196 protein-coding genes, 1 tRNA gene, 3 rRNA genes, 6 pseudogenes and 1 riboswitch (2 of these 207 cut by a window edge) are annotated in these 230686 nt (G+C 68.2%); of the genes and pseudogenes, 134 read left to right on the top strand and 72 right to left on the bottom strand.

The window, feature by feature from the left end:
- Positions 1 to 275 carry the start of an IclR family transcriptional regulator NdgR gene (gene ndgR, locus test1122_RS20110; RefSeq protein ID WP_232270554.1) on the bottom strand. The gene continues 451 nt to the left of window position 1, outside the view, so only the first 275 of its 726 coding nucleotides appear in the window; its start codon is at positions 273 to 275; its stop codon lies beyond the left edge, outside the window.
- Positions 276 to 428: 153 nt separating this feature from the next.
- On the opposite strand from ndgR, the gene leuC reads away from it, so the two are divergent.
- The 5 genes from leuC (at position 429) to test1122_RS20135 (ending at position 4270) form a co-directional block, all read left to right on the top strand.
- Positions 429 to 1853: a 3-isopropylmalate dehydratase large subunit gene (gene leuC / locus test1122_RS20115; protein ID WP_232270555.1), complete on the top strand. Its 1425-nt coding sequence runs from the start codon at positions 429 to 431 to the stop codon at positions 1851 to 1853.
- A 6-nt stretch (positions 1854 to 1859) separates the two neighbouring features.
- Complete coding sequence (gene leuD / locus test1122_RS20120; RefSeq protein WP_232270556.1) at positions 1860 to 2453, top strand: 3-isopropylmalate dehydratase small subunit; 594 nt, start codon at positions 1860 to 1862, stop codon at positions 2451 to 2453.
- Between the two features lie 215 nt (positions 2454 to 2668).
- Complete coding sequence (locus test1122_RS20125; protein WP_232270557.1) at positions 2669 to 2893, top strand: SCO5555 family protein; 225 nt, start codon at positions 2669 to 2671, stop codon at positions 2891 to 2893.
- 124 nt (positions 2894 to 3017) lie between these two features.
- Entirely contained in the window at positions 3018 to 3614 is a 597-nt protein-coding gene (locus tag test1122_RS20130; RefSeq protein ID WP_232270558.1) for an HU family DNA-binding protein, read from the top strand.
- 446 nt (positions 3615 to 4060) lie between these two features.
- Positions 4061 to 4270, top strand: coding sequence for a hypothetical protein (locus test1122_RS20135; protein WP_232270559.1), 210 nt, complete (start codon positions 4061 to 4063; stop codon positions 4268 to 4270).
- On the opposite strand, the gene cofC is transcribed toward test1122_RS20135, so the two are convergent.
- A complete protein-coding gene (gene cofC / locus test1122_RS20140; RefSeq protein ID WP_232270560.1) occupies positions 4242 to 4868 on the bottom strand; it encodes a 2-phospho-L-lactate guanylyltransferase in 627 nt (208 codons plus the stop codon). The genes test1122_RS20135 and cofC overlap by 29 nt on opposite strands.
- Before the next feature lie 225 nt (positions 4869 to 5093).
- On the opposite strand from cofC, the gene test1122_RS20145 reads away from it, so the two are divergent.
- From test1122_RS20145 to test1122_RS20155, 3 genes are all read left to right on the top strand, one after another.
- Positions 5094 to 5855: a lysophospholipid acyltransferase family protein gene (locus test1122_RS20145; RefSeq protein WP_232270561.1), complete on the top strand. Its 762-nt coding sequence runs from the start codon at positions 5094 to 5096 to the stop codon at positions 5853 to 5855.
- Positions 5852 to 6853, top strand: coding sequence for an NAD(P)H-dependent glycerol-3-phosphate dehydrogenase (locus tag test1122_RS20150; protein WP_277879861.1), 1002 nt, complete (start codon positions 5852 to 5854; stop codon positions 6851 to 6853). The genes test1122_RS20145 and test1122_RS20150 overlap by 4 nt, the downstream gene beginning before the upstream one ends.
- 122 nt (positions 6854 to 6975) lie before the next feature.
- On the top strand, positions 6976 to 8127 hold the full coding sequence (locus test1122_RS20155; RefSeq protein WP_232270562.1) for a D-alanine--D-alanine ligase family protein: 1152 nt from the start codon (positions 6976 to 6978) through the stop codon (positions 8125 to 8127).
- Positions 8128 to 8918: 791 nt separating this feature from the next.
- Here test1122_RS20155 and test1122_RS20160 read toward each other — a convergent pair.
- Positions 8919 to 9419: a DUF3515 domain-containing protein gene (locus tag test1122_RS20160; protein WP_232270563.1), complete on the bottom strand. Its 501-nt coding sequence runs from the start codon at positions 9417 to 9419 to the stop codon at positions 8919 to 8921.
- A 20-nt stretch (positions 9420 to 9439) separates the two neighbouring features.
- A complete protein-coding gene (locus tag test1122_RS20165) occupies positions 9440 to 9673 on the bottom strand; it encodes an Lrp/AsnC family transcriptional regulator (protein WP_232270564.1) in 234 nt (77 codons plus the stop codon).
- A gap of 143 nt (positions 9674 to 9816) precedes the next feature.
- Between test1122_RS20165 and test1122_RS20170 the strand changes: the two genes are divergently transcribed.
- Positions 9817 to 10809, top strand: a complete 993-nt coding sequence (locus test1122_RS20170; protein ID WP_232270565.1) for a thiamine-phosphate kinase — start codon at positions 9817 to 9819, stop codon at positions 10807 to 10809.
- Positions 10806 to 11612 (top strand): bifunctional hydroxymethylpyrimidine kinase/phosphomethylpyrimidine kinase, encoded by an 807-nt coding sequence (gene thiD, locus test1122_RS20175; RefSeq protein WP_232270566.1) that lies wholly within the window; start codon positions 10806 to 10808, stop codon positions 11610 to 11612. The genes test1122_RS20170 and thiD overlap by 4 nt, the downstream gene beginning before the upstream one ends.
- Positions 11613 to 11733: 121 nt before the next feature.
- Here thiD and rpmB read toward each other — a convergent pair whose 3' ends face one another.
- Positions 11734 to 11919, bottom strand: a complete 186-nt coding sequence (gene rpmB, locus test1122_RS20180; RefSeq protein ID WP_028426177.1) for a 50S ribosomal protein L28 — start codon at positions 11917 to 11919, stop codon at positions 11734 to 11736.
- Between the two features lie 205 nt (positions 11920 to 12124).
- Here rpmB and test1122_RS20185 point away from each other — a divergent pair, with 205 nt between their 5' ends.
- The 9 genes from test1122_RS20185 (at position 12125) to mutM (ending at position 21273) form a co-directional block, all read left to right on the top strand.
- On the top strand, positions 12125 to 13738 hold the full coding sequence (locus test1122_RS20185) for a DAK2 domain-containing protein (protein ID WP_232270567.1): 1614 nt from the start codon (positions 12125 to 12127) through the stop codon (positions 13736 to 13738).
- 36 nt (positions 13739 to 13774) lie between these two features.
- A complete protein-coding gene (gene recG / locus test1122_RS20190; protein WP_232270568.1) occupies positions 13775 to 15964 on the top strand; it encodes an ATP-dependent DNA helicase RecG in 2190 nt (729 codons plus the stop codon).
- Between the two features lie 366 nt (positions 15965 to 16330).
- The gene (gene rsmD / locus test1122_RS20195; protein ID WP_232270569.1) at positions 16331 to 16918 is read left to right on the top strand and encodes a 16S rRNA (guanine(966)-N(2))-methyltransferase RsmD; all 588 of its coding nucleotides are present in this window, start codon (positions 16331 to 16333) and stop codon (positions 16916 to 16918) included.
- A gap of 26 nt (positions 16919 to 16944) precedes the next feature.
- On the top strand, positions 16945 to 17424 hold the full coding sequence (gene coaD, locus test1122_RS20200) for a pantetheine-phosphate adenylyltransferase (RefSeq protein ID WP_232272007.1): 480 nt from the start codon (positions 16945 to 16947) through the stop codon (positions 17422 to 17424).
- Between the two features lie 52 nt (positions 17425 to 17476).
- Positions 17477 to 18568: an ATP synthase F0 subunit B gene (locus test1122_RS20205; protein WP_232270570.1), complete on the top strand. Its 1092-nt coding sequence runs from the start codon at positions 17477 to 17479 to the stop codon at positions 18566 to 18568.
- Positions 18569 to 18744: 176 nt separating this feature from the next.
- Positions 18745 to 19347 carry a YceD family protein gene (locus test1122_RS20210; protein ID WP_232270571.1) on the top strand — a complete coding sequence of 201 codons (603 nt, stop codon included), beginning with the start codon at positions 18745 to 18747 and terminating at the stop codon, positions 19345 to 19347.
- 2 nt (positions 19348 to 19349) lie between these two features.
- Positions 19350 to 19523, top strand: a complete 174-nt coding sequence (rpmF, locus tag test1122_RS20215) for a 50S ribosomal protein L32 (RefSeq protein ID WP_101390332.1) — start codon at positions 19350 to 19352, stop codon at positions 19521 to 19523.
- Between the two features lie 19 nt (positions 19524 to 19542).
- Positions 19543 to 20337, top strand: a complete 795-nt coding sequence (rnc, locus tag test1122_RS20220) for a ribonuclease III (RefSeq protein WP_232270572.1) — start codon at positions 19543 to 19545, stop codon at positions 20335 to 20337.
- A gap of 66 nt (positions 20338 to 20403) precedes the next feature.
- Complete coding sequence (gene mutM / locus test1122_RS20225) at positions 20404 to 21273, top strand: bifunctional DNA-formamidopyrimidine glycosylase/DNA-(apurinic or apyrimidinic site) lyase (RefSeq protein ID WP_232270573.1); 870 nt, start codon at positions 20404 to 20406, stop codon at positions 21271 to 21273.
- 395 nt (positions 21274 to 21668) lie between these two features.
- On the opposite strand, the gene test1122_RS20230 is transcribed toward mutM, so the two are convergent.
- Complete coding sequence (locus tag test1122_RS20230) at positions 21669 to 22571, bottom strand: CAP domain-containing protein (protein ID WP_232270574.1); 903 nt, start codon at positions 22569 to 22571, stop codon at positions 21669 to 21671.
- Positions 22572 to 22713: 142 nt separating this feature from the next.
- Here test1122_RS20230 and test1122_RS20235 point away from each other — a divergent pair, with 142 nt between their 5' ends.
- The 5 genes from test1122_RS20235 (at position 22714) to ftsY (ending at position 30297) form a co-directional block, all read left to right on the top strand.
- A complete protein-coding gene (locus tag test1122_RS20235; RefSeq protein ID WP_232270575.1) occupies positions 22714 to 23013 on the top strand; it encodes an acylphosphatase in 300 nt (99 codons plus the stop codon).
- Between the two features lie 323 nt (positions 23014 to 23336).
- On the top strand, positions 23337 to 23543 hold the full coding sequence (locus tag test1122_RS20240; protein WP_232270576.1) for a hypothetical protein: 207 nt from the start codon (positions 23337 to 23339) through the stop codon (positions 23541 to 23543).
- A gap of 168 nt (positions 23544 to 23711) precedes the next feature.
- Positions 23712 to 27284 (top strand): chromosome segregation protein SMC, encoded by a 3573-nt coding sequence (smc, locus tag test1122_RS20245; protein ID WP_232270577.1) that lies wholly within the window; start codon positions 23712 to 23714, stop codon positions 27282 to 27284.
- 167 nt (positions 27285 to 27451) lie between these two features.
- Positions 27452 to 28921, top strand: a complete 1470-nt coding sequence (locus test1122_RS20250) for a sugar porter family MFS transporter (protein WP_277879911.1) — start codon at positions 27452 to 27454, stop codon at positions 28919 to 28921.
- 164 nt (positions 28922 to 29085) lie between these two features.
- Entirely contained in the window at positions 29086 to 30297 is a 1212-nt protein-coding gene (gene ftsY / locus test1122_RS20255; protein ID WP_232270579.1) for a signal recognition particle-docking protein FtsY, read from the top strand.
- 560 nt (positions 30298 to 30857) lie between these two features.
- Here ftsY and test1122_RS20260 read toward each other — a convergent pair.
- Complete coding sequence (locus tag test1122_RS20260; protein WP_232270580.1) at positions 30858 to 31541, bottom strand: bifunctional DNA primase/polymerase; 684 nt, start codon at positions 31539 to 31541, stop codon at positions 30858 to 30860.
- Between the two features lie 341 nt (positions 31542 to 31882).
- On the opposite strand from test1122_RS20260, the gene nsdA reads away from it, so the two are divergent.
- From nsdA to ffh, 5 genes are all read left to right on the top strand, one after another.
- Positions 31883 to 33397 carry a transcriptional repressor NsdA gene (gene nsdA, locus test1122_RS20265; protein ID WP_422397024.1) on the top strand — a complete coding sequence of 505 codons (1515 nt, stop codon included), beginning with the start codon at positions 31883 to 31885 and terminating at the stop codon, positions 33395 to 33397.
- A 443-nt stretch (positions 33398 to 33840) separates the two neighbouring features.
- Positions 33841 to 35097, top strand: coding sequence for an ammonium transporter (locus tag test1122_RS20270; RefSeq protein ID WP_232270581.1), 1257 nt, complete (start codon positions 33841 to 33843; stop codon positions 35095 to 35097).
- Positions 35094 to 35432, top strand: coding sequence for a P-II family nitrogen regulator (locus tag test1122_RS20275; protein ID WP_232270582.1), 339 nt, complete (start codon positions 35094 to 35096; stop codon positions 35430 to 35432). Before test1122_RS20270 ends, test1122_RS20275 begins: the two co-directional genes overlap by 4 nt.
- Positions 35433 to 35459: 27 nt before the next feature.
- Positions 35460 to 37997 (top strand): [protein-PII] uridylyltransferase, encoded by a 2538-nt coding sequence (locus test1122_RS20280; protein ID WP_232270583.1) that lies wholly within the window; start codon positions 35460 to 35462, stop codon positions 37995 to 37997.
- 123 nt (positions 37998 to 38120) lie between these two features.
- Positions 38121 to 39680: a signal recognition particle protein gene (ffh, locus tag test1122_RS20285; protein ID WP_232270584.1), complete on the top strand. Its 1560-nt coding sequence runs from the start codon at positions 38121 to 38123 to the stop codon at positions 39678 to 39680.
- A gap of 265 nt (positions 39681 to 39945) precedes the next feature.
- Here the strand turns inward: ffh and test1122_RS20290 are convergent, their stop codons facing one another.
- The gene (locus test1122_RS20290; protein ID WP_232270585.1) at positions 39946 to 40737 is read right to left on the bottom strand and encodes a methyltransferase domain-containing protein; all 792 of its coding nucleotides are present in this window, start codon (positions 40735 to 40737) and stop codon (positions 39946 to 39948) included.
- Between the two features lie 215 nt (positions 40738 to 40952).
- Here test1122_RS20290 and proS point away from each other — a divergent pair, with 215 nt between their 5' ends.
- From proS to test1122_RS20375, 17 genes are all read left to right on the top strand, one after another.
- Positions 40953 to 42368, top strand: coding sequence for a proline--tRNA ligase (gene proS / locus test1122_RS20295; RefSeq protein ID WP_232270586.1), 1416 nt, complete (start codon positions 40953 to 40955; stop codon positions 42366 to 42368).
- Positions 42369 to 42528: 160 nt separating this feature from the next.
- Entirely contained in the window at positions 42529 to 43131 is a 603-nt protein-coding gene (locus test1122_RS20300) for a hypothetical protein (protein WP_232270587.1), read from the top strand.
- A gap of 766 nt (positions 43132 to 43897) precedes the next feature.
- Complete coding sequence (rpsP, locus tag test1122_RS20305; protein ID WP_232270588.1) at positions 43898 to 44344, top strand: 30S ribosomal protein S16; 447 nt, start codon at positions 43898 to 43900, stop codon at positions 44342 to 44344.
- A 2-nt stretch (positions 44345 to 44346) separates the two neighbouring features.
- On the top strand, positions 44347 to 44583 hold the full coding sequence (locus test1122_RS20310; RefSeq protein WP_232270589.1) for an RNA-binding protein: 237 nt from the start codon (positions 44347 to 44349) through the stop codon (positions 44581 to 44583).
- 188 nt (positions 44584 to 44771) lie between these two features.
- Positions 44772 to 45293: a ribosome maturation factor RimM gene (gene rimM, locus test1122_RS20315; protein WP_232270590.1), complete on the top strand. Its 522-nt coding sequence runs from the start codon at positions 44772 to 44774 to the stop codon at positions 45291 to 45293.
- A complete protein-coding gene (gene trmD / locus test1122_RS20320; RefSeq protein WP_232270591.1) occupies positions 45290 to 46135 on the top strand; it encodes a tRNA (guanosine(37)-N1)-methyltransferase TrmD in 846 nt (281 codons plus the stop codon). Before rimM ends, trmD begins: the two co-directional genes overlap by 4 nt.
- 131 nt (positions 46136 to 46266) lie before the next feature.
- Positions 46267 to 46617: a 50S ribosomal protein L19 gene (rplS, locus tag test1122_RS20325; protein WP_232270592.1), complete on the top strand. Its 351-nt coding sequence runs from the start codon at positions 46267 to 46269 to the stop codon at positions 46615 to 46617.
- A 61-nt stretch (positions 46618 to 46678) separates the two neighbouring features.
- A complete protein-coding gene (lepB, locus tag test1122_RS20330) occupies positions 46679 to 47374 on the top strand; it encodes a signal peptidase I (protein WP_232270593.1) in 696 nt (231 codons plus the stop codon).
- Positions 47367 to 48419: a signal peptidase I gene (lepB, locus tag test1122_RS20335; protein WP_232270594.1), complete on the top strand. Its 1053-nt coding sequence runs from the start codon at positions 47367 to 47369 to the stop codon at positions 48417 to 48419. Before lepB (test1122_RS20330) ends, lepB (test1122_RS20335) begins: the two co-directional genes overlap by 8 nt.
- Positions 48328 to 49203, top strand: coding sequence for a signal peptidase I (lepB, locus tag test1122_RS20340; RefSeq protein WP_232272009.1), 876 nt, complete (start codon positions 48328 to 48330; stop codon positions 49201 to 49203). Before lepB (test1122_RS20335) ends, lepB (test1122_RS20340) begins: the two co-directional genes overlap by 92 nt.
- A 75-nt stretch (positions 49204 to 49278) precedes the next feature.
- Positions 49279 to 50004, top strand: a complete 726-nt coding sequence (lepB, locus tag test1122_RS20345) for a signal peptidase I (protein WP_232270595.1) — start codon at positions 49279 to 49281, stop codon at positions 50002 to 50004.
- A gap of 39 nt (positions 50005 to 50043) precedes the next feature.
- Complete coding sequence (locus tag test1122_RS20350; RefSeq protein ID WP_219091434.1) at positions 50044 to 50367, top strand: DUF2469 domain-containing protein; 324 nt, start codon at positions 50044 to 50046, stop codon at positions 50365 to 50367.
- A 248-nt stretch (positions 50368 to 50615) separates the two neighbouring features.
- Positions 50616 to 50990: a YraN family protein gene (locus test1122_RS20355; RefSeq protein ID WP_232270596.1), complete on the top strand. Its 375-nt coding sequence runs from the start codon at positions 50616 to 50618 to the stop codon at positions 50988 to 50990.
- A 1-nt stretch (position 50991) separates the two neighbouring features.
- Entirely contained in the window at positions 50992 to 52602 is a 1611-nt protein-coding gene (locus test1122_RS20360; protein WP_232270597.1) for a YifB family Mg chelatase-like AAA ATPase, read from the top strand.
- Positions 52599 to 53729 (top strand): DNA-processing protein DprA, encoded by a 1131-nt coding sequence (gene dprA / locus test1122_RS20365; protein WP_232270598.1) that lies wholly within the window; start codon positions 52599 to 52601, stop codon positions 53727 to 53729. Before test1122_RS20360 ends, dprA begins: the two co-directional genes overlap by 4 nt.
- A 250-nt stretch (positions 53730 to 53979) precedes the next feature.
- Positions 53980 to 54822 (top strand): RNA polymerase sigma factor WhiG, encoded by an 843-nt coding sequence (gene whiG, locus test1122_RS20370; protein WP_232270599.1) that lies wholly within the window; start codon positions 53980 to 53982, stop codon positions 54820 to 54822.
- Positions 54823 to 54893: 71 nt separating this feature from the next.
- Positions 54894 to 55433, top strand: a complete 540-nt coding sequence (locus test1122_RS20375) for a TetR/AcrR family transcriptional regulator (RefSeq protein WP_232272010.1) — start codon at positions 54894 to 54896, stop codon at positions 55431 to 55433.
- On the opposite strand, the gene test1122_RS20380 is transcribed toward test1122_RS20375, so the two are convergent.
- Positions 55387 to 56211 carry a murein hydrolase activator EnvC family protein gene (locus tag test1122_RS20380; protein ID WP_232270600.1) on the bottom strand — a complete coding sequence of 275 codons (825 nt, stop codon included), beginning with the start codon at positions 56209 to 56211 and terminating at the stop codon, positions 55387 to 55389. The genes test1122_RS20375 and test1122_RS20380 overlap by 47 nt on opposite strands.
- Before the next feature lie 298 nt (positions 56212 to 56509).
- Between test1122_RS20380 and rpsB the strand changes: the two genes are divergently transcribed.
- The 9 genes from rpsB to test1122_RS20425 all read left to right on the top strand — a co-directional run bounded on the left by rpsB (position 56510) and on the right by test1122_RS20425 (position 66543).
- Positions 56510 to 57478 (top strand): 30S ribosomal protein S2, encoded by a 969-nt coding sequence (gene rpsB / locus test1122_RS20385; RefSeq protein WP_232270601.1) that lies wholly within the window; start codon positions 56510 to 56512, stop codon positions 57476 to 57478.
- A gap of 210 nt (positions 57479 to 57688) precedes the next feature.
- Positions 57689 to 58543 (top strand): translation elongation factor Ts, encoded by an 855-nt coding sequence (gene tsf, locus test1122_RS20390; RefSeq protein ID WP_232270602.1) that lies wholly within the window; start codon positions 57689 to 57691, stop codon positions 58541 to 58543.
- A 158-nt stretch (positions 58544 to 58701) separates the two neighbouring features.
- Positions 58702 to 59454 carry a UMP kinase gene (pyrH, locus tag test1122_RS20395; RefSeq protein ID WP_232270603.1) on the top strand — a complete coding sequence of 251 codons (753 nt, stop codon included), beginning with the start codon at positions 58702 to 58704 and terminating at the stop codon, positions 59452 to 59454.
- Between the two features lie 150 nt (positions 59455 to 59604).
- On the top strand, positions 59605 to 60162 hold the full coding sequence (frr, locus tag test1122_RS20400; protein WP_232270604.1) for a ribosome recycling factor: 558 nt from the start codon (positions 59605 to 59607) through the stop codon (positions 60160 to 60162).
- A gap of 36 nt (positions 60163 to 60198) precedes the next feature.
- Positions 60199 to 61299, top strand: coding sequence for a phosphatidate cytidylyltransferase (locus test1122_RS20405; protein ID WP_232270605.1), 1101 nt, complete (start codon positions 60199 to 60201; stop codon positions 61297 to 61299).
- Positions 61300 to 61465: 166 nt separating this feature from the next.
- The gene (rlmN, locus tag test1122_RS20410; protein WP_232270606.1) at positions 61466 to 62578 is read left to right on the top strand and encodes a dual-specificity RNA methyltransferase RlmN; all 1113 of its coding nucleotides are present in this window, start codon (positions 61466 to 61468) and stop codon (positions 62576 to 62578) included.
- Positions 62579 to 62637: 59 nt separating this feature from the next.
- Positions 62638 to 62760, top strand: a riboswitch (TPP riboswitch).
- Complete coding sequence (locus test1122_RS20415; protein WP_232270607.1) at positions 62756 to 63835, top strand: thiamine ABC transporter substrate-binding protein; 1080 nt, start codon at positions 62756 to 62758, stop codon at positions 63833 to 63835. (Overlaps the previous riboswitch by 5 nt.)
- A gap of 62 nt (positions 63836 to 63897) precedes the next feature.
- Complete coding sequence (locus tag test1122_RS20420; RefSeq protein WP_232272011.1) at positions 63898 to 65511, top strand: ABC transporter permease; 1614 nt, start codon at positions 63898 to 63900, stop codon at positions 65509 to 65511.
- On the top strand, positions 65512 to 66543 hold the full coding sequence (locus tag test1122_RS20425; RefSeq protein WP_232270608.1) for an ABC transporter ATP-binding protein: 1032 nt from the start codon (positions 65512 to 65514) through the stop codon (positions 66541 to 66543).
- A gap of 21 nt (positions 66544 to 66564) precedes the next feature.
- Here the strand turns inward: test1122_RS20425 and test1122_RS20430 are convergent, their stop codons facing one another.
- The 4 genes from test1122_RS20430 to test1122_RS20445 all read right to left on the bottom strand — a co-directional run bounded on the left by test1122_RS20430 (position 66565) and on the right by test1122_RS20445 (position 70527).
- On the bottom strand, positions 66565 to 67713 hold the full coding sequence (locus tag test1122_RS20430; RefSeq protein ID WP_232270609.1) for a hypothetical protein: 1149 nt from the start codon (positions 67711 to 67713) through the stop codon (positions 66565 to 66567).
- Positions 67695 to 68426 (bottom strand): ABC transporter ATP-binding protein, encoded by a 732-nt coding sequence (locus test1122_RS20435; RefSeq protein ID WP_232270610.1) that lies wholly within the window; start codon positions 68424 to 68426, stop codon positions 67695 to 67697. The genes test1122_RS20430 and test1122_RS20435 overlap by 19 nt, the downstream gene beginning before the upstream one ends.
- Before the next feature lie 242 nt (positions 68427 to 68668).
- Positions 68669 to 70048 carry an aspartate aminotransferase family protein gene (locus test1122_RS20440; protein ID WP_232272012.1) on the bottom strand — a complete coding sequence of 460 codons (1380 nt, stop codon included), beginning with the start codon at positions 70046 to 70048 and terminating at the stop codon, positions 68669 to 68671.
- Positions 70033 to 70527 carry an Lrp/AsnC family transcriptional regulator gene (locus tag test1122_RS20445; protein ID WP_232270611.1) on the bottom strand — a complete coding sequence of 165 codons (495 nt, stop codon included), beginning with the start codon at positions 70525 to 70527 and terminating at the stop codon, positions 70033 to 70035. Before test1122_RS20445 ends, test1122_RS20440 begins: the two co-directional genes overlap by 16 nt.
- Before the next feature lie 180 nt (positions 70528 to 70707).
- Here test1122_RS20445 and test1122_RS20450 point away from each other — a divergent pair, with 180 nt between their 5' ends.
- Complete coding sequence (locus test1122_RS20450; protein WP_232270612.1) at positions 70708 to 72147, top strand: gamma-aminobutyraldehyde dehydrogenase; 1440 nt, start codon at positions 70708 to 70710, stop codon at positions 72145 to 72147.
- A gap of 67 nt (positions 72148 to 72214) precedes the next feature.
- On the opposite strand, the gene test1122_RS20455 is transcribed toward test1122_RS20450, so the two are convergent.
- From test1122_RS20455 to test1122_RS20485, 7 genes are all read right to left on the bottom strand, one after another.
- Complete coding sequence (locus tag test1122_RS20455; protein ID WP_232270613.1) at positions 72215 to 73669, bottom strand: pyridoxal phosphate-dependent decarboxylase family protein; 1455 nt, start codon at positions 73667 to 73669, stop codon at positions 72215 to 72217.
- A 61-nt stretch (positions 73670 to 73730) separates the two neighbouring features.
- On the bottom strand, positions 73731 to 74399 hold the full coding sequence (locus test1122_RS20460) for a hypothetical protein (protein WP_232270614.1): 669 nt from the start codon (positions 74397 to 74399) through the stop codon (positions 73731 to 73733).
- Positions 74396 to 74764, bottom strand: coding sequence for a chorismate mutase (locus test1122_RS20465; RefSeq protein WP_232270615.1), 369 nt, complete (start codon positions 74762 to 74764; stop codon positions 74396 to 74398). Before test1122_RS20465 ends, test1122_RS20460 begins: the two co-directional genes overlap by 4 nt.
- A complete protein-coding gene (locus test1122_RS20470; protein ID WP_232270616.1) occupies positions 74761 to 75705 on the bottom strand; it encodes an arginase family protein in 945 nt (314 codons plus the stop codon). Before test1122_RS20470 ends, test1122_RS20465 begins: the two co-directional genes overlap by 4 nt.
- Positions 75705 to 76184 (bottom strand): GNAT family N-acetyltransferase, encoded by a 480-nt coding sequence (locus tag test1122_RS20475; protein WP_232270617.1) that lies wholly within the window; start codon positions 76182 to 76184, stop codon positions 75705 to 75707. The genes test1122_RS20470 and test1122_RS20475 overlap by 1 nt, the downstream gene beginning before the upstream one ends.
- Positions 76181 to 78316 carry an aminodeoxychorismate synthase component I gene (gene pabB, locus test1122_RS20480; RefSeq protein WP_232270618.1) on the bottom strand — a complete coding sequence of 712 codons (2136 nt, stop codon included), beginning with the start codon at positions 78314 to 78316 and terminating at the stop codon, positions 76181 to 76183. The genes test1122_RS20475 and pabB overlap by 4 nt, the downstream gene beginning before the upstream one ends.
- The gene (locus tag test1122_RS20485) at positions 78313 to 79215 is read right to left on the bottom strand and encodes an aminotransferase class IV (protein ID WP_232270619.1); all 903 of its coding nucleotides are present in this window, start codon (positions 79213 to 79215) and stop codon (positions 78313 to 78315) included. The genes pabB and test1122_RS20485 overlap by 4 nt, the downstream gene beginning before the upstream one ends.
- Positions 79216 to 79465: 250 nt before the next feature.
- On the opposite strand from test1122_RS20485, the gene test1122_RS20490 reads away from it, so the two are divergent.
- Both test1122_RS20490 and test1122_RS20495 read left to right on the top strand, forming a co-directional pair.
- Positions 79466 to 79735 carry a hypothetical protein gene (locus tag test1122_RS20490; protein ID WP_232270620.1) on the top strand — a complete coding sequence of 90 codons (270 nt, stop codon included), beginning with the start codon at positions 79466 to 79468 and terminating at the stop codon, positions 79733 to 79735.
- Positions 79732 to 79977: a GNAT family N-acetyltransferase gene (locus test1122_RS20495; RefSeq protein WP_232270621.1), complete on the top strand. Its 246-nt coding sequence runs from the start codon at positions 79732 to 79734 to the stop codon at positions 79975 to 79977. The genes test1122_RS20490 and test1122_RS20495 overlap by 4 nt, the downstream gene beginning before the upstream one ends.
- A 141-nt stretch (positions 79978 to 80118) precedes the next feature.
- Here test1122_RS20495 and test1122_RS20500 read toward each other — a convergent pair whose 3' ends face one another.
- The 7 genes from test1122_RS20500 to test1122_RS20530 all read right to left on the bottom strand — a co-directional run bounded on the left by test1122_RS20500 (position 80119) and on the right by test1122_RS20530 (position 88189).
- A complete protein-coding gene (locus test1122_RS20500) occupies positions 80119 to 81534 on the bottom strand; it encodes an NAD(P)/FAD-dependent oxidoreductase (protein WP_232270622.1) in 1416 nt (471 codons plus the stop codon).
- Positions 81535 to 81536: 2 nt separating this feature from the next.
- A complete protein-coding gene (locus test1122_RS20505) occupies positions 81537 to 82364 on the bottom strand; it encodes an ABC transporter permease (protein ID WP_232270623.1) in 828 nt (275 codons plus the stop codon).
- Positions 82364 to 83305, bottom strand: coding sequence for an ABC transporter permease (locus test1122_RS20510; RefSeq protein ID WP_232270624.1), 942 nt, complete (start codon positions 83303 to 83305; stop codon positions 82364 to 82366). The genes test1122_RS20505 and test1122_RS20510 overlap by 1 nt, the downstream gene beginning before the upstream one ends.
- Entirely contained in the window at positions 83302 to 84426 is a 1125-nt protein-coding gene (locus test1122_RS20515; RefSeq protein WP_232270625.1) for an ABC transporter ATP-binding protein, read from the bottom strand. The genes test1122_RS20510 and test1122_RS20515 overlap by 4 nt, the downstream gene beginning before the upstream one ends.
- An 89-nt stretch (positions 84427 to 84515) precedes the next feature.
- Positions 84516 to 85766, bottom strand: a complete 1251-nt coding sequence (locus tag test1122_RS20520; protein ID WP_422397025.1) for a polyamine ABC transporter substrate-binding protein — start codon at positions 85764 to 85766, stop codon at positions 84516 to 84518.
- 87 nt (positions 85767 to 85853) lie between these two features.
- A complete protein-coding gene (locus test1122_RS20525) occupies positions 85854 to 87365 on the bottom strand; it encodes a gamma-aminobutyraldehyde dehydrogenase (RefSeq protein WP_232270626.1) in 1512 nt (503 codons plus the stop codon).
- A 107-nt stretch (positions 87366 to 87472) separates the two neighbouring features.
- A complete protein-coding gene (locus test1122_RS20530) occupies positions 87473 to 88189 on the bottom strand; it encodes a DUF4190 domain-containing protein (protein WP_232270627.1) in 717 nt (238 codons plus the stop codon).
- A 102-nt stretch (positions 88190 to 88291) separates the two neighbouring features.
- On the opposite strand from test1122_RS20530, the gene test1122_RS20535 reads away from it, so the two are divergent.
- Entirely contained in the window at positions 88292 to 89317 is a 1026-nt protein-coding gene (locus test1122_RS20535) for an adenosine deaminase (protein WP_232270628.1), read from the top strand.
- A 148-nt stretch (positions 89318 to 89465) separates the two neighbouring features.
- Here test1122_RS20535 and test1122_RS20540 read toward each other — a convergent pair whose 3' ends face one another.
- Together test1122_RS20540 and test1122_RS20545 are read right to left on the bottom strand one after the other, a co-directional pair.
- On the bottom strand, positions 89466 to 90053 hold the full coding sequence (locus test1122_RS20540) for a Uma2 family endonuclease (RefSeq protein ID WP_232270629.1): 588 nt from the start codon (positions 90051 to 90053) through the stop codon (positions 89466 to 89468).
- A 107-nt stretch (positions 90054 to 90160) separates the two neighbouring features.
- Positions 90161 to 91738: an APC family permease gene (locus test1122_RS20545; RefSeq protein WP_232270630.1), complete on the bottom strand. Its 1578-nt coding sequence runs from the start codon at positions 91736 to 91738 to the stop codon at positions 90161 to 90163.
- Positions 91739 to 92100: 362 nt separating this feature from the next.
- Between test1122_RS20545 and test1122_RS20550 the strand changes: the two genes are divergently transcribed.
- Positions 92101 to 92559: a bifunctional DNA primase/polymerase gene (locus test1122_RS20550; protein WP_232270631.1), complete on the top strand. Its 459-nt coding sequence runs from the start codon at positions 92101 to 92103 to the stop codon at positions 92557 to 92559.
- Here test1122_RS20550 and test1122_RS20555 read toward each other — a convergent pair.
- Complete coding sequence (locus test1122_RS20555) at positions 92489 to 93166, bottom strand: phosphatase PAP2 family protein (protein WP_232270632.1); 678 nt, start codon at positions 93164 to 93166, stop codon at positions 92489 to 92491. The two genes, test1122_RS20550 and test1122_RS20555, sit on opposite strands and share 71 nt — an antisense overlap.
- 207 nt (positions 93167 to 93373) lie before the next feature.
- The gene (gene gabT, locus test1122_RS20560) at positions 93374 to 94726 is read right to left on the bottom strand and encodes a 4-aminobutyrate--2-oxoglutarate transaminase (protein WP_232272014.1); all 1353 of its coding nucleotides are present in this window, start codon (positions 94724 to 94726) and stop codon (positions 93374 to 93376) included.
- Between the two features lie 578 nt (positions 94727 to 95304).
- Here gabT and test1122_RS20565 point away from each other — a divergent pair.
- Together test1122_RS20565 and test1122_RS20570 are read left to right on the top strand one after the other, a co-directional pair.
- A complete protein-coding gene (locus test1122_RS20565; protein WP_232270633.1) occupies positions 95305 to 97716 on the top strand; it encodes an ATP-binding protein in 2412 nt (803 codons plus the stop codon).
- A 136-nt stretch (positions 97717 to 97852) separates the two neighbouring features.
- Positions 97853 to 99439, top strand: coding sequence for a PucR family transcriptional regulator (locus test1122_RS20570; protein ID WP_232270634.1), 1587 nt, complete (start codon positions 97853 to 97855; stop codon positions 99437 to 99439).
- A 539-nt stretch (positions 99440 to 99978) separates the two neighbouring features.
- Here test1122_RS20570 and test1122_RS20575 read toward each other — a convergent pair.
- Positions 99979 to 101304, bottom strand: a complete 1326-nt coding sequence (locus tag test1122_RS20575) for a M14 family metallopeptidase (protein WP_232270635.1) — start codon at positions 101302 to 101304, stop codon at positions 99979 to 99981.
- Positions 101305 to 101562: 258 nt separating this feature from the next.
- Between test1122_RS20575 and test1122_RS20580 the strand changes: the two genes are divergently transcribed.
- The 12 genes from test1122_RS20580 (at position 101563) to test1122_RS20635 (ending at position 116535) form a co-directional block, all read left to right on the top strand.
- The gene (locus test1122_RS20580) at positions 101563 to 103017 is read left to right on the top strand and encodes an aldehyde dehydrogenase family protein (RefSeq protein WP_232270636.1); all 1455 of its coding nucleotides are present in this window, start codon (positions 101563 to 101565) and stop codon (positions 103015 to 103017) included.
- 85 nt (positions 103018 to 103102) lie between these two features.
- Positions 103103 to 103282 (top strand): 50S ribosomal protein L32, encoded by a 180-nt coding sequence (gene rpmF, locus test1122_RS20585; protein WP_232270637.1) that lies wholly within the window; start codon positions 103103 to 103105, stop codon positions 103280 to 103282.
- A 307-nt stretch (positions 103283 to 103589) separates the two neighbouring features.
- Positions 103590 to 104816 (top strand): sensor histidine kinase, encoded by a 1227-nt coding sequence (locus test1122_RS20590; protein ID WP_232270638.1) that lies wholly within the window; start codon positions 103590 to 103592, stop codon positions 104814 to 104816.
- Between the two features lie 16 nt (positions 104817 to 104832).
- Positions 104833 to 105513, top strand: coding sequence for a response regulator (locus test1122_RS20595; protein ID WP_232270639.1), 681 nt, complete (start codon positions 104833 to 104835; stop codon positions 105511 to 105513).
- A gap of 117 nt (positions 105514 to 105630) precedes the next feature.
- Positions 105631 to 107562, top strand: coding sequence for an acyl-CoA dehydrogenase family protein (locus tag test1122_RS20600; RefSeq protein WP_232270640.1), 1932 nt, complete (start codon positions 105631 to 105633; stop codon positions 107560 to 107562).
- Between the two features lie 278 nt (positions 107563 to 107840).
- Positions 107841 to 108551 (top strand): pentapeptide repeat-containing protein, encoded by a 711-nt coding sequence (locus tag test1122_RS20605; protein WP_232270641.1) that lies wholly within the window; start codon positions 107841 to 107843, stop codon positions 108549 to 108551.
- 100 nt (positions 108552 to 108651) lie between these two features.
- Complete coding sequence (dxr, locus tag test1122_RS20610) at positions 108652 to 109926, top strand: 1-deoxy-D-xylulose-5-phosphate reductoisomerase (protein WP_232270642.1); 1275 nt, start codon at positions 108652 to 108654, stop codon at positions 109924 to 109926.
- Positions 109923 to 111227 (top strand): M50 family metallopeptidase, encoded by a 1305-nt coding sequence (locus tag test1122_RS20615; protein ID WP_232270643.1) that lies wholly within the window; start codon positions 109923 to 109925, stop codon positions 111225 to 111227. The genes dxr and test1122_RS20615 overlap by 4 nt, the downstream gene beginning before the upstream one ends.
- Positions 111228 to 111379: 152 nt before the next feature.
- Positions 111380 to 112534, top strand: coding sequence for a flavodoxin-dependent (E)-4-hydroxy-3-methylbut-2-enyl-diphosphate synthase (gene ispG, locus test1122_RS20620; RefSeq protein ID WP_232270644.1), 1155 nt, complete (start codon positions 111380 to 111382; stop codon positions 112532 to 112534).
- 97 nt (positions 112535 to 112631) lie between these two features.
- Complete coding sequence (locus test1122_RS20625; RefSeq protein ID WP_232270645.1) at positions 112632 to 113477, top strand: GNAT family N-acetyltransferase; 846 nt, start codon at positions 112632 to 112634, stop codon at positions 113475 to 113477.
- Positions 113477 to 114016 (top strand): GNAT family N-acetyltransferase, encoded by a 540-nt coding sequence (locus test1122_RS20630; protein WP_232270646.1) that lies wholly within the window; start codon positions 113477 to 113479, stop codon positions 114014 to 114016. The genes test1122_RS20625 and test1122_RS20630 overlap by 1 nt, the downstream gene beginning before the upstream one ends.
- A gap of 824 nt (positions 114017 to 114840) precedes the next feature.
- Positions 114841 to 116535: a proline--tRNA ligase gene (locus tag test1122_RS20635; RefSeq protein ID WP_232270647.1), complete on the top strand. Its 1695-nt coding sequence runs from the start codon at positions 114841 to 114843 to the stop codon at positions 116533 to 116535.
- A 560-nt stretch (positions 116536 to 117095) separates the two neighbouring features.
- Here the strand turns inward: test1122_RS20635 and test1122_RS20640 are convergent.
- From test1122_RS20640 to test1122_RS20650, 3 genes are read right to left on the bottom strand one after another with little or no spacing between them, the layout of a single operon-like run.
- Complete coding sequence (locus test1122_RS20640; RefSeq protein WP_232270648.1) at positions 117096 to 117989, bottom strand: aminoglycoside phosphotransferase family protein; 894 nt, start codon at positions 117987 to 117989, stop codon at positions 117096 to 117098.
- A gap of 17 nt (positions 117990 to 118006) precedes the next feature.
- Positions 118007 to 118453: a ferritin-like domain-containing protein gene (locus test1122_RS20645; protein ID WP_232270649.1), complete on the bottom strand. Its 447-nt coding sequence runs from the start codon at positions 118451 to 118453 to the stop codon at positions 118007 to 118009.
- Between the two features lies 1 nt (position 118454).
- The gene (locus test1122_RS20650) at positions 118455 to 118937 is read right to left on the bottom strand and encodes a hypothetical protein (protein WP_232270650.1); all 483 of its coding nucleotides are present in this window, start codon (positions 118935 to 118937) and stop codon (positions 118455 to 118457) included.
- Positions 118938 to 119166: 229 nt separating this feature from the next.
- On the opposite strand from test1122_RS20650, the gene rimP reads away from it, so the two are divergent.
- The 9 genes from rimP to test1122_RS20695 all read left to right on the top strand — a co-directional run bounded on the left by rimP (position 119167) and on the right by test1122_RS20695 (position 131043).
- On the top strand, positions 119167 to 119664 hold the full coding sequence (gene rimP, locus test1122_RS20655; protein ID WP_232270651.1) for a ribosome maturation factor RimP: 498 nt from the start codon (positions 119167 to 119169) through the stop codon (positions 119662 to 119664).
- A gap of 2 nt (positions 119665 to 119666) precedes the next feature.
- Positions 119667 to 120671, top strand: a complete 1005-nt coding sequence (nusA, locus tag test1122_RS20660; protein ID WP_232270652.1) for a transcription termination factor NusA — start codon at positions 119667 to 119669, stop codon at positions 120669 to 120671.
- A gap of 365 nt (positions 120672 to 121036) precedes the next feature.
- Entirely contained in the window at positions 121037 to 121324 is a 288-nt protein-coding gene (locus test1122_RS20665) for a YlxR family protein (RefSeq protein WP_232270653.1), read from the top strand.
- Positions 121325 to 121483: 159 nt separating this feature from the next.
- Positions 121484 to 124558 (top strand): translation initiation factor IF-2, encoded by a 3075-nt coding sequence (gene infB / locus test1122_RS20670; protein ID WP_232270654.1) that lies wholly within the window; start codon positions 121484 to 121486, stop codon positions 124556 to 124558.
- 190 nt (positions 124559 to 124748) lie between these two features.
- Positions 124749 to 125045: a DUF503 domain-containing protein gene (locus test1122_RS20675; protein WP_232270655.1), complete on the top strand. Its 297-nt coding sequence runs from the start codon at positions 124749 to 124751 to the stop codon at positions 125043 to 125045.
- An 18-nt stretch (positions 125046 to 125063) separates the two neighbouring features.
- On the top strand, positions 125064 to 125504 hold the full coding sequence (rbfA, locus tag test1122_RS20680) for a 30S ribosome-binding factor RbfA (RefSeq protein WP_232270656.1): 441 nt from the start codon (positions 125064 to 125066) through the stop codon (positions 125502 to 125504).
- A 3-nt stretch (positions 125505 to 125507) separates the two neighbouring features.
- The gene (truB, locus tag test1122_RS20685) at positions 125508 to 126410 is read left to right on the top strand and encodes a tRNA pseudouridine(55) synthase TruB (protein WP_232270657.1); all 903 of its coding nucleotides are present in this window, start codon (positions 125508 to 125510) and stop codon (positions 126408 to 126410) included.
- 478 nt (positions 126411 to 126888) lie between these two features.
- Positions 126889 to 130068 carry a S1C family serine protease gene (locus test1122_RS26610; RefSeq protein WP_277879863.1) on the top strand — a complete coding sequence of 1060 codons (3180 nt, stop codon included), beginning with the start codon at positions 126889 to 126891 and terminating at the stop codon, positions 130066 to 130068.
- A 39-nt stretch (positions 130069 to 130107) separates the two neighbouring features.
- Positions 130108 to 131043 carry a bifunctional riboflavin kinase/FAD synthetase gene (locus tag test1122_RS20695; protein WP_232270658.1) on the top strand — a complete coding sequence of 312 codons (936 nt, stop codon included), beginning with the start codon at positions 130108 to 130110 and terminating at the stop codon, positions 131041 to 131043.
- Positions 131044 to 131321: 278 nt separating this feature from the next.
- Here test1122_RS20695 and test1122_RS20700 read toward each other — a convergent pair whose 3' ends face one another.
- The 3 genes from test1122_RS20700 to eccE form a co-directional block, all read right to left on the bottom strand.
- A complete protein-coding gene (locus test1122_RS20700) occupies positions 131322 to 134003 on the bottom strand; it encodes an SCO5717 family growth-regulating ATPase (protein ID WP_232270659.1) in 2682 nt (893 codons plus the stop codon).
- 265 nt (positions 134004 to 134268) lie between these two features.
- A complete protein-coding gene (locus tag test1122_RS20705; RefSeq protein ID WP_232270660.1) occupies positions 134269 to 135102 on the bottom strand; it encodes a hypothetical protein in 834 nt (277 codons plus the stop codon).
- The gene (gene eccE / locus test1122_RS20710) at positions 135102 to 136313 is read right to left on the bottom strand and encodes a type VII secretion protein EccE (protein ID WP_232270661.1); all 1212 of its coding nucleotides are present in this window, start codon (positions 136311 to 136313) and stop codon (positions 135102 to 135104) included. The genes test1122_RS20705 and eccE overlap by 1 nt, the downstream gene beginning before the upstream one ends.
- A 297-nt stretch (positions 136314 to 136610) precedes the next feature.
- Between eccE and test1122_RS20715 the strand changes: the two genes are divergently transcribed.
- The 11 genes from test1122_RS20715 to test1122_RS20765 all read left to right on the top strand — a co-directional run bounded on the left by test1122_RS20715 (position 136611) and on the right by test1122_RS20765 (position 147484).
- Positions 136611 to 138218 carry a type VII secretion protein EccB gene (locus test1122_RS20715; protein WP_232270662.1) on the top strand — a complete coding sequence of 536 codons (1608 nt, stop codon included), beginning with the start codon at positions 136611 to 136613 and terminating at the stop codon, positions 138216 to 138218.
- 191 nt (positions 138219 to 138409) lie between these two features.
- On the top strand, positions 138410 to 138730 hold the full coding sequence (locus test1122_RS20720; RefSeq protein WP_232270663.1) for a WXG100 family type VII secretion target: 321 nt from the start codon (positions 138410 to 138412) through the stop codon (positions 138728 to 138730).
- 75 nt (positions 138731 to 138805) lie between these two features.
- Positions 138806 to 139096 carry a WXG100 family type VII secretion target gene (locus tag test1122_RS20725; RefSeq protein WP_232270664.1) on the top strand — a complete coding sequence of 97 codons (291 nt, stop codon included), beginning with the start codon at positions 138806 to 138808 and terminating at the stop codon, positions 139094 to 139096.
- A gap of 112 nt (positions 139097 to 139208) precedes the next feature.
- On the top strand, positions 139209 to 140474 hold the full coding sequence (gene mycP / locus test1122_RS20730; RefSeq protein ID WP_232270665.1) for a type VII secretion-associated serine protease mycosin: 1266 nt from the start codon (positions 139209 to 139211) through the stop codon (positions 140472 to 140474).
- 108 nt (positions 140475 to 140582) lie between these two features.
- Complete coding sequence (locus test1122_RS20735; protein WP_232270666.1) at positions 140583 to 140945, top strand: hypothetical protein; 363 nt, start codon at positions 140583 to 140585, stop codon at positions 140943 to 140945.
- Positions 140946 to 141007: 62 nt separating this feature from the next.
- Positions 141008 to 142588, top strand: coding sequence for a hypothetical protein (locus tag test1122_RS26615; protein WP_277879864.1), 1581 nt, complete (start codon positions 141008 to 141010; stop codon positions 142586 to 142588).
- Between the two features lie 84 nt (positions 142589 to 142672).
- On the top strand, positions 142673 to 144016 hold the full coding sequence (locus tag test1122_RS20745; RefSeq protein ID WP_232270667.1) for a S8 family serine peptidase: 1344 nt from the start codon (positions 142673 to 142675) through the stop codon (positions 144014 to 144016).
- A gap of 310 nt (positions 144017 to 144326) precedes the next feature.
- Positions 144327 to 145154: a hypothetical protein gene (locus tag test1122_RS20750; RefSeq protein WP_232270668.1), complete on the top strand. Its 828-nt coding sequence runs from the start codon at positions 144327 to 144329 to the stop codon at positions 145152 to 145154.
- Between the two features lie 7 nt (positions 145155 to 145161).
- Positions 145162 to 145455 (top strand): ubiquinol-cytochrome C chaperone family protein, encoded by a 294-nt coding sequence (locus tag test1122_RS20755; RefSeq protein ID WP_232270669.1) that lies wholly within the window; start codon positions 145162 to 145164, stop codon positions 145453 to 145455.
- Positions 145456 to 145460: 5 nt separating this feature from the next.
- Complete coding sequence (locus test1122_RS20760; RefSeq protein ID WP_232270670.1) at positions 145461 to 146759, top strand: putative T7SS-secreted protein; 1299 nt, start codon at positions 145461 to 145463, stop codon at positions 146757 to 146759.
- Positions 146756 to 147484, top strand: a complete 729-nt coding sequence (locus tag test1122_RS20765; RefSeq protein WP_232270671.1) for a hypothetical protein — start codon at positions 146756 to 146758, stop codon at positions 147482 to 147484. Before test1122_RS20760 ends, test1122_RS20765 begins: the two co-directional genes overlap by 4 nt.
- A gap of 118 nt (positions 147485 to 147602) precedes the next feature.
- Here test1122_RS20765 and test1122_RS20770 read toward each other — a convergent pair.
- Positions 147603 to 148447, bottom strand: a protein-coding gene (locus test1122_RS20770) for an IS5 family transposase (protein WP_422396910.1) whose coding sequence is annotated in 2 segments (ribosomal slippage) — positions 147603 to 148117 and positions 148117 to 148447 — 846 coding nt in all. Because the reading frame shifts where the segments join, the coding sequence is not laid out codon by codon here.
- Between the two features lie 18 nt (positions 148448 to 148465).
- On the opposite strand from test1122_RS20770, the gene test1122_RS20775 reads away from it, so the two are divergent.
- Positions 148466 to 148894: an RNA-dependent RNA polymerase family protein gene (locus test1122_RS20775; RefSeq protein WP_232270672.1), complete on the top strand. Its 429-nt coding sequence runs from the start codon at positions 148466 to 148468 to the stop codon at positions 148892 to 148894.
- Positions 148895 to 149255: 361 nt separating this feature from the next.
- On the opposite strand, the gene test1122_RS20780 is transcribed toward test1122_RS20775, so the two are convergent.
- The 7 genes from test1122_RS20780 to test1122_RS20810 all read right to left on the bottom strand — a co-directional run bounded on the left by test1122_RS20780 (position 149256) and on the right by test1122_RS20810 (position 153732).
- Positions 149256 to 150191: a hypothetical protein gene (locus test1122_RS20780; RefSeq protein ID WP_232270673.1), complete on the bottom strand. Its 936-nt coding sequence runs from the start codon at positions 150189 to 150191 to the stop codon at positions 149256 to 149258.
- Positions 150188 to 150472: a Fe(II)-2OG oxygenase family protein gene (locus test1122_RS20785; protein ID WP_232270674.1), complete on the bottom strand. Its 285-nt coding sequence runs from the start codon at positions 150470 to 150472 to the stop codon at positions 150188 to 150190. The genes test1122_RS20780 and test1122_RS20785 overlap by 4 nt, the downstream gene beginning before the upstream one ends.
- A 460-nt stretch (positions 150473 to 150932) precedes the next feature.
- The gene (locus test1122_RS20790; protein WP_232270675.1) at positions 150933 to 151364 is read right to left on the bottom strand and encodes a hypothetical protein; all 432 of its coding nucleotides are present in this window, start codon (positions 151362 to 151364) and stop codon (positions 150933 to 150935) included.
- Positions 151361 to 151636, bottom strand: coding sequence for a hypothetical protein (locus test1122_RS20795; RefSeq protein ID WP_232270676.1), 276 nt, complete (start codon positions 151634 to 151636; stop codon positions 151361 to 151363). Before test1122_RS20795 ends, test1122_RS20790 begins: the two co-directional genes overlap by 4 nt.
- Positions 151633 to 152892, bottom strand: a complete 1260-nt coding sequence (locus test1122_RS20800) for a hypothetical protein (RefSeq protein ID WP_232270677.1) — start codon at positions 152890 to 152892, stop codon at positions 151633 to 151635. The genes test1122_RS20795 and test1122_RS20800 overlap by 4 nt, the downstream gene beginning before the upstream one ends.
- 256 nt (positions 152893 to 153148) lie before the next feature.
- Positions 153149 to 153523, bottom strand: coding sequence for a hypothetical protein (locus test1122_RS20805; RefSeq protein WP_232270678.1), 375 nt, complete (start codon positions 153521 to 153523; stop codon positions 153149 to 153151).
- Positions 153520 to 153732: a hypothetical protein gene (locus tag test1122_RS20810; protein WP_232270679.1), complete on the bottom strand. Its 213-nt coding sequence runs from the start codon at positions 153730 to 153732 to the stop codon at positions 153520 to 153522. Before test1122_RS20810 ends, test1122_RS20805 begins: the two co-directional genes overlap by 4 nt.
- A 2-nt stretch (positions 153733 to 153734) precedes the next feature.
- On the opposite strand from test1122_RS20810, the pseudogene test1122_RS20815 reads away from it, so the two are divergent.
- Positions 153735 to 154706, top strand: a pseudogene (locus tag test1122_RS20815) (IS630 family transposase); the annotation flags it as partial.
- A gap of 54 nt (positions 154707 to 154760) precedes the next feature.
- Here test1122_RS20815 and test1122_RS20820 read toward each other — a convergent pair.
- A complete protein-coding gene (locus test1122_RS20820) occupies positions 154761 to 155276 on the bottom strand; it encodes a GNAT family N-acetyltransferase (protein ID WP_232270680.1) in 516 nt (171 codons plus the stop codon).
- Positions 155277 to 155879: 603 nt separating this feature from the next.
- Between test1122_RS20820 and test1122_RS20825 the strand changes: the two genes are divergently transcribed.
- Positions 155880 to 156527: a hypothetical protein gene (locus tag test1122_RS20825; RefSeq protein WP_232270681.1), complete on the top strand. Its 648-nt coding sequence runs from the start codon at positions 155880 to 155882 to the stop codon at positions 156525 to 156527.
- Between the two features lie 782 nt (positions 156528 to 157309).
- On the opposite strand, the gene test1122_RS20830 is transcribed toward test1122_RS20825, so the two are convergent.
- Both test1122_RS20830 and test1122_RS20835 read right to left on the bottom strand, forming a co-directional pair.
- Entirely contained in the window at positions 157310 to 159703 is a 2394-nt protein-coding gene (locus tag test1122_RS20830; RefSeq protein WP_232270682.1) for a protein kinase domain-containing protein, read from the bottom strand.
- A gap of 143 nt (positions 159704 to 159846) precedes the next feature.
- On the bottom strand, positions 159847 to 160422 hold the full coding sequence (locus tag test1122_RS20835; protein WP_232270683.1) for a hypothetical protein: 576 nt from the start codon (positions 160420 to 160422) through the stop codon (positions 159847 to 159849).
- Positions 160423 to 160617: 195 nt separating this feature from the next.
- Here test1122_RS20835 and test1122_RS20840 point away from each other — a divergent pair, with 195 nt between their 5' ends.
- Positions 160618 to 160995: a hypothetical protein gene (locus tag test1122_RS20840; RefSeq protein WP_232270684.1), complete on the top strand. Its 378-nt coding sequence runs from the start codon at positions 160618 to 160620 to the stop codon at positions 160993 to 160995.
- Positions 160996 to 161073: 78 nt separating this feature from the next.
- Here the strand turns inward: test1122_RS20840 and test1122_RS20845 are convergent, their stop codons facing one another.
- From test1122_RS20845 to test1122_RS20870, 6 genes are all read right to left on the bottom strand, one after another.
- Positions 161074 to 162660, bottom strand: a complete 1587-nt coding sequence (locus tag test1122_RS20845) for a polyamine aminopropyltransferase (RefSeq protein ID WP_338423558.1) — start codon at positions 162658 to 162660, stop codon at positions 161074 to 161076.
- 5 nt (positions 162661 to 162665) lie between these two features.
- Positions 162666 to 163112, bottom strand: a complete 447-nt coding sequence (locus test1122_RS20850) for a DUF350 domain-containing protein (RefSeq protein ID WP_232270685.1) — start codon at positions 163110 to 163112, stop codon at positions 162666 to 162668.
- Positions 163113 to 163160: 48 nt separating this feature from the next.
- On the bottom strand, positions 163161 to 163583 hold the full coding sequence (locus test1122_RS20855; protein WP_232270686.1) for a DUF4247 domain-containing protein: 423 nt from the start codon (positions 163581 to 163583) through the stop codon (positions 163161 to 163163).
- Complete coding sequence (locus tag test1122_RS20860; RefSeq protein WP_232270687.1) at positions 163580 to 164080, bottom strand: DUF2617 family protein; 501 nt, start codon at positions 164078 to 164080, stop codon at positions 163580 to 163582. Before test1122_RS20860 ends, test1122_RS20855 begins: the two co-directional genes overlap by 4 nt.
- Positions 164077 to 164694 carry a DUF4178 domain-containing protein gene (locus test1122_RS20865; RefSeq protein ID WP_232270688.1) on the bottom strand — a complete coding sequence of 206 codons (618 nt, stop codon included), beginning with the start codon at positions 164692 to 164694 and terminating at the stop codon, positions 164077 to 164079. Before test1122_RS20865 ends, test1122_RS20860 begins: the two co-directional genes overlap by 4 nt.
- A gap of 302 nt (positions 164695 to 164996) precedes the next feature.
- Complete coding sequence (locus test1122_RS20870; RefSeq protein ID WP_232270689.1) at positions 164997 to 165293, bottom strand: GntR family transcriptional regulator; 297 nt, start codon at positions 165291 to 165293, stop codon at positions 164997 to 164999.
- Positions 165294 to 165439: 146 nt separating this feature from the next.
- On the opposite strand from test1122_RS20870, the gene test1122_RS20875 reads away from it, so the two are divergent.
- From test1122_RS20875 to test1122_RS20890, 4 genes and pseudogenes are all read left to right on the top strand, one after another.
- Positions 165440 to 165790 carry a hypothetical protein gene (locus test1122_RS20875; protein ID WP_232270690.1) on the top strand — a complete coding sequence of 117 codons (351 nt, stop codon included), beginning with the start codon at positions 165440 to 165442 and terminating at the stop codon, positions 165788 to 165790.
- 188 nt (positions 165791 to 165978) lie between these two features.
- Positions 165979 to 166233 carry a hypothetical protein gene (locus tag test1122_RS20880; RefSeq protein ID WP_232270691.1) on the top strand — a complete coding sequence of 85 codons (255 nt, stop codon included), beginning with the start codon at positions 165979 to 165981 and terminating at the stop codon, positions 166231 to 166233.
- A gap of 248 nt (positions 166234 to 166481) precedes the next feature.
- Positions 166482 to 167035: pseudogene (locus tag test1122_RS20885) on the top strand (Uma2 family endonuclease).
- 233 nt (positions 167036 to 167268) lie between these two features.
- Positions 167269 to 168248 (top strand): annotated as a pseudogene (locus tag test1122_RS20890) (IS5 family transposase).
- Positions 168249 to 168317: 69 nt separating this feature from the next.
- Here test1122_RS20890 and test1122_RS20895 read toward each other — a convergent pair.
- Complete coding sequence (locus test1122_RS20895; RefSeq protein ID WP_232270692.1) at positions 168318 to 169565, bottom strand: IS256 family transposase; 1248 nt, start codon at positions 169563 to 169565, stop codon at positions 168318 to 168320.
- A 300-nt stretch (positions 169566 to 169865) separates the two neighbouring features.
- On the opposite strand from test1122_RS20895, the gene test1122_RS20900 reads away from it, so the two are divergent.
- The 4 genes from test1122_RS20900 to test1122_RS20915 are packed head-to-tail and all read left to right on the top strand — an operon-like array spanning position 169866 to position 171879.
- Positions 169866 to 170465, top strand: coding sequence for an EF-hand domain-containing protein (locus test1122_RS20900; protein ID WP_232270693.1), 600 nt, complete (start codon positions 169866 to 169868; stop codon positions 170463 to 170465).
- A 29-nt stretch (positions 170466 to 170494) separates the two neighbouring features.
- Positions 170495 to 171103, top strand: coding sequence for an MPN domain-containing protein (locus tag test1122_RS20905; protein ID WP_232270694.1), 609 nt, complete (start codon positions 170495 to 170497; stop codon positions 171101 to 171103).
- A gap of 15 nt (positions 171104 to 171118) precedes the next feature.
- Positions 171119 to 171502, top strand: coding sequence for an SgcJ/EcaC family oxidoreductase (locus test1122_RS20910; protein WP_232270695.1), 384 nt, complete (start codon positions 171119 to 171121; stop codon positions 171500 to 171502).
- Between the two features lie 11 nt (positions 171503 to 171513).
- Positions 171514 to 171879 (top strand): VOC family protein, encoded by a 366-nt coding sequence (locus test1122_RS20915; protein ID WP_232270696.1) that lies wholly within the window; start codon positions 171514 to 171516, stop codon positions 171877 to 171879.
- A 2-nt stretch (positions 171880 to 171881) separates the two neighbouring features.
- Here the strand turns inward: test1122_RS20915 and test1122_RS20920 are convergent.
- Positions 171882 to 172325 (bottom strand): annotated as a pseudogene (locus test1122_RS20920) (transposase); the annotation flags it as partial.
- 100 nt (positions 172326 to 172425) lie between these two features.
- Between test1122_RS20920 and test1122_RS20925 the strand changes: the two are divergent.
- Positions 172426 to 172911 (top strand): ATP-binding protein, encoded by a 486-nt coding sequence (locus test1122_RS20925; RefSeq protein ID WP_232270697.1) that lies wholly within the window; start codon positions 172426 to 172428, stop codon positions 172909 to 172911.
- Between the two features lie 102 nt (positions 172912 to 173013).
- On the opposite strand, the gene test1122_RS20930 is transcribed toward test1122_RS20925, so the two are convergent.
- Positions 173014 to 173217, bottom strand: coding sequence for a cold-shock protein (locus test1122_RS20930; protein WP_232270698.1), 204 nt, complete (start codon positions 173215 to 173217; stop codon positions 173014 to 173016).
- Positions 173218 to 173472: 255 nt separating this feature from the next.
- Here test1122_RS20930 and test1122_RS20935 point away from each other — a divergent pair, with 255 nt between their 5' ends.
- Both test1122_RS20935 and test1122_RS20940 read left to right on the top strand, forming a co-directional pair.
- Positions 173473 to 174819 (top strand): erythromycin esterase family protein, encoded by a 1347-nt coding sequence (locus test1122_RS20935; protein ID WP_232270699.1) that lies wholly within the window; start codon positions 173473 to 173475, stop codon positions 174817 to 174819.
- A 165-nt stretch (positions 174820 to 174984) separates the two neighbouring features.
- Positions 174985 to 175218 carry a DUF397 domain-containing protein gene (locus test1122_RS20940; protein WP_232270700.1) on the top strand — a complete coding sequence of 78 codons (234 nt, stop codon included), beginning with the start codon at positions 174985 to 174987 and terminating at the stop codon, positions 175216 to 175218.
- 130 nt (positions 175219 to 175348) lie between these two features.
- Here test1122_RS20940 and test1122_RS20945 read toward each other — a convergent pair whose 3' ends face one another.
- The 8 genes and pseudogenes from test1122_RS20945 to test1122_RS20980 form a co-directional block, all read right to left on the bottom strand.
- Positions 175349 to 175681, bottom strand: a complete 333-nt coding sequence (locus test1122_RS20945) for a hypothetical protein (RefSeq protein WP_232270701.1) — start codon at positions 175679 to 175681, stop codon at positions 175349 to 175351.
- Positions 175682 to 175756: 75 nt separating this feature from the next.
- Positions 175757 to 176146 (bottom strand): SUKH-4 family immunity protein, encoded by a 390-nt coding sequence (locus test1122_RS26920; protein ID WP_479685736.1) that lies wholly within the window; start codon positions 176144 to 176146, stop codon positions 175757 to 175759.
- A gap of 228 nt (positions 176147 to 176374) precedes the next feature.
- A pseudogene (locus tag test1122_RS26925) lies at positions 176375 to 176698 on the bottom strand (nucleic acid/nucleotide deaminase domain-containing protein); the annotation flags it as partial.
- 51 nt (positions 176699 to 176749) lie between these two features.
- A complete protein-coding gene (locus tag test1122_RS20955) occupies positions 176750 to 179038 on the bottom strand; it encodes an SUKH-4 family immunity protein (protein WP_232270703.1) in 2289 nt (762 codons plus the stop codon).
- 344 nt (positions 179039 to 179382) lie between these two features.
- Positions 179383 to 181437, bottom strand: a complete 2055-nt coding sequence (locus test1122_RS20960; protein ID WP_232270704.1) for a toxin glutamine deamidase domain-containing protein — start codon at positions 181435 to 181437, stop codon at positions 179383 to 179385.
- A gap of 1992 nt (positions 181438 to 183429) precedes the next feature.
- A pseudogene (locus test1122_RS26930) lies at positions 183430 to 183840 on the bottom strand (WXG100-like domain-containing protein); the annotation flags it as partial.
- A gap of 117 nt (positions 183841 to 183957) precedes the next feature.
- Positions 183958 to 184347: a hypothetical protein gene (locus test1122_RS20975; protein ID WP_232270706.1), complete on the bottom strand. Its 390-nt coding sequence runs from the start codon at positions 184345 to 184347 to the stop codon at positions 183958 to 183960.
- An 88-nt stretch (positions 184348 to 184435) separates the two neighbouring features.
- Positions 184436 to 184837: a hypothetical protein gene (locus test1122_RS20980; protein ID WP_232270707.1), complete on the bottom strand. Its 402-nt coding sequence runs from the start codon at positions 184835 to 184837 to the stop codon at positions 184436 to 184438.
- Between the two features lie 261 nt (positions 184838 to 185098).
- Between test1122_RS20980 and test1122_RS20985 the strand changes: the two genes are divergently transcribed.
- Positions 185099 to 185410: a hypothetical protein gene (locus test1122_RS20985; RefSeq protein WP_232270708.1), complete on the top strand. Its 312-nt coding sequence runs from the start codon at positions 185099 to 185101 to the stop codon at positions 185408 to 185410.
- Positions 185407 to 186126, top strand: coding sequence for a WXG100 family type VII secretion target (locus tag test1122_RS20990; protein ID WP_232270709.1), 720 nt, complete (start codon positions 185407 to 185409; stop codon positions 186124 to 186126). The genes test1122_RS20985 and test1122_RS20990 overlap by 4 nt, the downstream gene beginning before the upstream one ends.
- A gap of 88 nt (positions 186127 to 186214) precedes the next feature.
- Here test1122_RS20990 and eccCa read toward each other — a convergent pair whose 3' ends face one another.
- On the bottom strand, positions 186215 to 190168 hold the full coding sequence (gene eccCa / locus test1122_RS20995) for a type VII secretion protein EccCa (protein ID WP_232270710.1): 3954 nt from the start codon (positions 190166 to 190168) through the stop codon (positions 186215 to 186217).
- Positions 190169 to 190411: 243 nt separating this feature from the next.
- Between eccCa and eccD the strand changes: the two genes are divergently transcribed.
- The 6 genes from eccD (at position 190412) to test1122_RS21025 (ending at position 198049) form a co-directional block, all read left to right on the top strand.
- Positions 190412 to 191887 carry a type VII secretion integral membrane protein EccD gene (gene eccD / locus test1122_RS21000; protein ID WP_232270711.1) on the top strand — a complete coding sequence of 492 codons (1476 nt, stop codon included), beginning with the start codon at positions 190412 to 190414 and terminating at the stop codon, positions 191885 to 191887.
- A gap of 677 nt (positions 191888 to 192564) precedes the next feature.
- Positions 192565 to 192855 carry a 30S ribosomal protein S15 gene (gene rpsO / locus test1122_RS21005; protein WP_277879866.1) on the top strand — a complete coding sequence of 97 codons (291 nt, stop codon included), beginning with the start codon at positions 192565 to 192567 and terminating at the stop codon, positions 192853 to 192855.
- Positions 192856 to 193140: 285 nt separating this feature from the next.
- Positions 193141 to 195369 (top strand): polyribonucleotide nucleotidyltransferase, encoded by a 2229-nt coding sequence (locus test1122_RS21010; RefSeq protein WP_232272016.1) that lies wholly within the window; start codon positions 193141 to 193143, stop codon positions 195367 to 195369.
- Positions 195366 to 196760: a M16 family metallopeptidase gene (locus test1122_RS21015; protein WP_232270712.1), complete on the top strand. Its 1395-nt coding sequence runs from the start codon at positions 195366 to 195368 to the stop codon at positions 196758 to 196760. The genes test1122_RS21010 and test1122_RS21015 overlap by 4 nt, the downstream gene beginning before the upstream one ends.
- 63 nt (positions 196761 to 196823) lie before the next feature.
- Positions 196824 to 197579, top strand: coding sequence for a 4-hydroxy-tetrahydrodipicolinate reductase (gene dapB / locus test1122_RS21020; RefSeq protein ID WP_232270713.1), 756 nt, complete (start codon positions 196824 to 196826; stop codon positions 197577 to 197579).
- An 8-nt stretch (positions 197580 to 197587) separates the two neighbouring features.
- Positions 197588 to 198049, top strand: a complete 462-nt coding sequence (locus test1122_RS21025; protein WP_232270714.1) for a tetratricopeptide repeat protein — start codon at positions 197588 to 197590, stop codon at positions 198047 to 198049.
- On the opposite strand, the gene test1122_RS21030 is transcribed toward test1122_RS21025, so the two are convergent.
- On the bottom strand, positions 198037 to 198603 hold the full coding sequence (locus test1122_RS21030) for a PH domain-containing protein (RefSeq protein WP_232270715.1): 567 nt from the start codon (positions 198601 to 198603) through the stop codon (positions 198037 to 198039). The two genes, test1122_RS21025 and test1122_RS21030, sit on opposite strands and share 13 nt — an antisense overlap.
- 118 nt (positions 198604 to 198721) lie before the next feature.
- Positions 198722 to 198961 (bottom strand): hypothetical protein, encoded by a 240-nt coding sequence (locus test1122_RS21035; RefSeq protein ID WP_232270716.1) that lies wholly within the window; start codon positions 198959 to 198961, stop codon positions 198722 to 198724.
- 219 nt (positions 198962 to 199180) lie between these two features.
- Here test1122_RS21035 and thyX point away from each other — a divergent pair, with 219 nt between their 5' ends.
- The 8 genes from thyX (at position 199181) to test1122_RS21075 (ending at position 209287) form a co-directional block, all read left to right on the top strand.
- Positions 199181 to 199873: an FAD-dependent thymidylate synthase gene (gene thyX / locus test1122_RS21040; RefSeq protein ID WP_232272017.1), complete on the top strand. Its 693-nt coding sequence runs from the start codon at positions 199181 to 199183 to the stop codon at positions 199871 to 199873.
- Between the two features lie 158 nt (positions 199874 to 200031).
- Positions 200032 to 200931 (top strand): 4-hydroxy-tetrahydrodipicolinate synthase, encoded by a 900-nt coding sequence (dapA, locus tag test1122_RS21045; protein WP_232270717.1) that lies wholly within the window; start codon positions 200032 to 200034, stop codon positions 200929 to 200931.
- Between the two features lie 105 nt (positions 200932 to 201036).
- Positions 201037 to 202722 carry a ribonuclease J gene (locus test1122_RS21050; RefSeq protein WP_232270718.1) on the top strand — a complete coding sequence of 562 codons (1686 nt, stop codon included), beginning with the start codon at positions 201037 to 201039 and terminating at the stop codon, positions 202720 to 202722.
- A gap of 469 nt (positions 202723 to 203191) precedes the next feature.
- Positions 203192 to 204724 (top strand): 16S ribosomal RNA (locus test1122_RS21055).
- A gap of 305 nt (positions 204725 to 205029) precedes the next feature.
- Positions 205030 to 208158: ribosomal RNA gene (locus tag test1122_RS21060) — 23S ribosomal RNA — on the top strand.
- An 83-nt stretch (positions 208159 to 208241) separates the two neighbouring features.
- Positions 208242 to 208358 (top strand): 5S ribosomal RNA (gene rrf, locus test1122_RS21065).
- Together the 16S, 23S and 5S rRNA genes form the textbook arrangement of a ribosomal RNA operon.
- 96 nt (positions 208359 to 208454) lie before the next feature.
- Positions 208455 to 209144 (top strand): DegT/DnrJ/EryC1/StrS family aminotransferase, encoded by a 690-nt coding sequence (locus tag test1122_RS21070; RefSeq protein WP_232272018.1) that lies wholly within the window; start codon positions 208455 to 208457, stop codon positions 209142 to 209144.
- Between the two features lie 67 nt (positions 209145 to 209211).
- Positions 209212 to 209287: transfer RNA gene (locus tag test1122_RS21075), tRNA-Thr, on the top strand.
- A 59-nt stretch (positions 209288 to 209346) separates the two neighbouring features.
- Here the strand turns inward: test1122_RS21075 and test1122_RS21080 are convergent.
- The gene (locus tag test1122_RS21080; protein WP_232272019.1) at positions 209347 to 211974 is read right to left on the bottom strand and encodes a SpoIIE family protein phosphatase; all 2628 of its coding nucleotides are present in this window, start codon (positions 211972 to 211974) and stop codon (positions 209347 to 209349) included.
- A 386-nt stretch (positions 211975 to 212360) separates the two neighbouring features.
- Between test1122_RS21080 and test1122_RS21085 the strand changes: the two genes are divergently transcribed.
- The 9 genes from test1122_RS21085 to test1122_RS21125 all read left to right on the top strand — a co-directional run bounded on the left by test1122_RS21085 (position 212361) and on the right by test1122_RS21125 (position 226175).
- Positions 212361 to 217850 (top strand): HAMP domain-containing protein, encoded by a 5490-nt coding sequence (locus test1122_RS21085; protein ID WP_232270719.1) that lies wholly within the window; start codon positions 212361 to 212363, stop codon positions 217848 to 217850.
- Between the two features lie 243 nt (positions 217851 to 218093).
- The gene (locus test1122_RS21090; RefSeq protein WP_232270720.1) at positions 218094 to 218780 is read left to right on the top strand and encodes a response regulator; all 687 of its coding nucleotides are present in this window, start codon (positions 218094 to 218096) and stop codon (positions 218778 to 218780) included.
- 89 nt (positions 218781 to 218869) lie between these two features.
- A complete protein-coding gene (locus tag test1122_RS21095) occupies positions 218870 to 221566 on the top strand; it encodes a DNA translocase FtsK (protein WP_232270721.1) in 2697 nt (898 codons plus the stop codon).
- 181 nt (positions 221567 to 221747) lie between these two features.
- A complete protein-coding gene (locus tag test1122_RS21100) occupies positions 221748 to 222548 on the top strand; it encodes a helix-turn-helix domain-containing protein (protein ID WP_232270722.1) in 801 nt (266 codons plus the stop codon).
- A gap of 162 nt (positions 222549 to 222710) precedes the next feature.
- Positions 222711 to 224216 carry a 30S ribosomal protein S12 methylthiotransferase RimO gene (rimO, locus tag test1122_RS21105; protein ID WP_232270723.1) on the top strand — a complete coding sequence of 502 codons (1506 nt, stop codon included), beginning with the start codon at positions 222711 to 222713 and terminating at the stop codon, positions 224214 to 224216.
- A complete protein-coding gene (gene pgsA, locus test1122_RS21110) occupies positions 224213 to 224857 on the top strand; it encodes a CDP-diacylglycerol--glycerol-3-phosphate 3-phosphatidyltransferase (protein ID WP_232270724.1) in 645 nt (214 codons plus the stop codon). The genes rimO and pgsA overlap by 4 nt, the downstream gene beginning before the upstream one ends.
- Complete coding sequence (locus tag test1122_RS21115) at positions 224847 to 225383, top strand: CinA family protein (RefSeq protein ID WP_232270725.1); 537 nt, start codon at positions 224847 to 224849, stop codon at positions 225381 to 225383. The genes pgsA and test1122_RS21115 overlap by 11 nt, the downstream gene beginning before the upstream one ends.
- 90 nt (positions 225384 to 225473) lie before the next feature.
- On the top strand, positions 225474 to 225854 hold the full coding sequence (locus tag test1122_RS21120; RefSeq protein ID WP_232270726.1) for a helix-turn-helix domain-containing protein: 381 nt from the start codon (positions 225474 to 225476) through the stop codon (positions 225852 to 225854).
- Between the two features lie 93 nt (positions 225855 to 225947).
- Entirely contained in the window at positions 225948 to 226175 is a 228-nt protein-coding gene (locus tag test1122_RS21125) for a hypothetical protein (protein ID WP_232270727.1), read from the top strand.
- 357 nt (positions 226176 to 226532) lie between these two features.
- Here the strand turns inward: test1122_RS21125 and test1122_RS21130 are convergent, their stop codons facing one another.
- Positions 226533 to 227285, bottom strand: coding sequence for a DNA-formamidopyrimidine glycosylase family protein (locus tag test1122_RS21130; protein WP_232270728.1), 753 nt, complete (start codon positions 227283 to 227285; stop codon positions 226533 to 226535).
- Positions 227286 to 227289: 4 nt separating this feature from the next.
- Positions 227290 to 230686, bottom strand: the 3' portion of a protein-coding gene (locus tag test1122_RS21135; protein ID WP_232270729.1) for an ATP-dependent helicase. Its footprint extends 1238 nt past the window's final position; 3397 of the gene's 4635 nt are visible here — the last part of the coding sequence; the start codon falls outside the window, past its right edge; the stop codon is at positions 227290 to 227292.

Here is a 230686-nt window from a genome sequence, read left to right on the forward strand (position 1 = left end):
AGTACCGGGCCCGCCGAGGCCAGCAGCCGGTCCTCGCCCGCGGCGGCTGCCAGCTCGGACAGCCGCGGACCGAGAATGAACCGGCCCTGCATATCCCGGGCCACAAAACGATGGTGCTCCAGTGCCACCGCGAGCCGGTGCGCCGTAGGGCGCGCCAATCCGGTCGCTCCGACCAGTCCGGCGAGGGTGGCCGGACCGGACTCCAGAGCGCTCAGTACCAGAGCTGCCTTGTCGAGAACGCCCACACCACTTGAGGCGCCGCTAGAGTTGTCCATGCGTCGATACTCATGTCTCACATTACGAAACGCAAGTTCAATTTTCTTCGGAAGCCGCCAGTCTTGAGTGACGGGTACCGCCCGCCGGTGGGGAGCGGATGGTGCGAAGGTCTCGAGATGTGGTCGGCGAAGTGGCCGGCTGGAGGGAATGCGATGGGACGGACACTGGCGGAGAAGGTCTGGGATGACCATGTCGTCCGGCGCGCGGAAGGCGAGCCCGACCTTCTGTTCATCGACCTCCACCTGCTGCATGAGGTGACCAGCCCGCAGGCCTTCGACGGGCTGCGGAAGAACGCCCGGCCGGTGCGGCGGACCGATCTGACCATCGCCACCGAGGACCACAACACCCCCACCCTCGACATCGACAAGCCCATCGCTGACCCGGTCTCCCGTACTCAGCTGGAAACGCTGCGTAAGAACTGCGCGGAGTTCGGTGTCCGGCTGCATCCGCTCGGTGACGTCGAGCAGGGTGTGGTGCATGTGGTGGGTCCGCAGCTGGGGCTGACCCAGCCCGGTATGACGGTGGTCTGCGGTGACAGCCACACCTCCACCCATGGCGCCTTCGGCGCGCTGGCCTTCGGTATCGGTACCAGCCAGGTCGAGCATGTGCTGGCCACCCAGACGCTGCCGCTGGCCCCCTTCAAGACCATGGCGATCACCGTCAACGGGGAACTGCCCGAGGATGTCACGGCCAAGGACCTGATCCTGGCCATCATCACGAAGATCGGCACCGGCGGTGGCCAGGGCTATGTCCTGGAGTACCGCGGTGAGGCCATCGAGAAGCTGTCGATGGAAGCGCGGATGACCATCTGCAACATGTCCATTGAGGCGGGCGCGCGGGCCGGGATGATCGCCCCGGACGAGACCACGTTCGCCTACCTCAAGGGCCGCGACCACGCCCCCCAGGGCGCGGACTGGGACGCCGCCGTGGAGTACTGGCAGGGGCTGCGCACCGACGAAGGCGCCACGTTCGACCGTGAGGTCGTCATCGAGGCCGCCGAGCTGGCCCCGTTCGTCACCTGGGGCACCAACCCCGGCCAGGGTGCTCCGCTGTCCTCCGCCGTCCCGGACCCGGCCTCCTTCGCCGACGCCAGCGAGAAGCAGGCCGCCCAGAAGGCGCTGGAGTACATGGGCCTGGTCGCCGGTCAGCCGCTGCGCGAGATCGCGGTGGACACGGTCTTTGTGGGCTCGTGCACCAACGGCCGTATCGAGGACCTGCGCTCGGCCGCGGCGGTGCTTGAGGGCCACCAGGTGGCCGATGGGGTACGGATGCTGGTCGTGCCCGGCTCCGTACGGGTCGCGCTGCAGGCCGTCGAGGAGGGTCTGGACAAGGTGTTCACCGCCGCCGGGGCCGAATGGCGGCACGCGGGCTGTTCGATGTGCCTGGGCATGAACCCCGACCAGCTGGCGCCCGGTGAGCGCTCCGCGTCCACCTCCAACCGCAACTTCGAGGGCCGCCAGGGCAAGGGCGGCCGTACCCATCTGGTCTCCCCGCAGGTGGCCGCCGCCACCGCGGTGCTGGGCCATCTGGCCTCGCCCGCCGACCTGTCCGACGTACGTACGCCCGCGGGAGTCTGAACCACCATGGAAGCCTTCACCACACACACCGGCCGGGCCGTACCGCTGCGCCTGAGCAACGTCGACACCGACCAGATCATCCCCGCCCACTGGCTGAAGAAGGTCACCCGCGACGGCTTTGAGGACGGTCTTTTCGAGGCCTGGCGCAAGGACCCGCAGTTCGTGCTCAACCAGAGCGTCTACCAAGGGGCCACCGTGCTGGTCGCGGGCCCCGACTTCGGCACCGGCTCATCGCGTGAGCACGCCGTCTGGGCCCTGCAGAACTACGGCTTCAAGGCCGTTATCTCCTCCCGCTTCGCCGATATCTTCCGTGGTAATTCGCTGAAGAACGGCCTGCTCACGGTGGTACTCCCGCAGGAGACCGTGGACGCGCTGTGGGCGCTGACCGAGGCGGACCCCAGCGCCGAGATCACCGTGGACCTCCTCGCGCGCAAGGTCGTAGCCCAGGGCATCGAAGCGGACTTCGAGTTGGATGAGAACGCCCGCTGGCGGCTCCTGGAAGGACTGGACGACATCAGCATCACGCTCAAGAACGCGGACGCGATCGCCGCCTACGAGGCCACCCGCCCCGCCTTCAAGCCACGGACCCAGGCAGCCTGATCCCTCATACGGCCGCAGCGCCCCCGCCGATTTCGGCGGGGGCGCTGCCGCGTTCTGGCGGCCTGGTGAGCGGTTGCTGAGCGCTCGAATCAGCTTTGTGCGGAGGTGACTTGGCGATTCCGGCTGCTGGCCCGGCCCTCGCCTGGCGGGCGTTACAGGAAGGGCCGTTGAGCCCCCGTGAGGCGACAACTCACCGCAGATGGCACAATCAGTGCATGGAACGCGACGGTCAACTCGAGCTGTACGACCAAGTCGCTGCCCGATTGAAGGAGGCGCACCGCAAGGTGCGCACACTGCAAGTCCCGGAGAGCGAACGGGTGGCGCTCAACCGGAAGCTGCTTACCATCACGGCCGCGTCGAAGCAGGACCTGGCCACGGCGGCACGGCGGCTGGATCGGCTGATGGAGGACATTGACGAGGGCCGCTTCCCCTCTGCGTGACCGGCAGTTCGTTGCGGCACAAGGGTGATTAGCCCGTTTCGTGTTTGATTTGCGGTATATATCTGCCTAACGTGCGAAAAAGCTTGAACACATTCGTTCCGGCAATGTCTCCGAAGGGGAAGACGTGAACAAGGCGCAGCTCGTTGAAGCAATCCAGGACAAGCTTGGCGGTCGCCAGCAGGCCGCGGACGCGGTCGATGTCGTACTGGACGCGATTGTCCGCGCTGTCTGCGCGGGCGAACGGGTATCGGTCACCGGCTTCGGCTCATTCGAGAAGGTCCAGCGACCGGCTCGATACGCCCGCAATCCGCAGACCGGAGAGCGGGTGCGGGTCAAGAAGACCGCGGTGCCGCGCTTCCGTGCGGGCCAGGGTTTCAAGGACCTGGTCAGTGGGGCGAAGAAGCTCCCGAAGCACGATGTCGCGGTGAAGAAGGCCCCGAAGGGCAGCCTCTCCGGTGGCGTTACCACCAAGAAGGCGGCCACCAAGAAGGCCGCCGCGAAGAAGGCCGCCGCGAAGAAGGCCGCGGCCAAGAAGGCGCCGGCGAAGAAGGCACCGGCCAAGAAGGCCGCGGCCAAGAAGGCACCGGCGAAGAAGGCACCGGCCAAGAAGGCCGCCGCGAAGAAGACGACGGCGAAGAAGGCACCGGCCAAGAAGGCGCCCGCTCGTAAGACCGCGGCGCGCAAGACCACCGCGAAGAAGGCCACCACTCGCAAGAAGTGATGGCGGCCGCCCCAGCGCCGGGCCGGGCTCCCTCGGGGGAGCCCGGCCCGCGGGCTTTCTGGGGCCGACGCGGTGGGGCTGCCGGGGCGGGGTTTCCCCTGTCCTGCCCCTTCCCGGCTGTGCCGATATGCGGCTCCGCCGCGTGGCGGGGCTTCGCCCCGGGGCCCGGGTCGGGCCGGTTGCCGGGTTGTGCCCCCCAGGCGTCGCGAGCTCCGTTGCGGGGTGGGTCGGAGCGTCGTGGCTGGTGTGGGTGGGTGGTTGCGTAGCTGGGCGGGCCCACACCCCTCGCGGGGCTGGGGGCACCTCCTGGGGGCACCTCCCTGGGGGCACCTCCCAGCGGTAGCTGGGGGAGGTAGCTGGGGAGGTAGCTGGGGGAGAGTGTCCACAACACTTCTGCGCGTCCCACTTCTGCGCGCCCCGGTCTCGGGGGTGCCTAGACTTGGGGGATGCAGGCCACCGCGTACACATACGACCCCGAGACCCGCTCCGGCAGTGTGCTGCTGGACGATGGCACCCCGGTGCCCTTTGACGCGGCCGCTTTTGACGCCGGAGGGCTGCGGCTGTTGCGGTCCGGCCAGCGGGTCCGGATCGAGACCGAGGGCGCGGGTGAGGGCGGTCAGCCCCGGATCACGCTCGTGACGCTTCAAACACTCTGAGCGTGTAGGAGCCCACCCCCAGAGCGATCGCCTCGGCCAGATCCGCACCCGTGTCGACATCCCGCCGCACACTGTCCACCCCGGACAGCGGGATTTCCACCGCCCCCGAGGCGAGATGCCGGCCACGGGACTCCCCACCGAATGCCGGGGCCAGTGCCACCCCCGGCAAGGCCGACAACAGCGTTGTGCCGATTCCGGCCGCATCCGCGAGAAAAGCACGCGGAAATCTGCTCGCCGTGTTCAGCACCTGGGCCAATTCCATGGGACGCAGTGCGGGGAGATCCGCGTTCAGGGCCGCCACCGCGGAATGCGGCTCGGCGGTCCGTACTACCTCGGCACCATGAGCCAGAGCCGCGTTCAGCCCGCCGTCCGGTGTATCCGGCAGGACTCGGGCGCCCAGTGCCGACAGCTCCCTGCCGGCCAGCGGATCGTCCGTGACAACCACCACATCCCGCACCGCCGTACAGGCCACCGACGCAGCCACCGTGTCCTGTGCGAAGGCCAGTGCCAGCCCGGGTCGCAGTGCTTCCCCGGAGGCCGCGGAGAGCCTGCTCTTCGCGCGTTCCAAGGGCTTCAGCGGCACAACCAGTGTCCACATGACTCACGCACCCGGGGTCTCATCGCGAAGTATCCGCCCCATTCTTACCGCTATCCAGCAGCGGGCCCCGGCGGCCCCTGCTTCGGGGATGGCCGATGGACCCAGGTCCTCGGCCGGCGCCGACCCCCGGTTACGGTGTGCTCGACAGGGCGGCGGCTCGGGGCGACACTTGTGCGGTTGTCCCCCCAGCGCACAGCGCAGCATGCAAGAGGAGATGGTGTCCGGGTGTCCCGCCGCAGAATCGGGTTCTGGTACCGCTTGGCCGCGGTATTGGCGAAGCCGCCGCTGCTCGTCCTCTTCAAGCGCGACTGGCGGGGAATGGAGCATATTCCGGCCGAGGGTGGATTCATCACCGTGGTGAATCACAACTCATATCTTGATCCGCTCTCCTATGCGCACTTCCAGTACAACACCGGACGTGTGCCCCGTTTCCTTGCCAAGGTGAGTCTGTTCAAGGGTGGCTTTGTCGGCGCGGTCATGCGCGGCACCGGGCAGATCCCGGTCTACCGGGAGTCCGCCGACGCCGTGGGCGCCTTCCGGGCCGCCGTCGAGGCGATCAACAAAGGCGAGTGTGTGGCCTTCTACCCCGAGGGCACCCTCACCCGGGACCCCGCGATGTGGCCCATGGAGGCCAAGTCCGGCGCCGCCCGGGTCGCGCTGCTCACCAAGGCCCCGGTCATCCCGGTCGCCCAGTGGGGCGCCAACGAGGCCATGCCGCCGTACGCCAAGGCGAAGGACCTCCGTTTCTTCCCACGTAAGACGCTGCGGGTAAAGGCCGGGCCGCCCGTCGATCTGTCCATGTTCTACGGGCAGGAACCCACCGCCGAGGTGCTGCGCGCCGTCACTGACGCGATCATGGACGCCATCACCGAGCAGCTGGCGGAGATACGGGGCGAGCCCGCGCCAGCCGAGCGTTTCATCTACCGCAAGGCGCTTGCCGACAAGCGCAGAATCCAGCAGAAAGCCGCTGAGGGAGAAAACGAGTGACGAAGGCCGCCGTATTCGGCACGGGTTCCTGGGGCACCGCCTTCGCGATGGTGCTCGCCGACGCGGGGTGCGAGGTGACCCTGTGGGGCCGCCGCGCCGAGTTGGCCGAGGCCATCAACACCACCCGCACCAATCCCGACTATCTGCCGGGCGTCCAGCTCCCGTCCGGTCTGAGGGCCACCACCGACCCGGCTGAGGCCGCGCGGGACGCCGAGTTCACGGTGCTCGCCGTGCCCTCCCAGACACTGCGCGGCAACCTCGCCCAGTGGGCGCCGGTGCTGCCCGCAGACACCGTCCTGGTCTCCCTGATGAAGGGCATCGAGCTCGGCACCGCCAAACGGATGAGCGAGGTCATCGAAGAGGTCGCCAAGGCCGAACCGGAGCGCGTGGCCGTGCTGTCGGGGCCCAACCTCGCCAAGGAGATCGCCGCCCGGCAGCCCGCCGCCTCGGTTGTCGCCTGCCGCGATGAGTCGGTGGCCAAGCGGCTCCAGACCGCGTGCCACACCCCGTACTTCCGTCCGTATACGAACACCGATGTGGTCGGCTGTGAGCTGGGTGGCGCGGTCAAGAACGTCATCGGCCTCGCCGTCGGCATCGCGGACGGCATGGGTCTGGGCGACAACGCCAAGGCATCGCTGATTACCCGTGGCCTCGCCGAGACCACCCGGCTCGGTCTGGAGCTGGGCGCCGACCCGGCCACCTTCGCGGGCCTGGCCGGGCTGGGCGATCTGGTCGCTACCTGTTCCTCGCCGCTTTCCCGCAACCACACCTTCGGCACCAATCTCGGCAGGGGCATGACCCTTGAGGAGACCATCGCGGTCACCGAGCAGACCGCCGAGGGCGTCAAGTCCTGTGAGTCCGTGCTCGATCTGGCCCGCCGCCATCACGTGGAAATGCCGATCACCGAGACGGTCGTGGACATCGTGCACGAAGGCAAGCCGCCGCTGGTGGCGCTCAAGGAACTGATGTCGCGCACCGCCAAGGCGGAAGGGCACTGAGCACGCTGTCGCACGCTGCCAGGCGCATCGCTGCGTGGCGCCCTGAGCACGCCCTGTGGCGCCGCGCGGACTGCCGTGCCGTGCCGCTATAGCGGCACGGTGAGGAGGGTAGTCTCAACGCGATGAGCAGCGAGACTACGCCCCACCAGCCTGGACCGAACCGGCCGCGCGTCGCCGTCGTCTTCGGCGGACGCAGCTCCGAGCACGCCATTTCGGTGGTCACCGCCGGTGCTGTGCTGCGCGCTATCGACCGCGCCAAGTACGACGTGCTGCCGATCGGCATCACCGCGGACGGCCGCTGGGCCCTGACCGCCGACGATCCCGACCGGATGGCCATCACCGACCGTCAACTGCCGAGCGTGGACCAGCTCGCCGAGTCCGGCAGCGGCGGCGTCGTGCTGCCCGTCGACCCGGCCAGCCGGGAGGTCGTCTACTCCGAGCCCGGCTCGGTGCCCAAGGTGCTGGGCGAGGTGGATGTCGTCTTCCCCGTGCTGCACGGCCCTTACGGCGAAGACGGCACCCTGCAAGGCCTGCTGGAGCTCTCGGGGGTGCCGTATGTCGGCTCCGGGGTGCTCGCCTCCGCGGTCGGCATGGACAAGGAGTACATGAAGCGGGTGTTCACCTCCTTCGGGCTGCCCGTCGGCCCCTACGAGGTGATCCGGCCCCGTGAGTGGGAGCAGGACCCCGGGGCGGCCCGTAAGCGCGTTGTTGACTTCGCCGGTGACCATGGCTGGCCGGTCTTTGTGAAGCCCGCCCGGGCCGGTTCCTCCATGGGCATCACCAAGGTCGAGGACCTGTCCGGTCTCGACGAGGCCATCGAGGAGGCCCGGCGCCACGATCCGAAGATCCTGATCGAGTCGCTGCTGAGCGGCCGGGAGATCGAGTGCGGGGTGCTGGAGTTCGGTGACGGCCCCAAGGCCAGTGTCCCGGCCGAGATCCCGCCGGTGTCCAGCCACGACTTCTATGACTTCGAGGCCAAGTACATCGATTCCGCCTCCGGCATCGTGCCCGCTCCGCTGACCGCCGAGGAGACGGACGAGGTGCAGCGGCTGGCGGTGCGTGCCTTTGAGGCGGCCTCCTGCGAGGGGCTGGTGCGCGCGGACTTCTTCCTGCTGGACAGCGGAGAGTTCGTGATCAACGAGATCAATACGATGCCCGGCTTTACGCCGATCTCCATGTATCCCCGGATGTGGCAGGAATCCGGCGTCGACTACCCGGAACTGGTCGACCGCCTCATCCAGTCCGCCCTGCACCGCCCCACAGGCCTCCGCTGACCTTTTCTTAACGGCGTCCACCCCTTCTTGACGGCGCCCTCGCATCTCCCCCAGCCCTGGCGGGCTGGGCGGTGCCCCCAGGCGCCGGGGGCGCCTCTCGGGCTTCGGACTCCCCCTAGCCCTGGCGGGCTGGGAGGTGCCCCCAGCGCCGGACTCCGTCCGTCGGCGCTGGCTGGGCGCCGTTGCCGTTGGTGGGAGTTCCCCTAACCCGGCCCCTTCCCGAAACTGGGGGCTTGCGCCCCCAGACCCCCACTCCGTGTTGTGGGCACTCGCAGCCCGCGAGGGGCTGTGGGTGGGCACAACACCGGCCACCGGCCCGCACCGGACCACCCCCGGGGCCCCGGGGCGAAGCCCCGGTTCCGGGAAGGGGCGGGAATTGGGGAAACCCACCCACGGCACCCCGCAGCCGGGCGGAGCCCCGCCACGCGGTGGAGCCGCGTATCGGTACGGCCGGGAAGGCGGCGGGATACGGGGAAGCCCCGCCCACGGGCCCCCGTAGCCGGGGTGGAGCCTCACCACGCGGTGGAGCCGCGTATCGGTACGGCCGGGAAGGCGGCGGGATACGGGGAAGTCCCACCCACGGGCCCCCGTAGCCGGGGCGAAGCCCCGCCACGCGGCGGAGCCGCATATCGGGCACAGCCGGGAAGGGGCGGGAATTGGGCGAGCCCCACCCACGGCACCCCCGCACCCGGGGCGGAGCCCCGCCGCGCGGTGGTGCCGCGTATCGGTACAGCCGGGGACGGGCGGGGACGGGGAACGCGATGGGGTCCGGGGCAGGGCCCCGCGAGAGGTCAGCCGTCCTTCGGGACAGCACCCCGCACCGCGTTCGCGAAATCCGTCAGCACCCCCACCTCCGGCGCGTACACCCCCGGTACCGTCAACTCCACGAAGGCCGTGCGACCGATGGTGGTGAACCGGTAGCCGTCCGGCTGCTCCTCCAGCAGCCACTCGACGCCGTTCACCTCCACCGCCTCCGTGGTGGGGTTGTAGTGTTCACTGCCGGGCGTGAGCACCTCGGGCCGCGGCACCCCGCAGCGCAGCTCGATGGCGGGATCGCCCCACACGGCGGTGTATACCGACTTCGGCTCCGGCTCGACCCGCTGCTGCCCCTCCACCTTCTCGGGCAGCCGCGAGTGGAGCGTACGGCAGTCCGCGGCGGCCTGGCCCGAAGGGCTGGGCACCGCGGGATCGGCGGAGCGGCTGGCTGAACAGCCCAGATACACCGGCGCCGCCACAAGCAGCGCGGCGGCAGCGGCGGACAGGTAAACGATCCGGCGAGGTGAAGAACTCACCGGGTGAGCATACGGGGGAGTTACAGATGTACGACGGGGCAGGTCAGAGTGCGGGTGATGCCATCCACTTGCTGGACTTGGGCAACCACCAGTTTGCCGAGATCGTCGACCGTGTCGGCCTGGGCGCGCACGATCACGTCATACGGACCGGTCACATCCTCGGCCTGGATCACCCCAGGGATCTTGGCGATGACCTCGGCGACGGCCGATGCCTTGCCCACCTCGGTCTGGATCAGGATGTATGCCTGTACCACGGAACCTCCAGGGCGGCTTCGAGGATCATGTGGGAAGAGGGGACGCCACGGTATCGCGTCCTCACCACCAGCGGCGAGTCCCGCACCATCGTCGGGCGCGGCAGTCTGATGCCGCATACGCGTACATATGAAGGGGCAGACGGATGCTGAGTTCCGCCGGGGGCCATCCCCGGACTCCTGGGACCGTGGGCGAGCTGGGGGAGTTCGGGCTCATCCGGGAGCTGACCTCCCGTATCACCACCACCCCGGCCGTACGGCTCGGCCCGGGCGATGACGCCGCGGTGGTCGCCGCTCCGGACCGCCGGGTGGTGGCGAGCACGGACATCCTGCTGGAGGGACGGCACTTCCGCCGCGACTGGTCCACCGCCTATGACGTCGGCCGTAAGGGCGCCGCCCAGAATCTTGCCGATATCGCCGCGATGGGTGCCGTCCCCACCGCGCTGCTGCTCGGCCTGGTCGTTCCCGCCGAGCTTCCGGCCACCTGGCCCGCCGAGCTGATGGACGGCATCAGAGATGAGTGCCAGGTCGCGGGCGCGGCCGTGGTCGGCGGCGATGTGGTGCGCGGTGACACCATCACCGTCTCGATCACCGCACTCGGGGATCTCCAGGGCCGCGATCCGGTCACCCGCGCCGGTGCCCGGCCCGGTGATGTGGTGGCCGTGACCGGCTGGCTGGGCTGGTCCGCGGCCGGGCACACCGTGCTCGCCCGCGGCTTCCGCTCGCCCCGCGCCTTTGTCGAGGCCCACCGGCGCCCCGAGCCGCCCTACCACGCGGGACCGGCCGCCGCTGGGCTGGGCGCGACGGCGATGACCGATGTCAGTGACGGTCTCATCGCCGACCTCGGTCATATCGCCGAGGCCAGCAAGGTCCGTATCGATCTGCGCTCCGCCACCCTCGATGTCCCCGCGCAGATGAACGACATCGCCCAGGCCGTCGGCGTCGACCCCCTGCACTGGGTGCTGACCGGGGGAGAGGACCACGCGATCGTCGCCACCTTCCCCGCCCACCGCAAACTCCCCGCCCGCTGGCGCAGAATCGGCGAGGTTCTGCACCCCTCGGCGCTGCCCCGGGTCACCGTGGACGGCGCGCCCTGGGACAAGGCCGGCGGCTGGGATCACTTCGGGGAGGACACATGAGTGGGACATCCACGAGCAGGGCACCCATACGCGTCCTGACCATCGCCGGGTCCGACTCCGGCGGCGGCGCCGGCATCCAGGCGGATCTGAAGACCATGCTGGCGTTGGGTACCCACGGCATGAGCGTGCTGACCGCCGTCACCGCGCAGAACTCGCTGGGGGTGCAGGGCGCCTGGGAGCTGCCCGCCGAGGCAGTGCGCCAGCAGTTCCGCAGCGTCGCCGACGACATCGGTGTGCAGGCGGTCAAGACCGGGATGCTGGCCTCCGCGGAGCTCGTGGAGACCGTGGCCGCGCTGCTCTCCGAGCTCGAGGTGCCGGTGGTCATCGACCCGGTCGGGGTCTCCAAGCACGGTGACTCACTGCTCGCCGCCGAGGCGCTGGAGGCCGTACGCACCAAGCTGTTGCCGACCGCGACCGTCGCCACGCCCAACCTCGATGAGGTCGCTCAGCTCACCGGTGTACGGGTGGCGGCCGAGGCGGATATGCGGCGAGCGGCGGCGGCACTGCTCTCGTACGGCCCGCGGTGGGCCCTGATCAAGGGCGGTCATCTGCCCGGCGATGCCACCGACCTGCTCACCGATGGCCATACGGAGCACTGGCTGCGCGCGCCCCGCCACACCAACCGCCATACCCACGGCACGGGCTGCACCCTCGCCAGCGCCATCGCGGCTCAGCTGGCCAAGGGCGAGCGAGTGCCGGAGGCGGTCAGCCAGGCCAAGGCGTACATCACCGGTGCCATCGCGGCCGGATTCGCCCTCGGCGGCGGCATCGGGCCGGTCGACCACGGTTGGCGGCTCCGGTAGCCGACGACTGGCCCGCAGCAGACAGAGCAGACCCGCAGCAGAAAGAGCAGACAGAAAAGCCGGTCCACCCTGAGGTGGACCGGCTCTGCTGGCAACCGGGAGGCTGCGCTGCGACTATCCGTCAGCGCGAGACCTTGCCGGCCTTGATGCACGAGGTGCAGACATTGAGGCGCTTCGGCGTCCGACCGACCACGGCACGCACGCGCTGGATGTTGGGGTTCCAGCGACGCGGGGTACGGCGGTGCGAGTGGGAGATGCTGTTGCCGAAGCCCGGCCCCTTGCCGCAGACGTCGCAGTTGGCAGCCACGGGTCACTCCAAAGACTTCAGAATCACGGAACACCCCCGCGAGGGCGGGGAGAAGGCCTGACCGGTGTCAGGCAACCGGAGCAGCATACAACGACTGCTTCCGAACACCGAAATTACCATGACCGACCGGGCCCCCGCCTCCTGCCCCAGCCCGGCTTCCGGACTACCCTTCCCGGCATCGCCGCTGATCAAGGAGGGCCGTAACGTGCCGCACACGCTCGACGCCGCTGCGGTACGTGACTGGTGCGCCCAGTCCCTCGACGCCCTGGGCAAGGCCCGCGAGACCATTGACGCGATCAATGTCTACCCGGTGGCCGACGCCGATACCGGCACCAATCTCTATCTGACCGTGGAGTCCGCCACCCAGGCCGTCGAGGCCGCCTGCGCCGGTGACCCCACGCCCGCGGAGGCGGTACGTGCCATGGCCCATGGCGCCCTGCTCGGGGCGCGCGGCAACTCCGGCACGATCCTCGCCCAGCTGCTGCGCGGCATGGCCGACGAGATCAGCGGCGGCGGTGATCTCTGCCACGCCCTGCGCCGGGCCGCCGAATCCGCCCGGGCCGCTGTGGCACACCCCGTCGAGGGCACCATCCTCACCGTCGCCTCGGCCGCCGCCACGGCCGCCGAGGGGGTGCGGGGGGAGGCCGCGGGCGATGCCGTCGCGGTGGCCCGCGCCGCCTGTGAGGGTGCCCGCACCGCGCTGGAGGCGACCCCCGGGCAGCTGGAGGTGCTGGCCAGGGCGGGCGTCGTCGACGCGGGCGGCTACGGTCTGGTGGCCATCCTCGGTGCTCTGGTCGGCGCGCTCTCCGGGGAACAGCCGATGGGTCCGCTCGCCGAACGCGCGGCGGGCAGCGCCCCCCTGGCCCCCGCCGCCCCCGTACGTTCGCCCCAGCCCACCGGCGACCCGCATGCCGTCGCGGGTGGCCCGGCATACGAGGTGATCTACCTCCTCGACGCACCCGATACGGCCATCGACGCGCTGCGCGACCGGCTCGATCCGCTGGGTGACTCCCTGGTCATCGTCGGCGGCGACGGGCTGTGGAACGTCCATGTCCATGTGGACGACGCGGGCGCCGCCATCGAGGCGGGGGTTGAGGCGGGACGCCCGCACCGCGTCCGGATCACCCACTTCGACAGCCAGCGGACCGAGCCGGAGCCGCTGGCCCGGGCCGTGGTCGCCGTCGTACCCGGCGATGGACTGGCTGAACTGTGCGATGAGGCCGGTGCCATCGTGGTCACGGTGCGCCCCGGTGAGCCGCCCGCCAGTGGCGAGCTCGTACAGGCCGTACGGCGGGCACACGCCCGCGAGGTCGTACTGCTGCCCAACGCGGCCGAGCTGCGGCACACCGCCGCGGCCGCCGCCGAACAGGCCCGCGCCGAGGGCGTACGGGTCGCCATCATCCCCACCCGTTCCCCGGTTCAGGGCATCGCCGCCCTCGCTGTCCATGAGCCGGACCGCCGCTTTGACGAGGATGTCGTCGCCATGACCTCGGCGGCCGGCGCCACCCGTTACGCCGAACTGGCCATCGCCCAGCGGGAGTCCTGGACCACGGCCGGTATCTGCCAGGCCGGGGATGTGCTCGGCATGATCGACGGCGATGTCTCCCTGATCGGCACCGATCTCGCCGGCACCGCCACCGGGGTGCTGGAGCGGATGCTCGCGGCGGGCGGTGAACTGGTCACCCTGGTGCTCGGCGCGGATGCCCCGGAGGGCCTGGCGGCCCAGCTGGAGGAGTACGTCCGCCATAGCCACCTGGGCGTGGACACCGTCGTTTACACGGGGCAGCAGCCGACTCCCCTGCTCATCGGCGTCGAATAACCGCCGGCTGTCACACCCATCCGCCAAGATGGACGTGTGCCCGCGCTCGAAGAACCCCTCCAGAAGATCGTCGGCGGCAACACCGCGAAGGTGCTGGCCGAGCACCTCGACCTGCATACGGTCGGTGACCTGCTCCACCACTATCCGCGACGGTACGCCGAGCGCGGCGAGCTGACCCGGCTCGCCGACCTTCCGCTGGATGAGCATGTCACCGTTGTCGCCCAGGTCGCCGACGCCCGCCTGCTGAAGTTCAACAGGGGCAAGGGCCAGCGGCTTGAGGTGACCCTCACCGACGGCAGCGGACGGTTGCAGCTGGTCTTCTTCGGCCGTGGGGCCTTCGCGCACGAGAAGAAGCTGCTGCCCGGCCGCCGTGGCATGTTCGCGGGCAAGGTCGGAGTCTTCAACCGCAAGCTCCAGCTGGCACACCCCGAGTACAAGCTGCTCGACCAGGACAGCGACCGGTCGACCGTCGAAAAATTCGCCAGTGAGCTGCTTCCGCTCTACCCGGCGTGCCGGCAGATCTCCTCCTGGACGATCGAGCAGTCCATCGACACCGTGCTCACCTCCATGGAAGCCACCGGCTGGGACGGCCTCACCGACCCCCTCCCACCGTCGATCCGCGCGGACCGCAGCCTGATCACTCTCCCCGAGGCCTTCCGCAAGGTCCACCGGCCCCGCACCAAGGGCGACATCGCCGAGGCCCGCGCCCGGCTGAAATGGGACGAGGCCTTCGTCCTCCAAGTCGCTCTCGCACGCCGTCGCTTCGCCGACACCCAGCTCCCGGCCGTGCCGCGACGACCGCGGGAGGACGGCCTGCTGAAGGCCTTCGAGGCCAAGCTGCCTTTCACCCTCACCGAGGGCCAGCGGCAGGTCAGCAAGGAGATCTTCGCCGACCTGGCCACCGAGCACCCCATGCACCGGCTGCTGCAGGGCGAGGTTGGCTCGGGCAAGACGTTGGTGGCGCTACGGGCCATGCTGACCGTCGTTGACGCGGGCGGGCAGGCGGCCATGCTGGCGCCCACCGAGGTGCTGGCCCAGCAGCACCACCGCTCCATCGTCGAGATGCTGGGAGAGCTGGCTGAGGGCGGCCTGCTGGGCGGCGCCGAACACGGCACCAAGGTGGTGCTGCTCACCGGCTCCATGGGCGCCGCCGCCCGCCGTCAGGCGCTGCTGGATCTGGTCACCGGTGAGGCCGGGATCGTCATCGGCACCCATGCGCTGATCGAGGACAAGGTGCGCTTCCACGACCTGGGCCTGGTCGTCGTCGATGAACAGCACCGCTTCGGCGTCGAACAGCGCGACGCCCTGCGCTCCAAGGGCAAACAGCCCCCGCACCTCCTGGTGATGACGGCCACCCCGATTCCGCGCACGGTCGCCATGACCGTCTTCGGTGATCTGGAGACCTCCGTCCTCGACCAGCTCCCGGCCGGACGCTCCCCGATCGCCAGCCATGTGGTGCCCGCCGCCGACAAGCCGCACTTCCTGGCCCGTACCTGGGAGCGCGTACGGGAGGAAGTCGAGGCCGGGCACCAGGCCTACGTGGTCTGCCCCCGGATCGGCGACGAGGAGGAGCCCGCAGCAAGGAAAACCCCTGAGGACGAAGCGGAGAAGCGGCCGCCGCTCGCCGTGCTCGAAATCGCGGAGCAGCTGACCGGCGGCCCGCTCAAGGGACTTCGCGTCGAGCCGCTGCACGGCCGGATGCAGCCGGAGGCCAAGGACGACGTGATGCGCCGCTTCGCCGCGGGCGAGGTGGACGCGCTCATCGCCACCACCGTCATTGAGGTCGGGGTGAACGTCCCCAACGCCACCGTCATGGTGATCATGGACGCGGACCGTTTTGGCGTCTCCCAGCTCCACCAGCTCCGTGGCCGGGTCGGCCGTGGCTCAGCGCCCGGACTGTGCCTGCTGGTCACGGAGATGCCGGAAGCCAGCCAGGCCCGCGCCCGGCTGACCGCGGTCGCTGGGACGCTGGACGGCTTTGAGCTCTCCCGTATCGATCTGGAGCAGCGTCGTGAGGGCGACGTCCTGGGGCAGGCGCAGTCCGGTGTCCGGTCGTCGCTGCGCATGCTCGCCGTCATCGATGACGAGGAGGTCATCGCGGAGGCCCGTGAGGAGGCCACAGCGATCGTCTCCGCCGACCCGGAACTGTCTCAACTCCCCGCCCTGCGCACGGCGTTGGACGCGCTACTGGACAAGACCCGCGAGCAATACCTCGACAAGGGCTGAAACTGCGGGGCTGGCACCGCGAGTGTTGTGGGCACTCGATCCGCCCGAGTGTTGTGGGCACTCGCAGCCCCGCGAGGGGCTGTGGGTGGGCACAACACCCGGCCACCGGCCCGCACCCAGCCAACCCCGGGATCCCGGGGCGAAGCCCCGCCACGCGGCGGAGCCGCATATCGGTACAGCCGGGAAGGTGGGGGCACCTCCCAGCGGTAGCTGGGGGAGGGAACGGGGAAGAACCCGCCGCGCCACCAGCGGCGTGCCCACGAGCCACCCGGCGCCCGCCGACTGAGCCGAACGCGTGGCTTCGCCATATCGTGGGGGAGCGGCGACCAGCCGGGATCGCCGCTCCCAGGACGGAGGACGCGACCCATGACCCGCGTGATCGCCGGATCCGCAGGCGGACGACGGCTCGCCGTGCCGCCCGGCAACGGCACCCGCCCGACCTCCGACCGTGCCCGGGAAGGACTGTTCTCGAGCTGGGAGGCGCGGCTGGGCTCCTGGCGGGGGCTACGGGTGCTGGACCTGTACGGCGGCTCCGGCGCCGTCGGGCTGGAGGCGCTGTCCCGGGGAGCGGAGCACGTGCTGCTCGTAGAGGCCGACGCACGAGCCGCACGGACCATCAAGGAAAACGTCCGCGCACTGGGGCTCCCGGGCGCCGAGGTGCGGCTGGCCAAGGCCGAGCAACTGCTGGCGGGGCCAGCCCCCGAAAGACCGTATGACGTGGCCTTTCTCGATCCGCCCTATGCGGTCAGCGATGACGATCTCCGCGAGATTCTGCTCACACTCCGGAAACAGGGGTGGCTCTCCGCTGCCGCGCTCGTCACCGTTGAGCGCAGCACCAGAGGCGGCGAATTCCGTTGGCCCGACGGCTTTGAGGGGCTGCGGTCGCGTCGCTACGGCGAGGGAACGTTTTGGTACGGTCACGCCGCCCAGCAGGAAGTTACCGACGCGTCATGAAAAGCTCCGAGAGCGAGGAAACGCCAGTGCGCCGCGCCGTCTGTCCGGGGTCCTTCGATCCCATCACCAATGGACATCTAGACATCATCGCCCGGGCCTCCAAGCTCTATGACGTCGTACACGTCGCGGTGATGATCAACCAGGCCAAGCAGGGCCTTTTCACTGTCGAAGAGCGCATAGAGCTCATCCGTGAGGTCACCGAGAGCTTCGGTAACGTCCAGGTGGAGTCCTTCCACGGGCTGCTGGTCGACTTCTGCAAGCAGCGCGACATCCCCGCCATCGTCAAGGGGCTGCGGGCGGTCAGTGACTTTGACTACGAGCTGCAGATGGCGCAGATGAACAATGGGCTCTCCGGCGTCGAGACTCTCTTCGTGCCGACCAATCCGACTTACAGCTTCCTCTCTTCCAGCCTGGTCAAGGAGGTCGCCACCTGGGGCGGCGACGTCTCCCACCTGGTGCCCCCGCAGGTCTTCGAAGCACTCACCAAGCGCCTTGCCCGGCACTGACGTTCCCGCATCCGGTGTCGCACCGGCCTCCGCTGCCCGTACAGTCACCTCCGTGGACGTACAGCAGAGACTCGACGACATTGTCGCGGCGGTCGAGAGCGCCCGCTCCATGCCCATGTCGGCCTCCTGCGTGGTGAACCGCGCGGAGCTGCTTGCCATGCTCGGCGAGGTGCGCGAAGCGCTGCCCGGCTCGCTCGCCCAGGCCCAGGAGCTGCTGGGCGGCCGGGAGCAGATGGTCGCCGAGGCCCAGCAGGAGGCGCAGCGGATCATTGAGGCCGCGCAGACGGAGCGTGGCTCGCTCGTCTCCGGCACCGAGATCGCCCGGCGCTCCCAGGAGGAGGCCGACCGGATCCTTACCGAGGCCCGGCGTGAGGCAGCGGAGATCCGGGCCGAGGCGGATGACTACGTCGACAGCAAGCTCGCCAACTTCGAGGTCGTGCTGAGCAAGACCATCGGCTCCGTCGACCGTGGCCGGGAGAAGCTGCTGGGCCGGGGGCCGGGCGCCGACGCATACGAAGACGGATACGCCGGGGACGCCCCCGAGCGCACCGCCGACCCGGCTGCACTGCGGGAGCGGGCGGACGCGTATGTCGAGACCCAGTTCCGGGCCATTGAGGCGGTGCTGAGCAAGACCCTGGAGGCGGTCGGCCGCGGTCGGCAGAAGCTCACCGGACACCAGCCGGTCGATGAGCTCGGTGCGCATATGGCCGCGCAGGACGGCGGGCAGGAGGGCCACCACCAGCCCCGGACAAGCGACGCGGACTACCTCGCTGATCTCGCCACAACCCAGGCGCCGACGGCGCAGGCCCAGCACGTCGAGCACTTCGACCAGTCCGTGCAGCCGTCGCCGGACCCGTACGCGGTGGCCGCCGGCTATCAGCAGGGCGCCTACCCCCAGCAGGACGCTTACGCCTATCAGCAACAGGATCCGTACTACGCGCAGCAGCAGACCCAGCATGTCCAGGATCCCTATGGCTACCAGCAGGGATATCAGCAGCCGGACGCCTACTACGGCCAGCAGCACCAGCCCCAGCAGCCGCAACAGCCGCAGCAACAGCAGGCCGGTGCGCTGGATGAGACCAGTCTCTTTGACACCAGCATGATCGACATCGATCAGCTGCGGGAGTACGAGCAGGGCCGCTGAGCGGCCCCGGCTGGTTGGGCTGGTCCCGATTGGGTTGATCGGGGCCCGTCCAGTATCCTGGCCCTTCGGTCGCGCGTACGTCCGCGATTTCTGCTGCCCTGAGAACCGGGCGGTTAGTGCCACAGCGTAGAAAGCAGGAAGCCCTGAAAGCCCCCCTCGACCACCGTGCCCCTCTCGTGTTCGACACGCGTGAGCTGGGGCGGCGTCCTGGTGCGCTGAAGCGGGTCTCCCGCACCGTCGAGGCGCCCAAGGACCTCGGTATCGAGGTCATCGGGGTGCCTGAGGGCGCGACGATCGAGCTGGACCTCCGCCTGGAGTCGGTCATGGAAGGGGTGCTTGTCACAGGCACCGCCCGTGCGCCGCTCTCGGGGGAGTGCGTAAGGTGTCTGGAGCCGCTTGGGCAGCAGTGCGAAGCGGATTTCCAGGAAATGTTCTCCTACCCCGACGCCGACGACCGGAGCCTTTTCAAGGACACCGGCGACGACGCCGAGGAAGAGGAGGACATGCTCTTCCTCGAGGGCGATCTGTTCGACCTCGAGCCTGTGCTGCGGGACGCGGTGGTGCTGTCACTGCCGCTCCAGCCCGTGTGCGACCCGGACTGCCCCGGGCTGTGCTCCGAGTGCGGAGCACGGCTCGCGGACGACCCGGAGCACCAGCACAACGAGGCCGTCGACATCCGTTGGGCGGCACTGCAGGAACTCGCCGAGACCATCCAGGACGGCGAGAAGGACGACGTGAACGGCGCCGCATCGGGTGCCGACGAGAAGCAGGAGAAGTAGCCGTGGCTGTTCCGAAGCGGAAGATGTCGCGCAGCAACACGCGCCACCGCCGGTCGCAGTGGAAGGCTGCGGTCCCCACCCTGGTGACGTGCGAGCGCTGCCAGGAGCCGAAGCAGCAGCACATCGCGTGCCCCAGCTGCGGCACCTACAACAAGCGTCAGGTCCTCGAGGTCTGATCGGCGGGTGACAGGCTTCATGTCAGACGCCAGTACGCCTGGAATCCCTCCCCGCACACGTGGGGGTGAAGCGCAGGCTCCGGCGGATCTGGTGGATGCGGCCTCGTCCCACACGCTCCTGGAAGGGCGGCTCGGGTATCAGCTCGAGTCCGCCCTTCTGGTGCGTGCGCTGACACACCGCTCGTACGCATACGAGAACGGTGGGCTGCCCACCAATGAACGGCTTGAATTCCTCGGAGACTCGGTCCTCGGCCTGGTAGTTACCGACACGCTCTACCGGACCCACCCCGATCTGCCCGAGGGACAGCTGGCCAAGCTGCGCGCCGCAGTGGTCAACTCGCGTGCCCTCGCCGAGGTCGCCCGCGGCCTCGACCTGGGCGCCTTCATCCGGCTTGGCCGGGGTGAGGAAGGCACCGGTGGCCGGGACAAGGCCTCGATCCTCGCGGACACCCTGGAGGCCGTGATCGGCGCGGTCTATCTCGACCAGGGCCTCGCCGCGGCCGATCGGCTGATCCACCGGCTCTTCGACCCCCTGATCGAGAAGTCCTCGAATCTGGGCGCGGGCCTGGACTGGAAGACCAGCCTCCAGGAGCTGACCGCGGCCGAAGGCCTCGGCGTTCCGGAGTATGTGGTCACCGAGACCGGTCCCGACCACGAGAAGACCTTCACGGCTGCTGCCCGCGTCGGTGGTGTCGCGTACGGCACCGGCACCGGCCGCAGCAAGAAGGAAGCGGAGCAGCAGGCGGCGGAGGCCGCCTGGCGTGAGATCCGCGCGGCCGCGGACGCGAAGGCGGCCACTGCCGAAGCACACTGATCCCCTTTCCGGCCTTCCTCCGGCCCCCACTGGAGGAAGGCCGGCCGGAGGGCCAAGGAGACCCCGTTGCCCGAGCTGCCCGAGGTGGAGGTCGTACGCCGTGGCCTCGAAAGCTGGGTCAGCGGCCGTACCGTCGACGATGTCACCGTGCTGCACCCGCGTGCCGTCCGGCGGCATCTCGCGGGCGCGGCGGACTTCGCCGCGCGCATGGCGGGACGCCGCGTCGGTGTGGCCCAGCGGCGCGGCAAGTACCTGTGGCTGCCGCTCGGCGATGACGCCGAGGGCTTCGCGGTGCTGGCGCATCTGGGAATGAGCGGCCAGCTGCTGGTGCGGCCGCAGGAGGCGCCCGACGAGAAGCATCTGCGTATCCGCGTCCGGTTCAAGGACTCCGCGGGCACCGAGCTCCGCTTTGTCGACCAGCGCACGTTCGGCGGGTTGTCGCTCCACCCGACAACACCGGATGGTCTGCCCGGCGTTATCGCCCATATCGCCTGCGACCCGCTCGACCCGGCCTTCGATGACGCCGCTTTCCACAGCGCGCTGCGCGCGAAGCGTACGACGATCAAGCGGGCGCTGCTCGACCAGTCGCTGATCAGCGGCGTCGGCAATATCTACGCGGACGAGGCGCTGTGGCGGGCCAGGCTGCACTACGACCGGCCGACCGGCACCCTCACACGGCCTCGCACGGCCGAGCTGCTCGGGCACATCCGGGATGTCCTGAACGCCGCTCTCGCCGTCGGCGGCACCAGCTTCGACAGCCTCTACGTCAACGTCAACGGCGAGTCCGGCTACTTCGATCGCGCCCTGGACGCCTACGGGCGTGAGGACGAACCCTGCCGCCGCTGCGGAACGCCTATGCGCCGTCGCACCTGGACCAACCGGTCCAGCTACTTCTGCCCCCACTGCCAGCGCCCCCCACGCCCCCGCTCCCGGTGACATCAACGTCCGCCGCCGGAGGGAGTCCCCTAACCCGACCCCTTCCCGAAACTGTGGGCTGCCGCCCCCAGACCCCCACTCCCGTGTTGTGGGCACTCGCAGCCCCGCGAGGGGCTGTGGGTGGGCACAACACCCGCCCACCGGCCCGCACCGGCCACCCCCGGGGCCCCGGGGGCGAAGCCCCGGTTTCAGGGAAGGGGCGGGATACGGGGAACCCCACCCACGGCACCCCCCGCAGCCGGGCGGAGCCCGGCCACGCGGCGGAGCCGCATATTGGTACAGCCGGGAAGGGGCGGGATACGGGAAACCCACCCGCGGCACCCCGGAGCCGGGCGCAGCCCCGCCGCGCGGCGAAGCCGCATGTCGGTACAGCCGGGACTAACCAGGACTTCGGCTCAGAAGCCGAAGTTCTGGGTCCACCATGGCCCGCCGGGCGCGAAGTGCGCGCCGACCCCCAGCGTCTTGTAGTCGCAGTTGAGTATGTTCGCCCGGTGGCCGGGACTGTTCATCCAGGCGTCCATCACAGACTGCGCGTTGGCCTGCCCACGGGCTATGTTCTCGGCGCCGAGATTGCTGATGCCCGCCGCGTCGGCCCGGTCCCAGGGACTCTTGCCGTCCGGGTCGGTGTGCGAGAAGAAGCCGCGCACGGCCATGTCCTCGCTGAAGTCACCCGCCAGCTTGGCCAGCTGAGCGTCCGCCGTCACCGGCTGGCAGCCCGCCTTGGCCCGCTCCTGGTTGACCAGCGTCAGCACCTGCGCCGCAGTGGACTCCGCCGCGTCCGGGGTCTGCGGGGCCTTCGGCGGCTTCACGCTGGGCTTCGCGGGGTTCGCCGGGCTGGCCGGCTTTGCCGGGCCGGCGCTGCTGCTCGATGGCGCGGGCTTCTTCGGCGCCTTGGAAGGCTCGGCGGAGGGCTTCTCGGAGGGCCGTGACGGTGAAGGACTCGCGCTGGGCGACTGCGCCCCCGTACGTTCCTGGTCCCGGCTCGCCGGGTTCTCGCCGCGCTCGCCGAATCCGTCCGTGGCGCCCTGCGTCGCCAGATCCGGCACACCGTCGGCCCGTACCTTGCCGTTGGAGTCGTCGAAGCCGCCGAGGGTGAAGCCATTGCCGGGGCCGGGAACCAGCCCCGAGGCCACGGCTACCGCGCCCACTGCCATCGCGGCGGAGACACCGAGCATCCCGGTACGCACGGGGGCGGCGCCCCGCTTGCGGTGTGAGTCCCGGTGGCGACCATCAGAGGCGCTGCGCTGCGCGGGGATGCTCGGGGAGGGAGCGGGGGTAGCGCGTCGATGGCGTCCCATCTGCTGCTGTCCTCACGTGCTCGGCGGCGTTCACATCGCTTCGCTTCACTCATTCGAGTGAAGTCCATTGCCGGGCGACTGTACGGCATCACTGCGGGGGCTGGAGTGCCGCACGAGGAATTGTCTGGATAGCGTGCGTCATATGAGTGAGGCCACTGGCGGGACGGAGGACGTCCGGATGATCGCGTGGGTGCGCGGCGTGGTTCAGGGCGTGGGCTTCCGCTGGTTCACCCGGGCGAACGCGCTGCGGATCGGCGGACTGATCGGTTTCGCCGTCAACCTCGGCGATGGCCGGGTACAGGTGGTGGCCGAGGGACCGAAAGAGAACTGTGAGGCGCTGCTGGAGTGGCTGCGCACCGGTGACACGCCCGGCAGGGTGGACGGAGTCACGGAAATCTGGGACATGCCTCGGGGCGGCTACCCGAGCTTCGACATCAGATGAACCCGGAGTCTGACCCAAACTGGTTGCCAATCCCCGGACGGCGTGTAAGGCTGCCGTCACGAATGATCCACAAGTGATCCGCACCCCCCAGCGGGCCGCCCTCTCCGGTGCATGCCGCCGTTTGAGCCAAGGCGCCCGCGTACACGGGGTGTGATCGTGTTGACCCTCAAAACTTTTGGTGAGACGCTGGAAGCCCCGCGCACCTTAGCTGTTTGACCCTGAGAACCGTTACGCAGAGCAGACACCGCGGGTGCTTATCCCTCACGTATCCCTCACGACCACCGCCGCTTCGGTCGGTCACTCAGTGTGGAGGACCATCCATCATGGCAAAGGCGCTTCTCGGTTACGTCGGCGGCTCCGACCCCCGAGTCCTCGCCGAGATGCGACGGCTTCAGCAGCGCGTCCAGGACCTGGAATCCGAGCTCGTACGGATGCAGGCCGAGAACGACGCGTTGTCGGCTGCCGCACGTCACGGCGACTCGCTGCTTGACAGCATCGACGTACCCAAGGGCGAGCCCGCGCTCACCTGACCCGAAACCCGGGCGGGTGTATAAGCGGAGCCCACCGCTTGAAGAACTGCGAGGGACGCTCCGGCGTCCCTTCGTCATTTCTCCCCGTGGTGGATGACTTCCGTTAACGTCTGATGTGCCCCCCACCTTCATGGGTGAAACCGCGCCTCCCCGGTAAAGTCACACGCCGTGCACCTCAAGAGCCTGACCCTGCGCGGGTTCAAGTCCTTCGCTTCCGCCACCACGCTGCGCTTCGAGCCGGGTATCACCTGCGTGGTGGGCCCAAACGGCTCCGGCAAGTCCAATGTGGTGGACGCCCTGTCCTGGGTGATGGGCGAGCAGGGGGCCAAGTCGCTGCGCGGCGGCAAGATGGAGGACGTCATCTTCGCCGGGACGACCGGGCGGCCTCCGCTCGGCCGTGCTGAGGTCTCCCTCACCATCGACAACGCCGATGGCGCTCTGCCCATCGACTACGCCGAGGTCACCATCACGCGGATCATGTTCCGCAACGGCGGCAGTGAATATCAGCTCAACGGTGACACCTGTCGGCTGCTCGATATCCAGGAGCTGCTTTCCGACTCCGGCATCGGCCGCGAGATGCATGTCATCGTCGGCCAGGGTCAGCTCGACTCCGTGCTGCACGCCGACCCCATGGGTCGCCGTGCCTTCATCGAGGAGGCGGCGGGCGTACTGAAGCACCGCAAGCGCAAGGAGAAGGCGCTGCGGAAGCTCGACGCCATGCAGGCCAACCTGGCACGCGTCCAGGATCTGACCGATGAGCTGCGGCGGCAGCTCAAGCCGCTGGGGAGACAGGCCGCGGTGGCCCGCAAGGCGGCGGTCATCCAGGCTGATCTGCGCGATGCCCGGCTGCGGCTGCTCGCCGACGATCTGGTCACCCTGCGGGAGGCGCTGAAGGCAGAGGTCGCCGACGAGGCCGCGCTCAAGGAGCGCAAGGAGGCGGCCGAGGCCGAGCTGAAGGCCGCCCTGCAACGCGAGGCCGAGCTGGAACAGCGCGTACGCACCCTCACCCCCCGGCTGCAGCGTGCCCAGCAGACCTGGTACGAGCTGTCCCAGCTCGCCGAGCGGGTGCGCGGCACCGTCAGCCTGGCGGACGCCCGGGTCAAGAGCGCCAGCGCCGAGCCCGTGGAGGAGCGGCGCGGCCGGGACCCGGAGGACCTGGAGCGGGAGGCGGCCCGTATCCGGGAGCAGGAGGCGGAGCTGGAGGCCGCGCTGGAGGCGGCGAGCCGTGCGCTGGACGAAACGGTTGATCACCGGGCCGAGCTGGAACGGCGGTTGGCTGAGGAGGAGCGGCGGCTCAAGGACACGGCACGGGCCATCGCGGACCGTCGTGAACACCTGGCCCGGCTCAGCGGTCAGGTCGGTGCCGCCCGCAGCCGGGCTGCGTCGGCCCAGGCCGAGATCGACCGGTTGACGGCGGCCCGTGATGACGCACAGCGGCGAGCGGTCTCCGCGCAGGAGGAGTACGAGCTCCTCAAGGCGGAGGTCGAAGGGCTGGACGAGGGTGATCAAGAGCTTGCGGAGCGGTATGAGGCCGCCAAGCGGCAGCTGGCCGAGGCTGAGGCGGCACTGACCACGGCCCGGGACGCCGCGACCGCCGCCGACCGGAAACGCGCCGCCACCTCCGCCCGCCATGACGCCCTCGCGCTGGGCCTGCGGCGCAAGGACGGCACCGGCACCCTGCTGGACTCCCGGGACCGGCTCACCGGGCTGCTGGGCCCGGCAGCGGAGCTGCTTACGGTGGCGCCGGGCTACGAGGTGCCCATCGCCGCCGCGCTGGGCGCTGCCGCCGACGCGATCGCGATGGATGGCCCCGCAGCGGCTGCCGAGGCCCTGCGTCTGCTCCGCAAACACGACGCGGGCCGCGCGTCGATCCTGCTGGGCGGCGCGCCGAATCCGTATCCCGGCCCCGGCCCCCGGAGCAATCCCGACCACCCGGAACACCCTGCGGCAGCCGAACTGGTCAGCGGGCCTGATTCACTGATCCCCGCCGTGCGGCGGCTGCTGCGTGACGTTGTGGTCGTCAGGACGCTGGAGGACGCCGAAGAGCTGCTGGCCGAGCAGCCGGAACTGACTGCCGTCACGGCCGAGGGCGACCTGCTTGGCTCCCACTTCGCGCACGGCGGTTCCGCCGGGGCGCCCAGCATGCTGGAGGCCCAGGCCGCCGTGGACGAGGCGGCAGCGGAGCTGGCGGAGCTGGCGGAGCGGTGCGATGAGCTGGCCGCCGAGCAGGGGCGGGCGAAGGAACGGCGCCAGGAGTGCGCGGCGGCGGTGGAGGCGCTGGCGGAGCGGCGCAGCGCCGCCGACCGGGAGAAGTCAAAGGTCGCCGGGCAGCTAGGACGGCTGGGCGGACAGGCGCGGGCAGCCGCGGGCGAGGCCGAGCGGGCCGCTGCGGCCGTGGCCAAGGCCGAGGAAGCGCTGACGGCCGCCACCGAGCAGGTCGAGTTGTTGTCCGAGCGGCTGGCGGTGGCCGAGGAGGTCCAGGAGGGTGAGGAGGAACCGGACACCTCCGTACGGGACCGTCTCTCGGCCGACGGCGCCAACGCCCGGCAGACCGAGATGGAGGCCCGCCTCCAGGTCCGCACGCACGAGGAACGGGTCAAGGGACTGGCCGGGCGAGCGGACGCCCTGGACCGGGCGGCGCGTGCCGAGCGGGAAGCGCGGGCGCGCGCGGAGCGGCGGCGCGCCCGTATGCGTCATGAGGCCGAGGTCGCCGCGGCCGTCGCCGCGGGCGCCCGGCAGCTGCTGGCGCACATCGAGGTGTCCCTCGTCCGGGCCGAGGAAGAGCGGGCCGCCGCCGAGCAGGCCAAGGACGAGCGCGAACGGGAGCTGGTCGCCGAGCGCAACCGGGGCCGTGAGCTCAAGGCTGAACTGGACAAGCTCACCGACTCGGTGCACCGGGGCGAGGTACTGGGGGCCGAGAAGCGGCTGCGGATTGAGCAGTTGGAGACCAAGGCGCTGGAGGAGCTGGGGGTCGAGCCCGCCGGGCTGATCAGCGAGTACGGCCCGGACCAGCTGGTGCCACCGTCCCCGCCCGCCGAGGGCGAGGAGTTGCCCGAAGACCCGGAGCACCCCCGTAACAGACCAGTCCCCTTCAGCCGTTCGGAGCAGGAGAAGCGGCTGACCGCGGCAGAGCGTGCGTATCAGAAGCTTGGCAAGATCAATCCGCTGGCGCTGGAAGAGTTCGCGGCGCTTGAGGAGCGTCACCAGTTCCTCAGCGAGCAGCTCGAAGACCTGAAGAAGACCCGCGCCGATCTTCTTCAGGTCGTGAAGGAGGTCGACGAGCGGGTCGAGCAGGTCTTCACTGAGGCTTACCACGACACCGCGCGTCAGTTCGAGGGCGTCTTCGCCCGGCTGTTCCCCGGTGGTGAGGGACGGCTGATCCTGACCGACCCCTCGGACATGCTCACCACCGGTGTGGATGTCGAAGCCCGGCCGCCGGGCAAGAAGGTCAAGCGGCTCTCTCTGCTCTCCGGCGGCGAGCGCTCGCTCACCGCGGTGGCGCTGCTGGTGTCCATCTTCAAGGCGCGGCCCAGCCCGTTCTATGTGATGGACGAGGTTGAGGCGGCACTCGACGACACCAATCTGCAGCGGCTGATCGGGATCATGGAGGAGCTGCAGGAGAGCTCGCAGCTGATCGTGATCACGCATCAGAAGCGAACCATGGAGGTCGCGGACGCGCTCTACGGTGTCTCCATGCAGGGCGACGGTGTCTCAAAGGTCATCAGCCAGCGGCTGAGCTGATCCAATCCTTGATCACTTCACAGAGTGAATACATGTGATGGGTGCCTCGCTGAAGAATCGTTGAGACGCAGCTATTGACTTCGAAACTTGAAGGCATAGTCTCTGCAACGTCGCTTTTACCTTCAACTGGTGGCGCACGGTCAGGCATGCGCCACTGACAGAGCGACATCACCGAAGCCCGGCACCGCCGCCGGGTCCCGCAGGAGAGCATTTTGACCAGCACCGCGCAGCTGGAGCCCGCCGCCACAGCCGGTCGGCCGAAGCACCTCAGTCATGTCATCTTCATCGCCGCGTCCGCCGCGATGGGCGGTTTCCTCTTCGGCTACGACAGCGCTGTGATCAACGGCGCTGTCGAGGGCATCAAGGGGAAGTTCGACGTCGGCTCCGCCACCCTCGGCGCGGTCATCGCCATCGCGCTGCTCGGCGCGGCGCTCGGCGCCGTGATGGCGGGCCGGCTCGCCGACCGCATCGGCCGCCCCCGGGTGATGCAGATCGCCGCGGTTCTCTTCGCGGTCAGCGCCCTCGGCTCCATGCTCCCGTTCACGCTGTGGGACCTGGCCATCTGGCGCACCCTGGGCGGCGTGGCCATCGGTATGGCCTCAGTGATCGCCCCGGCGTATATCGCCGAGGTCGCACCCGCTGAGTACCGGGGCCGGCTCGCCTCCTTCCAGCAGGCCGCCATCGTCCTCGGCATCGCCATCTCGCAGCTCGTCAACTACCTGGTGCTCAATATCGCCCACGGTGACCAGCGTGGCTCCCTGTTCGGTCTTGAGGCCTGGCAGGTCATGCTCGGAATCGAGATCGTCCCCGCCCTGCTCTACGGCCTGCTGGCGCTCCGTATCCCGGAGTCGCCGCGCTATCTGGTCGCCCGGGGCCGGATCGACGAGGCCAAGGCGGTGCTCGCCGATGTCGAACCGGAAGGCACCGATCTGGACGCCGAGGTGGCCCGGATCGACGCCAGGATGCGCAGCGAACACAAGCCGAGGCTCAGGGACCTCATGGGTGGCAGGACCGGCCTGCTGCCCATTGTCTGGATCGGTATCGGCCTCTCGGTTTTCCAGCAGCTTGTCGGCATTAACGTGATCTTCTACTACAGCTCCTCGCTGTGGCAGTCGGTCGGCATCAACCCGGAGAGCTCGTTCCTCTACTCCTTCACCACGTCGATCATCAATATCGTCGGCACGGTGATCGCGATGCTCTTCGTCGACCGGATCGGCCGTAAGCCGCTGGCCCTGATCGGCTCCGCCGGAATGGCCGTCTCGCTCGCCCTTGCCGCCTGGGCGTTCTCCTTCAAGCGGGACCTCAACGGCGACATCTCGCTGCCCGACGCCCAAGGCGCCGTCGCCCTGATCGCCGCGCACTCCTTTGTGCTCTTCTTCGCCCTGTCCTGGGGCGTGGTGGTCTGGGTGATGCTCGGCGAGATGTTCCCCAACCGCATCCGGGCCGCCGCGCTGGGCGTGGCCGCCTCCGCACAGTGGATCACCAACTGGCTGATCACCGCGAGTTTCCCGTCGATGTCCGACTGGAATCTCTCCGGCTCCTATGTGATCTACGCAGCCTTCGCCGCGCTCTCGATCCCGTTCATCCTCAAGTGGGTGCCGGAGACCAAGGGCAAGGCGTTGGAGGAGATGGGCTAAACCCCGCCGCCCATCTTCTCGCCACGGATACTGCCCCGGCTCTCCCCGAGAGCCGGGGCAGTACGCATCCGTCGTCCTGGCTGATACTGGATGAGATGTTCGGCCGAACCGGCTTCGCGACGGACAAGCCCTGCCCGTGACGTAGATCAATCTCTAGGGAACCGATGGAAATCCTCATCCTCGTTGTAGTCATCGCCGTGGTAGCGATCGGCGCGATCAGCGGGCTTGTGATCAGCGGCCGCAAGAAGAAGACGCTGCCGCCCGATGAGTCCGCCACCCCTACCATCACCGCCCCGCCCCCCGAGCCGCATATCGGTGAGGAGGCCGAGGGCACTCCGGAGGCACCCGGCCGGACGATCCAGGAGGTCGGGCTGCCGGACGCCGCCGAGGCACCGGTTGTCGAGGAGGCCGCGCCCGCCGCACCGGCGCCCGAGATCGAGACCCCGGAGCCCACCGCGGGCCGGCTCGTACGGCTGCGCGCCCGGCTCTCCCGCTCGCAGAACTCGCTGGGCAAGGGGCTGCTCACGCTGCTCTCCCGGGAGCGTCTTGATGACGAGACCTGGGAGGAGATCGAGGACACCCTCCTCACCGCCGATGTCGGTGTCGCCCCCACCCAGGAGCTGGTCGAGCGGCTGCGTGAGCGGGTGAAGGTGCTGGGCACCCGCACCACCGAGGAGCTGCGCGGGCTGCTGCGCGAAGAGCTGCTGACGCTGATCGGCACGGATATGGACCGCGCCGTACGCACCGAGACCTCGGGAGCCGAGGACAAGCCCGGCATCATCATGGTTGTCGGGGTGAACGGCACCGGGAAGACCACCACTACCGGCAAGCTCGCCCGGGTGCTGGTCGCCGACGGCAAGTCGGTCGTGCTGGGCGCCGCCGACACGTTCCGGGCGGCCGCCACCGATCAGCTGCAGACCTGGGGCCAGCGCGTCGGCGCCCGTACCGTGCGCGGGCCCGAGAACGGCGACCCGGCCTCGGTCGCCTTTGACGCCGTCAAGGAAGGCATCGCCGAGGGCGCCGATGTTGTGCTCATCGACACCGCCGGCCGACTGCATACCAAGACCGGACTCATGGACGAGCTGGGCAAGGTCAAGCGGGTCGTCGAGAAGCAGGGGCCGGTCGACGAGGTGCTGCTGGTGCTGGACGCCACGACCGGTCAGAACGGTCTGGTGCAGGCGCGGGTCTTCGCCGAGGTCGTGGACATCACCGGTATCGCGCTCACGAAGCTGGACGGTACGGCTAAGGGCGGCATCGTTGTCGCGGTCCAGCGGGAGCTGGGTGTACCGGTGAAGCTGGTTGGGCTGGGGGAGGGGGCGGACGATCTGGCTCCGTTTGAGCCGGAGGCGTTCGTGGACGCGCTTATCGGCGACTGAACGCGTCCGGTGTCTCCCGTGTTCCGGGGGTGCCCGGTGGGGTTTCCCCTATGCTCTCCCCCAGCTACCGCTGGGAGGTGCCCCCAGGGGGTGCCCCCACCTTCCCGGCTGTGCCGCTGTGCGGCTCCGCCGCGCGGCGGGGCTTCGCCGGGCTGCGGGGTGCTGGGGGTGGTTTCCCCAATTCCCGCCCCTTCCCGGAAACCGGGGCTTCGCCCCGGGCCCCGGGGTTGGCCTGGTGCGGGCCGGTGGCCGGTGTTGTGCCCACCAGGCGTCGCGAGCTCCGTTGCGGGGTGGGCCGGAGCGTCGTGGTTGGTGTGGGTGGGTGGTTGCGTAGCAGGGTGGACCTACGCCCCTCGCGGGGCTGCGAGTGCCCACAACACTGGGGGTCTGGGGGCGTCAGCCCCCAGTTTCGGGAAGGGGCCGGGTTAGGGGAATCCCCACAGCCGACAGCGTCGCTCAGCCACACCCGACGGACGGAGTCCGGCGCAGGGGGCCGAAGCCCTCGAGGCGCCCCCGGCGCCGAGAGGTGCGAGGACGCCGTTAAGAAGGGGCCGGCGCTGTCAGGAATGGTGTCGGTGGCAGACGTAGGCCAGCGTGCCCAGGAGCAGACGGGCCTGCGGTGGGCGGCCCGCCGCTTCCAGGGTGGGCGGGCGCAGCCACTGGACCGGACCCAGACCGCCCAGGTCGGAGGGTGGCGCGGTGATGTGGTCACCCCGGCCCAGACCCCGCAGATCGAGACCGGCGTCATCCCAGCCCATCCGGTAAAGCAGCTGCGGCAGCTCGGCCGCGGCGCCGGGGGCGACAAAGAACCAGGCCCGGCCCTGCGGCCCCGCGGCGACCGGCCCCAGTGGGAGACCCATCCGCTCAAGCCGCACCAGCGCCCGGCGCCCGGCGGCAGCGGGCACCTCGATGATGTCGAACGAGCGCCCCACCGGGAGCAGCAGTGCCGCGCCGGGCACCTGCCCCCAGGCAGCGGTGGCTTCGTCCAGGGTGGCGCCCGCGGAAACTTCCAGAGTGGCGTCCAGCGGGTGGGCCCCCGGGGCCGGACAGACGGGGGAGCCGCAGGAGCACTCCGTACGGCCGCCGTTGCGCACCGCGCGTGCGCCGGGGACCACATCCCAGCCCCACAGCCCGGTGTACTCCGCCACCGCGGTGCACTCCGAGGCCCGGCCCTGCCGCCGGGGACGGCGGGTGGCCAGCCGTAGCTCCCGGAACTCCCGAATGCCGCCGATCGTGAAGCCCATGCCCCCTCCAACGGGTCCCATGCGCCGATGGTTACGACACATCTACGCAGAGCGATGGCCGTTGCGAAAGGTGGTGCGACGGGGTCCGCGCGCCCCTGGCGCACTTCGCTCCACCCGGTTGTGCTCGCCCTAAGTCAAGTGAAGCGTGTGGACTCCGGGTTAGGTTCATTCAAAGGGGTGGCGAATGGTGGCGTTTCTGAAATCCCCCTCGCCGCATCAGTGATCGTAGGATTACTTTCGGTACACACAACGGCGCGAGACAGGCGCGGTCGTTGGGTATGTCGCTGGGTATGTTGTCCAACGGCATCGACTGATGACCGCTCGAGAGTGGGGGCCTTCCAGTGGGCGGCAACGGCAGCAGCGGCGGCGCCGCTGAGAAGCGCCCGAATGAGCAGCTCGGTTCGTGGTTTATGCGCAGCGGCTGGTCGAAGGGTGAGCTGGCCCGTCAAGTGAACCGCCGGGCCCGGCAGATGGGCGCGCACCACATCAGCACCGACACCTCACGGGTGCGACGCTGGCTAGACGGTGAGCAGCCGCGGGAGCCGATTCCGCGGATCCTCTCCGAGCTGTTCTCCGAGCGCTTCGGCTGTGTTGTCGCCATCGAGGACCTGGGACTGCGCTCCGCCCGCCAGACAGCCGCCTCTTCCGGTATCGATCTGCCGTGGGCCGGCCCGCAGACCGTGGCGCTGATCAATGAGTTCTCCCGCAGCGATCTGATGCTCGGTCGCCGGGGGTATCTCGGCACCTCGCTGTCCATGTCCGCCGGGCCCGCGCTGATTGAGCCCATGCAGCGCTGGCTGGTGCCCGCTCCGGGCGCGCCGGGGGACCAGGCCTCCGGCCTCACCCCGATCCCGGCGCAGGCCGGCGGTCGGCGTGTGGGGCGGCTGTCCGGGCCGGAGCTGGAGCTGCTGGAGCAGACCACGGTGATGTTCCGCAAGTGGGACGCCCAGTGCGGCGGGGGGCTGCGCCGCAAGGCAGTCGTCGGTCAGCTGCATGAGGTGACGGATCTGCTGCAGGAGTCCCACCCCGAGCCGGTCCGCAAGCGGCTCTTCGGTGTCACCGCCCAACTGGCCGAGCTGGCTGGCTGGATGAGCTACGACATCGGTATCCAGCCCACCGCGCAGAAGTACTTCGTGCTCGCGCTGCACGCCGCCAAGGAAGCGAGTGACCGGCCGTTCGGCTCGTATGTGCTCTCCAACATGGGCCGCCAGATGATTCACCTCGGCCGCCCCGAGGACGCACTGGAGCTGGTACACCTCGCGCAGTACGGCAGCCGTGAGGGGGCCACCTCCCGTACCCAGGCGATGCTGTATGCGATGGAGGCGCGCGCCTACGCGAATATGGGCCAGCCCAAGCAGTGCCACCGAGCGGTGCGGATGGCCGAGGAGACCTTCGGTGAGATCGAGACGACTGACGGCGACCCCGACTGGATCGGCTTCTTCTCCGAGGCCGAGCTGAACGCCGAGAACGCTCACTCATACCGTGACCTCGCCTATGTCGCAGGGCGTAGCCCGACCTACGCGTCGCTGGCGCAGCCGGTGATGCAGAAGGCCGTGGACCTCTTTGGGCGGGAATGCGCCAAGCCCGAGGGTGGGCATCACCGTTCGTACGCGCTGAATCTGGTGGGTATGGCCACCGTCCATCTGCTGCAGAAGGAGCCTGAGCAGTGTGTGTCACGCACCGTGGAGGCCCTCAACGTGGCCAAGCGGCTGCGGTCGGAGCGGGTGAACAACCGCATCCGTAGGACGGCGGCCACCGCCGCCCGTGACTTCGCCGATGTCGCCGATGTCACCCAGCTCACTGAGCGGCTCGCGGGTGAGCTGCCCGGCGATGAGACGGCAGCCAGGGCGGGCTGACTTTCGTAGACCACCGGCTGCGACAGCCACCCCGAACACCCCGACTCGGCTCCCCCCGCCAGGTCATCGGGTGGCCGTCGCGGCCGGTTCTCCTGTCGAATGCCATGCGGAGATGGATCTGCCGTTTTTCAAGTGTGGGCGAATTCGCTCATGTTGAGGCGACTGATGGCCTCTCCTCAGAAGGAATACAAAGGGGAAGTCCCCTTTCTGCCGGGGCGCACGCCCCGGGGTGGACGTCCGATCGGCCCCGTCAGTCCGTCACTGGGCCAGGAGAGTAACCGGACAAGTTTCCCATCATCGTGAGTTCACTCACGTGTAACACCTCTCGCGGCTTCGTCACGTCCACGAAACATCCCGTGGCGTCGGTGGAAACGGGGTTTGGCGAACCTGTGGCGCATCCCGATAAGCCAGATCCTGCCCGCACGGGACGTAACGACGAGGAGATGCCCACCTTGAACGGCGCAGATACCGCATTCGTATTGATCAGCGCAGCGCTGGTCATGTTGATGACCCCCGGCCTGGCCCTCTTCTACGGCGGCATGGTCAGGGTCAAAAGCGCCCTCAACATGCTGATGATGTGCTTCATCGCGCTGGGCATCGTCAGCGTGCTGTGGGTGCTCTACGGCTACTCCCTGGCCTTCAGCGGTGACGTCGGCGGCGTCATCGGCAACCTGGACGCCATCGGCCTGAAGGGCATCACCCCGGAGACGCTTGACGGCGAGCTTCCGGTCTTCGCATTCATCCTCTTCCAGATGATGTTCGCGATCATCACACCCGCCCTGATGGCGGGTGCGCTGGCCGACCGGGTGAAGTTCAGTGCCTGGGCCGTCTTCATCGCCGTGTGGGTCTCCGTTGTCTACTTCCCGGTCGCGCACTGGGTGTGGGCCGAGGACGGCTGGCTCTTCAAGCTCGGTGTCATCGACTTCGCCGGCGGTACGGCCGTCCACATCAACGCCGGTATCGGCGCGCTCGCCGCGGTCCTGGTCGTCGGCAAGCGCATCGGCTTCAAGAAGGAGCCGATGCGCCCGCACAACCTGCCGCTGGTGCTGCTCGGTGCCGCCCTGCTGTGGTTCGGCTGGTTCGGCTTCAACGCCGGTTCCGCGCTGGGCCCCAACGGCGACGCCGTCAACATGGCCCTGAACACGCAGGTCGCCACCGCCGCCGCCATCCTGGGCTGGCTCATCTACGAGCGCATCCGGCACGGCGCCTTCACCACGCTTGGCGCGGCCTCCGGTGCCATCGCCGGTCTGGTCGCCATCACCCCGTCCGGTGCCAATGTAAACGCCTTGGGCGCCATCGCGATCGGCCTTGTCGCCGGTGTCGTCTGCTCCTGGGCGGTCAGCCTGAAGTACAAGCTGAATTACGACGACTCACTCGACGTCGTCGGCGTCCACCTCGTCGGCGGCATCATCGGCACCCTGCTGGTCGGCTTCCTGGCCACCGAGGGCGCGGGCGTCAGCCAGTTCGGGAAGCAGGCCATCGGTGCCTTCGCCGTGATGGGCTTCACCTTCGTCGTCACCTGGATCCTCGCCAAGCTGATCGATGTCACGATGGGCTTCCGGGCCAGCGAGGACGATGAGACCGCCGGAGTCGACCAGGCCTTCCACGCGGAGACCGCGTACGACTTCAGCCAGGTCGGTGGCTCCTCGACCGCCAGCGTTTCCGCCCCCAGCAGCCAGAACAAGAAGGTCGACGCATGAAGCTCATCACCGCAGTCATCAAGCCGCACCGTCTGGACGAAGTGAAGGACGCCCTGCAGGCGTTCGGCGTACAGGGTCTGACGGTCACCGAGGCCAGCGGATACGGCCGTCAGCGCGGCCACACCGAGGTGTACCGGGGCGCCGAGTACACCGTCGACCTGGTGCCGAAGATCCGCATCGAGGTCCTGGTCGAGGACGCCGACGCCGAGCAGCTCATCGAGGTGGTCGTCAAGGCCGCCCGCACCGGAAAGATCGGTGACGGCAAGGTGTGGATGGTGCCCGTTGAGACCGCGGTCCGGGTACGGACCGGCGAGCTCGGCCCGGACGCGCTCTAGTCGACGAAAAGGAGAGTTGGGGCCCGTATGACGGCCGAGACCACGGACACGGATACGACCCGCACGGGACCCAGCGACAGCTACGCGGCGGCCCGGCTGCGCCTCCTCCAGGAGGGGGCGCGGTCCGGGCCGCCGCGCCGCGCCGCGCTCGCCGGGCTGACCGACAGCTGGCTCACCGGACTGCACGGTCAGCGGCCCGGCGGCGCCAGGGGCACCGCGCTCGTCGCTGTGGGGGGATACGGACGCGGGGAGCTCTCCCCGCGCAGCGACCTCGACCTGCTCCTGCTGCACGACGGGAGCGCGGAGTCCGGCGAGCTCGCCACGCTCGCCGACAGCCTCTGGTACCCCATCTGGGACCTGGGCCTGGACCTGGACCACTCGGTGCGTACCCCCGCCGAGGCCCGCAGGACCGCCGCCGAGGACCTCAAGGTGCAGCTCGGACTGCTCGACGCCCGGCATATCGCGGGCGACCCCGGACTCACCGCCACACTCCGCTCCGAACTGCTCGCCCAGTGGCGCGCCCAGGCACCCAAGCGCCTCCCGGAGCTGCTGGAGCTGAGCCAGGAGCGGGCCCACCGGCAGGGCGAGCTGCAGTATCTGCTGGAGCCGGACCTCAAGGAGGCCCGTGGCGGACTGCGGGACGCCACCGCGCTGCGCGCCGTGGCCGCCTCCTGGCTGGCCGACGCCCCCCGCGAGGGGCTGGAGGAGGCCCGTACCACCCTGCTCGACGTACGGGACGCCCTCCATCTGACTACCGGGCGGGCCAGTGACCGGCTCGCCCTGCAAGACCAGGACCAGGTCGCCGAGGCGCTGGGACTGCTGGACGCCGATGTGCTGCTACGCCAGGCGTATGAGGCGGCACGGACGATTTCGTATGCCAGCGATGTCACCTGGCGTGAGGTGAACCGGGTGCTGCGCGCCCGCTCGCCCCGGCCGAAGCTGCGCGGACTGCTCGGCGGCGGCCGTACCGGCGGAGGTGCGGCGACCGCGCGCACCCCGCTCGCCGAGGGCGTCGTCGAGCAGGACGGTGAGGTGGTGCTCGCCCGCACCGCGCGCCCCGAGCGCGACCCTGGACTGATGCTGCGCGCCGCCGCGGCCGCCGCCCAGGCCGGGTTGCCGCTGGCGCTGGCCACCGTGCGGCGGCTGGCGGGCGCCGTACCGCAGGCGCCGCTTCCGGTGCCCTGGCCCGCCGAGGCGCGCGAGCAGTTTGTGACGCTGCTGGGCGCCGGGGAGGCCACCGTCCCGGTATGGGAGGCGCTGGAGGCCGAGGGGCTGATCACCGCGCTGTTGCCGGAGTGGGAGCGGGTGCGCTGCCGTCCGCAGCGCAACGCCGTACACCGCTGGACCGTGGACCGGCATCTGGTCGAGGCGGCGGTCCAGGCCTCCGCGTTCACTCGCCGGGTGCACCGCCCGGATCTGCTGCTGGTCGGGGCACTGCTGCACGACATCGGCAAGGGCCGGCCGGGCGACCACTCGGTGGCGGGGGAGACCATCGCCCGGGATATGGCCGCCCGTATCGGCTTTGACGCCGCCCATGTCGAGGTGCTGGCCACCCTCGTACGGCGCCATCTGCTGTTGATCGAGACAGCCACCCGGCGCGATCTGGACGATCCGGCGACGATCCATTCCGTCGCCGAAGCGGTGGGCAGCCCGGGCACCCTGGAGCTGCTGCACGCGCTCACCGAGGCCGACGCGCTCGCCACCGGCCCGGCGGCCTGGTCGGCCTGGCGTGGTTCCCTCGTCACCGACCTGGTGAAAAGGGTCGCGGGAGTGCTCGCGGGGGAGTCCGTACCGGAGCAGCCAGCCGCCTTTGAGCCGACCGCCGAGCAGGAGCGGCTTGCCGTGGAGGCCTGGCGCACGGGCGGGCCCGTCCTCGCGCTGCGCGCGCGGCCCGAAGGCCCCGGCGGCTCCGGCGGCTCCGACACGGATTCCGGCACCGAGCCGCTGGGAGTCGAGCTCCTGGTCGCGATGCCGGACCAGCCAGGTGTGCTGCCCGCGGTGGCGGGCGTGCTGGCGCTGCACCGGCTGACCGTGCGGGCGGCCGATCTGCGCGAGCTGACCCTGCCCGAGGCACTGCTCGCGAGCGACGCCCCCGACGCCCCCGGCCCTGCCCAGGACGCCGCCGTGCTGCTGCTGACCTGGCGGGTCGCCGCCGAGTACGGCTCGCTGCCACAGGCGGCGCGGCTGCGGGCCGACCTGGTCCGTGCGCTGGACGGTTCGCTGGACATCCCGGCCCGGCTCGCCGAGCGGGAGAAGGCGACCCGTCCGGCGAGCAGCCGACGGCGCGGTATCCAGGCGCCGCCGCCCCGGGTGACCGTCGCGGCGGCCGGATCCGAGCGGGCCACCGTGATCGAGGTACGGGCTCAGGACGCCTCCGGACTGCTGCACCGGATCGGTACGGCGCTGGAGGGGGCGGGCGTCACCGTACGAAGCGCACACATCAGCACGCTGGGCGCGAGCGCGGTTGATGTGTTCTACGTCACTGGCCCTGAGGGTGCCCCGCTCCCCGAGGCCGAGGCGGCCGAGCTGGCTCGTACGGTGGAGCGCGCCCTGGCGGGCGGGTAACCCGCCCGCGCGGGGCTTCCGCCCTCGTTCGCTGTACGGCGGCGGGCGGGGCCGTTTAGCCTGCGAGACAGATACCCTGGGAGCCATTGACTTCGCCCCCGACCTTGAGGACCGACGAGCGCCGTGTTCGATACTCTCTCCGACCGCTTGGCGAGCACTTTCAAGACCCTCCGGGGCAAAGGGCGACTGTCCGAGGCGGACATCGACGCCACGGCGCGTGAGATCCGTGTCGCGCTGCTCGAAGCGGACGTTGCGCTGCCCGTCGTCCGTTCCTTCATCGCGCAGGTCAAGTCGAGGGCCCTCGGCGCCGAGGTTTCCAAGGCCCTCAACCCGGCCCAGCAGGTCATCAAGATCGTCAACGAGGAGCTGGTTGGCATCCTCGGCGGCGAGACCCGCCAGCTGCGCTTCGCCAAGCAGCCGCCGACCGTCATCATGCTCGCCGGTCTGCAGGGTTCCGGTAAGACCACCCTCGCGGGCAAGCTGGGCCACTGGCTGAAGAGCAAGGGGCACACCCCGGTACTGGTGGCCTGTGACCTCCAGCGCCCCAACGCGGTGAACCAGCTCGCCATCGTCGCCGAGCGCGCGGACGTGGGGATTTTCGCCCCGGAGCCGGGCAACGGCGTCGGCGACCCGATCCAGGTCGCCAAGGACTCGATGGAGTACGCCAGGACCAAGCAGCACGATGTGGTCATCGTTGACACCGCCGGCCGCCTCGGTATCGACCAGGAGATGATGCAGCAGGCAGCCGACATCCGGGACGCCGTCAGTCCGGACGAGGTGCTGTTTGTCGTCGACGCGATGACCGGTCAGGACGCCGTCAATACGGCCGAGGCCTTCCGGGACGGCGTCGGCTTCGACGGCGTGGTGCTCTCCAAGCTCGACGGCGACGCCCGTGGTGGTGCCGCGCTCTCCGTCGCACAGATCACCGGCCGGCAGGTCATGTTCGCCTCCAATGGCGAGAAGCTGGACGACTTCGACGCCTTCCACCCGGACCGGATGGCGTCCCGCATTCTCGGCATGGGCGATGTGCTCAGCCTCATCGAGAAGGCCGAGCAGACCTTCAGCCAGCAAGAGGCCGAGAAGATGGCCGCCAAGCTGGCCAAGGGGCCCAAGGAGTTCACGCTCGACGACTTCCTGGCGCAGATGGAGCAGGTCCGCAAGATGGGCTCCATCTCCAAACTGCTCGGCATGATGCCGGGCATGGGCCAGATGAAGGACCAGATCCAGAATCTGGACGAGCGCGAGGTCGACCGCACCGCCGCGATGATCAAGTCAATGACCCCGGCCGAGCGGGACAACCCCACCATCATCAACGGCTCCCGCCGGGCCCGTATCGCCCGTGGTTCGGGCATGGACGTCAGCGCCGTCAAGAACCTGGTGGAGCGCTTCTTCGAGGCCCGCAAGATGATGTCGAAGATGGCTCAGGGCGGCGGTATGCCGGGCATGCCCGGGATGCCGGGTATGGGGGGCGGCGCCGCCAAGAAGAAGGCCAAGCAGCAGAAGAAGGCCAAGGGCAAGCGCCGCTCGGGTAACCCGATGAAGCGCCAGCAGGAGGAGCAGGCCGCCGCCGACCGCAAGGCCGCAGGCGCGGGCAGCGCCTTCGGACTGCCGGGCGCGGGCAACGACCCGAGCTCCTTCGAACTCCCCGAAGAATTCAAGGACATGCTCCCCCCAAAGAGCTAACCCCCACGGTGTTGTGGGCAGACCCCCACCCCCGTTGTGGGCACTCGCAGCCCCGCGAGGGGCTGTGGGTGGGCACAACCCGGCCACCGGCCCGCACCGGCCAACCCCGGGGCCCCGGGGCGAAGCCCCGGTTTTCGGGAAGGGGCGGGATACGGGGACACCCACCCCCCCCGGGCGAAGCCCCGCCACGCGGCGGAGCCGCACCGTCACGGCCGGGAAGGGAAGGGGAAAAGCGAAAGGGAAAGGGCTGGCGGAATACCCAGCCTCACACGCGAGCGATGACGTAGCGGAACAGGTTCGCCAGCCACACCGTGCCATCCGCCCGCACATGCGGCTGAAGCGCCTCGGCCAGCTCCTTACTGACCTGCTCCCGGTCGGTGGCCTGAATAGCGGCCTCGTAAAAGCCGGTGGACAGCAGCCCACGCACCGCACTCTCCAGATCGGCGTAGCCGAAGGGACAGGCCACCCGCCCGGAGCCATCCGGGCGCAGCCCGGCACGGCGAGCCACCTCCTCCAGATCGTCACGGCCGCACGGCCGCCAGCACTCATGGGCGTGCAGCGGCTCGGCCAGCCGCGCAGCGACCCGTAGCGCCGGGGTGGCGGCGCAGCGCTCGGCCGGACCCCAGTCGGCCAGCACGACCGGACTGCCGCGCTCCGCCTGCTCAGCGGCGGCGGCCAGGGAACGCACGCTGGGACGGATATCGAAGGCGGTCACCAGATTGTGCGGGGGGCCGTCAGGCACATCCTCGGGGCCGCCGCACGCAAGGCGCACGGACCAGGCCTGGGTCCCCCACTGCGGTTCCGGCAGCAGCCGGGCGCGGGCCAGCGCGAGCCGCGCCTCATCCGTATCCGTGCCGGTGACCGCCGCGCCACGCGCGGCGGCCAGCAGCAGGGCGAGCCCGGAGCCGCAGCCCAGGCCGAGCAGCCGGGTATGCGGGCCGACCTCCAGTCGCTCGTACACCGACTCATAGAGCGGTACCAGCATCCGTTCCTGGATCTCCGCCCAGTCCCGGGTGGTCTGTGGGAGTTGCTGAGGGTGGACGAGCGAAGATGTCATCTGGGCGCCCCAATCAGCTGAAGGATCCGATACCGCCTTGTCCTGTCCCCCCGGTTCCGCTGCCTACTGCCCCCGTATGCCAGAGAACTGCCGATCCGTCCCCGCGTCCAGAGGGGGCGGGGCGGTGTCTTGGCCGAACTGCTCTTAACCGAACTGCGTCGTAACCGAACTGCCCGATTCACGTTTCTGTGCCACGTCGCCGTAACATGCGCGCCATGGCAAAGGCTCCCGTACTCACACCCCAGGCGGATGACTTCCCGCGCTGGTACCAGGACTTGATCAACAAGGCCGAGCTGGCCGACAACGGGCCGGTACGCGGCACCATGGTCATCCGGCCGTATGGGTACGGGCTCTGGGAGCGGATGCAGCAGGAGATGGACGCTCGCATTAAGGGTGCGGGCGCTCAGAACGCCTACTTCCCGCTCTTTATCCCCCAGTCTTACCTAACGAGGGAAGCTGAGCATGTCGAGGGCTTCGCGCCCGAGCTCGCGGTGGTCACACACGGCGGCGGCAAGGAGCTGGAGGAGCCGGTCGTGGTGCGGCCGACCTCCGAGACGATCATCAATGAGTACTTCTCCAAGTGGGTGCAGAGCTACCGTGACCTGCCTCTGCTGATCAATCAGTGGGCCAATGTCGTCCGTTGGGAAATGCGGCCCCGGGTATTCCTCCGAACGAGTGAGTTCCTCTGGCAGGAGGGCCACACCGCGCACGCCACCTACGAGGACGCACGGGACTACGCCGCCCGTATCCACCGGGAGGTCTATGCGGACTTCATGGTGAACGTCCTGGGTATCGATGTGGTACTCGGCCGCAAAACCCCCCATGAGCGCTTCGCGGGCGCCATCAACACCCTCACCCTCGAAGGCATGATGGGCGACGGCAAGGCGCTGCAGCTGGGCACCAGCCATGAGCTGGGCCAGAACTTCGCCAAGGCCTTCGACACCCGGTATCTGTCGAAGGAGGGCAGCCGGGAGCTGGTCTGGCAGACCTCCTGGGGCGTCTCGACCCGGATGGTCGGCGGGCTGATCATGGCGCATGGCGATGACAACGGACTACGGATCCCGCCGCGACTGGCGCCGGTCCAGGTCGTGGTGCTCGCCATCAAGGGCGATGACGCGGTGCTGGCCAAGGTGCGCGAGATCGGCGACGAGCTGACCGCTGCCGGGATCCGCGTCCAGGTCGACGACCGGACCGACACGCCCTTTGGCCGCCGGGCCGTCGACTGGGAGCTCAAGGGTGTCCCGGCCCGTATCGAGATCGGCCCGCGCGACCTGGAGAGCGGCACCGCGATGCTGGCCCGCCGTATCCCGGGAGGCAAGGAGCCGGTACTGCTCGACGCGCTCGCCGGGCTGCTGCCCACGGTGCTGGAGGAAGACCAGGCACTGCTGCTGCGTCAGTCGCGCGAGCGCCGCGAGGAGCGCACGTCGGATGTCGGCAGCATCGAGGAGGCCGCCGAGGTGGCCACCGCCGGTGGGTGGGCTCGTATCCCGTGGGCGGACCTCGGCCCGGCGGGCGAGGCCAAGCTCGCGGAGCAGTCGGTGTCCGTACGCTGCCTGATCGCCGCGGACGGGTCGGTTCCGGACGCCGATGACGCACCCGGTACGGTGGCGATCGTCGCCCGCGCGTACTGATTCGGCAGTACGTCCCGAGGTGGGACAGGTGTGCGAGTCATCCCCAGATCCGCGCACCCGCCCTCGTACGAGCCCATCAAGGGGAACTGACTGGTACGTGCAAATTATTTGAGATGCCCCGGAATCGGAACACTGGCGCATCCCGACTCGTTGTCACGACGTGAGCACGACACCACCTGTTCTCGCCGCCGAATTGGCAGCCGCGTGGGCCGATATTCAACGGCACCACCCGGAGCTGCCCGACTTGGCCGCGCCCGAATCGCTGATCGGAGAGTCGTCGTCCGCCTGTGGCGCTGAGCTCTCCTTCGAACGGCTGCTGCACGAGGCCGTCCATGGGATCGCCGCCGCCCGCGGGATCCGGGACACCTCACGTGCGGGCCGCTACCACAACCGCCGCTTTCTGGCGATTGCCGAGGAGTTGGGTCTTGAGCACACGGATGAGCCGCATCCGAGCAGCGGTTTCTCACTGGTCGCTATGACCCCGGACACCAGAAGGCGGTACCGCCCAACGGCAGAGCGGCTGCACCGGGCTCTCAGAGCGCACACCGCCGCGACGAGCACGGACACCTCACGCAGCTTCCGCGGCCCGGCTGCCCGGCATGGCTCCTCCGGGGGCGGCGTTCGGGTCAAGGCCGTCTGCGAATGCGGGCGGAATGTGCGGGTGGTCCCGTCCGTGCTGGCCCAGGCGCCGATCATGTGCGGAGCATGCGGCAAGCAGTTCCGCATCCCCGAAACGGTAGCCGTTACCACCTCCCCTTCTTGACGGCGTCCTCGCATTGTTCGGCCCCGGGGGGCCTCACAAGCTTCGGGCGCCTGCGCCGGACTCCGTCCGTCGGTGGTTGTGGCTGAGCGCCGTTGCCGTCGGTGAGAGTTCCCCGAACCCGGCCCCTTCCCGAAACTGGGGGCTGCCGCCCCCAGCCCCCCACCCAGTGTTGTGGGCACTCGCAGCCCCGCGAGGGGCTGTGGGTGGGCACAACACCGGCCACCGGCCCGCACCCGGCAAACCCCGGGGCCCCGGGGCAAAGCCCCGGTTACGGGAAGGGGCGGGATACGGGGACACCCACCCACAGCACCCCCGCAGCCAGGCGAAGCCCCGTCACGCGGCGGAGCCGCAGACCGGCACAGCCGGGAAGGTGGGGGCACCTCCTGGGGGCACCTCCCAGACGAAGTCTGGGGGAGGTAGCTGGGGGAGGGATACGGGGACACCCACCCACGGCACCCCCGCAGCCGGGCGAAGCCCCGCCGCGCGGCGGAGCCGCATATCGGTACAGCCGGGAAGGGAGCCATGCGGGAAAACCCCAAACGCGGAACCCCGCCCGCACGCGGCGGAGCCGCGAACCCGCGGCTGGGCCGCGCCAGGGCCGACCGACGGCTGCCCGGCGAGTGTGGCAGAATAGGCGGCTGTACTCGACAGCCGAAAAGGACCCCTCTCTCCTCCGGCTGACGCGTCCATCGGGCATTCGGGTACCACAACCCCACGTGCCATCCCGCTGTGCCCAACCACGTCAAGACCAGGAGACACCACAACTGTGGCAGTCAAGATCAAGCTGAAGCGTCTGGGCAAGATCCGCGCGCCTCACTACCGCATCATCGTCGCCGACTCCCGTACCCGCCGTGATGGCCGGGCCATCGAGGAGATCGGTCTGTACCACCCGGTGCAGAACCCTTCGCGTATCGAGGTCGACTCGGAGCGTGTCCAGTACTGGCTGGGTGTCGGCGCGCAGCCGACCGAGCCGGTCGAGGCCATCCTCAAGGTCACCGGTGACTGGCAGAAGTTCAAGGGCCTGCCCGCTCCGGAGCCGATGAAGGTCGCCGAGCCGAAGGCCGACAAGAAGGCCCTCTTCGAGGCCGCCGCCAAGAAGTCCGCTGACGAGCCGAAGGGTGAGGCGATCACCCCCAAGGCGAAGAAGGCTGACAAGAAGTCCGACGCCGAGGCCGAGGCTGCGTCCTCGCCGGCTGAGTCGACCGAGGCCTGAGGATGCTCGAGGAAGCCCTCGAGCACCTGGTGAAGGGCATCGTCGACCACCCCGACGAGGTGCAGATCGCATCCCGCAACCTGCGCCGCGGGCGCGTGCTGGAGGTCCGGGTGCACCCGGACGACCTCGGCAAGGTGATCGGCCGCAACGGCCGCACCGCTCGCTCCTTGCGCACCGTGGTGGGCGCCCTGGGCGGCCGCGGTGTCCGCGTCGACCTCGTCGATGTAGACCAGGTCTGACACCTGTCCGTTGCGGCTAAACCGCCGCCTCCCCCAGCTATCGCTGGGAGGTGCCCCCACTCGCGGATGTGGTTGATGCTCGTCGGGGTTACTCAATTGATGGCTGAGGTACTTGAGGGCCGGAAGCGGTGCAAGCCGCTTCCGGCCCTCAACCCCTTCGTGGGGCAGGGCAGAGCAGGAGCAGGAAAGTGCAGCTCGTAGTCGCGCGTATTGGCCGCGCCCATGGCATCAAGGGCGAGGTCACCGTCGAGGTGCGTACGGATGAGCCCGAACTGCGGCTCGCACCCGGTGCCGTCCTCGCCACCGACCCGGCCTCGGCCGGACCGCTCACCATCGAGAGCGGCCGTGTGCACAGTGGACGGCTGCTGCTGCGCTTCGAGGGCGTACGGGACCGTACCGCCGCCGAAGCCCTGCGCAATACGCTCCTGATCGCCGAAATCGATCCGGAGGAGCTGCCCGAGGACCTCGAGGAGTTCTACGACCACCAGCTGATCGACCTCGATGTGGTCACCCGGGACGGCACCGCCGTCGGCCGGATCGCGGAAGTCGCACATCTTCCCGGCCAGGATCTGCTGGTCGTCAAGCGGACAGACGGCGGAGAGGCACTGATCCCCTTCGTCACTGAGATCGTGCCGGAGATCGACCTGGCGGAGCAGCGGGTGGTCATTGAGCCACCACCGGGGTTGCTCGATGAGAGCGAGTCGCTGTGAGGCTCGATGTCGTCACCATTTTCCCGGAGTACCTGGAGCCGCTGAACGTCTCGCTGGTGGGCAAGGCGCGTGCCCGTGGCCAGCTCGATGTGCGGGTGCACGATCTGCGTGACTGGACACACGACCGGCACCACACCGTTGATGACACGCCCTACGGCGGCGGCCCCGGCATGGTGATGAAGCCCGAGCCCTGGGGTGAGGCGCTGGACGCCATCATCGACTCAGGCGAGCGCGAGCGCGAGAGCGAGGACGGGGGCGAGGGCGCAGCGGAACCGGTGCTTGTCGTGCCCACCCCCAGCGGCCGCCCCTTCACTCAGGAGCTGGCCGTCGAGCTCTCCCAGAAGCCCTGGCTGATCTTCACCCCGGCCCGCTACGAGGGCATCGACCGCCGGGTCATCGAGGAGTACGGCGACCGTCTCGATGTGCGTGAGGTGTCCATCGGCGACTATGTGCTCGCTGGCGGGGAGGCGCCCGTCCTGGTCATGGTCGAGGCGATCGCCCGGCTGCTCCCCGGGGTGCTCGGCAACGCAGAGTCGCACCGCGACGACTCCTTCGCCCCGGGCGCCATGGCGGACCTCCTGGAGGGGCCCGTCTATACGAAGCCGCCCGAGTGGCGGGGCCGTGGTGTGCCCGAGGTACTGGTCAGCGGCCACCACGGAAAGATCGCCCGCTGGCGTCGGGACCAGGCCCTCGTCCGTACGAGCCAGAACCGCCCCGATCTCATCGAGCGCTGCGACCCGGCCGCACTGGACAAGCACGACCGTGAAACCCTGGAATCCCTGGGCTGGAGCGAGGGAACGGATGGCCGATTTGGGCTGGCCGGGGAGGCCGTGGGAGAATAGGCCGCTGCCTCACGTCCGGCGCGCGACCCTGCCACAGGGGGACCAACGCCCGCCTCGACGGAGCGGCATCCAATTCATCATCCCGGACTTCCGCTGATGACCTGTGGCATCAGCGAGGAAAGCAGACGAACATGTCTCACCTTCTCGACAGCGTCGACTCCGCTTCGCTGCGCAGCGACGTCCCGGCCTTCCGCCCGGGTGACACCGTCAATGTCCATGTGCGCGTCATCGAGGGCAACCGCTCCCGTGTGCAGCAGTTCAAGGGCGCTGTCATCCGCCGCCAGGGCTCGGGCATCCGCGAGACCTTCACGGTCCGCAAGGTCAGCTTCAGCGTCGGCGTCGAGCGCACCTTCCCGGTGCACACCCCGATCGTCGAGAAGATCGAGGTCGTGACCCGCGGTGACGTCCGCCGTGCGAAGCTCTACTACCTGCGTGAGCTGCGTGGCAAGGCCGCGAAGATCAAGGAGAAGCGCGAGAGCTGATCTCGCGTAGCCGCATATCCGTGGCGGGTGTCCTGGCCGGGCCGGATAGGCTCTGCCTCCGATGGACACCGACGCACAGTTTCCGGAGCGCGACCGCTCTCCAGCCCCTGACGAGGGGCGGAGACGCTGGTCGCGTTCCGTGCGTTGTGGCGCCCCGGCAGCCGCTGTGCTGGTGCTGATCCTGCTGGTCAGCTTCTTTGCCGTACAGCCCTTCCTGATCCCGAGCGGTTCGATGGAGAACACCCTCAAGGTCGGCGACCGGGTTCTGGTGAACAAGCTGGCGTACCGTTTCGGCAACCATCCGGAGCGCGGAGACGTTGTGGTTTTTGACGGGACCGGGTCATTCGCCGAGGAGCGGTCGGAGGAGAACCAGGTCACGGCTCTGCTGCGGGCGGCGGGTGCGACGCTCGGCATGGTGGAGCCGCCGGAGAACGACTATGTGAAACGCGTCATCGGGATCGGCGGGGACAGCGTCACATGCTGTGACACGCGCGGGAGGATCGAGGTGAACGGTGAGCCGTTGGCGGAGGACTACCTGTTTCCGGGCGACAGTGCCTCATCCGTACCGTTCGACATCGTGGTGCCCGAGGGGCGGCTGTGGGTGATGGGAGACCATCGCGCCGACTCGCGGGACTCCCGGGACTACCTCGGCAAGCCCGGGGGCGGCACCGTGCCGGTGGACCGGGTAATCGGCCGGGCCGACTGGATCGGCTGGCCTGCTGGCCGCTGGGCCTCGCTGCGGACCGGGCATGGGTAAGCGGGGCAAGTCGCGGGATGGACACCGCCGGGCAGCCACCCAGCGGCGCGTGGTGCAGCCCAGCGCCACCCTGCGGGGGCCCGGTGAGGGCCGGGCCGACCGGCGGCGCGCGGCGAAGCGGATCAAGCGGCGCCGACGGCTGTCGGCGACCAAGGAGATACCGATCCTGATCGGTGTCGCGCTGCTGATCGCACTGGTACTCAAGACCTTCCTGGTGCAGGCCTTTGTCATCCCCTCCGGGTCGATGGAGCAGACCATCAAGATCGACGACCGGGTTCTGGTGGACAAGCTGACGCCGTGGTTCGGCTCAAAGCCACAGCGCGGTGATGTGGTGGTCTTCAAGGACCCCGGCGGCTGGCTGGAGCAGGAGCAGCTGCCGACCTCGGACGATCCGCCAGTGATCAAGGAGGGCAAGCAGCTTCTGACGTTCATCGGTCTGCTGCCGTCGGACGATGAGCAGGACCTGATCAAGCGTGTGGTCGCGGTCGGCGGTGACACCGTCCAGTGCTGCGACAAGAACGACCGGGTGACGGTCAACGGTGTCGCGCTGGATGAGCCGTATCTCTTCCCGGGCAACAAACCGTCCCAGGTGCCGTTCGAGGTGACGGTTCCGGTCGGACGTATCTTCGTTATGGGAGATCACCGGGCCAATTCGGCCGACTCCCGCTTCCACCTCAAAAAACCGGGTCAGGGCACCATCCCGGAGGACTTGGTCGTCGGGAAGGCCGTGGTGATCGCCTGGCCGTTCTCTCACTGGCGGCGGCTGGAGGAGCCCGGAACCTACGCATCGGTCCCGGATGCGCGCGGCGCGCCGCCGTCCGCGAGCCGTAGTAGAGACAATGAAGTTGTGCCATTCCCGAGCCTTGCGGAACTTCCGCTCGTTATGGGAGTGGTGGGCCTGCGCCGATTGTCGGGCAGGCGGCAGCGCGGTGTAAGGAGTGGATGTGGGGGACTTGGCGGTCGGCGCACGGTCCGGGTCCGGCGAGGAAGAGCCGGAGAAGCGGCCCGCGGGTCGGGACGACGAGCAGCCCGCGGAGCGCGGTGAGGAGCCGACGGCGGAAGAGGGCAGCGGGGAAGGCGTAAAGGGCAAGAAGAAACAGCGCTCCTTCTGGAAGGAGCTGCCGATCCTGGTCGGTATCGCGCTGATCCTGGCGTTGCTGATCAAGACCTTCCTGGTGCAGGCCTTCTCGATCCCCTCCGACTCGATGCAGAACACCCTGCAGCGGGGCGACCGGGTGCTGGTGGACAAGCTGACACCGTGGTTCGGCTCAAAGCCGGAGCGCGGTGAGGTCATCGTGTTCCACGATCCGGGCGGCTGGCTGGATAACACCGTGGTGTCGGAGAACTTCCTGCAGAAGGGCCTCAGCTTTATCGGACTGATGCCCTCGGCCAATGAGAAGGACCTGATCAAGCGAGTCATCGCGGTCGGCGGTGACACCGTGGAGTGCGCGGAGGGCGGACAGGTCAAGGTCAACGGCAAGGCGCTGGATGAGTCTTCTTATCTCTATCCGGGCAACACTCCCTGCAACGACCGGCCGTTCGGCCCGCTTGAGGTGCCGGAGGGACGGCTGTGGGTGCTGGGCGATCACCGCCAGGACTCGCTGGACTCCCGCTTCCACCAGGACGGGCCGGGTGGCGGCACGGTGGCCGAGAGCGAGGTCGTGGGACGCGCGATCGTGGTGGCCTGGCCGGTGAACCGCTGGAGCACCCTGCCGGTGCCGGAGACCTTCGACCAGAAGCTGGCTGGGGCGGCGCCTGCGGCGCTGGGCCTCGCCGGTGCGTTTCTGTTTGTGCGCCTGAACCGGCGCGGCTCTCGCAGAGCTGGTTGACCGCCGCTGGGGGCTCAACTGATGGGTGCCGTGGCGTAGGGTGCCGCCAGACGTCGGTAACCCGGGGAGCGCCAAGTGAGCGGAGCTGCACGTACGGTTAAGGGTCACGGTCGGCTGGGGAACACGCTTTCCTCGCTGGCCGTGGCCCTCGGCTGTGTGCTCTTCCTGGGCGGGTTCATCTGGGGAGCGGTGCAGTACCAGCCGTATACGGTCCCCACCGACTCCATGGCGCCCACCGTCGCCGCCGGGGACCGGGTGCTGGCACAGCGGATCGACGGCGATGTGGTGCGGCGCGGTGATGTCGTTGTCTTCGAGGATCCGCTCTGGGGCGATCTGCCGATGGTCAAGCGGGTCGTCGGGGTCGGCGGCGACAAGGTGGCCTGCTGTGACAAGCGGGGGCTGCTGACGGTCAATGGCGAGCCGGTCAAGGAGCCGTATGTGGACGGTGAGGGCCCGGCGTCGGCCACCGGCTTCACGGCGACGGTGGCCAGGGGGAAGCTCTTCCTGCTCGGTGACCACCGGCGGGACTCCCTCGACTCCCGGGACCGTCTGACCGACGGTGAACAGGGCGCGGTCCCCCGGGAGGCCGTGCGCGCCCGGATAGACGCCACGGCCTGGCCACTGGACGGCGTCGGGATGCTGGGGCGTCCACAGGCCTTCGCCGGGCTGCCAGGCGGGGTCTCGGAGCCCGGCCCCCTGCGGCCGATCCTGCTCGCCATCGGAGTGGGCGCGGTTCTGGTGCTGGGGGGCGCCGCATACGGGCCGATCGCGCGGCGTGGCGGACGGGGGCACCGGCGCTGACGCACAATGGGGGAACGCACGGCTGAAGGGGAACACGCCATGAGCGCCGAGGACCTCGAGAAGTACGAGACCGAGATGGAGCTGAAGCTCTACCGGGAGTACCGGGATGTCGTCGGGCTGTTCAAGTATGTGATCGAGACTGAGCGACGTTTCTACCTCACAAATGACTACGAGATGCAGGTGCACTCGGTGCAGGGCGAGGTCTTCTTCGAGGTCTCGATGGCGGATGCCTGGGTGTGGGATATGTATCGGCCTGCCCGTTTCGTCAAGCAAGTGCGAGTGCTGACGTTCAAGGATGTGAACATCGAGGAGCTCAATAAGAGTGACCTCAACCTTCCGGAAGACTCCGGCTTCAGCGGCTAGCACAGACCCGGCTGTACCGATTCCCGGCTCCTCCCCCAGACTTCGTCCGGGGGGGACCCCAGCGCGGCGGGCTCCGCCCCGGGCCTCGGGGTGGCTGGTGCGGGCCGGTGGCGCCCACCCCGCAGCGGGGCGCCCTGCGCCCTCGCGGGGGCAGAGTTGTCCACAACCGGGGAGTAATCCCCGGATTCTCCCCAAGATCCACTTCCTGGCTCCGCAGCCGACAGAGTGCGCGGTGGAGGTGGGGGCAGATGAACGACCGAGGAGCCCTGGGCCGGTACGGCGAGGATCTGGCAGCCCGACGGCTGCGGGAAACGGGTATGGCCATCCTGGAGCGCAACTGGCGATGTCAGACCGGGGAGATCGACATCATCGCCCGGCATGTCGACACGCTGGTCATCTGTGAGGTGAAGACGCGCCGGGCGGGCAGCTACGAGCATCCCATGGCCGCCGTCACCCCGCGCAAGGCTGAGCGGCTGCGCAGACTGGCGGCCCGCTGGCTCAGCGAGCGCTGGCTGGTGCGGTACGGCAGACCACCCACCGGCGGAGTACGGATCGACCTGGTGGGGGTGGTGCTCCCGCAGCGGGGCGCACCGGTCGTGGAGCACGCCCAGGGGGTGGCCTGAGATGGCGTTCGCCCGGACCTGCTCGGTCGCGCTGGTCGGTGTGGAAGGGGTGCTGGTCGAGGTCCAAGCCGATCTGGAGCCCGGGGTGGCGACCTTCACGCTGGTCGGGCTGCCCGACAAGTCCCTGGTGGAGAGCCGCGACCGAGTGCGGGCCGCTGTCGTCAACTCGGGGGCCGAGTGGCCGCAGAAGAAGCTCACCGTCGGGCTCAGCCCGGCCTCGGTGCCCAAAGGCGGCAGCGGCTTCGATCTGGCCGTGGCCTGTGCGGTGCTGGGCGCCGCCGAGCGGATCGACCCCCGCGAGCTGGCGGATGTGATGATGATCGGCGAGCTGGGTCTGGACGGCAGCGTCCGGCCGGTGCGCGGCGTGCTGCCCGCTGTCCTGGCCGCGGCGGACGCGGGCTACCGCCAGGTGGTGGTGCCCGAGCAGACCGTCTCCGAGGCCGCGCTGGTGCCCGATATGGCGGTGCTGGGCGTCCGCAGCCTGCGCCAGCTCATCGCGGTGCTGACCGATGATCCGGTCCCGGAAGAAGAAACGCCGCATACGGACGGCCGCCCCGACCCGCTGCTGGCGGGTCTCGCCGTGCCCGGCGCGGGCCTGGGGGCCGCGGCGCTGGGCGGCGGTCGTTCGGTGGACCTCTCCGAGGTCGCCGGACAGGCAGCGGCGCGCCGGGCCCTGGAGGTGGCGGCCGCCGGGCGGCACCACATCTTCTTCAAGGGCCCGCCCGGCGCGGGCAAGACCATGCTCGCCGAACGCCTTCCCGGTCTGCTGCCGCCGCTCACCCCGAAGGAGTCCCTGGAAGCCACCGCGGTGCACTCGGTGGCCGGAGTGCTGCCACCGGGTCAGCCGCTGGTGGCCCGGCCGCCGTACTGCGCCCCGCACCACTCGGCGAGTATGGCCTCGCTCGTCGGCGGCGGCACCGGCCTGCCCCGGCCAGGGGCGGTGTCCCTGGCCCACCATGGAGTGCTGTTCCTGGACGAGGCCGCCGAATGCAGCGGCCGGGTGCTGGACGCCCTGCGCCAGCCGCTGGAGTCCGGGCAGGTGGTGGTCGCCCGGGCGCAGGGGATGATGCGTATGCCCGCCCGCATCCTGCTGGTACTCGCGGCGAACCCCTGCCCCTGCGGACGTCACGGTATGACCGGTGATGGCTGCGAGTGCAGACCCTCGTCCATCCGGCGCTATCGGGCGCGGCTGTCCGGACCGCTGCTCGACCGCGTCGATCTCCGGGTCACCGTGGAGCCGGTCGCCCGCTCCGAGCTGCTTGCGGCAGACCAGGCGGCGGAGTCCACCGCCACCGTGGCCGCACGGGTTCTCGCAGCCAGGGAACGGGCCGCCGCGCGGTTCGCGGATACGCCCTGGCTGACCAACAGCGAGGTGCCCGGCTATGAGCTGCGTACCCGCTGGAAAGTCGCACCGGGTGCGCTGCGGCGGGCCGAAGGCGATATGGAGCGGGGCCTGCTCTCCGCGCGCGGTCTGGACCGGGTGCTCCGAGTCGCCTGGACCGTCGCCGACCTCGCCGGGCGTGACCGGCCCGGCGCCGAGGACGTCGACTGGGCCCTGGAGCTCCGCACGGGCATCAGCCGCGGTGCGCCGCTGGCCGGGTTCGCCGGGTGAATGGCGACGAGGAGCGGCTGGCGCGGGCGGCGCTGACCCGGATCGGGGAGCCGGGGGATGAGCTGGTGGGACGGTGGCTGACGGAGTACGGGCCGGTGGAGACCGTACAGGCGCTCGGTGGGGAACAGCCGCTGGAAGGGGCGAGCCAGGAGCGCTGGGCCGGTCTGCGGCTACGGGCCCGGGGCGCCCGGCCTGAGGCGGACCTGGCCGCGATCGGAGCGCTCGGCGGGCGGTTCGTCTGCCCCGGCGACCGCGAATGGCCTTGTCAACTCGATGACCTCGGTGACACCCGCCCCATTGGGCTATGGGTGCGCGGCAGACCCTCGCTGCGCTTCTGGGCGCTGCGGTCGGTCGCCGTTGTCGGGGCCAGGGCCTGTACCGACTATGGCGCCCACCTCGCCTCCGTTCTCGGCGCTGGGCTGGCCGAGCGCGGCTGGACGGTGGTCTCCGGGGCGGCCTATGGCGTGGACGGTGCCGCGCACCGGGGCGCGCTCGCCGTTGATGGCGCGACCGTCGGAGTGCTGGCCTGTGGTGTGGATGTGGCCTATCCGCCCGGCAACCGCGCACTGATCGGCCGGATCGCGGAACAGGGTCTGCTGGCGGCGGAGTTGCCGCCCGGTGACCACCCCACCCGCAGCCGGTTTGTGCTCCGTAACCGGGTGATCGCGGCGCTCACCCGGGGCACGGTGGTCGTGGAGGCCCAGCTGCGCAGCGGCTCGCTGGTCACCGCGCGGCGGGCGGCTCAGCTGGACCGGTACGTCATGGGGGTGCCGGGTCCGGTGACTTCCGGGCTCTCGGCCGGGGTGCATCAACTGCTCCGCGGCGAGGGGGAGGTGGTCACCGACGCCGCGGAGGTGATCGAACTGGTCGGCGACATCGGGGAGCTGGCCCCGGAGCGGAGCGGCCCCGTCGTACCGCGAGATCTCCTCCACCCGGCCGCCGTGCGGGTGTTGGAGGCGCTGCCAGCCCGTGCCGCGGTCACCGTCGGCTGGGTGGCACACGCGGCTGGTACGGCCAGCGATATCGCCTACACCAGGCTTCAGGAGCTGAGATCGCTCGGCTTTGTCGAACGTACGGGTGAACACTGGAAGTTGACCCACCCGGACGGTCGACACCCCAACAGGTGATGAAGCGGTCCTTGACCTGCTACGACCGAGTGAAAGGGTGAGGGGCATGCTCCCCGAATCGCAGCTTCCGCCGACATGTGCGGGACCGCCAGAGGCGCCGTGTACCACCAGGGTGCGGACCGAGGAACGTATCTGCGCATGCCAGATCGAACGATCGTCGCGCAATGCGACCCCTCGGTCACGCTACGCTCGCAAGGTTCTTCCCTCCTGACCGATGTACCGACCACGGCAGAACGGCTCTAGGTGACGAATGCCCCACCACATGTCCGGGTCCCAACGCACGGCCACAGCGGTGCCGCCCGCGGCCGACGCGGCTGCGCGCCCCGCCGCCCCCAGTTCGCTGGAAGAGCTGTGGCGGTTGTACAAGGACACGGGTGACGAGCGGCTGCGGGAGCAGCTGATCCTGCACTACTCACCACTGGTGAAGTACGTGGCCGGACGGGTCAGTGTGGGGCTGCCGCCCAATGTGGAGCAGGCCGACTTTGTCTCCTCGGGAGTCTTCGGGCTCATCGACGCGATCGAGAAGTTCGACCCCGGGCGGTCCATCAAGTTCGAGACCTACGCCATCACCCGCATCCGCGGGGCGATGATCGATGAACTGCGGGCACTGGACTGGATCCCGCGTTCGGTCCGGCAGAAGGCCCGCGCGGTGGAGCGGGCCTACGCCACGCTGGAGGCCTCGCTGCGGCGTACGCCCTCGGAGGCTGAGGTGGCCGCCGAGATGGGCATCCAGCTGGAGGAACTGCACGCTGTCTTCAGTCAGTTGTCGCTGGCCAATGTGGTGGCGCTGGAGGAGCTGCTGCACGTCGGCGGTGAGAGCGGCGACCGGCTGAGCCTGATGGATACGCTGGAGGACACCGCCGCCGAGAACCCGGTCGAGATCGCCGAGGACCGTGAGCTGCGGCGACTGCTGGCCAGGGCGATCAACACACTGCCGGAGCGGGAAAAGACCGTGGTCACCCTCTACTACTACGAGGGCCTTACGCTCGCCGAGATCGGCCAGGTGCTGGGGGTCACAGAGAGCCGGGTGAGCCAGATCCACACCAAGTCCGTGCTGCAATTGCGCGCGAAGCTCGCGGATGTGGGTCGCTGAATCGTCCCTGCCCTCTCTATGGTGGAGACGTGCCCAGGATTCGAGCGGCCTCGGTGGCCGAGCACCGGACGATGCAGCGCGGCGCCCTGCTGGACGCCGCCCGATCCTTGCTGTCCGAGGGCGGTACGGAGGCGCTGACCTTCCCCGCCCTTGCCGAGCGGACCGGGCTGGCTCGGTCTTCTGTCTATGAGTACTTCCGCTCCCGCGCGGCCGTTGTCGAGGAGCTGTGCGCGGTCGATTTCCCCATCTGGGCGGCCGAGGTGGAGGCGGCGATGGAGGCCGCCGATACGCCCGAGGCGAAGATCGAGGCGTATGTACGGCAGCAGCTGGCGCTCGTCGGAGACCGACGGCACCGGGCAGTGGTCGCGATCTCGGCCGGTGAGCTGGATCAGGGCGCCCGGGAGAAGATCCGTGCCGCACACGGTGGGTTGATCGCGATGACCGTCTCCGCACTGGAGACGCTCGGCCATGAGCAGCCCCGCTTGGCGGCGATGCTGCTCCAGGGGATCGTCGACGCCGCAGTCCGCCGCATTGAGCTGGGCGCGGCGGAGGACCCCGAACGGATCACGGAAGCCGCGGTAACGATGGCTCTGCGCGGCGCTTGCGGCTGACGGCACGCGCCCGCTGTCCGGTTCCGGTGCCGCACGCGGCCTGCCACGCAACCGCGCCAGCGAAGCGCGCGGCGCGGTGGAGGCGTCGGTGCGCCCAGGCAGCCACCGCGGCCAGCACCGCCGCCAGAGCGCCTGCGGCGGTCGGCACCGTGACGTCCGCGGTTCCCTCGGCTGGCTTATCCCGGGTAACCGGCGGATGCGCAATGGTGTGGGCCGAGCCCGCTGGCTGCCAGGCGCCCATGCCGCCCTCCGGCTGATCAGTGCCTTCTGTGACCTCTGTGGCCTCTGCGCCAGGGCCTGTGGCCATCGCCTTGCCCTCCCGGGGCAGCGGAATGTCGAAGACCGGGAGCAGGATGGACGGTCCCTGGCGGAGCAGGGTGAGGGGGTCGAGGTAGGTGTCGCCGCGGCGCAAGCCCCAGTGGAGGCAGGAGCTGGGACGGCAGTGCGATGGGCCGGGCTGGAGAGTGGCGACGGGCTGCCCGGCGGTGACCCGGTCGCCGACGGAGACCGTCGGGCTGACCGGTTCGTACGTGGTGCGCAGTGGCGGGTCACCGGTGCCGGAGAGTTCGATGGACAGCACGCCGCGGCCCGCGACCGTGCCCGCGAAAGAGACCCGGCCCGGGGCCACCGCCCGGACCGGCCGCCCCGCCTTTCCCGCGAGGTCCACACCCCGGTGTCCCGCCGCCCAGGGCGCGGGCGGCGGCTCGAAGGCCCGCTCCACCTGGGGGTCCGGTACGGGCCAGATGAGCAGCAGTGCCGCGTACAGTTGTAGCCACATGCACGTAGCGTGACGCGGAGCGCTGTTCCTTGTGGATCTTGTTGAGGATCTGTGGAATACCCGCCGGTTGTGGTTAACCGCGCGTGTCGTCGTCCCTGTCAGGGTCCCGTACACTTCTGGTGGCGACCCGGGTCACCGGGTCGACTTCGCACGCCCCGCCACCCTCCGTGGGTGGCCGCGTATCTCGGTCCTTCGAACCGCCTTTCACCAGGTGTTTCGCAGGCATAACGCGTTGGGGTGTCAGGAGCGGCGGCCGCCCGGCCGACGCTGACAACCGAGTACAACGAGGAGAACGGCCATGGCCGTCGTCACGATGCGGGAGCTGCTGGAGAGCGGCGTCCACTTTGGGCACCAGACCCGCCGCTGGAACCCGAAGATGAAGCGCTTCATTTTCACCGAGCGCAATGGCATCTACATCATTGACCTGCTCCAGTCGCTGTCGTACATCGACCGCGCCTACGAGTTCGTCAAGGAGACCGTCGCGCACGGCGGCTCCGTCATGTTCGTCGGCACCAAGAAGCAGGCCCAGGAGGCCATTGCCGAGCAGGCCACCCGCGTGGGCATGCCCTACGTGAACCAGCGCTGGCTCGGCGGCATGCTGACCAACTTCTCGACGACCGTCTACAAGCGTCTGCAGCGCCTCAAGGAGCTTGAGCAGATCGACTTCGAGGATGTGGCCGCCTCCGGCCTCACCAAGAAGGAGCTCCTTGTCCTCTCCCGCGAGAAGGCCAAGCTGGAGAAGACCCTTGGCGGTATCCGCGAGATGCAGAAGGTGCCCAGCGCCGTCTGGATCGTGGACACCAAGAAGGAGCACATCGCCGTCGGTGAGGCGCGCAAGCTCAACATCCCGGTTGTCGCGATCCTCGACACCAACTGCGACCCGGATGAGGTCGACTACAAGATCCCGGGCAACGATGACGCGATCCGCTCCGTCACCCTGCTCACCCGCGTGATCGCCGACGCCGTCGCCGAGGGCCTGATCGCCCGCTCCGGCGCCGCCGAGGCGAAGGGTGGCGAGAAGGCCGCCGCCGAGCCGCTCCCGGAGTGGGAGCGCGAGCTCCTTGAGGGCGAGGCCCAGAAGGCCGACGCTGCCAAGGCCGAGGCCACTAAGGCTGACGAGGCCGCCAAGGCTGAGGAGGCCCCGGCTGAGGAGCCCAAGGCTGAGGAGCCCAAGGCTGAGGAGCCCAAGGCTGAGGAGCCCAAGGCTGAGGAGCCCAAGGCCGAGGCGCAGCCCGCCGAGGCGGAGAAGCCCGCAGAGCAGGCCTGACGTATCGGACGGTGGGGGCCAGCCGCCCCCACCGCTCCCGGTGGTTATCCGCCAATGCGGACGTCGGAGAAGAGATTCACCGACCGTGACTCCTCCCTCCTCTCAGTGACGAGGGCTTCTCACCCGGCCGCCGTGGCGACCTCATGACGGACAAGCCCTGCCCGGTGCCAACCCTGGGGCAGAGCAGTAGTGCAGAGAAGGAACTTAAGGATGGCGAACTACACCGCCGCTGACGTCAAGAAGCTCCGTGAGCTCACCGGCGCCGGCATGATGGACTGTAAGAAGGCAATCGACGAGGCCGAGGGCAACGTCGACAAGGCCGTTGAGATCCTGCGCGTCAAGGGCCAGAAGGGCGTCGCCAAGCGCGAGTCCCGCACCGCCTCGAACGGTGCCGTCGCGTCGCTCATCGCCGACGACAAGAAGTCCGGCGTGCTGGTTGAGCTCAAGTGCGAAACCGACTTCGTGGCCAAGGGCGACAAGTTCCAGGCCGCCATCGCCACCATCGCCGCGCATATCGCCGCCACCTCCCCGGCCGACATCGGCGCGCTGCTCACCTCCGAGATCGAGGCCGGCAAGACCGTCCAGGCCTTCGTCGACGAGAAGAACGCCGAGCTGGGCGAGAAGATCGTCCTCGACCGTTTCGCGCAGTTCTCCGGCGCCTTCGTCGCCTCCTACCTGCACCGGACCAACCCGGACCTGCCGCCGCAGGTCGGCGTGCTGGTCGAGCTGGACCAGGGGACCGCCTCGGACGAGGAAAAGGCAGCTGTCGCCAAGGACATCGCGCAGCACATCGCCGCGTTCTCGCCGAAGTTCCTCTCCCGTGAGGAGGTCCCGGCCGACACCGTGGAGAGTGAGCGCCGCGTCGCAGAGGCCACCGCGAAGGAGGAGGGCAAGCCGGAGGCCGCTCTGCCCAAGATCGTGGAAGGCCGCGTCAACGGCTTCTTCAAGGAGAACTGCCTCCTGGACCAGCCGTTCGCCAAGGACAACAAGAAGACCGTTCAGAAGGTCCTGGACGAGGCCGGTGTCACGCTGAAGCGCTTCGCCCGCTTCCGCGTCGGCGCCTGACTCGACCCCGACCCCGGTACGCCGTGACATCCACGGCGATTCGGGTCCGGCCCCGTTAGGGTCGGGCATACGGCAGCTGAGACGAGGAGGCCATTGCTACAGGAACCGAGAGGATCCACCGGCAATGGCCTTCTTCGTATGTGCACGAGGAGATCTCCATGAGCAGCATTGACACCGACAAAGACGGCACGCGGCGTCGCTTCCTACTGAAGCTCTCCGGTGAAGCGTTCGCCGGCGGCGGTGGCCTCGGTGTCGACCCCGATGTCGTGCACAAGATCGCCCGGGAGGTCGCCGCGGTCGTACGGGACGGGGCGGAGATCGCCGTCGTCATCGGTGGCGGCAACTTCTTCCGTGGCGCGGAGCTGCAGCAGCGGGGCATGGACCGGGCCCGCTCCGACTACATGGGCATGCTCGGTACGGTGATGAACTGCCTTGCCCTTCAGGACTTCCTGGAGAAAGAGGGCATCGACTCCCGCGTCCAGACCGCCATCACCATGGGCCAGGTCGCGGAGCCGTATATCCCGCTGCGCGCCATCCGGCATCTGGAGAAGGGCCGGGTCGTCATCTTCGGCGCCGGCATGGGCATGCCGTACTTCTCCACCGACACCACCGCCGCCCAGCGCGCTCTGGAGATCCACGCCGAGACCCTGCTGCTGGGCAAGAATGGAGTGGACGGCGTTTACGACTCCGACCCCGCCAGGAACCCCGACGCGGTGAAGTTCGACGCCCTCAGCTACGACGAGGCCATCACCCGGGACCTCAAGGTCGCCGATATGACGGCCATCACCCTGTGCCGTGACAACAAGTTGCCGATCCTTGTCTTCGAGTTGCTCGCCGAGGGCAATATCGCGCGAGCGGTGAAGGGTGAGAAGATCGGCACGCTCGTCAGCATCCAGAGCACGCGCGTCTGACCGCTGCGAGTAAGCAGCGCGTCAGATGGCAACTCCGTGCCGTAGGAAGGGCACGACACGGGGATGGACAACAGCCTGTCGGTCGGACACCGTGCAGGCATCAGGGCAGTACCCGAATTTCCCGCTCATTCATCGAACCAGGAGCACGTGGTGATCGAAGAGACCCTCCTCGAGGCCGAGGAAAAGATGGAGAAGGCGGTCGTCGTCGCCAAGGAGGACTTCGCCGCGATCCGCACCGGCCGTGCGCACCCGGCGATGTTCAACAAGCTTGTGGCGGACTATTACGGGGCGCCGACGCCGATCAATCAGCTGGCTTCATTCTCGGTGCCCGAGCCGCGGATGGCCTTGGTGACCCCGTTCGACAAGAGCGCACTGCGCAATATCGAACAGGCGATCCGTGACTCGGATCTGGGCGTCAACCCGTCGAACGACGGCAACGTCATCCGAGTGGTCTTCCCCGAGCTGACCGAGGACCGGCGCAAGGAGTTCATCAAGGTCGCCAAGAGCAAGGCGGAGGACGCGAAGATCTCGATCCGTAGTGTCCGCCGCAAGGCCAAGGAGGCCATCGACAAGGCGATCAAGGACGGCGAGGTCGGCGAGGACGAGGGCCGCCGCGCCGAGAAAGAGCTCGACGACACCACCGGCAAGCATGTCGCACAGGTGGACGAGCTGCTCAAGCACAAGGAAGCCGAGCTGCTTGAGGTCTGAGGGATCTGAGGGGTCTGAGGTTAAGGCTGCATTTCAGTGAACGACTCACCCTGGGGGGCGACCCCGAGTCCCGGACGCTGGGGTCCTCCCGATCAGGGACCTGCGCCGTTGGCGGGTTCCGGGTACGGCGTCGGCGATCCGGCGCATAGGGCGCATAGGGCGCAAACTGAGCCTATGCCCATCGTGCCCGGTGCCGACGGCGGTGATCAGGAGAACCGCGACGGTCATGACGACGGTCATCGGCTGAACGGCCCGTTCTTCCGGGACGAGCGCCCCGGCCCGCCCGAGCCGCTCGCCCCGCACCCGCCTGCCTCCGGGAAGAAGTCGGCGGGCCGTGATCTGCGCGCAGCCGTGGGGGTCGGTGCCGGTCTGGGCGCCGTCATCCTCGCCTCGCTCTTCCTCCGCAAGGAGATCTTCGTCGGCGTGATAGCGGTCGCCGTCGTGGTGGGCCTGTGGGAGCTGACCACACAGCTCGCCAAGCGCAAGCAGATCCGGGTACCGCTGGTGCCCCTCGCGATCGGCGGCGCGGCGATGGTCATCGCCGGATATGTCCGCGGAGCCGAGGGCGCCTGGGTGGCGATGGCACTCACCACGCTCGCCGTACTGGTCTGGCGGATGACGGAGCCGCCCGAAGACTATCTGCGGGATGTCACCGCGGGGGTCTTCGCCGCCTTCTACGTCCCCTTCCTCGCGACCTTCGTAGCGCTGATGCTCGCCGCGGACGACGGCGCCTGGCGGGTGCTGACCTTTCTGCTGCTGACCGTGGTCAGTGACACCGGTGCGTATGCGGTCGGCTGGAAGTTCGGCAAGCACAAGCTCGCTCCGCGGATCAGCCCCGGCAAGACCCGGGAGGGACTGCTGGGCGCGATCACCTTCTCGATGGCCGCGGGCGCACTGTGCCTGCACTTCCTGATCGACGGGGGCACCTGGTGGCAGGGCCTGCTGCTGGGCCTCGCGGTCGCGGCCAGCGCGACGCTGGGCGACCTCGGCGAGTCCATGATCAAGCGGGACCTCGGCATCAAGGACATGGGCTCACTGCTGCCGGGCCATGGCGGGATCATGGACCGGCTCGACTCGCTGCTGCCGACGGCCCCGGTGGTGTGGCTACTGCTGGTGATCTTCGTCGGCGCGGGTTAGGGCGTGCCGTTACCCTGGAAGGGCTTACCGCGCTGGCGGTGAGCTCTTTTCCTGCCCCGCGGCTGCGGGGATGGTCCCGTGAGGTCTCCGGGTGCTGGCATCGCCTTGCCCTCGGCCCCGCAACAGCGGGGATCACCTGACCTCGTCGCAATGAGGAGTTTCCGCTATGGCACCGCCCGCCCCAGGCGTGCTCACCTTCGCAGCGCCACGCGGAGCCAAGAAGCCACCGCGCCACCTTGCCGATCTCAGCCCCGCCGAGCGCCGGGAGGCGGTCGCCGCGATCGGCGAGAAGCCGTTCCGTGCCAAGCAGCTGTCCCAGCACTACTTCGCCCGGTACGCACATGACCCGGCGCAGTGGACGGACATTCCCGCTGCCGCCCGCGAGAAGCTCGCGGCGGAGCTGCTGCCCGAGCTGATGAGCGTGGTGCGGCATATCTCGTGTGACGACGACACCACCCGCAAGACCCTGTGGCGGCTGCACGACGGGACGCTGGTGGAGTCCGTGCTGATGCGGTATCCGGACCGGGTCACCATGTGTATCTCCTCGCAGGCGGGCTGCGGTATGAACTGCCCCTTCTGTGCCACCGGGCAGGCGGGTCTGGACCGTAATCTGTCCACCGCTGAGATCGTCCACCAGATCGTCGACGGCATGCGCGCCCTGCGCGATGGCGAGGTCCCCGGGGGCCCGGCCAGGCTCTCCAACATCGTCTTCATGGGCATGGGCGAGCCGCTGGCGAACTACAACCGTGTGGTCGGTGCCATCCGCCGCCTCACCGACCCGGAGCCGGACGGTGTCGGCATCTCGCAGCGGGGGGTCACGGTCTCTACGGTCGGCCTCGTTCCGGCGATGCTGCGCTTCGCCGACGAGGGTTTCAAGTGCCGTCTCGCGGTCTCCCTGCACGCCCCCGACGATGAGCTGCGCGACACCCTCGTCCCGGTCAACACCCGCTGGAAGGTCCGCGAGGTGCTGGACGCGGCCTGGGAGTACGCGGCCAAGTCCGGTCGCCGGATCTCCATCGAGTACGCGTTGATCAGGGACATCAATGACCAGGCCTGGCGCGCCGATCTGCTCGGGCGGCTCCTCAAGGGCAAGCGGGTGCACGTCAATCTGATCCCGCTCAATCCGACCCCCGGCTCCAAGTGGACGGCCTCCCGCCCGGAGGACGAGGCCGAGTTCGTACGGGCCCTGGCATCGCACGGAGTGCCGGTCACCGTCCGGGACACCCGGGGCCAGGAGATCGACGGAGCCTGCGGTCAGCTCGCGGCGACCGAGCGCTGAGCCGCGCTGCCGCCGACTGGTATCGTTCGCCCGTACGAACAACCGAACGAATAACCAAACACCGTTGACAGGGGAGCGCGAGCAGCGCTGAGAGTGCGGAACCGCTCGGAGAGCGGAGACAGCCGCAGACCCTCGAACCTGATCCGGTTAGTACCGGCGTAGGGAGTCCAGCACCATATGAACACCAGCTTTCGGCGTGCCGTCGGCATCGCCGTTCTCAGTACGCTCGGCGCCGCAGCGCTTGCCGCCTGCGGTAGCCCGGAGGCCTCCAAGGAGGCGTCGAAGACCGTCACCCTGGTCACCCATGACTCCTTCGAAGTCTCCGAAGAGGTACTGAAGGAGTTCACCAAGGAGACCGGTTACCAGGTCAAGGTGTTGCGTGGCGGCGACGCCGGATCGGCCGTGAACCAGGCGATCCTCAGCAAGGGCAACCCACGCGGCGATGTCTTCTTCGGCGTTGACAACACCATGCTCTCCCGCGCCCTCGACGCGGAGCTGTTCACCCCGTACGAGGCCAAGGGGCTGGCCAAGGTCCCCGAGGAGTTCCAGCTCGACGCGGCCAAGCACCGGGTGACCCCCATCGACACCGGCGATGTCTGCGTCAACTACGACCGGAAGTACTTCGCCGACAAGAAGCTGGACCCGCCGCAGACCCTCGATGACCTGATCAAGCCGGCGTACAAGAACCTCCTGGTCACCGAGAACGCCGCCACCTCCTCGCCCGGCCTGGCCTTCCTGCTGGCCACCGTTGGCCGGTACGGCGAAGATGGCTGGCAGGACTACTGGAAGAAGCTCAAGGCCAATGGCGTCGACATGGTCGACGGCTGGGAGCAGGCCTACGACGACCGCTTCACCGGCTCCGCCGGAGGCAAGAAGAACGGCGACCGGCCGCTCGTTGTCTCCTACGCCACCAGCCCGCCTGCCGAGGTGTTCTACGGCGGCGGCAAGAACCCCGAGCAGGCCCCCACCGGCGTCTCCACGGGCACCTGCTTCCAGCAGATCGAGTTCGCCGGACTGCTCGACGGCGCCAAGAACGACAAGGGCGGCAAGGAACTCCTGGACTTCCTGCTCAGCAAGGCCTTCCAGGAGGACATGCCGCTCAAGATGTTCGTCAACCCGGTCCGGGACGACGCCCAGCTGCCTGAGGTCTTCACCAAGTACGGCGAGCGGATCGCCGACCCGCACAACGTCGCCCCGGAGAGGATCGCGCAGCACCGGGAGCAGTGGGTCAAGCAGTGGTCCTCGCTGGTGAAGTAAGCCCGCCCAAGGAGCCTCAGAAGAGCGTGGCCGGGCGCGCTACCGCGGTGCGGCTGGGCCTGATGGCCGTGCCCATCGCGTTCTTCGCGCTCTTCTTCGGCTATCCGGTGGCCGCCATCGTCTCCCGTGGGCTGCGCGATGGCGGCCAGTGGCAGCTCGCCCGTCTCGGCGAGGTGCTGGCCGCCCCGGAGACCGGACAGGTCATCTGGTTCACCGTCTGGCAGGCGGTGGCATCGACCGTGCTGACCCTGGCCATCGCACTGCCCAGCGCATATGTCTTCGCCCGCTTCGACTTCCCCGGCAAGCACCTGCTGCGCGCCGTGGTCACCGTGCCGTTCGTCCTGCCGACCGTAGTTGTCGGCTCGGCGTTCCTCGGGCTGCTCGGCCGTGGCGGAGTGCTGGACCAGGCGTGGGGCGTCCGGCTGGACACCGGCGTCTGGGCGATCCTGCTCGCCCATGTCTTCTTCAACTACGCCGTGGTCATACGGACCGTGGGGGGCCTGTGGGGCCAGCTCGACCCACGTCAGGAGGAAGCCGCCCGGGTGCTCGGCGCGAGCCGCTTCACCGCTTGGCGGCGGGTGACACTGCCCGCCCTGGCACCAGCGGTGGCCGCGGCCGCACTGATGGTCTTCCTCTTCACCTTCACCTCCTTCGGCATCATCCAGATCCTGGGCGGTGCCCGCTACGCCACGCTGGAGGTGGAGATCTACCGGCAGACCGCCCAGTTCCTCGATCTGCCGACCGCCGCGGTGCTCACCCTGTTGCAGTTCGCCGCGGTCGGCTGTCTGCTGGGGGTGCACGCCTGGACCGTACGCAGACGGGAAGCCGCCCTGCGGCTCGTCGACGCCGCCCACACCTCCCGCCGCCCCCGGGGCGCCGGACAGTGGGCGCTGCTGTGGTCCCAACTGGCCGTGATGGCGCTGCTGATACTGCTGCCGCTCGCCGGGCTGGCCGAGCGCTCACTCGCCGGGCCCGACGGCTACGGCTTCGCCTTCTACCGTGCGCTCCAGGCTCCGCCCGGCGCCGGCAGCACCTTCGTGGTCGCCCCGGTGGCGGCGATCGGCAACTCCCTGGCGTACGCCGCCGTCGCCACCCTGATCGCCCTGGTCGTCGGCGGACTGGCGGCCGCCGCCCTCACGCGACGGACAGGCCGCTTTGTGCGGGGCTTCGACGCCCTGCTGATGCTGCCGCTGGGCACCTCCGCGGTGACGGTCGGCTTCGGCTTCCTCATCGCGCTCGACGAACCACCCCTCGATCTGCGCTCCTCCTGGATTCTGGTGCCGCTCGCCCAGGCGCTGGTCGGGGTGCCCTTTGTCATACGCACCATGCTGCCGGTGCTGCGTGCCGTGGACGACCGGCTGCGGGAGGCCGCCGCCGTGCTCGGCGCCTCGCCGCTGCGCGCCTGGCGTGAGGTGGACCTGCCGCTGGTGCGCCGGGCGCTGCTGATCGCGGCGGGCTTCGCCTTCGCCGTATCGCTGGGCGAGTTCGGCGCCACCGTCTTTATCGCCCGCCCTGATGCCCCGACCCTGCCGGTCGCCGTGGAGCGCTTCCTCGGCCGGGCCGGGGAACTCAACTACGGGCAGGCGATGGCCTTGAGCACGATCCTCATGCTGGTGTGCGCGGTAACCCTGCTGGCGCTGGAGCGTGTCCGCACCAACCGCTCGGGAGAGTTCTAGATGGCTTCCCTTCAACTGGACTCCGTCACCGTCTGCTTCGGCGAGCGGGCCGTGCTCGACTCCGTGGAGCTGACGGTCGAGGAGCGGGAGATCGTCTGTGTGCTGGGGCCCAGCGGCAGCGGCAAGTCCACTCTGCTGCGGGTGGTCGCCGGGCTGCAGCACACCGACGCCGGGCGGGTGCTGCTCGCGGGCCGCGATCAGACCGGGGTGCCCGCACACCGTCGCGGGCTGGGACTGATGTTCCAGGACCACCAGCTTTTCCCGCAGCGCGATGTCGCGGGCAATGTCGCCTTCGGGCTGCGGATGCGGGGCGTGGACCGGGTACAGCGGGAGCAGCGGGTCGCCGGGCTGCTCGACCTCGTCGGGCTGCCCGGCGCCCAACGCCGCGCCATCACCTCCCTCTCGGGCGGGGAGCAGCAGCGCGTCGCGCTGGCCCGGGCGCTCGCCCCGGAGCCTCGGCTGCTGATGCTCGACGAGCCTCTCGGCCAGCTCGACCGCAGCCTGCGTGAGCGGCTCGTCCTTGAACTGCGCCAGCTTTTCTCCGAGTTGGGCACTACGGTGCTGGCCGTCACCCACGATCAGGGCGAGGCCTTCGCTCTCGCCGACCGGGTGGTCGTCATGCGCGATGGCCGGATCGCCCAGACCGGTACTCCGCTGGAGGTGTGGCAGCGCCCCGCCTCGGAATTTGTGGCCCGTTTCCTCGGCTTCGACAATGTCGCCCCGGCGACGGTCCGGGGTGAGACAGCCGAGACCCCCTGGGGCAAGGTGCCGCTCCCGCTGGGCCTTCCCGAGGGCCCCTGTGCGCTGCTGGTCCGTCCGGCCGGAGTCCAGCTGACGGCCCCCTCCGATGGGCTGCGCTGCACGGTGCGGGCGCGTACCTTCCGTGGTGACCATGTGACCCTGCTGCTTCAGCCCGAGCAGGGCCCTCAACTGGAGGCGGCCTGCCCGCTCCACCACGCCCCGGACCCGGGCGAGGCGGTCGGCGTGGCCTTCGACCCGTCAGAGGTCGTCCGTCTCGCCCCCGAGACATAACCGCCCCGCCCCGGCACGGCTTCAGGTGGTCAGGGGAAGGGCCGCCAGCTTGGCGATGAGCCAGGTCAGGGGCGCCAGGGCGGTCACCACGGCGACCAGCCGCAGCGCGGCGGCGCCGCGCAGCAGCGACTTGGGCGCACCCATCCGCAGCAGCGCTGCCCTGGCTGATTCCCGGGCCGTACGGGACTCCGCCGCCGCGGTCAGCACGCTGGCGATGGCACACGTCAGCACCACGGCGGCGCCGAGCGCGGTGAGGGGGCCGAAGAGGCGGGCGTCGCCGTAGAGATGGAAGGCGGCGATGCCCCCGGAGACCACCGCGCAGAGGACGCCGAGTGGATGGCCAACGCGCTGCGCGTCCTCCTGGAGGAGCCGCCCGGCGAGCAGCCGCATCGCACCGGGCCGTCCGGCGGCGAGGAGCCGCCCGACCAGATGGGTGAGCCCGGGCCCGGCCAGCACCAGGCCGAGGGCGGTCAGCAGCCAGCCGTTCATGATCCCCAGGGCCAGGCCGCCCCCGGAGCCGGGCAGCGGCACCAGTTCCCCGTCACCGCGGCTGGCATACGTCTCGATGGCGAGCCCGGCGGCGGTGAGCGCGGCGCCCCAGGGGAGCCCGGTGGGGGTGGGCGCGGCCGGTGTCTCGGCGGCGAGGGAGGGGGCGGCGTGCTTCCGGGACCGTAGGGCGAGGGCGCTCGCACCCGCCGCCACCCCCGGCAGCAGCATCAGCAGGGTCAGCGCGGCCGGCACCGGCAGCGGCTGGCCGGCGGCGAGCAGTCCGGCCGCCGAGCCGTCGAACGGCATCCCGGAGACATCGCCGCGCAGATGGAGGAAGGTCAGCAGGGCGAGCGCGCTGCCCAGCAGGCAGGTGATGGCGGTGGAGATGGCGGCCAGCACCGGCAGCCCGGCGGGCCCGATCCCGGCGGCGTCCAGCCCGGGCCGTTGGCGGGTGCCCGGCTCCATACGGGCGACGGAGACGGCCAGTTGCACGGTGGCGACGAGCGGGATGAGGCACCACAGCAGCCGGGGGACGGCGGCGTTGGAGTCGCCGGGGTGTTCCATCGCGTACCCGAGGGCGCTGAGCAGGAGGAAGCCGACACCGCCCGCCGCTACGGCGACCAGCAGCCGCCGCAGCAGTACGAGGGGGTGCGAGCCACGGATCAGACGGAGAGCGAGCACGTTGCTCTGTCCTCGGGGTCGGACTGCGGCGCCGCGTGGGCGGAGGCGCGGCGGCCGTCGGCCATGGTGATGGTGCGGTCGGCGAGCGTCACGGCCTGGGAGTCATGGGTGGCGATGACGACCGTGATGCGGTGTGAGCGGGCCGCGGTGGTCAGGGTGCGCAGCGCCTGGACGCTGTCGTTCTGGTGCAGCGGCGCGGTTGGCTCATCGGCGAAGACCACCTGGGGTTCATGCACCAGCGCACGGGCGATGGCGATCCGTTGCCGCTGTGACTGCAGCAGCGTGCCCGGTTTCCTGCGGGCGCAGTCACCGACATCCAGCCGGTCCAGCCACTCCCGCGCGGTGCGCTGGGCGGCGCGGTGCCCGACACCGCTGAGCAGCAGTGGCAAGGCGGCGTTCTCCCAGGCGGTCAGCTCGGGGACCAGTTCGGGGACGCTGCCGATCCAGCCGAAGCGGTCCCGGCGCAGCCGCTCACGGGGGCTGGTGGCGAGGGTGTGTACCGGCATGCTGTTGAACCACACCTCGCCGCGCTGCGGCAGCAGCCGTCCGGACAGACAGCTCAGCAGGGTGGTTTTGCCGCAGCCACGCGGCCCGTTGACGGAGAGGATCTCGCCCTCGCGGACGCCCAGCGAGATACCTAGCAGTGCGGGCGACCCGTTGTGCGCGTAATGCAGTCCCCGCGCCCAGAGCACATCGTTATCGGGTGGAGCCACCTTGGCCGACACCTCCGCTCACCTCCCCATACGCCTCCCCCTGGCGGGATGGTTGGAATGCAGAAATTCCAGGGGGCTCGGTCACTGCACGGTACGGACCATGGCGGTGGGAGTCGGGACTTCGGGCAAAGGCGCGGCGCAGGTTACTCCGTACGAGTGACATCGCTCCCCGGGAGGGGGACCGCATCGCGGTAGCGTTTGCGGCCACCGCGATACGGTCCCTGCGCACCGCTGGGGAAGGCTCAGAGCTTCGTCCAGGCCTCCGCCAGGACGGCGCGCAGGATCTGCTCGATCTCGTCGAAGGTGGACTGGTCGGAGATCAGCGGCGGCGCCAGCTGGACGACCGGGTCGCCACGGTCGTCGGCGCGGCAGTAGAGACCGTTCTCGAACAGCGCCTTGGAGAGGAAGCCGTACAGGACGCGCTCTGTCTCCTCGTCGTTGAAGGTCTCCTTGGTGGCCTTGTCCTTGACGAGCTCGATGCCGTAGAAGTAGCCGTTGCCGCGGACGTCACCGACGATCGGCAGGTCGTGCAGCTTCTGCAGGGTCCGCAGGAACGCGCCCTCGTTGTCGAGGACGTGCTGGTTCAGGCCCTCGCTCTCGAGGATGTCGAGGTTGGCGAGGCCCACGGCCGCGGAGACCGGGTGGCCACCGAAGGTGAAGCCGTGCATGAAGGTGTTGTCGCCCTTGTAGAAGGGCTCGGCGAGACGGTCCGAGATGATCGCGGCGCCGATGGGGGAGTAGCCGGAGGTCATGCCCTTGGCGCAGGTGATGATGTCCGGAACGTAGCCGAACTTGTCACAGGCGAACATGGTGCCCAGACGGCCGAAGGCGCAGATGACCTCGTCCGAGACCAGCAGCACGTCGTACTGGTCGCAGATCTCCCGGACCCGCTGGAAGTAACCGGGCGGCGGCGGGAAGCAGCCACCGGCGTTCTGCACCGGCTCCAGGAAGACCGCGGCGACGGTCTCCGGGCCCTCGAAGAGGATCTCCTGCTCGATCTGGTCGGCGGCCCAGCGGCCGAAGGCCTCGGGGTCGTCACCGTGGATCGGGGCGCGGTAGATGTTGGTGTTCGGCACCTTGTGCGCGCCGGGGACCAGCGGCTCGAAGGGCGCCTTGAGCGCGGGCAGACCGGTGATGGACAGGGCGCCCTGCGGGGTGCCGTGGTAGGCGACGGCCCGCGAGATCACCTTGTATTTGGTGTGGTTGCCGGTGAGCTTGTGGTACTGCTTCGCCAGCTTCCAGGCCGTCTCAACGGCCTCGCCGCCGCCGGTGGTGAAGAAGACCTTGTTGAGATCGCCCGGGGCGTACTGGGCCAGCCGCTCCGCGAGCTCGACGGCCTTGGGGTGGGCGTAGGACCAGATGGGAAAGAAGGCGAGGTCCTGCGCCTGCTTATAGGCGGCCTCAGCCAGCTCGGTACGGCCGTGCCCGGCCTGCACGACGAACAGCCCGGCGAGCCCGTCGAGGTAGCGCTTTCCCTTGTCGTCGTAGATGTAGGTGCCCTCACCGCGGACTATGGTCGGCACGGGGGCGTTCTGGTACGACGACATGCGCGTGAAGTGCATCCACAGATGGTCGTACGCGGTTTTGGAGGAGTCCTTGCTCACGGTTATCGAGTTCCCCAGGTGTAGGTCTGCTTGCGCAGCTTGAGGTAGACGAAGCTCTCGGTGGACCGCACGCCGGGCAGCGTCCGGATCCGCCTGTTGATCATTTCGAGAAGATGGGCGTCGTCCTCGCAGACGATCTCCACGATGAGGTCGAAGGACCCCGCCGTGATGACGACGTAGTCCACCTCTTCTATCTCGGCGAGCGCGTCGGCCACCGGCTCGAGATCTCCTTCAACGTTGATACCGACCATCGCCTGCCGCATAAAGCCGACGGTGAGCGGATCGGTGACGGCGACGATCTGCATAGCGCCCTGGTCGAGCAGCTTCTGTACGCGCTGTCGTACGGCCGCTTCGGAGAGGCCTACGGCCTTCCCGATGGCGGCGTACGGGCGGCGCCCGTCCTCCTGGAGCTGTTCAATGATTGCCAGGGAGACGGCGTCGATCGATGAGGTGCCGTTCACGCTTTTAAGGTCACGAGCCTTGGAGTCACGAGCCACGTTCCTCACTGTGCATGAGGACTGCTCCGTCGCGCAACCCTTCTGCAATGTAATTCGTTGTTGATGGGGTCACAAAGAACTGATTTCGTTGTTGCAGAGTGTCGGCCCTGTTGAAAACGTGCGTCGGGCGGTTAGGGTGGATGTCTCACCCAATGGACAACGGAGCAGGAGGGGTGCGAAGTGACCACCGAGCTGCGTCGGCTGCGCAACTACATCGACGGCGAGTTCCGGGACGCCGCGGACGGGCGGACCACCGAGGTGGTGGACCCGGCGACCGGCGAGACGTACGCGACGGCGGCGCTCTCCGGTGCCGCGGACGTCGACGCCGCCATGGCCGCCGCCGAGGCGGCCTTCCCGGCCTGGCGTGACGCCACCCCGGGCGCTCGTCAGCTGGCCCTGCTCAAGATCGCCGACGCCCTGGAGGCGCGGTCGGATGAGCTGCTGGCCGTCGAGTGCAAGGACACCGGCAAGCCGCTGGAGCTGACCCGGCAGGAAGAGCTGCCGATGATGCTCGACCAGATCCGCTTCTTCGCGGGCGCGGCCCGGATGCTGGAGGGCAAGTCCGCGGGCGAGTACATGGACGGTCTGACGTCTTTCGTCCGGCGTGAGCCCATCGGCGTCTGCGCCCAGGTCGCGCCGTGGAACTACCCGATGATGATGGCCGTATGGAAGTTCGCCCCGGCGCTCGCCGCGGGCAACACGGTCGTCCTCAAGCCGTCGGACACCACCCCGGCCTCCGCGGTCTTCATGGCCGAGGTGATCGGGGAGATTCTGCCCAAGGGCGTCTTCAACGTCGTCTGCGGCGACCGGGACACCGGCCGGCTGATGGTCGAGCACAAGACCCCGGCGATGGCCTCCATCACCGGTTCGGTCCGGGCGGGTATGGAGGTCGCCGGCAGCGCCGCCAAGGACGTCAAGCGCGTCCATCTGGAGCTGGGCGGCAAGGCACCGGTCGTGGTCTTCGACGACGCCGATATCGCCACGGCCGTCGAGGGCATCCGCGACGCGGGCTTCTTCAACGCCGGCCAGGACTGCACCGCCGCCACCCGGGTGCTGGTCCAGGAGGGCTTGCACGACGAGTTCGTGGCTGCCCTTGCCAAGGCCGCGGGCGAGGTCAAAACGGGCGACCCGGGCGACGAGGACTGCTTCTACGGCGCGCTGAACAACCCGGTCCACCTGGAGAAGGTGCAGGGCTTCATCGACCGTCTCCCGGCTCACGCCAAGGTCGAGACCGGCGGTGAGCGCGTCGGCGACAAGGGCTACTTCTTCGCCCCGACCGTCGTCTCCGGCCTCAAGCAGGATGATGAGATCATCCAGAACGAGGTCTTCGGCCCCGTCATCACCGTCCAGAAGTTCACGGACGAGGCGCAGGCCGTCGACTGGTCCAACGACATCGAGTACGCGCTGTCCTCCTCGGTGTGGACCAAGGACCATGGCCGCGCGATGCGGATGTCCAAGAAGCTCGACTTCGGCTGTGTGTGGATCAACACCCACATCCCGCTGGTCGCCGAGATGCCGCACGGCGGCTACAAGAAGTCCGGCTACGGCAAGGACCTGTCCGCGTACGGCTTCGAGGACTACACCCGCATCAAGCACGTGATGACCTCCCTCGGGGCATGATGACGGCCTGACGGCCTGACAGGCGCACGGGGCGGGGAACGACGCACTGTCCTTCCCCGCCCCTTCGTCATGCGCCCTGCCGCTCCGCCGGGACGACCGCGCGGACCGCCTCCCGCAGCACGTCGAGGAGGGCGTCCTCGTCCTGCGCCGTGGTCCGCGGGTTGATCATGCAGATCCGCAGCACCGTGCGGCCGTGCACGGCCGTGGTGTGCAGCCCGATCCGGTTGGACGCCATGGTGTGGTCCGCGATGGCCCGGTTCACCTCGTTCAGCGCCTCGGTACCCCCCTCACCGCCGGGGGAGCCGCCGGTGTAGCGGAAGGTCAGGGTCGCCAGCTGGGGCCCGGTCTCCACGCGCCAGCCCGGTTCCGCGACGATCCGGCCGGCCAGCCGCTCCGCCCGCCGGAACGCACCGTCCACCGCCGCCCGGAAGGAGTCCGCGCCGAATGTCTTCAGCGACATCCACAGCTTGAGCGCGCGGAAGGACCGGGTGAGCTGGATGCCGTGGTCGTAGAAGTTGATCTCGTTCTCGTCCGCGTCCAGGTCGGCGAGATAGTCGGGCACCACCCGGTAGGTGTCGCGCAGCGTGCGCGCGTCCTTGACCAGCAGACCGCCGATCTCGAACGGCTGGAACCACCACTTGTGCGGATCGATGGAGAGCGAGTCCAGCTCCTCGATGCCGCTCAGCGCCCGCCGCCCCTCCGGGATGATCGCGGCGGCGGCCCCGAAGGCGCCGTCACCGTGCAGCCATATCTCCTCCTCGCGGCACACCCGCGCGAGCTCGGGCAGCGGGTCCACGGCCGCGGTGCGCGTGGTGCCGACGTTGGCGACGACACAGAAGGGCCGCCACCCCTCGGCCCGGTCCGCGCGGAGCATCTCCCGCAGCGCGGCCACGTCCATGGTCAGGTCCTCGCGGGTGGGGACCATCCGCAGCTGCTCCGGCTCCATGCCGAGAATGCGGGCGGAGCGGATGAAGCAGGAATGGCTCTGCTCGGTCACGTACAGGGTGCCGCGGGCCAGCCCGCGGTCGCCGAGCCGGTTGTACCGGGCGGTCGCCAGCGCGGTCAGATTCGCCATGCTGCCCCCGGTGGTGAACAGGCCGCCGCCCTCCGGGAGCCCGCACATCTCGCGCAGCCAGCGCAGCGCCGCGAGCTCCACGGCCGCCGGGCCGGAGCCCTCGGCCCAGTTCCCGGCGAAGACATTGAAGCCGGAGGCCAGCGTGTCGGCGACCACGGCGACGAAGTTGCTCGCGCTGGGCACGGTCGCGAAGTACCGGGGGTGATCCTGGGCCACGATCTGCGAGAGCACCCGCTCCCGCACCACGTCCAGCACCTTGTGCGGATCGTCGCCCTGTGCGGGCAGCGGCTCGTGCAGGATGTCGCCGAGCTCGGTGGCTGTGCTGGTAGCGCCGATAGGCCGGTCGGGCAGCGAGATGTAGTGGTCGACGACCGCCCGGACGGCGTCGTCCCCCAGGGCTGTCATCTGCACCGGGTCGAGGGTGAGGCGCGGATTCGTATCCATCATGGTCCTTGGCGTCGGAAGCGTCGGAAGCGTCGGAAGCGCCGGGAGGGTTCCGGTGCTGCGGTCATGCGGTGGGTGTGGCCGGTGTGGGCATGGTGGGTGCTGCGGGTCCGGTGGGTCCGGCGGCCCCGGCCAGGAGGTAGTCCCGGCAGTCGGTGCCGATGACCTCGCCGGTGAAGCGGGGGGTGCGGCCGTAGACCACCCAGGTGGTGGTGACTTCGCCGATCATGGCGCCGAGCCGCAGCCTGCCGTCCGACAGCTCCAGATACTCGGTGGTGGTGACGCCCGCGTCGTAGTGGCCTTCCAGGAGCTTGCGACCGACGACAGGCTTGGAGACCTCCTCCACCACCGTTTCCCAGGCTCCGGCATCCACATAGCCGGCGGTGGCCGGTACCAGGCCCAGGGAGCGGTGCTCGGTCACGTCGCTGCGCAGCAGCAGCGCGATTGGCTTCGTGGGGTAGATGAAGGTGTCCACGACCGGGGCCTCCTGCCAGGCCCGCTCCGTCGCCAGGTGCACATTCAGATGGGCGCTGCACTGGACGACGTAGTCCGCGCGGTCCGCCCGCAGTTCATCGATGGCCGCGACCAGATCGGAACACAGTGAGATCCGCGCCGATTCCGTCAGCCGGTGGAACCTCAGATACGCCCGTACGGCGTTCTCGTGGCAACTGCCCTCCGGGCCCAGGGTGAGAAAGCGCAAGGGCCGCTCGGGACGCTCGGGCGTGCTCGTCATCGGGGCGTGCCTCCTGGTCCGTCTGGTCCGTCTGGTCCGTCTGGCCGGTCGATGATGTCCGTCTCCCGTCGGCAGGCCTCGGCGATCAGCAGCCGGGCGAGCTCGCGGCCGAACTCCCCGGACAGCTCCCGCTCGGTGGCGTGCTCCGCGTAGGCGGCCGTGACCTGGTCGATACGGCTCGGCTGCATCATCGGCACCCCGGACCGTCGCTTCACCTCACCGATCTCGTCGCAAATGCACAGCCGTTGGGCGATCACGTCCATCACCTGCCGGTCCGTCGCGTCCAGCCGCGCGCGCAGCCGGTTCAGTTCTGCCTCGGCGCTGTCGTCCGCGACCGTCGGCTGTGCTCCGTGTGCGGGTGTCATACGGCCATCCCCTCCGCCAAGAGATACGTGCTTTCCTCCAGGGAGCGCGGCACATAGCCGCCCTCCTGGACGAGGACCACAGGGGCCCGCAGGTCCGTCAGCGCCTGACCGATGCCGCGCCAGACCTGGGGCCGAAGACTCCAGGAGCCGTGCGGGTCATCGGCGAGGATGTCGAAGCCCGCCGAGACCACCACGGCGTCCGGCGCCGTGCCCCGTACCAGGTCCATGAGCTGGGCCAGCAGCTCCAGATAGCGCCCTTCGTCCACCGGGCTCGGCAGGCCGATCAGCCCCTCGCGACGGGGGAAGGCGTACGGGAAGTCCTCGCCCCGGTCGGAGTGGATCGAGTAGTAGTCCGTGTCCGTGCGGGCGTCGGCGCAGGCGAGGGTGCCATTGCCCAGGTGATAGTCGAGGTCGACCACGGCCACCCGGCCGGCCCCGCCCCGGGCGAGCACCTCCACCGCGACCATCGCGTTGTTGACGAAGCAGTAGCCGCCGTGCCAGTTGGGTCCGGCATGGTGGCCGGGGGGTCGGCAGGGCGCGTAGACAGCGGACCGGGTGTGCACGGCGTGCTGTGCCGCTGCGGCGGCCAGGGCCGCTCCCGCGCGGGCCGCCCGCCACGCACCGGCCGGCAGTGGGGTGTCTTGGGCCAGCCCCGGCGCCGCGAACCCGGCCACGGTCTCCCCGGCGTCCCGCGCGTCGGCGTCCGCGAGGTGGTCCAGCAGCGCGGTGCCGTGCACCGCGGACAGCAGCGTCCGCAGCTCGTCGTCGCTGGGCCCGTCGGCCCGCACCGCTCCCGCCCCTGCCCGCTGGAGCCCGGCGACGGCCGACTTGCTGCGCTCCGGCGTTTCCCACGACGGGTGGCCGGTACCGGTCCGGTCCAGGGTCCAGGGCACCGTGAAGCCCCCGTCGGCTGTGCCGGAGCACTCGATGTACTCCAGCATCAGTCGACCTCCAAAGTCATCCGTGGGCCGAGCTCCCGGAATCCCTGGCCGAGGTAGAAGCGCTGGGTCCGGGCGGAACCGGGGAAGGCCGGGCGGGGCAGGCCCACTTCGAGACGGGTCAGCCCCTCTTTGCGGGCCCGCTCGCGCAGGCCTTCGATCAGCAGGGATCCCACCCGCTGGGAACGGGACCGTGGGTCGGCCCACAGCTCCTCGATGGCGATGTAGTCGCCGCCCGTCCGCAGGGCGGTGATCCGGGACCAGCTCAGCAGGCCGACGATGCCCGGCTGATGCGGCACGGTCGCGACGAGCACCCCGCCGCCCGGATAGCCCGGGGTGAGGATCTTGTCCAGGGCGGTGCCCATCCCGGGCACCTGCCGGTCCTGGTCACCGGTCAGTTCGCGCAGCAGTTCATGGACCGCCTCCAGGATGTGCGGGCGGTCGGCGGGCTGGGCGTCACGGATGTCGACGTGCGTGGTCATGCGGTGCGCTCCTTGTCTTCTCGCTCGGGTGCGTCCTCGCCTCGGCTGTGCAACCGCCCGGGATCCGCGTCGAGGCACTTCAGAAGGGCGGATGCCTTGAGCACGGTCTCCCGGTATTCCTCGTCCGGGTCGGACATGGCCGTAATGGCCCCGCCGGTGCCCAGCCGGGTCGCGTCGGGATCGCAGATCAGCGTGCGGATCACGATGTTGAGGTCCGCGGTGCCGTTGAAGCCGAGAAAGCCGAGACAGCCCGAGTAGACGCCGCGCGGCACGGGCTCCAGCTCGTCGAGCAGCTCGACGGTCCGTTTCTTCGGAGCTCCGGTCATCGAGCCTCCGGGGAAGAGGGCCCGCACGCAGTCGACCGTGTCCCGACCCTCCTGGAGCCGCCCGCGCACGGTGCTGACCAGCTGGTGGACGGTGGCGTAGGACTCGACCCCCATCAGGGCGGTGACCTCGACCGTGCCGGGACGGCACACCCGGCCCAGATCGTTGCGGAGCAGATCCACGATCATGAGGTTCTCGCTGCGGGTCTTCTCGTCCGCGCGCAGCCGATGGGCGATGTGACGGTCCCGTTCCGGATCGGGGTGGCGCGCCGCGGTGCCCTTGATCGGCTTGGTCTCCGCCCAGCCGTCGGCGCCGACGCTGAGGAAGCGCTCCGGAGACGCGCTGAGCACGCTGCGTCGGCCGCTGCGGAAGTACGCCGCGTAGGGTGCCGGGTTGGTCTGCCTCAGCCGCAGATACGCCGCCGCCGGGTCGACCGGCCCGCGGAGCTCGATGCCGTAGGTGTAGCACGCTTCGTAGCTGTCGCCGGCGGAGAGCCAGCCGTGTACCTCGGCCAGATGCCGCCGGTAGTCCTCGCGGCTCACCGACGAGGTCACCGATTCCGGGGCACCGGCCACCGGCTGCCCGGCGTCCGCCTCGTCCCGCGCGTCGGACAGCTCGGCAAGCTGTGCCTCGTACCCGTCGAACCACTCCTGCGCCTCGGCGGCCGGACCGCCCACATGCACCAGCCATGCCGCACCCGTGACATGGTCGGCTGCCAAGAACCGTCGTACGGTGAGGAATTCGGCGTCCGGGCCGTGTGGGTCAGGTCGTAGTCGGCCCAGTCCGGTGGCGGACTTCACCCCGTACCCCAGATAGCCCACGAGTCCGCCGAGGAAGGGCAGCGGGAACTGGTCCGGGTCCACCCGGTGCGCATCGAGACGCTTGCGCAGCGCCTCGAACAGATCGCCGTGCTGGCGTGTGACGCGGTCCCCGGACACCTCCTCCAGCTCCTCGGTACCGGCGTGGTAGCGCAGGACCGGATCACGGAGGGTGTCGACCGAGCCGAGATAGCTATACCGGCCCATGCCGTAGGCGGCGCGGGCGCTGTCCAGCCAGAACGCGTGCGTGTCCTGGGCGTGCAGCGCGCTGAAGACCCGGTCCAGGGGTATCTCCAGCCGCAGCTGCCGCGCGTGCACCGGGGTGGCGCCGCTGTCGTCGGAGGCCGTCCGCTCCGCGTGCCGCCACGCGGAGGGCCGCTTCTCGGAAGCGTTACGGCCCTGCAGGGCAAGGAAGTTGGCAATGAGGCGGCGCCCGTGCTCCGTCTCGATCGACTCGGGGTGGAACTGCAGTCCGTGCACGGGGCGGTCACGGTGCCTCAGCCCCATCACCACACCGTCCTTCGCCCGGGCCGTCACCACCAGCTCGTCCGGCAGTGGCTCACGCACCGCCAGCGAGTGGTAGCGCACGCACTGGAACCCCTGAGGGATCCCGTCGAACAGACCGGTTCCGTCGTGCTCTACACCGCTGAGCCGTCCGTGCATGGGCTCCGGGGCCCGGTCGACACGTCCGCCGTGAGCGGCGACGAGTGCCTGATGGCCCAGGCAGACCCCGAGCACGGGGCCGTCGAAGCGGCTGATCAGCTCCAGCACCTGGCCGATGTCGTCGGGGTTCTCGGGGGTACCGGGGCCGGGGGAGATGACCAGGTGGGTGAAGTCCTCGGCCAGGACCTCATCCGGTGTGAAGCCATCGTTGGTGAGGGTGACGGGCGCTGTGCCCGACACCTGCCAGATGAGCTGGTAGAGATTCCAGGTGTAGGAGTCGTAGTTGTCCACGAGCAGGACGCGCGGTCCCGCGGTGGGCTGGTTCACAGGCTCTCCTTCACGACCAGGTCGCGGTAGTCCGCGACCATCTGCCGGGTGATGTCGCCGATCCGGTGGACATCGGAGTCGATCCGCGTGACGGGAACGATCTCCAGGGCGGTACCGCTGAGAAAGACTTCGTCGGCGTGGCTCAACTCCGCCGGGGCGATGTGCCGTTCCCACACCTCGATGCCCCGCTGGGCGGCCAGTTCCAGGACCGTGGCCCGGGTGATGCCGGCCAGCGCCGGATACGGCGGCGGCGTCACCAGGGTGCCGTCCAGGACGGCGAAGAGGTTGGAACCCGTCGACTCGCACACCCGGCCCTCGGAGTCCAGCAACAGGGCGTCGTCGTATCCGGCCGCGACGGCCTCCGCGTGGGCGAGGGAGCCGATGAGGTAGCTCGCCGAGCACTTGGCCGACACGGGCAGGCAGTTGGCCGGGGGCCGGGCCCAGCGGGAGGTGGCGAGGGCCATCCCCGCGGGCTCGTCGTGCGCCAGCCGGGACGGGAAGGGGCGGGCCATGACGGCGACATGCGTGGGGGCCGCCTCGGTGGTGGACAGCCGCAGCTCCAGGTCACCGCGCCAGGCGAGGGGCCGGATATAGCCGTCGAGCATGCCGTTGGCGTCGATCACCGCTTCGACCGCCGCGTCCAGCTGCTCGGCGCTCCAGGACATCCGCAGCCCGACGTGGGCCGCCGAGCGCAGCAGCCGTTCGCTGTGGGCGCGCAGCCGGAAGGCCCTTCCCGCGTAGACCCGAATGCCCTCCAGGACCGCCACCGCGTAGTGCAGTCCGCCCGCTCCCGGTGCGATCGGCGCCTGAGCCGCGGTGACCAGCCCCCCGTCCCGCCAGACCCACGGGTGCATCACGGGAGCCGAACGCCCCGCCGCTGCCGCTGACTTTTCGCTCACGTGTCTCCACCCCGTCAACGTTGGTGTGCGTGGGCATGATCATCATCAATGGATGAGGCGAGTGTCAACTGTTCCAGTTGAATAATCATGATCGATTGATTGAAAACAGTAGTAGTCACGGTTGAAACAACGGATTCCGTTGCTTTCTCCGTCTGGCTCTCCCGTAGGGTTCCGGCACCGGCACCGGGCGTCGGCTGCGCGGACAGCGGGACGGCACGGAGGCGGCGGCACCCGGAGTGAGCAAGGTGGCGTGAACGTTCAGAATGTGACGGCCCGTAAGTGCGGCGACGAGGTTCTCGACCGGCTGGAGGAACTCTGGCCGGCCCTGCGCACCCGCCATCAGCCGGTCGAGCCCGACTGGTCCTACTTCCGAGAGGACAGATCCTGGACCGTGCGGCGTCGCGCCTATGAGCAGTGGATCCTCGACGAGGGCTCCTTCGTCCTCCTCGCCGAGCGCGGCGGCCACGCCATCGGCTACGCCTTCGTTCACATCCAGCCGGGCCGGACGACATCTGGGTGACCGGCGGCCGGATCGCGGAGGTCCAGACGCTGTGCGTCGCGCCGGCCGAGCGGAACGGCGGCGTCGGCACGCTGCTGCTCGACACGGTCGACGCGGAGCTGGCGACGATGGGCATCAACGACCTGATCATCGCCACGGTGGCCGCCAACACTGCCGCCCAGCGCCTCTACGAGCGGCGCGGCCTGCGGCCCATCATGGTGCAGCTGGCCCGCTTCGGGGCCTCCCCGCCGGGGATGTCCTGAGGCAGAGCCGAGTAGCAGGGGCGGGCGGATACCGTCGGGTTACGGCCTGGCCGGCGCCAGGTCGAGACCCAGGCCGAGGGTGACCAGGGCGCCGCCCGTGAGCTGGTCCAGGCGGCGGACCCGGGAGCGCCACCGGACCCCTTAGCTGTCGAAGCCCAGACCCAGGCGGTCCAGGGTGCGCAGCCAGAGGTTGCGGTGGCCGTCTTGGGCGTCCGCGCGGTGCAGGGCGCGTTGGGTGAGGGCGATGCCGGTCCAGCGGAGGGGTTCCGGGGGGAAGGGCAGGGGTTTGGTGCGGACCATCTTCAGAGCGGTGCGGTCGGTGGGCTCGCCGCTCAGCAGGTCGAGCATCACGTCCGCGCCGAAGCGGGTCGCGCCCACGCCCAGGCCCGTATAGCCCGCCGCGTAGGCGACCCGGCCGCCGTGGGCGGTGCCGAAGAAGGGGGAGAAGCGGGAGCAGGTGTCGATGACGCCGCCCCAGGTGTGGCTGAAGCGCACGCCCTCCAGCTGGGGGAAGCAGCGGAAGAAGTGCTGGGCCAGGGTGCGGAAGGTCTCCGGGCGCTGGTCGTAGTTGGGGTGGATGCGGCTGCCGTAGTGGTAGAGGACGTCGTAGCCGCCCCACAGGATCCGGTTGTCGGCGGTGATCCGGAAGTAGTGGAAGTGGTTGGCGCTGTCGGCCAGCCCTTGGCGGTTCTGCCATCCGATGGCGGCGAGCTGCTCGGCGCTGAGCGGCTCCGTCATCAGTGCGTAGTCGTAGACCGGGACGATATACGGGCGGATGCGGCGCACCAGGGAAGGGAAGGCGTTGGTGCCCAGCGCGATATGGCGGCTGTGGACCCGGCCGTACGGGGTGCGTACGGCGAGACTGGCGGGGCGGGCGGTGAGCTGGCCGGCCGGGGTGTGCTCGTAGATCCGTACGCCCTGTTCGAGGCAGATCCGCTTGAGGCCCCAGGCCAGCCTGGCCGGGTTGAGCATGGCGACGCCGGTGCGGTCCCAGACTCCGGCGAGGAAGGTGGGGGAATCGACCTCGGCGCGCAGCGCGTCGCGGTCCAGGAAGTCGACCGCGTTGAAACCGAGTTTCGCCGCCTCCTCATAGCTCTTGCGCAGCTCCGCCACCTGGTAGGGCTCGGTGGCGATGGAGATCTCGCCGGTGCGCTCGAAGTCGCAGTCGATGCCGTAGCGGTCGACGGTGGCCTCGATCGCGTCGAGGTTACGGCCGCCCAACTCCTCCAGTTCGGCGATCTCATCCGGCCAGCGGGCCAGGCCGTTGTCGAAGCCATGGGTGAGGGAGGCCGCGCAGAAGCCGCCATTGCGGCCGGAGGCCGCCCAGCCGATCTCCTGGGCCTCGATGAGGACGACATCGCGGGAGGGATCGCGCTCCTTGGCGAGCAGCGCGGTCCACAGCCCGCTGTAGCCGCCGCCGATGACGAGCAGATCGCAGTGCTCATCGCCGGTCAGCCGGGGCAGCGGCTCCGGCCGGTCGGGGTCGTCCAGCCAGAAGGGAGTGGGGGCGGCGTCAGCGAGGGAGTGCACGGTGTCCCTGGCGTCCCTGGCGTTCATGGCTATCGGCTCCTCTGGCGGCGGCTGCCGGCGATCTGGCCGGCCAGCACGATGACGATCGCGATCAGGAACATCGCTGTGCCGATCACATTGACCTGCACCGGGACACCGCGCTGGGCGGCGCCCCAGACGAACATCGGGAAGGTCACGGTGGCGGGGCCCGCGTTGAACTGCGTAATGATGAAGTCGTCGAAGGACAGGGCGAAACTCAGCATCGCACCCGCCGCGATGCCGGGCGCGGCAAGCGGCAGGGTGACGCGCCAGAAGGTCTGCAGGGGCCCCGCGTAGAGATCGCGGGCGGCTTCCTCAAGCCGGGGGTCCATGGACATGACCCGTGCCTTGACCGCGACCACCACAAAGCTCAGACAGAACATGATGTGTGCGATGAGGATGGTCACAAAGCCGAAATCGACCCGCATATTGAGGAAGAGCGTGCCGAGCGAGGCGGCCATGACGACCTCGGGCATGGCCATCGGCAGGAAGACCAGTCCCTGGGTGGCGGACTTGCCGCGGAAGCGATAGCGGGCCAGGGCGAAGGCGGCCAGCGTGCCGAAGGCGGTGGCGACCAGGGTGGCCAGCACGGCGATGCGCAGGCTCAGGCCCAGCGAGCCGCACATATCGGCGACAGCGCAGGGGTTGGTCCACGCTTCGGTGGAGAACTCCTGCCAGGCGTAGTTGAACCGTCCCGCCGGCTTGTTGAAGGAGAACAGCATCACCACGAGATTGGGCAGCAGCAGATACGCCAGCGCCAGGGAACCAATGATGATGACGAAGTTGCGGCGGAGCCAGCGGACTGTCGCGGTCAGGGGGGCGATCAGCGGGGTGGGCATCAGACCAGCTCCTCCGTTCCTGCTTTGCGCATATAGAGGCTGACCATGATCAGGATCAGCGCCATCAGGATGAAGGACATGGCGGCCGCGGTCGGGTAGTCGAGGACGTTGAGGAACTGCTTCTGGATGGCGTTGCCGACCATCTGCTCACGTGGCGAACCGAGCAGTTGCGCGTTGATGTAGTCACCGGACGCCGGGATGAAGGTGAGCAGGGTGCCCGCGACGACCCCGGGGAGGGAGAGCGGGAAGGTCACCTTGCGGAAGGTGGTGGCGGGCGTGGCGTACAGATCGCGGGCCGCCTCGTGCAGGCTCGGCTCGATCCGCTCCAGCGAGCTGTAGAGCGGCAGGATCATGAACGGCAGGAAGTTGTACGTCAGTCCGCAGACCACCGCGAGCGGGGTGGCCAGCACCCGGTTGGTGCCGGTGAGGCCGAGCCAGCTGGTCACATCGAGGATGTGCAGGGCGCCGAGCGCGGAGACCACTGGGCCGCCGTCGGACAGGATCGTCTTCCAGGCCAGGGTGCGGATCAGGAAGCTGGTGAAGAAGGGTGCGATGACCATCACCAGCAGCAGCCCGCGCCAGCGTCCGGCGCGGAAAGCGATCATGTACGCCAGCGGATAGCCGATCGCCAGACAGAGCGCGGTGGCGATGGCCGCGTAACTGAAGGACCGCAGGAAGTGCGGGCCGTAGGTCTCCAGCGCGTTCCAGTAGTTCGCGAAGTGCCAGGTGACCTCGTAGCCCTCTTCCAGCGAACCGGTCTGGACCGAGGTGGAGGCCTGGTAGATGAGCGGCGCGACAAAGAAGACGGCGAGCCAGAGGCCTGCGGGCAGCAGCAGCCAGTACGCCGAGAATGCTCCACGGCGCCCGCGCCGGCTGGGCTCGACGGGTGCGGCGGGCGGAGTGCCGGCGGACGAGGGGCCGACAGGTGCGACCGTGGTCATAGGGCATCCTCTCCGATGCCCGCGTCGATCGGCTGGGTGGCGTCGAGGCCGAAGGTGTGTGCCGGGTTCCAGTGCATGACCACCTCGGCGCCCGGGGTGAGCCGGGTGTCGCGCTCGATGTTCTGCTCGTAGACGGCGAGTCCGGAGTGGGCCGGGCTGTCGACCAGATACTGCGTGGAGACGCCCAGATAGCTGACGTCCGTGATCCGGCCGGTGAGCAGATTGCGCCCCGCGGGGATCGTGCCCCGCTCCTCGGCGGGGGCCAGGGAGATCTTCTCGGGCCGCACCCCGGCGAGCACGCTCGTCCCCGTACGGGCCGGGGAGGCGAGACGGTCGGCGGGCAGCCGGAGCTTGCTGTCGGCGGCCTTGACCAGCAGATCGTCGCCATCGGCCTGGACGACCTCGGCCTCGATGAGGTTGGAGGTGCCCAGGAAGTTGGCGACAAAGGTGGTGCGCGGGTGCTCATAGAGCTCGGCGGGGGCACCGAGCTGTTCGACCTTGCCGCCGTACATCACCGCGACCGTGTCGGCCATGGTCATGGCCTCCTCCTGGTCGTGTGTGACATGGACGAACGTGATGCCGATCTCCGTCTGGATGTGCTTGAGCTCCAGCTGCATCTGGCGGCGCAGCTTGAGGTCGAGCGCGCCCAGTGGCTCATCGAGCAGCAGCACCTGTGGCCGGTTGATCAGGGCGCGGGCCAGCGCGACGCGCTGCTGCTGGCCGCCGGAGAGCTGGCGGGGCTTGCGGCTGGCCATCGGCCCGAGCTCGACCAGCTCCAGCATCTCGTCGACCTGCTTCCGCACGGACTTGATGCCACGGCGGCGCAGCCCGAAGGCGACGTTCTCGCGTACATCGAGATGCGGGAACAGGGCGTAGTTCTGGAAGACGGTGTTGACCGGGCGCCGGTGCGGGGGCAGCGCGGTGATGTCCTCGTCCCCGAGCAGCACTGAGCCCGTGGTGGGCTCCTCCAGCCCGGCGATCATGCGCAGCGTGGTGGTCTTGCCGCAGCCGGATGCGCCGAGGAGGGCGAAGAAGGAGCCCTCGGGGATGGTCAGGTCGAGCGGGTGGACGGCGGTGAAATCGCCGAAGACCTTGCCGACCCGGGAGAGCGTAATAGTCATGGACGTTCCTCAGACGGGGCTTGCCGGGCCCGCCAGCCCGGGCTGACGGGCGGCGGGTAGTGCCGGGTGCCGGTGGTGCCGGGAGGGGCTCAGGCGCCTATGAGTTTGGCGAACTTGTCCTCGTACCGGGTCTCTTCCTTGTTCGACAGCGGCCGGAAGTTGTGCCCCGAGGCGAGCATCTTCGCGTCAGGGATGATCAGTGGGTCCTCGGCCAGATCCTTGTCGATCTTGGCGAGCTCTTCCTTCGCTCCCGCGACCGGGCAGATGTAATTCACCCAGGCGGCCAGCTCGGCGGCGACCTCGGGCTGGTAGTAGTGGTTGATCAGTGCTTCGGCGTTCTTCTGGTGCTTGGCCCTGGCAGGCACCAGAAGATCGTCCGTGCCGAAGAGATAACCGGCCTTGGGGAAGAAGTACTCCACATCCGGGTTGTCGAACTGCAGCTGGACGATGTCACCGGCCCAGGCGAGGCAAGCGGCGATATCGCCGGAGTTCAGCTCGTCGACGTAGTCGTTGCCGGTGAAGCGGCGGATCTGCTTGGTGTCGACGGCCTTCTGTAGCTTGGCGATGGCGGCGTCGAAGTCGTCGTCCGTGAAGTCCCCGGCGTCCTTGCCCATATCCAGCAGCGTGATGCCCATGGTGTCGTGCATCTCGGTGAGCAGCGAGACCCTGCCCTTGAGCGACTCGTCCTCCAGCAGCTGGCTGACGCTCTTGACCACCTTTCCCTTGGTGGCCTTCTTGTTGTACGCGACAACGGTGGCGACGCCGGCCCACGGGTAGCCGTACTGGCGGCCGGGATCGTGCGGCGAGTTGCGGAAGCGCTGCTCCAGATTGGCGATGGCGTTGGGCAGGTTGGCGGGGTCCAGCCGCTGTGCCCAGCCGTGCCGGATCAGGCGCCCGGCCATCCAGTCGGTGAGGCAGACCAGATCGCGGCCGGTGTCCTGGCCCGCGGCGAGCTGTGGTCTGATCTTGCCGTAGAACTCGTTGTTGTCGTTGATGTCCTCGATGTACTTGACCTTGATGCCGCTCTCGCGCTGGAAGGCGTCGAGGGTGGGACGCTTGTTCTTGTTGTCGTCGTCGACATCGATGTAGAGCGGCCAGTTGGAGAAGGTGAGCACCTTCTCCTTGTCGGAGAGGTCCTTGGTCTTCTCGCCGTCTTCGCGGTCCTTGACGCTCTCGGCGGGCGGGATGCCACAGGCGGCGAGCAGCGCTCCACCGGCGGCCATCCCGGTGCCCTGGAGCAGCCGGCGCCGGGTCATCGCGGCCCGGCCGCTGGTCAGGCTGCGCTCCCAGGCCTTGCGGACGGGTTCGGACATGCCTGCGTACAGATCATCGGGGGTCATGGGGGAACTGCCTTCCGGTAAGCGGGGACGGGGAAGGAGTGGGGGGTAAGGGGGGTGGGGTGGCGGTACGGGAAACGCGGGGACGGCTCAGCGGGAGCCGAAGACGGTGCGGTGCCAGTCCTTGCGGGCTACCGCCGTGTTGTCGTACATAACGTGCTTGACCTGCGTGTACTCCTCGAAGGAGTACGCCGACATGTCCTTGCCGAAGCCGGAGGCCCGATAGCCGCCGTGCGGCATCTCGCTGATGATCGGGATGTGGTCGTTGATCCAGACGCAGCCCGCTTTGATCTCGCGGGTGGCGCGTCCGGTGCGGTGGACATCCCGGCTCCAGGCGGAGGCTGCCAGGCCGTACGGGGTGTCATTGGCCAGGCGGAGGCCCTCGTCGTCGCTGTCGAAGGGGAGCACAACAAGGACCGGGCCGAAGAGCTCGCGCTGGACGACCTCGCTGTCCTGCGCGGCACCGGTGATGAGGGTGGGACGGTAGTAGGCGCCCTTGGCGAGCTCTCCACCAGGGGCCTCGCCGCCGGTGACCACCGTGGCATAGGAGCGGGCCCGGTCGACAAAGCCCGCCACCCGGTCCCGGTGGGCGTGCGAGATCAGCGGCCCCAGATCCGTATCGGGGTCGAAGGGGTCGCCGAGGCGGACGGTGTCCATCAGCTCGGCGACGCCGCTGACGAACGCGTCATACAGCGGGCGCTGCACATAGGCACGGGTGGCGGCGGTGCAGTCCTGGCCCGTATTGATGAGCGCGCCCGCGACGGCGCCATGGACGGCGGCCGTCAGATCGGCATCATCGAATACCAGGAACGGCGCTTTGCCGCCGAGCTCCAGATGAAGCCGCTTGACGGTGCTCGTGGCGATCTCCGCGACCCGCTTGCCGACCTCGGTGGAGCCGGTGAAGGAGGTCATCGCCACCGCCGGGTGACCGACCAGATGCTCGCCCGCGTCCCGGCCCGTCCCGGAGACGATGTTGACCACGCCGTTCGGGATGCCTGCCTCGGTGGCCGCCTGGGCGAACATCAGTGAGGTGAGCGGCGTCAGCTCGGCGGGTTTCAAGACAATGGTGTTGCCCGCCGCGATGGCCGGGAGGATCTTCCACGCTGCCATCTGGAGCGGATAGTTCCAGGGTGCGATGGAGCCGATGACACCGATGGGTTCGCGGCGGATATACGAGGTGTGGTCGCCGCTGTACTCACCCGCTGAGACGCCCGCCAGCTGACGGGCGGCCCCGGCGAAGAACGCGGCGTTGTCCACCGAGCCCGGTACGTCGAACTCCTTCGACAGCTTGATGGGCTTGCCGCACTGCAAGGACTCCGCCTGCGCGAGCTCCTCAGCCCGCTCACCCAGCACGGCCGCGAAGCGGTGCAGGGCGTCGGAACGCTCACCGGGGGTGGCACCCGCCCAGCCGGGCAGCGCCCGCTGTGCGGCGGCGACGGCCGCGTCCACATCGGCCGGTGAGGCCAGCTCATAGGTGTACACCTGCTCGCCCGTAGCCGGGTCGACGACCGTGTGGGTACGTCCCGCGCTGCCGGGTGCGAGCCGCCCGTCCAGATACTGGGCGCCCTGCGCGAACGTGGACACATCGAAGCGCTGAACCATCGAGCTCTCCTGCCTCACATCGGTGTGAAGTGGCGTCGGCCGGTGATGGTGGCCGATCCTGACAGGAAGTTCACGCCCCAACAAGGGATTCCGTCGTTTCCTTTTGATTACACGACGAAATCTGTGCCCTGCTGGGGGAAGGGGGAGGCGCTTACGGCATGGGCGTCGTAGTCGTAGTAGTCGCCCTCGTGCTCGATGGGCTCCAGATCGCTGAGAAAGGCGATGGCGCTGATCGCCGCCACCACGAACACCAGGGAGAGCGCGGTGGAGATGATGCCCAGAACCAGCCCGGCGGTGGCAGGCCCGGAGCCGTGTGCCGCACCGCGGTTGATGCGGCGCCGAGCCGAGATGGCCAGCCCAAGGGCGACCGGACCGAGGATGATCCCCAGGAACGCGCCCCAGAAGGTCATGGTGAAGACCATGGCTATGATCCCCAGCACCATGGCAGCGGTGCAGATGCCACTCGTCGGCGGCTGCGGAGGGGCGTACGGCATCCAGCCGGGCCCCGGGGGAGCGTAGCCATAGCCGGGGCCGGGCCCGCCGTAGCCAGCGCCGGGCGGCGGCTGTCCGGTCCCATGGCCGTACGGCGGCTGCCCCGCCGGACCGTACGCCGGGCCATACGCCGGGCCGGGCGGCGGGAAGGGCGGCGGAGAGGGGGCCGGTGGCACCGGGGGTATGGGGGACGCGGCGGGCGCGGCCTGCTGACCGTCCTGACCGTCCTGACCGTGCTGGCTGTCCTGCTTTCCCAGTGAGACCCGGTCCCCGGGCGGTGCCCAGGGGTTGGGCTCCTCCGGGCGGTCCTTGCCCTCTGCTATATGCCCCATGTGCCCCATGTGCCCCTCCCAAGATCGGTTTTCCTCGTCATCGTATGCGGGCCGTCATCGCGCCCGCATACGATGGCGGCGCCCCAGCCACCGGAGGTTCCGTTGTCCGATCTCAGCTCCTTTATCGCCGGGCTGCCCAAGGCCGAGCTGCATGTCCACCATGTCGGTTCCGCCTCGCCGCGTATCGTGGCCGAACTCGCCGCCCGGCACCCGGACTCCAAGGTCCCGGCCGACCCGGAGGCACTGGCCGACTACTTCACCTTCCGTGACTTCGCGCACTTCGTCGAGGTCTACCTCTCCGTCGTGGACCTCATCCGGGATGCCGAGGACGTGCGGCTGCTCACCTATGAGGTCGCCCGCGACATGGCCGCACAGCAGATCCGTTACGCCGAGCTGACCGTCACCCCCTACAGCTCGACCCGGCGCGGCATACCGGACGTCGCCTTCGTCGAAGCCATCGAGGACGCCCGCCGGGCCGCCGAAACCGAGCTGGGCGTCACCCTGCGCTGGTGTTTCGACATCCCTGGGGAAGCTGGGCTGGCGGCCGCCGAGGAGACCGCCCGTATCGCCTGTGAGCTGCGCCCCGAAGGCCTGGTCTCCTTCGGGCTGGGCGGCCCCGAGATCGGCGTGCCCCGGCCGCAGTTCAAGCCGTTCTTCGACCGGGCCATCGCCGAAGGTCTGCGCAGCGTCCCGCACGCGGGCGAGACCTCCGGGCCCGGCACCATCTGGGACGCGCTCACCAGCCTGCGCGCCGAACGCATCGGCCATGGCACCAGCGCCCCCCAGGACCCCCGGCTGCTGGAGCGCCTGGCGGAGCAGCGCATCCCGCTGGAGGTCTGCCCGACCTCCAACATCGCCACCCGGGCCGTGCCCACGCTGGCTGAGCACCCGGTGAGAGAGATGGTGGACGCCGGGGTTCTGGTCACCATCAACAGCGATGACCCGCCGATGTTCGGCACGGACCTCAATACGGAATACGGCATCGCGGCCCGGCTGCTCAGCCTGGACGCACCGGGCGTCGCCGCGCTCGCCAAGAACGCGGTGGCGGCCGCTTTCCTCGACACACCGGCGAAATCAAAGCTCAGCGATGAGATCGATGCCTATGTGTCGGCATGGCAGCAGAGCTAGTCACCGCCGTCGCCCATCGCGGCGACCCCTCGATGCGCCGTCTGATCGGGACGCCGTCTGATCGGGATGGGGGTGGAGTCGATCACTACGAACCGCATTGACACCCTGTGCGGCGTGCTGCGGCGGCAGCTCTGACATATGACAGTGGTCAGTCGCGGGGGAAGTCCTCGGTCTCCAGAGTGAGATCGATGCCATGGGGCTTGAGCTCGATCGGCTCACCGAACGCGAAGGTCTCCTGGCGCCAGAACCGGTCATCCGACGGGCGGGTGTGCAGATGGCACTGGCCGGTGTAGGGATCGGCGATCAGATACACCGCGATTCCGGCGATCGCGTACACCTTCTTCTTCTTGCCGTAATCGTTGCCCGCGGTCCCCCGGGAGATGACCTCCAGGACGAACTCCACATCCTCATGGCGCCAGTGGCCCCGGTTGTCCTTCTCGGCACCGCTCCCGACCGCGGCCAAGTCGGGGCAGAATCCATTGAGATAGCCCGGGAAGTCGATCCGCATATCGGACTTGAGCTGCTTCCTCGGGTACTGGGTGCGCAGCTGATCGTAGACGGCAGCGGTGATGTCCCAGTGGGTGTCTCGTTGCGGCGACACGATGATGATCCCCTCGACGATCTCGGCCTTGAAGCCCTCGGGGATCTGCATCTGCTCCAACGCCTCGAACAATTTGTCGAGCTCGCTGGGTTCCTCGCGCTCGGCCATCTCGGTCCGTTCACACAGGACGGTCATGGTGACGCTCCTCCCCACCGCGCCGGGTCGCGCAGCCGCGTAAGACAACGATACGGCGCGGCCCCGGGTCACGCCGGGGCCGCGCCGTATCGATTCGCCGTACGGCGTCAGTCCCGCGCCACCAGCGCCGGGGTGTCCCGGGTCAGCACCTCGCCGCGGAAGAATGCCGGGCTGCGGCGCTGCATGACCAGCATCAGGACGACGCCCAGGAGCAGTACGCCGACGCCGATGACGAAGACGCTGCCGACCCCCGCGATGGCGCTGCCCGTTCCATAGGCCGGGTCCCACATATCGACCATCGTCTGGACGAAGACCGCGCTCAGCAGGACTGCGCCGAGCAGCGGCAGCACACCCTTGTAGACCGCGTCACGGACGCTGCGGGTGAGGTCGCGCCGGAAGTACCAGACACAGGCGTAGGCGGTCAGCGCGTAGTAGAAGCAGATCATGAGGCCCAGGGCGTAGATCGTGTCAATGAGCACGTTCTCGCTGACCACGGCCATGACCGCGTAGAAGATACCGGTCGCGATGCCCGCCGCGACGGTGGCACGGCCCGGGGTCTTGAACGTGGGGTGGACCTTGGCGAACGACGAGGGGAAGGCCTCATAGGTGCTCATCGCCAGCGCGGTACGAGCGGCCGGGAGGAAGGTCGTCTGCAGGCTGGCGGCGGCGCTGGCCAGGACCGCCAGGAAGAGCAGCGCACCCAGCGGGCCCATCACCGGGTCGGCGAGCACGGCGAAGACATTGTCCGCGGTGTCCGGGTTGCCCAGGCCCAGGCCCTCGGTGCCGGTGCCCGCGAACATCAGGGCGGCGATGGCGGTCAGTACATAAGAGGTGACCAGAACCACCACGGAGATCATCGCAGCCCGGCCCGGCGTCTTGGCACTGCCCTCGGTCTCCTCGTTGACCGTGAGGCTGGTGTCCCAGCCCCAGAAGATGAAGATCGACAGGGACAGGCCCGCGGTGAAGGCCGCGAAGGAGGTGACCGAGAACGGGTTCAGCCAGCTCCAGGAGAAGTCCAGCGAGCCGACGCCGGACGCCGCACCGGCTATGGCGCCGCCGTCCGACTTGCTGATGGCCATCACGATAAAGACCGTCAGGACGACCATCTGCAGGCTCACCAGTGCGTACTGGAACCACTTGGTGGCGGTCATGCCCCGGTAGCTGATCGCGGTCGCGATGGCGATGAAGGCCAGCACGGTGGCGATATGCACGACGGTTGAACCGCCGAAGTCGACGATGGCCTGGCTGCCGGTGAGATCCCCGAGCAGTAGATAGAAGAACTCAGCCGCGACCCCGGCGAGGTTCGACAGCACGATGACTGTGGCCATCACCAGGCCCCAGCCGCACATCCAGCCGATCCGGGGGCCGAGCGCCTTCACGGTCCAGGTGAAGGAGGTGCCGCAGTCCGGCACGGCCTTGTTGAGTTCCCGGTAGGCGAAGGCGACCAGGAGCATCGGCAGGAAGCCGGCCAGGAAGATGGCGGGCATCTGAAGCCCCACTTCGCTGACCGTGGGGCCGAGCGTGCTGGTGAGGCAGTACACGGGGGCGACAGTGGAGAGACCGATGACAGCGCTGCCGAGAAGACCTACGGAGTTCTTCTTGAGCCCCTTGGTCTTGATATCCGCGTTGGCGACGGCGCCGCTGTCTATCTCTCCGGTCGTCGGTTGCTTGAGGAGCTGAGCCATGAGCTGGACGTTATAGCCTGCTGTATCCGCAATCGGCGATCTGCATAGAGGACGTTAGTCCCTTCCGTTCATTGATGGAAGCGGTCCGGTTCCTTCGAATGAAGGACTGCACGGCCGTTCTGGCATGCATGCAAAGGTCCGGAGTTAGGGGTTCCGCATTACGGTAATCGCAGTGTGTCCGGTTTGTCTACCCCTGGATTTTTTCCGGCATTACTTTACGTAATAACGATGATGCGCTACCTGTGATCCCGCCCACCGGGAGAAATCCCGGCGAAGTGGCGTAACGATGCGCGGCGACCACGCTCTCAACTCATGACCGAGAGGCCCGGATCGTGGGCCACGCACAAGGAAGGCAGTGCGTCATGAGTGGCAAGGCGGGGGCAAGGAGCGCGGTGGAGTGGCTGGCGTCGGCGGCACCGGATCCCGAAGCCTGCCGATGGGAGTGGGAACGAAATCCGCTCGGGGTGACGCTGCTGCCCGCCGGGCGGCTGTGGGACGTCCTCATTCTCAGCGGTGAGCTGGGCTGCCCCACGCTGGAGGTGCTGAGCCGGTGCGTCGACCGGCCGGGCCCCGTACTGACCGACTTCGGCGACTCCCGGACGGGCTTCTTCGTCCCGCCGGGAACCGCCGCCCGCTGGGTCGGTACGGGGGTGCGCGGCGCCGGGCGCGGCAGCTGGATCGTGGTGCCGTATCCGGGCCGCCGCACCGGTGGAGTGCGCTGGCTGATCCCACCGGACGGTTCCGGCATCCTCACTGATCCGGCGGTGCTGGAGCTGGCAATGCATGAGGCGGCGGCGTGGGCCGCCGGTGCCGACGAGTGAGCCAGGCCGCGGCCCCGACCATCAGCAGACCGCCCAGACACCAGCTCGCCACGACATCCAGCGGCCAATGGAAGCCGCGACGGACCAGACCCACAGCGGTGGCGAGAACCAGCAGTACGGCGGCGGCCACGACGCCCCGGCGGGCGCGCACACCGGGGGTGAACGGCAGCAGCAGCGCGGCCGTGGCGCCATACGCCACCACGGCCGTCGCCGTGTGCCCCGAGGGGTAGTAGCCGCTGCCGTCGACGGGGCCAGGCCGGTCCAGCAGTGCTTTGAGCGGCAGCACCAGCAGCGGCACCGCCGCCATCACCACGGCGTAGCAGAGGACCGGCCGCCAGCGCCCGCCGCGCCAGCACGCATACCCCATCGCCGCCGCCAGCACAGGCAACGCGACCACCGGGCTGCCGAGGTCCGCGAAGGACTGGGCCACGACCGCCCCCGCACCTGGGGAAGGAGCGGGCTGCCGCAGCAGGCCGGAGAGCCACTCATCGGCCTCCCGCAGTGGCCCGTACGCCGCCACCTGCCAGGTGATGACCGCGAAGAGCCCGCTGAGCAGTCCGGTCAGCGCCGCATACGGAAGCGGCCGCTCAGGAACAGGGGGGAGCATTCCTGAGCGGCCGTGGCAACCGGTCACCGCACGCCCCGGGGGGTTTGGGGCGGGCGGCGGTCCGATCGGTGAGGATCAGTCACTGATCCGGTGTCATCCGCAGTTCCCTGCGGGACAGGTGTTCCGTGCATCTGCGAAAACCGTACGTCAGACGGGCTGGCGAGGGGAGGCCGCTGGCGGAACGGCCATCGGCCTCCCACATGTCCTTCACGCCTGCTGGGCGAGTGCGCCCTCCAGGATGTCCAGACCCTCGTTCAGCAGGTCCTCGCCGATCACCAGCGGCGGCAGGAAGCGCATCACATTGCCGTACGTGCCGGTGGTCAGGACCAGCAGCCCCTCCTCGTGGCACGCCTTGGCCAGCGCCCCGGTCACCTCCGGGTTGGGGTCCTTCGTGCCGGGCTTGACCAGCTCGATGGCGATCATCGCGCCACGGCCGCGGACCTCGCCGATCACGCCGTACTGCTCGGCCATCTTCTGCAGCCGCGGCTTCATGACCTCCTCGATACGGCGGGCCCTGGCGTTCAGGTCCAGCTCCCGCATGGTCTCAATCGCCCCGAGCGCGGCCGCACAGGCCACCGGGTTGCCGCCGTAGGTGCCGCCCAGTCCGCCCACATGCGCGGCATCCATGATCTCGGCGCGGCCGGTCACCGCGGCCAGCGGCATACCGCCCGCGATGCCCTTGGCGGTGGTGATCAGGTCCGGAACGATGCCCTCGTCCTCACAGGCGAACCACTGACCGGTACGGCAGAAGCCGGACTGGATCTCATCCGCGACGAAGACAATGCCGTTCGCCTTGGCGAACTCGGCGATACGGGGCAGGAAGCCCTTGGCGGGCTCGATGAAGCCGCCCTCGCCCAGCACCGGCTCAATCACGATCGCGGCGACATTCCCGGCGCCGACCTGCTTGCTGATCTGGTCGATCGCCTGGGCCGCGGCCTCCTCGGCGCAGTTCTCCGGGCCGGTCAGCCAGCGGTAGGGGTAGGCGACCGGCACCCGGTACACCTCGGGCGCGAAGGGGCCGAAGCTGTGCTTGTACGGCATGTTCTTCGAGGTCAGCGCCATGGTCAGGTTCGTACGGCCGTGGTAGCCGTGGTCGAAGACCACGACCGCCTGACGCTTGGTGTGCGCACGGGCGATCTTCACCGCGTTCTCCACCGCTTCAGCGCCGGAGTTGAACAGCGCGGTCTTCTTGGCGTGGTCCCCCGGCGTGAGCCTGGCCAGCTCCTCGGCGACCTCCACATAACCCTCGTAGGGGGTGACCATGAAGCAGGTGTGCGTGAAGTCCGCCAGCTGTGCGGCGGCCCGGCGTACGACGGCCTCGGCGCTGTTGCCGACCGTGGTCACGGCGATGCCGGAGCCGAAGTCGATCAGCGAGTTGCCGTCCACGTCCTGGAGGATGCCGCCACCGGCGCGCTTGGCGTACACCGGCAGTACGGTGCCCACGCCGTCAGCCACCGCCGCCTGCTTACGGGCATGCAGCTCCTGCGACTTGGGACCGGGGATCGCGGTGACGACGCGGCGTTCCTGGGGGAGGGCCGGGCCCCCGGACAGCTCTGGCATCGGGGTCGTAGAGGTCATCGCGCTCTCCTCAGGAGAAAAGGGGGTGTGCTCGCTCCTCGCAGGCTAGGGGCAGCCGGTGGGCCGAGACATGCACCGCTGCGGAGAAGTACCCCTGTCGTGTTAGCCACACCGGACATAGCGGGGCACGCGCGCGTGCCCGGCCGCGGGGGTGGATTCCCCTAACCCGGCCCCTTCCCGAAACTGCGGGGCTCTGCCCCCAGACCCCCACAGTGTTGTGGGCACTCTCCCCCAGACTCCGTCTGGGAGGTGCCCCCAGCCCCGCGAGGGGCGTGGGCCCGCCCTGCTACGCAACCACCCACCGACACCAGCCACGGCGCTCCGGCCCGCCCCGGGGCGGAGCTCGCGACGCTTGGTGGGCACAACACCCGGCCACCGGCCCGCACCGCCCAACCCCGGGGCCCGAGGCAAAGCCCCGGTTTCCGGGAAGGGGCGGGAATTGGGGAAACCCACCCACGGCCCCCCGCAACCAGGCCAAGCCCGCCACGCGGCCGAGGCCAACTCAACCGCCCGGCGGCTAGATTGGGGCGCGACAGAGCAGCAAGGATCTGGGGCGGCAGATGAACGCGGACGGCACACAGAACTGGCGCAGCACGGAAGCCGTACCGAAGCCACCTCCCGCGCCGCCCATGCCCCGGCAGCCCCCCCAGGCCGCCGCCCCGCCCGTAGTGGCCTGGCTACGGGCCCCCCGGCCGGCGGCCGCGCCTGGAATCTGGCGGTATGGGCACCGGCCCAAGCCCGCGGCGGAGCCGGAGCACATCGGGGACCGCCAGCTGCTGGGCGGCGCGCTGCTCGCACTGCTCGGCGGGCTCCTGGTGTGGTCCCTGTGCTGGAACGGCTACATCCGATTCTGGCTGTGGCCGCTGGACTGGTTCACCCCCCACAGCTGGCGGTCCACCAGGGCCATTGTCACGGCGTCATACGTCTACTACGCCCTCTTCGGCGCCCTGCTGGCGTATGTCTTCGGCCGACTCGGCAAGTGGCCCCAGGTCTGGCGCCGCTACGCCCCAGCGCCATGGCAGCGGCGCTGGCGGAAGCTCGCGGACCGGGCAGCGGCCGCCAAGCCGTACCGCAGAGCGCTGCTGGCCCTGCTGGGCGGTGTCCTGGTGTGGGCGATGTGCTTCAGCGACGGCGGCTGGGAGTTCTGGCTGGCTCCGCTGAAGTGGGTGACCCCGGAGAGCTGGCGTACGCCCGACGAGACCCAGGCGTATGTCGTCGCCTACAACATCTACTACGTCCTCTTCACCGTGGCCCTGCTCGCCCTCACCGCCAAGGCCGGAGCCTGGCGAGCCGTATGGCGGCGCCGCAGCACGCCCCAGGCGCCCACCGGGACATCATGGACGCCCCCTCCCGAGCGGGATCCGGCGGCCGGGCTGGCGGAGTGGTCCGGGCTGCGTGCCGCCGGGCAGTCCGAGGCGGCCGACCGGCTGTCCGAGGAGGTGTGGGCCGGGCGGGTCAGCGATCTCGACTACGTACGGATCGAGCGGGTATGGCGCACCGTCCGGTCCCGCCCGGACGCGCTGGGCGCCTTCCGCCGGGCCGCGCTCGAGCAGGGCGCCGCCGCGTTCGTACATCCCTCCGGAGCCCGTGACCTGTCTGTGCGCACCGCCAAGCACGATCTGCTGACCGGCCAGGTGCGGATCGGCACGGCGCTCGACGACGACCGCAACCCCTACCAGCACCGTGGCTGCCGACTCGCCGTCGACCCCGCACTGCTGGGCACCTCACTGCTGGCCGTCGGCCCGCCCGGCTCGGGCAAGACCGGCCGGATCGTCCGCCCGGCAGTCGAGGCGCTCTGTCTGCAGGCGCTGGCCCACCAGGCCGCCGTTGTCGCCGTCGGTACCGCCCGGGCGGGGCTCGGGCCCGATGACGCCTTCGATGTGGTGGTCCGGGTCGGCGACCCGCACTCCACCCACGGCCTTGATCTGTACGGCGGCACCACCGACCCGGATGAGGCCGCCGCGATGCTCGCCGAGGCGCTGCTCGGCGCTGAACATGGCGAACAGAGCGACCCCCGGGCGGCGGCGGTGGCGCTGGCCCAGCTCATCGGGCCGTACCGGGCAGCGTACGGGCGTTTTCCGGCCCTGCGTGAGCTGCGCTCCCTGCTGGAGGGCTCCGCGGTCGCCATCGCCGGGCTGCGTGAAGCGCTGGACGCCGCCGGGGAGTTCGGTCAGCAGCGGGAGCTGGCCTCCCGGGAACGGCAGGCGGACCGCCCTGGCGATCCCGGGCCACTCCTCGCCGACCGGGTCGCCCTGCTCGACCGGCCGGCACTCGCCGACTTCTTCGGCACAGCCGCAGCTGATGCGGACGGTCAGGGGCCACCCCGCTTGTTCTCCCTGCGCACCCTGGAACACCCGCTGCGGGTGCGGATCGATCTGCCCGCACGCGGGCACACCGAGGCGTCCCGCATCCTCACCCGGCTGGTGCTGGCCCAGTTCGCGGCAGGGGTCCTCGCCCGCGAGGACCGGTCGCTCTTCGCCTGTCTGGTCCTGGACGACGCCGCGCACACCATCACCCCCGACGCGGTACGCGGGCTGCGCCAGCTCCGTGCGGCGAATGCCGGTGCGGTGCTCACCCTGCGCACGCTGGACGATGTGCCGAAGCGGCTGCACTCCACACTGATCGGCACGGTCGGCTGCAAGGTGGCGCTGTCCGGGGTGAGCACCTGGGACGGCGAGGTCTTCGCCCAGGCATGGGGCCAGGACTGGGTGAAGACCGAGGATGTCACCCACAACCCCGACTTCTCCGGCGGCCTGCTCAAGCGCGGGCTGCGCGGGATCCGCACACTCTTCACCGGGGTGCGGGCGACTACCGAGTCGGTGACGGTACGGACCGTGCAGCGGGAGCGGTGGTCGGCCTCTGATCTGGCACACAAGGTGCCGCCGGGGCATGCCGTGCTGTCACTGACCTCGGTGCGGGGTGAATCGAGCCCGCCGGTGCTGGCCCGGCTCGGTGAGACGGGCGGTGAGTAGCGGGGCAGCCAGGGGCGCATATGGGGCGTGCAAGGGGCGCGCAGCTGTACGGTGAGGCAGGGTAGGGCCGTATCCTCACTACCGTACGGCCAAAAAGCTCTACACATGATCGCCAGAAGGTAGTCACAGGACCGCCATGCAGCCCACGCTCGCCTCCCTCGCCCAGCACTCCGCGCTCAAGCTCTCCGTGCTCGCCGGCGAGGACCGGCTGGATGTGCCCGTGCGCTGGGCGCATGTGAGCGAGCTGGCCGATCCTGTGCCGTACATGGACGGCGGCGAGTTGCTGCTCATCACCGCCATGAAGCTGGACGCCGAGGACCCGGAAGCGATGCGCCGCTATGTCGGACGGCTGGTCGGCGCGGGTGTCGTCGGGCTGGGCTTCGCGGCCGGGGTCAACTATGAACGGGTGCCCGAGGCGCTGGTCCAGGCGGCTCGGGAGGCGGACTTCCCGCTGCTGGAAGTGCCGCGGCGCACCCCCTTCATCGCGATCACCAAGGCGGTTTCCGCCGCCATCGCCGCCGATCAGTACCGTTCGGTGACCGCGGGCTTCGAGGCACAGCGCGAGCTGACCCGGGCGGCGATCTCCGCCGAGGGCTCGACCGAACTCCTGACCCGGCTCGCCGCCCATGTGGACGGCTGGGCGGCGCTCTACGACGTCTCCGGCGCGCTGGTCGCCGCCGCCCCCACCTGGGCCGCCCGGCGCGCGGGCCGGCTCACCGCCGATGTGGAGCGGCTGCGCGACCGCCCCGCGCCCGCCAGCGCCGTGGTCAGCACGGCGGAGGGCGACGACCGGGTGGAGCTGCAGTCCATTGGCAGCGGCCGCCGCACCCGCGCCGTCCTTGCCGTCGGCACCGGCGCCCCGCTGGGCACCGCCGAGCGCTATGCCGTCAACTCCGCCGTCGCCCTGCTGACCCTCACCACGGAGCGGTCCCGGGCGCTCCAGGAGGCGGAGCAGCGGCTCGGCGCGGCGGTGCTGCGGATGCTGATGTCCGGCGAGGCGGACCACGCCCGCGCGGTCGCCGGGACGCTGTACGGCGGGCTGCTGGACGTACCGCTGCGGGTGGTGGTCGCCGAGACCGTACCCGTCGCGGCCTCACAGGGCGCCGAGCCCGCCGGCCAGGAGGGTCCCACGCCGCTGGAGCTGCTGGCCGACGCGGTGGAGTCCGGCGCCGCCCGGGCCGGTGAGGCGGTGCTGGTCGTCCCGGACGGTGCGCGGCTCATCGTGCTCGCCGCGGATGGCGGCGCCGCGGTGGCCGCCTGCGCGGAGCACGTCCGGGCGGTGGGGGAGGGGCTGGCCGTGGGTATCTCGGCTCCGGCCGGTATCGCCGCCGTGGTGGTCGCCTTCAAACAGGCCGACCAGGCGCTCTCGGTGGCCCGGCGGCGCGGCACGGTGCTTGTCGAGCATGAGAACGTGGCCGCGGGTTCGGTGCTGCCGCTGCTCGCCGACGACGCGGTGCGGGCCTTCGCCGACGGCATCCTGCGTCCGCTGCGTGAGCACGACGCCAGCGGGCGCGGCGACCTCGTCGCCTCCTTGCAGGCCTGGCTGAACCGGCACGGCCAGTGGGACGCGGCCGCCGCGGATCTGGGCGTGCACCGGCACACCCTGCGGTACCGGATGCGCCGGGTGGAGGAGATCCTCGGCCGCTCCCTGGACGACCCCGACCTCCGCATGGAGCTATGGCTAGCCCTGAAAGCCACCCGAGCCACCAGCACCCCTTCTTAACGGCGTCCTCGCATTGTTCGGCCCGGGGGGCCTCACAAGCTTCGCCCGCCTGCGCCGGACTCCGTCCGTCGGTGGTTGTGGCTGAGCGCCGTTGCCGTCGGTGAGAGTTCCCCTAACCCGGCCCCTTCCCGAAACTGGGGGCTTGCGCCCCCAGACCCCCACCCCGTTGTGGGCACTCGCAGCCCCGCGAGGGGCTGTGGGTGGGCACAACACCCGGCCACCGGCCCGCACCGGGCCAACCCCGGGGCCCGGGGTGCGAGCCCCGGTTCCGGGAAGGGGCGGGAATTGGGGAAACCCACCCACGGCACCGCGCACCCGGGGCGAAGCCCCGCCGCGCGGCGGAGCCGCATATCGGTACTGCCGGGAAGGGGCGGGATACGGGGAAACCCACCCACGGCACCCCGCAGCCGGGGCGGAGCCCCGCCGCGCGGCGGAGCCGCCCATCGGTACAGCCGGGAAGGGGCGGGGTCAGGCGAAACCCCGCCCCCGGCACCCCGGGGCAAAGCCCCGCCACGTGGCGGAGCCGCGCCCCCGGCTGGCTACCGCTGGCAGTACTCGGCCTCCTTGCCAATGGACCGATACATACAGTCAGCGTTCTCCAGCAGAATCAGCATCGCGCCCTTGTTCCGCGCAGTCTCCCGCCCAATCACCCGCCCAGGCGGATAGAACCCATCGGGGTGCCCGGAGGGCGGATACATCTCAAAGGTGTACGAGAAGATCCGCTGCGCACCCCACATCCAGTCACCGATGGAGCCATCGGTGATGTAGAGATCGCTGGACTGCTGCGGCTTGTAGCCGTTGCTCCGTGCCATCGACGTCCCCACCGCGGCATGCGCGTCCCGGTCATCCCGCGTCAGCCCCGGCGCGGTGTCGGCGTAGGTGTAGCCGTACGGCCACAGGATCAGCTCACCGTAGGTGTGGAAGTCGATATGCGCGGTGATCTGCTGCTTGCCGCCGACCACCCGGCTGCGTACGAAGTCCGCGACGACCTTGGTCTCGGTTCCGGACTCGGCCGACGGACCGCGATAGGTCTGGCTGCTGGGAGAGCCGGACGAGCCGCCGCAGCAGCCCCACCGGTAGTCGAAGTTACGGTTGATGTCGGTGCCGACCGCCGACGTACCGGAGTTGGGCTGCCGGTTCTTGCGCCACATCCGGAAGCGGCCGGACTGCATGTCGTACACCTTGCCGTCCGGGTTCTGGGTCGGGATGATCCACAGCTCGCGCTCATCCAGCATCTTGGTGATCCGGGCGTCCTTGCCGTACTGCGCGGCGAACTCCCGGAGGGTGTAGAGCGCCATCTCCGTGGTGAGATGCTCGCGCGCGTGCATGTTGTGGGTGAACAGGACCTCGGGCTTGTCCTCGTCCACCCGCACATTGGAGCTGATCTTGACCGCGATGATGTCCCGGCCCTGGTAGGACTTGCCGATGACCTGGCGGCTCATCAGCTCCGGGTACTTCTGCACATAGGTGTTGACGGCGTCCATCATCTGGGCGTAGCTGTGATAGTCCGCCGGGCCCGCGGCCCTGATGTCGCCCCGCTCCCCGGGGCCGGGCAGCGCGGTCAGCCGGTGGCCGAGCTTACGGAGCCTGTCGGCCTGGGCCGGGGTGGCGGTGATGACCACGGAGTGGTCACGGACCTCGTCGATCGCGACGCCGGTGCGGGCGAGCGCGGAGCGATGGGCTCTGCTGCCCACCCCCGCGACCTCGTACTGCCGGGGGCCGTCCTGCCGCTCGGCCTGCTCCGCCGTGGTGGCGGGCTCTTTGGGGGGTGCTGCGGTGGCCTGTGCGCCGAGTGGCACGGCCAGCGCGAGGGTGAGAAGAACGGCCGCGGAGGTAGTCCGTTTGCCGCGAATTCTTAAGCGCATCGCATCTCCTGGGGTGTCCAGAGTGAGACGGGTGGGGTTGCGCGTGCGGCGCCATCCTTACGTGGTGTCATGCCTTCGTCAATGACACATCTGGACTACCGCCAAAGCGGAGCAGCGAGCCGGGGGAGTGCGCCGCGTCGGACAAGAGGCGAGGACCGGACGTACCCCTACGGTTGGCAGTACAGAGACATACGCACGACATACGCACCACTCACCCCAACCCCCACCCCCACCACCATCGGAAGGCCGGGATCCGCAGTGACTACAGCGACTTCCACGCACGCATTCTGGCTCGCCGGCCGTGAGGCGACCGGCGACGACACGCTTGAGGTCACCTCGCCCTGGGACGGCCGTACCGTCGGCCGGGTCAGTGTGCCGACCGAGGCACAGGTCGAGGAGGCCGTGGCCACCGCGGCCACCGTCGCGGAGGAGTTCGCCGCCACCCCCGCGCATGTCCGGGCGGCGGCGCTGGACCATGTCGTACGCCGCCTCGGCGAGCGGGCCGAGGAGATCGCCCGGCTCATCTCCGCCGAGAACGGCAAGCCCATCAAGTGGGCCCGTGGTGAGGTCGGCCGCTGTGTCTCCGTCTTCCGCTGGGCCGCCGAGGAAGCCCGCCGCTTCAACGGCGGAGAGGCACAGCGCCTCGACTCCGACGCGGCCGGCACCGGACGGCTCGCGCTGACCCGCCGCTTCCCGCGTGGGCCCGTACTGGGCATCGCCCCGTTCAACTTCCCGCTCAACCTGTGCGCCCACAAGGTCGCCCCGGCGCTCGCCGTCGGCACCCCGATCATCCTCAAGCCCGCCCCGGCCACCCCGCTTTCGGGTCTGCTGATCGGTGAGCTGCTCGCCGAGACCGACCTCCCGGCCGGTTCCTGGTCCGTGCTTCCGGTGCCCAATGACCGGATGCCCGGCCTCGTCCAGGATGAGCGGCTGCCGGTTGTCTCCTTCACCGGCTCCGGGCCGGTCGGCTGGTCCCTGGTGGATTCCGCCCCGCGCAAGCACATGTGCCTGGAGCTGGGCGGCCAGGGCGCGGCCGTCGTACTGGCCGACTACTCCTCGGAGCAGGACCTGGACTGGGCCGCGCAGCGCATCGCCACCTTCTCCAACTACCAGGGCGGCCAGTCCTGCATCTCCGTCCAGCGCGTCATCGCGGACGCCTCGGTCTACGACCGCCTGGTCCCCAAGATCGTCGCGGCCGTCGAGGCCCAGGTGACCGGTGACCCCTCCGATGACGCGACCGAGGTGGGTCCGCAGATCAGCGAGGACGCCGCCAGGCGCATCGAGAACTGGGTCGACGAGGCGGTCAAGGCGGGCGCCAAGCTGCTCACCGGCGGCAAGCGGGACGGCGCCACCTACGCCCCGACCGTCCTGGAGGACGTTCCGGCCGATACCCAGATCGCCTGTGAGGAGGTCTTCGGGCCGGTGCTGACCCTCACCAAGGTCGATGGCGAGCAGGCCGCGTACGCCGTGGCCAACGACTCCAAGTACGGCCTCCAGACCGGCCTCTTCACCCACGATGTGCAGACCGCCTTCCGCGCCCATCGGGCACTGGAGGTCGGAGGCGTGATCGTCGGCGATGTGCCGTCCTACCGCGCCGACCAGATGCCCTACGGCGGCGCCAAGCAGTCCGGCGTCGGCCGTGAGGGTGTGCGGTTCGCGATGGAGGACTACACCTATGAGCGGGTGATGGTCCTCACCGGCCTGGAGCTCTGAGCCCGTCCCCGGTCGGGGACACCGCCTGGCAAGTGACAACCATTTTCATGTAGCCTGGCGGTCGTTCCCGACCGGAGGAAGACCCATGGCCGTCCCCAAGCGCAAGCTGTCGCGCAGCAACACACGTCACCGCCGCTCCAACTGGAAGGCCACCCCACCCGACCTGGTGCCCATCACCATCGACGGCCGCGAGTACCGGGTCCCGCGCCGTCTGGTGCGTGCCTACGAACGCGGACTGATCCAGCCCGACGGCTCCCTCTCCTGATGCTCACCACCCACTGCCGGGTGGTGCCGGTGCCCTACTGAGGTCGTACCGGGCCGGGACCTGTCGGCGGAAGCACGGCCCAGCAGCTGACGGTGGCCGCGCGCCCCGGGACCCATCCCCCGTCCGCCTCCCCCGTGGGCGGTTCCCCCCGTGGTCCCGGGGCACGGCGTTTCTTGCACCACTGAACGTACGCGGCGCCCGGCCGGGCGGTCATCGCCGTCAGGGTTGAAGTGACATCCGGCCTTTGGCGGTAGCCGGACCCGCATGTCATACCAGCGCGGTAGCGGGGAAACCGAGCGGGCGGACGATGCCGCTCCGGTGCCGGCGCCGTTACGCTGCGCCGGTGTGGAGGGGTCGGTGGTCGCGGCGATGGGTGCGGAGGGTGCCGCCATGGGCGTATGACAGTGCCATTGCCCTGGCGATCACCCTGATCAGTCTGCTGCTGGGCTTCGAAGGCCCGCCCGACGGCTGGGGCTGGAGCGGACTGGACGAACGCGGTGTGCTCCTCACCTGCCTGATCAACCTGCCGCTCGCCGCCCGCAGACGGGCACCGGTCGCCCTCGCCCTGGGCGTCCTCGCCCTGTGGACCGCATACATCAGCCTCGGCTACTGGCCCGTGGTCAACAGCCCCGGCGCCCTGCTCGCCCTTTACACCGTCGCCTCCCTGCGCCCACTGCGCCATGCCATCGGCTGTGCGCTGCTGTTCACCGCGGTCTGGAACTACGCGGGGACGACCGGCGAGGAGAGTTCCTGGCCGACCGTGCTGGCACAGAGCCTGGTGTACACGGCGGTGGTCTGCGGCTTCGGCCAGCTGGCCCGTAACTCCGCCCAGCGCGCGGTACGACTCGCCGAACTCGCCGAGCAGCTACGCCGGGAACGGGCGGCGGGCGAGCGGCGGGCGGTCGCCGAGGAGCGGGTGCGGATCGCCCGTGAGCTGCACGATGTGGTCGCCCACCATATGGCCGTGATCTCGGTACAGGCGGGGCTCGCCCACTACGTCTTCGGCAGCGATCCCCACACGGCCCGGACCGCCCTCGGCACGATCTCGGACTCTTCCGGGGAAGCCCTGTCCGAGCTGCGGCGGCTGCTCGCTGTGCTGCGCGTCGACGGCACAGGAGACCGAGACCGGCCGGACGATCCGCTGGACACCGCGCCCGGCATCGGCCGCCTCGATGAGCTCCTGGAGCGCGTACGCAACGCCGGGGTGACCGTGGGCCGCACCGTCCACGGTGACCCAAGACCCCTGCCACCGGGCGTGGACCAGTGCGCGTTCCGTGTCGTCCAGGAGGCGCTGACCAATGTCATCAAGCACGCCCGCCCCGCCATCGCCCAGGTCACCGTCGACTATCAGCCACGTCGGCTCACCATCACGGTCACGGACGAGGGCCAGCGCACAGATCCGGTCCGAGGTGACGCCGGCCCAGGTCATGGCTTGATAGGCATGCGTGAGCGCGCCAGGATCTACGGGGGCACGGTGACCATTGGGCCCCGGCCGAGCGGCGGATACGAGGTGCGACTCACCCTTCCCGCCTGAGGGGAGAGCACAGCGGATGGCGACCAGGGTGCTCGTCGTCGACGACCAGGAGCTCATCCGGGCCGGAGTTGCCGCGCTGCTCCGCGCCGCCCCGGATATGGCGGTCGTCGGAGAGGCGGCCAGCGGAGAGGAAGCCGTTGAACTGGCCGCCACCGAACATCCGGACGTGGTGCTGATGGATGTCCGGATGCCCGGTATGAGCGGCATCACCGCCACCGAGCACATCCTGGACCAGGCCGGCGGGGCCGGGCAGCGGCCGCAGATCCTGATCCTGACCACCTTCGACCTCGATGAGTATGTCTACGCGGCGTTGCGCGCCGGTGCCTGCGGGTTCGTCCTCAAGGACACCGGCCCCAGGCGGCTGCTGGCCGCCATCGCGGCCGTGGCACAGGGCGACACGCTCTTCGCGCCCAGCGTCACCCGCCGCCTCATCGAGGCCTACGCCCAGCGGTGTGACCCCGCTCCGCACACCCCGGAGGCCCTCACCGCGCTGACCGGCCGGGAGCTGGACGTCCTGCGGCTGGTGGCCAACGGGCTCTCCAACACGGAGATCGCCACCCGGCTCGTCATCACCGAGTCCACGGTCAAGACACATCTCAACCGCACCATGGCCAAGCTGGATCTGGGCAGCCGTGCCCAAGCTGTGGTGCTCGCCTATGAGACGGGCCTGGTCAAGCCGGGCAACGGCGGCATTTAAGCCCTGTGCAGCGAGGAGCCTGGTACGGATCGTGCGGATCGGGTACATACGGACGAGTAGCACCGGCCGGTAGGCGACCGGGATATCTGCCCCCGACTCAACGGCGAGGTGAACCGCATGTCCGCGGTACCCCAGAGGACTGCCCCTCAGACGGTCTCTGAGCGCGAAGCACGTGACGTAGCCGAGGCAGCGCGAGAACAGGAATGGCGCAAACCGAGCTTCGCCAAGGAGCTGTTCCTCGGCCGCTTCCAACTCGGCCTGATCCATCCGCATCCCGAACCTGAAGCAACGAGTGTCCAGCGGGGGGAGGAGTTCCTGGCCAGGCTCCGTGAGTTCTGCGAGACCAAGGTCGACGGAGCGCTCATCGAGCGCGAGGCGCAGATCCCCGATGAGGTCGTCAACGGTCTGCGGGAGCTGGGCGCCCTCGGCATGAAGATCGACGTGAAATACGGCGGTCTTGGGCTGAGCCAGGTCTACTACAACAAGGCCCTCGCCCTGGTTGCCTCGGCCAGTCCCGCCATCGGCGCACTGCTCTCCGCCCACCAGTCCATTGGCGTGCCCCAGCCGCTGAAGCTCTTCGGCACCCCGGAGCAGAAGGAGGCCTTCCTGCCGCGCTGCGCCACGACCGATATCTCCGCCTTCCTGCTCACCGAGCCCGATGTCGGCTCCGACCCGGCCCGGCTCGCGACCTCCGCGGTCCCCGACGGCGACGACTACATCCTCGACGGGGTCAAACTCTGGACCACCAACGGCGTTGTCGCCAACCTCCTGGTCGTCATGGCCCGGGTGCCGCGCTCCGAAGGCCACAAGGGCGGCATCACGGCCTTTGTCGTGGAGGCCGACTCCCCGGGCATCACCGTCGAGAACCGCAACGCCTTTATGGGTCTGCGCGGTATCGAGAACGGCGTCACCCGCTTCCACCGGGTCCGGGTACCGGCCGCCAACCGTATTGGCCCCGAAGGTGCGGGCCTGAAGATCGCTCTCACGACCCTGAACACCGGCCGTCTCTCCCTCCCCGCCATGTGCGTCGGCGCGGGAAAGTGGTGTCTGAAGATCGCCCGTGAGTGGTCCGCGGCCCGGGTGCAGTGGGGCAAGCCGGTCGCCAAACATGAGGCCGTCGGCGCCAAGATGTCGTTCATCGCCGCCACCGCCTTCGCCCTGGAGGCCGTGCTCGATCTCTCCTCCCAGATGGCGGACGAGGACCGTAACGACATCCGGATCGAGGCGGCCCTCGCCAAGCTCTATGGCTCCGAAATGGCCTGGCTGATGGCCGATGAGCTGATCCAGATCCGTGGCGGCCGGGGCTTTGAGACCGCCGAGTCACTGGCCGCCCGCGGCGAGCGCGGCGTTCCGGCCGAGCAGATGCTCAGGGATATGCGCATCAACCGCATCTTCGAGGGCTCCACCGAGATCATGCATCTTCTCATCGCCCGTGAGGCGGTTGACGCCCATCTCAAGGTGGCCGGTGACCTGATCGCTCCCGACAAGCCCCTGTCGGCCAAGGCGAAGGCGGGTGCCAAGGCCGGTGGTTTCTATGCCCGCTGGTTGCCCCAGCTCGTCATCGGCCCCGGCCAGCTCCCGCGCGGCTACTCCGAATTCGGCCGGCTCGCCCGCCACTTGCGCTATGTCGAGCGGCACGCCCGCAAGCTCGCCCGTGCCACCTTCTACGCCATGTCCCGCTGGCAGGGAAAGATGGAGACCAAACAGGGCTTCCTCGGCCGGGTCGTCGACATCGGCGCCGAGCTGTTCGCGATGAGCGCCGCCTGCGTACGGGCCGAGAAGCTGCGCCGCGACGGTGACCACGGCAAGGCGGCCTACCAACTCGCCGACGCCTTCTGCCAGCAGGCCCGCATCCGCGTCGACGAACTCTTCGCCCGGCTGTGGACCAACACCGACGACCTCGACCGCAAGGTAACCCGGTCCATCCTGGGCGGCTCCTACACCTGGCTGGAGGAGGGCATCATCGATCCCTCAACCGAGGGCCCCTGGATCGCCGACGCCACCCCCGGCCCCCCCAAACAAGAAAACGTCCACCGCCCCATCCCGTAAATGTTGTGGGCACTCGGTCCGCCCGAGGGGCGTGGGGGCACCTCCCAGCGTTAGCTGGGGGAGGGTGGGCACAACACGACCCGCACCCGCAACCCAACCGGGGGGCCCGGGGCGAAGCCCCGGTTTTCCGGGAAGGTGGGGGCACCTCCTGGGGGCACCTCCCAGACGGAGTCTGGGGGAGGTAGCTGGGGGAGGGACCGGGGAAACCCACCTCGGAGGTGAGAACACACCGGGGCGAATACGGCGTAAACGCCCACAGCGCTGGATCATGGATCCCCATGGACCCGATCACGGGAGCAACCCCCCGGCCCCGGCGCAGCACCCCCCGCACCGCCGCCCACTACGCCATCGTGACCGCACTGTCCGCAGCCCTCCTGTCCGGCTGCGGACAGCGCGACGAGGGCGGCCGGAGCTGCCCCGGCGGGGCAGGAAAGAACCTCGCCGGCCGCACCGTCACCGGCGCCGACCTCCGGGAGGGCAAGCTCCGCTGCGTCAACCTCGAAGGCTCCACCCTCACCGGCACCGTCTCCGAAGCCAACCTCAGCCGCGGCAACCTCTACAAAGCACGGCTGCCCGGCATGTCACTGCAGAGCGTCGACCTGCGCGACGCCGACCTCCGGCGCGCCGTCTTCAGCTCCGCCAGCCTCACAGAGGTCGACCTGCGCGGAGCGGACCTCAGCGAGGCCGTACTCGACGAAGGCCTGCTGATCGACGTCAGCTTCGAGAAAGCACAGCTCTCGGGCGCGGATCTGAGCTCCACATCCCTCACCAGGGTCGACTTCGCGGGCGCGGATCTGCGGGGCGCGAACCTCTCCGGCGCCCGCATTTCCGGCTCCAATCTGCGCGGTGCTCAGACGGACGGGGCCGATCTGTCGGACACCAGCTGGCGGAACAGCGTGTGCCCGGACGGCACCAAGTCGGCCGGCAGCTCGCCCTGCGAGGGGCATCTCACCCCGGCCTCCCCGAGCCCCAGCCGAAAAGGCGACTGAACCCCCTCGCGCCCCCGCACAGGGGCCGCGCACGCCCCGCCAACCCCGCCGGGCTGAGCTGCTGTTCTTCCCGTCATGGGGACCGGCCACAATAGAGCACATGACGGACTCCCTCGCTGACCCGCATGTCAGCTACCCGGCGGCCCACGGCACCCATGGCACCCACGGCGGCCCTCGCGACATTGTGATCCTCGGATCGACGGGGTCGATCGGCACCCAGGCGGTCGATGTGGTGCTGAACAACCCAGACCGTTTCCGGGTGACCGGGCTGTCCGCCGCAGGCGGACGCGTCGAGCTGCTGGCCGGGCAGGCGCACCGGCTCCAGGTGCGTACCGTCGCCATCGCACGCGAGGACAAGGCCGTCGAGCTGCGCGAGGCACTACGGGCCCAGTACGGGGTGGGGGAGCCGATCCCCGAGGTGCTGGCCGGGCCCGACGCCGCCACCGAGCTGGCCGGGTCGCCGTGCCACACCGTGCTCAACGGCATCACCGGCTCGATCGGCCTGCGGCCCACCCTCGCCGCCCTGGAGGCGGGCCGGGTGCTCGCCCTGGCCAACAAGGAGTCGCTGATCGTCGGCGGCCCGCTGGTCAAGGCCCTCGCCAAGCCCGGCCAGATCATCCCGGTGGACTCCGAGCACTCCGCGCTCTTCCAGGCGCTGCTGGGCGGCGCCCGGCGTGAGGTGCGCAAGCTCCTGGTCACCGCCTCCGGTGGCCCCTTCCGTGGGCGTACGAGGGCAAAGCTCGCCGATGTCACGCCGAAGGACGCCCTCGCCCACCCCACCTGGGACATGGGCCCGGTGATCACCGTCAACTCGGCCACCCTGGTCAACAAGGGGCTGGAGGTCATCGAGGCCCATTTGCTCTATGACATCCCCTTCGACCGGATCCAGGTCGTCGTCCATCCGCAGTCCTATATCCACTCGATGGTGGAGTTCACCGATGGCTCGACCATCGCCCAGTGCGGTCCGCCCGATATGAAACTGCCGATCGCGCTCGGCATGGGCTGGCCCGAGCGGGTGCCCGGCGTCGGCCCCGTGTTCGACTGGTCACGGGCCATGAACTGGGAGTTTTACCCACTCGACGAAGACGCCTTCCCCTCCGTGCCGCTCGCCTGTCAGGTCGGCGCACTGGGCGGCACCGCGCCCGCCGTTTTCAACGCGGCCAATGAGGAGTGCGTTGAGGCCTTTCTCTCCGGCGGGCTGCCGTTCACCGGCATCGTGGATACGGTTGCCGCTGTGGTCGAGGAGCACGGCAGGCCGGAGGGAACCACCCTGACGCTGGCCGATGTCCTCGACGCAGAGACGTGGGCACGGACGCGCGCCCGCGAGCTAGTGGCGGCACCCGCCCAGAACACCGCAGCAAAGGACCGCGCATGACGACCTTCATGACCATTGTCGGCATAGTCGTCTTCGTCGTCGGCCTGCTCTTCTCCATCGCCTGGCATGAGCTCGGTCACCTCTCCACGGCGAAGATGTTCGGGATCCGGGTGCCGCAGTACATGGTGGGCTTCGGCCCGACCCTCTGGTCCCGGAAGAAGGGCGAGACCGAGTACGGCATCAAGGGCATCCCGCTCGGCGGCTACATCCGCATGATCGGCATGTTCCCGCCCGGCGACGACGGGAAGATAAGGCAGCGCTCCACATCCCCTTTCCGCGGGATGATCGAGGACGCCCGGGCGGCGGCCTTCGAGGAACTCCAGCCGGGCGACGAGAAGCGGCTCTTCTACACCCGCAAGCCGTGGAAGCGCGTCATCGTGATGTTCGCGGGCCCCTTTATGAACCTCATCCTCGCCGTGGCGATCTTCCTCGGCGTGCTGATGAGCTTCGGCATCAATACGCAGACGACCACCGTCTCCTCGGTCTCGGACTGCGTCATCGCGGCCAGCGCCGACACCGACAAGTGCCCGAAGAGCGCACCCGACTCCCCAGCCAAGGCAGCCGGGCTGCTGCCCGGCGACAAGATCATCGCCTTCAACGACAAACCCGTCAGCGAGTGGAACACCCTGCAGACGGAGATCCGCGCCACCACCGGACCGGCCACCATCACCGTCGAGCGCGAAGGCACAACCAAGACCCTGCGGGCCAGCCTCGTCGAGAACAAGGTCCTCAAGTCCGACGGCCGCGGCGGCTATGTCAAGGGCGAGTACGTCACCACGGGCTTCCTCGGCTTCGCCCCGGCCACCGGCATCGTCCAGCAGTCCTTCCCCCAGGCCGTGGACCGGATGGGCGACATCATGGAGAACGGCTTCCACGCGCTGGTCGCCCTGCCCTCCAAGGTCCCCGACCTCTGGGACGCCGCCTTCACCGGCGGTGAGCGCAAGGAGGACTCCCCGGTCGGCGTCGTCGGCGCGGCCCGGGTCGGCGGTGAGATCGTCTCGCTCGACATACCGCCGAGCCAGCGAGTGGCGACCATGCTCTTCCTGGTCGCGGGCTTCAATCTCTCCCTGTTCCTGTTCAATATGCTCCCGCTGCTCCCGCTGGACGGCGGGCATATCGCGGGAGCCCTGTGGGAGTCGGTCCGCCGCGCCTTCGCCAAGGTTTTCCGGCGTCCGGACCCGGGCCCCTTCGATGTGGCTAAACTGATGCCGGTTGCCTATGTGGTCGCCGGGGTCTTTATCTGCTTCACCCTCCTGGTGCTGGTCGCGGATGTGGTGAATCCCGTGAAGCTCGCTGGTTAGCGCGTTTACGCCCAGTTGGCGCCCGGCCTCAGAGCGGCCGGGCGCCGTCCGCTGGACCCATTACCCGGGAGTTCGCCGGGAGTGGTGTACTGGCCGGGAGGGCGGTGCCGTAATCTCGAAGGACCTAGAACCACACCTTGGGGTTGCGCCAGATGACAGCGATTTCGCTGGGAATGCCGTCCGTACCGATCAAGCTCGCTGAGCGGCGCCTCAGCCGCAAGATCCAGGTGGGCTCCGTCGCCGTCGGCGGCGACGCCCCTGTCTCCGTGCAGTCGATGACCACGACCCGGACTTCGGACATCGGAGCGACGCTCCAGCAGATCGCCGAGCTGACCGCGTCGGGCTGCCAGATCGTCCGCGTCGCCTGTCCGACCCAGGATGACGCCGACGCCCTGCCGGTCATCGCCAAGAAGTCCCAGATCCCGGTGATCGCCGATATCCACTTCCAGCCGAAGTACGTCTTCGCCGCCATCGACGCGGGCTGCGCCGCCGTCCGGGTCAACCCAGGCAACATCAAGCAGTTCGACGACAAGGTCAAGGAGATCGCCGCCGCCGCCTCCGCGGCCGGCACGCCGATCCGTATCGGCGTCAACGCCGGTTCTCTGGACAGGCGGCTCCTGCAGAAGTACGGCAAGGCCACCCCGGAAGCGCTCGTCGAGTCCGCGCTGTGGGAGTGCTCGCTCTTCGAGGAGCACGGCTTCCGCGACATCAAGATCTCGGTCAAGCACAACGACCCGGTCGTCATGGTCAACGCCTACCGCCAGCTCGCCGCCCAGTGCGACTACCCGCTCCACCTCGGCGTGACCGAGGCGGGCCCGGCCTTCCAGGGCACCATCAAGTCCGCCGTCGCCTTCGGCGCCCTGCTCTCCGAGGGCATCGGCGACACCATCCGGGTCTCGCTGTCCGCGCCGCCCGTCGAGGAAGTCAAGGTCGGCAACCAGATCCTGGAGTCCCTCGGGCTGCGCGAGCGTGGCCTGGAGATCGTCTCCTGCCCCTCCTGCGGCCGTGCCCAGGTCGATGTCTACAAGCTCGCCGAAGAGGTCACCGCGGGCCTGACCGGCATGGACGTACCGCTGCGCGTCGCCGTGATGGGCTGCGTCGTCAACGGCCCCGGCGAGGCCCGCGAGGCCGACCTGGGCGTCGCCTCCGGCAACGGCAAGGGCCAGATCTTCGTCAAGGGCGAGGTCATCAAGACCGTTCCCGAGTCCAAGATCGTGGAGACCCTGATCGAGGAGGCGATGAAGATCGCCGAGCAGATGGAGAAGGACGGTGTGACCTCAGGCGAGCCCGAGGTCGCCATCGGCTGAAAGACAGACATCGGAGGTACAGCGCGCGGCCCGGAGGTACAGTTCGGGAGAGATCGCTCCCCTTCCCTCCGGGCCGTACGGTGAGGCTTCCCGAGACGTGTTGACGACCACTTCCACCAGGGCTCTCGGTCCCCAAGACCTGGACCAGGCCCTTGGCGTGCTGCACCGGGAGCCGGTCAACAACGCCTTCGTCACCGCCCGCGTCCACGTCTCCGGTCTCGACCCCTGGCGGCTCGGCGGCGAGATGTGGGGCTGGTACCAGGACGGCAGGCTGGAGTCCCTGTGCTACGCCGGTGCCAACCTCGTCCCCATCTGCGCCGGACCCGACGCGATTCGCGCCTTCGCCGAGCGCGCCCGCCGGCAGGGCCGCCGCTGCTCCTCCATCGTCGGCCCGGCACAGCCCACGGGCGCGCTCTGGTCCCACCTCGAACCCCACTGGGGCCCCGCCCGCGAGGTCCGGCGGCACCAGCCGCTGATGGTCACCAGCAGCCTCGCCACCCAGATCGCCCCCGACCCGTATGTCCGGCGCGTCCGCAAGGACGAGCTGGACCTGGTCATGCCCGCCTGCGTGGCCATGTTCACCGAGGAGGTCGGCATCTCCCCGCTCGTCGGCGACGGCGGCCTCGTCTACCAGGCCCGGGTCGCCGAACTCGTCGGCGCGGGCCGCTCCTTCGCCCGTGTGGAGAACGGCCGGGTGATCTTCAAGGCGGAGATCGGCGCCACCACCCCGCAGGCCTGCCAGATCCAGGGCGTCTGGGTCGCCCCCGACCGCCGTGGCGAGGGCCTTTCCGAGACCGGCATGGCGGCGGTACTCCGCTACGCCCTCACCGAGGTCGCCCCGGTCGCGAGCCTCTACGTCAATGACTTCAACACGGCGGCACGCGCCGCGTACCGCCGTGTCGGCTTCCAGGAGGTCGGGGCCTTTATGAGCGTGCTGTTCTGATGGAGCACGACATCGCCGTCGGCCCGCTCGATCTCGCCGCGCGGGTGGACGAGGCGCTGGCCGTCCAAGCACTCGCGTTCGGGCTCACCGACGAGGAGATCGGCGTACGCCGCCATATCGTGCTGCGCCACCTGGAGTCACCCGGAGCCCGCGCCCTGGGCGCGACCACCCCGGCCGGACGGCTGGTCGGCTTTGTCTACGGCATGCCCTGCGACCGTATGCAGTGGTGGTCCACGGTTGTCGAACCGTATCTGCGCCGGGAGGGCAATGAGGACTGGCTGGAGAATGCTTTCGTCATCACCGAGCTGCATGTCCACCCCGCGTATCAGCGGCGGGGTATCGGCCGCCGCCTCATCACCACGATCACCGACAGCGCGACCGAGCCCCGGTCCATCCTCTCCGCGATCGACACCGACAGCCCGGCCCGCGCGCTGTACCACCGCCTCGGCTACCGCGACCTGGCCCGCAACGTGATCTTCCCCAGCGCCCCCAGCCCCTACGCGGTCATGGGCGCCCCCCTCCCACTCCGCCGCGGCTAGTCCTTAACGGCGTCCTCGCATTGTTCGGCCCCGGGGGGCCTCACAAGCTTCGGGCGCCTGCGCCGGACTCCGTCCGTCGGGTGGGTGGCTGGGCGCCGTTGTCGGCTGTGGGAGTTCCCCGAACCCGGCCCCTTCCCGAAACTGGGGGCTTGCGCCCCCAGCCCCCCGCCCCGTGTTGTGGGCACTCGCAGCCCCGCGAGGGGCGTAGGTCCACCCTGCTACGCAACCACCCACCCACACCAGCCACGACGCTCCGGCCCACCCCGCAACGGAGCTCGCGACGCCTGGTGGGCACAACCCGGCCACCGGCCCGCACCGGGCTAACTCCGGGGCCCCGGGGCGAAGCCCCGGTTCCGGGAAGGGGCGGGAATTGGGGAAACCCACCCACGGCACCCCGCAACCGGGCGGAGCCCCGCCACGCGGCGGAGCCGCATAGGCACAGCCGGGAAGGGGCGGGAATTGGGGAAACCCACCCCGGCACCCCGCATCCGGGGCGGAGCCGCGTATCGGCACAGCCGGGAAAGGGGGGATACGGGAAACCCCACCCCTCGGGCGCCCCCGCAGCCGGGCAGAGCCCCGCCGCGCGGCGGGGCCGCGTATCGGTACAGCCGAGCCACGGTGCCCGGGCCAAGCCCGGCCGTGCGGCGGAGCCGCGATCGGAAGGGCCGGGTCGGGGACCCCCACACCGGCACCCGGGGCGCAAGCCGCCCACGCGGCGGAGCCGCGTATCCGTACAGCGGAAGGGGCGGGATTGGGGAGACCACCCGGTGGACCGATTAGTCTGCTTGGAAACCCCGTGTACGGTCCGCACCCAGGAGAACCCCATGGCAGCCCGAGTCCAGCGTCTGTCCCGCTCCATGCTGAAGACGCTGCGCGACGACCCGGCCGACGCCGAGACCCTGAGCCATAAGCTGCTCGTCCGCGCGGGCTATGTCCGCCGCACCGCGGCCGGCGTCTGGACCTGGCTGCCGCTGGGCAAGCAGGTCCTGGAGAACGTCTCACGGATCGTCCGCGAGGAGATGGACGCGATCGGCGCCCAGGAGGTCCTCCTCCCCGCCCTCCTGCCCAGAGAGCCCTATGACGCCTCGGGCCGCTACGAGGAGTACGGCGACCTGCTGTTCCGTCTCAAGGACCGCAAGGGTGCGGACTACCTCCTGGGCCCCACCCATGAAGAGATCTTCACCCAGGTCGTCAAGGACCAGTGCACGTCCTACAAGGACCTGCCGGTGATCCTTTACCAGATCCAGACCAAGTACCGGGACGAGGCCCGCCCGCGCTCGGGCATTCTGCGCGGCCGCGAGTTCCAGATGAAGGACTCCTACTCCTTCGACGTTTCCGATGAGGCCCTGGCTGAGTCCTACGCCCTCCACCGCGAGGCCTACATCAGGATCTTCTCCCGGCTGGGCCTGGACTACCGCATCGTCTCCGCTGTCTCCGGCGCGATGGGCGGCTCGGCCTCCGAGGAGTTCCTCGCCCCCGCCGAGGCGGGCGAGGACACCTTCGCCGACTGCCCGGCGTGTGGCTTCGCGGCCAACACAGAGGCCGTCACCACGGCGCTCACGCCAGCCCCGGCCGCCGAGCACCCGCCCATCGAGGAACTGGACACCCCCGACACCCCCACGATCGAGACGCTTGCCGAGCACCTCGGTGTTCCGGCATCCGCCACCCTGAAGAACCTCTTGGTCAAGGTTGACGGCGAGATCACGGCAGTCGGCGTCCCCGGCCACCGGGAAGTCGACCTCGGCAAGCTTGCCGAGCACCTTGCTCCCGCCACGGTCGAACTCGTCACCGCTGAGGACTTCACGGACCGTCCCGACCTGGTCCGCGGCTATGTAGGCCCGCAAAACCTGGGCATCCGCTACCTCGCTGACCCCCGGGTCGCCCCCGGCACCTCCTGGGTCACCGGCGCGAACAAGCCCGACACCCACGCCCGTAACGTCGTCTGCGGCCGCGACTTCGAGGTGGACGACTACCTCGACGTGGTGGTCGTCGAGCCGGGCGACCCCTGCCCGTCCTGCGGCGCCGGCCTCCGGCTGGACCGGGCCATCGAGATCGGCCACATCTTCCAGCTGGGCCGGAAGTACGCGGACACCTTTCAGCTCGATGTCCTCGGCCAGAACGGCAAGCCCGTCCGCGTCACCATGGGTTCATACGGCATCGGCGTCTCCCGCGCGGTCGCGGCGCTGGCCGAGCAGACGGCTGACCAGCAGGGCCTGTGCTGGCCCCGCGGGATCGCCCCGGCCGATGTGCATATCGTCGCCGCCGGCAAGGCCATGCAGACCGAGCTGGCGCTCGACCTCGCCGACAAGCTTGGCGCCGCCGGGGTACGTGTCCTGGTGGACGACCGGCCCGGCGTATCACCCGGCGTGAAGTTCACGGACGCCGAGCTGATCGGCATTCCGCAGATCCTCATCGTCGGCCGTGGCGCGCCCCAGGGCGTCGTCGAGCTCAAGGACCGCCGCAGCGGCGAACGCGAAGAGCTGCCCGTCGCCGAAGCCCTGGCCCGCTTCACCGACTGAAGGGCCCTGCTCCGGACTCCGTCCGCCGGTGCTGGCCGAGCGCCACTGCCGCCGGAGGGATTCCCCTGACCCAACCCCTTCCCGAATCTGGGGGCTCCGCCCCCAGACCCCCCACCCCGTGTTGTGGGCACTCGCAGCCCCGCGAGGGGCGTGGGCCCGCCCTGCTACGCAACCACCCACCCACACTAGCCACGACGCTCCGGCCCACCCCGCAACGGAGCTTGCGACGCTTGGTGGGCACAACCCCCGGCCACCGGCCCGCACCAGGCCAACCCCGGGGCCCGGGGCGAAGCCCCGGTTTCCGGGAAGGGGCGGGCATTGGGGAAACCCACCCCCGCCACCCCGCAGCCGGGGCCGGAGCCCCGCCACGCGGCGGAGCCGCATATCGGTACAGCCGGGGAAGGGGCGGGATTACGGGGAAGCCCACCCCCGGTACCCCCGTAGCCGGGCGAAGCCCCGCTACGCGGCGGAGCCGCATATCGGCACAGTGGGGAACGGTTCCCGCACGCAGAGCCCCCGCGGCGGGGCAGCCGGCGACGTACGGCCGGGCAGCAGACTGCTCAGAGCCAGCCGGCGAACTCCAGCAACGCCTCGCCGTCCTCCCGCTCCCCAGCCACCAGATGCCGGACCCCGGACTCAACCGCCCGGTACAGCGTCCACCCCCGCAGTCGCTCGCGGTCGACGTCGAGCGAGTCGGCCAGCCGCCCGACCCGGCGGCGGGTCGCGGCCGCCGCCCCGGGCGAGGCGACCAGGTCATGCAGTCGGTCTCGCGCGAGCCGCGCGAGATCGAACGCCGGTTCGCCGACGAGCGGCTCCGGCCCCACCGCCAGCCACCGCGCCCGCGCGGCGTCGGAGGCCAGCACCGCCCCCTGCCGGAACTCCCCGTGCAGCAACACACCCTCCGGTGCGTCGGCGACCAACTCGGCCCGTATGCCCAGCGCTTCGTCCACCAGCGGCCCAACCTCCGCGGGGGCCGCCGCGAGTACCGTCTCGGCCTCCATGGCGGTGTGCTCGGCCACCGTCTCAAAGGGGTGGCCGGGACCAGGGGGTACCCACAGCCGCCGTACCACCGAGACCGCTTCCAGCGTCGCCTTCGCCTCCGGCAGCGACCGCAGGGACATCTCCCCGTGCAGCCGCTCCAGCAGCAGCGCACCCGCCTCCGTATCGGCCCGCAGCAGCTGTACGGCTCCCAGACCGTCCCAGCGCTCCAGCGCCGCCGCCTCCTGGGCGGCCCCCGCAGCGCGCAGCTTCAGTGCGGCCGGAGTGCCGTCCTGCTGGCGGACCAGCAGCACTATGCTGCCCCGCCCGCCCGGGGTGGCCACTCGCTCGGCTGTCAGCTCCCAGCGCTCCAGCATCCGTTCCGCCAGCGCCGGCAGCCCAGCGAGCCATGGGTTGTCCGCGCCGAGGGCGCGTACCAGCCGCTGCGGTGGTTCGAGATGCAGAGCGGAGGCCATTCCTGAGCATTGCCCTTCTATCGCTTCTGTGGGGTCTCGGCGTGTTCGGCGAGCCCAGGGAAGGCTACGCCGCTGCCCCGCCACCGCGCCGACCGGACCGCCGCTTCCCGCAGCGCGTCCGCCGCCTCCCGCCGCCGGGCGCCTTCCCCGGCCCGTACGAGGTCGGCGTACACACCCGCGACCCGGTCCTCCAGCTCTGCCGCCAGCCGGATCGCCGCGTCGCCGTCCGGGACGGTGAAGGGCAGCGCGTAGGCGGCTTGCGCGGGCTCGGGCTCGCCGTTCAGATCCCGTACCGTGCGCGCCAGCGCATCCCGTCGGGCACGGTGCGCGTCGTACGCCTCCCGTGCCTCCTTTCGCAGTTCCGTGCCGATCCGGCCGCCGACGATCCCATAGCCGTAAACCGCCGCGTGCTCCGCCGCCAGCGCGGCCTGCACCGCGGCCAGGGCGGCGTCCCGGTCTGACATATCAAGCATCCTTAGTGAGCAGGTACGCGTGCGCCGCACCGGCGGCCGCCACGGAGGCCAGCAGCCGGGCGAGCTCGGGCGGTGCGCTGTCGAGTGCCTTCGTACGGGCCGCTGCCACCCGCCGCTCCGTGTCGGCCAGCGCGGCCAGTGCGCTCTGCGCGTCCTGGGCTGCCTCAGGGGCCCCGGTGGTGGGTTCGTCCTTGGGCAACCGCCCGCCGAATGCGGTGAGATGCCTGGCCACGCTCGCCCGCAGCGGCGCCAGCTGGTCCGCGAGCGCGGGGTGCGCTTTCGCCGTCGCGTCGTAGTGCCCGAGCAGCGCCGCACTCTGCCGGGCGGCTTGCCGCCGCACTCGATTCGCTTCCGAAGCCCGTTCGGCCCGTCTCTGACTCTCGGCGTTGTCATCGCCCGAACACCCGGTCAGCAGTACGGCGGCTCCTGCCGCACCCGCGGCCAGCAGGCTCCGTCTGCGCGGATTGAGTGGCACGTGACACTCCACTGGAGGAAGATCGGCAGGTGGGAGCGGCGCCGAAACAGGTGATCACCGCCTCGTGAGGGTACCTGGGCGTTGCGGAGGTGCATGCTCCGCTCCCCCGACGCGCCCGCGAGCGCACTCGTGCGGCGGTCCCGGTCAGTGGAGCCCGCCGCAGGCGCTAGGCTTTGTGCGACACGCCCCGAGAACAGACAACAGCACACGCGGCCGAGGAGTCACCCGGATGAGCACCACCCAGAACGAGAGGCTGCGCGGACTGCTGGAACCATTCGTGACCGAGCGGGAGCTGGATCTCGAAGAGCTCACCGTGACTCCCGCCGGGAAGCGGCGCGTGCTGCGGGTGGTCGTGGACTCCGACGAGGGCGTACATCTGGACGCCTGTGCCGAGTTGAGCCGGGCGGTCTCCGAGGTGCTGGACGAGAGCGACGTCATGGGCGGCGCCCCCTATGTGCTGGAAGTGACCTCGCCGGGCGCCGACCGTCCGCTGACTGAGCCGCGGCACTATCGCCGCGCCGTCGGCCGGCTGGTCAAGGCGCAGCTGCGTCAGGGCGACGAGCTGACCGCCCGTATCACCGCTATGGACGAAGACGGCCTCGATCTTGAGGTGCCGGGGGTGAAGGGGCGTAAGCCCACTCAGCGGCGGGTGGAATTCTCCGAGATCGCCAAGGCGCGGGTCGAGATCGAATTCAGCCGCAAGAACAAGAATGAAGAGGAGGCGTAGCCGTGGACATCGACATGAGTGCCCTGCGGGGACTGGTCCGGGAGAAAGAGATCTCCTTCGATCTGCTGGTCCGGGCGATCGAGTCGGCACTCCTCATCGCGTACCACCGCACCGAGGGAAGCAGGAAGCACGCCCGGGTCGAGCTGAACCGGGACACCGGTCATGTCACGGTGTGGGCCAAGGAGGACGCCGCCGATCTTGAGGAGGGCCAGGAGCCCCGCGAGTTCGACGACACCCCCACCGGTTTCGGCCGGATCGCGGCGAGCACCGCCAAGCAGGTCATCCTGCAGCGGCTGCGGGACGCCGAGGAGGAGATGACCTTCGGCGAGTACGCGGGCCGTGAGGGCGATGTCGTCACCGGTGTGGTGCAGCAGGGCAAGGACCCCAAGAGCGTGCTGGTGGACATCGGCAAGCTGGAGGCGATCCTGCCCCCGCAGGAGCAGGTCCCGGGCGAGGACTACTCGCACGGCACCCGGCTGCGGACGTACGTCGTACGGGTGGCAAAGGGAGTACGGGGCCCCTCCGTCACCCTGTCCCGGACCCACCCCAATCTGGTGAAAAAGCTCTTCGCGCTGGAGGTCCCGGAAATCGCGGACGGCTCGGTCGAGATCGCGGCGATCGCCCGGGAGGCCGGGCACCGCACGAAGATCGCGGTCCGCTCCACCCGCCCCGGGCTGAACGCCAAGGGGGCCTGCATCGGCCCGATGGGCGGCCGGGTACGTAACGTCATGGCCGAGCTGCACGGCGAGAAGATCGACATCGTGGACTGGTCGGACGACCCGGCCGAGTTGGTGGCGAACGCCCTGTCCCCGGCCCGGGTGAGCAAGGTCGAGATCGTGGACCTGGCGGCCCGCTCCGCGCGGGTCACTGTCCCCGACTACCAGCTGTCACTGGCCATCGGCAAGGAGGGCCAGAACGCCCGGCTCGCGGCACGGCTGACCGGCTGGCGGATCGACATCCGCCCGGACAACGAACCAAACGCCGAGCCCGACCCCGAGCAGACCTGATCCCGGGGTTCGCCCCAGACCCAGGCTCCGCGCGTCCTTCGCGGCGTCATGCCCCCCTCGGTGGGGTCCCCCTAACCCGGCCCCTTCCCGAAACTGGGGGCTGCCGCCCCCAGACCCCCACAGTGTTGTGGGCACTCGGGCCGCCCGAGGGGCGGCACGGGTGGGCACAACACCGGCCACCGGCCCGCACCGGGCCACCCCCGGGGCCCCGGGGCGAAGCCCCGGTTCCGGGAAGGGGCGGGGTTGGGGAAAGACCCCCCTTCCCGGAACCGGGGCCCCCGGCCCCGGGAATCACCGTCCGTATTCGTAATCGTGCCCTTACCCCCCGAAGGGGTTCGGCTGGCGCGGGGAGGTAGACTTAACCAGTGTCTGGCCGGACGCATGCCCGAGCCTGCCCTGAGCGCACCTGTGTGGGCTGCCGGGAGCGGTCGGCCAAGGCCGATCTGCTGCGTGTGGTGTTGATCGATGGCGAATGCGTCCCCGATCTTCGCGGTACGCTGCCCGGCCGGGGTGCGTACGTGCACCCCAGTCCAGCCTGTCTCGATCTGGCGGTCCGCCGTCGGGCGTTTCCGAGGGCCTTCCGGAATAAGGGAGGCCGGGGATCGCTTGACACAGGAGAGCTCCGCCGGTGTGTGGAGCAGGCAACCCCGTAAGACGTAAGACGACCGCACGGAACCCCGTGCGGAGAGGTACCTCGCGAGTCGGAAGTAGGTCGAGATTGCGATGAGCACTCGATGAGTACGCGATGAGTACGCCCATGCATAAGTAGCGAAGGTCCGGCGGAGACCAACCCCGGACCGTAAAGGAGCGAAGTGGCTAAGGTCCGGGTATACGAGCTCGCCAAGGAGCTTGGAGTGGAAAGCAAGGTCGTCATGGCCAAGCTCCAAGAACTGGGTGAATTCGTCCGTTCGGCGTCCTCGACGATCGAGGCGCCGGTTGTTCGTAAGCTGACTGACGCGTTTGACGCGGGCGGTGGCGCCAACGGTGGTGCCAAGAAGTCCGCAGCAAAGCCGGCGGCGCCGCGTAAGGCCGCCGCCCCCAAGCCGGGTGCCCCGAAGCCGGGCGGACCCCGCCCCGAGGCCGCGAAGCCCGGAGCCCCCAAGCCCGCTGCGGCGGCCCCCAAGCCGGCTGCCGAGACCCCCAAGCCGGCTCCCGAAACTCCCAAGTCCGGCGCTCCCACCCCGGGTCCGCGCCCCGCTCCCGGTCCGAAGGCTCCGCCCGCCAAGCCCGCTGCCAAGCCGGGCCCGGCGAAGCCGGAGTTCACCGCGCCGCCGGCCGGCCCTGCCGCGCCGAAGCCCGGCGCCAGGCCCGGTGCCAAGCCGGGCGGCCCGAAGCCGGGCGCCGGCGACCAGCGCGGTGGCCGTGGTCAGGGTGCCCCCAAGCCGGGTGGCGCTCGTCCGACAGGGCCGCGTCCGGGTAACAACCCCTTCACCTCTGGTGGCTCCACCGGTATGGCGCGCCCGCAGGCGCCCCGTCCGGGCGGCGCTTCGCGTCCTGGTGGCCCGGGCGGCCCCGGTGCCCCGGGTGGCCAGCGGCCTGGTCCGGGTGGACCCGGCGGCCGGGGCGAAAGCGGTCCCCGTCCCCAGGCCCCCGGTGGCGGTCGCGCCACTCCGGGCAACATGCCGCGTCCGCAGGCCGGCGCCGGTCAGGGCGGTCCGCGCCCCGGCGGCGGTGGCGGCGGCGGTAACCGTCCGAACCCGGGCATGATGCCGCAGCGTCCGGCTGCCGGTCCGCGTCCGGGCCCCGGCCGTGGCGGTCCCGGCGGCGGTGGCCGTCCGGGTGGCGCCGGTCGTCCCGGTGGCGGCGGCGGTGGCGGCGGCTTCGCCGGCCGTGGTCGTCCTGGTGGCGGCGGCGGTGGCGGCGGCTTCGCCGGTCGTCCCGGTGGCGGTGGCCCCGGTGGCGGCTTCGGCGGTCGTCCCGGCTTCGCCGGTCGTCCGGGCGGTCCCGGTGGCCGTGGCGGTACGCAGGGCGCGTTCGGCCGCCCCGGTGGTCCGGCGCGTCGTGGCCGTAAGTCGAAGCGGCAGCGCCGTCAGGAGTACGAGGCCATGCAGGCCCCGTCCATCGGCGGTGTGATGCTGCCTCGCGGCAAGGGCGAGACCGTCCGGCTGTCGCGCGGTGCGTCCCTCACCGACTTCGCGGAGAAGATCAACGCCAACCCGGCGTCGCTGGTCCAGGTCATGTTCAACCTGGGCGAGATGGTCACCGCGACCCAGTCGGTCTCCGATGAGACGCTGAACCTCCTCGGCGAGGAGATGAACTACGTCGTCCAGATCGTCAGCCCGGAGGAGGAGGACCGCGAGCTGCTCGAGTCCTTCGACATCGAGTTCGGCGAGGACGAGGGCGGCGAGGAAGCGCTCATGGCGCGTCCGCCGGTGGTGACCGTCATGGGTCACGTCGACCACGGTAAGACCCGTCTGCTGGACGCGATCCGCAAGACCAACGTCATTGACGACGAGGCCGGCGGCATCACCCAGCACATCGGTGCCTACCAGGCCGCGACCGAGGTCAACGGCGAAGAGCGCAAGATCACCTTCATTGACACCCCTGGTCACGAGGCGTTCACCGCCATGCGTGCCCGTGGTGCCAAGTCGACCGACATCGCGATCCTCGTGGTGGCGGCCAACGACGGTGTGATGCCGCAGACGATCGAGGCGCTGAACCACGCCAAGGCGGCCGAGGTGCCGATCGTGGTCGCGGTCAACAAGATCGACGTCGAAGGCGCGGACCCGACCAAGGTGCGCGGTCAGCTGACCGAGTACGGCCTGATCGCCGAGGAGTACGGCGGCGAGACCATGTTCGTCGACATCTCCGCCAAGCAGGGTCTGCACATCGAGAACCTCCTGGAGGCCGTCGTCCTCACCGCGGACGCCGCTCTCGACCTCCGTGCCAACCCGGAGCAGCCCGCTCAGGGTCTCGCCATCGAGGCCCACCTCGACCGCGGCCGCGGCGCCGTGGCCACGGTGCTGGTCCAGCGCGGCACCCTGCGGGTCGGTGACACGGTGGTGGTCGGCGACGCGTACGGCAGGGTCCGCGCGATGCTCGACGACAAGGGCAACAACATCGAGCAGGCCGGTCCCTCGACCCCGGCCCTGGTGCTGGGTCTGACCAATGTCCCGGGCGCGGGCGACAACTTCCTGGTGGTCGACGAGGACCGTACGGCCCGTCAGATCGCCGAGAAGCGTGCCGCTCGTGAGCGCAACGCCGCATTCGCCAAGCGCACCCGCCGGGTCTCCCTGGAGGACCTGGACAAGGTGCTCAAGGCAGGCCAGGTCCAGCAGCTCAACCTCATCATCAAGGGCGACGCGTCCGGTTCGGTGGAGGCCCTCGAGTCCTCCCTGCTCCAGCTCGACGTCGGCGAAGAGGTCGACCTGCGCGTCCTGCACCGTGGTGTGGGTGCGGTCACCGAGACCGACATCGACCTGGCGACCGGTTCCGACGCCATCGTCATCGGCTTCAACGTCCGCGCCGAAGGCCGCGCGACGCAGCTGGCCGAGCGCGAGGGCGTGGACGTCCGCTACTACTCGATCATCTACCAGGTGATCGAGGAGATCGAGGCGGCCCTCAAGGGCATGCTCAAGCCGGAATACGAAGAGGTCGAGCTCGGCACGGCGGAGATCCGCGAGGTCTTCCGCTCCTCCAAGCTCGGCAACATCGCGGGTGTCCTCATCCGCTCCGGCGAGGTCAAGCGGAACACCAAGGCCCGTCTCATCCGGGACGGCAAGGTGGTCGCGGAGAACCTCAACATCGAGGGTCTGCGCCGGTTCAAGGACGACGTCACCGAGATTCGCGAAGGCTTCGAGGGCGGTATCAACCTCGGCAGCTACAACGACATCAAGGTCGACGACGTCATCGCCACTTACGAGATGCGGGAGAAGCCGCGCGGCTGATCCTGCCGATCGCACCGATCCGGCCCGGGGCCGGCCGGCTGAGCACCCGCTCCGCCGGCCGGCCCCGGTCGGTATCGACGTCGGTACTGACGTCGGTATTTACGTCGATCAAGCCAGGTCGATACGTGTACCGTTCTTGTGTTCACAAGAAACCAGACAAGGCCTCCCGGGTCGGCTTGACCCGCACCGTATGTATGTAGGGACGCTGTCCTTTGATCTGCTGCTCGGCGATGTGCGCTCGCTGAAGCAGAAGCGCTCCGTCGTCCGCCCGATCATCGCCGAGCTCCAGCGCAAGTGCGCGGTGAGCGTGGCGGAGGTCGGCGAGCAGGACCTGTACCGCCGGGCCGTCATCGGGCTCGCGGTCGTATCGGGGAACGCCGCGCACGCGACCGAGGTACTGGACCGCTGCGAGCGGCTGGTGGCCGGACGCCCAGAAGTGGAGCTGCTGTCCGCGCGACGGCGATTCCACACCGAAGAAGATGACTGATACAGAGAGAGTGAGCACATGACCGACACCGCGCGGGCACGCAAGCTGGCTGACCGCATCAGGGTTGTCGTCGCGGAGACACTTCAGCGGCGGATCAAGGACCCGCGGCTCGGCTATGTGACGATCACCGACACCCGGGTCACCGGTGACCTGCGGGAGGCGACCGTCTTCTACACGGTCTACGGAGACGAAGAGGAGCGGGCCGCGTCCGCCGCGGCGCTGGAGAGCGCCAAGGGCGTGCTCCGCTCCGAGGTCGGACGGCAGACCGGGGTGCGCTTCACGCCGTCGCTGACCTTCATCCCGGACGCCCTGCCGGAGACCGCCCGGAACATTGACGACCTGCTGGCCAAGGCCAGGGCCTCGGACGACGAGGTACGCAAGGCGTCATCCGGGGCCAACTACGCCGGGGAGCCGGACCCGTACCGCAAGCCGGGCGAGGAAGAGGGCGAGGACGCCTAAGCCGTGGCACGTAAGAACGACAACGGGCCGGACGGGCTGGTCATCGTCGACAAGCCCGCCGGCTTTACCTCGCACGATGTCGTCGCCAAGATGCGCGGCATCGCCCGCACCCGCCGGGTCGGGCACGCGGGGACGCTGGACCCGATGGCTACCGGAGTGCTGGTCCTCGGGCTGGGCAAGGCGACCCGGCTGCTGGGGCATCTGGCGCTGACGGAGAAGGAGTACGTCGCGACGATCCGGCTCGGGCAGACCACCGTTACCGATGACGCCGAGGGCGAGCCCACCGGCTCCGCTCCGGCCACCGGTATCACCCGGGAGGCCATCGACGCCGGGATCGCCAAGCAGACAGGCGATATCCAGCAGGTGCCGTCCAAGGTCAGCGCGATCAAGATCGACGGCAAGCGGTCCTACAAGCGGGTGCGCGAGGGCGAGGACTTCGAGCTGGCCGCCCGTCCGGTGACCATCTCCTCCTTCCTCGTCCACGATGTCCGCGAGGAGACCTCGGCGGACGGCACCCCCGTGCTCGACGTGCTGGTCTCCATCGTCTGCTCCTCCGGTACGTACATCCGGGCCATCGCCCGCGACCTGGGCGCGGAACTGGGCGTCGGCGGCCATCTGACCGAGCTCCGCCGCACCCGGGTCGGCCCGTACGGCGTCGGCTCGGCCCGTACGCTCGAGCAGCTGCAGCAGTCCCTCGAACTGATGCCGATCGGCGAGGCGGCGGCCAAGGCCTTCCCCCGCTGGGATGTGGGCGAGCGGCAAGCAAAGCTCCTCAGCAACGGCGTACAGCTGGACACCCCCGAACTCCCCCCTGGCCCCATCGCCGTCTTCGCCCCCGAGAACCGCCTCATCGCCCTGGTAACCCCCCACCAAGGCAAAGCCAAAAGCCTGGCCGTCTTCACATAAGTGTTGTGGGCACTCGCAGCCCCGCGAGGGGCGTGGGTCCGTCCTGCTACGCAACCACCCACCTAGACAAGCCACGACGCTCCGGCCAACCCCGCAACGGAGCTCGCGACGCTTGGTGGGCACAACATCACCCACCGGGCCCGCACCCAAAGAACCGGGCCCCGGGGCGAAGCCCCGGTTTCGGGAAGGGGAGGGCTAGGGGAAAACCCACCCGGCACGGGCGAACCCCGCACCGCCAGGGCCAGCCGCCAGGCGTAACCGTGGGACGGGCGCCGCCAGCAACCGTGCCGTGCCCGCCCCACGATCCCCCTCCTACCTCTTTGTCTCTTTATCCACTTTCCGTCGCTGATTCACACCAATGGGCAGGCGCTCGGAGTGAAGGACAGGCGCGTCAGGGGGCGCTTTCGCTGGTCGGCCTGTTCCCGCTGATCATCTCCGGCTTACGGTCGAAACGGGCGCGGCAGGGGGAGGTACGGCGATGGCAGTGAATTCAGACCCCGTGCTGGTGCGAATCTGCGATCTGGCCGGACGGCCAAGAGGCACCGGCTTCATTGCCGATGATCTCGGCACCCTCGTCACCACCCACGAGGCGGTGGACGGACTGAGCCGCGTCGTTCTGCACGCACCGGGCGACCGCACATATCTCGCCGAGGCCGACGCGATCACCCCGCTCCCCGAGCGGGATCTCGCACTCGTACGCACCGAAGGCCTCAGCCTCTCGCCCCTGGCGATCGGCACCGAACGGTCGGCCAGGGCCAGGGTCCGGCTGCGGGTGGGCGGCTGGCTGGACACCGAGCTCATCGGCACCTCATCGGTCACCTACACCTCCACCGACCGCTTCCACCCCATCGAGAACGCCCTGGAGCTCGCGCTGCCCGAGGCAGCCACCGTCCAGCTGCGGCTCAGCGCACAGGCCTCGGGCACACCGCTCCTCGACGCCGGCACCGGCGCCGTGCTCGCCGTCCTGGGCACCGCCCTGCACGCCCCGCACCGAGGCGCCGGTTTCGCCGTGCCGATCCGGACCGCCGCCGGGGACACCGCGTCCGGCACGGACGAGCTCTGTGCCCTTCTCACCCGCAACGAGACGACCGTGCCCGCCTTCGGTCCTGACCTCAACCTCGCGGGCACCCTCCAGCTCACCCGTACCGTGATCGGCTCGGCGGCGCCACCGGAGCCGCCGGACCGCCTGCCACGCCCCGAAGTCGCCGAAGAGTTCCGCGCCTTCACCGCCGGCGATGCCAGCGTCCTCGGTCTCGTCGGCGCCCCCGGCACCGGCCGCACCACCGAGCTGGCCGCCTGGGCCCGGGAACGGGCCCTGGCCGGGTCAGCACAGCCCACGGTGTGGCTGCGCGGCGCCGAGCTGCGGGCGGCGGACGGCAGCCTGCGGGACGCGGTCGGCCGGGCGCTGGCCCAGGCGGGATGGACCGTCGCCGCCGGTGAGCCGACCGTCGGCGATCCCTGGCAGGCCAACCCCGATGTGGTCGCCCGGCTCGCCCGGGACGCCGGGCGCCCCCTGCTCGTACTGCTGGACGCCCCGGAGGAGATGCCCCCGTACCTCGCGCATGAGCTGCGCCGCTGGGCCACCGGTACGGCAAGCTGGCTGCGCGCCTCGGGAGCACGGCTGGCGGTCGCCTGCCGCCCGGAGTTCTGGGAGCAGGCCGGACGTCTCTTCCCGGATGCCCTGCTGCACCAGCCGACCCAGTCCCCGACGGGACCGCCCCTGCCCGCCTGCGTACGGCTCGGTGACCTTCCGCAGGGCCACCCCCTGACGCTGCGGATGCGCACGGAGCTGCCCGAAACTGGAGAAACGAACGCCGACCGGCACGAGATCTTCGCCGCCTGGCTGGACCTGCTGGCACTGCGTATCGCCCTGCGGGCGGCCGGTAGGGGCCGTAACCCCCTGGCCCGCGACAGCGCGGCGCTGCGACGGTTGGCAGTACGGGCCGCCGGACGGCTGCATGAGGCGGCGCAGGCCTGTCTGGGCCATGGCCAGGGCGGGCTGGACCGGGCAGTCTTCGAGACGGTCTTCCCCGTGGACGGTGGCTGGGCATCGGCCGTACTGGCGGAGGGGGCCCTGGTCCCGGCGGGGGAGGGGTACCGCTTCGCGGACGAGGAGTTCGGCGACTGGCTCCAGGGCACGCACCTCGATATCGACGGCGCCCTGGACACCCTCATCCACACGCCCCCCGGGGACACCGCGGGTATCCCCGTTCCCCGGCACCGCATCGGTCCGGTGGCCGAAGCGCTGCTGCTGCTCGACCGGACCTCGGGCCCGGTGGCTCTGGCACAGCGGCTGCACCCCCTCATCACCGCACTGGACGCGAACGGCGACGGCGACGGCGACGGTTACGGTTACGGCGAGGGTGACGCCGCCTGGTGGGCCGCCCGGCTGCTCGCCGAGACGCTGCCCCGGCTGCCCGACGCGGGACCGTATATGCCAGTCCTGCGCATCCTCGCCGCCCGCCTGGTGCGGGACGGCGCGACCCGCGGCTTCGGCCCCTGGTTCTGGACCCGGCTGCCGCTCAGTACCGGCCACCGCTGTGAGCTGCTGCGCCAACTGCTGCCTCTCGACCCCGCACCGCCCTCCGAGGGCGACCGCTTCCTGGACGCCACCGCCGAGCTGCTGGCCGCCGACCCCCGGGCCGCCCAGCACTTCATCTGCCGATGGTTCGGCGACAACCGGCCGCTCCGCGCACCCGGTGCCACCGTCGCCACTGCCGCCCAGGCCCTCCTGCACACCCACCGCCGGTACGCCCTGGACGACCTCGCCGAAGCCCTCCTCGACGCGGCACATCCGCGTGCCGACGAACTCCTCGCCGAGCTCCAGCACGACGAGCCCGCCGCCCTCTGCCGCGCTGTCCACCGCTGGGCGCACGACAACCGTGCCGAACGCCGGACCGCCGCCGCCACCTACGCGCTGCGCCTCGCGCCCTGCGTAGAGGCCGACCGCGAACAGCTGCGCCACGCCGCCCTGGCCCTCCTGCGCCACCCCGAAGACGACAGCACCCTCCACTCGACAGCCCTGGCCCTCCTGGTCTCCGACCCGGTCAGCCGCACCCGCCAACTCCCCGCCGCCCTGGCCCACTTCGCCAGCACCGACACAAGCCATGCAAGCCATACCAGCCATACGAGCCCCGAGCTGATCCGCGCCCTCGGCACCGCGCTGACCACGCACCCCGGCCCCGTATTCGCCGCCTTCCAAGCCCGGTTGCGCGCCCCAGCGGGCCCCGAATCATCCGCCGCCCCCCTGATCCTGCGCACCCTCGCCCGGGTACGCACCCCCGCGCTGGCCAGGCAGGCGGCCCGGCTGGTCCGTGAGTACGCCCAGCTACGACCCGACGCGGCCGCCGCCCCGGTGGCCGCCTTCGCCGCCCGGCGACTCCAGGACGGCCCCGCCGCCCGCGCGACCCTCCACCCCCTGCTGGCCGACCTGCTCACCCACCCCGCCCCCAGGCTGCGCGCGGCCCTCGGCCACGTCCTGGCCACCGAAGCGCCCACCCGCCCACTGGCCGCCGAACTGCTGGACCTGCTCCTCACCACCGAACGGGACCCGGCCGTCCTGGCCGCCGTACGAGGTGCCACGGTGCCCCGCCCACAGCCGCAAACCGCACTACGCACGGCCGGGCAGCAGCCCGCTCCCCCCGCATGGCACCCTTAGACCTGCAAAACCATCCGTATTCGGCGAGGAGCGGGCACTGTGCAGCGCTGGCGTGGCTTGGCGGACATCCCAGAAGACTGGGGGCGCAGCGTCGTCACCATCGGCTCGTATGACGGCGTCCATCGCGGACACCAGTTGATCATCGGCAAGGCGGTGGAACGCGCCCGTGAGCTCGGCGTACCGGCCGTTGTCGTCACCTTCGACCCGCACCCGAGCGAGGTCGTGCGCCCCGGCAGTCACCCCCCGATGCTCGCGCCACACCACCGCCGCGCGGAACTGATGGCCGAGCTCGGCGTGGACGCGGTCCTGGTCATCCCCTTCACACTCGACTTCTCCAAGCTCTCGCCCGCCGATTTCGTGGTCAAGGTACTGGTCGACAAGTTGCACGCCCGTACGGTCGTTGAGGGCCCCAACTTCCGCTTCGGCCACAAGGCCGCGGGCGATGTCGGCTTCCTCGCCGAACTTGGCCAGACGTACGACTACGACGTCTTGGTGGTCGACCTCTATGAGCGCGGCGAGGCAGGCAACGGCGAACCGTTCTCCTCCACCCTCGCCCGCCGCCTCATCGCCGAAGGCGATGTCACCGGCGCCGCGGAGGTGCTGGGCCGCCCGCACCGCGTCGAGGGGATCGTCGTCCGCGGCGCCCAGCGTGGCCGGGATCTGGGCTACCCCACGGCCAACATCGAAACGCTCCCGCACACCGCCATCCCCGCCGACGGGGTCTACGCGGGCTGGCTGATCGTCGAGGGCGAGAGAATGCCCGCCGCCATCTCGGTCGGAACAAACCCGCAGTTCAACGGCGTTGACCGAACCGTCGAGGCCTACGCGATCGACCGCGAGGACCTCGACCTCTACGGCCTCCACGTAGCCGTCGACTTCCTGACCTACCTCCGCCCCCAGCAAAAGTTCGCCACAATCGAAGCCCTACTAACCCACATCGCCCACGACGTAACCCGCTGCCGCGAGCTGCTCTAACGCGTTGTGGGCACTCGCAGCCCCGCGAGGGGCTGTGGGTGGGCACAACACCCGCCCACCGGCCCGCACCGGCGCGGGGCCCCGGGGCGAAGCCCCGGGTTTCGGGAAGGGGTGGGGTTGGGGGAAAGCCCGGGGCCCGACCCACCATGCTGTGGGCAGTCGTTCCACAGGGCGTGTGGGCACCGCCCAGCGGAGGCGGAGGGTGCCCGGGGCAGAGCCCCGGGTTTCGGGAAGGGGCGGGGTCAGGGGAGCCCCACCCCGGGCACCGGACGATCCCCTCACTGCTGCGGCGGATAACCGTACTGGTGCTGCTGCCCCTGCTCCCGCTCCGGCTGTGGCTGCGCCTGCTGAGTCCACCCCGGCGGCACCGCCCCCTGCGGGGCCTGAGCCCCCGGCGGCTGACCAGGTGCGCCCGGCCCCTCGGCCTCACCCGTCTGCCACGGTGCTCCCTGCTGCGGGTGCTGGGGCTGCTGTGGGTGCTGCTGCTGCGGCGGCAGCGGCTGGCCGGTCCGCGGGTCGACCTGCGGCGGCTGCCCATACCCGTACGGCTGTCCGGGACCGGGCTGCTGCGGATACCCGGGGGCTCCCGGGTAACCGGGCTGGCCGGGCTGTCCCGGCTGGCCAGGTTGGCCGTACATCTGCTGCTGACCCGGCAGCGGGGGTGCCACCTGCGGCGGCTGCTGGGCGTGCCCGTCCGCGGCCCACAGCCCCTCGGCCTGCTGGGCATAGCTGAAGTCCTCGGCGACCAGGGCGGCGAGATTGAAGTACGCCTCACGCGTCTTCGGCCGCATCATGTCGAGGTCCACCTCAGCGCCCGCCGACAGATGCTCGTCGAACGGGACGACGACCACGCCACGGCACCGTGTCTCAAAGTGAGCCACGATGTCCGACGTCTTGATCATCTTCCCGGTCTCCCGGACCCCGGAGATCACGGTGATGCTGCGCTGCACCAGATCGGCGTAGCCATGCGCCTGCAGCCAGTCGAGCGTGGTGCTGGCGCTGCTCGCACCATCCACAGACGGGGTCGAGATGATGATGAGCTGGCGTGCGAGGTCGAGAACTCCACGCATGGCGCTGTAGAGCAGACCGGTGCCCGAGTCAGTCAGAATGACCGGATACTGGCGGCCGAGCACATCGATGGCCTGCCGGTAGTCCTCATCGTTGAAGGTCGTGGAGACGGCCGGGTCCACATCGTTGGCGATGATCTCCAGGCCGGAAGGGGCCTGTGAGGTGTACCGGCGGATATCCATATAGCTGTTCAGGTGCGGCAGCGCCTGCACCAAGTCCCGGATGGTCGCGCCGGTCTCGCGGCGGACGCGGCGGCCGAGCGTACCGGCGTCCGGGTTGGCGTCGATCGCGAGGATCTTGTCCTGGCGTTCCGACGCGAGCGTCGCACCGAGGGCGGTGGTGGTAGTGGTCTTGCCGACGCCGCCCTTGAGGCTGATGACCGCGATCCGGTAGCAGGACAGCACCGGGGTGCGGATCAGCTCCAGCTTGCGCTGCCGCTCCTCTTCTTCCTTCCGGCCGCCGAGCTTGAACCGGGACGGCTGGTTGATGTTGCTGCCCGGCTTCTTCTTCTTGGGCTGGTTGCGCAGCAGGCGGTCGGAGCTCAGGTCGACCGAGGCGCCGTAACCCAGCGGTGCACCGGGCGCGGAGCGCTGCGGCTGCTGCTGGCCGGGGTGCGGGTATCCGTAACCGGGCTGCTGTGTGGGGTTGTTCGGAGGATTCGGGGCTTGGGGCGCTGTCGGCGCGGCCCCCTGCTGCTGGGCAGCCTGTGGAGGCAGCGGCCCCGGCGGCTGCTGTTGGCCGGGCTGCGGGTAGCCGTAACCGCCCTGCTGCGGCTGGGCGTCCGGCTGCGGGTATCCGTAACCCTGCTGCGGCTGCTGTGGCGGCGGCTGCTGGCCGGGCTGGGGGTAGCCGTAACCGGTCTGTGGCGCAGGTGGATTCGCAGGGTTTGCGGGATTCGCGGCGTGGGGTGCCGTAGGCGCGGCGTCCTGCTGCGGGGTGGCCTGTGGGGGCAGCGGTCCCGGCGGCTGCGGTTGGCCGGGCTGGGGGTAGCCGTAACCGCCCTGCTGCTGTTGCGGGGACTGCTGCGGGACGTACGGCGGCTGCTGCTGAGGTTGGGCCTGCTGCGGCACGTACGGCTGCTGTTGTGGCTGCTGCTGGGCCGGGTCCGCCGGCTGGTAGTTCGGGGGCAGGGGCGGGAGTCCCTGCGGGGGAGTGGACGGCTGCCCTTCGGAGGCCCACGGCGCCTCCCCGCTCGGCGGGGTCGCGGCCGAGGGCTCCTGTGTGCCCTGCGGCGTGGGTGAGGCGCCTTCGGACTGCTGGGTGTTGGGGCCGCCGGTGTCCGCCGCAGGGGAGCCGTCCGCCGTGCCACGGTCCTCGGCCGTCGGCTCCGGCTCCGGTTCGGGGTCGTCATCGCCCCAGAGCGCGGCTGAGGGGTCAACTCCGGATCCGCTGCGCACCCGAGGCGACTCGGGTGTCTGGGCGCTGTCGGCATCGCCGGATCCGACGGACTCGTCCCGCTCAACCCGCTGGGCAGCGGCGTCCGGCTGGCCTGCGGCTGGTGTCTCCTCCGCCTCAGCCGGCCGGAGCATCGGGAAGGCGGGCGGCGGCGGTCCACCGGCCGAAGCAGACGTTTGAGGAGCCTGCGGCGCAGGCGGTGTCGGCGGCGTCGGGGCAGCGGCGTTCGGCGCGGGCTCGTTGGGCGCAGCCGGAGCCGTCCCCGCAGCGGGAGTCGCCGTCTGCGGCGCGGGCGGCGGTCCGGGCGGCGCTACCGGATTGCCGGTCGGCGGCGGCGGAGCAGCAGACGCGGAGCCACCCGCACCGCCCCCACCCCCCGGGCCGCCGCTGTCCTGCGTGTACCAGGCGGGCGCGGTGAAGTCGAGTTGGAACTCGCCCGTGAGCTCGAGCTCGCTCTCCTCCTCCTCTGGGCGGAATTCATCCCGATCGCGGTTCACTGTGCCTCCTGGACTGAAACGCACCTGAACGGCTGGACCGGAAACAGGCGGATCATGCGGTCATCGCGGGTGCGGCGGTACACGGCCTCGTGCGTCACCGTCGGTCCTCCCCCAAGGTGGCTTGCCTCGTGTAGTCCTGCCGCTCGGAGGACAGCCTAATCATTCCCGCCACCAAACAGCAGCCGAGGTCCCGCCACCCCTACCGCACTCCGGCCGAACTTCTCAGTGAAGTCCCTTGCGCTCACTCAGTCAACGCGTCAACACGTCAGTCGATGCGCCGAGGCGCGCCCAGCAGCCCGGTTTCGGCGTCTGTCGGCTCCGTCAGCACGAACTGCTGGTGGTTACGGGTGCACCACAGCATCGCATTGTCGCTGAGGGTCGGCAGCGCCGCCGCCACCTGGCGCGGCAGCCGCATAATACGCGCCACGATATCCGTCTCCTGCGGCGAGAGCCGCTGCAGGCCCACCAGCTCGGCACGGGCCAACAGCCGTGGCGCCTTCGGCCCCAGGAACGGCAGCAGTGTGGTCACCCCCTGCCAGGGGCTGGGCGCGAGCTGGCTGCGCGGCGGCTGCGCGCCGCAGTCCCGTACGACAAGAACCGGGCTGGACACCGAGGGCCCCTGCGGTGCGATCTGCCTCACCTCGTGAACCGACACACACTGCTGCCCGCCACCCGCGGCCTGCGCCATCTGCGTCCACGCGGGCGGCCGCGCGGTCTCGACCGCGACCCGGGCGCCGACCGCCACCGCGCGCAGCGCGAGCAGCTGAGCCATCCACACACTGCCAACCAGCAGCACATCAAGGGGCTTCGGGCGCAGCAGGCTGAGCACGGCGGGCTGATTCTGCGGATCGACACCTATCACGATGCCGTCGTCACCCACCGGCAATGTCAGATCGCCAAGCGACTCCGTAGGCAGCAGATGCCGGTTTCCCCGGGGGCCGCGCAGCCCGAAGCCGGGGTGGGAGCGCTCCTTGGGGGGTACCGCCTGCGGTGCTTCCGGCTCCGGCGTGGGCAGATGCGTAGGTCGCCCGGGCCGGTTGCTGCTCCAGTTGTCCTGGCCGGTCCAGCCGGCGCGCTGGGGGTAGACGGGCGCGGACATCAGCGGGTACCTCCGAGGGGGAGCGTGGCCAGGACGCCGGGCAGCTGCTCACGGTCCAGCCGTACGAGCCCCGCCTTCACGGAACGGGCGCGGTGCTCCAGCTCCTGCCGCGCGGCCGCCAGTTCGTTCTCGCTGCGGGACGACAACCGTACGTGCCCGGTCAGCCCGTGCGCGCGGTGGGTGCCGTGGGTCGCGGTCAGGCTGAAGGTGCTGGCCATCGCCCGGGTGCCCGACAGCAGCTGGGCGATGCCCGCCAGCGGCGCGCCGCCGGGCCCGAGCTGCGGCCAGCTGCGTATCCAGTACGAGGTGTGCCACCGGTCATCGCACCGCCATGCCCGCGACGTCTCCTCCGTACGCCGCCGCGCCTGGCCGTCCCGCCCGGCCGCCACATTGGCCCGCGGGCTGGCGCAGGCCGCGATACCCAGCGCGGCCACGATCTCCCGCTCCTCCAGCACATGCGCGTCCAGCCCATAGCCACTGAGCCGGCTGACCAACTGGTCGGCGGCCCGCAGCAGCGACCGCTGGGCACCGCCGATCCCGCCACCGCGCGCCTCAACGGCCTCGGGGCACAGCTCGGGGTCAAGCTTCAGCGCGATCCAGGTCAGCTGCACGGCGGGCGTCTGCGCCTGGGCCTGCAGCGGTGCGTAGGAGAGCGCGGCGACGGCCCGTTCGGGCAGATGCGGGGCCGGAGCCGGCTGGGTGTACTGCACGAACTGCGCTGATTCCAGGTGAATATCCTCGATATCCAGCGCCGAATGCAGCAGATGCAGCGGCACCGGACGGCTGCCGCGCGCCGGACGCAACGGCTCGTCCTGCGCCTCGACCAGCACCAACGCAGTAAGGAAAGTGCCGTCCCCCACGAAGCCGATCGCCCGCTGGTCCCGGTCCATGTACTCATACGTACGCAGGCTCGGGTCGCACTCCACGACCGGCACAAAAGCGGACTCAATACCGGGCGGCACCGGAGCAGCAACGGCCTTACGCCGCTTCATGGCTCGTACGGTGGCGAACCAGTCCGGCAGCGGAATCCGCCGCCGACGGCCCAGCGCGGCGATGAGGAGCACGGCGCCGACAACGGTGGTGCCGACGGCGGCCAGCGGGTGGACCGCCAGCCCCACCAGCACCAGCGCCACGGCGATCTCCAGCAGCACAAGCTGCTGCACCCGCACCCCGCCGACGTTCCCCGACTGCGCCCGCAGCCGGGGCGTCACCGGCCCGGACGACCGACGCGAGTCCTGCTGCGCTGGTGCGGCTGCTGCCCTGTGGCCGTCGCCTCGACGGGCCGGCTGCTGCCGACTGCGACTTCGGGACCTGGTGGCGCTGGACATCCCCCGGCCTGCTCCTCTACTGGTTGGCGCCTCGCGTAGCGACCGCCGATTGGAATGGTGCCGTCAACTCGGCACCCGTACCGTACGGGTCGATCATCACACGGCATAGTAGAGGGCGCGCCGGCGCGCCAGCCGGGGGACGGTCACTGATGGATCCGGCACACGGGGAGTCAAAGCAACATGGCATCACGGCGGGACGAGCTGAACGCCTACACTTTCGCACGCAAGCGAACAGTGGCCGCGTTCCTGAAGCCGCTGCCGAACGGCTCGCCGGAGAGCGCGCCACGGCCAGTGCGTACGATCGTGCCGACGGTCGTGGTCGGCATCCTGATAGTCGCCGGCTTCGGCGGCTGCGGACTCCTCAAACCCGCCGCGCCGCAGGGCTGGGCCAACCCGGGCGAGAAGGTCATCGTCGGCGATAAGTCCACAACCCGCTATGTGGTGCTGCACAGCAAGGAGAAAGACAAGAGCGGCAACCAGAAGAAGCTGCTCCACCCCGTCCTCAACCTGGCCTCCGCCCGCCTTCTCCTCGACCCGTCCAAGTTCGAGGTCATCAAGGTGAAAGAGTCGATCCTGGACGGCGCCGGCGCGCCCCCACAGGGCCCGACCATCGGCATACCGTACGCCCCGGACCGGCTGCCCAGCCCCAAGGACGCGGGAACGAAGAAGACCTGGGCACTGTGCGAGCAGCCGGGCGGCGGTAAGGGCGCGAAGACACAGAAGGCCCTCTTCGTCTTCAGCGACGGCGACGCGCAGCGCAAGAAGGTAACCAGCGCGGGCAAGGGCAAGCTCAACAAACGCAGCTCGGTCTACGTCCAGGACCCGGAGGGCGTGGAGTACCTGGTGGACCACCGCGGCGTGGCCCACCCCCTCGACGCCACCTGGGCGGACCAGAAGCTGGGCAAGCCGGTGGCTCCGGAGGAGAAGGAACAACTCGACCACCTGCTCCGCGCGATCCTCTTCGGCGAGTCCACACAGCCCCAGCAGGTGACGGCGGAGTGGATGAACACGCTCATCAAGAGCCCCCTCCCGGTCTTCTTCCCGCCCGTGGACGGCGCGGGTACTGAGTCCTCCACGACAGGCGCACCAGCGGAACACCGCACCGTCGGCAAGGTGCTGGAAGCGAACGGCGAGTACTTCGTCGTCCTCAAGGACGGTGTGGCACCGGTCTCGGAATTCGTCGCCAAGCTGCTGCGCCAGGGCCACGTCGGCCGCCTCGCGTACAAGGGGGAGGACCCGGAGCCCGTCCGCCTCTCCCGGGCGGCCATCACCCCCAACCAGCCGGAGTACATGGGGCAGATCCGGGGCAAGGACGTGCCCTGGCCAAAGGACGAAACCCAGCGGGTCAACACCTTCGAGGAGTCGGACGGCAACAAGGTCGTCTGCAGCGTCTACTACGGCGGCAACAAGGCCATCGGTGGCCTGGACACCAACGTCCGCGATATGTCGATGTGGTCAGGCCCGAAGTACCCGGTGTCCATCGTCGACGGCAGCGGCAGCACCTATGTGACGCCCGGCAGCGGCCTCCTCTATAAGGAGGTCACAGGGAAGGCGAAGGACGGCTCGCTCTTCCTGGTAACGGACACTGGCCTGCGCTACTCGGTACAGGTGAACAACGACAGCGCGGACAAGTCGGGCAACGCGGAGAAGGACCAGAACCAGGCGCAGATCCGCCTGGGCTACGGCGAGCTCAGCTCCCCGCCGCTGGTGCCCCGGGAGTGGTCACGGCTGCTGTCGGCGGGCCCATCACTGAACACCGAGGCCGCCAAGCAACCGCAGGGCTCCTGACCGGGAATTCGCTTGCCTGTCCCACTAGTTGGTGGTTGTAGTGAACCCGTCACAATCAACTTCCCCCCGTTGGGGGATGTCACACCAGATGGTTAGAGTGATAGCAGGCACCAACAGGGGGTGCCGACCGTACGTGGGGCTTCCTCAGCACCGTACGGGCGACGTGCGAGTCTCATGGGGGACGTTGACATATGGCTGGGAAATTCACGACAACCGAGGAGGAGATGGTCCAGTTCAGTGGCAAGATCTCCTCGGTCAGCGGCTCGATCCAGGGCGAGATCCGGCGACTGCAGCAGCTGGTGGACACCATCACGGGCGGCTGGAAGGGCGCTGCGGCGACCTCCTTCAACAACATGCAGACCCAGGTCAACACGGACGCGACCAAGCTCAACCAGGTGCTGGGTGAGATCAAGGAAGCCATCGACGCGACCACGAAGAACTACGCGGCCTCCGAAGAGGAGCAGCAGCAGATCGTGACGAGGGCGGGCGCCGAGGCCTCCCCCTTCGGGTGACCTCGCGGCGTCGCACCTAACGACGCAGCTCGCCCGCTGACCAATCCGATCTCACCAACTCCCCGAGGAGACACCATGTCCGGCCAGATCCTCGTCAATTTCCAGACGATCCAGCAGGCCGCCACCGATGTCCGTTCGACGGCGGGCAACATCAAGACTCAGCTCGACGACCTCGAGAGCGGCGTCAAGAAGATCGCTCAGAGCTGGGAAGGTGAAGCCCAGGAGGGCTACCGGCAAAAGCAGCTGGAGTGGGACAAGCGCGCCGCTTCCCTGCACGCCACCCTGCAGGCCATCGCCAAGGCCCTCGACACGGCGGCCCAGAACTACGAGGCCACCGAGAAGAAGAACGCTGGCATCTGGAGCTGAGGACTCACAGCTGGCAGCCTCACGGCTCGCACAGTGAGCGAGAGGGCGGGCGCGCTGAGACAGTGCGCCCGCCCTCGCATCAGTAAACGTACGAAGGAGAGCGGAAACACCCGTGGGATACCGCGACGCAGGACACCGCCCCATACGACGCTGGCGCAGCACCGCCCGCGCCGTGGCGTCGGCACTGTGCGCCTTCGCCCTGTCCTGCGCCACCGCCCCGCCGGCCGTCGCGGACGACGGCGACGAGGGCATCCCGCTGAACAACGGCCAGTGCAACTTCCCCTCCGACCCGATCCCGGGCACACCGTGGTCCCTGCAGCGCCTGCTGTTCGACCAGATGTGGGAAGACACCAGGGGCAAGGGCATCAAGGTCGCCGTCATCGACAGCGGTGTGGACAAGAAGAACCCGCAGTTGAAGAAGGCGGTCGCCAAGGGCGAGGACGTCATCGGGAAGGGTGACGGCACCACTGACGGTGTCGGCCACGGCACCAAGGTCGCTGGCATCATCGCCGCGCGTCCAGCCAAGGGCACCGGTTTTGTGGGGATCGCCCCGGAAGCGACGATCATTCCGATCCGGCAGAACGACAACGAGAACAGCGGCAAAGTAAAGACGATGGTCGACGCGATCGACTACGCGATCTCTCGCGATGTCCACATCATCAACATCTCCCAGGGAACCACAGCCAAGCTACCGCCGAACTCCAGCCTGGAAGCGGCCGTCAAGCGCGCGCAGAGCAAGGACATCCTGGTGGTCGCCTCAGCGGGCAACGACGGAGCCAGCGGCAAGGAGAAGTACTCCTATCCGGCTTCCTTCGACGGCGTTCTGGGCGTAGCCGCCTCCGACCGTAACAACGAACGCGCACCATTTTCCCAGTCCGGCAAGTTCGTCGGCATCGCCGCACCAGGCGTGGACATGGTCTCAACGGTCCCCGTGGACGGCCACTGCGTGGACAACGGCACCAGCTTCGCCGCACCGTATGTCACGGGCGTCGCCGCCCTGGTCCGGGCCAAGCACCCCAAGTGGTCGTATCAGCAGGTGATCTGGCACCTGCAGGAAACCGCTGACCGCGTCCGCCCGGACCGCGACATCAACATCGGCTGGGGCGTCGTCGACCCAGTCGCCGCCATGAGCAACAACGACGAACCGACCCCGCCCAAGCCGGACACGGAACAGGCAGCAGACGTAAACGCCGACAGCATCGTGCCCGCCCCCCTCATCCTGGGCGAGACTCCACAGGAACGGCGAGTCCGCTACGGGGTTTACATCTTCACTGGTGGCTTGCTGGCGGTGGGGGTGGTCGTGGGCAGCGCGGTCGCCATGCGCGACTGGCGTCGGAAGACTTCACTCAAGCTTCATAGGGGGACCACACATGGCTAGACGGTCCCCCCTTACTGAAACCCGGCGCGCAATCAGTGGCCCGGGCACGCACACAATTACACTGACTTTGCCTGAAGTTGACCGGCTGTGGTGGTCAGCCTCACGGACATGGTATCGGCAGATTTGAAGGATAGCGGGGAGGCAGTAGTGGGTGGCAAAGAGCAGTACCGCGTCGACCTCAGTGAGCTCGACAAAGTCGTACAGCGTATCAAGCGACTGGACGGGGCCATGGACAAGCCTGTTGGCAAAGTGGGGTACGGCACTTCCCTATCAAAGTCCGCTCTCGGGAAGGACTTCCTAGAGGCTCCGGATCTCGTCAACGCTCATGACGAAATGCAGACCTACATGGATGAAGTGCTCAAGAAAATGCAGGCCCTCATCCGGGACTTCGGGCAGAAGACGGAACGAGCTCGCGGCTCCTACGACGACGCGGAGCACGAAAACTCTGCGAAGTCGGGGGGCATGAAGTGACTGAGGAAGCGACGTGAGTCGGAAGCTGGCTTGTAGGTCAACGGAAGGTAGGGGGAGAAGACGTGGCTGACGTGCCATCTCAGGGTGGATATTACGGAAACGGTCCGTACGGACAGGGATATGATCCGAACCAAGCAGCGCTGGATCGGAAAGCGAAAGAGCACGACGAGAAAGTTAAGGAACTCCAGCCGACCGGGGAGAGGCAGATCCCCCCGTCCAAATCGGACTTCCACAATCATGGCCTCAAGCAGCTCAAGGCCATGATTGAGAATGCCGACCCCGTCACGGTCAAGCAGGCAGGTGAGGCCTGGAGAAATGCCGCCGAGCACCTTGGCGGAAAAGACGGATCGGGCGGCATTCGGAAAGAGTTTCTGGATGCGGTCGAGCAAGCGTCGAAAAACTGGTATGGGCCTGCAGCGGACAGGTTTCGAGAAGCTGCCAACAAGGTCCTGAAGAAGCTCGATCGGTGCTACGGTCATGCGCGCAACACCGAGGCTGCATTGATCGGCCCAGAGAGCAACAGCAACGGGGCAGCCCCGCAGGGGATCAACACCGACGCGAGTGCGCCGACTTCAATCGCTGGGCCAGGGAGTGTCGCTCAGACTTTGTTCGAGGCCCAAAAGGCCATGGACGAAATTGAAGAGGCGAGCAAATTGGAGAGGGCAGGCGACTCTCTCAGTGACGGCAAGCGCGATGACTCTCAGTTCCATGAGGACATGAAGAGCGGCAAGATGGACGCCCAGACAGCGCTCGAGGCCAACCGCGACAACCTTTCCGTAAGCAAGGAGCGCCAGGTCGAAGCTGTTATCGTGATGGAGCAGCTCGCCTATAACTATAGGCAGCACACAAGCAACTTGAAGAAGGGCCCAGTTGAACCGGGCGGTGACTGGCCGTCTGAGCCAACTCCTCCAACACCAGTCCCGCCAATTCCTATGCCGACGCCTGGTGGCGCAGGCCCGAAAAATGTTTCCCCTTACGTTGGTGGCAAGAACGGCGGCATCGGAAACGTGGGTCCGGCCGTGACGGGACCTCGTCCTGACGGAATCAGCGGTGGTATTGGCACCGGCGGCCCTGGCGGCATCAGTAATGCTTCGAAGCCGGGATCGGAGATCGGTACTGGACTTAGCGGTCTCAGCGGTGGTACCAGCGGGGTCGGTGGTGGCCTTGGCAGCGGTGGTCTCGGCGGTGGCGTAGGCACAGGTGCCGGTGGTGTCGGTACCGGGTCCGGAGGCTCGACCATGCCTGGCATGCCTGGTGCGATGGCGGGCGGCGGTGCTCGTAGCGGTACGGGCGCACGCGGAGGGCGTCCCGGGGGCATGCCCGGTATGGGTGGTGCTGGAGCAGGTGCTGGTGGCGCCAAGGGTGCTGCGGGCCGGGGCGGCCTGGCTCGTCAGCGTGGCGGTGTCGTCGGCGCTGCCGGAGGTAAGTCCGGCGCACGTGCGCAGGGTGGTTCGGGTCTGCACCGTAGCCGCGGGGGCACGCAGGCTGGTAAGGGCCGCGGGCCAGGGATGATGGGTGCGCCTGGTGCCCGCGGCGCCAACTCGAATGAGGAGAAGGATGGAGGGAAGCGTCCCGACTACCTGGTGGAGGACGAGGAGACATGGACGCCGCAGCGAAATGTGGCGCCGAAGGTCATCGAGTAACTGCTTGATGTACAGAGGGATGTAGCGGTAGTGGGGGTGCAGCGTGCGGCTGCACCCCCACACCGCGTGAAAGAGGACACAAGGATGAGCTTCACAGGTATGCTGCGCGCAGTCACTGGCACGCTGCTAACGGGCACGATGCTTTTCAGTACAGGTTCGGCGGCCGTTGCGGCTGATCCGCCTCCTGACCCGCGTCCTGAACAATGGCCACTTGCGGCATTTGCTGCTGAGGACATCTGGGAGATGTCGACGGGTAAAGACATCACGGTTGCTGTGATTGACACCGGATTCCGTGCATCTCATCAGGACATCACGAACAATATGCTCCCTGGTAAGGAATTTGGCGACGGGGAAAAGAATGGTGTGACCCGCCTGGATCCAGGGCAGGGTATCCGTGATCACGGTACGGCGATGGCAAGCCTAATCGCTGGGCACGGCCATGGTCCTGGCAACTCCAAGGGAATTAAGGGGTTGGCACCCGAGGCAAAGATATTGCCATTGTCTTTCGAAATGCACGACAGTTACGGATACAGGCAGCAGGCTAAAGCGATTCGCTACGCCGTTGATCGCGGGGCGAAGGTCATCAATATGTCCTACGTACTTGGGGACGATCTCGAGGTTCACAAGGCCATCAACTATGCTGTGCAGCAAGATGTTGTGCTCATTGCTGGCGTTGGAAACGATGGAAGTTCAGAGGAAAATTATCCAGCCGCCTATCCTGGCGTGATCGGCGTCGGGGCAGTGGACGAGGACGGAAAGGTTTGGGAGGACAGCAACCACAACTCCAATGTTGATCTGCTGGCACCTGGAGTGGATATCGTGCATGCTGGCGGGAAGGGCGATGACCATTACCAGAAAGCTAGCGGTACCTCGGATGCCACTGCTTATGCATCCGCCGCTGCCGCACTTATTCGTGCCAAATATCCGGAACTGACTGCTGGTCAGGTCGCCAACAGGCTCGTCAAGTCCGCTGGACTCCCGGACGATATGAAGGACGCCAAGCTCCCCGACGAGTACTACGGATACGGCTTCATCAAGCCTTGGTCCGCCTTGAAGCTCGACATCTCCGTCGGCCCAGAGCAGGGTCCCCTGCCGATGCCTAAATCGTTGGATGACGGTTTGCCCAAGCCGAGCACGGGCGACGGTCCTACACCCTCGATCCTTGAGAGGGGTATTACTCTCATCGCTCCCTTTGTCCTCGGTGCCGTAGTCATCCTCGTCATTGTCGTCCTGGTTATTGTCATGCGTTCCAGGCGCCGTCGTCAGGCCGATGGATACAGTGCTCCTGAAGGCGCCTCGCAGCCCCCGCCATACCCGGGCCAACAGATTCCTGGCCAGGCTCCGCCGATGCCACATGCCCCACGCCAGCAGCCGACCTCTCCGGGCACCTATCCGCCCGGTCCGCCCACCCAGCCTCCGGGCCAGTAGCCCCCTACCCCTGGTAAGCGTCGGCCGAGGGGCTTCACGCCTCGTGTGCCGATGTCGCTGGCCATCACTGTGATCATCAATGGCCAGCACACAGTTGGGTTTGACAGTGAAGAGTCGGTAGTCAGTGTGGAGATGAACACGGGGAGGGCGTTCCTGTGTTACCAAGCTCACCTGACGTCTCGCGCTGGTTGGCTGGGCCCGAACCTTGTCCCCTGACGGCTCCTCCACCGACTTGGTTGGCGCTCCAAAAGGCTGGAATCTTTCGGCGCGGGAGTCTGTCATTAGCTACACTGCGAGGTGATCAACTAGTATGGTCCACGCTGTCTTTCAGGTTTCGGCCCCTGAGGGAACGAACATCGGCTGGGAAGATCTGCGTGGTGTTGGAATATTCCTGGGCTTGGTGCTGCTCCTCAATGTTTGGGCTGCCTGGGAGAAGTTCCGTACCCGCAGAAGAATTCCCCGTGAGCAACGCGTAATAGAGTTGCGCTCCGAACTTTCCACTGGGATCCCCGATGCCCGCGGACACGTACGCGTAGATCCAGGTATGTACCCGGGAATCTCTGATGAGCAGGCCGAGAGCATTGCACGGCAGAAAGGGTTCCTTCGCCAGACGCACAACACTAAGGGCAAGTGGCTTTTCTACCGCATGGGCACACAGCCCGGTTCTGCAACAGACACAGATGTACGTGGTGGCCCGCCTCTCGAGGAGTTGCAGAGCAGCCCTGCAGCCCATCGCACAGCCCGCTGGGTCTGCGAGAACGAAGGCTTCGACCCCCTGGATGAAGCAACTGTCAAGAACGCCGAAGAGGGTATGCGGAAGCTTCGCTCCAGGAGCGACCGAGCTGTCATGGGTATATGTGTTTCCTTCTTGGCGGGTGGATTTGTCACGATCGCCATCATCTCAGGGTGGGTGAAGGGGTGGATGCTCGCGGGCTTTGTCGGCGACGATCGGCCGGTCGCAGTAGGAATCCACATATCCGCAGTAGCGATGCTATCGCTAAGTGTTTACTTCATCAAACGGGTCCGGAAGTTGCGCAAGGAGATCCGGGAGCTCTACGCGCCGGTGATCGCCTCCTACCGGGAAGTTGTCCTAGCGCAGGAGAACGAGCGGCGAAACCAGCAGCGGCCAAATCGTTAGAGAGAGTATGTCGGATTTCACGGTCAGTCTTGCAGAGCTGCGGAAACTGAAGAAGAAGCTGGAGGAGAGCGAGAGTCAGCTGGAAGAGGCGTTGCGTCGGATGGAGGCCACCGGACCGAAAAATCTAGGAAAGCGGTCACTAGATAAGGCGTGCGAGGACTTTGAGGACAGCTGGGAGCATGGCTTGAGCGAGACAAAGAAACGCATAAAGACGCTCAACGAGGCACTTCCGGCGATCATTAAGGCCTATGAGAAGACGGAAGAAGAGATTAAAAGTGGGATGGATAAGAGCGGCGGGTAAACGCAGTGACCGATGAGTGGAGCGGACTCGGCTTCAACCCGACCCCGGGCCATCCCAGGTTGGCAACCAACCTGGCTAACAATCTCAAGCGCACCGCCAAGACTCTCCAGAGCACCCACGACTTGTTGGATACGTTGGATAAGGAGAGTTCCTACTGGACTGGGGAAGCTTCCAAGAAATTTTCCGACAAGGTAGCCGATCTCCCCGACTACTTGAAGCGTGCGCACGACTCCCTGAAAGCTGCTGGAGGGGAACTGGCGAAATGGAGTGATGCGCTCTATGACATGAAAGTCAAGGCACGTCACTACGAGGTAGACGCCAAGGAGGCTAGGGAGAAGGGAGAGCAGGCAGAAAGAGATTACCGAGCAGCCCGTAGTCACCCTGATCTACAGTTGGTTGGTCAGCACTTCGATACCCAAACCGAGCTGGACAGCGCGCAGCACCGGGTCGACGTTGCCCAACGCAAGGTGGCAACCGCTCTCAAGGCCCTGGGTAATGCTAACAGCAAGCTGAAGGACCTGATCGACGACGCTAAGGTGTTGGAGCGCCGTCATTCAGATACAGCACAGGACTTCGCTGATAGTATCCGGAAACACGCGGATGACCACGCGCCTGATGGCGGGATCTTGTCGGGATTCAAGGATTGGTGGGACAAGCACGGCGGGGACCTACTCACCATCGCAGCCACGGCGGTCGGCATCGCCGCTATTTTTGTTCCCGTTTTGGCTCCGCTTGCGATTGGTCTCAGCCTGGCTGCCGCTGGTGCGCACACATATCAGTACGCCAAGAGTGGAAAAGATATGTGGCCACCGACGTCGAGCAATATGGGTGAATGGGCGACAGTTGGCGGTGACCTGCTTGGAGTCGTTCCCGGTGTAGGCCCCGCCTTCAAGGGTGCGAAGGCTGCCATCAGCGCAGGACGGTCTGCCTCCAGTGCGGCCCGTGGTGCAAGTGCGGTGGCTAGAGCCACCTCCACCGTGTCACAAGCAACCAAGACCGGGGCCAAGCACTTCAGTGAGTTCGCCAAGGCCGCGAACCCCTCAAACAGAGTCATCGGCGGACCAATCGAATTTGCCGCCAAGAGGCTAGGCTCGTCGAAGGCCGCCGCCGAAATGGCCGCCGATGTAACGCAAGCAGTCGTGACCGCAGGGCTTGCGGCGCCCACAGCCATGACGCTGGGGAACAATAGCGAAGCTCTTGCTGATAAGGCGGTAAAGGGAACTGTGGCCAACAACGCGTTGGTTAGCGCCGGTATGTCGGTCGATCCACTGCAAAAGATATTCTCTGTAGCTAGGGCTCTATGATGCTTAAAGATGCAGGAATCACCAGTGCTGCCGTTCCGCTTCCATTGTGGTACATGCTACCCGAAGGATTCCACCCGATTGATATCTCGGGTGACCTGGTGACACGAATGGATGAGAACTACGAAAGTCTCTCGCGGCTTTACCCATCAGCATCCCCAGAGCAGATAGTCGCGAGCGTCCTTAGCTTCGAGGCCGTGCTAAGCAAGATGGTCGTAGACGGCTTGGTGCATGTCAGTTCCTTCGCTCTGAATACGGAGGAAAACCTGCTACTAACAGGGCTGTGTCAGATTTCCGTGGTGGACCGGGCTCCCGGAGATCCCAACCTCTACGCCCACGACGTTCTGGAAAGTCATCCGGACTCGGGCGCGGATGTGCACAAGGGAATCGTCCCGCTCCCCGCTGGCCTCGCCACGGTTGTCGTATCAGATCAAGTGGTTCCGGTGCCTGGTGTGTTCTTCGGCGTGCCGTCAGACAGGGAGGCGGAAGTACGCTCTGTCAGCTTTCACATCGCCTTCCCCCGCATGCCCCAGGCTGTTGTGCTCTCCTTGTCCACCGAGGTGTTCGAAGTCGAAGAGGAATTCCTGGAGTTGGCTACCCTCGTCGCCGGCGGCATTTCTTTCACCGCCCCGTTGGCGGACCATGGTTTCCCAGATGATTCCCAGAAGGGCCCTACTGGCGCGGCAGCCAGTGGGGCCCAGGAATCCATTCAACGCATCTTCGGGTGACTGGCGGGAGCGGCGAGCTGGGTCCTCTGCTGGCCAATGTGGCCCTGTCCGCTCTCGACGAGCACTTCGCAGCGAAGTGGACAGACCGCGTGGAGAGGGCTAGGCCGTTTCTTTTGGATCATCTCGCTGACCAGATGAAGATGGCGGCGAGGTGGAGTCCGGCGAGGTAGATGGTGGCGGTCTTGTCGTAGCGGGTGGCCAGGCCGCGCCATTGCTTGAGTCTGTTGATGCAGCGCTCGACCGTGTTGCGCCGCTTGTAGGCGTCGCGGTCGAAGGCTGGTGGTCTGCCGCCGCGGCTGCCGCGGCGTTTGCGGTTGGCGGCCTGGTCGGCGGGCTGCGGGATCACGGCCCGGATCCCGCGCCGACGGAGATGGGTCCGGATCGCGCGGGATGAGTAGGCCTTGTCGGCCAGGATCACGTCCGGCGTGATCCTGGGCCGGCCGATTGGCCGGGGCACCCGTAAGCGGGCCATGACCTCGGGGAATGCGGGTGCGTCACCTGCCTGGCCAGGCGTGATGACGAAGGCCAGGGGCCGGCAGTGGCTGTCCGCGGCGAGGTGGATCTTGGTGGTCAGTCCGCCGCGGGAGCGTCCGAGGGCATGGTCGTCCGGCTCGCCGGCCGGGGCCCCTTTTGACGGGCCCCGGCGGCGTGCTGGTGGGCTCGGACGATGGTGGAGTCGACCGCGACGACCCAGTCGAGGTCGCCTTCGGCGTCGGCCTGGGCGAGCAGGGCGGTGAAGACCTTCTCCCAGGTGCCGTCGGCGGCCCACTTCCGCAGGCGGTTGTGGGCGCCCTTCCACGACCCGAAGTGCTCGGGCAGGTCCATCCACGGTGTCCCGGTGCGGTACTTGAACGCGATCGCGTCGATCACCTGGCGGTGATCACGCCACCGTCCGCCCCGCTTCGGAGTCCGGTCCGGCAACAACGGCTCGATCCGTGCCCACTGGGCATCAGTCAACGACACACATCAACCAACGATCAGATGATCCGAAGGAAACGGCCTAAGCGTCGCCGTCACGGATTCGCCAACTACCGGCTCATCCGGTACGCAGACGATTTCGCGATCATGGTGTCTGGCGCCAGGGCGCATGCCGAAGCCCTCCTCGACGAGGTGGCCGAGGTGCTGTCCGGGCTCGCGCTGCGGCTCGTGATGGACAACAGGAGGGTGGTCCACATCGACGAGGGCCTCGACTTTCTCGGCTGGCGCATCCAGCGTCACCGCAAGCGAGGCACCAGCAAGTACTACGTCTACACCTACCCGGCGCAAAAGGCCGTCAGGTCCTGCGCCAGGGAGATCAAGGCGATCTGCTGGCAGGACGTGAACCTGCCGCTCGAAGCTCGGGCTGGTTGCGGCCAAGCCATGCGCAGTGGCTACTACGTTGGAGCTACTGCGCAGCTGGCAGTGGAGTGATACTTGGAGCGTCTTTGGATGGTGAGGGTTCGGTGACTGCTGCAGGTCGAGGCATTTCTGCCCAACGTAGATCAGTTCGCACTGTTTGGCTTGCGGTAGTGGCCTGTTGTTACGCCTTGGCTGGATTGTTGAGCATTCTCCTTGTCACGGTTGCGATTCATGGCTGGGGTGAAGTCCTCATTTGGGTGGCCTATACCGCAGGTGCGTGGGTGTTCATGGCGGCAATGGCAGGGGTAAGGCGGGGTTTTGAATATGCTTTGACCTTGGCGGCGGTCGCTGCGGGGGGCGTCTATTTCGTGGGGGTGCCAGTCTGACGAGCAACAGAACTGTTGCTCGTCAGACTGGCACCAAAGATGTCGCCTCAGTCGTTGCCGTACTCGGGCTCATGGGCGATGTCGTCGAGATCGCCGGGGGCTTCGAACTCGGTCTCCAGCCCTGCCTGACGGATCAGGTCGTAGCTGTTCAGGACGAGCTGACAGGCGGGGCAACTGAAGTGGTCGGCGCCGATCGTCAGCGTCACCGAGATATCCATGATGGGGTCATACTCCTCATCTGAGGGAAATGATCCAGTTGGATACTTGACGTCCGTTCCAAGCACTTCTTCACCCTCAAGAAGGCCAGTCGACTCGCAGGCTGGACAGGCTGCGGCCTCACTGTGGCTCATCTGCGCCGACAAGTACTGCGCGTTCTTCCACTCCGCAGCAACCTTCGCGGGAAGGGTTCCCTCAAGCCGCTGCTGTCGACGCTGCTTGGCGCGCTCGATCAGTGCCTCTGTGCGCTGCTCGAGATTCTTGGCGTTCTGCTCAAGGTGCCTGGTGACCGTGAGCTCACGATCGCTGCCAACCAACTCTTCGATGTCCCGATCAAGCGCTGTCACCAGAATGGCCGCCTGGGCCCAGTATCTGGGCCACCACGCGTGAGGCGGGATGGCCATGAAGCCAGCACCACTGCTGTGGAGGTACTCGTTGCGGCCATTGATGATCAGCATGGCCTCAGACGAGTCGAAGGGCTTGAAAGCCTTGTGACACCGAGCCATGAGGGTCTTCGCTCGCACTGAGGTGAACCGCGCGTTGCCCTTGACGAGCCCACTCGCAATGAGAAGGTTGGTCCCCTCCTCGTTCGGTTCTGCGATCAGGAGCGGAGAAACGCGGGCGAGGGCAGCCTTGGCCAAGAGTTCAAGGGCCAGAGCGGCCCAGAGCGCCTGCTCATCGAAGGATCGGGAATCCTCGTCCATGGCTCGGTTGAGGAAGAGCTTCGCCTTCATCCAGAGAGCCTCGTGATCGAACGGCCCAGTCATGACACCTCCCGGTTCAGGAAGAAGCTGAGCCTCTGGATCTCTCGCTGCGGTTCGTGGTCGGCGGAGGCCCTTGCGTGGAGGACTCGGCGATTGTCGATCAAGAGGACTAGCCCGGGCTCGCTCCAGTGGTGATCGGTCGCGTCGCTCATCACCGTCTCGAAGAACTGCGCCGCCTTCCGTGCCCGTGCGTCGGCGGGCAGCATGCACCCTGGGTCGTAGCGGAAGCGGGCGAGACCGACATCGTAGGCGGTGGCGAAGAAGCTGTCGTTGCCGCTGCTCACCAGGAAGACGCCGTGCTTAACGAGATGCGATGCGCCCGGGTATGGCCCTCCGCCCATCGCATTCCAGAGGCGCGTGGGTGTCGTGCTGGTGCTTGCGCAGGTAAGGACCACGATGTCTGGAGGGTTCGGCAGGTGGGCCCCGTCGGTGTGGAGTGGCTGTGGTCCTGTGCCGTAGCGGGCACTCAGGGAATTTGGTTGCGCGTTGGCCGGAGTGACCGGGCGCAAGGTGGAGACCGTTGGGCCGCCGCGACGTGTAGGCACCTCAGTCCATTTGAGCATCATGGCGTCCAGCCGAACCTGGTCAAGGGTTCCGTGAGCTGTTGCCCAACCCGTACTTCTGCTTGCGTCGAGCAGGTCCTCAAGCATCCGTGGCATGCGGCAGTATGCACTCGCGCGGGTGGCGGCCGCGACCGTCTTTGCGGATCTTCCGAGGGCTGTGAAACAGAGGCTGTTCGGACGATCAAGGACTGGGCTGACGTCTCCGCGGCAACGTTCTGACCTTGGCAGCGTCGGCATCGCGTCCCGACACAGCTGCATGTTCTAGCGCGAGCTGGTTGAGGGCCGTCGCGTAGATCTCCAGGCGGCTCTCGAGGTGACGGCAATGCTGGCGGAGCTCACCGTTCTCCCGCTTCAGTTCCTCTAGGTCGTCACCGGTCTGGGCAGCTTTCGTTCGCTTGGCCTCCTCCTGGGCGGCCTCGGCCTGGAACCGGTCCTTGAGGTCGGTGTGCCGGTGAGTGAGGTGCCAGCGCTTGACGTCGGCCTCGATCGCCAGCTGAGTGACGTTGAGGCGGCCGTTCGATCGGTGTGGGGTGCCGGCGAGGAGGCGGTTGATGGCGGCGATGATGTCGCGGCGGACGGGGTCGTGCTCGCCGTCGAGCGGGAGGACGGTCATGGTCGGGCTCCGTGCTGGTGGTGCTCGATGATCGCGAGGAGCCGGTTGAGTTCCCGCTTCTCGCGTGCGTGACGGATCGGTGGGGCGAGGGTGTCGTGGACGATCTCGGCGAGTTCGGCGGCGCGTACTTTGTTGATCTCGATATCGCGGTCGGTGTGGGCGAGGCACTGGCAGTTAGGGCGGCAGTCGTCGGTGTCGGGGGTGACCATGGGATCGTCGATCGAGCCTCGTAGTTGGCAGGCCGCGAGGGCAGGGTTGAGGACGCAGGTCATGCCGTCGCCGTGGTGGATCTGCAGGAGTGGGTTGCCAGCATGTCGCGGGCATGACGCTCGCTGTTCAGGACGCGGCCGGCGAACTCGCGGCTGGCCGCCTGGACGCGGTAACGGTAGGCGTCCGCGGCGGGTCCTCTGACGTGCTCGCCTGCGAGAAGGCGGCGTTCGTCCTCGGCGATGCCCTCCATGCGGAAGAGCCAGTCCTCGAACGCGTAGTCGTCCAGGAATCCGGCCTCGTAGGAACCCGCGTACCCCTGGAGCATTTGCGTGTATGCGTGTCCGTATTGGATGGAGGCGGCGATCAGGCCGCGGGGCTTGCGCCTGATGAACCAGGCCAGCGTGCGCCGGAAGCGGCTGGGGGCGACCGTTCCGCCGGCGTCGGCGGGGATGTGGTCCTTGCGGCCCAGTAGCCGGCATCGCTCGTTGACCCAGTCGGTGAACTTGGTGATGTCGTCGGCGATGAGCCGGTCGGCGCGGGCCTCACCACGGCGTTTCGTCTCCATGCCGGGCGTCGTCTTGATCGGCTTGAGCCGGTTCGGGAAGAGCAGGTGGCTGTCGTGCAGCTGCTCCAGCATGGCGACGGCCTTCGCGGCGACCTCGATGATCACCCAGGGGTCTTCGCGGACGGTGCCTTCGGGGATCTTGTTGCCTTCTTCGTCCTCGGCGCCCTTGAAGTAGAGCCCCTCCATCAACCACAGCCCCAGGTCCTTGTCGTGGCTGACGCATCCGCGCCGCAGGTTGATGACTTCGCCGACGCGGGCGCCCGAGAGGTAGGCGACGATGATGAAGCAGGCCGTGCTCAGCAGGCGGGCAAGCCGCGGGGCTTCGTCGAACGGGATCCGAGGGTGCCAGGGCTGCCCGTCCAGGTCCGCGGTGGCCGGGGTGTCGAGGTAGCAGTCATCAGCGATGGGCAGGCCCGATTCCAAGATCAGACGCCCGGACCCGGTGTTCTCGATTGAGGCCGAGCAGTCCAGGAGCGACGCGATATGGCGCCATGCCGGCCCCAGCGTGCCGTCGTCGCGCCGACTGCCTGGCAGCCCCTCGCCCCGGCTGCGGAGCCCGTCGAGAAACACTCTGGGGTCAGCCTGCAGCTCTCCGGATTTCCGCCCGCGCCGCTGGCCCCGGCGGTGTTCCGGACGCCGGGAGTGCAGCATCCTGTACTCATCCCAGGCGGCCACGATGTCCTCGCTGAAGTCCTCCAGGAAGCGGATGGCCCACCGCAGCAGGGGCTGCATCGTATGCTCGCTGATCCGCATGGTGCGGTTCTCCCGGTCACCGCGGGTTCTCTCCAGCAGATCCTTGGTGTCTTCGCCGTCCCAAGGAGGAGCCTCAGGAAGTCGCAGGTAGAACGGCAGAATGTTGCGGTGGACCCACAGCCGTCTGACTTCGGTGATGCGGCGATAGCGCTTGTGGATGGCGACGGCCGTCCTCGTCGAGTGCGTCCAGGTAGTCCCAGAGCATGTCGTTCGTGACCTGGCAGAACTCGTTGATCCCTTGGTTCGGCGAACCACTTCAGGACGTGCTGCAGAGAGCCGTAGAAGAAGACCTCGACCGTGTGCAGGGCCATCCGGTTCGTCGCCGAGCGCCGCAGGGTGCGGGCTTTGGGGTGGTTATGAGCTGCCAGATGTAGAACTTCGTGGCCAGCCTCAGCGGCTCGGGGAGGATCTCGAAGTTCAGGGTCTGGGACCGTGCATGGCCTTCGAAGATCCCGGGATTGAGGTCCCAGCGGTCGTCCGCGAAGCGGGTCAGCCGGGCGGGATCGGTGTCGCTCCTGATCTGCCGGTTCATCAGCACGAGCGTGTCCGGGCCTGGCCAGACGGTGCCGTCCGGGAGCCCGTCGGGACGTGTGTCCGGCTCGCCGAGAAGGATCAGGGCGGGTGAGGTCATCGGATGTCGAGCTCCCTGTTCAGCAGGCGGTCCGCGAGTTTGTGTTCGTCCGGCCCGGCGGCCTTGCGGGCGTCCTCGACGGCTGCCTCGTCGGCCTGGTCGAGCAGGTCGGCCAGCTGGGCGTGCGGGCCGGCGAAACGTTCGGCCCACTGCAGTGGGCCCATCTGTTCGCGGCGCTCGGCGAGCCGGTCGTGGATGACGACCTGCACTGGAAGTCGTCCAGGCCGACGAGGACACCGTCCGCGACGTGATCCACCGCTTCAATGAGATCGGCCTGGCCTGCTTGGACCCCTCAGTGGGCGGGAGGCCGTCCCCGCCTGCTCAGCCCTGAAGACGAGAACTTCGTCGTCCAGACGGCCACCAACCGACCGACCAAGCTCGGCCAGCCCTTCACCCGCTGGTCCCTGCGCAAACTCGCCGCCTACCTGCGCAAAGTCCACGGACGGGTGATCTGCATCGGACGCGAGGCCCTGCGCTGCCTGCTCGCCCGCCACGGCATCACCTTCCAGCGCACCAAGACGTGGAAGGAGTCCACCGACCCCGAGCGCGACGCCAAGCTCGACCGCATAGAGCACGTCCTGGAGAACTTCCCCGACCGTACGTTCGCCTTCGACGAGTTCGGCCCTCTGGGCATCCGCCCCACCGGCGGGACCTGCTGGGCCCGGCAAGGCCGCCCCGACCGACTGCCCGCGACCTACCACCGCACCCACGGCGTCACCTACTCTTCCACGGCTGCTACTCGATCGGCGACGACGCCCTGTGGGGCATCAACCGCCGCCGCAACGGGGCGGCCAACACCATGGCGGCACTGAAGTCGATCCGGGCTGCCCGCTCGGACGATGCCCCGATCTACGTGATCCTGGACAATCTCTCCGCCCACAAGGGATCGACGATCCGCGCCTGGGCGAAGAAGAACAAGGTCGGGCTGTGCTTCACCCCGACCAACGCCTCCTGGGCGAACCCGATCGAGGCACACTTCGGGCCGCTGCGGCAGTTCACCATGGCCAACTCCCACCATGCGAACCACACCGTCCAGACCCGAGCCCTGCACGCCTATTTGCGCTGGCGCAACGTCAATGCCCGCCACCTCGACGTCCTGGCCGCTCAACGCCGCGAACGCGCCCGCATCCGCAGCGAGAAAGGCCTCCGCTGGGGCGGACGCCCACTCGCTGCCGCGGCGTGACCACCACGCCGGACGCCCCGGTCACAGCTCAGCGTTACGCCGTGAACCTTCCCATCAAGCGGGTGGAATCCGGCGGGCAGGAACCTCGAAGACGAGTTCGCGACCGTCCTCCTCATCCCACTGCTCTCCGACCTCAACGAAGCCGAAGCCCGAGATCGTGGCCAGGGATGCCACGTTGTCGGGGCTGATCGTCGCCCGCACAGTCAACACTGTGGTTTCGGCCGCTGCCCGGCGCAGCAACTCGATCAGCGCGGATCGGGCATATCCCTGACGACGGAAGTCGGGAACAACGGAGTAGCCGATCTCGACCATGCCGAACTCATCAGGCGGTCCGTGGAACCCGGCATGTCCGACGACAAGATCCTTGTCGCCGACGACCGCTTGTCGCACCATCCACCGCGCCTGGCCGGGATCGGCGGCCATCTGGTCGAGCCGGAACTGCCATAGCCACCGTGCTCTGTCGGTCACGAAGTACTCGGTCAGCGAAACCCCGGCCACCCTGCTGGCTTCGGACAGGTCACCATCGAGCAAAGCGGACATCGCCCCGCCGGACAGCTCGACAAAACGCACACACTTCGGGCTCCGCGTGAACGGTCCCCAGTAGTCGGCTTCATCTGTCCCTGCGGATGCTCGCCGACCAGCCCAAAGGGCGTCCAGCGATTTCGAAGCAGCCCAACAGCCACTCCGTGATGTCATCCACCACCACGACCCCACCCCGGTGAACCTTCCTGGCCACAGCACTAGGTGCCGTTGAATCTTCTTGAGGCGTTCTTTGACGGCCTTAGCCAGCTTGTCGACGTCGGTGGCGGCGAGGTTCCCGATGCTGCGTTTGAGCAGCGACCAGATGCCCTTCCTGCGGGTTGAGATCGGGAGCGTAGGAGGACATGGCTGACCGTCAGCCAGTCCGTGTTCGCGGCGATGAAGTACTTCGTCTGCAGCTCAGCGCGGTCCCGCAGAGGCGTTAAGGGCAGCTCCCGCCTGGCCTCCCGCCCGGCATTTCGGGCGCTGCCGGGACACCTTAGCCAGGCTGACCGCTGCTATGTATTGCTATGCCGAGGAGAACAGCATCCGCAACGCGGGATAGAGATGAGGGTGCTTCGGCGAGTGTGTTTATCTCCGTCAGGGCTAGGGGCGACTGGGAAACCAGGGTGCCGGTCGCTACGATGTCGCTTCATGTCCTCTCCAGACGTACCGTCGCCTTCGCCGGATGCTGCGGTCATATACATGGGCCGCCGCCATGTCCGCAACGGACTCATCGCCGCAGGTGTCATTGGGCTTCTGGTCGTCAATGGCGCATTCAGCACCATGGCCGGCACTACCGGTGAGGAGAATGCCCTTGGGCTATATCTGACAGTCATTGCCCTGCTCCTGGTCTTCGGCGGGCTCGGTGCATTCGGATTCGTGAGGATGTGGAAGGGCCGTAACAGGCGGGTGAGCGTCGATCACACGGGCTTGTGGTTCCACGACGGGAAGGCCGAGCAGGTCATCCCTTGGGGCACTATCGCCGGAGTCGGCCTGTATTCAAGCCCGTTTGGACGTGGCGGAAGGGTGTACTCCCTGGAGCTGTGCCCCAACGGCCGCATCGACCGCGACGATCCAGTGCTGTGGCCTCTGGTCCGTAACGAGGAGCCGCTGGATCCCTCGCTGCCCCGGCTGCGCCACCGGATCCGCTTGACCCTTGGCAGCCATGCTGAGGTCGCAGAGGCCGTTCAGCGTTACGTCCCCCAGCTTTGGCTGGGGGAGGATCAGCGCAGCCCCGGCCATATCGGCAAGCCCGACGTCGAGGGACACCGGGCACGCACTAGCGGCCGGACACCCTGAATCAGGCTGGCTGCGAGAACCCGCCGGAGCCCGTGACGGTTCTGTGACAGCAGGGCATTGAGGGCGCGTAAGGAGTCTGGGTAGGTTCAGGGGGCCAAGAGGCAGTTATCCACCACAACGGCAGCGCCTGTGCCCGAGGACCGGAGTCCCCAACCAGCTCGACGAGTCCGAGTTCATGGAACGTAGCGAAAGACCCGTCGCAGGGCCCGTGTACTTCGCAAGGCTCTTGAGCGGCTTGCGAGTGGGGACGCCGGGGACACTCTTCATGAAGTGGCGAAGGACGTCCTTGCTGGACGCATCGGCCCTGTCATGTCGGGGTGGGGCGCTGGGCTCTACTGTTCCGGCAGGTTGATTTGTTCATCGTGGCAGGCTCAGTCGCTGTTCAGGCGGGCAGTTGAAACGGGGCCGGGCGTCGGCGGCCGACGGCGACCTATTGGGTGGCGGGCGGAGAACAGCAGCAGGGGAAACTCTTTGGGACTCCCAGCGGCGAACGTGCCACCGTTGACGGTCCAGACCGATTGGGGAGCGGGCCCGGTGGGCTGGTAGCGCCTGCGGACGTCGGCGGCGGTGCTTCAGCGTCAGCCTTCGGCTGACGCTGAAGTTTTTTAGCGCAGACAGCAGCGCTGGAATGGGCGTCGACTCGGACCCGGCCCAGCGACAGTCGTGCCGCAGCCCCCGCACGGTCGCCGAACTCGTTCCGGTTAACGTCGCAGGACAGATTGCGTAGGAGGCCGCCGGTGCGATTCGACGGTCGGCCTGATGCCTCGCCTGGCTCGCTCTCGTCAGCGGACGTTCGTTTCGAAAGCCCGGATCATCGTCCTGTCGTCGTTGAGGTTCTTCCCGACAACGTAGAACTTGTACCCGTCAAATGCGTAGGACATGGTGCTGAGTGCAGTGAGCGAGTGCTTTGGCGTATAGAGTGTCCCGCGTACTTCCTCCTTGCCGTCCCGCAGCCCGATGGAGACCAGCTGTGGGTCCCGCGTGGTCGGGCTCCTTCTGATCGCGATCACTCCGTCCAGAGTGGATCCGAGAGCAACGGCTCCCTCCTTGTGCCACAGTATTTTTCCAGTCTTGAGGTCCGTCGCCGCCGTTCCGTCGCTGTCGCCATAGGCAGAGATGAGAACTTCCTCGTCTGAGAGGCCGTAGACGATGCGGCTGTCGAAGCGCAGGTTCGCCAAATCCCCCTTCAGCTGGAAGCTCTTGTTGAGCTTGCCGCTATCGGTGACGGTCTGCAGATAATAGTTGCTGGGGTCATTCATGTCCGCACCCCTGCCAATCATCAACAGCGTCAGCGGTCTATCCGACACAACCTGCACCACTTGGCGTTTCTCACCCGAGAACATCCGGTCCTTGGCGAGGAACAGGTCGCGGATGGTCATGTGGTACTTGGGTGAGATCCCGGTGCAGTCGCTGGTGAGCACCCCGTAGTCCGAACTCTGTGCCGCCTCGGTGTCACAGTCCCTCCCACGGGCAGCAACTGACCACAACTTTTTGCCTCCAGAGACAGCGAAGGCCGCGTAGGTGTCTCCGATGTGGGCCAGGACAAAGTCGTCCGCGACATCGACCTTAGGCTTGCTGGTCTTGCGCTGGCCTTTGAGGTTTTTCTTCCAGAGAGTCTCCCCATTGCCCGTGTCGAAGGCGACGAGGTAGGAGCAGTCGCCGCCGCCTATGTCAAAAACGGCTGCGCCAATCTCGTCCGAGTTCGGGTAGCGGGACATGGCGCAGGGCTTGCTGGTCCCCTCCGGCTTCTCCACCGTCCAGACCTCCTTGCCCGACTCTGCGTCGTAGGCACGGATGCCGTTCTCATCGCCGTAGATCGGATGACGGTGATCGGCCCAGAAAGTCCGGAGACTGTGATCCTCCGATACATGCAGCTCCGAGTCGGGTATCTCTTTTTCCCACAGCATCTTGAGTGCATCGGCGGGCTTGGCGTCAGCGGAAGCGTTGGCGGATCTTTTCTTGATGACGTAGTAGGCGGCCGCACCGCCGCCGCCCAGCACCAGGACTGCTACCAGAGAGAGGACGACTGCGATGGCGGTGGTCGATTTGCCATTCCGCCCGGGAGAGGGCTGCCCCGGCATATACGGGCCCGGAAGCTGCATTGGGGGGCTTGCCAGCGGTTGCATGGGCGGCATGCCGAATGGGGGCCCGACAGGCGTGGATCCGCCCGGCGGGGTGGGGGCGGTGCTGGGCTGCGTGGCCAGTCCGGGCTGGGAATGGGGGAAGGCGGACGGCGGACCGAATCCTTGGGGAGCTTGCGGGGGCTGCGCTGGGCTGCCGTCGGGTGGGGTGTCGAGGTCGAGAAGGCGGGAGGCGTGGGTGGCGATGGTGGAGGCGACGCCGCCGGGCAGCCAGTCGGCGAAGGCGTCGTCCAGGCCGTTGGGTTCCAGATCCCTGACTATCGCCTCCGGCGTGGGCCGGGCCTCCGGCCGCTTGGCCAGACATGCGCTGATGAGCGCGGCCAACGATGCGGGGACGCCGGTGAGATCGGGCTCTTCGTGGACTACCTGATAGAGCATCGTTGCTGGGGCACCCTCGCCGAAGGCGCTGCGTCCGGTCGCGGCGAAGGCCAGTACCGCGCCGAGCGAGAAGATGTCGCCAGCCTGGCTGACCTGGCGACCCATGGCCTGCTCGGGTGACATGAAGCCGGGGGAGCCGACCACCACCCCGGTTTGAGTCATGCGGTTGCCCTCCACCGCTCGGGCGATCCCGAAGTCGATCACCCGGGGTCCATCCGCCGCCATCAGCACGTTCGACGGCTTCAGATCACGGTGGATGAGGTCGACGGCGTGGATGTCGAGCAGAGCGGCGGAGAGTCCGGCACCCAGCGCACGCACCGTCTTCTCCGGAAGTGGCCCGTGCCGATCGAGAACGTCGCTGAGGGAGGGACCAGTGACGTACTGGGTTGCCAGCCACGGCAGAGCTGCCTCCGTGTCGGCATCGACAACGGGGGCTGTGTAGCGGCCAGATACGGCCCGCGCGATTTCGACTTCCTGGCGGAATCTGCTGCGGAAATCGTGATCCTCGGCGAGGTCTGACCGAACGACCTTGACCGCGACCGTTCGGCCACCGGGAGAGCGTGCCAAGTACACTCGGCCCATCCCACCTGCCCCGAGTCGCCCGAGAATGCGATAGCTGCCAAGACTCTGCGGATCGCCCGGCTGCAGCGGCTCCATTGGGGTTTGCCCTCCCGTTTTCCCACAATCGCACAGCGTTCAGTCGCCACGCGCAACTAACCATACGATCAAGCGATTTCACCGGTGCGGGCCGTCCCCATTGGCAGCACCGGCCCGCAGTCAGGGCGGGGCGGCTCGGCCGTTCAGTAGGTCCGACTACGGGTACGTTTCAGGTGGCCCTTGCGGTCCGGGACGCCGATATGGCCTGACTCACGCTGTGATTCGCCAAGCCAGAGCTGGGGGACGTACTGCTGGACTGCCGCCACTACAGGCCGGTACGTGGCGGCAGTGAGGGGGAGTCGGTAGCGCAGACGCGGGAGAGTCGGGTGCGGGGGCTCTTCGTCGCGGACCAGGCCCCACAGAACCGGGTCGTCGCGGTCGATCGGGCCGTTAGGGCAGAGCTCTAGGGAGTACAGCTTCGACCTGCGCCCGAACTCGCTCCAGTAGAGTCCGACTCCAGCGAGGGTGTGCCAGGAGATGACGTTCTGAGCTGTTCCGTTATGGAACCAGAGGCCGGTGTGGTCGATGCTGACCATGATGCGGCGGCCCTTCCAGATCGGAATGAGGAAGAAGACGCCGAGGGCCCCTAGAGCCAGCATCACGATGAGCCCTACGTACCCCCCTGCGGTGGACTCACCCTGTTGGTTCCCGGTGGAGACCAGGACGGTGCCGGCCACGCCAAGGATGCCGACAGCTATGAGGAAAACGGAACAGGACATACCAGCGACCGCATTGCGGCGGCCAGTTCGTATGACCGTGGCGTTGGGGGAGGGAGCGTGAGGTGGCAGCATCGAGAGTGAGCCTAGCGAATGCGCCCCTGGGGCTCGGACGCGCTCCCCCTCAGGCCGCAGCGGCTGCGGCCAGTGCTTGGCCGCCGTCCTAGCCTTGGGCGGCGGTAAGTACGCTCCCGTGCCATGGCTATGAATGGTGGCGAACAGACCTGGGGCCAAGGAGGCGAGGGCGCGCCTGCCCACCCGGGTACGGACGAGCTGCGGGCAGGTTTCCAGGGGCAGCCGAATCCGGCACTCGCGAAGGAGCGGGCACAGCAGGCACGGTGGGCACGGGTGGCGCGGATGGTGCCGGCGGTGCTGGTAGCGCTGATGTGCGTGTCCGGAGTTGCTTCCCGGCTGAAGAGTGTTGCGGATACAGGAGGTTGGACCATCGCCTACGGCGTAGGCCTCGGCTGCGCTGGACTGGGCGTGGAGCTGGCACGGCGCGGCCGTACCCGCTGGTCCTACCTGGCGACGATGTTGGGCGCCATGGCCATGGCGACCGGGAAGATCTTGCCCTGACAGCAGCACTGGGCTTGTTTCCGTTTGCCAGATTCCGCAGAAGAGGTTGCGGCCCTGCTTGGCGCCCACCCAAGGAAGTTAGTAGGTTTCCCACTCTTCGCGGTTGTACTGGAGCACTACCGGATGCATCAGTGTGTTGGGCTGCACCCTTTGTTGCTCCGCGCGGCGGTCGAGTGGGAAGACCGTGGCGGCCCCTAGCACCTGCTCGTCGAGGAAGCGCAGCTCTGGTGTATCGGGGGCGAGGCGGAGCGGTTGGGCTTGGGTGCTTGGGCCCGGATCTGGTTTGGCCGGTCTGGCGTGGATGAAGCCCCAGTTGCCGAAGCTGGGGACGTCGATGTTGTAAGGGGTTGTCGTGAAGCCCGCTTCACGGATGCTTGCCTCGATTGACCAGTAGGTCTTGGGGGCGAAGAACGGTGATCCGCCTTGCACCACCATGCGGCCGTCCGGGGACAAAACGCGGGAGAGCATGCTGTAGAACTCGACTGAGTACAGCTTCGCTGTGGCATCGCTGTCGGGGTCCGGGAAGTCAATCACCACGGTATCGAACGACCGGGACGTGGTCCGCAGCCAGTTGAACGCGTCTTCGTTGACTACGGTGACCCGTTGGTCCGCCAGCGCGTCACCGTTGAGGTTTCGCAGTGGGCCGTAGGACTGGGCCAGTTCTGTGATGGCCGGGTCGAGGTCGACCAGGGTGACCTCCTCGACATCGTCGTACCGCAGGACCTCGCGCGCCGCGAGGCCGTCGCCGCCACCCAGGATGAGAACCGATGAATGCTTACCGCGCATCGCCGGGTGTACCAGGGCTTCGTGGTAGCGGTATTCGTCGATGGACGAGAACTGAAGGTCGCCGTTCAGGAACAGCCGCATGTCCGCTGCCCCGTTGAAGGCTGCGGCCTCGGTGATGACGATTTCCTGGTACCGGGTGCGTTCCGCGTGCACGATCGGATCCCGGTAGAGCTGCTGGCGGGCGGTGAGCTCCAAGTCGTCGGCGAAGGCGTACGCGCCGCTGAGCACGACCAGTACGGCCGCTGTTCCGGCCAGCAGTCCGCCTTGAATAACCCTTCGGGTTTGGTGCCGGAAGATCCACAGCACCACCACGACTCCGGCGAGGACGTTCACCACGCCCACCACCATCGCTCCCTTGAGCTGCCCGAACACCGGGAGCAGCAGCAGCGGGAAGCAGAGCCCGCCGATCAGCGCGCCGAGGTAGTCCACGGCGAACATGTCCGCCACCGCGCCACCCGCCTCCTGGCGCCGGATCCGCTGCAGCATCGTCATCAGCAGGGGAATCTCGGCGCCGATCAGGGAGCCCACGGCAAACGCGATGACGACCAGTGCGGAGGTGTAGATCTGCAGCCAGGCGAAGGCCGCGTACAGCAGCAGCACCGATAGCCCGCCGATCAGCGCCAGCAGGCCCTCGACTACGGCGAACGCGCCGACCGCGCGCCGCCGCAGTGGCTTGGCCGCCAGCGACCCCACCCCCATGGCGAAGACCATGACCGACAGCACGATCGACGTCTGCACGATCGTGTTCCCGATGAGATAGCTGCCCAGCGCCACCAGCGCCAGTTCGTACACCAAGCCGCAGGCCGCGCAGAGGAAGACCGAAAGCAGCAGCAGGAAACGTGACAGCCGCCGCTGAGGTATGGGGAATTGAGAGGCCATCTGGCTCAGGACAGCGCGGCAGCGACCATGACCGCCGTGCCGATGTACATCGCGCCCTGTACCCAGGCGGCCGGGTGGGGGCGCGCGTCCTGGTCCTCCAGCACCATGGCGCCCATCTTGCCGGGAGTGATGATGCCGACGACCGCGAAGACCGTCGTCATCAGCAGCACACCGGCGAGCCCGTATACCAGCGTGCTGAACAGGCCGTAACCGAGCCCCTGTTCGGACTCGCTGGCCCAGATCGCCCCGGCGATGACGATGCCCACACCGAGCATCTGACCGCTCAGCACGATCGCCGCTCCCTTATTCCGCTCACTCCACACCACCTCGGTGAGCTTGCCGGGGGTCACGAGGTCAAGGGCGAAGTAACCCGCCGCCATGACGGCGAAGCCCACCAGGCCGTACAGCAGGGCCGACCCGGCCGCCGTAAAGATGTCTGCCATGTCTGCCATGTTTGTCACGGCTCCTTTCCACGGTTCCACGGTGAAGGTGGCTATTGGCTACTTGCCGGAGCCCGGCCCGCCGCCGCGGAAGCCGCCTCCGCTGTTGTTGGAGGACGGCCACTGGCGGCCTACATCGGATCGCCAGCGCTGATAGCCGCGGCTGTACGACTCGATCTCGATCCTGCTGCCGGTCCCTTGAAGGCTTACGTGAGGGCTCACCGCCACGATGTCGTCGCGGTATCGGAGGAAGACCTTTCCGCCGCGCGAGATACGGTCGCGCGCTTTGCTATGGCTGTTGATCGCATCAGCGACGCTGTACGGCGGCTGGTTGTCAGCGCGGTATTCCCGGAAGCCGCTGCTCGGGTATTTCTTGGAGATCCAGTCCCGGGGCACTGAGTTGTAGCTGTTCCCGCAGGCCGTTACGAGAAGCGCGGCGAGTGCCGGCGCCACCAGTAGCCTGGTCTTCCTGATCGCGTTCATCGCGTCTCTATCGCTTCCAGTCGGCTGTGCGTTGCCACGATCTGGCGGGTCTGCGGATAGGTGTGCCAGGTCCGCCAGGCGATACCCGTGTCCTGCTGTACGGCGAGCGCGGTGAGCGCGTCCGGGGAGCCGGGAAAGACGCCGCACAGCGCGTCGGATCGGCCCGCTGTCCGCTGACGTATCTGGGTGGCCCGTTCGGTGAACTCCTGCGGCGCGTACTGGTGGATACGGGCGGTGAACTGGTACGCCCAGTCGCCGATTTCCTCGGCTACGGAGGAGGGCAGCTGTCCCGTTACGCCGGGGAGGCAGGCTACGGTTTCCCGTATCGGCCCCGCGAACACCTGGTGCGAGGCTCCCAGCAGTCTGAGCTCAAGGGTGAGTCCAGCGATCTCGACCTCGGTGACCGCTAGCGCTTCCTGCGTGGGCAGGCCGAGGGCGAAGGAGAGTTGGTCGGCGCTGGTGTCGAGATAGGGAGCGGCCAGCGGTATCGGGCTCACGCTCCGCCACCCGGGTAGATCGTCAGCGTGCCGGTCGGGACGCGTTCGCCGAGCGACGCTTCCCAGGTGCCCTCGCCTTGTGCGCCGAGGAAGCGCTCGAAGGCCAGGCTGCGGCCTGCGGGGCCATCGAAGTCGGCGTACTCCATCCGGCCGTTCTCCCCGAGCCCGGTGGTGCCTTCCGAACGGTACGAAGCGGTCCCGTGCTCGGTGCGCTGGTAAGTGATGCCGTCCACAGTGATGGTGCGCTGACTCGGCTGCAGCTCCGGCCCCTTGTACGCGGTCCACATGATGACCTCAAGGTCCGGGTCCTCCTCCACGGAGATCCAGCGGCGCCCTTCATCGGTGCCGTCCATGGCGTCCACGAAGTGCTCGGACCAGGTGAACCCGCCCTCGCTGAGCCGCAGCGAGCCCCGTACGAACAGCCGCTCGCCGAGGTACTCGACCACTTCTCCGGCCTTGAGCTGACGCGGATCACCGGCGGTTGTGTTGCTCGCGCTGAAAGGGTCCTGCGGTGCCGTAGATGTCGGCTGAGGTGGCTTCCGTCGCGCGCGCAGAAGTGCGGCGATCGCGATGGCCAGAGCGAGAACAGTGATGATAGCCAGCAGTACAACCAAGGCCGCGCCCCCCGTTTTTGCATACGTACCTACCGCGTCAGGCGCGGCTGAGTATGGCACAGGGCTTGGCACTTCCCTCATACTGGCCCGCGACTGCGGCAGCCCGCAGATAACGACGGGGGTGAGTTGGCCGCTGACCTGACGACTGCGCTGCGTTGTGGCGGCGCTGGCGGCCCCGACGGCATGGGAGCCGGCTCTCTTCTGGCGCCTTGGGTGAACGCTAGCCCCGGAGCGGCTTCGACCGGTCCGGTACTGGCCGCTGGCTGTTGAGAGCTGACAGCGTGGCGACGCTCAACGGGCGACTACGCGTTGTCGCCATCGGTGGTCTCCTCGGAAGCCTTGTTCGGCTGCCGTTCTGAGACGAAGGTTCCGCGCTGCGGCACCACGAAGAGGACGCCCTCATCGACGAGCAGCGCAATGGCGCGGCGAACCGTCGTACGCGCCAGCCCGTATTGCTGGACAAGGCGGGCCTCGGAGGCGATAGCGCGATTCGCCTGCCAGTCACCACGCTCGATGCGTGCCTTCAGGATGGCCGCCAGCTGACGGTACGGCGTCACTGGGCCGTCGTAGTCGATTTCGTCATCAGGGCCGAATTCCATGCACCGACGCTAGAAGTACATCGACCAGTCGGCATCTTGAGATATGTAGCGATACGTATCGCTACCAGCTACAGTGAGGCAGCAAGAACCCCCGCAGCGGGTGCGACCGCCCGGGGGCCTGGCCAACGCTGAGTAGGAGCATCGACATGTCTGAGGCTATCTGCCTCCTCTACCTCTGGTTCAAGATGCTGTTCAGTTCCGGCAGCGGCAGCCACCGCAGCCGGTCCGGTAGTCGACCCCGCGCGGTGGTGCCGGCGCCACGTACCCCGCTCGTCCGGACCGCCGCATGCCCGGCTTCGCCGCCTCTGCGACGCGCCACCCGGTTGCCGTACGGGCGTCATATGGAGCCGCTGGACGGCGACGCCGTCGCGATGGTGCGCCCGTACGTCGTGGTGCAGGAGCAGGAGGATCGGCGGCGGGCTCTGGAGCTCGCCTTGGACGGTGTTGATGTGCCGGAGTCGGTGTGGGTTCACGGCGTGCAGGTGGGCATGGCATGAGTGCTGATCACCCAACAGGCACCGGCACTGCACCGGCCACAGATCCTACGGTCGACCCCATGCCGCAGTTCTGCGATCGCTGTGACCGGTCCACTATCCATCCGGTCAGGGTTCGAGAGGTCCACGCGGCCAGCGGCCCGGGCTATGTCGTGTACGCGTGCCCTTCGTGCGCCCCGTATTACCCGCCCGTGCCTGATGCGCTGGAGATCCTGGATGCGGCTGCGCAGCGGCGGAAGGAGGAAGGAGGGGGAGTAGCGGTGGGTGGGGACAAACCACCAGCAGTGGCCCGGCTCGCTCAGTCCAAGTGGGCCGGGTGGCTCGACCACACGGCCGACTGCCCGCGATGCCGCGCCGACATCCGTGGCTGCCCCCGTGGCCGGACTCTCTACCAGGCGTGGAAGGCGGCACGTACGGTCTCCGGGGAGGAAGAGACCACGGCGTAGCCCCCTGCGGCCTGATGCCCTCGGGGCCGCTGCCCGTCCACCCGGCGGGCAGCGGCCCTGCTCCTCCGTGATGGCCGTCGGCTCCATAACGGGGGCCTTCCGGGCCCTGTCGTTAGGGCGTGTGCCCTCATGCCGCATGCCTGCAAAGTTCGCGGAACGGTACGGTGTGCCTGTTACGTCCAGGAGGCGCGAGCATCCGGCAGCCGCGACGCAGCCGCTACCAGCATCCAGAAGGAAGGGAGCCCGCGTTGAGTGCCGCGTCCGACTACGCCGACAGCGTCAGTCCCGAGCACGCACTCAAATACGCGGTGCAGCACATCGTCGGCGACCGCTTCGAGATCATCGAGGGGACGATCCGGCCCATGCCGCTGACCTGGGCCACGAAACCACCGCTGAGCGGATCCGGCGCCAGCTCCTTCCCACAGCGGAGAAGCTGGACTGCATCATCGGATCGGGAAACCTGGATCTTCCTGACTCCCCGAACTGGTACGTGCCTGACCTGGCGGTTGTTCCTGCTGACATTGCCCAGACGGAGGGGGCCCTGCTGCCCGACCAAACACTCCTGGTCGTAGAGATCACCTCACCGTCGAACGCTGACACCGACAGGATCGTCAAACGCCGTCGCTACGCCGAGTACGGCGCCCCCCTCTACCTCCTCATCGACCGACAAGAGCACGCGGCGACTCTCTTTGCGGAACCCGGCCAGCTCGGTTACACCCGCACCACCGGACCCCTGACGTTCGGCACTCCCATCGCGCTCCCCGACCCCTTTTGCATCGACCTGGACACCAGCGGCCTCTGATCCCCGCTCGCTAAGAGACGCCTCCTGAGTCGGCCAAGCCCGGATTCGTCGCACTCTTTGTGCGCGGATGCCGGTGTGGCCGGGACCGACCGCGTCGGTGGCGCCCGTATGTGCAGGTCGGCGCGGCATTACGTCGATCCGGTGCCATCCTTGCTACTAGGGCCTGTATGTCGTTGTGATCAATTGGTTGGTTTCGTCCTCTGGGTGCGGTGAAGCGGGGTAGGACTGGAGGCGTGACGCGTAGGCAACTTAGCGATGATCAGTGGGAGTTCATCGAGCCGTACCTGCCGATCGGTGAGTACGGCCCCTATCCCGAACGGCTGCGGGAGCAGTTCGAGGGTGTGATCTGGCGGTTCCGCTCCAGTGCCCAGTGGCGCGAGATGCCTGCCGGGTTCGGCCCCTGGGCGACCGTTTACGGGCGCTTTCGCATCTGGCGGGACGCCGGCGTCTTCTCCGCTCTGCTGGAGGGCCTGATCGCTGAGGCAGCCCGCTCGGGAAGAACGGACTTGTCGCTGGCCAGCGTGGATTCCACGACGGTCCGCGCGCATCACGACGCCGCCGGGATGCGCGTGGACGAGGACCTCATGGAGGCCCTGGAAGAGGCTGCGCGTGAGCAGGAGGAGGCCCGGAAAAAGGGGGCGGCCCGGAGGAACAGAACGGACAAGCGGAGCAACGACGGGTCCGGCAGCGGTACCGGCTCCGTTTGAAGGAAGCCCTGCTCGGCAGGTCCCGGGGCGGGCTGACCAGCAAAGTCCACCTGGTCGCGGACCGCAGATGCCGTCCCCTTGCGTTCGTCCTGACCGCGGGGCAGGCCGCGGACAGTCCGCAGTTCATCCCCGTGCTCGAGAAGGTACGGATCCGTCTCCCCGTCGGCCGCCCTCGCACCAGACCCGGCGCGGTCGCCGCGGACAAGGCCTACTCGTCCCGCGGAAACCGCTCCTACCTGCACAAACGAAAGATCAAGGCCGTCATCCCGGAGAAGAAGGACCAGGCCGCCCACCGCAAGAAGAAAGGCACACGCGGCGGCCGGCCTCTCAGCCACGACGCCGATCTCTACAAGGAACGCAACACCGTCGAGCGCCTGATCAACAAGCTGAAAGCCTGGCGAGGCATCGCCACCCGATACGACAAGACACCCGAGAGCTACCTTGCCGGCCTCCACCTCCGCGCCTCAATGATCTGGATCGACGACCTCCTGAAGGTCGCCGACTGATCACAACTTCACCCAGGCCCTAGGCGCAGGGGGACTGTCAAACGAACGGTGTAACTGGGGTTGTTGAGGTTACTGGCGGGCTGCTGAGAGGCGGCCGTCGAAGGTGATGTCGAAGGCGTTCAGGGCGGTCTTCCAGCGGCTGGTCCAGCGCGCCTGGCCCTTGCCGGTCGGGTCGAGGGACATGATCGCCATGTAGACGCACTTCAGTGCGGCCTGCTCGTTGGGGAAGTGGCCGCGGGCCTTGACCGCCCGGCGGATACGGGCGTTGACCGACTCGATCGCGTTGGTCGTGCAGATGATCCGGCGGATCTCGGTGTCGAACCGCAGGAACGGGGTGAACTCCTCCCACGCGTTCTCCCACAACCTGACGATCGCCGGATACTTCTTCCCCCACACCTCGGCAAACTCGGCAAAGCGGTCCAGCGCGGCCTCCTCGGTCGGTGCGGTGTAGACGGGCTTGAGGACTTTGGCAATCTTGTCCCAGTCCTGGCGGGCGGCATAGCGGAAGGAGTTCCGCATCAGGTGCACGACACACGTCTGGACGATCGTGGCCGGCCAGACCGTCCCGACCGCGTCGGGCAGGCCCTTCAGCCCGTCGCAGACGAGCATGAGGACATCGCTCACGCCGCGGTTCTTGATCTCGGTGAGGATGTGCAGCCAGTGCTTGGCACCCTCGCCGCCGTCGCCGGCCCACAGCCCGAGGATCTCGCGGCGGCCCTCGGTGGTAACCGCAAGCGCGACGTAGACGGGACGGTTCGCTACCGCACCATCGCGGATCTTCACGTGGATGGCATCAATGAAGATCACGGGATAGACCGGGTCGAGGGGACGGTTCTGCCATTCCGCCATGCCCTCCAGGACCTTGTCGGTGATCGTGGAGATGGTCTGGCGGGAGACGTCGGCACCATAAATCTCGGCGAGGTGGGCCTGGACCTCACCGGTCGTCAGGCCCTTCGCAGCGAGCGAGATGACCATCTCGTCGACCCCGGACAGGCGCCTTTGCCGTTTGCGCACGATCTTCGGCTCGAACGAGCCGTCGCGGTCCCGCGGGACGGCTATCTCCACCGGCCCGACGTCGGTCAGCACCGTCTTGGAACGGGTGCCGTTACGGCTGTTGCCGGTGACCTCGCCCTCCAGGGCGGACTCCAGCAGCCGCTTGGTCAGCTGCTGCAGCAGCCCACCCTCGCCGGTCAGCTGCAGGCCCGCGGTCTGAGCCCGGCCCACCAACTCGTCAATCAACTGCTGGTCCACGGACTTTGACTGCTGCGGCTCAGCCGCCTCGACTGTCTCGGACTCGGTCACGTTGTCGCTGGTCATCGGTGCATCTTCCTTGATCAGGAGTTACACCGTTCTTTTTACAGACCCGGCGCAGGGCGGACCGGCCCGTTTGAAGGCTCCGGAGGCCGCATTGGAGGGCTCGACGGTTGCCGAGTGGGCCCTGCTGGAACCCCTCTTGCCGGTCCCGGCCTGCCAGACCAAGAGTGTGGGATGTAAATAGTATTATCGCTCTTATTGGGAATCTCGGTCATAACGTTTTATGGAATGCGTGGGGTGGGGAGGTTAGGCCTCGACGAACTCGCTACAAGGCGGTGTATCAAAGGGGAGTTGGATCCACGTATGGCGAATCCTCAGGATGTCGGCGACCTGCTCGAGCGGAAGATCGATGTGTGCTTCGGTCACGTGGACGTGGACGGCGACGGGGTGTTCGAGGAAGCGGACGTCATGGCGCTGGCGGCGCGGATGATCGCGTACCAGAACGTCCCGTTCGACGCGCCGGAGGCGCAGGCACTGTTCCGCAGCTTCCAGGAGTTCGTGCGGAGCATCGCCCGGGAGCTCGACCTGACCAGTGGGCAAATCAGCCCGGAGCAGTGGCGCAAGGGCATGATCGGCACGTTCGGTGAGAACCCGCCGCTGTTCGACAAGGTGTTCCGGCCGCTGGCGGCGGCCATCTGGCGCCTGTGTGACCGTGACGGCGACGGGAGGGTCGACGCCGAGGAATTTCTCTGTTTCCAGAAGGCGGTCGGCAGCTCTCCGGAGAACCGGCAGATCGCTTTCGAGCGGCTCGACCTGAACGGCGACGGGTCGCTGTCGGTCGAGGAAATCCTGTCCGCATACAAGGACTACTACACCAGCCGGGACCCGCAGGCCCCCGGTAACTGGCTGTACGGGGATGTCTGGGACGCCGAGATCTGGGACGGGACCAAGGTCAAACTCTGACAGCCGAGGGGCGCAAGGGGGGAATATCCATGGTTCGGGCGTTCGAAGCTGAACTCCTCCGGTGTACGACCGCGGTCCTGAGTCACAGAACGCTCGAACCATTCCTCGATGCGGCTTTCACGGCCTACGACGCGTGCACACCCAGCGAACCACCGTCGTGCTTCGCGATCCTGGTCGGCACGCTCGACAAGGATCGGGCCGTCGTACGCAGAGTCGAGCTTGCCTGCAGCGTCCGCTCCACGGACCACGTGGCGGTGCAGGAGTTCGCGGCGGAGATCGTGCCGCGGTTCGGGGCGGCGTACGACAACATCCACCGCGGGTTCTGGTGCGACTCGAAAGACCTGCTGCAAATCTACCGGCGTGCCGACGAGCAGGGGCTGGACATCATCGGCTCCATCCACCTGCATCCCGACTGGCACCGCCTGGGCCCGCCCGGCGAGCAGGGGCTGCGCATCAGCGAGGCACCCACCCCCATGGACGCCTACATGTTCGGCGCCACGCACTGGCCGCTCAACATGATCTGCTACGTCGAGCGGGTGGACCAGCTCCTGTGCTACACGCTCGGCGCATGGGGCCCGCCCGACGGCACTCAGACGGCGCTCTGCCCGCCGCTTCACATCCAGTTCTGCACCAACTGACCAGAGAGACGACGTGTGAGCGACGAGGAAATCCGTACGGTCTTCGCCGCGATGGCGGCCGCCTGGGCACGATCCGACGCGAAGGAATTCGCACAGGCATTCACCGAAGACGCCGACTTTACATCCGTGCGCGGCGACCACGTCTACGGCAGTGCACAGATCGCCCTGGCGCACGCACGGCTCTTCACCACCCAGTACGCCGACACCCGGCTCGAGCCGACCGTCCGACGCATCAGCCGGCCCAGACCGGACATCGTCATCGCCCACGTGGACAACAGGCTGCTGCGCGCGGACGGAACCGCTACCCACATGCACGCACAAGCGGTCCTGGAAAACCGCCCCGAGGGCTGGAAGATCCTGTCCTTCCTCAACATGGTCCCGCTGCCCGCTCAAAGCTGAGGAGAATCGGCATGCCCAGGCCCAGACTGCGCCACCTGGCGCTCTACGCCCGCCACCCGGACAAGCTCGCGAAGTTCTACCAGGAACACTTCGCCATGGAAGTCATCCACAGCGACCCGGACGGCAACCACTTCCTCAGCGACGGCTACCTCACTCTCGCCCTGCTCAAGCACCAGATGGCAGGCGAGGCCCCCCTGGGCATGAACCACTTCGGCTTCCAGATCGACGACCTGCACGCCACCTGCACCGCCCTGGCCCACGCGGACGTCGAAGAACCCGAACGCCGCGCGACGCTGCGCCCGTTCGCTGAATACCGTGCCACCGACCCCGAAGGCAACTGGTTCGACCTCTCCGAACACGGCTACGGGGTCCCATAACGGCTGCGCCGCTGGTCTCCGAGACGGTTCCTCCGGGCCGCCCCCTTTTTCCGGGCCTCCTCCTGCTCACGCGCAGCCTCTTCCAGGGCCTCCATGAGGTCCTCGTCCACGCGCATCCCGGCGGCGTCGTGATGCGCGCGGACCGTCGTGGAATCCACGCTGGCCAGCGACAAGTCCGTTCTTCCCGAGCGGGCTGCCTCAGCGATCAGGCCCTCCAGCAGAGCGGAGAAGACGCCGGCGTCCCGCCAGATGCGAAAGCGCCCGTAAACGGTCGCCCAGGGGCCGAACCCGGCAGGCATCTCGCGCCACTGGGCACTGGAGCGGAACCGCCAGATCACACCCTCGAACTGCTCCCGCAGCCGTTCGGGATAGGGGCCGTACTCACCGATCGGCAGGTACGGCTCGATGAACTCCCACTGATCATCGCTAAGTTGCCTACGCGTCACGCCTCCAGTCCTACCCCGCTTCACCGCACCCAGAGGACGAAACCAACCAATTGATCACAACGGCATACAGGCCCTAGGAGCTGAGGAGGGAGGTATCGCAGTGCCGCCGAACAGGGGACTCGATGTGGCCGTGCTCGTTGGGCTGCAGGCCTCCGGAAAGACGACCTTCTACGAGCAGTGCCTCTCCGGCCATTACACGCTGGTCAGCAAGGACCTGTTTCCCCGTTCCGCGCGCAACAAGCAGCAGCGGCAAATGCGGCTGGTGGAAGAGGCGCTGACGGCCGGAAGATCGGTGGCGGTCGACAACACCAATCCGTCGCCGGAGGAGTGGGACCCACTGGTGGCCCTGATCCATGCCCACGATGCGACTGTGACGGCGTACTGGTTTCCACCTGATGTCACGGGCTCCTTGCAGCGCAACGCCCCACGGGAGGGACGGGACCAGGTCCCCGACGTCGCGATCTTCGCCACGCTCAATCGGCTGCGTGAGCCCTCATTCTCTGACGGGTTTGACACCGTGCTGGAGGTGCGATTCGACGGCCAGGGCGGATTCGAGGTGCGGCAGCTCCCACACGAACGCGACTGAACGGACGTACGGCGGTGGCGTGCCCGATTCAGTCGCATGCCAGATCACTGGCCGCCGCGCGAACCCAGCCCTCCTCCTGGCGCCCCCGCCGTCGATGTCCGGTCAGGCCGGTGTGACGTTTTCGGCCTGCGGTCCCTTCGGTCCCTGTGTGACGTCGAACTGGACCTTCTGACCCTCATGGAGCTCCCGGTATCCGGTGCTGGCGATGGCCGAGTAATGGACGAACACGTCCGGCCCGCCCTCGTCCTGTGCGATGAAGCCGAAGCCCTTCTCCGGGTTGAACCACTTCACAGTGCCCGTAGCCATGTCGATCTCTCTCTATAGGGACAGGAGTGAATCCCGCCTTGTGCGTGTGCGATGTGATCGTCACGGGTTCTCGGGGGCCATGGAAGGCAGACACGCCCATTTTCTCTCATCGAGGTGAGGATTTCGAGTGACGGCGGCGCGCGCATCGGAGAGCGGAGCACGGGTACTCAGGCACTGGCTGATCACAACCGGACCAGCCTTGGGAAGAGTGGGTCGGGCGCCGGGGAAGCTACGGAGGACGCGAGGAGGAGTGGCATGACTCCCTCCCTGCCAGGCAGGCAACCGCAGATCGCCCAGATTCGCGAGGCCGCTCTTCCTTTGGTCGACGGGGAGTCGTTGAATCCGTTGCTGGCACGGATCGGCGACGCCCGGTACGTGCTGCTGGGCGATGCCTCCCACGGTACTGCCGAGTACTACCGGTGGCGCGAGATCCTGACCCGTCGGCTGATCGAAGAGAAGGACTTCTCCTTCGTCGCCGTGGAGGGCGACTGGCCGGACTGCCACGCATTGCACTGCTCCGTGACGGCAGCCCCCGGGGCTCCCGAGGACCCGGCCGATGTGCTGGATGACTTCGACCGCTGGCCGACATGGATGTGGGCCAACACCGACGTCGCCCGCTTCAGCCGCTGGCTTCGCCAGCACAACGCCGACCTGCCGCCCCATCGGCGGGTCGGGTTCTTCGGCCTGGACGTGTACAGCTTGTGGGAGTCGCTGCAAGCAGTACGCCACTACCTGGCCAAGCACCACCCGGACGCGGTGGAGCACGCCCTGGAGGCCTACCGCTGTTTCGAACCGTACGCGGAAGACCCGCAGTCCTACGCGCTGGCCACCGAGCTCGTACCGTCCGGCTGTGAGCCGGAGGTACTCGCACTGCTTGTGCAACTGCGGAGCAGGGCCAAGGAGGCGGCCGCGGCCGACGCCAGCCTGGACGAGTTCGCCGCACGGCAGAACGCGGAGGTGCTGGTGGGCGCCGAGCGTTACTACCGGGCGATGCTGCACGGCGGACCGGAGTCGTGGAACATCCGCGACCATCACATGGCCGACACCCTGGACCGGCTCATGGACTATTACGGGCCACACGCCAAAGCGGTGGTGTGGGAGCACAACACCCACATCGGGGACGCCCGCGCCACCGACATGGCGGCAGCCGGCATGGTCAACGTCGGTCAGCTGGTACGTGAGCGCCACGCCGCCGACGGCGTCGTCCTGCTCGGCTTCGGTTCGTATGAAGGCACCGTGATCGCCTCCGACCGCTGGGGAGGCCGAGCCCGTGCCATGCCTGTGCCCCCAGCCCGTGAGGGCAGCGTCGAGGACCTGCTGCACCATGCGATGCCCGACGGCGCCGGGCTGTTCCTCTTCCCTCCCGCCCAGCAAGTACCGTCGGCCGAGGGCAGGCCCGGCTGGCTCCAGGAGGAACGCGACCACCGTGCGATCGGGGTGGTCTATCGCCCGGGGCGCGAGAAGTGGGGCAACTACGTGGCCACCATCCTGGGCGAACGTTACGACGCCTTCTGCTTCCTGGACCGCACCCATGCCCTGACACCGCTCCCCACCGGCCCGGGCGACACCGGCGAGGCGGAGACCTGGCCCAGCGGTGTGTAGCACCGCCATCGCAACACCGCCACCGGACGGCGGCTCCGAGTAACCCGGAGGAGAAGATGGCGCCTACGTTCGCCGCAGGGTGAGAGGTCAACGAACAATCGATTGCCTCACACCAGCGGAGGTACGGTGGTTCACCACCCGACCAGTCGAAGGGACCAGCCGCTGATGGCGACCGAACGCGAGAAAGAAGAGCTCTACGCCATGGACATCTCGGGTGTCGAGTGGCTAAGCGCGCCGGACAGCCCCGCAGAGGAGCGGGTTGAGATCGCGCACCTGCCTGGTGGTGCCATCGCCATGCGGAACTCTTCCGACCCCGACACCGTGCTCCGCTACACCGCGGCGGAGTGGGAGGCCTTTGTCCTCGGGGCGCGGGACGGGGAGTTCGACCTCAAGAGCTGATAGTCCGCAGAGACGAAGCCGGGCCTGCTCGCCCCCGTGAGGGTGAGCAGGCCCGTGCTGTCCGTGTGCCGTTGCGGGCATGGTGTGCGGTTGTTTCCGCTGTCGATCGGAATGTGCTGTGCCATCAGCTCTACTCGGCACTGGGCCGGTACATCTTGCGGTAGAGGGCGATGGCGGCCTGCGGGGGGCGGTGGGGGAGCGTTCGGATCTCGCCGTCTTCTTTGGAAACCACTACACATGTGCCGCCGGGATTTCCCATGGGGCGGCGTCGGTCGCTGGGGCTGGCCGGGGGATGGGGGAAGCTGGCGTACACCAGATATCCAACATCAAACTCGAGGACATTAAGTGGTGCGGGAGTGCCGTCCGGCCAGATGGGCGCAAACTGCGTACGGGCGGCCTGCAGCGCTTCCTCGGCGTTCGCAGGAATTCGCTGGCGCTTGCCTTCGGGTTGGGATTCCGGCATCGTGATTCCTTGGGGTCGTCGGGCTGCTGTATCTGCTGGGTACGGGTCGTGATCCCGTGGCTCGGTCACGCACTCTCAGAGCAGGCCGTCCCACATTTGCTCGATAATCACTGACCACCAATGGTCTTCATCCGCTAGAGCATACGGGTCGTAGGTGGCCAGCTCAGCTTGAAAGCGTGCTGTTTGCTGTGCGGCGTCGGCAGGGTTCAATCCGCGACGATTATGCCAGTCCCGCGCGAGCAGCGTCAGGCAGCTGGCAAATGACCGTACGTCGGAATTGACGAAGCAGAAGCTTCTAGAACCCGGTTCGACCGCCCATACTTGTCCTGTTGCTTCTTGTACAGAGATTTGTCTTCCGAAATCACTGCCGATCGGCACGTATCCGCTGGCAGGGGTATTGGCGATGTCCTGGCTCAGGGATCGAAAGAAAGGAAGGAAGGACCTTGGGAGCCAAGTGTCGGACATCAGTGACTGACTACTGGGAGGCAGGTGCACGGTGAGGGCAGAGTCAGCGTTGCATAGTTTAACTCCACCCTCATCGAAGATAGCGGTCAACTCACTACGAAGTTCCGGGCCATCCTTCGGCGGGCGTCTTACGACCTCAGGAGGAGCAGGCAGAGGAATGCGCTTCGGTAGAGGGGGAAGCGACCTTCCTTGGCGTTGATCCATCTCGCGTGAATGCTTCAGTACTGCGGTAACTCCCTTTCGGCGAGATGCTGCCCCCCCTCGGTAATCGGCAGTGTGTGAAACCTTGGCTTGGGGCCAGGAACGGAGTACCAGCGATGCGCAGTATCCGCCGGGTACAGCACAGACTTCCAACTCGGTGTACAGTTCAAGAACGTTCTGAGCAGCCACGCCAAGCTGCTCGAGGCGAGCGTGTAGTTGCCACTCCGGGTGAGGAAGCCCGGGGGCACTGTGAGCCAGCTGTGTTGCCTCCTTGCCATCCGGCCCGAGGAAACGGACGGCGGCTGCATACCCAGGCCCTGGGTAGAGTTCGGTGTTCCTCTGATCTTCCACGCTGTTCTCCAAATCGACCCGTCGAATCGCACCTCCATCGCACTGGAGGGGTCACTCCAGAAGCCAGGTGGTCTCGTCTGCGAGAAGCTGTCGCCAAAAGCTCACGGAGTGCCCGCCATCGACGGCTTCAGGATCAACTGACTTCATCAGCCGTTGCATATTAACGGTGAACTCGCGGAGTTCGCCGTGGTCGCGACTGGTAGCGAACGCCGAAGCCCAGTAGGCGATCACAAGGCTGCGTAGAAATCGGTCGAGTGAACTATTGACCAATGTTTCTTCAGTCGGGCTGGCGATCACTACTCGACCACTTGCACGGTCGATGCACAAGAAGGTTTCCGCGCTGCCTTGGATTGGTTTGCCAACCACGATCAGGTTGGAGTTGGTCGTGAAGCGGCCAATACTCTGTGCAGCGTAACTCTCAAGAGCTGGGAGGGAGGGTACGAAATCCCTTAGACAAGTGAACCAGCTAGTGGCCTCTGGCAAGCCAACCTCCGTCAGGAGCCTAGCCACTTCCGGGAGATGAGCGATGCTGGTGGCGGCCTCCGGGCGGGTTGTCACGCGGGGCCCCGCGAGGCGCCAGAGCAGGTCGAGCGCCCCCACGGAAAGCGGTGCCTGCGACAGCCACTCCGGCTGGAACATCCACGGTGATTGCTCCACGGCCTTACGGTCCGCAGCTAGCCGTCGGTTTCTCGGCCCACCAGCAACCTCGAACAGTGCGACGCCGCCATGGCCAGCAAGGACGAAACGGTTGCCGGGCAGGCTTCGAACCTCGGCCATGTACTGGGTGGCGGATACCATCCACTCAACCGGTCGATCGGTCATCTCGTCGGTGGTCCGGACGAAGACATCTGAATTGATGGAGTCTTCATCGATCCAGACGCTCCAGGGGGCTTCCTGGTCATCCCATTCGTCGTCTGGTTCGCCCTGGAAGGCAGCACCTACCGGATTTCCAGTCGCCAGTGACCACCATCGGTATTGTCTGTCAATCCAACCCTCAAGGCACACTTGTTCGTCCCCGTTGCTTGTGCGGGTTGCGATCAGATCCACCGGCCCCGGCCAGTGCGGGGAGATTTGTTCGGTTGTCATCACGCCAAGCGGCCGTAGTGAGGCCCACAATGTGCGCCATGGAAGGCGTAGCCCGCAGCCATCCAGCCAGCTGGCCAAGGGCTCGTCCTGACAAACAGTCGCGCAGAGCTGCAATCGTGCGGCGCGTTCGGCCAAGTTGCGCTCTGGACGCCGATGGTAGGAACGACGTTCCTCCCACAGCGCGGCGCGGCGGCGCTTGTCCGCAGTGGAGTCGACCGGGCCAGCGGTTCTCAGTGCTTCGTCCAACGTCTCGGGGTCCGTCAGCAATGCTCTGGAAGGTGCGGCCAGCCATTCGTCGAGAAGGGCAGCCTTAGCGGAGTGAGCTACGCCGAAGTGGAGAGCATAGTGAGTCTCTTCTGTAACGACTGCCCCCGAGACCGCTGCCACATCCTGCTCGGGTACGAGAGGTTGAAGTGCCTGTGCCATCCGGGCGTCTACCTCTGCCCCCAGCGTTGCAGCCGCAGCGCGTGCCAAGCCTCCGTCTCGCAGCTTCCAGTGGGGCACAGTTCCCGTGCGCCCCTGAATGTCTGAACGTTCAACGAAAGCAGCGGCCAGACCGGCTGCTGCCTGCAACTGCCTAGCCGTAATCTCTTCCTCGAGAAGCAAGCTGGCGGTCGATTGCCAAATTTTCTCGGGCACACCGTGAGGACCTTCGGCCGCAACCAACGGGGCGAGCAGCGACCGTAGACGAGGAGCTGCTGCCCCGGCGGATGCGGTGAAGAAGTTCCAGGCGCTGGGTAGGTCTTCCGGAAGCTCGCCCCCGGTTTCGACATCCCAGAGTTGGGGGCGTGCACGGAGCGTCAACGCTACCGTTTCCGCCAGCAGGAAATTTGGCCAGGCGCGTTGTGCCACGGCTCGGGCGGTCTCCCGCGCTATACGGATCTCGCCGCCCGCGTATAGGCCACCACGTACAGTCAGGAGTGTGCAGAGCCAGTTCTCGAAATCTTCAATGCGAGGGGCGTAGCTGTCAGAGTCCAGGTCAACGAGGGACCCAGTGGGTAGCCCTGCGGACCGCACCAACTCGTTTGCGGAGTCGCGCGGCAGGTCGACGAGTAGACGCACCGGAGGGTAATCCAAAGAAACGGAGTCCTCAGAAAGACGTCGAGCTTTCGCCAGCGGTTTCAACACCAGATTGAGCAATTGGTGGGGAACGGGGCTCTGCCGCAGTCGTCCGGAACCATCGATATTCAACACCGCGATGACCAGGGGGCGACCTAGCTGCTTGGCTGCCCTCGCCAGAGCTGTCGCACTCATACTCCGAACAGCGCCACCGCTTGCGGTGCTTGTCTGAGCGGTGACCTGTTCGGCTACCTCCTCCGCCGTGCAACCTTGAGCATCTACAACGACATCGAACGCTCCACTTCGGGGCAGTGGCTGACCATCTGGGGCCCCAACGAAGCCACGAGCATCCGGGTCGGCTCCCAGCACCGCCCAGCTAGTGACCCACGTCTTGCCACTGCCAGCAGCCCCTGTTACCACCCGCGCGACGTCGTCGACATCACCTTCGAGCCAGGACGCCAGCTCAGCACAGGCCGCAGCCCGACCCACCACACTGTGTTGCACCTCAGCAGCCCACTTCTATCGCGTTGCCCGACACATCAAGATTTTCTACCACCCGGCGCGTACCTGCGTGTGCTCGCATCGTTCTTGATCTCCCGCTGTCGCTCCGGGGTCGAGATGTCGTTGAGGTGTTCTTGCATGCGCCTCGTCAGATCGCCATCGCCTGGGTGGTCGAGGGTGTGTTGGGTCTTCACCTTACCCATAACGCCGTACATCAAGGGCGAACAGCGGTCTGCACATGGGCCCCGTTCTGTATACGCTTCTATAACCCGGACTCTCTTGGGAGGCTCCAGAGAGTTCTGGACTTCTCTCAGGTAACCCATCGCAGATTCTTCTGAGTGAGTGTCGTTCCCGGTCCAGTCCTTCCCGTCAAGATTGTCAATCTTGGCGAGTCGACTAACGCTTCTTGTGATAACGACCTGTGGCTGACCGTCGCTGTCTGATGGCTCAATGACGAACTTGAAAGCAGCGTAGTTTGCGGCTGGCTGCATTCGCCAAGACTTAGCCCCTCGCTTCTTGTGGCGCGCAGCTGCAGAATCCTCTATGGAGTATTCGTCGAAATATTGCTTATCGATTCGGGCGCGCTCGACCATACGTGCAAGATGAGACTGCCCCCAGCCGATCTTCTCAGAATCGATGAGCTGCTGCGCTTCTTCACCGTTCGGCCAAGGTGGGTTGTCTGTCAGGTACCCATCTTGTCTGTCGGGCGGGCTGGTTGCCTCATCAGTGCTGCTGTGCTCGTTCTTGTCGGTCGGCTCGGTATCGGCCGGGTCCCGACCCTCCTTGTCCCTGGAGCCACCTTCTGCCGTGGATTCCCTTCCCTCTGCTTGCGGTTCGGCGTCCGCGGGGTTGGCAGAAGGGCGGGGCCCAGCGCCTGCAGGGTCAGAACTGGGGCGGGGACGAGAGCTCGTTTCCTCTGGCTGGGAGTTGATGTCGCTCTGTCGACCAGAGTCAGTGTTGAGCGGTTGAGCAGCTGAGGTGTGAACCCGATTGGTTTCGGTATCCCGTGTCGATTCTGCTGTCTGTTCTGATCGAGAAAGCTGTTCCTGGCTGCGGTGACCGCTGGCGTCTGGCTTACCGTTGTCCGACTCGGTGCGCTCGGGCTGTGTCCGGTTCTGCTCGTCCTGTCGGGCTTGCGAGTCCTGGTGCTGCGCAGCAGAACGGTCAGTGGCCGGCTGCTGTGTGGGGCCGTTGGCGGGCTCTCTCGGCGGCTGGGGGCGCTGCTGGTCAGACGTTTCCGTGGCGGTGTCCCGCCTATGTGCGTCAGCCGGGTCTGCGGCCGGATCGGAGTCGTTGTGGGACGGCTTCCCCTGTGGCTCGTAGCCGTGCTCGGAGCTCTCCGCCGCTGGGTCGCTGTCGGGGTAGAGCGGGTTCCGGTCGGCGTCCAGGGGGAGGTGGAAGACTTGGCCTACCCCCTCTGTGTTGATGGGGCGGCTCATCACGTCGCCGGTCTGGGGGTCGACGAAGACTACGGTCCCGTTGTAGTTGACCGCGTTGAAGACGTGCGATCCATCAGGGTTTCCGTTGTCGTCCACCCAGTCCACGTAGATGATGGCGGAGGCGCCGTGTCCGGCTTCCCTGAGGTCATGAGCGACCTCTGAATATGCCTGAGGCCCCTCGCCCGAGTACTGGAACTGACCGCCAGCCCAGGCTTCGATGTTGTCGACACCATTCCGTTCGCCGAATTCCCCGTCGTCCATCCTGGGTGCGGACACCTGGGGGTCTCCATACCAGGTCTCCAGGAACGCGCGGCTGCCGTCTGCGCAGTTGTCAGCCCGGCCGGGAACATTGATGCCGCCGTCGTTCTGAAGCATCGCCCAGTCGCCGTACGGGTCGGGGTGGCGCTGGAAGTTGCCATCCTCGTCCCGGGGGACAGCGTCCGCCAGCGCCTGCTGGTCCTCGGAGTCCGGCCTGTGGAGCCCGCCCGGACCATCCTGCAGATCGTTGCGGATGTCATCGAAGCCGGCCTGCTCCGGGCTGTGGGGATACGCGGGCGAATCGTCTGCAGGGGTGTCGTCGCTGTCCTGCTGGTCTCGGTCTGTGGAAGGGTCGTCGGACTGCTGCGGGTCCGTGCCTTCCGGTGTCCTGGGCATGCCTGGTCGGCTGGACTCCGGGGACTCGGTGGAGTTCTCCGAGGCTGGCCGTCGGCTGTCACTGCCGGTGTCCTCAGCAGCGTTGGGCTTACTGGACTGCTGCGGCTGCTGGGCCTGCGAAGGCTGGGTGTCCCTGGAGGGATTGCTGTTCTCGGTGTCAGACAGGGGCGGCGTGGTCTGCGGGCGCTGTCCGGCTGGGCGTTCGGCGGGCCGTGGCGGGGCCGATGGTTCCTGGCGCGGTGGCGTAGTCGTGCCCGCGTCCGATGTCGGGGTGGCTTGTGGGGGAACGTTTCGGTTGCTGTGTTGCTGATCGGTGCGCGGCTGGGTGCGTGGTGTGGTCGTCCGCGGGTCCGCTGGTGGAGTGGTTTGTGGGGGAACGTTTCGGCTGGCGGGTGTGTCTGGGCGGGGTCGTGTCGGGTTCGGGGATGGCTGGGCGGTCTGGGGCTGTTGGGGTGGCGGGACTGGGCTGGCGGTGGGGGTGGGCTGTTGCTGCTGTGGAGTCGGGGTTGTCTGGTTCGGCGTGGGGTCGACCGTTGGGGAGGTGGTGCGGGGAGGGGCGGTGGTGGTGGCGCCGCCGGCGGCTTCAGTGGTGATGTCGCCTTCGTTGTCCGGTGTGGGAGTCCGGAGCGGCGTCTGCTGCGGGGAGGGAGAAGGTGTGGCGGTCCGGTCTGGGCCAGGGCCACCTGCGTTGGGTATGGAGGCGCCGGGGGCGGTGGGGCGGGTGGTGCCGGCCTGGCTGCTCTCGCTCTCGGCCCGCGTCGGAGTGGGGTCGGATGCCGGGCTCGGGGATGAAGTGCTTGCCGGTGGCGGGGTGGTGGGGTCGCTGGCGGGTGGGGTGGCGGCCTGCGGCGTGGTATGCGGTGACGGTGTGGGGTCGGTGGTGTCCCGTTGGGGCGCCGACGGGTCCGGGGCAGTGGTGCTGTCGGGCCGTGGGGTTGATGTCTCTGTGGTGGGCGTGGTGTCTGGGCGGGGGGCCGAAGTGTCAGGTGTGGTGGCGTTCGGGCGGGACGTTTCTGCGGCTGGGGTGGCATCCGGGCGTGTGGATTCTGGGGCCGGGGTTGTGCTGTCTGGCCGCGCTGACTCCGGGGTAGGAGTGGCCTCCGGCGTAGCGCGGGGATTGTTCTCGGGGGCGGGGGGAGAGTCCGGACGGTTGGTTTCTGGCGCGGTGCGGGGATCGGGGCTTGGAGTGGTGTTGTCGGGGGTGTTTTCGCCGGGGCGTGGGGTCTGGTTCTGGTTTGTGTCGCGGGGGGCGTCGAACGGGTTGTCCGCGTAGTCCTGGCCCGTGGTGTCAGTGGGCCGTGGTGCATGCGCGGGCCGGTCCGGCCTACCCGTCGGGGTTGAGCTGTTCCCGGAGTCGGGAGTCCTGCGACCTCCCGATGAGTCCGAAGTACTGCCGCCGGTCGACGAGTTCGGACTATCACCGGCGGTGCTGGTGCTGGTGCCGCCGGACGGCGGGGTTGAGGAGTTGCCGCTGTCAGAGCCGGGGGTATTGACGGACGTTCCGGAGTCCGTTGTACGGCCTCCATCAGAGGGGGGAGAGCTCTCGCTATCCCGGCCGCCCGAACTCTCGCCTCCGTCCGAGCTGTTCGTTCCGGCTGAGTTGTTTGAATTTCCCCAACCCAGAGCGTCGTTCCCGGAAGAGGCTGCGCTCCTTCGGGCGCTCGTGGCACCGCTCTGGATCAGGTTATCGCGGAAGTTACTGCCTTTGTTATCCCACTGGTTCTTCCACTCGTCGGCATAGGCTTGCCCGCCCTTCCTGGCCGCATCACCGACGTCGATGCTGTCCTGGGCGCCGAAATGCACATTCGTGCCCTGACGCGCCAGATCCTGCGCAATCGCCTGAATGGCTTTCATCGCGGTCTCTTTGAGCGCGTCCGTGATGGTGCTGATCAAAGCTTTCTTCAGCTCATCAAGGATCCGCCGGACAATCATCCGCGTCACCTGCGTCGCGGCCGCACCCGCGATCGTGGACGTGCCGAGCGTCACCACCGCCGACGCCGCAGCGGCGATCAACTGCACCGCCAGAACAATCAGTTGGATGATGATCGCTATCTTGCAGGCGATGACAACCATCGCCACCGCTTCCAACGCGAACGCCAGCAACAACGACGCCGTACGCGCGTCATCGAAGTATCCACGGCCATCCCCGGAGAACTTCTTCCACTCATCCGAGAAGCCCTCCACCGACTTCCCGAAGTTCTCCGAGACCACATTCCCCGCAGCCTGGACACCCCGCTGCTGCAACCCCTCCAGATCCGCCGCGAACTGCCGCCACGCAGCCGCACACTCCATGAGCTTGTCCTCATCCGCCTGCGGCCAGTTATAGCCAAGCATCTGCAGGACCCACTCAAGCTCACTGGGCAGCATCATCGACACGGCAGGAATCCCCCGAAACACGCACATCTAAGCTGAAAGACTGTAACTGGCACCTCTCACGCAACATCAACCATCCGGGCATGACCGGGCTGTTGCTCTGAGGAGGTGTGGCTGCCTCCGAGGTGTCCTCGCGGCAGGTGGAAATCAGACGTATGCGGTAGGACCCCGAAATGTGCTGATGGCCTTACCTTCCGCCTCGGCGCGGGATTGCTCTCGCTTCATCAGGGAGTTGTTGAAGTCCTCGTTGACCTCGTGGTTGTCACCCATCCCGGTCAATCCACCGCCGATGTCGTCCAGACGGCCCACGAGGTGGGCCATGGACTCGAACATGCCGTCCCGGAAGCCGGTATAGAGGGCGCCGAAGTTGTCCCCGATGTCGTCCGCTCCCCACGGAGGCCTGTCGCCTTCCTCCGCACTCTTCAGTTCCGACTGGAGAGTTGTCAGCGCGGTCTTGAAGTCTGTGCTGATCTTCTTGAGGTTCTTCCCCTCGGTCTGAAGGACCGCCGGCTCGGCAAGCATCCCGTCGTTCGACACAACGTCCCCCGTTCGCACTGCAGTTAGAACTAGCTCGAGCAGTCTGCGAGTCTAGCCATCGCCCCCCGCCCTGTCAGGTTCCGGTTGATCAACGGCCGCCACGGTGCCTTGGGCGAGGGCCGTTCTCCCGGGCCTCGCGCTCTGCCTGCTCCCGCTCGGCATCCTCCCGGTCGGCTTCCTCCTGCTGCTTCTCAAAGAAGCGCTCAGCCTCCGCCCGCGCCCGTTCCTCCTCCTCGGGCGTCATCCGGTCGGCTGCCTCCTTGATCCGTGTCAGACCCTCGCCCAGGGCTGACATGTAGCTGGGGTTGTTCATCACATCCCGCAGCCCGGCACGCCCTGACAGCAGCTCCCGCGCCATCTGCTGCAGCCGGTCGTCTACGGCGGGGTTCTTGGTCAGTTGCTCCAACGACCTGCGCACACTGCGAGCCTGGCCCAGATCGTCGAGGTCCTCCATCAAGTTCTCTTCCTGGGCCTGCCGTTCGTCCTTCACCGGAGCTCCTGCCTTCAGACCGTTGCGTTGTACTCCCATATTCTCAGCCGCCTCTTGACGTTATACGTGGGGTCCGTCACGAGTTCGTGACAGGAACGTGTGTAGGAAGACAAGGAGGCGTATCAGCGGCAACCGCGTGCTGCTGCGCGGGCGTGTACATGGAGGGCGTCCGGGTTTCCGACGCTGGCGCGGCAGGTGCTTAGGACGGGTGTGCTAGACCTGGTTTGGCCGTATCGCTGTGCCTTCACAACGGGAGAAGAGATGTCCGACGAACTCCACGTCAATTCCGATGAACTTCGGAAGCTTGGGACATCATTCGCTACGCACGCATACGACTTGGGACGTCATCTGTCCGACTTCCGGCGTCAGACCGACCTGACGGCGCTGCGGGACGAAACCGGTGTCACGGACGAGATGTCCCGGGAACTGACGGAACTGTCCGAGGTGGTTGGGCGGATGCTCGGGCGGCTGCAGGACCGCCTGGATGAGATCGCGAGCGGGATGAAAGAAGGCGCCATGAACACCGAGGCAGCCGATGAGGACATGGCCGAGCTGATGCGGGGCGTCCAGTGACCGATGAGCGGAACGCGCAGGCGTTGCGGGATGCGTCTGCGGGCTGGCGGGAGATGGCCCGGCACCTTGAGGACATCATCCGGGCTCTTGATCGTGATGTGGGCATCGCTCGTGGTGGGCACTGGCAGGGCGCGGCGGCCGAAGCGTTTGACGAGGACTGGAAGCGGCTGCGGGGATCCGTTGAGGAGACCCTGCCGGTCTTTGAGCTGGCCGCGACGGATCTGGAAGCTGCGGCCGAAACTGTGGCAGGTGACGTAGCTTCGGTGGGCGCTGCAGCTGGCTCTGGTGCGGATTCCGGAGATGACGCTGCCGCCGACTCTGCCGTGGTTGCCGGGGGTTCGGGGGATTCTGCGGAGTCCGGTGAGACCGGGGATGTGGTTCAGGAGAGGCCTCAGGCTTCCGCGCCCCCCGCGCTGCAGGCTGCCTATGCCATGACCGCCCTCTCCCAGCTCGGCGCTGCGCTGGGGTCGACCTTCGGCAAGCGGGCCGGGGTCGGTAGGCAGAGCGGCACGGGGGCGCTGGCCCGTAGTGCGGGGCGCGATGCGAGTACGGCGCCGCGTGGGGCTGACCCGTTCGGGGCTTCGCAGCCGTCGCGCGGCGGGCTCGGTATCGCGCGGGGCGTGCGGACGCCCGCCAAGGAGCCGGGCGGGCCGTCCCCCGATAAGCCGGAGAAGCCCGCCAAGCCCGACAGCGGGCGGCACGGCGCCTTCGGCTGAACGGCAGCGTAGGAAACGTAATACAGCGGCGGTGGGCGCCCCCGGCCAAGGGGCGCCCACCGCCGCTGCGTTGAGCGAACCGGATCCGCTAGCTCCGCGGCGGCAGCCAGCCCGTCTGGACCAGCTGCCCCCCGCCCTTCCGGGTGACGAACTGCCCCCGGCCCGGAGTCAGCCTCGTCGCCTTGAAGTTGCCCATCAGCGGGCCTTCCCCCGGGTCACCCGAGAGGATCAGGCCCTGGGCGCCCAGCTCCTTCGTGCGCTGCATCACCGGCTCGAAGGAGGACCGGGAGGCACCCGCCGAGCTGCGGGCCAGGATCAGGCGCAGGCCTACGTCCCGGGCGAACGGCAGGTACTCCAGGAGCGGGTTCAGCGGGTTGGCGCCGCTCGCCACCAGGTCGTAGTCGTCCACGATCACGAACGCGTCCGGCAGGTCGTACCAGCTGCGGTTGCGCAGCTGCTCCGGGGTGACGTCCGGGCCCGGCATACGGCGGCCCAGGGAGCCCGCCAGGCCGGTGAGGACTTCCTGGAGCTGCGGTCCGGCCGCGCAGTACTTGTAGACGTGGCTGTCGGGGAGTTCCCCGAGCAGCGCACGCCGGTAGTCCGCTACGACCATCAGCGCCTTGTCCGTCGCGTAGCGCTCCGAGATTTGCTTGGCGAGCAGCCGCAGCACCGACGACTTTCCGGACTCGCTCTCGCCGAAGATGACGAACAGCGGGTCGGTCTCGAAGTCGATGAACGCCGGCGACAGTGTCGTCTCGTCGACGCCCAGCGCGATACCGCGCTCCGGGTAGTCGTTGCCCTTCGGCAGCTCGTTGACCGACAGCATGGTCGGCAGCATCCGCACCTGGGGTGCGGGCGGTCCCGACCAGTGTTCGGAGACGGTGGAGACGAGATGCGCCATGCCGTCGGCGACGGTCTCCGGGTCGCTGGAGCCGTCCAGCCGGGGCAGGGCGGACAGGAAGTGCAGCTTGTCCGGGGACAGACCGCGGCCCGGCTGGCCCGCCGGTACGTTCTCCGCCCGCTTGCGGTCGAACTCCGACTCCATCGGGTCACCGAGGCGCAGCTCGACCCGGTTGAGCAACTGGTCGCGCAGCGCGGGCCGGACCTCGGTGTACCGGGCGGAACTGATGATGAGGTGGACGCCGAAGCCGAGACCACGGGCGGCGATGTCCAGGATCACCGGGTCCAGCTGCTCGTAGTCGGTCTTGAAGGTGGACCAGCCGTCGATGATCAGGAAGACATCGCCCCACTTCTGGTCCGGGTACTGCCCGGCCGCGCGGCGCTGCCGGTACGTACCCATCGAGTCGATGCTGTTGTCCCGGAAGAACTCCTCGCGCTCATTGAGGATGCCGACGACCTCGGAGACCGTACGGCGGATCTTCTCCGCGTCGAGCCGGGTCGCGACCCCGCCGACGTGCGGCAGGTGGTCGAAGGCCAGCATGCCGCCGCCACCGAAGTCCAGGCAGTAGAACTGCACTTCGTACGGGGTGTGGGTCAGCGAGAACGCGGCCATCAGGCTGCGCAGCATGATCGATTTTCCGGACTGCGGGCCACCGACGACCAGACCATGACCGGCCGAGCCGGAGAAGTCCAGGTACATCACATCGCGGCGCTGCTCGAACGGCTTGTCCACGATCGCGACCGGCACCACCAGCTTGCCCTGCGCCGTGTACTCCGCCGCGTGCACCCCGCGCTCGGGGCTGACCGACAGCGCCGGGAGCATCCGGTCCATCGACGGCGATTCCTCCAGCGGCGGCAGCCACACCTGGTGCGCCGGCGGGCCCTGGCCCTGCAGTCGCTGAACGATGACGTCCAGCACGGTGTCGGCGAGGGCGTCGTCCTGCTGCGGAGCGGCCTGCTCCGGCTCCGGGTCCGGCTCCTCGAGGATGAAGCGCTCGACGGGCTCCGCGGTGAACAGGACCGGCAGCCGGTCCGTACGGCTGCCGCCGCCACCGCCCGAGCCGCCGCCCGCCCGGTAGGGACCGGACACATACGCGGCCTTGAACTGCACCATTGTCTCGGTGTCGTACTTCAGATAGCCCGCACCGGGGACATTCGGCAGGTGGTACGCGTCCGGCACACCGATCGCCGCCCGCGACTCGGCCGCGGAGAAGGTCCGCAGACCGATCCGGTACGAGAGGTAGGTGTCCAGGCCGCGCAGCCGTCCCTCCTCCAAGCGCTGTGAGGCGAGCAGCATATGGACACCCAGCGAACGGCCGATCCGCCCGATCTGGATGAACATCTCGATGAAGTCCGGCTTGGCGGTCAGCAGCTCGCTGAACTCGTCCAGCACCATCACCAGCGAGGCCAGCGGCTCCAGCGGAGCGCCCGCGGCGCGCGCCTTCTCATAGTCGGTGATGTTGGCGTAGTTGCCCGCGGAGCGCAGCAGCTCCTGACGGCGCTGCAGCTCACCGGTGATCGCGTCCCGCATACGGTCGACCATCGTGAGGTCGTCCGCCAGGTTGGTGATGACCGCCGCGACATGCGGCATGTCCGACATACCGGTGAAGGTGGCGCCGCCCTTGAAGTCCGCGAGGATGAAGTTCAGCGTCTCGGAGGAGTGAGTCACCGCCAGGCCCAGCACCAGCGTGCGCAGCAGCTCCGACTTACCCGAACCGGTGGCGCCGACACACAGGCCGTGCGGGCCCATGCCCTCCTGGGAGGCCTCCTTGACGTCGAGCATGACCGGCTGACCGTCCTGGCCGACGCCGATCGGTACGCGCAGCCGCTCATGCAGTGTCCGGGGCCGCCAGGTACGGGACACATCGACCGACCCGGCGTCGCCGATGTTCATCAGGTCGGTGAAGTCCAGGTTGGCCAGCAGCGGTTCATCGCCGTCCGCGGACCCGGCCCGCAGCGGGGCGAGCTGGCGCGCCAGCGACTCGGCCTCGGAGACCGACAGCACATCCGGGGTCCCGGTGTAGACGGCCCCGCTCGCCGCCTCCAGGCGCAGCGTGCCCGGCCGTACCTGGACATCGAGGGAGCTGCGCAGCTCATCCAGATCACCCGGCACCACCTCAAGGATGGTCACGCCCTGCAGGCCCTCCGCCCCGGCGATCACGGAGTCCGCCGGGACCGTACCGCCGTCCAGCACGATCACCACATGCGGGGTGTCCGCCACCGGCGTGCCCTGTGGGTTGAAACGGCCGCGGCCGTCCAGCTCATCCGCCAGCAGCTCCTCGACCTCACCGAGGTCACCGACGATCAGGCGGCGCGTACCGGCGCCGTCGAGCGAGGAATCCTGCACATGCGGCAGCCACTTCGCCCATTCCCACTCGGCCAGCGCGCCCGGCGCGGCCACGACCGCCACGGTCAGATCCTCGGGCGAGTGCAGCGTGCACAGCTGCGCGACGATGGCCCGCGACGTCCCGTATACGGTGTCCGGGTCGCCCGACACCGTGACGTGGTAGAAGGCGCGCAAAGAGACGGCCAGCGGCAGGTCCTCCAAGGTCCCGTGCACGGCCAGGAACTGCTTCATCGCCGCCGCCGTCAGCGGCTCCAGCTCATCCACCGGCGCGGTCTCCGGCGCCTTCAGCGGGGTCGCCAGCTGCTGCGGCCCCAGCCCCATCCGTACCTGGGCGAAGTCCCCGTCGGAGGCGCGGCGTTCCCACACCCGCCGTCCCTCGGCGACGATCGACCACAGCTGGTCGGGGCTCGGGTGCAGGAACAGCTGGGTGTCCCGCTGCTTACCGGCGGTGCGGCGGACCTCCCGGCGCTTTTGCGACAGGTACTTCAGATAGTCCTGGCGCTCCTGCGCCATCTGCCCCGAAGGTCCCTGCCGCGCCTTCACGACCTGTGCGATCACCATGGCGACGGTGGAGGCCAGCATGATGACGCCCATGACCTTCATGAAGGGGTTGCCCATGCCCGGCATGAAGAAAAAAGCCGCTGAACCTCCCATGCCCAGCATGGGCAGGAAGTTCATCAGCATGTTGTTGTCTCCCTCGCGCGGGAGTTCCGGCGGGGCTTCGAGCGTCACCTCCTCACTGGGAACGTCGGGCGGAAGAGCCCGAGGCGGGCGCTTGACGATGATCACGCTCACCGGCGTACCAGTCCTTCACGCAACTCGCAGTTCGGACCGCCCCCGTTGTATGAACGGTCCCCCCGGCCAATCGGCTTGCCTACGTTGGCACAGTTGGCACAGGTCGGTGATCCTACTGACCACGGACAACCACAGGGTCGGGTGGGGGCTTTGGTACGTACGGCGGTACGCTGACGCACCGCCGCCGCCATTGCTATGGCGGCGTGCGCAGTTCACCCACCACGGATGAGGGGGCACCGCCAGGTGAGTACGACCGCAGGGACCGGCTTCTGCCGGGTCACAGTTGCCGCGCCGGACGCACGGATTGACGTGGCGCTGCCCGAGGACGTCCCGCTTGTCGATATCTACCCGGAGATTCTGCAGCTGTCCGGCCAGTCACAGGCCGAGGGCAGCCCGACCGGGTATCACCTGGTGCGCCGCGACGGCACGGTACTGGATGCCGGACGCTCCCTGGCCGAGCAGCGCATCCTCGACGGCGATGTGCTGCTGCTGCGGCCCTTCGCCGAGTCGCTGCCGTCGGCCGTCTTCGACGATGTGTCCGACGCTGTTTCCTCGGCGGTGCGGCGCGACCGCCGTCGCTGGAGCGACGAGCTGATGAACGCCGCCGGTCTTACGGCGGGTGTGCTGCTGCTGGCGATGATGGCCTTCGTGCTGTGGTTCGCGAACCCGCTGGAACGCGATATGCACGGGCTGCCGGGCATCATCGCCGCCGTCACCGGTGTCGCCCTGGTCGCGCTCGCCGGGGTGCGCGCGCGGGTCTACGACGACCGCGGCTCGTCGATCGCCCTCGGGCTGGCTGCATTGCCGCATCTGCTGCTCGCCGGTTCCGGGGTCTTCGGGCTGGAGCGGGGGGAGGGACCTGGCCGGCTGCACTTCCTCGTGGGGTGCGTCGTCGTGCTGATCGCCTCGGTGCTGCTGGTGGCGCTGCTGCCGCGGGGGGACTCGCCGTTTGTCGCCGCGGCGTTCCTGGCGGCCATCGGCACGATCGCCACCTTCGTGGCCATTCTTACGGACGCCCCGCCGCGGGAGGTCGCCGCTGTCACCGCTGTGGTAGGGATCGCGATCGTGGCCTGGCTGCCCGGTCTGTCGGCGCGGTTCGCCCGGCTGCCCATTGGATACCGCTCGCCCGACCAGATCGCCCAGGGGCGGGACTACGACGACGGCGGCAAGCGGGCGCCGGAGCAGGAGCCCGTCGACTTCCTGCGGATCGGCGCACAGGCACGGCGTGGTCATGAGCTGCTGCTCGGTCTGGTCGCGGGCTGCTCGGCGCTTGTCGTCGCCGCGGCCGGGGTGGTCCTGGGCTTCTCCGACAACGGCTGGGCTCAGCTGCTGGCGCTGTCCGCCGGTGTGGCCATGATGCTGCGGGCCCGGCTCTTCGACTACACGTCGCAGGTCGCCTGCCTGCTGATCGGCGGGCTCGTCACGCTGCTGTTGCTGCTTCTGGGCATCGCCCTGGATCCGCCGGTGGAGGCGCTGCAGGCGCTGTACCGGGATGGTGACAGCGGGCCGCTCAACATTCACACCGTGTGGTTCTCCGGCAGTATCGCCTTCGGGGCGGCGATTCTGGTGGCGGTGGGGCTGATCGTTCCGCGCAAGGGGGTGTCGCCCTTCTGGGGGCGGATGCTGGATATTTTTGAGGGGTTTGTGCTGCTTTCTTTGGTGCCGCTGTGTTTGGCGGTGCTGGAGGTTTACGCTGCGGCGCGCGCTATGACGAGCTAGGGCTCCCTCCTTTGTCACCGGGGCTCCGCCTCGGGCGCGGGAGTCCTGGCGCGGGCTCGCCGGGTGGCCCCGTTGCCGGGCCATGCCCGCGCCACCCCCCGCCGCGGGGTGCCGTGGGTGGGTGTCCCCGTATCCCGCCCCTTCCCGGCTGTGCCGATATGCGGCTCCGCCGCGTGGCGGGGCTCCGCCCGGCTCCGGAGTGCCGGGGTGGGGTTTCCCCAATTCCCGCCCCTTCCCGGAAACCGGGGCTTCGCCCCGGGGCCCCGGGGGGTGGCCCGGTGCGGCCGGTGGCCGGTGTTGTGCCCACCCACAGCCCCTCGCGGGGCTGCGAGTGCCCACAACAGGGTGGGGGTCTGGGGGCGGAGTCCCCAGTTTCGGGAAGGGGCCGGGTTAGGGGAATCCCCTCCGTCGACGACGGCGCCCGGCCGCCACCGACGGACGGCCCGTCGCGGCAGCGACTGATGTCACCGTGGCGCAGGCGGGCGGTGCGAGGTCGCCGTTCAAGGGCGGTGGCGGGGCTGGTGTAGCCTTCTCTGTGGCCGTTTGTGTACGCACCTCCTGGAGGCCCCCTCTGGAGGAAGCGCCCAGCGGATCCCCGCCTCCCGAGTTACGGAAGCTCCCCTGAGACCAAGACCAGGGGCACTCGGTGGCTGCCCACAGAAGTTTGAGGAGTACGCGTGTCGTCTCTCGATGCCGCAACGAAGAAGCAGATCATGGCCGAGTTCGCCACCAAGGAGGGTGACACCGGCTCCCCCGAGGTCCAGGTGGCGCTGCTCTCCCGCCGTATCTCTGACCTGACCGAGCACCTGAAGACCCACAAGCACGACCACCACTCCCGCCGTGGTCTGCTGCTTCTGGTCGGCCAGCGCCGCCGGCTGCTGCAGTACCTGGCGAAGAAGGACATCCAGCGCTTCCGCGCCCTGGTCGAGCGCCTCGGTATCCGCCGTGGTGCGGCGGGTGCCCGCTAAGACGTGATGAAGGGAGCGGCTTCCAACCGGAGGGGGCCGCTCCCTTTGCCGTACAGAGAAAGTCGTCGGGAGCAGAACCTTTGTAGGCTGGTCCCACAACGACATAGACAACCCCATAGATAACGAGGCGGGGCGCGCCCGCCCGACGTCGGTCCTCGGTAGTGGCCCCCGGACAACCACAGGCTTCCGGGAGCTTCGATCGAAGACCGGCCCGCACAGGGAGCGCTCCACCTGCAGATGGTCCGCCGCCATACGGGCGCGGACGCAGACGAGGAGATATTCCTGGTGGAGAACGAGACCCACTACGCCGAGGCCGTCATCGACAACGGCGCCTTCGGCACCCGCACCATCCGCTTCGAGACGGGCCGTCTGGCCAAGCAGGCCGCAGGGTCCGCCGTCGCGTACCTGGACGACGAGACCATGGTCCTGTCGGCCACCACCGCTTCCAAGCACCCCAAAGAGCAGCTCGACTTCTTCCCGCTGACGGTGGATGTCGAGGAGCGGATGTATGCCATTGGCAAGATCCCTGGCTCCTTCTTCCGGCGCGAGGGACGGCCGAGTGAGGACGCGATCCTCACCTGCCGTCTGATCGACCGCCCGCTGCGCCCCTCCTTCAAGAAGGGCCTGCGTAACGAGATCCAGATCGTTGAGACGATCGAGGCGCTCAACCCCGACCACCTCTACGACGTGGTGGCCATCAATGCCGCCTCCTGCTCCACGCAGCTCGCGGGCCTGCCCTTCTCGGGCCCGATCGGCGGCACCCGGGTCGCCCTGATCAAGGGCCAGTGGGTGGCCTTCCCCACCCACACCGAGCTTGAGGACGCCGTCTTCGACATGGTCGTGGCCGGCCGTGTGCTGCCGGACGGCGATGTCGCGATCATGATGGTCGAGGCCGAGGCCACCGAGAAGACCGTTGAGCTGGTCAAGGGTGGCGCAGAGGCGCCGACCGAGGAGATCGTCGCCGCTGGTCTGGAGGCCGCGAAGCCCTTCATCAAGGTGCTCTGCAAGGCTCAGGCCGACCTCGCCGCCAAGGCCGCCAAGCCCACCGGTGAGTTCCCCGTCTTCCTTGAGTACCAGGACGACATCCTGGAGGCGCTGACCGCCGCCGTCCGCGATGAGCTCGCCCAGGCGCTGACCATCGCCGGTAAGCAGGAGCGCGAGGCCGAGCTGGACCGCGTCAAGGCGCTGGCCGCCGAGAAGCTGCTCCCGCAGTTCGAGGGCCGCGAGAAGGAGATCTCCGCCGCGTACCGCTCGCTGACCAAGACACTGGTCCGGGAGCGCGTCATCAAGGAGAAGAAGCGGATCGACGGCCGCGGTCTCACCGACATCCGCACCCTGGCCGCCGAGGTCGAGGCCATCCCGCGGGTGCACGGCTCGGCGCTCTTCGAGCGCGGGGAGACCCAGATCCTGGGCGTCACCACGCTGAACATGCTCCGGATGGAGCAGATGCTCGACACCCTCAACCCGGTGACGCGCAAGCGCTACATGCACAACTACATCTTCCCGCCGTACTCCACCGGTGAGACCGGCCGCGTCGGCACGCCCAAGCGCCGCGAGATCGGTCACGGCGCGCTGGCCGAGCGGGCGATCCTGCCCGTGCTGCCGACCCGCGAGGAGTTCCCGTACGCCATCCGCCAGGTCTCCGAGGCGCTGGGCTCGAATGGCTCGACGTCCATGGGCTCGGTCTGCGCCTCGACGATGTCGCTGCTGAACGCCGGTGTGCCGCTCAAGGCCCCGGTCGCCGGTATCGCCATGGGCCTGATCTCCCAGGAGATCGAGGGTGAGACCCACTACGTCACCCTCACCGACATCCTCGGTGCGGAGGACGCCTTCGGTGACATGGACTTCAAGGTCGCCGGTACGCAGCAGTTCGTCACCGCCCTCCAGCTCGACACCAAGCTGGAGGGCATCCCGGCCTCCGTCCTGGCCGCGGCCCTCAAGCAGGCCCGTGACGCCCGGCTGCACATCCTCGATGTGATGACCGAGGCCATCGAGGTCCCGGACGAGATGTCCCCGAACGCCCCCCGGATCATCACAGTGAAGATCCCGGTTGACAAGATCGGTGAGGTCATCGGCCCCAAGGGCAAGATGATCAACCAGATCCAGGAGGACACCGGCGCCGACATCACCATCGAGGACGACGGCACCATCTACATCGGTGCCGCCGACGGCCCGGCCGCCGAGGCCGCCCGCACCACGATCAACGGCATCGCCAACCCGACGATGCCCGAGGTCGGCGAGCGTTACCTGGGCACGGTCGTGAAGACCACCACCTTCGGTGCCTTCGTCTCCCTGCTCCCGGGCAAGGACGGCCTGCTGCACATCTCGCAGATCCGCAAGCTCGCCGGCGGCAAGCGTGTGGAGAACGTCGAGGATGTCCTCGGCGTCGGCCAGAAGGTCCAGGTCGAGATCGCCGAGATCGACCAGCGCGGCAAGCTCTCCCTCATCCCCGTCCTGGACGAGGCCGAGGCCGAGGGTGACGAGAACGAAAAGAAGGACGACGCCGACAAGTGACGCGTACGCCTCGTACGACGGCCCGCCCCACCGCTTTTCCGGAGGGGCGGGCCGTCGCCCGTAGCCGACCCACGACCAAGACGCTCCTCAAGGGCGAGCACGGCATCGGCACGGTCCGTAAAACCGTCCTGCCGGGCGGTCTTCGGATCGTCACCGAGACGCTGCCGTCCGTTCGCTCCGCCACCTTCGGCATCTGGGCGCATGTCGGCTCCCGCGATGAGACCCCGGCGCTTGGCGGTGCCACCCACTATCTGGAGCACCTGCTCTTCAAGGGCACCAGGACCCGTAGCGCCCTCGACATCTCCGCCGCCCTCGACGCGGTCGGCGGCGAGATGAACGCCTTCACCGCGAAGGAGTACACCTGCTACTACGCGCGGGTGCTCGATACGGATCTGCCGCTCGCCATCGATGTCGTCTGCGACATGCTCACCGGCTCGGTGATCCGGAACGAGGACGTCATCGCCGAGCGCGGCGTCATCCTCGAAGAGATCGCCATGACCGAGGACGACCCGGGCGACTGCGTCCACGACCTGTTCGCCCACACCATCTTCGGCGACACCCCCCTGGGCCGCCCGGTCCTGGGCACCGTCGGCACGGTCAACGCGCTCACCCGGGACCGCATCGCCCGCTTCTACAAGAAGCACTACGACCCCACCCATCTGGTCGTGGCGGCAGCGGGCAATATCGACCACGCCACGGTCGTACGCCACGTGCGCGCCGCCTTCGAGAAGGCCGGGGCGCTCTCCCGTACCGACGCCGAGCCGGTCCCACCCCGCTCCGGCCACCGCCTGATCCGCCCCGGTGGCAGGGTCGACCTGCTGGACCGGCGCAGCGAGCAGGCGCACGTCATCCTGGGCATGCCCGGTATCGCCCGCACCGATGAGCGCCGCTGGGCGCTGGGAGTGCTCAACTCCGCTCTCGGCGGCGGCATGAGCTCCCGGCTCTTCCAGGAGGTCCGGGAGAAGCGCGGGCTGGCCTACTCGGTGTACTCCTACACCTCCGGCTATGCCGACTGCGGCCTCTTCGGCGTCTACGCGGGCTGTCGCCCGGGTCAGGTGCACGATGTGCTGAAGATCTGCCGTGACGAGCTTGAGCATGTCGCCGAGCACGGTCTCCCCGACGATGAGGTGGACCGGGCGATCGGGCAGCTCTCCGGTTCCACGGTGCTGGGTCTGGAGGACACCGGGGCGCTGATGCACCGTATCGGCAAGAGTGAGCTGTGCTGGGGTGATCAGATGTCCGTGGATGACATGCTGGCCCGGATAGCCGCTGTCACCCCCGATGACATCCGGGAGGTGGCCGCCGAGGTTCTGGGGCAGCGGCCCTCCCTGTCCGTCATCGGCCCCCTGAACGAGAAACAAGCCGCCAGCCTGGACGAGGCGGTCGCTTAGGGGCGGGGCTGGGCAGTAACCACCCCGCACCACACCACCGCAGAAGAGGAAGCAGAAGGAACGATGAGCAAGCTGCGCGTCGCCGTAATCGGCGCCAAGGGCCGTATGGGCTCCGAGGCCGTACGGGCCATCGAGGCCGCCGACGACATGGACCTGGTCGCCGCGCTGGGCCGTGAGGACCGGCTGGAAACGCTGACCGAGGCCGGCGCCCAGGTCGCGGTCGAGCTGACGCACCCCGAGTCGGTCCTCGAGAACCTCGAGTTCTGTGTCCGCAACGGCATCCACGGCGTCGTCGGCACCACCGGCTGGACCGAGGGCCGCCTCACCGCCCTGCGCGGCTGGCTCGCCGACTCGCCCAGCACCGGCGTGCTGATCGCTCCCAACTTCGGCATCGGGGCCGTGCTCACCATGCGCTTCGCCCGCCAGGCGGCCCGCTTCTTCGAGTCGGTCGAGGTCGTTGAGCTGCACCACCCGAACAAGGCCGACGCTCCCAGCGGCACCGCTGTACGCACCGCTCAGCTCATCGCAGAGGCCCGCGCCGAGGCGGACTGCGCGCCGCAGCCCGACGCCACCAGCACCGCTCTGGAGGGCGCCCGCGGTGCGGATGTGGACGGTGTTCCGGTGCACGCGGTGCGGCTGCGCGGCCTGGTCGCGCACCAGGAGGTGCTGTTCGGCGGGGAGGGTGAGATGCTCACCATCCGCCATGACTCGATGAACCGCTCTTCTTTTATGCCGGGCGTGCTGCTCGGCGTGCGGCGGATCGTGCACACCCCGGGTCTGACCTTCGGGCTCGAACACTTCCTTGATCTGGACGGCTAGGGCTGCTCATGCGCGCGAAGCTCACCTATTTCGCCTTGGCGGCGGTCCTCGTCGTCTACTTCGTGCTGGTCGGCAGCCGGGGAGTGCTGCTGATCAAGCAGGGCACGGCCGTGACGGTCCCCTTCGGTGTCGCCGTGCTCGTCCTGCCGTTCATCGGCGCCTGGTTCCTGTGGCACAGCACCCGCTTCGCGCACTGTGCGAGCAAGCTCGCCCAGGAGCTGGAGGCCGAGGGCGGGCTGCCGGTCGATGAGCTGAAGCGCACCCCCGGCGGCCGTATCGACCGCGACTCAGCCGACGCTGTCTTCGCCAAGCGGCAGGCCGAGGCCGAACAGAGCCCGGGCGACTGGCGCAGCTGGTTCCGGCTGGCCGTTGCCTACCACGACGCCCGCGACACTCCTCGCGCGCGCAAGGCGATGCAGCGGGCGATCGCCCTGCACCGAGCGGAACAGCGGGAGCCTCAGCCCCGGTAGCCCCCGCAGTAGTCCGCAGCCCAGGCCTCCACCACATCGGCCGCCCGGTCGAAGGCCTCCGGCTTGGACAGGAAGTCCGCGTTGTGGTCGGTCAGCAGCGTCCGTGGCCGCCCGTCGCCGTGCCGGTGGGCGATCAGCGCCTGCCCCTGCACCGTGCGGGGCAGCCCGAACCACCGAACGGGCTGCTGTACGGTCCGTACGGCGGCGATGTCACCCCATGCCAGGGCCGTGGTCCGGAAGAGCTTCACCTGGCGTAGCCCATGGGAGCTGGCCCATACGCCGATCCGGAGCATCCGCATCACATAGCCGATCACGAGCGCGGCCACGCCCACACAGATGCCCGCTCCGGCGAGCGTGCCCGCCAGCGCGATGATCATTGCGGAGATCAGCAGATACGAGGCGAGCAGCAGCAGTATCGCGGCTGCGGCGACCCGCCAGGGCCCAGGCCGGTACGGCCGCCGCCAGTAGCCCGGGTCCGCGTAGGGCAGCGGCACCTCCGACGGGGTGGACGGGGCGTTCAGCTCACGGTCGGCCGTCAGAAAGGTCAGGGGCACGGCGGGTCCTCGCTCACGATCCGGAACATGCGACAGGACAAGTCCTGTGACCGGTGAGGTTATCGGGGGAGCGAGGGGAGGACCACACCAGGGCGCTGCCCGGCGCGCCCCGCGTACATCAGCGTCCCTGGGAGGCTTCCTGCTGCTGGGTCTTCTCGCTCTGCTGATGGGCATCGAGCGCAGGCATACCGAGGAGCAGCGAGCCGACCAGCCCGGAGACGACGACGAGCCCGAACAGGGTCCGTCCGGCTATCTGGGGGAGCGTCGCACGTTCTCGCGGGGGAGGAGTGACATTGCTGCGGAACCGGTCGGCCTCGGCGACAAAGGCAAACGGTACGGGCTCTCCGCGGCGGAACATGGCGGTCCCTTCCCCCATCGTGATCTAACGCTCGTGATCTTCGCTCGTGGTCTGCTGCTGCGAGCTGTTACCCGGATAGACGTACGAACCGGGTAAAAAGTTGCGTCGTGGTCCGTGCTGTCTGTGTCAGTGGTGCGCCGTAGGCTGGGCGCCGCCCTGGCTGACGTACATGGAAGGAACCCGCAGGTGACCGACGACAAGCCCCGTTTCCGCAGCGATATGACCGTCGAGCTGGTCAAGCACAGCGCCGCCGACACCGATGTGCTGTGGGCGGCCCGGGTCTCCACTGCCGGGGAGCAGTCCCTGGACGAGCTGCACAAGGATCCGGAGCGCTCAAAGGGTTTGATCAACTACCTGATGCGGGACCGGCACGGCAGTCCCTTCGAGCACAACTCGATGACGTTCTTCATCAGTGCCCCGCTCTTCGTGTTCCGGGAATTCCACCGGCACCGGGTCGGATGGAGCTACAACGAGGAGAGCGGGAGGTACCGGCAGCTGGAGCCGGTCTTCTACGTTCCGGATGAGTCCCGCAAGCTCGTTCAGCAGGGTCGGCCGGGAAAGTATGAGTTCGTCGAGGGCACCCAGGCGCAGCAGGAGCTGGTCGGCCGGGTCATGATCGACTCTTACCAGCACTCCTATGAGGCGTACCAGGAGATGCTTGCGGCGGGCGTCGCCCGTGAGGTCGCCCGGGCCACCCTTCCGGTGGGGCTCTACTCCTCGATGTACGCCACCTGCAACGCCCGCTCGCTGATGCACTTCCTCGGACTGCGTACCCAGCACGAGTTGGCCAAGGTGCCGTCCTTCCCGCAGCGCGAGATCGAGATGGTCGGTGAGCGGATGGAGGCGGAGTGGGCCAAGCTCATGCCGCTGACGCATGCAGCTTTCAACGCCAACGGACGCGTCGCACCGTAACCGTCCGTTGTGTCCGGATTGCGGTAGTTCATAAAGTTCATCTAGGCTGAATGTACGGACCCGGCACTGCTTGAACCCCCGAGCAGGCAGTGCCGGGATCCACATCTGACCTCCCCCGAGGGAGCAAGCAGTAGCGGGCTGCGAGTAGCGTGGGACCTATGGCTCCGACCTCCACACCGCAGACGCCCTTCGGGCGGGTCCTGACCGCGATGGTCACGCCGTTCACCGCGGACGGCGCACTAGACGTCGATGGCGCGCAGCAGCTCGCTGCCCACCTGGTGGATGCCGGCAATGACGGTCTGATCGTCAATGGCACCACCGGCGAGTCCCCGACGACCAGCGATGCGGAGAAAGCCCAGCTCGTACGAGCAGTGGTCGAGGCGGTCGGCGACCGCGCCCACATCGTGGCCGGAGCGGGCACCAATGACACCCGGCACAGCCTGGAGCTGGCCCGCGCCGCCGAGCGGGCGGGCGCCCACGGTCTGCTGGCCGTGACGCCGTACTACAGCAAGCCCCCGCAGGAGGGTCTGTACCGCCACTTCACCGCCATCGCCGACGCCACCGACCTGCCGGTCATGCTCTACGACATCCCCGGCCGCTCCGGCGTTCCGATCAACACCGAGACGATGGTCCGGCTCGCTGAGCACCCGCGCATCGTCGCCAACAAGGACGCCAAGGGCGACCTCGGCCGCGCGAGCTGGGCCATCGCAGCCAGCGGGCTAGCCTGGTACTCGGGCGACGACATGCTCAACCTGCCGCTCCTCTCGGTCGGCGCGATCGGTTTTGTTTCCGTGGTCGGCCATGTGGTGACCCCCGAGCTGCGGTCACTTCTGGAGTCTCACCTGAACGGTGATGTCGCCAAGGCGACCGAGATCCACCAGAAGCTCCTGCCAGTCTTCACCGGCATGTTCCGCACCCAGGGCGTGATCACCACCAAGGCGGCCCTCGGCCTGCAGGGCCTGCCCGGCGGACCCCTGCGGCTGCCGCTCGTAGAGCTGTCTGAAGAGGAAACCGAGCAGCTCAAGCGGGATCTTTCCGCCGGCGGGGTACAGCTCTAGACAACAGACTTCACAACTGAACACCGACCAACAACTGCAAGTGCACGACAGTCGCGCGCCACGCGCCCCCGGGGGTGCGTGGCGCTGCGCGGTAAGGAGTGTCTTTTGAGTCATCCACACCCCGAGCTGGGTCCGCCTCCGGTACTCCCCAAGGGAGGCCTACGCGTCACACCCCTTGGCGGCCTGGGCGAGATCGGCCGCAATATGACGGTTTTCGAGTACGGCGGCCGCCTGCTCATCGTCGACTGCGGTGTGCTGTTCCCCGAAGAGGAGCAGCCAGGCGTCGACCTGATCCTGCCGGACTTCACCTCCATCCGGAACCGCCTCGACGACATCGAGGGCATCGTGCTGACGCACGGCCACGAGGACCACATCGGAGGTGTCCCGTTTCTCCTGCGTGAGAAGCCGGACATCCCGCTGATCGGCTCCAAGCTGACCCTCGCCCTCATCGAGGCCAAGCTCCAAGAGCACCGCATCCGGCCGTACACGCTGGAGGTCGAGGAGGGCCACCGCGAGCGCATCGGCCTCTTCGACTGCGAATTCATCGCCGTCAACCACTCGATCCCGGACGCGCTGGCCGTTGCCATCCGCACCCCGGCGGGCCTTACGGTGCACACCGGCGACTTCAAGATGGACCAGCTGCCGCTCGACGGCCGCCTCACCGACCTGCGAGCCTTCGCGCGGCTCGGCGAGGAGGGCATCGACCTGCTGCTCGCCGACTCGACCAACTCCGAGGTACCGGGATTCGTCCCGCCCGAGCGCGATATCTCCCAGGTCCTGGGCCAGGTTTTCGCCAGCGCCCAGAAGCGCATCATCGTGGCGAGCTTCGCCAGTCACGTCCACCGGATCCAGCAGATCCTCGACGCGGCTTACGAAAACGGGCGGCGGGTGGCTTTTGTCGGTCGCTCGATGGTCCGCAATATGGGCATCGCCCGGGACCTGGGCTACCTCAAGGTGCCCGCCGGTCTCGTCGTGGACGTCAAGACGCTCGACGATCTGCCAGAGCACGAGGTTGTGCTCGTCTGTACGGGTTCCCAGGGCGAGCCGATGGCCGCGCTGTCCCGGATGGCCAACCGCGAACACCAGATCCGCATCGTCCCCGGCGACACGGTAATCCTGGCGTCGTCCCTGATCCCGGGCAATGAGAACGCGGTCTTCCGCGTGATCAACGGCCTGACCCGCTGGGGCGCCAATGTGGTCCACAAGGGCAACGCCAAGGTCCACGTCTCCGGACACGCCTCGGCCGGCGAGCTGCTGTACTTCTACAACATCTGCCAGCCGAAGAACCTGATGCCGGTCCACGGCGAATGGCGGCACCTGCGAGCCAACGCGGAGCTGGGGGCACAGACGGGTGTGCCCCATGACCGGGTGGTCATCGCGGAGGACGGGGTCGTCGTCGACCTGGTCGAGGGCAAGGCGAACATCGTCGGCAAGGTCCAGGCCGGGTATGTCTACGTCGATGGCCTCTCGGTCGGCGATATCACCGAGGTCCATCTGAAGGACCGCCGCATCCTTGGCGAAGAGGGCATCATCTCGATCTTTGTGGTCGTGGACAGCACCACCGGCAAGATTGTCGGTGGCCCGCACATTCAGGCCCGGGGCTCGGGCATCGACGACGCGGACTTCAAGGCAGTGATCCCCAAGCTGGATGAGGCCATGGCAAGGTCGGCCCAGGACGGTGTCGCCGAGGTCCACCAGCTCCAGCAGCTGGTCCGCCGCACGGTGGGCAAGTGGGTCTCCGACACCTACCGTCGCCGCCCGATGATCCTGCCGGTGGTTGTTGAGGTCTGACGGCCCGTCACAGCTCGTGCAGGAGCGGGGCGCCTCGATTTGCATCCGGGCGCCCCGCTCCAGTACGTTTACGGCTCCGCCTGAGGAGATCCCGGCACGGACGTGTGCCTGATGGACCTCCTGGAGGGTGGAAGATCCGGCTCAGAGAAATCTGATAAAGTCGGAAACCGCCGAAAGGCAAAGGGAATCCAACACCCTCAGATGAAATTCAGACCGGAAACGGTCCGGAAAGAATCTGGTAAGGTTGGAGATACGAAGGGAAGCGCTCGGAGGAAACCCGGAAGGGGATCCGAAGGAAGCGTCCGTTCCTTGAGAACTCAACAGCGTGCCAAAAGTCAACGCCAGATATGTTGATACCCCGTCCCCTGCATTGCTGGGGATGTGGTTCTTTTGAGAAAAATTTACAGCGAGGACGCTGTGCACCTCGGACTTATTCCGTCCGGTGGTGCCGCTCTCGTGAATTGAAGCATTCACGGAGAGTTTGATCCTGGCTCAGGACGAACGCTGGCGGCGTGCTTAACACATGCAAGTCGAACGATGAAGCCGCTTCGGTGGTGGATTAGTGGCGAACGGGTGAGTAACACGTGGGCAATCTGCCCTGCACTCTGGGACAAGCCCTGGAAACGGGGTCTAATACCGGATATGACCTCCGACCGCATGGTCTGGGGGTGGAAAGCTCCGGCGGTGCAGGATGAGCCCGCGGCCTATCAGCTTGTTGGTGGGGTGATGGCCTACCAAGGCGACGACGGGTAGCCGGCCTGAGAGGGCGACCGGCCACACTGGGACTGAGACACGGCCCAGACTCCTACGGGAGGCAGCAGTGGGGAATATTGCACAATGGGCGGAAGCCTGATGCAGCGACGCCGCGTGAGGGATGACGGCCTTCGGGTTGTAAACCTCTTTCAGCAGGGAAGAAGCTTTCGGGTGACGGTACCTGCAGAAGAAGCACCGGCTAACTACGTGCCAGCAGCCGCGGTAATACGTAGGGTGCGAGCGTTGTCCGGAATTATTGGGCGTAAAGAGCTCGTAGGCGGCTTGTCGCGTCGGATGTGAAAGCCCGGGGCTTAACCCCGGGTCTGCATTCGATACGGGCAGGCTAGAGTTCGGTAGGGGAGATCGGAATTCCTGGTGTAGCGGTGAAATGCGCAGATATCAGGAGGAACACCGGTGGCGAAGGCGGATCTCTGGGCCGATACTGACGCTGAGGAGCGAAAGCGTGGGGAGCGAACAGGATTAGATACCCTGGTAGTCCACGCCGTAAACGTTGGGAACTAGGTGTGGGCGACATTCCACGTCGTCCGTGCCGCAGCTAACGCATTAAGTTCCCCGCCTGGGGAGTACGGCCGCAAGGCTAAAACTCAAAGGAATTGACGGGGGCCCGCACAAGCGGCGGAGCATGTGGCTTAATTCGACGCAACGCGAAGAACCTTACCAAGGCTTGACATACACCGGAAAGCATCAGAGATGGTGCCCCCCTTTGGGTCGGTGTACAGGTGGTGCATGGCTGTCGTCAGCTCGTGTCGTGAGATGTTGGGTTAAGTCCCGCAACGAGCGCAACCCTTATTCTGTGTTGCCAGCACGCTCTTCGGGGTGGTGGGGACTCACAGGAGACTGCCGGGGTCAACTCGGAGGAAGGTGGGGACGACGTCAAGTCATCATGCCCCTTATGTCTTGGGCTGCACACGTGCTACAATGGCCGGTACAATGAGCTGCGATGCCGTGAGGTGGAGCGAATCTCAAAAAGCCGGTCTCAGTTCGGATTGGGGTCTGCAACTCGACCCCATGAAGTCGGAGTCGCTAGTAATCGCAGATCAGCATTGCTGCGGTGAATACGTTCCCGGGCCTTGTACACACCGCCCGTCACGTCACGAAAGTCGGTAACACCCGAAGCCGGTGGCCCAACCCCCTTGTGGGGAGGGAATCGTCGAAGGTGGGACTGGCGATTGGGACGAAGTCGTAACAAGGTAGCCGTACCGGAAGGTGCGGCTGGATCACCTCCTTTCTAAGGAGCACTTCTTACCCGGCTCCGGCTGGGTCAGAGGCCAGTACACCGGCGAGTGTCCGGTGCTGGTTGCTCATGGGTGGAACGTTGACTACTCGGCAAGGTGGATGTTTTTCCTGTTAGTACTGCTTCGGCGTGGAACACGGGGAAGGGATCTGGGCTTGTCGGGCACGCTGTTGGGTGTCTGAGGGTATGGCCGTGAGGCTGTTCCTTCGGTGCCGGTCCCAGTGAACTTCGGGTTTGTCCCGGGGGTGGTGGGTGGCTGGTCGTTGTTTGAGAACTGCACAGTGGACGCGAGCATCTGTGGCCAAGTTTTTAAGGGCGCACGGTGGATGCCTTGGCACCAGGAACCGATGAAGGACGTGGGAGGCCGCGATAGGCCCCGGGGAGCTGTCAACCGAGCTGTGATCCGGGGGTGTCCGAATGGGGAAACCCGGCAGTCGTCATGGGCTGTCACCCGTACCTGAACTCATAGGGTATGTGGAGGGAACGCGGGGAAGTGAAACATCTCAGTACCCGCAGGAAGAGAAAACAACCGTGATTCCGGGAGTAGTGGCGAGCGAAACTGGATGAGGCTAAACCGTATGTGTGTGATACCCGGCAGGGGTTGCGCATACGGGGTTGTGGGAGTTCTCTTGATCGTTCTGCCGGACGGTCGGTGAGTTACAAATTGTTGATGTAGGCGAAGGGCATGCGAAAGGCCCGGCGTAGAGGGTAAGACCCCCGTAGCTGAAATGTCAGCAACTCACTTGAGGACCACCCAAGTAGCATAGGGCCCGAGAAATCCTGTGTGAATCTGGCGGGACCACCCGTTAAGCCTAAATATTCCCTGGTGACCGATAGCGGATAGTACCGTGAGGGAATGGTGAAAAGTACCGCGGGAGCGGAGTGAAATAGTACCTGAAACCGTGTGCCTACAAGCCGTGGGAGCGTCGCACGAGGAGCTTGCTCCTCGTGTCGTGACTGCGTGCCTTTTGAAGAATGAGCCTGCGAGTTTGCGGTATGTTGCGAGGTTAACCCGTGTGGGGGAGCCGTAGCGAAAGCGAGTCCTAAGAGGGCGTTTGAGTAGCATGCTCAAGACCCGAAGCGGAGTGATCTAGCCATGGGCAGGGTGAAGCGGCTGTAAGAGGTCGTGGAGGCCCGAACCCACCAGGGTTGAAAACCTGGGGGATGACCTGTGGTTAGGGGTGAAAGGCCAATCAAACTCCGTGATAGCTGGTTCTCCCCGAAATGCATTTAGGTGCAGCGTCGTGTGTTTCTTGCCGGAGGTAGAGCACTGGATAGGCGATGGGCCCTACCGGGTTACTGACCTTAGCCAAACTCCGAATGCCGGTAAGTGAGAGCGCGGCAGTGAGACTGTGGGGGATAAGCTCCATGGTCGAGAGGGAAACAGCCCAGAGCATCGACTAAGGCCCCTAAGCGTGTGCTAAGTGGGAAAGGATGTGGAGTCGCAGAGACAACCAGGAGGTTGGCTTAGAAGCAGCCATCCTTGAAAGAGTGCGTAATAGCTCACTGGTCAAGTGATTCCGCGCCGACAATGTAGCGGGGCTCAAGCACACCGCCGAAGTCGTGTCATTGCAGTACATACCTCTAACGGGGACTGTGATGGGTAGGGGAGCGTCGTGTGCCGGGTGAAGCAGCCGCGTAAGCGAGTTGTGGATGGTTCACGAGTGAGAATGCAGGCATGAGTAGCGATACATGCGTGAGAAACGTGTGCGCCGATTGACTAAGGGTTCCTGGGTCAAGCTGATCTGCCCAGGGTAAGTCGGGACCTAAGGCGAGGCCGACAGGCGTAGTCGATGGATAACCGGTTGATATTCCGGTACCCGCTTTGAAGCGCCCAACATCGAATCAAGCGATGCTAAGTCCGTGAAGCCGCCCTGGATCCTTCGGGTGAAGGGGAGTGGTGGAGCCGGCGAACCAGACTTGTAGTAGGTGAGTGATGGGGTGACGCAGGAAGGTAGTCCAGCCCGGGCGGTGGTTGTCCCGGGGTAAGGGTGTAGCCCGAGAGATAGGTAAATCCGTCTCTCACCAGGGGTGAGACCTGATGCCGAGCCGATTGTGGTGAAGTGGATGATCCTATGCTGTCGAGAAAAGCCTCTAGCGATGTTTCATGGCGGCCCGTACCCTAAACCGACTCAGGTGGTCAGGTAGAGAATACCGAGGCGTTCGGGTGAACTATGGTTAAGGAACTCGGCAAAATGCCCCCGTAACTTCGGGAGAAGGGGGGCCACACCTGGTGATGGGCTTTACGTCTTGAGCTGGGGGTGGCCGCAGAGACCAGCGAGAAGCGACTGTTTACTAAAAACACAGGTCCGTGCGAAGCTGTAAGGCGATGTATACGGACTGACGCCTGCCCGGTGCTGGAACGTTAAGGGGACCGGTTAGTTCACTCTTTTGGGGTGGGCGAGGCTGAGAACTTAAGCGCCAGTAAACGGCGGTGGTAACTATAACCATCCTAAGGTAGCGAAATTCCTTGTCGGGTAAGTTCCGACCTGCACGAATGGCGTAACGACTTCTTGACTGTCTCAACCATAGGCCCGGTGAAATTGCATTACGAGTAAAGATGCTCGTTTCGCGCAGCAGGACGGAAAGACCCCGGGACCTTTACTATAGCTTGATATTGGTGTTCGGTTCGGCTTGTGTAGGATAGGTGGGAGACTGTGAAGCCCGTACGCCAGTATGGGTGGAGTCGTTGTTGAAATACCACTCTGGTCGTGCTGGATGTCTAACCTGGGTCCGTGATCCGGATCAGGGACAGTGTCTGGTGGGTAGTTTAACTGGGGCGGTTGCCTCCTAAAGGGTAACGGAGGCGCCCAAAGGTTCCCTCAGCCTGGTTGGTAATCAGGTGTTGAGTGTAAGTGCACAAGGGAGCTTGACTGTGAGACTGACGGGTCGAGCAGGGACGAAAGTCGGGACTAGTGATCCGGCGGTGGCTTGTGGAAGCGCCGTCGCTCAACGGATAAAAGGTACCCCGGGGATAACAGGCTGATCTTCCCCAAGAGTCCATATCGACGGGATGGTTTGGCACCTCGATGTCGGCTCGTCGCATCCTGGGGCTGGAGTCGGTCCCAAGGGTTGGGCTGTTCGCCCATTAAAGCGGTACGCGAGCTGGGTTTAGAACGTCGTGAGACAGTTCGGTCCCTATCCGCTGTGCGCGTAGGAGTCTTGAGAAGGGCTGTCCCTAGTACGAGAGGACCGGGACGGACGGACCTCTGGTGTGCCAGTTGTTCTGCCAAGGGCATGGCTGGTTGGCTACGTTCGGAAAGGATAACCGCTGAAAGCATCTAAGCGGGAAGCCTGCTTCGAGATGAGGACTCCCTCCCCCTTTGAGGGGTTAAGGCTCCCAGTAGACGACTGGGTTGATAGGCCAGATATGGAAGACCGGTAACGGTTGGAGTTGACTGGTACTAATAGGCCGAGGGCTTGTCCGCAGTTGCTCGCGTCCACTGTGTAGGTTCTGAGGTAACGACCAGAACCGGTAACCAATTTTTTTGGTTGTGAACTTCATAAGTGTTTCGGTGGCCTTGGCGAAGGGGAAACGCCCGGTTACATTTCGAACCCGGAAGCTAAGCCTTTCAGCGCCGATGGTACTGCATGGGGGACCGTGTGGGAGAGTAGGACGCCGCCGAACAATCATTGGGCCCGGGTCCCTGAACTTCAGTTCAGGGACCCGGGCTTTTTTGCGTTCTGTCACCCTGTGTTCATGTCACGCGGCGAGCATCCGGGCATGGGGACAGGAGAGTTGATCGCAGCTGGTGTGGGGGTTGGAGACGAGGTTGTGCTCCCGTCGTACGGCGGTGAGCCAACGGCCCGTGTACTTCGCGCCATGGGGGCCGTGCCGGTCTTCGCGGATATCGATGCCAACAGCTACTGCTTGGATCCAGCGTCCGTTGAGGCCGTGGCCACCGAGCGGACCGCCGCCGTCGTGCCCGTGCATCTGTTCGGCCACCCGGCGGACATGGTGTGCCTGCATGAGCTGGCTCAGCGGCGTGGCGTGCGGATCGTTGAGTTCGATGACCCACTGGTCCGCGTCCCTTCGGCCGATGCCGTGCGCCGTCAGCAGTGTGCCGCGTATCTTGACGCTCGGTTGACTGGAGTCATACCTCCTTATGTGGCGCAAGGAGTGGAACACAGCTATGAGCAGTACGTGGTGCGCGTACCAGGCAATGGCCGTCCGGACCGGGACGCCTTCAAGCGTGCGCTGCGGGCGCGTGGCGTTTCCTGCCACGTCCCGATACAGACACCTGCCCACCGCACCCGGGAGTTCCGGGCCGATGTGTGGTTGCCGGAGACGGAGCGGGCCGCCGACCAGTCATTGGCGTTGCCGATTCAGGCGTCCATGACGAGGCGTGAGTTGCAGCGGATCGTATCGGCGTGCAACGCGCTCGGTGGGCTGCTGATGGAGCCTGCCTGCTGAAGACCGGACCCGGGGATGGGTGGTCATCGGTGCGTTGTGCGTCGGGTATGATTTTCTGCGTCGGCGCGCCCCAATAGCTCAGTCGGCAGAGCGTCTCCATGGTAAGGAGAAGGTCAACGGTTCGATTCCGTTTTGGGGCTCCATGACGAAGGCCCTCGCCCGTCGGTGGGGGCCGTTCGCGTTGCGCTCGGACTCCGTCGTCTTACTCCGGGACGCGCATGGCGAGGATCGCCATGTCGTCTGACGGGGCATCGGCGGCGAAGCGCTCCACGGCCCGCATGACGCGGGCGGCGACCGCGCCCGCCGTGAGACCGGTGCATGTGGTGAGCACATCCACCAGTCCCTCGTCGCCGAGCATGCGACCGGCCTCGCGGCGCTCGGTGACGCCATCGGTCACACACAGCAGGACATCACCCGGGTCGAGGGTGAAGGTCTGCTCGTAGAGCTCCAGATCCTCCATGACGCCGAGCAGCGGCTGTGGTTCGGCGGCGGGTTCGACACTGCCGTCCTGACGGAGCCGCAGCGGCAGCGGATGGCCCGCGCAGACCACCTTGAGGGTCGCGCCGCCATCGGGGTGCGGCCACAACTCGCCGTACAGCAGGGTGAGAAAGCGACTGCGTGCCCCTTCGTCGAGGATCGCGGCGTTGAGCCGCTCCAGGACCGCTGGGCCGCCAAAGCCCTCCCGGGCCAGCAACCGCAGTGCGTGGCGGGCGAGACCGGTCACCGCGGCGGCTTCGGGGCCCGTGCCGCAGACATCGCCGATCGCGAAGCCATACGCGCCGTCGCGGATCGTGAAGAGGTCGTAGAAGTCACCGCCGACTTCATTGCCTTCGCCCGCGGCGCGGTAGATGACCTCAACTTCGACACCCGGAACCTCGGGCAGTTCCGGGGGCAGCAGGCTGCGCTGCAACGACTGGCTGATGGCGGTGCGTTCGGAGTACAGCCGGGCGTTGTCGAGGGCCAGGGCGGCCCGTCGGGAGAGGTCTTCGGCGAGCTCGAGGATTTCCTGGCGGAAGCGTTCCTCGGTTGGCTTGCCCAGGGTCAGCATTCCGATGACGCGGTTGCGGGCAACCAGCGGCAGTACGACCGTCTCACCGCCCACCGCCGAGGCGGTGGCCAGCGTGGTACCGGGAGTGGAGAGCGTCGGGTCGCCGAGCACCAGGCTGCGGAGTGAGGTGCGCAGCGCGGCCGATTGGGCGGCGTCGGTCGGGGAGGTCCATACCCGGGCGCCGGGGGCGAGTACGGGCTCTGGCGGATCGACCTTCAACAGCAGCGCCTTGAGGCCGTCGATGCGGTCCTCGTCCTCGTGCAGAACATAGGAGAGCTCGGGTTCGGATGCCTGGTCGGCGATGGTGTAGACGGCGCACCAGGTGGCCAGGGTCGGGACGGTCATCTGGGCCATCAGCGCCAGGGTCTGGTCCCGGTCCAGGGTGCCCGCCAGAAGGTCGGAGGCCTCCACGAGGAAGGAGAGCGAGCCACGGCGCAGTCGCTCCAGCTCGGTCAGCCGGGCGGATTCCACGGCGAGCGCGATCCGGTCGGCGGCGAACTGGAGGCGCAGGGCCTCGTCGTTGGTATAGCGGCCCGCGGTCTCGGCGGCTACGCCCAGAGAGCCGGTGAGGCGGCCTTCGACCTTGAGCGGGACGGTGACGACCGAACGCATCCCGGTCCCGGCGAGCAGGGGCATCGCGCCGGGTACGACGGTGAGGTCTTCGTGCACCGAGGGCATCCGGGCGCTGCCGTACCGTCCGCTGCCGGCCTCGACGGGGACGCGGGCGAAGCGCTGCCGGGCGGAGGGCAGGCCGGTGGAGGCGCGTACCTCCAGCTCGGTCTCGTCATCGGTGGCCAGCAGCAGATAGGCGGCGTCGCCGTCGAGCATGTCGCGGGCTCGTTCCACCGTGCGCTGGAGCAGCCCGTCAAGGTCATCGGGCGGCGGGGAGCCGATGAAGACCTCGAAGGGGTCGGAGCCCGAGCGGTCGCGGCTCTCGGAGGAGACGCCGGCGCTGTCGGTCGCCGGGGCGCGTAGCGGGGACTGGAGCACGGCGCGCTCCTGGTCGCGCACCAGCAGACAGACGGTGGAGGGCTCGCCCGAGGCGTCGCGTACGCGCAGATGGGAGGCGTAGACGGGGATCGTACGGCCGTCGGCGCCCCGCACCCCGTAGGAGCCCTCCCAGCGGGAGAGGAGCAGCGCCTCGGCGATGCCGGTGCCGGTGCCGGGGGTGTGCGGCCAGGCGGCCAGGTCGGTCAGTGGCTTGCCGGTGACCTTCTCCGGTGCGTAGCCGAAAAGTTCCTGTGCGTCGTCGTTCCAGGCGGCGATGGTGCCGCCGCGGTCGACCTGGATGACGGCGACCCGCATCCGGGTCTCGGCTACGGGAAGGGCCGCGTCGGGCAGCTCCGGGCCGGCTGCGCGGGTGCCGATGGGGCGCTCGGGCAGGTCGAGGCGGAACCAGACGCGTTTGTCGGACGAGGTGTACTCCACGCCCCAGCGGGTGGCCAGGGCGGCGCACAGCAGCAGGCCGCGGCCGCCTTCCCGGTCGGGGCTGCCGTGCAGGCGTCCGGCGTCCTGCAGGGGGAGTTCCCGCTCGGGGTAGCGGTCGGACACCTCGATACGGACGCCGCGCTCGTCGCGCAGACAGAACACCTCGGCGGAGGTGCCCGCGTGCACCACGGCGTTGGTGACCAGCTCGCTGGTGAGGACGATGGCGTCGTCGATGATGTCGGCGAGCCCCCAGCCCTGCAGGGTGTCCCGCACAAAGCCGCGGGCGGCCGCTACCGATCGTCCGACCGGTTCAAAGGTGGCCGCGGCTCGTGCGGTGATCACTGGTCTCCCCATGGGTGGTGTCTCGTCGCCCTCCGTATGCGCCCGTGACCGGGATGTCCGCTGAACGCCCACTCGTGCGGTCCGCCCCCGCTCGGCGCTCTGCTTGTCCACCGCCGCGCCCCTCCGTTGCCTTGTGCTCACGCCACCGCCCTGTCCCGCGCCTTCGGCGGGGTTCCCCCGGCCCGGCATACCGGGGCGGATGGACAGCCAGAGGCCAGGTTACTTACGTTCGCCGTACGCGTGGGCGCCGGATGCCGGAGTTTCCCCCGTAGAACAGGTCAGTAGGGCGGTGTGCGATGCTGCCGAACTGTTATCGCCTGACTGGGTCAGGGTGAAACACTGGGAAGGCTCGAAGGGAAAGCCCGGGCGAGGAAGATCGACCCTGCGGGAGGGACACGGTGGAGTCTGGCGGAGCGGCGCGGGGCGCAAGCACGCGCGCGAAGGGCGGACGGTCCCGGAAGAGCGGGACGATCGAGGTGGATGCGGCGGCGCTGGACCGGCTGCGTACCGCCCTCGTGGCGATGCGGGACGGTAACTTCCGTAAACGTCTGACCGTCGCTGGTGAAGGACCGATGGCCGAGGTCTCGGCCATCTTCAATGAGGTCGCCGACCGTAATCTCCATCTGACCAACGAGCTGGCCCGGGTGCGCCGCGTCGTCGGACGGGACGGCAAGCTCACCGAGCGGCTGGAGGCGGGGGCCTGCGAAGGGTCCTGGGCGGCGGCGATCGATGCGTCCAACGCGCTCGTGGATGATCTCGTGCGCCCGGTATCCGAGGTGGGGCGGGTGCTCACCGCGGTCGCTGAGGGCGATCTTGAACAGCGGATGGAGCTGCGTGCTGAGGGCGCGAACGGCTCCGTGCATCCGCTGCGCGGCGAGTTTCTGAAAGTGGGCCGCACCGTCAATGGGCTGGTCGACCAGCTCTCGGTGTTCACGGACGAGGTGACCCGGGTAGCCAGCGAGGTCGGTACCGAGGGCAAGCTGGGCGGTCAGGCCAAGGTGCGCGGTATGTCCGGCTCCTGGAAGGACCTGACCGACTCCGTCAATACGATGGCGTCCCGGCTGACCGCTCAGGTGCGCGATATCGCGCTGGTGACGACGGCGGTCGCCAAGGGGGATCTGTCCCGCAAGGTCACCGTGCATGTGGCCGGCGAGATGCTGGAGCTGAAGAACACCGTGAACACCATGGTGGACCAGCTCTCCTCCTTCCAGTCCGAGGTCACCCGGGTCGCTCGGGAAGTCGGCACCGAGGGGGAGCTGGGCGGCCAGGCCCGGGTGCAGGGCGTGGCGGGCGTATGGCAGGACCTCACCGACTCCGTCAATACGATGGCGGGCAATCTGACCTCGCAGGTGCGGGAGATCGCCCAGGTGACCACGGCGGTGGCCAACGGCGATCTGTCGCAGAAGGTCACGGTGAACGCACGCGGTGAGGTCGCGCAGCTCGCCGACACGATCAATACGATGACCGAGACGCTGCGGACCTTCGCCGATGAGGTGACCCGGGCCGCCAGCGAGGTCGGCACCGAGGGCGTCCTCGGCGGCCAGGCTCAGGTCCCTGGCGCGGCGGGGATCTGGAAGGACCTCACCGACTCGGTGAACGCCGCCTTCCGTAATCTCACCGCTCAGGTGCGGGACATCGCCCAGGTGACGACGGCGGTGGCGAATGGTGATCTGTCGCAGAAGGTCACCGTTGATGTGTCCGGTGAGATGCTCGAGCTGAAGAACACCGTCAATACGATGGTGGATCAGCTCTCCTCCTTCGGCGCTGAGGTCACCCGGGTGGCGCGGGAGGTCGGTGTCGAGGGTGAGCTGGGCGGCCAGGCGCAGGTGCCGGGCGCGGCCGGCACCTGGAAGGACCTGACGGACTCCGTCAACACGGCCTTCCGCAACCTGACCGGCCAGGTGCGCAATATCGCCGAGGTGACGACGGCGGTGGCGAATGGTGATCTGTCGCAGAAGGTCACCGTTGATGTGTCCGGTGAGATGCTCCAGCTGAAGAACACCGTGAACACCATGGTGGACCAGCTGTCGTCGTTCGCCGAGCAGGTCACCCAGATGGCCCGGGATGTGGGCACCGAAGGACGGCTGGGCGGCCAGGCCCGGGTGGACGGTGTCTCGGGGACCTGGAAGGACCTCACCGACTCGGTGAACTTCATGGCGGGCAACCTGACCTCTCAGGTACGGCAGATCGCCCAGGTGACCACCGCGGTGGCGAGTGGTGATCTCTCACAGAAGATCGAGGTCGACGCCCGCGGCGAGATCCTGGAGCTCAAGAACACCATCAACACGATGGTCGACCAGCTCTCGGCCTTCGCGGACCAGGTGACCCGGGTAGCGCGCGAGGTCGGTACCGAAGGACGGCTGGGTGGTCAGGCACAGGTGCCGGGTGTCGCGGGCGTCTGGCGCGATCTGACCGACTCGGTGAACGGTATGGCGGGGAACCTCACCGCTCAGGTCCGTAATATCTCGCAGGTCGCGACGGCGGTGGCGCGCGGTGATCTCTCGCAGAAGATCGATGTGGATGCGCGCGGCGAGATCCTGGAGCTGAAGACCACCATCAATACGATGGTCGACCAGCTGTCGTCCTTTGCTGAGCAGGTGACCCGGGTGGCCCGCGAGGTGGGCACCGAGGGGCAGCTGGGCGGTCAGGCCGAGGTGAAGGGTGTCTCCGGCACCTGGAAGGACCTCACGCAGTCCGTGAACGGCATGGCGAACAACCTGACCTCCCAGGTGCGTAACATCGCCGAAGTCACCACCGCGGTAGCCCAGGGCGATCTCTCCAAGAAGATCACCGTTGACGCCAAGGGCGAGATCCTGGCCCTGGTGACCACCGTGAACACGATGGTGGACCAGCTGTCGTCCTTTGCCGAGCAGGTGACCCGGGTGGCCCGCGAGGTGGGCACCGAGGGCAAACTCGGCGGGCAGGCGCAGGTGCGTGGGGTCTCCGGCATCTGGAAGGACCTGACCGACAACGTCAATCTGATGGCCAACAACCTCACCGGCCAGGTCCGTAATATCTCCCAGGTCGCGACGGCGGTCGCCAACGGTGACCTCACCAAGAAGGTCACCGTCGAAACCAGCGGTGAAGTGGCTCAGCTGGCTGACACCGTCAACATCATGGTGACGACGCTGTCGTCCTTCGCCGCTGAGGTCACCCGGGTGGCCCGTGAGGTGGGCACCGACGGCATTCTCGGCGGCCAGGCGCGGGTCCCGGGTGTCGCGGGGACGTGGAAGGACCTCACCGAATCGGTGAACTCGATGGCGAACAACCTCACCGGCCAGGTGCGGAACATTGCCCAGGTCACCACCGCCATCGCGAAGGGCGATCTCACCAGGAAGATCGATATCGAGGCGCGGGGCGAGATCCTGGCGCTGAAGACGACCATCAACACGATGGTGGATCAGCTGTCGTCGTTCGCCGATCAGGTGACCCGGGTGGCCCGCGAGGTGGGTACCGAGGGCCAGCTGGGCGGCCAGGCGCGGGTCCGCGATGTGGCCGGCACCTGGAAGGACCTCACCGAGTCCGTGAATGAGATGGCGGGGAACCTCACCCGTCAGGTGCGTGCGATCGCCGAGGTGGCCACCGCGGTGACCCGTGGCGACCACGGGGTGAAGATCGATGTGGATGCGGCGGGAGAGATCCTGCAGCTCCAGGGCTATATCAACACGATGATCCGCAACCTGCGGGAGACCACCCTCGCCAACCAGGAACAGGACTGGCTCAAGGGCAATCTGGCCCGTATCTCCGCGCTGATGCAGGGCCGCCGTGACCTCACGGACGTGGCCGGACTCATCATGAGCGAGCTGACCCCCGCGGTCTCCGCACAGCACGGCGCGTTCTTCCTGGCCGTACCCACCGGTTCCCGGGTGGAGGACGCCGGGGTGGGCGGGGGCACGGATGGCTCGTACGAGCTGCGGCTGCTGGGCTCGTACGGCTACTCACACGGCTCGATGCCGACCACCTTCGCGCCCGGTGACTCCCTGATCGGTACCGCGGCGGTGGAGAAGCGCACCATCTTGATGGAGAACGCTCCGGCGGGCTACCTCAAGATCACTTCAGGGCTCGGACAAGCCCCGCCCACCCATGTGATCGTGCTGCCGGTTGTCTTTGAGGGTGTGGTTCTGGGCGTGCTGGAGCTGGCGGCCTTCCAGCCCTTCACCCAGATCCAGAAGGACTTTCTCAGCCAGATCGCTGAGATGATCGCCACGAGCGTCAACACCATCAGCGTCAATACGAAGACCGAAGTCCTGCTGAAGCAGTCGCAGGAGCTCGCCGAGCAGCTACAGGACCGCTCGGTCGAGCTGGAAAGCCGGCAGAAGGCACTGGAGGATTCCAACGCCCAGCTGGAGGAGAAGGCCGCGCAGCTGGCTCAGACCAACCGCGATATCGAGATCAAGAACTCTGAGATCGAGGACGCCCGGCAGGTGCTGGAAGAGCGCGCCGAACAGCTCGCGGTCTCCATGCGCTACAAGTCGGAGTTCCTGGCGAATATGTCGCATGAGCTGCGCACCCCGCTCAACTCGCTGCTCATCCTGGCCAAGCTGCTCGCTGACAACGCTGAGGGAAATCTCTCCCCGAAGCAGGTGGAGTTCGCCGAGACGATTCATGGCGCGGGATCCGATCTGTTGCAGCTCATCAACGACATCCTCGATCTGTCGAAGGTCGAGGCGGGCAAGATGGACGTCAGCCCGACTCGTATCGCGCTGGTGCAGCTGGTCGACTATGTCGAGGCCACCTTCCGGCCGCTCACCGCGGAGAAGAGCCTGGACTTCTCGGTACGGGTCTCACCGGAGCTTCCCGCGACGCTGCACACCGATGAGCAGCGGCTGCTGCAGGTGCTGCGCAATCTGCTGTCCAACGCGGTGAAGTTCACCGACACCGGCGCCGTCGAGCTGGTGATCCGCTCGGCCAAGTCCGATGTCCCTGCCTCGATCCGCGAGCAGATGCTGGAGCACGGCTCCCTGCGGGACGCCGACGCCGAGCTGATCGCCTTCTCGGTGACCGATACCGGCATCGGTATCGCGCAGAGCAAGATGCGGGTCATCTTCGAAGCGTTCAAGCAGGCGGACGGGACGACCAGCCGGAAGTACGGCGGCACCGGGCTCGGTCTGTCCATCAGCCGGGAGATCGCCCGGCTGCTGGGCGGTGAGATCTACGTCGTCAGCGAGCCGGGGCGTGGCTCGACCTTCACGCTCTATCTGCCGCTGCATCCGACCGAACTGCCCCCGCATGGATACGGCCAGCTGGGCACCGGCACGCTCGCCATCGGCCCGGCGCGCGAGCAGCGTGCGACGGCGCCGGAGGAGGCGGCGGAGCCCGCGGGCGAGGAGACGGCGCCCGTGAAGCCCGATGCCGAGCGCGCGGCGGCCACACTCGCCCAGCGCAGCCGCCAGCGCGCGGCGGCCGCCGGCGAGCGGCGTGCGCTGGAGCGGGGACAGCGGCGGGCGCCGGAGGAGTCCTGGCTGAACAACGGCCAGGATCTGGTGACGGCGGCCAGCCCCGTCCACGAGTTCGGCGGGGAGAAGGTGCTCATCGTCGATGACGACATCCGCAATGTGTTCGCCCTCACCAGCGTGCTGGAGCAGAACGGGTTGCAGGTGCTGTACGCGGAGAACGGCCGTGAGGGCATCGAAGTGCTGGAACAGCACGACGATGTGGCGCTGGTCCTGATGGACATCATGATGCCGGAGATGGACGGCTACGCCACGACGGCGGCGATCCGTAAGATGCCGCAGTTCGCCGGGCTGCCGATCATCGCGCTCACCGCCAAGGCGATGAAGGGAGACCGGGAGAAGAGCATCGACTCCGGGGCTTCCGACTATGTCACTAAGCCGGTGGATACTGATCACTTGTTGTCTGTCATGGATCAATGGATGCGTGCGGGCTGATATGCGACGGTTTACCGAGGGGCTGTATGTTGACTGACTGTGGCCGGTTGAGGTGGAAGTGGGGTGTTCGGGGAACCTTCTGGTTCCTTGCAGCGTTTCTGCTACGTGCACAGTGACATCTCGGTGACAGGGTGTGGCGGGTGGCGGGGTGCGGCTACCATGACCGGCACAAGGACGGGCGGCGCAAAGGAGTCGTCCCCAGGGGTGGCGTCCTCGACGCTGCCGGGGCGAGGAGGACGGGCCATGGTGCAGAAGGCCAAGATCCTCCTGGTCGATGACCGGCCGGAGAATCTGCTGGCGCTGGAGGCCATTCTCTCCGCGCTCGATCAGACGCTGGTGCGGGCATCGTCAGGGGAGGAAGCGCTCAAGGCACTGCTCACGGACGATTTCGCAGTGATCCTGCTGGATGTCCAGATGCCGGGCATGGATGGATTCGAGACGGCCGCGCACATCAAGCGGCGTGAGCGCACCCGGGATATCCCGATTATCTTCCTTACTGCGATCAACCACGGTCCGCACCACACCTTCCGTGGCTACGCGGCGGGCGCGGTGGACTACATCTCCAAGCCCTTTGACCCATGGGTGCTGCGCGCGAAGGTCTCGGTTTTCGTTGAGCTGTATATGAAAAATGTGCAGCTCCGTGAGCAGGCCGCACTGCTGCGGCTCCAGCTCGAGGGCAGCCAGCCCGCCACCGGCGACACCAAGGAGCCCGCGGGACTCCTGGCCGAACTCTCCGCGCGGCTCGCCGCAGTGGAGGAGCAGGCCGAGGCGCTGTCCAAGCAACTCGGAGACTCCCAGAGCGCGGCGGATGCCGCGGCCGTGGCGACCGCCGCACATCTGGAGCGTAAACTCACCGGGCTGCGCCGAGCACTTGACGCCCTGGAGCCCGGAGCGGAAGGCTCCGCCGCGTCGCTGCCCTCCCAGAACTGAGCGGGCGCCACACGCCTGACGGCGTGTTACCCCGTATCCCCGGGCATCGATCCGTGCCTCACACGTCAGACGACGGTAATCTCAGCACCATGGCCTCACGTACGTCCGGCAAAGCGGCCAAGAAGGCCCCCGCGAAAAAGGCAGCCGCCAAGAAAGCCCCGGCGAAGAAGGCCTCTCCCAAGAAGGCGCCCGCGAAGAAGGCGGCGGCGAGGCCACCCGCGCCCTCGCCCACGAACGGCGTCTACCGTCTGGTGCGCGCCATCTGGCTGGGCATCGCCCATACGGTGGCGGCGCTGCTGCGTGGCATAGGACGGGGTGCGAAGGGCCTGGACCCCGCGCACCGCAAGGACGGTCTCGCGCTGCTCCTGCTCGGCTTCGCCCTGATCATCGCGGCCGGTACCTGGTCGAATCTCCGTGGCCCGGTGGGCGACCTCATCACGATGCTGGTGACCGGCGCCTTCGGCCGTCTCGACCTGCTGGTGCCGATACTGCTCGGTGCCATGGCCGTACGGTTCATCAGACACCCGGACAAGCAGGAGGCCAACGGCCGGATCGTGATCGGGCTGTCCGCGTTTGTCCTCGGGGTGCTCGGGCTGGTGCATATGGCCTGCGGCTCACCGGGGCGCGGCGAGGGCACGGAGGCGATGCAGGACGCGGGCGGGCTGATCGGCTGGGTGGCCTCCAAGCCGCTGATCTTCACCGTCGGCGATGTCCTCGCCGTACCGCTGCTCGTCCTGCTCACCGTCTTCGGACTGCTCGTCATCACCGCGACCCCCGTCAACGCCATCCCCCAGCGGCTGCGGCAGCTCGGCGTGCGGCTCGGAGTCGTAGCCGACGAGCACGAGGGCAGCGACGACTACGGCTACGGAACAGACGAGGAGGAGGGCCACCGCCCCCGGAGGGCCAATCTCCGCAAGAACATCGACCCCGTCCACGCCGAGAAGGAGGCGCTGGACCGGCGCTGGGCGAGCCGGCGCACACGTAAAAACCCAGCAGCTGCCACGTCGGCTCCCTCCATCAATGACGCGGGCCCCGAGCGCTCACTGGACGCCGTCGATGTCGCCGCCGAGGCCGCCACCGACCTGGACGGCGCCGTGCTGCACGGGGTACAGCCCTCGCCGCTCCTCGCCGACCTCAGCAGCGGTATCTCGGCAGAGCGCGCCGGGCGGACTCCGCGCCCCTCGAGCACTCCGGGCACCGGTGCCGAGGAGCGCACGGAGCGCACCCCGGTGCCGGATCTCACCAAGTCCGCTCCCGTCGCCCCCGCCGAGCCCCTTCCGCCGCGCGCCGAGCAACTCCAGCTGGCCGGGGACATCACCTACGCGCTGCCCTCCCTCGACCTCCTCGAACGCGGCGGTCCAGGACGTACCCGCAGCGCCGCCAATGACGCCGTCGTCGCCTCACTCACCACCGTCTTCACCGAGTTCAAGGTCGACGCCTCGGTCACCGGATTCACCCGCGGCCCGACCGTCACCCGCTATGAGGTGGAGCTGGGCCCGGCGGTCAAGGTCGAGAAGATCACCGCACTGACCAAGAACATCGCCTACGCGGTGGCCAGCCCGGATATCCGGATCATCTCTCCGATCCCGGGCAAGTCCGCGGTCGGCATTGAGATCCCCAACAGCGACCGCGAGATGGTCAACGTCGGGGATGTGCTGCGCACCGCCGACGCCGTCGGCGACGAACATCCGATGATCGTCGCCCTCGGCAAGGACGTGGAGGGCGGCTATGTCGCGGCCAATCTGGCGAAGATGCCGCACATTCTGGTCGCCGGCGCCACCGGCTCCGGCAAGTCCTCGTGCATCAACTGTCTGATCACCTCGGTCATGCTGCGGGCCACCCCGGAGGACGTCCGGATGGTGCTGGTCGACCCCAAGCGGGTCGAGCTGACGGCCTATGAGGGCATCCCGCATCTGATCACGCCCATCATCACCAACCCCAAGAAGGCCGCCGAGGCCCTGCAGTGGGTCGTGCGCGAGATGGATCTGCGCTACGACGATCTGGCCGCCTACGGCTTCCGGCATATCGACGACTTCAACGCCGCCGTACGCAGCGGCAAGGCGACCGCGCCCGAGGGCAGCGAGCGGGAGCTGGCCCCGTACCCCTATCTGCTGGTCATCGTGGATGAGCTGGCGGACCTGATGATGGTCGCGCCCCGCGATGTCGAGGACGCGATCGTCCGGATCACCCAGCTCGCCCGGGCCGCCGGCATCCATCTGGTGCTGGCCACCCAGCGCCCTTCCGTGGATGTGGTCACCGGCCTGATCAAGGCCAATGTGCCCTCCCGGCTGGCGTTCGCGACCTCCTCGCTCGCCGACAGCCGGGTCATCCTCGACCAGCCAGGCGCCGAGAAGCTGATCGGCAAGGGCGATGGGCTCTTTCTCCCGATGGGCGCGAACAAACCGATCCGGATGCAGGGCGCCTTCGTCACCGAGGAGGAGATCCACGCTGTCGTTGAGCACTGCAAGGCGCAGATGACGCCGGTCTTCCGGGAAGACGTCACGGTCGGTCAGGGCAAGAAGAAGGAGATCGACGAGGAGATCGGTGACGATCTCGATCTGCTGTGCCAGGCCGCGGAGCTGGTGGTCTCCACCCAGTTCGGCTCCACCTCGATGCTCCAGCGCAAGCTGCGGGTGGGCTTCGCGAAGGCCGGGCGGCTGATGGACCTGATGGAGTCACGCGGCGTCGTAGGGCCAAGTGAGGGATCAAAGGCGCGGGACGTGCTGGTCAAACCGGATGAACTCGATGGCGTGCTCGCCGTGATCCGAGGGGAGACTCACTCATAAGGAGCAACCGGGCAACCGTTTCCGCAGCCGATACGTCAAGTTAGCTGAGTAGCTGGGGAGAGATACCTTCAGCCGCAGACCCTGATGGCGGATAAAGTCGGTCCGCCCGCTTGCCCGACCCTTTCCATCCCCCCGTAGACTGAGTGCCCAGCAGGTGGCTACACGCTCGAAAGGCGCCCCCGTGTCCATCGGCAACTCCCCGGAAGACGACCGGCCTTCGGTTGGTCGAGTCCTACAGCAGGCCCGTATCGACGCAGGACTGACTGTCGATGAGGTCAGTTCGACGACCCGCGTGCGCGTTCCCATCGTGCACGCCATCGAGCAGGATGACTACTCACGGTGCGGCGGCGCTGTCTACGCCCGTGGGCATATCCGTACGCTCGCAAGAGTCGTCGGCATCGACCCGACCGGACTCATCGAACAGTTCGACGCTGAATACGGTGGACGTCCCGAAGCGACCCCGGCGGCACCGCTCTTCGAAGCGGAGCGGATCAGGCCCGAGCCGCGCCGTCCCAACTGGACCGCGGCCATGGTGGCCGCGATTGTCGCGGTGGTCGGCTTCGTCGGATTCACGCTGTTCAGCGACGACGAAACCAGCACCGGCAACACGGTCGCCGAGGCCACCCAGTCCAGCCCGCCGCCGAAGCCGAAGCCCAGCCCCACCAAGCCCACCGACGCCAAAGCGGAGCCCTCCGACAGCGCCATCGCGGCGGCCCCGGCCGACAAGGTCACGGTGAAGCTCACCGCCGACGGCGGTAACAGTTGGATCTCGGCCGAGGACCACACCGGACGGCTGATCCACGAGGGCGTGCTGAAGGACGGCGATTCCAAGACCTTCACCGACAAGAAACAGATCGACCTGGTGCTGGGCAACGCCGGAGCGGTGAATCTCTTTGTCAACGGCAAGAAGGTCGACAGGATCGGCGACGTCGGCCAGGTGCAGCGCGTCAGCTATACGAAGGGCGACCCTGAACAGGGCTGATGCCGGGTGGCGTATCGCCGCGTAATCCTGGGTTGACGGGGCGTTCCGGCAGCGCGGCCGGGGCGGCCGTGGTGGGCGTCGGCAGCCCGCCGGGGACTGCGGGGCAGCTCTTGCGGGCAGGGGTGAACCGGCGGACCTGCCGGGACAAAGTACGCTGAGCCCATGCCCGAACGCCGTACCGTCGCTCTCGTCACACTTGGCTGCGCCCGTAACGAGGTGGACTCGGAGGAGCTGGCAGGCCGTTTGGCGGCGGATGGCTGGGATCTCGTCGAGGACGCCTCGGACGCCGACGTCGCCGTCGTCAACACCTGTGGCTTCGTCGAGGCCGCCAAGAAGGACTCCGTTGACGCCCTGCTCGAGGCGAACGACCTCAAGGACCAGGGCAAGACCCAGGCCGTGGTGGCTGTGGGCTGTATGGCCGAGCGGTACGGCAAGGAGCTCGCCGAGGCACTGCCCGAAGCCGACGGTGTGCTCGGCTTCGACGACTACACCGACATCTCCGGCCGGCTCCAGACCATCCTCTCCGGCGGTGTGCACGCCCCGCACACCCCACGTGACCGGCGCAAGCTGCTCCCGATCAGCCCGGCCGAGCGCCAGCACGCCGAAGTGGCGCTGCCCGGACACGGGGACCTGGCCCCCGCGCCGGCCGACCTGCCGGACGGTGTCGCCCCCGCTTCCGGCCCGCGCGCCCCGCTGCGCCGCCGCCTGGAGTCCAGCCCCGTCGCCTCGGTCAAGCTCGCCTCCGGCTGTGACCGGCGGTGCTCCTTCTGTGCCATTCCGTCCTTCCGCGGCTCCTTCATCTCCCGCCGCCCCTCCGACGTACTGGGCGAGACCCGCTGGCTGGCCGGGCAGGGGGTCAAGGAGATCATGCTGGTCTCCGAGAACAACACCTCCTACGGCAAGGACCTCGGCGATATCCGGCTGCTGGAGACCCTGCTGCCCGAACTGGCGGCCGTCGACGGCATCGAGCGGGTCCGGGTCAGCTACCTCCAGCCTGCCGAGATGCGCCCTGGCCTGATCGACGTACTCACCTCCACCGAGAAGGTCGCCCCCTACTTCGACCTGTCCTTCCAGCACTCCGCCCCCGGTGTGCTGCGCGCGATGCGCCGCTTCGGGGACACCGACAGCTTCCTGGAGCTGCTGGACACCATCCGTACGAAGGCACCGCAGGCCGGCATCCGGTCGAACTTCATCGTGGGCTTCCCCGGGGAGACCGAGGACGATCTGGCCGAGCTGGAGCGTTTCCTCACCGGCGCGCGGCTGGACGCCATCGGGGTGTTCGGCTACTCGGACGAGGACGGTACCGAGGCAGCCACCTACCAGGACAAGACCGACCCGGAGGTCGTCGCCGAGCGTCTGGCGCACATCGGGCGGCTCGCCGAGGAGCTGACCGCGCAGCGCGCTGAGGAGCGGCTGAGCGAGACGCTGTCCGTACTGGTCGAATCCGTCGAATCCGTCGACACGGAGGCTGCCGGGACTGCCGGGACCGCTGGGGGAGCCGTGCTGGGCCGGGCCGCGCACCAGGCGCCGGAAACCGATGGCCAGACCCTCCTCACCAGCGCTGACAGCATGAACCTCGCTCCCGGACGTATGGTCGAAGCCAAGGTGGTGGCGACGGAGGGCGTGGATCTGATCGCTGAACCACTGGGTGAGGAGGCGGGCAGATGACAGGCGTCCCGGCCTCCGCGGCGGGTGGTGGGTCGATGGCAAAGCCGAAGCGGACCGCGGCCCGGCAGGTGAGCCTGTGGAACATCGCCAACATCCTCACCATGGTCAGGCTCGTTCTGGTCCCGGGTTTTGTGGCGCTGATGCTCGCCAACGGCGGGCACGACCCGGCATGGCGCTCCTTCGCCTGGGCGGCCTTCACCATTGCCATGATCACCGACCTCTTCGACGGTGAGCTGGCCCGGCGCTACAACCTGGTCACCGACTTCGGCAAGATCGCCGACCCGATCGCAGACAAGGCGATCATGGGAGCCGCCCTTGTCTGCCTCTCCGCGCTGGGCGATCTGAGCTGGTGGGTGACCGGCGTGATCCTCACCCGGGAGCTGGGCATCACCCTGATGCGTTTCTGGGTGATCAAGCACGGTGTCATCCCCGCCAGCCGGGGCGGCAAACTCAAGACCCTCGCTCAGGGCGTCGCGGTCGGGATGTACATCCTGGTGCTGACCGGCCCGCTGGCAACCCTGCGCTGGTGGGTGATGGCAGTGGCCGTCCTGCTCACTGTCGGCACCGCCCTGGACTACATCCGCCAGGCGGTGGTGCTGCGCCGGTCCGGACTGGCCGCGGAGCGCGCCCATGGCCAGTGAGACCGCCGCCCAGGCACTCACGCTCCTGACCGACCGCGGCCAGACCCTCGCGGTCGCCGAATCGCTGACCGGTGGCCTGGTCGCCGCCCAGCTCACCGCCGTCCCCGGCGCATCCCGGGCCTTCCGCGGCTCGGTCACGGCTTATGCCACCGAACTCAAACAGCGGCTGCTGGGCGTGGACGGCGCTCTGCTGGCCGAACGCGGAGCCGTGGACGCTGAGGTCGCCCGGCGGATGGCTACGGGCGTACGGGCTCTGCTGGGCGCCGACTGGGGGCTGGCCACCACCGGTGTGGCCGGGCCCGAGCCGCAGGACGGACAGCCGGTCGGGACCGTATATCTGGCCGTCGCAGGGCCCGGCGAGGGCCGCCCGGTGGCCGAGCTGCTGACCCTTGACGGGGACCGCGCCGCGATCCGGGAGGGCAGCGTACAAGCGGCTTTGACACTGCTGTACAGGGAATTGATCGAAAATGCAGGGGAAAGGATAGGGAACACGGTGGGGGGAATGGATGTTTGCAGCCCTGAGTGAACACGACATCGCTCACCGCACTGCCACGGTTGTAGGCGGTACGGTGGGGCATGAAGGATCCAGGTCCGCGGTCCGAGGAGGGAGCCACCGATGATTCTGCTCCGTCGCCTGCTGGGTGACGTGCTGCGTCGGCAGCGCCAGCGTCAGGGCCGCACCCTGCGCGAAGTCTCCGCGTCCGCGCGCGTCTCACTCGGCTACTTGTCCGAGGTCGAGCGAGGGCAGAAGGAGGCTTCCTCCGAGCTGCTGTCATCGATCTGCGATGCGCTGGACGTCCGGATGTCCGAGCTGATGCGTGAGGTCAGCGACGAGCTGGCCCTTGCCGAGCTGGCGCAGTCCGCCGCGAGTGACGCGGTGCCCGCGCCTATGCGGCCCATGCTCAACCCGGTATCTGTGACTTCCGTCACAGGGCACCCGGATGAGCGGGTAACGATCAAGCGGCCCGCGGAGGCCGTGGACGTCGTCGCTGCCTGACGCGCACTCACGCAAGACCCTGTGCCGGGGCCCGGACGGCCCCGGCACTGTGCGTGGTCGCGCGGACGCGCGCTGTCGGGGAGCATGGTTGCCATGCGAATATCCCGACTGGTCGGAGCGCTGCTGGCCACCAGCTTCGCCGTGGTGTGGTGGGTGGCACTCTGGCGGCTGTTCACCCGCCCGGATTCGCCGGGGCTGCTGGAGGCGCTGGCGCTGGTCAGCGGGTGGGGGCTGGTGCCGGTCAGCGCGGTGCGGTACGAAGACCGCGTCACGCTCAGCAGTCTGCTGCCCGGCCGCACGTCCCCGGCTGCCCCGCCGTAGGCGACTGTTCCGGGCTTGCACCCCCGGGTTTCCGGCTGTACCGATCTGCGGCTCCGCCGCGTGGCGGGGCTTGCGCCCCGGGCGCGGGAGCCCTGGCGCGGGCTCGCCAGGTGGCCCGTTGCCGGGCCATGCCCGTGGGTGTCCCCGTATCCCGCCCCTTCCCGGAGACCGGGGCTTCGCCCCGGGGCCCCGGGGTTTGCCGGTGCGGGCCGGTGGCCGGGTGTTGTGCCCACCCACAGCCCCTCGCGGGGCTGCGAGTGCCCACAACATGGCGGGGGTCTGGGGGCGCGAGCCCCCAGTTTCGGGAAGGGGCCGGGTTAGGGGAATCCCTCCGCTGGCAGCGATGCGCAGCCACCGTCAAGAAAGGGTGCCCGGCTGGCAGGTGGGGCACCAGTAGGCGGGGCGGCCGCCGAGCTCGGCGGTGCGGATGCGCGAGCCGCAGCGCAGGCACGGGCGGTGCTCCCGCCCGTACACCCACAGCCGGCTACGGCGCCGGTCCCGGTTGGCCAGCAAAAGCCGGTGAGCCAGGGCGACCAGGCGCCCGGGGCCAGGGATCTCGCCGATAGGCGTCCACGGCGGCACCCGGGCAAGGAAACACAGCTCGGAGCCGTAGATATTGCCGATCCCGGCAAGGTTGCGCTGGTCGAGCAGCGCTTCGCCGACCGCCCGTGCGGGCTCGGCGAGGAGTCTGCGCAGCGCCTCCTCCGGGCCCCAGTCGGGGCCGAGCAGATCCGGCCCGAGATAGCCGAGAGCGGTGGACTCGTCCCGGCCGCGCAGCAGCTCCAGCACCGGCAGCCGGTAACCGACCGCGGTGTGCGCGGCGGTGCCCAGGATCGCTCTGATCTGGTGCGCGGGACCGCCCCGCCAGCGCTCGTCCGGGGCGTGTACCCGCCAGGCGCCGTCCATCCCCAGATGGGAGTGGAGCGTCAGCTCGCCCTCAAGCCGGGTCAGCATATGTTTGCCGCGTGAGACGGTCTCCAGGACCTCGCGGCCGGTGAGGTCAGCCGTGGCGAACCTCGGCACCCGCAGCTCGCCACGGGTCAGGCGCGCACCGGACAGCGCCGCGTCGAGATGCCGCGCGGTGCGCCAGACCGTATCTCCTTCGGGCATGGCGTCAGGGTCTCAGCCGAAGTCCACGCGGCGTCGGATGGAAGCCAGCCGCCTCCAGCACCCGGCCCAGCGGGTCGGTCAGCACGGCGCCACCATTCGCACGCTCAACGGTGATCGTGCCCAGCGTCCCCGCGCGGGCGGCCCGCGCCAGCGCCTCCACGGCGGCGTCCAGCAGCGCACCCTCGGTGTGCCAGGCCAGCAGCGTTTTGCCGCCGCGCTCCAGATACAGCACCAGCTCGCCGTCGACCAGCACCACCAGGGAACCCGCCTTGCGGCCCGGCTTATGGGCGGCGCCCTCCGGGGGCTCGGGCCAGGGGAGGGCCGCACCGTACGCGTTGGCCGGATCCGCGGCGGCCAGCACAACGGCCCGGTGCCGCTGGTCCCGCTCCCGGGCCGTATGTACCGCGCGCAGCCGGTCCACCGCGCCCTCCACCGCGAACTGGGCCGCCCCCAGCCCTTCCACCACATAGCCCCGCCGTGCCTGGCCGCTCTCCTCAAACACCGACAGCACCCGGTACGCCGCCGCGAATCCGCCCTCGACGCCCTCGGCGGCGACCGCGCCCCGGGTCACCACACCGTGCCGGTCCAGGAGCGTACGGGCCAGAGCGTGGGCCCGCAGCGTGGGATCGGCCTCCCGCTCCGGCAGCAGCGACCAGCGGCCCGCGACGGTCGGCGGGCCGTTCCGTGAGGCAGTACGCACACCGAGCGAGCCATACCGCCCGCGGGGCACAGCCCGCTTGGCACGGTGCGCGGTCGAACCCGCCGTACGCCCCGAGCCCAGCAGACTGCGCAGTGGGGCGAGGGTGTCGTTGGTGAGCCGTCCCGCCCAGGCCAAGTCCCAGATGGCATCGGCCAGCTGAGGGTCGGTGACCTCGGGGTCCATGGACCGGACCTGGTCGGCGATCTGCCGGAAGAACAGCCCGTAGCCACCCGACAGAGCCTCCAGCACCGCCCGGTGATACGGGGTGAGCTCCAGCGGATGCGGCGGCGGCAGCAACAGCGGCGCGCTGTCGGCCGGATACAGCGAAACCCAGCCGTCCTTGCCCGGCAGCGCTCCGGCGCCCGCCCAGACCACTTCACCGGCGGCGGTCAACTCATCCAGCAGCGCCGGACCGTATCCGGTCACCCGCCCCGGCAGCACCAGCTTCTCCAGGGCGGAGGCGGGCACGGGCGCGCCCTGCAGCTGCTCAACAGCGCGCATCAGCCCGTCAACACCGCGCAGCCCACCGGCCTCCAGATGCTGCCACCGGGGCAGGAACGCCGCCAGTGCGGGCCCGGGCACCGGCTCCAGCTCCTGGCGCAGCGCGGCCAGCGAGCGCCGCCGCAGCCGCCGCAGCACGGTCGGCTCGCACCACTCCTGCCCGGCACCCGCCGGGTGGAACTCACCCTGTACGAGGCGGCCTTCGGCCGTCATCCGGTGCAGCGCCCCGTCGGCCACCGAGGTGCCGAGACCGAAGCGGGCGGCGGCCTGCTGGGTCGTAAAGGGGCCGTGCGTACGGGCGTAACGGCCGAGCAGATCCCCAAGGGGATCCTTCACCGGCTCGGTGAACGCCTCGGGCACCCCCACCGGAAGCGCCACACCCAGCGCGTCGCGCAGCCGCCCCGCGTCCTCGATCGCGGCCCAGTGCTCCCGCCCCGCCACCCGGACGCGGATGGCGCGCCGCGCGGCCGCCAACTCCCCGGCCCAACCGGGCTCGGCGCCCCGCTCGGCCAGCTCCGCCTCGGTCAGCGGGCCAAGCACCCGCAGCGCGTCGGCCACCGCCTCGGGGTCCTTGATCCGGCGCACCCCGGAAGAGTCCGGGCGCCACTGGAGCTCCCGCTCCAACTCCGCCAGCACCTCGGCGTCCAGCAGCTCACGCAGCTCCGCCCGGCCCAGCAGCTCGGCCAGCAGCCGCGAGTCCAGCGACAGCGCTGCCGCGCGGCGCTCGGCGAGCGGGGAGTCGCCCTCGTAGAGATATTGCGCGACATAGCCGAAGAGCAGCGACCGCGCGAAGGGCGACGGCTCCGGCGTGGTGACCTCGACCAAACGAACCCGGCGGGCCTCGATATCGCCCATCAGCTCGGTGAGGCCCGGCACATCGAAGACATCCTGCAGACACTCGCGCACCGCCTCCAGCACGATCGGGAAGGAGCCGAACTCACTGGCCACCTGGAGCAGCTGGGCGGCGCGCTGGCGCTGCTGCCACAGCGGGGTGCGCCTGCCCGGATCGCGGCGGGGCAGCAGCAGAGCGCGGGCGGCGCACTCCCGGAAGCGGGCGGCGAACAGGGCCGAGCCGCCGACCTGGTCGGTGACGAGCTGGTCGACCTCGCCCTTGTCGAAGAGCACATCGGCCGCGCCCACCGGAGCCTGCTCGGTGTCATAAGCGGTGGTGTCCTGCCCCAGCGGATTGGCGTCCCAGTCGAGCCCCAGCAGATCCGCGTCGGGCAGCCGCAGCACAATCCCGTCATCGGCGTGCATCACCTGGGCGTCCATGCCATACCGCTCGGACAGCCGGGCGCCGAGCGCCAGCGCCCACGGTGCGTGCACCTGGGCGCCGAACGGAGAGTGCACCACCACCCGCCAGTCACCCAGCTCATCGCGGAACCGCTCCACCACGATCGTGCGGTCATCGGGGACATGGCCGCAGGCGGCGCGCTGCTCCTCCAGATATCTGAGGACATTGCCGACGGCGAGCTCATCGAGCCCGGCCCGGCCCAGCCGCTCCCGCGCCGCATCCGCGCCCAGCCCGCTGAGCTCGCGCAGGAACGCGCCCAGCGCACGGCCCAGTTCCAGTGGCCGCCCCAGCTGGTCGCCCTTCCAGAAGGGCAGCCGCCCCGGCACCCCGGGGGCGGGGGAGACCAGCACCCGGTCCCGGGTGATGTCCTCGATCCGCCAAGAGGTGGTGCCCAGGGTGAAGACATCGCCCACCCGGGATTCGTAGACCATCTCCTCATCGAGCTCACCGACCCGGCCCCCGCCCTTCCTGGGATCGGCCCCCGCCAGGAAGACCCCGAAGAGACCCCGGTCCGGGATGGTCCCGCCCGAGGTGACCGCCAGCCGCTGCGCACCCGGGCGCCCCGTGACCGTATGGGCCACCCGGTCCCACACCAGACGGGGCCGCAACTCGGCGAAGGCATCGGACGGATACCGCCCGGCGAGCATGTCGAGCACCGCCGTGTACGCCGACTCCGGCAGCGAGGCGAACGGCGCCGCCCGGCGCACCACGGCCAGCAGCTCATCCACATCCCAGGTGTCCATGGCCGCCATGGACACCAGCTGCTGGGCCAGCACATCCAGCGGATTGGCCGGAATCCGCAGCGACTCGATCGCCCCCTCGCGCATCCGCTCGGTCACCACGGCCGACTGCACCAGATCGCCCCGGTACTTGGGAAAGACCACCCCGGCCGAGACCGCCCCCACC

Origin of the sequence: Streptomyces gobiensis (assembly GCF_021216675.1) — a bacterium.
In the GTDB taxonomy this organism is placed as follows: Bacteria; Actinomycetota; Actinomycetes; order Streptomycetales; family Streptomycetaceae; genus Streptomyces; species Streptomyces gobiensis.

What these genes read in the sequence shown, in the direction of transcription:
- test1122_RS20715 (WP_232270662.1), top strand. Translation starts at nt 136,611, where the DNA reads ATGGCATCACGGCGGGACGAGCTGAACGCCTACACTTTCGCACGCAAG.
- test1122_RS20275 (WP_232270582.1), top strand. Translation starts at nt 35,094, where the DNA reads ATGAAGCTCATCACCGCAGTCATCAAGCCGCACCGTCTGGACGAAGTG.
- test1122_RS20555 (WP_232270632.1), bottom strand. Translation starts at nt 93,166, where the DNA reads ATGCTCCCCCCTGTTCCTGAGCGGCCGCTTCCGTATGCGGCGCTGACC.
- test1122_RS21070 (WP_232272018.1), top strand. Translation starts at nt 208,455, where the DNA reads ATGGGGACAGGAGAGTTGATCGCAGCTGGTGTGGGGGTTGGAGACGAG.
- test1122_RS20425 (WP_232270608.1), top strand. Translation starts at nt 65,512, where the DNA reads ATGGCTTCCCTTCAACTGGACTCCGTCACCGTCTGCTTCGGCGAGCGG.
- test1122_RS20270 (WP_232270581.1), top strand. Translation starts at nt 33,841, where the DNA reads ATGCCCACCTTGAACGGCGCAGATACCGCATTCGTATTGATCAGCGCA.
- test1122_RS20780 (WP_232270673.1), bottom strand. Translation starts at nt 150,191, where the DNA reads ATGACTGGGCCGTTCGATCACGAGGCTCTCTGGATGAAGGCGAAGCTC.
- rplS (WP_232270592.1), top strand. Translation starts at nt 46,267, where the DNA reads ATGTCTCACCTTCTCGACAGCGTCGACTCCGCTTCGCTGCGCAGCGAC.
- test1122_RS20240 (WP_232270576.1), top strand. Translation starts at nt 23,337, where the DNA reads ATGGCAAAGGCGCTTCTCGGTTACGTCGGCGGCTCCGACCCCCGAGTC.
- test1122_RS20870 (WP_232270689.1), bottom strand. Translation starts at nt 165,293, where the DNA reads ATGGAATTCGGCCCTGATGACGAAATCGACTACGACGGCCCAGTGACG.
- test1122_RS21025 (WP_232270714.1), top strand. Translation starts at nt 197,588, where the DNA reads ATGCGCGCGAAGCTCACCTATTTCGCCTTGGCGGCGGTCCTCGTCGTC.
- test1122_RS20930 (WP_232270698.1), bottom strand. Translation starts at nt 173,217, where the DNA reads ATGGCTACGGGCACTGTGAAGTGGTTCAACCCGGAGAAGGGCTTCGGC.
- test1122_RS20735 (WP_232270666.1), top strand. Translation starts at nt 140,583, where the DNA reads ATGGTATCGGCAGATTTGAAGGATAGCGGGGAGGCAGTAGTGGGTGGC.
- ispG (WP_232270644.1), top strand. Translation starts at nt 111,380, where the DNA reads ATGACAGCGATTTCGCTGGGAATGCCGTCCGTACCGATCAAGCTCGCT.
- test1122_RS21120 (WP_232270726.1), top strand. Translation starts at nt 225,474, where the DNA reads ATGATTCTGCTCCGTCGCCTGCTGGGTGACGTGCTGCGTCGGCAGCGC.
- test1122_RS20905 (WP_232270694.1), top strand. Translation starts at nt 170,495, where the DNA reads ATGGTTCGGGCGTTCGAAGCTGAACTCCTCCGGTGTACGACCGCGGTC.
- test1122_RS20900 (WP_232270693.1), top strand. Translation starts at nt 169,866, where the DNA reads ATGGCGAATCCTCAGGATGTCGGCGACCTGCTCGAGCGGAAGATCGAT.
- test1122_RS20725 (WP_232270664.1), top strand. Translation starts at nt 138,806, where the DNA reads ATGTCCGGCCAGATCCTCGTCAATTTCCAGACGATCCAGCAGGCCGCC.
- rpsB (WP_232270601.1), top strand. Translation starts at nt 56,510, where the DNA reads ATGGCCGTCGTCACGATGCGGGAGCTGCTGGAGAGCGGCGTCCACTTT.
- test1122_RS20840 (WP_232270684.1), top strand. Translation starts at nt 160,618, where the DNA reads ATGGCTATGAATGGTGGCGAACAGACCTGGGGCCAAGGAGGCGAGGGC.
- gabT (WP_232272014.1), bottom strand. Translation starts at nt 94,726, where the DNA reads ATGCCAGAGCTGTCCGGGGGCCCGGCCCTCCCCCAGGAACGCCGCGTC.
- test1122_RS20260 (WP_232270580.1), bottom strand. Translation starts at nt 31,541, where the DNA reads ATGGGCTTCACGATCGGCGGCATTCGGGAGTTCCGGGAGCTACGGCTG.
- dxr (WP_232270642.1), top strand. Translation starts at nt 108,652, where the DNA reads ATGACGGACTCCCTCGCTGACCCGCATGTCAGCTACCCGGCGGCCCAC.
- test1122_RS21115 (WP_232270725.1), top strand. Translation starts at nt 224,847, where the DNA reads ATGGCCAGTGAGACCGCCGCCCAGGCACTCACGCTCCTGACCGACCGC.
- test1122_RS20750 (WP_232270668.1), top strand. Translation starts at nt 144,327, where the DNA reads ATGGTCCACGCTGTCTTTCAGGTTTCGGCCCCTGAGGGAACGAACATC.
- test1122_RS20135 (WP_232270559.1), top strand. Translation starts at nt 4,061, where the DNA reads ATGCAGGCCACCGCGTACACATACGACCCCGAGACCCGCTCCGGCAGT.
- test1122_RS20960 (WP_232270704.1), bottom strand. Translation starts at nt 181,437, where the DNA reads ATGCCCAGGACACCGGAAGGCACGGACCCGCAGCAGTCCGACGACCCT.
- dapB (WP_232270713.1), top strand. Translation starts at nt 196,824, where the DNA reads ATGAGCAAGCTGCGCGTCGCCGTAATCGGCGCCAAGGGCCGTATGGGC.
- test1122_RS21035 (WP_232270716.1), bottom strand. Translation starts at nt 198,961, where the DNA reads ATGTTCCGCCGCGGAGAGCCCGTACCGTTTGCCTTTGTCGCCGAGGCC.
- test1122_RS20800 (WP_232270677.1), bottom strand. Translation starts at nt 152,892, where the DNA reads ATGCGGATCAGCGAGCATACGATGCAGCCCCTGCTGCGGTGGGCCATC.
- cofC (WP_232270560.1), bottom strand. Translation starts at nt 4,868, where the DNA reads ATGTGGACACTGGTTGTGCCGCTGAAGCCCTTGGAACGCGCGAAGAGC.
- test1122_RS21095 (WP_232270721.1), top strand. Translation starts at nt 218,870, where the DNA reads ATGGCCTCACGTACGTCCGGCAAAGCGGCCAAGAAGGCCCCCGCGAAA.
- test1122_RS20565 (WP_232270633.1), top strand. Translation starts at nt 95,305, where the DNA reads ATGAACGCGGACGGCACACAGAACTGGCGCAGCACGGAAGCCGTACCG.
- test1122_RS20510 (WP_232270624.1), bottom strand. Translation starts at nt 83,305, where the DNA reads ATGACCACGGTCGCACCTGTCGGCCCCTCGTCCGCCGGCACTCCGCCC.
- ftsY (WP_232270579.1), top strand. Translation starts at nt 29,086, where the DNA reads ATGGAAATCCTCATCCTCGTTGTAGTCATCGCCGTGGTAGCGATCGGC.
- test1122_RS21130 (WP_232270728.1), bottom strand. Translation starts at nt 227,285, where the DNA reads ATGCCCGAAGGAGATACGGTCTGGCGCACCGCGCGGCATCTCGACGCG.
- test1122_RS20505 (WP_232270623.1), bottom strand. Translation starts at nt 82,364, where the DNA reads ATGCCCACCCCGCTGATCGCCCCCCTGACCGCGACAGTCCGCTGGCTC.
- test1122_RS20855 (WP_232270686.1), bottom strand. Translation starts at nt 163,583, where the DNA reads ATGAACGCGATCAGGAAGACCAGGCTACTGGTGGCGCCGGCACTCGCC.
- test1122_RS20895 (WP_232270692.1), bottom strand. Translation starts at nt 169,565, where the DNA reads ATGACCAGCGACAACGTGACCGAGTCCGAGACAGTCGAGGCGGCTGAG.
- test1122_RS20470 (WP_232270616.1), bottom strand. Translation starts at nt 75,705, where the DNA reads ATGCTGGAGTACATCGAGTGCTCCGGCACAGCCGACGGGGGCTTCACG.
- test1122_RS26920 (WP_479685736.1), bottom strand. Translation starts at nt 176,146, where the DNA reads ATGTCCGACACTTGGCTCCCAAGGTCCTTCCTTCCTTTCTTTCGATCC.
- test1122_RS20575 (WP_232270635.1), bottom strand. Translation starts at nt 101,304, where the DNA reads ATGCGCTTAAGAATTCGCGGCAAACGGACTACCTCCGCGGCCGTTCTT.
- leuC (WP_232270555.1), top strand. Translation starts at nt 429, where the DNA reads ATGGGACGGACACTGGCGGAGAAGGTCTGGGATGACCATGTCGTCCGG.
- rimO (WP_232270723.1), top strand. Translation starts at nt 222,711, where the DNA reads ATGCCCGAACGCCGTACCGTCGCTCTCGTCACACTTGGCTGCGCCCGT.
- rsmD (WP_232270569.1), top strand. Translation starts at nt 16,331, where the DNA reads ATGACCCGCGTGATCGCCGGATCCGCAGGCGGACGACGGCTCGCCGTG.
- test1122_RS20635 (WP_232270647.1), top strand. Translation starts at nt 114,841, where the DNA reads ATGGCAGCCCGAGTCCAGCGTCTGTCCCGCTCCATGCTGAAGACGCTG.
- test1122_RS20705 (WP_232270660.1), bottom strand. Translation starts at nt 135,102, where the DNA reads ATGTCCGCGCCCGTCTACCCCCAGCGCGCCGGCTGGACCGGCCAGGAC.
- test1122_RS20915 (WP_232270696.1), top strand. Translation starts at nt 171,514, where the DNA reads ATGCCCAGGCCCAGACTGCGCCACCTGGCGCTCTACGCCCGCCACCCG.
- test1122_RS20170 (WP_232270565.1), top strand. Translation starts at nt 9,817, where the DNA reads ATGCTGAGTTCCGCCGGGGGCCATCCCCGGACTCCTGGGACCGTGGGC.
- test1122_RS20805 (WP_232270678.1), bottom strand. Translation starts at nt 153,523, where the DNA reads ATGACCTCACCCGCCCTGATCCTTCTCGGCGAGCCGGACACACGTCCC.
- test1122_RS20420 (WP_232272011.1), top strand. Translation starts at nt 63,898, where the DNA reads ATGGCCGTGCCCATCGCGTTCTTCGCGCTCTTCTTCGGCTATCCGGTG.
- test1122_RS20720 (WP_232270663.1), top strand. Translation starts at nt 138,410, where the DNA reads ATGGCTGGGAAATTCACGACAACCGAGGAGGAGATGGTCCAGTTCAGT.
- test1122_RS20500 (WP_232270622.1), bottom strand. Translation starts at nt 81,534, where the DNA reads ATGAACGCCAGGGACGCCAGGGACACCGTGCACTCCCTCGCTGACGCC.
- test1122_RS21125 (WP_232270727.1), top strand. Translation starts at nt 225,948, where the DNA reads ATGCGAATATCCCGACTGGTCGGAGCGCTGCTGGCCACCAGCTTCGCC.
- test1122_RS20600 (WP_232270640.1), top strand. Translation starts at nt 105,631, where the DNA reads ATGTCCGCGGTACCCCAGAGGACTGCCCCTCAGACGGTCTCTGAGCGC.
- whiG (WP_232270599.1), top strand. Translation starts at nt 53,980, where the DNA reads ATGCCCCACCACATGTCCGGGTCCCAACGCACGGCCACAGCGGTGCCG.
- test1122_RS20835 (WP_232270683.1), bottom strand. Translation starts at nt 160,422, where the DNA reads ATGTCCTGTTCCGTTTTCCTCATAGCTGTCGGCATCCTTGGCGTGGCC.
- test1122_RS20350 (WP_219091434.1), top strand. Translation starts at nt 50,044, where the DNA reads ATGAGCGCCGAGGACCTCGAGAAGTACGAGACCGAGATGGAGCTGAAG.
- test1122_RS20935 (WP_232270699.1), top strand. Translation starts at nt 173,473, where the DNA reads ATGACTCCCTCCCTGCCAGGCAGGCAACCGCAGATCGCCCAGATTCGC.
- test1122_RS20465 (WP_232270615.1), bottom strand. Translation starts at nt 74,764, where the DNA reads ATGACACCCGCACACGGAGCACAGCCGACGGTCGCGGACGACAGCGCC.
- test1122_RS20415 (WP_232270607.1), top strand. Translation starts at nt 62,756, where the DNA reads ATGAACACCAGCTTTCGGCGTGCCGTCGGCATCGCCGTTCTCAGTACG.
- test1122_RS20550 (WP_232270631.1), top strand. Translation starts at nt 92,101, where the DNA reads ATGAGTGGCAAGGCGGGGGCAAGGAGCGCGGTGGAGTGGCTGGCGTCG.
- test1122_RS20645 (WP_232270649.1), bottom strand. Translation starts at nt 118,453, where the DNA reads ATGTCAGACCGGGACGCCGCCCTGGCCGCGGTGCAGGCCGCGCTGGCG.
- test1122_RS20845 (WP_338423558.1), bottom strand. Translation starts at nt 162,660, where the DNA reads ATGGCCTCTCAATTCCCCATACCTCAGCGGCGGCTGTCACGTTTCCTG.
- test1122_RS20955 (WP_232270703.1), bottom strand. Translation starts at nt 179,038, where the DNA reads ATGAGTGCGACAGCTCTGGCGAGGGCAGCCAAGCAGCTAGGTCGCCCC.
- test1122_RS20755 (WP_232270669.1), top strand. Translation starts at nt 145,162, where the DNA reads ATGTCGGATTTCACGGTCAGTCTTGCAGAGCTGCGGAAACTGAAGAAG.
- test1122_RS20235 (WP_232270575.1), top strand. Translation starts at nt 22,714, where the DNA reads ATGAGTGAGGCCACTGGCGGGACGGAGGACGTCCGGATGATCGCGTGG.
- test1122_RS20775 (WP_232270672.1), top strand. Translation starts at nt 148,466, where the DNA reads ATGATCCGAAGGAAACGGCCTAAGCGTCGCCGTCACGGATTCGCCAAC.
- test1122_RS20520 (WP_422397025.1), bottom strand. Translation starts at nt 85,766, where the DNA reads ATGACCCCCGATGATCTGTACGCAGGCATGTCCGAACCCGTCCGCAAG.
- test1122_RS21080 (WP_232272019.1), bottom strand. Translation starts at nt 211,974, where the DNA reads ATGGGGAGACCAGTGATCACCGCACGAGCCGCGGCCACCTTTGAACCG.
- tsf (WP_232270602.1), top strand. Translation starts at nt 57,689, where the DNA reads ATGGCGAACTACACCGCCGCTGACGTCAAGAAGCTCCGTGAGCTCACC.
- test1122_RS20280 (WP_232270583.1), top strand. Translation starts at nt 35,460, where the DNA reads ATGACGGCCGAGACCACGGACACGGATACGACCCGCACGGGACCCAGC.
- proS (WP_232270586.1), top strand. Translation starts at nt 40,953, where the DNA reads ATGGCAAAGGCTCCCGTACTCACACCCCAGGCGGATGACTTCCCGCGC.
- test1122_RS20830 (WP_232270682.1), bottom strand. Translation starts at nt 159,703, where the DNA reads ATGGAGCCGCTGCAGCCGGGCGATCCGCAGAGTCTTGGCAGCTATCGC.
- test1122_RS20375 (WP_232272010.1), top strand. Translation starts at nt 54,894, where the DNA reads ATGCAGCGCGGCGCCCTGCTGGACGCCGCCCGATCCTTGCTGTCCGAG.
- rimP (WP_232270651.1), top strand. Translation starts at nt 119,167, where the DNA reads ATGAGCACCACCCAGAACGAGAGGCTGCGCGGACTGCTGGAACCATTC.
- test1122_RS20825 (WP_232270681.1), top strand. Translation starts at nt 155,880, where the DNA reads ATGTCCTCTCCAGACGTACCGTCGCCTTCGCCGGATGCTGCGGTCATA.
- rbfA (WP_232270656.1), top strand. Translation starts at nt 125,064, where the DNA reads ATGACCGACACCGCGCGGGCACGCAAGCTGGCTGACCGCATCAGGGTT.
- test1122_RS20630 (WP_232270646.1), top strand. Translation starts at nt 113,477, where the DNA reads ATGGAGCACGACATCGCCGTCGGCCCGCTCGATCTCGCCGCGCGGGTG.
- test1122_RS20290 (WP_232270585.1), bottom strand. Translation starts at nt 40,737, where the DNA reads ATGACATCTTCGCTCGTCCACCCTCAGCAACTCCCACAGACCACCCGG.
- test1122_RS20850 (WP_232270685.1), bottom strand. Translation starts at nt 163,112, where the DNA reads ATGGCAGACATGGCAGACATCTTTACGGCGGCCGGGTCGGCCCTGCTG.
- test1122_RS20540 (WP_232270629.1), bottom strand. Translation starts at nt 90,053, where the DNA reads ATGACCGTCCTGTGTGAACGGACCGAGATGGCCGAGCGCGAGGAACCC.
- test1122_RS20455 (WP_232270613.1), bottom strand. Translation starts at nt 73,669, where the DNA reads ATGATGGATACGAATCCGCGCCTCACCCTCGACCCGGTGCAGATGACA.
- test1122_RS20945 (WP_232270701.1), bottom strand. Translation starts at nt 175,681, where the DNA reads ATGCCGGAATCCCAACCCGAAGGCAAGCGCCAGCGAATTCCTGCGAAC.
- dapA (WP_232270717.1), top strand. Translation starts at nt 200,032, where the DNA reads ATGGCTCCGACCTCCACACCGCAGACGCCCTTCGGGCGGGTCCTGACC.
- test1122_RS20155 (WP_232270562.1), top strand. Translation starts at nt 6,976, where the DNA reads ATGAGCAGCGAGACTACGCCCCACCAGCCTGGACCGAACCGGCCGCGC.
- test1122_RS20745 (WP_232270667.1), top strand. Translation starts at nt 142,673, where the DNA reads ATGAGCTTCACAGGTATGCTGCGCGCAGTCACTGGCACGCTGCTAACG.
- lepB (WP_232270594.1), top strand. Translation starts at nt 47,367, where the DNA reads ATGGGTAAGCGGGGCAAGTCGCGGGATGGACACCGCCGGGCAGCCACC.
- test1122_RS21090 (WP_232270720.1), top strand. Translation starts at nt 218,094, where the DNA reads ATGGTGCAGAAGGCCAAGATCCTCCTGGTCGATGACCGGCCGGAGAAT.
- test1122_RS20460 (WP_232270614.1), bottom strand. Translation starts at nt 74,399, where the DNA reads ATGACGAGCACGCCCGAGCGTCCCGAGCGGCCCTTGCGCTTTCTCACC.
- test1122_RS20230 (WP_232270574.1), bottom strand. Translation starts at nt 22,571, where the DNA reads ATGGGACGCCATCGACGCGCTACCCCCGCTCCCTCCCCGAGCATCCCC.
- test1122_RS20590 (WP_232270638.1), top strand. Translation starts at nt 103,590, where the DNA reads ATGCCGCTCCGGTGCCGGCGCCGTTACGCTGCGCCGGTGTGGAGGGGT.
- test1122_RS20790 (WP_232270675.1), bottom strand. Translation starts at nt 151,364, where the DNA reads ATGACCGTCCTCCCGCTCGACGGCGAGCACGACCCCGTCCGCCGCGAC.
- thiD (WP_232270566.1), top strand. Translation starts at nt 10,806, where the DNA reads ATGAGTGGGACATCCACGAGCAGGGCACCCATACGCGTCCTGACCATC.
- test1122_RS20640 (WP_232270648.1), bottom strand. Translation starts at nt 117,989, where the DNA reads ATGGCCTCCGCTCTGCATCTCGAACCACCGCAGCGGCTGGTACGCGCC.
- test1122_RS20940 (WP_232270700.1), top strand. Translation starts at nt 174,985, where the DNA reads ATGGCGACCGAACGCGAGAAAGAAGAGCTCTACGCCATGGACATCTCG.
- rnc (WP_232270572.1), top strand. Translation starts at nt 19,543, where the DNA reads ATGTCAGACGCCAGTACGCCTGGAATCCCTCCCCGCACACGTGGGGGT.
- test1122_RS20595 (WP_232270639.1), top strand. Translation starts at nt 104,833, where the DNA reads ATGGCGACCAGGGTGCTCGTCGTCGACGACCAGGAGCTCATCCGGGCC.
- test1122_RS20795 (WP_232270676.1), bottom strand. Translation starts at nt 151,636, where the DNA reads ATGACCTGCGTCCTCAACCCTGCCCTCGCGGCCTGCCAACTACGAGGC.
- test1122_RS26610 (WP_277879863.1), top strand. Translation starts at nt 126,889, where the DNA reads ATGGCAGTGAATTCAGACCCCGTGCTGGTGCGAATCTGCGATCTGGCC.
- test1122_RS20545 (WP_232270630.1), bottom strand. Translation starts at nt 91,738, where the DNA reads ATGGCTCAGCTCCTCAAGCAACCGACGACCGGAGAGATAGACAGCGGC.
- test1122_RS20515 (WP_232270625.1), bottom strand. Translation starts at nt 84,426, where the DNA reads ATGACTATTACGCTCTCCCGGGTCGGCAAGGTCTTCGGCGATTTCACC.
- test1122_RS20615 (WP_232270643.1), top strand. Translation starts at nt 109,923, where the DNA reads ATGACGACCTTCATGACCATTGTCGGCATAGTCGTCTTCGTCGTCGGC.
- test1122_RS20570 (WP_232270634.1), top strand. Translation starts at nt 97,853, where the DNA reads ATGCAGCCCACGCTCGCCTCCCTCGCCCAGCACTCCGCGCTCAAGCTC.
- test1122_RS20360 (WP_232270597.1), top strand. Translation starts at nt 50,992, where the DNA reads ATGGCGTTCGCCCGGACCTGCTCGGTCGCGCTGGTCGGTGTGGAAGGG.
- test1122_RS20675 (WP_232270655.1), top strand. Translation starts at nt 124,749, where the DNA reads ATGTATGTAGGGACGCTGTCCTTTGATCTGCTGCTCGGCGATGTGCGC.
- thyX (WP_232272017.1), top strand. Translation starts at nt 199,181, where the DNA reads ATGACCGTCGAGCTGGTCAAGCACAGCGCCGCCGACACCGATGTGCTG.
- pyrH (WP_232270603.1), top strand. Translation starts at nt 58,702, where the DNA reads ATGAGCAGCATTGACACCGACAAAGACGGCACGCGGCGTCGCTTCCTA.
- test1122_RS20475 (WP_232270617.1), bottom strand. Translation starts at nt 76,184, where the DNA reads ATGACCACGCACGTCGACATCCGTGACGCCCAGCCCGCCGACCGCCCG.
- rlmN (WP_232270606.1), top strand. Translation starts at nt 61,466, where the DNA reads ATGGCACCGCCCGCCCCAGGCGTGCTCACCTTCGCAGCGCCACGCGGA.
- test1122_RS20605 (WP_232270641.1), top strand. Translation starts at nt 107,841, where the DNA reads ATGGACCCGATCACGGGAGCAACCCCCCGGCCCCGGCGCAGCACCCCC.
- lepB (WP_232270593.1), top strand. Translation starts at nt 46,679, where the DNA reads ATGGACACCGACGCACAGTTTCCGGAGCGCGACCGCTCTCCAGCCCCT.
- test1122_RS20530 (WP_232270627.1), bottom strand. Translation starts at nt 88,189, where the DNA reads ATGGGGCATATAGCAGAGGGCAAGGACCGCCCGGAGGAGCCCAACCCC.
- test1122_RS20125 (WP_232270557.1), top strand. Translation starts at nt 2,669, where the DNA reads ATGGAACGCGACGGTCAACTCGAGCTGTACGACCAAGTCGCTGCCCGA.
- pgsA (WP_232270724.1), top strand. Translation starts at nt 224,213, where the DNA reads ATGACAGGCGTCCCGGCCTCCGCGGCGGGTGGTGGGTCGATGGCAAAG.
- test1122_RS20355 (WP_232270596.1), top strand. Translation starts at nt 50,616, where the DNA reads ATGAACGACCGAGGAGCCCTGGGCCGGTACGGCGAGGATCTGGCAGCC.
- test1122_RS20525 (WP_232270626.1), bottom strand. Translation starts at nt 87,365, where the DNA reads ATGGTTCAGCGCTTCGATGTGTCCACGTTCGCGCAGGGCGCCCAGTAT.
- test1122_RS20875 (WP_232270690.1), top strand. Translation starts at nt 165,440, where the DNA reads ATGTCTGAGGCTATCTGCCTCCTCTACCTCTGGTTCAAGATGCTGTTC.
- test1122_RS20985 (WP_232270708.1), top strand. Translation starts at nt 185,099, where the DNA reads ATGTCCGACGAACTCCACGTCAATTCCGATGAACTTCGGAAGCTTGGG.
- rpmF (WP_232270637.1), top strand. Translation starts at nt 103,103, where the DNA reads ATGGCCGTCCCCAAGCGCAAGCTGTCGCGCAGCAACACACGTCACCGC.
- leuD (WP_232270556.1), top strand. Translation starts at nt 1,860, where the DNA reads ATGGAAGCCTTCACCACACACACCGGCCGGGCCGTACCGCTGCGCCTG.
- test1122_RS20380 (WP_232270600.1), bottom strand. Translation starts at nt 56,211, where the DNA reads ATGTGGCTACAACTGTACGCGGCACTGCTGCTCATCTGGCCCGTACCG.
- test1122_RS20765 (WP_232270671.1), top strand. Translation starts at nt 146,756, where the DNA reads ATGATGCTTAAAGATGCAGGAATCACCAGTGCTGCCGTTCCGCTTCCA.
- test1122_RS20310 (WP_232270589.1), top strand. Translation starts at nt 44,347, where the DNA reads ATGCTCGAGGAAGCCCTCGAGCACCTGGTGAAGGGCATCGTCGACCAC.